Annotated in this window: 208 protein-coding genes, 2 tRNA genes and 1 pseudogene (1 of these 211 only partly in view); 92 read left to right on the top strand and 119 right to left on the bottom strand. The window is 67.7% G+C overall.

Features of this window, described 5'->3' with window-relative positions:
- The 5 genes and pseudogenes from OG300_RS32125 to pknB all read left to right on the top strand — a co-directional run.
- On the top strand, positions 1-1,268 hold the 3' portion of the coding sequence (locus tag OG300_RS32125; protein WP_405487471.1) for a PP2C family protein-serine/threonine phosphatase. Its footprint begins 214 nt before the window's first position; only the last 1,268 of its 1,482 coding nucleotides appear in the window; its start codon lies beyond the left edge, outside the window; the stop codon is at positions 1,266-1,268.
- A pseudogene (locus OG300_RS32120) lies at positions 1,268-2,710 on the top strand (FtsW/RodA/SpoVE family cell cycle protein); the annotation flags it as partial. The gene OG300_RS32125 and the pseudogene OG300_RS32120, both read left to right, overlap by 1 nt.
- Positions 2,711-2,817: 107 nt before the next feature.
- A complete protein-coding gene (locus tag OG300_RS32115) occupies positions 2,818-4,311 on the top strand; it encodes a peptidoglycan D,D-transpeptidase FtsI family protein (protein ID WP_405487469.1) in 1,494 nt (497 codons plus the stop codon).
- Between the two features lie 109 nt (positions 4,312-4,420).
- Positions 4,421-5,986, top strand: coding sequence for a protein kinase domain-containing protein (locus tag OG300_RS32110; RefSeq protein WP_405487467.1), 1,566 nt, complete (start codon positions 4,421-4,423; stop codon positions 5,984-5,986).
- Positions 5,983-7,881, top strand: a complete 1,899-nt coding sequence (pknB, locus tag OG300_RS32105) for a Stk1 family PASTA domain-containing Ser/Thr kinase (RefSeq protein WP_405487465.1) — start codon at positions 5,983-5,985, stop codon at positions 7,879-7,881. The genes OG300_RS32110 and pknB overlap by 4 nt, the downstream gene beginning before the upstream one ends.
- An 82-nt stretch (positions 7,882-7,963) precedes the next feature.
- On the opposite strand, the gene OG300_RS32100 is transcribed toward pknB, so the two are convergent.
- Genes OG300_RS32100 through OG300_RS32090 form a run of 3 tightly spaced genes read right to left on the bottom strand, consistent with a single transcriptional unit; the run spans position 7,964 to position 9,742 of the window.
- On the bottom strand, positions 7,964-8,425 hold the full coding sequence (locus tag OG300_RS32100; RefSeq protein ID WP_405487463.1) for a deaminase: 462 nt from the start codon (positions 8,423-8,425) through the stop codon (positions 7,964-7,966).
- The gene (locus OG300_RS32095; RefSeq protein WP_405487461.1) at positions 8,415-9,104 is read right to left on the bottom strand and encodes a RibD family protein; all 690 of its coding nucleotides are present in this window, start codon (positions 9,102-9,104) and stop codon (positions 8,415-8,417) included. The genes OG300_RS32100 and OG300_RS32095 overlap by 11 nt, the downstream gene beginning before the upstream one ends.
- Positions 9,101-9,742, bottom strand: coding sequence for an aminodeoxychorismate/anthranilate synthase component II (locus OG300_RS32090; RefSeq protein ID WP_405487459.1), 642 nt, complete (start codon positions 9,740-9,742; stop codon positions 9,101-9,103). Before OG300_RS32090 ends, OG300_RS32095 begins: the two co-directional genes overlap by 4 nt.
- Positions 9,743-9,879: 137 nt before the next feature.
- Between OG300_RS32090 and crgA the strand changes: the two genes are divergently transcribed.
- Positions 9,880-10,146, top strand: coding sequence for a cell division protein CrgA (crgA, locus tag OG300_RS32085; protein WP_040862582.1), 267 nt, complete (start codon positions 9,880-9,882; stop codon positions 10,144-10,146).
- A gap of 73 nt (positions 10,147-10,219) precedes the next feature.
- On the top strand, positions 10,220-10,666 hold the full coding sequence (locus tag OG300_RS32080) for a PH domain-containing protein (protein WP_405487457.1): 447 nt from the start codon (positions 10,220-10,222) through the stop codon (positions 10,664-10,666).
- Between the two features lie 25 nt (positions 10,667-10,691).
- Here the strand turns inward: OG300_RS32080 and OG300_RS32075 are convergent, their stop codons facing one another.
- Both OG300_RS32075 and OG300_RS32070 read right to left on the bottom strand, forming a co-directional pair.
- Positions 10,692-11,561: a rhomboid family intramembrane serine protease gene (locus OG300_RS32075; RefSeq protein WP_405487455.1), complete on the bottom strand. Its 870-nt coding sequence runs from the start codon at positions 11,559-11,561 to the stop codon at positions 10,692-10,694.
- 40 nt (positions 11,562-11,601) lie between these two features.
- Entirely contained in the window at positions 11,602-12,129 is a 528-nt protein-coding gene (locus tag OG300_RS32070; RefSeq protein WP_405487453.1) for a peptidylprolyl isomerase, read from the bottom strand.
- Positions 12,130-12,290: 161 nt separating this feature from the next.
- Here OG300_RS32070 and OG300_RS32065 point away from each other — a divergent pair, with 161 nt between their 5' ends.
- Genes OG300_RS32065 through OG300_RS32055 form a run of 3 tightly spaced genes read left to right on the top strand, consistent with a single transcriptional unit; the run spans position 12,291 to position 14,651 of the window.
- The gene (locus tag OG300_RS32065; RefSeq protein WP_405487451.1) at positions 12,291-12,560 is read left to right on the top strand and encodes a hypothetical protein; all 270 of its coding nucleotides are present in this window, start codon (positions 12,291-12,293) and stop codon (positions 12,558-12,560) included.
- A gap of 14 nt (positions 12,561-12,574) precedes the next feature.
- Entirely contained in the window at positions 12,575-14,413 is a 1,839-nt protein-coding gene (gene glmS / locus OG300_RS32060) for a glutamine--fructose-6-phosphate transaminase (isomerizing) (RefSeq protein WP_405487449.1), read from the top strand.
- 55 nt (positions 14,414-14,468) lie between these two features.
- Complete coding sequence (locus OG300_RS32055; protein ID WP_405487447.1) at positions 14,469-14,651, top strand: hypothetical protein; 183 nt, start codon at positions 14,469-14,471, stop codon at positions 14,649-14,651.
- A gap of 4 nt (positions 14,652-14,655) precedes the next feature.
- Here OG300_RS32055 and OG300_RS32050 read toward each other — a convergent pair whose 3' ends face one another.
- The 3 genes from OG300_RS32050 to OG300_RS32040 form a co-directional block, all read right to left on the bottom strand.
- Complete coding sequence (locus OG300_RS32050; protein ID WP_405487445.1) at positions 14,656-15,498, bottom strand: ABC transporter permease; 843 nt, start codon at positions 15,496-15,498, stop codon at positions 14,656-14,658.
- Positions 15,495-16,493: an ATP-binding cassette domain-containing protein gene (locus tag OG300_RS32045; RefSeq protein WP_405487443.1), complete on the bottom strand. Its 999-nt coding sequence runs from the start codon at positions 16,491-16,493 to the stop codon at positions 15,495-15,497. The genes OG300_RS32050 and OG300_RS32045 overlap by 4 nt, the downstream gene beginning before the upstream one ends.
- A gap of 457 nt (positions 16,494-16,950) precedes the next feature.
- Complete coding sequence (locus OG300_RS32040; protein ID WP_405487441.1) at positions 16,951-17,976, bottom strand: adenylate/guanylate cyclase domain-containing protein; 1,026 nt, start codon at positions 17,974-17,976, stop codon at positions 16,951-16,953.
- A gap of 184 nt (positions 17,977-18,160) precedes the next feature.
- Here OG300_RS32040 and OG300_RS32035 point away from each other — a divergent pair, with 184 nt between their 5' ends.
- Both OG300_RS32035 and OG300_RS32030 read left to right on the top strand, forming a co-directional pair.
- Positions 18,161-19,111, top strand: a complete 951-nt coding sequence (locus OG300_RS32035; protein WP_405487439.1) for an ATP-binding cassette domain-containing protein — start codon at positions 18,161-18,163, stop codon at positions 19,109-19,111.
- Positions 19,108-19,929 carry an ABC transporter permease gene (locus OG300_RS32030; protein WP_405487437.1) on the top strand — a complete coding sequence of 274 codons (822 nt, stop codon included), beginning with the start codon at positions 19,108-19,110 and terminating at the stop codon, positions 19,927-19,929. The genes OG300_RS32035 and OG300_RS32030 overlap by 4 nt, the downstream gene beginning before the upstream one ends.
- Here OG300_RS32030 and OG300_RS32025 read toward each other — a convergent pair.
- From OG300_RS32025 to dnaA, 12 genes are all read right to left on the bottom strand, one after another.
- Complete coding sequence (locus tag OG300_RS32025; RefSeq protein ID WP_405498762.1) at positions 19,903-23,049, bottom strand: ATP-binding protein; 3,147 nt, start codon at positions 23,047-23,049, stop codon at positions 19,903-19,905. The genes OG300_RS32030 and OG300_RS32025 overlap by 27 nt on opposite strands.
- A 129-nt stretch (positions 23,050-23,178) precedes the next feature.
- Positions 23,179-23,286, bottom strand: a complete 108-nt coding sequence (locus OG300_RS32020) for a DLW-39 family protein (RefSeq protein ID WP_405487435.1) — start codon at positions 23,284-23,286, stop codon at positions 23,179-23,181.
- A 30-nt stretch (positions 23,287-23,316) separates the two neighbouring features.
- Positions 23,317-23,601, bottom strand: a complete 285-nt coding sequence (locus OG300_RS32015) for a hypothetical protein (protein ID WP_405487433.1) — start codon at positions 23,599-23,601, stop codon at positions 23,317-23,319.
- An 83-nt stretch (positions 23,602-23,684) separates the two neighbouring features.
- Positions 23,685-23,757 (bottom strand) — tRNA-Ala (locus tag OG300_RS32010).
- Positions 23,758-23,775: 18 nt separating this feature from the next.
- A tRNA-Ile gene (locus OG300_RS32005) sits at positions 23,776-23,849 on the bottom strand.
- Between the two features lie 134 nt (positions 23,850-23,983).
- On the bottom strand, positions 23,984-24,916 hold the full coding sequence (locus tag OG300_RS32000) for a DUF3566 domain-containing protein (RefSeq protein ID WP_405487431.1): 933 nt from the start codon (positions 24,914-24,916) through the stop codon (positions 23,984-23,986).
- 90 nt (positions 24,917-25,006) lie between these two features.
- Positions 25,007-27,520, bottom strand: a complete 2,514-nt coding sequence (gene gyrA, locus OG300_RS31995; protein ID WP_405487429.1) for a DNA gyrase subunit A — start codon at positions 27,518-27,520, stop codon at positions 25,007-25,009.
- A gap of 82 nt (positions 27,521-27,602) precedes the next feature.
- On the bottom strand, positions 27,603-29,636 hold the full coding sequence (gyrB, locus tag OG300_RS31990) for a DNA topoisomerase (ATP-hydrolyzing) subunit B (RefSeq protein ID WP_405487427.1): 2,034 nt from the start codon (positions 29,634-29,636) through the stop codon (positions 27,603-27,605).
- Between the two features lie 399 nt (positions 29,637-30,035).
- Positions 30,036-30,587 carry a DUF721 family protein gene (locus OG300_RS31985; protein WP_405498761.1) on the bottom strand — a complete coding sequence of 184 codons (552 nt, stop codon included), beginning with the start codon at positions 30,585-30,587 and terminating at the stop codon, positions 30,036-30,038.
- 148 nt (positions 30,588-30,735) lie between these two features.
- Entirely contained in the window at positions 30,736-31,971 is a 1,236-nt protein-coding gene (gene recF, locus OG300_RS31980) for a DNA replication/repair protein RecF (protein ID WP_405487425.1), read from the bottom strand.
- Between the two features lie 72 nt (positions 31,972-32,043).
- Positions 32,044-33,213 carry a DNA polymerase III subunit beta gene (gene dnaN, locus OG300_RS31975; protein WP_405487423.1) on the bottom strand — a complete coding sequence of 390 codons (1,170 nt, stop codon included), beginning with the start codon at positions 33,211-33,213 and terminating at the stop codon, positions 32,044-32,046.
- A gap of 854 nt (positions 33,214-34,067) precedes the next feature.
- Positions 34,068-36,122, bottom strand: a complete 2,055-nt coding sequence (gene dnaA / locus OG300_RS31970) for a chromosomal replication initiator protein DnaA (RefSeq protein WP_405487421.1) — start codon at positions 36,120-36,122, stop codon at positions 34,068-34,070.
- A gap of 517 nt (positions 36,123-36,639) precedes the next feature.
- Here dnaA and rpmH point away from each other — a divergent pair.
- The 9 genes from rpmH (at position 36,640) to OG300_RS31925 (ending at position 43,521) form a co-directional block, all read left to right on the top strand.
- The gene (rpmH, locus tag OG300_RS31965; RefSeq protein WP_405487419.1) at positions 36,640-36,783 is read left to right on the top strand and encodes a 50S ribosomal protein L34; all 144 of its coding nucleotides are present in this window, start codon (positions 36,640-36,642) and stop codon (positions 36,781-36,783) included.
- A 110-nt stretch (positions 36,784-36,893) separates the two neighbouring features.
- Positions 36,894-37,280: a ribonuclease P protein component gene (gene rnpA, locus OG300_RS31960; RefSeq protein ID WP_405487417.1), complete on the top strand. Its 387-nt coding sequence runs from the start codon at positions 36,894-36,896 to the stop codon at positions 37,278-37,280.
- 19 nt (positions 37,281-37,299) lie between these two features.
- Positions 37,300-37,620, top strand: coding sequence for a membrane protein insertion efficiency factor YidD (yidD, locus tag OG300_RS31955; protein WP_405487415.1), 321 nt, complete (start codon positions 37,300-37,302; stop codon positions 37,618-37,620).
- Positions 37,621-37,624: 4 nt separating this feature from the next.
- On the top strand, positions 37,625-38,725 hold the full coding sequence (yidC, locus tag OG300_RS31950; RefSeq protein ID WP_405487413.1) for a membrane protein insertase YidC: 1,101 nt from the start codon (positions 37,625-37,627) through the stop codon (positions 38,723-38,725).
- Between the two features lie 30 nt (positions 38,726-38,755).
- Positions 38,756-39,301, top strand: a complete 546-nt coding sequence (locus tag OG300_RS31945; protein WP_405487411.1) for a protein jag — start codon at positions 38,756-38,758, stop codon at positions 39,299-39,301.
- 98 nt (positions 39,302-39,399) lie between these two features.
- Positions 39,400-40,137 carry a 16S rRNA (guanine(527)-N(7))-methyltransferase RsmG gene (gene rsmG / locus OG300_RS31940; protein WP_405487409.1) on the top strand — a complete coding sequence of 246 codons (738 nt, stop codon included), beginning with the start codon at positions 39,400-39,402 and terminating at the stop codon, positions 40,135-40,137.
- Between the two features lie 456 nt (positions 40,138-40,593).
- On the top strand, positions 40,594-41,562 hold the full coding sequence (locus tag OG300_RS31935) for a ParA family protein (RefSeq protein ID WP_405487407.1): 969 nt from the start codon (positions 40,594-40,596) through the stop codon (positions 41,560-41,562).
- Positions 41,563-41,609: 47 nt separating this feature from the next.
- The gene (locus OG300_RS31930; protein WP_405487405.1) at positions 41,610-42,638 is read left to right on the top strand and encodes a ParB/RepB/Spo0J family partition protein; all 1,029 of its coding nucleotides are present in this window, start codon (positions 41,610-41,612) and stop codon (positions 42,636-42,638) included.
- A 163-nt stretch (positions 42,639-42,801) separates the two neighbouring features.
- A complete protein-coding gene (locus tag OG300_RS31925; RefSeq protein WP_405487403.1) occupies positions 42,802-43,521 on the top strand; it encodes a GNAT family N-acetyltransferase in 720 nt (239 codons plus the stop codon).
- Between the two features lie 92 nt (positions 43,522-43,613).
- Here OG300_RS31925 and OG300_RS31920 read toward each other — a convergent pair whose 3' ends face one another.
- The 8 genes from OG300_RS31920 to OG300_RS31885 all read right to left on the bottom strand — a co-directional run bounded on the left by OG300_RS31920 (position 43,614) and on the right by OG300_RS31885 (position 55,742).
- Positions 43,614-44,810: a peptidoglycan-binding protein gene (locus tag OG300_RS31920; RefSeq protein WP_405487401.1), complete on the bottom strand. Its 1,197-nt coding sequence runs from the start codon at positions 44,808-44,810 to the stop codon at positions 43,614-43,616.
- A gap of 222 nt (positions 44,811-45,032) precedes the next feature.
- A complete protein-coding gene (gene trxA / locus OG300_RS31915) occupies positions 45,033-45,371 on the bottom strand; it encodes a thioredoxin (RefSeq protein ID WP_405487399.1) in 339 nt (112 codons plus the stop codon).
- Between the two features lie 13 nt (positions 45,372-45,384).
- A complete protein-coding gene (gene trxB, locus OG300_RS31910; protein ID WP_405487397.1) occupies positions 45,385-46,368 on the bottom strand; it encodes a thioredoxin-disulfide reductase in 984 nt (327 codons plus the stop codon).
- Between the two features lie 105 nt (positions 46,369-46,473).
- Positions 46,474-47,361 (bottom strand): hypothetical protein, encoded by an 888-nt coding sequence (locus OG300_RS31905; RefSeq protein WP_405487395.1) that lies wholly within the window; start codon positions 47,359-47,361, stop codon positions 46,474-46,476.
- Between the two features lie 137 nt (positions 47,362-47,498).
- A complete protein-coding gene (sigM, locus tag OG300_RS31900; RefSeq protein ID WP_405487393.1) occupies positions 47,499-48,119 on the bottom strand; it encodes an RNA polymerase sigma factor SigM in 621 nt (206 codons plus the stop codon).
- 173 nt (positions 48,120-48,292) lie between these two features.
- On the bottom strand, positions 48,293-52,198 hold the full coding sequence (locus OG300_RS31895; RefSeq protein ID WP_405498760.1) for a lipid II flippase MurJ: 3,906 nt from the start codon (positions 52,196-52,198) through the stop codon (positions 48,293-48,295).
- 449 nt (positions 52,199-52,647) lie between these two features.
- The gene (locus OG300_RS31890) at positions 52,648-55,173 is read right to left on the bottom strand and encodes a DUF6049 family protein (RefSeq protein WP_405487391.1); all 2,526 of its coding nucleotides are present in this window, start codon (positions 55,171-55,173) and stop codon (positions 52,648-52,650) included.
- Complete coding sequence (locus OG300_RS31885) at positions 55,170-55,742, bottom strand: NUDIX hydrolase (protein WP_405487389.1); 573 nt, start codon at positions 55,740-55,742, stop codon at positions 55,170-55,172. The genes OG300_RS31890 and OG300_RS31885 overlap by 4 nt, the downstream gene beginning before the upstream one ends.
- A 129-nt stretch (positions 55,743-55,871) precedes the next feature.
- Here OG300_RS31885 and OG300_RS31880 point away from each other — a divergent pair, with 129 nt between their 5' ends.
- Positions 55,872-57,338, top strand: coding sequence for a CCA tRNA nucleotidyltransferase (locus OG300_RS31880; protein WP_405487387.1), 1,467 nt, complete (start codon positions 55,872-55,874; stop codon positions 57,336-57,338).
- Positions 57,339-57,354: 16 nt separating this feature from the next.
- Here the strand turns inward: OG300_RS31880 and OG300_RS31875 are convergent, their stop codons facing one another.
- Positions 57,355-58,254 carry a hypothetical protein gene (locus OG300_RS31875; protein ID WP_405487386.1) on the bottom strand — a complete coding sequence of 300 codons (900 nt, stop codon included), beginning with the start codon at positions 58,252-58,254 and terminating at the stop codon, positions 57,355-57,357.
- Between the two features lie 68 nt (positions 58,255-58,322).
- Here OG300_RS31875 and OG300_RS31870 point away from each other — a divergent pair, with 68 nt between their 5' ends.
- The 8 genes from OG300_RS31870 to OG300_RS31835 are packed head-to-tail and all read left to right on the top strand — an operon-like array spanning position 58,323 to position 65,502.
- Entirely contained in the window at positions 58,323-58,742 is a 420-nt protein-coding gene (locus tag OG300_RS31870) for a molybdopterin-binding protein (protein WP_405487384.1), read from the top strand.
- A complete protein-coding gene (gene modA / locus OG300_RS31865) occupies positions 58,670-59,512 on the top strand; it encodes a molybdate ABC transporter substrate-binding protein (RefSeq protein ID WP_405498759.1) in 843 nt (280 codons plus the stop codon). Before OG300_RS31870 ends, modA begins: the two co-directional genes overlap by 73 nt.
- Entirely contained in the window at positions 59,512-60,309 is a 798-nt protein-coding gene (locus OG300_RS31860; RefSeq protein WP_405487382.1) for an ABC transporter permease, read from the top strand. The genes modA and OG300_RS31860 overlap by 1 nt, the downstream gene beginning before the upstream one ends.
- A 52-nt stretch (positions 60,310-60,361) precedes the next feature.
- Positions 60,362-61,981: a DUF885 domain-containing protein gene (locus OG300_RS31855; protein WP_405487380.1), complete on the top strand. Its 1,620-nt coding sequence runs from the start codon at positions 60,362-60,364 to the stop codon at positions 61,979-61,981.
- A 1-nt stretch (position 61,982) separates the two neighbouring features.
- Complete coding sequence (locus OG300_RS31850; protein WP_405487378.1) at positions 61,983-63,107, top strand: sulfate/molybdate ABC transporter ATP-binding protein; 1,125 nt, start codon at positions 61,983-61,985, stop codon at positions 63,105-63,107.
- 35 nt (positions 63,108-63,142) lie between these two features.
- Positions 63,143-63,895: a LamB/YcsF family protein gene (locus OG300_RS31845; protein ID WP_405487376.1), complete on the top strand. Its 753-nt coding sequence runs from the start codon at positions 63,143-63,145 to the stop codon at positions 63,893-63,895.
- 15 nt (positions 63,896-63,910) lie between these two features.
- Entirely contained in the window at positions 63,911-64,642 is a 732-nt protein-coding gene (locus OG300_RS31840) for an allophanate hydrolase subunit 1 (protein WP_405487374.1), read from the top strand.
- The gene (locus OG300_RS31835) at positions 64,639-65,502 is read left to right on the top strand and encodes a biotin-dependent carboxyltransferase family protein (RefSeq protein ID WP_405487372.1); all 864 of its coding nucleotides are present in this window, start codon (positions 64,639-64,641) and stop codon (positions 65,500-65,502) included. Before OG300_RS31840 ends, OG300_RS31835 begins: the two co-directional genes overlap by 4 nt.
- A 25-nt stretch (positions 65,503-65,527) precedes the next feature.
- Here the strand turns inward: OG300_RS31835 and OG300_RS31830 are convergent, their stop codons facing one another.
- From OG300_RS31830 to OG300_RS31820, 3 genes are all read right to left on the bottom strand, one after another.
- Positions 65,528-67,249: a DUF4185 domain-containing protein gene (locus OG300_RS31830; RefSeq protein ID WP_405487370.1), complete on the bottom strand. Its 1,722-nt coding sequence runs from the start codon at positions 67,247-67,249 to the stop codon at positions 65,528-65,530.
- A 157-nt stretch (positions 67,250-67,406) separates the two neighbouring features.
- Positions 67,407-68,726, bottom strand: a complete 1,320-nt coding sequence (locus OG300_RS31825; RefSeq protein WP_405487368.1) for an MFS transporter — start codon at positions 68,724-68,726, stop codon at positions 67,407-67,409.
- Between the two features lie 17 nt (positions 68,727-68,743).
- Complete coding sequence (locus tag OG300_RS31820) at positions 68,744-69,214, bottom strand: NUDIX hydrolase (RefSeq protein ID WP_405487366.1); 471 nt, start codon at positions 69,212-69,214, stop codon at positions 68,744-68,746.
- 317 nt (positions 69,215-69,531) lie between these two features.
- Here OG300_RS31820 and OG300_RS31815 point away from each other — a divergent pair, with 317 nt between their 5' ends.
- Entirely contained in the window at positions 69,532-70,308 is a 777-nt protein-coding gene (locus tag OG300_RS31815; RefSeq protein WP_405487364.1) for a pirin family protein, read from the top strand.
- A gap of 9 nt (positions 70,309-70,317) precedes the next feature.
- On the top strand, positions 70,318-70,824 hold the full coding sequence (locus OG300_RS31810; protein ID WP_405487362.1) for a DUF4190 domain-containing protein: 507 nt from the start codon (positions 70,318-70,320) through the stop codon (positions 70,822-70,824).
- 3 nt (positions 70,825-70,827) lie between these two features.
- On the opposite strand, the gene OG300_RS31805 is transcribed toward OG300_RS31810, so the two are convergent.
- Positions 70,828-71,301 (bottom strand): hypothetical protein, encoded by a 474-nt coding sequence (locus OG300_RS31805; RefSeq protein WP_405487360.1) that lies wholly within the window; start codon positions 71,299-71,301, stop codon positions 70,828-70,830.
- A gap of 90 nt (positions 71,302-71,391) precedes the next feature.
- Here OG300_RS31805 and OG300_RS31800 point away from each other — a divergent pair, with 90 nt between their 5' ends.
- From OG300_RS31800 to OG300_RS31790, 3 genes are all read left to right on the top strand, one after another.
- On the top strand, positions 71,392-72,243 hold the full coding sequence (locus OG300_RS31800) for a Scr1 family TA system antitoxin-like transcriptional regulator (protein ID WP_405487358.1): 852 nt from the start codon (positions 71,392-71,394) through the stop codon (positions 72,241-72,243).
- Positions 72,244-72,274: 31 nt separating this feature from the next.
- A complete protein-coding gene (locus OG300_RS31795) occupies positions 72,275-72,655 on the top strand; it encodes a DUF397 domain-containing protein (RefSeq protein ID WP_405487356.1) in 381 nt (126 codons plus the stop codon).
- Between the two features lie 87 nt (positions 72,656-72,742).
- Entirely contained in the window at positions 72,743-74,725 is a 1,983-nt protein-coding gene (locus OG300_RS31790) for a M13 family metallopeptidase (protein ID WP_405487354.1), read from the top strand.
- A gap of 54 nt (positions 74,726-74,779) precedes the next feature.
- Here OG300_RS31790 and OG300_RS31785 read toward each other — a convergent pair whose 3' ends face one another.
- The 6 genes from OG300_RS31785 to OG300_RS31760 form a co-directional block, all read right to left on the bottom strand.
- Positions 74,780-75,862 carry an ABC transporter ATP-binding protein gene (locus OG300_RS31785; RefSeq protein WP_405487352.1) on the bottom strand — a complete coding sequence of 361 codons (1,083 nt, stop codon included), beginning with the start codon at positions 75,860-75,862 and terminating at the stop codon, positions 74,780-74,782.
- 36 nt (positions 75,863-75,898) lie between these two features.
- Positions 75,899-77,233 carry an ABC transporter substrate-binding protein gene (locus OG300_RS31780; protein WP_405487350.1) on the bottom strand — a complete coding sequence of 445 codons (1,335 nt, stop codon included), beginning with the start codon at positions 77,231-77,233 and terminating at the stop codon, positions 75,899-75,901.
- A gap of 19 nt (positions 77,234-77,252) precedes the next feature.
- Complete coding sequence (locus tag OG300_RS31775) at positions 77,253-78,101, bottom strand: carbohydrate ABC transporter permease (RefSeq protein ID WP_405487348.1); 849 nt, start codon at positions 78,099-78,101, stop codon at positions 77,253-77,255.
- On the bottom strand, positions 78,098-79,024 hold the full coding sequence (locus OG300_RS31770; protein ID WP_405487346.1) for a carbohydrate ABC transporter permease: 927 nt from the start codon (positions 79,022-79,024) through the stop codon (positions 78,098-78,100). Before OG300_RS31770 ends, OG300_RS31775 begins: the two co-directional genes overlap by 4 nt.
- Before the next feature lie 343 nt (positions 79,025-79,367).
- The gene (locus OG300_RS31765; protein ID WP_405487344.1) at positions 79,368-80,273 is read right to left on the bottom strand and encodes a L,D-transpeptidase; all 906 of its coding nucleotides are present in this window, start codon (positions 80,271-80,273) and stop codon (positions 79,368-79,370) included.
- A 301-nt stretch (positions 80,274-80,574) separates the two neighbouring features.
- Positions 80,575-81,945 carry a cytochrome P450 gene (locus OG300_RS31760; RefSeq protein ID WP_405487342.1) on the bottom strand — a complete coding sequence of 457 codons (1,371 nt, stop codon included), beginning with the start codon at positions 81,943-81,945 and terminating at the stop codon, positions 80,575-80,577.
- A gap of 110 nt (positions 81,946-82,055) precedes the next feature.
- Between OG300_RS31760 and OG300_RS31755 the strand changes: the two genes are divergently transcribed.
- Positions 82,056-82,694, top strand: a complete 639-nt coding sequence (locus OG300_RS31755; protein ID WP_405487340.1) for a hypothetical protein — start codon at positions 82,056-82,058, stop codon at positions 82,692-82,694.
- A gap of 105 nt (positions 82,695-82,799) precedes the next feature.
- Here OG300_RS31755 and OG300_RS31750 read toward each other — a convergent pair whose 3' ends face one another.
- Entirely contained in the window at positions 82,800-83,465 is a 666-nt protein-coding gene (locus OG300_RS31750; protein WP_405487338.1) for a serine protease, read from the bottom strand.
- A gap of 495 nt (positions 83,466-83,960) precedes the next feature.
- Here OG300_RS31750 and OG300_RS31745 point away from each other — a divergent pair, with 495 nt between their 5' ends.
- The 9 genes from OG300_RS31745 to OG300_RS31705 all read left to right on the top strand — a co-directional run bounded on the left by OG300_RS31745 (position 83,961) and on the right by OG300_RS31705 (position 93,582).
- Positions 83,961-84,779, top strand: a complete 819-nt coding sequence (locus OG300_RS31745; RefSeq protein WP_405498758.1) for an MlaE family ABC transporter permease — start codon at positions 83,961-83,963, stop codon at positions 84,777-84,779.
- A gap of 3 nt (positions 84,780-84,782) precedes the next feature.
- Positions 84,783-85,646 (top strand): ABC transporter permease, encoded by an 864-nt coding sequence (locus OG300_RS31740; protein WP_405487336.1) that lies wholly within the window; start codon positions 84,783-84,785, stop codon positions 85,644-85,646.
- A gap of 12 nt (positions 85,647-85,658) precedes the next feature.
- The gene (locus OG300_RS31735) at positions 85,659-87,158 is read left to right on the top strand and encodes an MlaD family protein (RefSeq protein WP_405487334.1); all 1,500 of its coding nucleotides are present in this window, start codon (positions 85,659-85,661) and stop codon (positions 87,156-87,158) included.
- Complete coding sequence (locus OG300_RS31730) at positions 87,155-88,198, top strand: MCE family protein (RefSeq protein WP_405487332.1); 1,044 nt, start codon at positions 87,155-87,157, stop codon at positions 88,196-88,198. Before OG300_RS31735 ends, OG300_RS31730 begins: the two co-directional genes overlap by 4 nt.
- Entirely contained in the window at positions 88,195-89,193 is a 999-nt protein-coding gene (locus tag OG300_RS31725; RefSeq protein ID WP_405487330.1) for an MCE family protein, read from the top strand. The genes OG300_RS31730 and OG300_RS31725 overlap by 4 nt, the downstream gene beginning before the upstream one ends.
- Positions 89,190-90,311 carry an MCE family protein gene (locus OG300_RS31720; RefSeq protein ID WP_405487328.1) on the top strand — a complete coding sequence of 374 codons (1,122 nt, stop codon included), beginning with the start codon at positions 89,190-89,192 and terminating at the stop codon, positions 90,309-90,311. Before OG300_RS31725 ends, OG300_RS31720 begins: the two co-directional genes overlap by 4 nt.
- Positions 90,308-91,423 carry an MCE family protein gene (locus OG300_RS31715; RefSeq protein ID WP_405487326.1) on the top strand — a complete coding sequence of 372 codons (1,116 nt, stop codon included), beginning with the start codon at positions 90,308-90,310 and terminating at the stop codon, positions 91,421-91,423. The genes OG300_RS31720 and OG300_RS31715 overlap by 4 nt, the downstream gene beginning before the upstream one ends.
- Positions 91,420-92,592 (top strand): MlaD family protein, encoded by a 1,173-nt coding sequence (locus tag OG300_RS31710; RefSeq protein ID WP_405487324.1) that lies wholly within the window; start codon positions 91,420-91,422, stop codon positions 92,590-92,592. Before OG300_RS31715 ends, OG300_RS31710 begins: the two co-directional genes overlap by 4 nt.
- Positions 92,593-92,679: 87 nt before the next feature.
- Entirely contained in the window at positions 92,680-93,582 is a 903-nt protein-coding gene (locus OG300_RS31705; protein WP_405487322.1) for a hypothetical protein, read from the top strand.
- 67 nt (positions 93,583-93,649) lie between these two features.
- Here OG300_RS31705 and OG300_RS31700 read toward each other — a convergent pair whose 3' ends face one another.
- From OG300_RS31700 to OG300_RS31675, 6 genes are all read right to left on the bottom strand, one after another.
- Positions 93,650-94,315 carry a ribonuclease H gene (locus OG300_RS31700; RefSeq protein WP_405487320.1) on the bottom strand — a complete coding sequence of 222 codons (666 nt, stop codon included), beginning with the start codon at positions 94,313-94,315 and terminating at the stop codon, positions 93,650-93,652.
- Between the two features lie 10 nt (positions 94,316-94,325).
- Positions 94,326-94,826: an SRPBCC family protein gene (locus tag OG300_RS31695; protein ID WP_405487318.1), complete on the bottom strand. Its 501-nt coding sequence runs from the start codon at positions 94,824-94,826 to the stop codon at positions 94,326-94,328.
- Between the two features lie 51 nt (positions 94,827-94,877).
- Positions 94,878-96,071, bottom strand: a complete 1,194-nt coding sequence (gene lhgO / locus OG300_RS31690) for an L-2-hydroxyglutarate oxidase (RefSeq protein ID WP_405487316.1) — start codon at positions 96,069-96,071, stop codon at positions 94,878-94,880.
- Positions 96,072-96,082: 11 nt separating this feature from the next.
- Positions 96,083-96,754, bottom strand: coding sequence for a hypothetical protein (locus OG300_RS31685; protein WP_405487314.1), 672 nt, complete (start codon positions 96,752-96,754; stop codon positions 96,083-96,085).
- A gap of 382 nt (positions 96,755-97,136) precedes the next feature.
- Positions 97,137-97,928 carry a TIGR03084 family metal-binding protein gene (locus OG300_RS31680; protein WP_405487312.1) on the bottom strand — a complete coding sequence of 264 codons (792 nt, stop codon included), beginning with the start codon at positions 97,926-97,928 and terminating at the stop codon, positions 97,137-97,139.
- Between the two features lie 88 nt (positions 97,929-98,016).
- Complete coding sequence (locus tag OG300_RS31675) at positions 98,017-99,372, bottom strand: hypothetical protein (RefSeq protein WP_405487310.1); 1,356 nt, start codon at positions 99,370-99,372, stop codon at positions 98,017-98,019.
- A gap of 56 nt (positions 99,373-99,428) precedes the next feature.
- On the opposite strand from OG300_RS31675, the gene OG300_RS31670 reads away from it, so the two are divergent.
- Positions 99,429-100,505, top strand: a complete 1,077-nt coding sequence (locus OG300_RS31670) for a metallophosphoesterase (RefSeq protein ID WP_405487308.1) — start codon at positions 99,429-99,431, stop codon at positions 100,503-100,505.
- Positions 100,506-100,560: 55 nt separating this feature from the next.
- On the opposite strand, the gene OG300_RS31665 is transcribed toward OG300_RS31670, so the two are convergent.
- From OG300_RS31665 to OG300_RS31650, 4 genes are read right to left on the bottom strand one after another with little or no spacing between them, the layout of a single operon-like run.
- Entirely contained in the window at positions 100,561-101,601 is a 1,041-nt protein-coding gene (locus tag OG300_RS31665) for a zinc-binding dehydrogenase (RefSeq protein WP_405487306.1), read from the bottom strand.
- Between the two features lie 60 nt (positions 101,602-101,661).
- A complete protein-coding gene (locus OG300_RS31660) occupies positions 101,662-102,528 on the bottom strand; it encodes an alpha/beta fold hydrolase (RefSeq protein ID WP_405487304.1) in 867 nt (288 codons plus the stop codon).
- A gap of 54 nt (positions 102,529-102,582) precedes the next feature.
- On the bottom strand, positions 102,583-103,155 hold the full coding sequence (locus OG300_RS31655; RefSeq protein ID WP_405487302.1) for a TetR/AcrR family transcriptional regulator: 573 nt from the start codon (positions 103,153-103,155) through the stop codon (positions 102,583-102,585).
- Positions 103,148-103,999, bottom strand: a complete 852-nt coding sequence (locus tag OG300_RS31650) for an alpha/beta fold hydrolase (protein ID WP_405487300.1) — start codon at positions 103,997-103,999, stop codon at positions 103,148-103,150. Before OG300_RS31650 ends, OG300_RS31655 begins: the two co-directional genes overlap by 8 nt.
- 102 nt (positions 104,000-104,101) lie before the next feature.
- Here OG300_RS31650 and OG300_RS31645 point away from each other — a divergent pair, with 102 nt between their 5' ends.
- Positions 104,102-104,326, top strand: coding sequence for a DUF5808 domain-containing protein (locus tag OG300_RS31645; RefSeq protein ID WP_405487298.1), 225 nt, complete (start codon positions 104,102-104,104; stop codon positions 104,324-104,326).
- 15 nt (positions 104,327-104,341) lie between these two features.
- Here the strand turns inward: OG300_RS31645 and OG300_RS31640 are convergent, their stop codons facing one another.
- Complete coding sequence (locus OG300_RS31640; protein WP_405487296.1) at positions 104,342-105,358, bottom strand: helix-turn-helix domain-containing protein; 1,017 nt, start codon at positions 105,356-105,358, stop codon at positions 104,342-104,344.
- A 62-nt stretch (positions 105,359-105,420) separates the two neighbouring features.
- Here OG300_RS31640 and OG300_RS31635 point away from each other — a divergent pair, with 62 nt between their 5' ends.
- The gene (locus OG300_RS31635; protein WP_405487294.1) at positions 105,421-105,885 is read left to right on the top strand and encodes a MarR family winged helix-turn-helix transcriptional regulator; all 465 of its coding nucleotides are present in this window, start codon (positions 105,421-105,423) and stop codon (positions 105,883-105,885) included.
- Between the two features lie 36 nt (positions 105,886-105,921).
- Here the strand turns inward: OG300_RS31635 and OG300_RS31630 are convergent, their stop codons facing one another.
- The 3 genes from OG300_RS31630 to OG300_RS31620 all read right to left on the bottom strand — a co-directional run bounded on the left by OG300_RS31630 (position 105,922) and on the right by OG300_RS31620 (position 107,587).
- Entirely contained in the window at positions 105,922-106,386 is a 465-nt protein-coding gene (locus tag OG300_RS31630) for a hypothetical protein (protein ID WP_405487292.1), read from the bottom strand.
- Between the two features lie 140 nt (positions 106,387-106,526).
- Positions 106,527-107,201: a hypothetical protein gene (locus OG300_RS31625; protein WP_405487290.1), complete on the bottom strand. Its 675-nt coding sequence runs from the start codon at positions 107,199-107,201 to the stop codon at positions 106,527-106,529.
- 32 nt (positions 107,202-107,233) lie between these two features.
- The gene (locus OG300_RS31620) at positions 107,234-107,587 is read right to left on the bottom strand and encodes a hypothetical protein (protein WP_405487289.1); all 354 of its coding nucleotides are present in this window, start codon (positions 107,585-107,587) and stop codon (positions 107,234-107,236) included.
- Positions 107,588-107,646: 59 nt separating this feature from the next.
- On the opposite strand from OG300_RS31620, the gene OG300_RS31615 reads away from it, so the two are divergent.
- Positions 107,647-108,102, top strand: coding sequence for a MarR family winged helix-turn-helix transcriptional regulator (locus OG300_RS31615; protein ID WP_405487287.1), 456 nt, complete (start codon positions 107,647-107,649; stop codon positions 108,100-108,102).
- Between the two features lie 290 nt (positions 108,103-108,392).
- Here OG300_RS31615 and OG300_RS31610 read toward each other — a convergent pair whose 3' ends face one another.
- Complete coding sequence (locus tag OG300_RS31610) at positions 108,393-108,668, bottom strand: MerR family transcriptional regulator (RefSeq protein WP_405498757.1); 276 nt, start codon at positions 108,666-108,668, stop codon at positions 108,393-108,395.
- 1,301 nt (positions 108,669-109,969) lie between these two features.
- Between OG300_RS31610 and lon the strand changes: the two genes are divergently transcribed.
- From lon to OG300_RS31590, 4 genes are all read left to right on the top strand, one after another.
- A complete protein-coding gene (gene lon, locus OG300_RS31605) occupies positions 109,970-112,432 on the top strand; it encodes an endopeptidase La (protein WP_405487285.1) in 2,463 nt (820 codons plus the stop codon).
- 156 nt (positions 112,433-112,588) lie between these two features.
- A complete protein-coding gene (locus tag OG300_RS31600) occupies positions 112,589-113,410 on the top strand; it encodes a heavy metal-binding domain-containing protein (RefSeq protein ID WP_405487283.1) in 822 nt (273 codons plus the stop codon).
- A complete protein-coding gene (locus tag OG300_RS31595) occupies positions 113,407-113,778 on the top strand; it encodes a DUF5073 family protein (RefSeq protein WP_405487281.1) in 372 nt (123 codons plus the stop codon). Before OG300_RS31600 ends, OG300_RS31595 begins: the two co-directional genes overlap by 4 nt.
- Before the next feature lie 81 nt (positions 113,779-113,859).
- On the top strand, positions 113,860-114,561 hold the full coding sequence (locus OG300_RS31590) for an endonuclease/exonuclease/phosphatase family protein (protein WP_405487279.1): 702 nt from the start codon (positions 113,860-113,862) through the stop codon (positions 114,559-114,561).
- On the opposite strand, the gene OG300_RS31585 is transcribed toward OG300_RS31590, so the two are convergent.
- Positions 114,558-115,550: an acryloyl-CoA reductase gene (locus OG300_RS31585; protein WP_405487277.1), complete on the bottom strand. Its 993-nt coding sequence runs from the start codon at positions 115,548-115,550 to the stop codon at positions 114,558-114,560. The two genes, OG300_RS31590 and OG300_RS31585, sit on opposite strands and share 4 nt — an antisense overlap.
- Before the next feature lie 163 nt (positions 115,551-115,713).
- Between OG300_RS31585 and OG300_RS31580 the strand changes: the two genes are divergently transcribed.
- Entirely contained in the window at positions 115,714-116,535 is an 822-nt protein-coding gene (locus OG300_RS31580; protein WP_405487275.1) for an alpha/beta fold hydrolase, read from the top strand.
- A gap of 86 nt (positions 116,536-116,621) precedes the next feature.
- On the opposite strand, the gene OG300_RS31575 is transcribed toward OG300_RS31580, so the two are convergent.
- From OG300_RS31575 to OG300_RS31555, 5 genes are all read right to left on the bottom strand, one after another.
- On the bottom strand, positions 116,622-117,404 hold the full coding sequence (locus OG300_RS31575) for an enoyl-CoA hydratase/isomerase family protein (RefSeq protein WP_405487273.1): 783 nt from the start codon (positions 117,402-117,404) through the stop codon (positions 116,622-116,624).
- Positions 117,405-117,434: 30 nt separating this feature from the next.
- Positions 117,435-118,508, bottom strand: a complete 1,074-nt coding sequence (locus OG300_RS31570) for a DNA polymerase IV (protein ID WP_405487271.1) — start codon at positions 118,506-118,508, stop codon at positions 117,435-117,437.
- Between the two features lie 62 nt (positions 118,509-118,570).
- The gene (locus OG300_RS31565) at positions 118,571-119,047 is read right to left on the bottom strand and encodes a hypothetical protein (protein ID WP_405487269.1); all 477 of its coding nucleotides are present in this window, start codon (positions 119,045-119,047) and stop codon (positions 118,571-118,573) included.
- Positions 119,048-119,238: 191 nt separating this feature from the next.
- Positions 119,239-120,216, bottom strand: a complete 978-nt coding sequence (locus tag OG300_RS31560; RefSeq protein ID WP_405487267.1) for a class I SAM-dependent methyltransferase — start codon at positions 120,214-120,216, stop codon at positions 119,239-119,241.
- 137 nt (positions 120,217-120,353) lie between these two features.
- Positions 120,354-122,234, bottom strand: coding sequence for an ABC transporter ATP-binding protein (locus OG300_RS31555; RefSeq protein ID WP_405487265.1), 1,881 nt, complete (start codon positions 122,232-122,234; stop codon positions 120,354-120,356).
- A gap of 167 nt (positions 122,235-122,401) precedes the next feature.
- Between OG300_RS31555 and OG300_RS31550 the strand changes: the two genes are divergently transcribed.
- Together OG300_RS31550 and OG300_RS31545 are read left to right on the top strand one after the other, a co-directional pair.
- Positions 122,402-125,173, top strand: a complete 2,772-nt coding sequence (locus tag OG300_RS31550; RefSeq protein WP_405487263.1) for an FAD-binding and (Fe-S)-binding domain-containing protein — start codon at positions 122,402-122,404, stop codon at positions 125,171-125,173.
- A 308-nt stretch (positions 125,174-125,481) separates the two neighbouring features.
- On the top strand, positions 125,482-126,387 hold the full coding sequence (locus OG300_RS31545; protein WP_405498756.1) for a DNA-3-methyladenine glycosylase family protein: 906 nt from the start codon (positions 125,482-125,484) through the stop codon (positions 126,385-126,387).
- Positions 126,388-126,487: 100 nt separating this feature from the next.
- Here OG300_RS31545 and OG300_RS31540 read toward each other — a convergent pair whose 3' ends face one another.
- Genes OG300_RS31540 through OG300_RS31530 form a run of 3 tightly spaced genes read right to left on the bottom strand, consistent with a single transcriptional unit; the run spans position 126,488 to position 129,474 of the window.
- Positions 126,488-127,774: an ABC transporter substrate-binding protein gene (locus OG300_RS31540; RefSeq protein ID WP_405487261.1), complete on the bottom strand. Its 1,287-nt coding sequence runs from the start codon at positions 127,772-127,774 to the stop codon at positions 126,488-126,490.
- Positions 127,775-127,784: 10 nt separating this feature from the next.
- Positions 127,785-128,615: a carbohydrate ABC transporter permease gene (locus OG300_RS31535; RefSeq protein WP_405487259.1), complete on the bottom strand. Its 831-nt coding sequence runs from the start codon at positions 128,613-128,615 to the stop codon at positions 127,785-127,787.
- Entirely contained in the window at positions 128,605-129,474 is an 870-nt protein-coding gene (locus OG300_RS31530) for a carbohydrate ABC transporter permease (protein WP_405487257.1), read from the bottom strand. The genes OG300_RS31535 and OG300_RS31530 overlap by 11 nt, the downstream gene beginning before the upstream one ends.
- 244 nt (positions 129,475-129,718) lie before the next feature.
- On the opposite strand from OG300_RS31530, the gene OG300_RS31525 reads away from it, so the two are divergent.
- Genes OG300_RS31525 through OG300_RS31510 form a run of 4 tightly spaced genes read left to right on the top strand, consistent with a single transcriptional unit; the run spans position 129,719 to position 134,573 of the window.
- Complete coding sequence (locus OG300_RS31525; RefSeq protein WP_405487255.1) at positions 129,719-131,656, top strand: SCO2524 family protein; 1,938 nt, start codon at positions 129,719-129,721, stop codon at positions 131,654-131,656.
- Positions 131,657-131,659: 3 nt separating this feature from the next.
- A complete protein-coding gene (locus OG300_RS31520) occupies positions 131,660-132,583 on the top strand; it encodes an SCO2523 family variant P-loop protein (protein WP_405487253.1) in 924 nt (307 codons plus the stop codon).
- On the top strand, positions 132,580-133,590 hold the full coding sequence (locus OG300_RS31515) for an SCO2522 family protein (protein ID WP_405487251.1): 1,011 nt from the start codon (positions 132,580-132,582) through the stop codon (positions 133,588-133,590). The genes OG300_RS31520 and OG300_RS31515 overlap by 4 nt, the downstream gene beginning before the upstream one ends.
- Positions 133,587-134,573 carry an SCO2521 family protein gene (locus OG300_RS31510; protein WP_405487249.1) on the top strand — a complete coding sequence of 329 codons (987 nt, stop codon included), beginning with the start codon at positions 133,587-133,589 and terminating at the stop codon, positions 134,571-134,573. The genes OG300_RS31515 and OG300_RS31510 overlap by 4 nt, the downstream gene beginning before the upstream one ends.
- Position 134,574: 1 nt before the next feature.
- Here OG300_RS31510 and OG300_RS31505 read toward each other — a convergent pair whose 3' ends face one another.
- The 3 genes from OG300_RS31505 to OG300_RS31495 all read right to left on the bottom strand — a co-directional run bounded on the left by OG300_RS31505 (position 134,575) and on the right by OG300_RS31495 (position 136,465).
- Complete coding sequence (locus OG300_RS31505) at positions 134,575-135,456, bottom strand: hypothetical protein (RefSeq protein ID WP_405487247.1); 882 nt, start codon at positions 135,454-135,456, stop codon at positions 134,575-134,577.
- A 2-nt stretch (positions 135,457-135,458) separates the two neighbouring features.
- Positions 135,459-135,881, bottom strand: coding sequence for a GNAT family N-acetyltransferase (locus OG300_RS31500; protein WP_405487245.1), 423 nt, complete (start codon positions 135,879-135,881; stop codon positions 135,459-135,461).
- Positions 135,882-136,261: 380 nt separating this feature from the next.
- Complete coding sequence (locus OG300_RS31495) at positions 136,262-136,465, bottom strand: hypothetical protein (protein ID WP_405487243.1); 204 nt, start codon at positions 136,463-136,465, stop codon at positions 136,262-136,264.
- A gap of 261 nt (positions 136,466-136,726) precedes the next feature.
- On the opposite strand from OG300_RS31495, the gene OG300_RS31490 reads away from it, so the two are divergent.
- Complete coding sequence (locus OG300_RS31490; protein WP_405487241.1) at positions 136,727-137,614, top strand: helix-turn-helix domain-containing protein; 888 nt, start codon at positions 136,727-136,729, stop codon at positions 137,612-137,614.
- A complete protein-coding gene (locus tag OG300_RS31485) occupies positions 137,611-137,817 on the top strand; it encodes a DUF397 domain-containing protein (RefSeq protein ID WP_405487239.1) in 207 nt (68 codons plus the stop codon). Before OG300_RS31490 ends, OG300_RS31485 begins: the two co-directional genes overlap by 4 nt.
- A gap of 327 nt (positions 137,818-138,144) precedes the next feature.
- Here OG300_RS31485 and OG300_RS31480 read toward each other — a convergent pair whose 3' ends face one another.
- From OG300_RS31480 to OG300_RS31470, 3 genes are read right to left on the bottom strand one after another with little or no spacing between them, the layout of a single operon-like run.
- Positions 138,145-138,891, bottom strand: coding sequence for a succinate dehydrogenase/fumarate reductase iron-sulfur subunit (locus OG300_RS31480; protein ID WP_405487237.1), 747 nt, complete (start codon positions 138,889-138,891; stop codon positions 138,145-138,147).
- A 2-nt stretch (positions 138,892-138,893) separates the two neighbouring features.
- On the bottom strand, positions 138,894-140,822 hold the full coding sequence (locus tag OG300_RS31475) for a fumarate reductase/succinate dehydrogenase flavoprotein subunit (protein WP_405487235.1): 1,929 nt from the start codon (positions 140,820-140,822) through the stop codon (positions 138,894-138,896).
- 45 nt (positions 140,823-140,867) lie between these two features.
- Positions 140,868-141,701 (bottom strand): hypothetical protein, encoded by an 834-nt coding sequence (locus OG300_RS31470; protein ID WP_405487233.1) that lies wholly within the window; start codon positions 141,699-141,701, stop codon positions 140,868-140,870.
- A 365-nt stretch (positions 141,702-142,066) separates the two neighbouring features.
- On the opposite strand from OG300_RS31470, the gene OG300_RS31465 reads away from it, so the two are divergent.
- Positions 142,067-143,368, top strand: a complete 1,302-nt coding sequence (locus OG300_RS31465; RefSeq protein ID WP_405487231.1) for an acetyl-CoA acetyltransferase — start codon at positions 142,067-142,069, stop codon at positions 143,366-143,368.
- A 42-nt stretch (positions 143,369-143,410) separates the two neighbouring features.
- Here the strand turns inward: OG300_RS31465 and OG300_RS31460 are convergent, their stop codons facing one another.
- From OG300_RS31460 to OG300_RS31445, 4 genes are all read right to left on the bottom strand, one after another.
- Positions 143,411-143,698: a hypothetical protein gene (locus OG300_RS31460; protein WP_405487229.1), complete on the bottom strand. Its 288-nt coding sequence runs from the start codon at positions 143,696-143,698 to the stop codon at positions 143,411-143,413.
- Positions 143,699-143,880: 182 nt separating this feature from the next.
- Positions 143,881-144,882, bottom strand: a complete 1,002-nt coding sequence (locus OG300_RS31455) for an alpha/beta fold hydrolase (RefSeq protein ID WP_405487227.1) — start codon at positions 144,880-144,882, stop codon at positions 143,881-143,883.
- Positions 144,883-145,236: 354 nt separating this feature from the next.
- The gene (locus OG300_RS31450) at positions 145,237-147,192 is read right to left on the bottom strand and encodes an acyl-CoA dehydrogenase family protein (RefSeq protein ID WP_405487225.1); all 1,956 of its coding nucleotides are present in this window, start codon (positions 147,190-147,192) and stop codon (positions 145,237-145,239) included.
- Between the two features lie 142 nt (positions 147,193-147,334).
- Entirely contained in the window at positions 147,335-148,519 is a 1,185-nt protein-coding gene (locus OG300_RS31445) for an AAA family ATPase (protein ID WP_405487223.1), read from the bottom strand.
- Positions 148,520-148,684: 165 nt separating this feature from the next.
- On the opposite strand from OG300_RS31445, the gene OG300_RS31440 reads away from it, so the two are divergent.
- From OG300_RS31440 to OG300_RS31425, 4 genes are all read left to right on the top strand, one after another.
- Positions 148,685-148,972, top strand: coding sequence for a hypothetical protein (locus OG300_RS31440; protein ID WP_405487221.1), 288 nt, complete (start codon positions 148,685-148,687; stop codon positions 148,970-148,972).
- A 309-nt stretch (positions 148,973-149,281) separates the two neighbouring features.
- Positions 149,282-149,893: a C40 family peptidase gene (locus OG300_RS31435; RefSeq protein ID WP_405487219.1), complete on the top strand. Its 612-nt coding sequence runs from the start codon at positions 149,282-149,284 to the stop codon at positions 149,891-149,893.
- A 19-nt stretch (positions 149,894-149,912) separates the two neighbouring features.
- Entirely contained in the window at positions 149,913-150,323 is a 411-nt protein-coding gene (locus OG300_RS31430) for an RNA-binding S4 domain-containing protein (protein WP_405487217.1), read from the top strand.
- Positions 150,324-150,417: 94 nt separating this feature from the next.
- Positions 150,418-150,996, top strand: coding sequence for a TIGR03086 family metal-binding protein (locus OG300_RS31425; protein ID WP_405487215.1), 579 nt, complete (start codon positions 150,418-150,420; stop codon positions 150,994-150,996).
- Between the two features lie 247 nt (positions 150,997-151,243).
- Here the strand turns inward: OG300_RS31425 and OG300_RS31420 are convergent, their stop codons facing one another.
- The 3 genes from OG300_RS31420 to OG300_RS31410 all read right to left on the bottom strand — a co-directional run bounded on the left by OG300_RS31420 (position 151,244) and on the right by OG300_RS31410 (position 154,138).
- Positions 151,244-152,710: a DUF222 domain-containing protein gene (locus OG300_RS31420; RefSeq protein ID WP_405487213.1), complete on the bottom strand. Its 1,467-nt coding sequence runs from the start codon at positions 152,708-152,710 to the stop codon at positions 151,244-151,246.
- Between the two features lie 108 nt (positions 152,711-152,818).
- Positions 152,819-153,184, bottom strand: a complete 366-nt coding sequence (locus tag OG300_RS31415) for a darcynin family protein (protein WP_405487211.1) — start codon at positions 153,182-153,184, stop codon at positions 152,819-152,821.
- A gap of 60 nt (positions 153,185-153,244) precedes the next feature.
- A complete protein-coding gene (locus OG300_RS31410) occupies positions 153,245-154,138 on the bottom strand; it encodes an NAD(P)H-binding protein (protein WP_405487209.1) in 894 nt (297 codons plus the stop codon).
- 113 nt (positions 154,139-154,251) lie between these two features.
- Between OG300_RS31410 and OG300_RS31405 the strand changes: the two genes are divergently transcribed.
- The 3 genes from OG300_RS31405 to OG300_RS31395 all read left to right on the top strand — a co-directional run bounded on the left by OG300_RS31405 (position 154,252) and on the right by OG300_RS31395 (position 156,817).
- The gene (locus tag OG300_RS31405; protein WP_405487207.1) at positions 154,252-155,208 is read left to right on the top strand and encodes a LysR family transcriptional regulator; all 957 of its coding nucleotides are present in this window, start codon (positions 154,252-154,254) and stop codon (positions 155,206-155,208) included.
- A gap of 61 nt (positions 155,209-155,269) precedes the next feature.
- Complete coding sequence (locus tag OG300_RS31400; RefSeq protein WP_405487205.1) at positions 155,270-155,758, top strand: hypothetical protein; 489 nt, start codon at positions 155,270-155,272, stop codon at positions 155,756-155,758.
- A gap of 150 nt (positions 155,759-155,908) precedes the next feature.
- A complete protein-coding gene (locus tag OG300_RS31395; protein ID WP_405487203.1) occupies positions 155,909-156,817 on the top strand; it encodes a hypothetical protein in 909 nt (302 codons plus the stop codon).
- A 59-nt stretch (positions 156,818-156,876) separates the two neighbouring features.
- Here the strand turns inward: OG300_RS31395 and OG300_RS31390 are convergent, their stop codons facing one another.
- From OG300_RS31390 to OG300_RS31365, 6 genes are all read right to left on the bottom strand, one after another.
- On the bottom strand, positions 156,877-157,482 hold the full coding sequence (locus OG300_RS31390) for a transglutaminase family protein (RefSeq protein ID WP_405487201.1): 606 nt from the start codon (positions 157,480-157,482) through the stop codon (positions 156,877-156,879).
- Positions 157,483-157,695: 213 nt separating this feature from the next.
- Positions 157,696-158,859 carry a cation:proton antiporter gene (locus tag OG300_RS31385; protein ID WP_405487199.1) on the bottom strand — a complete coding sequence of 388 codons (1,164 nt, stop codon included), beginning with the start codon at positions 158,857-158,859 and terminating at the stop codon, positions 157,696-157,698.
- A 4-nt stretch (positions 158,860-158,863) separates the two neighbouring features.
- Complete coding sequence (locus OG300_RS31380; protein WP_405498755.1) at positions 158,864-159,241, bottom strand: hypothetical protein; 378 nt, start codon at positions 159,239-159,241, stop codon at positions 158,864-158,866.
- Between the two features lie 59 nt (positions 159,242-159,300).
- Complete coding sequence (locus OG300_RS31375) at positions 159,301-161,967, bottom strand: acyltransferase domain-containing protein (protein WP_405487197.1); 2,667 nt, start codon at positions 161,965-161,967, stop codon at positions 159,301-159,303.
- A gap of 549 nt (positions 161,968-162,516) precedes the next feature.
- Positions 162,517-162,687 (bottom strand): type II toxin-antitoxin system VapB family antitoxin, encoded by a 171-nt coding sequence (locus OG300_RS31370; RefSeq protein WP_405487195.1) that lies wholly within the window; start codon positions 162,685-162,687, stop codon positions 162,517-162,519.
- Between the two features lie 141 nt (positions 162,688-162,828).
- Positions 162,829-163,803, bottom strand: coding sequence for an NAD(P)H-dependent flavin oxidoreductase (locus tag OG300_RS31365; protein WP_405487193.1), 975 nt, complete (start codon positions 163,801-163,803; stop codon positions 162,829-162,831).
- Between the two features lie 284 nt (positions 163,804-164,087).
- Here OG300_RS31365 and fadD5 point away from each other — a divergent pair, with 284 nt between their 5' ends.
- Positions 164,088-165,653 (top strand): fatty-acid--CoA ligase FadD5, encoded by a 1,566-nt coding sequence (fadD5, locus tag OG300_RS31360; RefSeq protein WP_405487191.1) that lies wholly within the window; start codon positions 164,088-164,090, stop codon positions 165,651-165,653.
- On the opposite strand, the gene OG300_RS31355 is transcribed toward fadD5, so the two are convergent.
- Positions 165,650-168,130, bottom strand: coding sequence for a YbhN family protein (locus OG300_RS31355; protein ID WP_405487189.1), 2,481 nt, complete (start codon positions 168,128-168,130; stop codon positions 165,650-165,652). The genes fadD5 and OG300_RS31355 overlap by 4 nt on opposite strands.
- A 292-nt stretch (positions 168,131-168,422) precedes the next feature.
- On the opposite strand from OG300_RS31355, the gene OG300_RS31350 reads away from it, so the two are divergent.
- Positions 168,423-169,049, top strand: coding sequence for a GDSL-type esterase/lipase family protein (locus tag OG300_RS31350; protein WP_405487187.1), 627 nt, complete (start codon positions 168,423-168,425; stop codon positions 169,047-169,049).
- Here the strand turns inward: OG300_RS31350 and OG300_RS31345 are convergent.
- Positions 168,995-170,548 (bottom strand): threonine/serine exporter ThrE family protein, encoded by a 1,554-nt coding sequence (locus OG300_RS31345; RefSeq protein ID WP_405487185.1) that lies wholly within the window; start codon positions 170,546-170,548, stop codon positions 168,995-168,997. The two genes, OG300_RS31350 and OG300_RS31345, sit on opposite strands and share 55 nt — an antisense overlap.
- Before the next feature lie 187 nt (positions 170,549-170,735).
- Here OG300_RS31345 and OG300_RS31340 point away from each other — a divergent pair, with 187 nt between their 5' ends.
- From OG300_RS31340 to OG300_RS31330, 3 genes are read left to right on the top strand one after another with little or no spacing between them, the layout of a single operon-like run.
- A complete protein-coding gene (locus OG300_RS31340) occupies positions 170,736-171,671 on the top strand; it encodes a LysR family transcriptional regulator (protein ID WP_405487183.1) in 936 nt (311 codons plus the stop codon).
- 22 nt (positions 171,672-171,693) lie between these two features.
- A complete protein-coding gene (locus OG300_RS31335) occupies positions 171,694-172,596 on the top strand; it encodes a LysR substrate-binding domain-containing protein (RefSeq protein ID WP_405487181.1) in 903 nt (300 codons plus the stop codon).
- Between the two features lie 7 nt (positions 172,597-172,603).
- A complete protein-coding gene (locus OG300_RS31330; protein ID WP_405487179.1) occupies positions 172,604-173,248 on the top strand; it encodes a class I SAM-dependent methyltransferase in 645 nt (214 codons plus the stop codon).
- Positions 173,249-173,296: 48 nt separating this feature from the next.
- Here OG300_RS31330 and OG300_RS31325 read toward each other — a convergent pair whose 3' ends face one another.
- The 5 genes from OG300_RS31325 to OG300_RS31305 form a co-directional block, all read right to left on the bottom strand.
- Complete coding sequence (locus OG300_RS31325) at positions 173,297-173,581, bottom strand: YciI family protein (RefSeq protein ID WP_405487177.1); 285 nt, start codon at positions 173,579-173,581, stop codon at positions 173,297-173,299.
- A gap of 67 nt (positions 173,582-173,648) precedes the next feature.
- Positions 173,649-174,509 carry a LysR family transcriptional regulator gene (locus tag OG300_RS31320; RefSeq protein ID WP_405487175.1) on the bottom strand — a complete coding sequence of 287 codons (861 nt, stop codon included), beginning with the start codon at positions 174,507-174,509 and terminating at the stop codon, positions 173,649-173,651.
- Positions 174,510-174,537: 28 nt separating this feature from the next.
- Positions 174,538-176,106, bottom strand: a complete 1,569-nt coding sequence (locus OG300_RS31315) for a phytoene desaturase family protein (RefSeq protein ID WP_405487173.1) — start codon at positions 176,104-176,106, stop codon at positions 174,538-174,540.
- A gap of 35 nt (positions 176,107-176,141) precedes the next feature.
- A complete protein-coding gene (locus tag OG300_RS31310) occupies positions 176,142-177,677 on the bottom strand; it encodes an FAD-binding protein (RefSeq protein WP_405487171.1) in 1,536 nt (511 codons plus the stop codon).
- Between the two features lie 97 nt (positions 177,678-177,774).
- Positions 177,775-178,674, bottom strand: coding sequence for an NADP-dependent oxidoreductase (locus OG300_RS31305; RefSeq protein ID WP_405487169.1), 900 nt, complete (start codon positions 178,672-178,674; stop codon positions 177,775-177,777).
- A 66-nt stretch (positions 178,675-178,740) separates the two neighbouring features.
- Here OG300_RS31305 and OG300_RS31300 point away from each other — a divergent pair, with 66 nt between their 5' ends.
- On the top strand, positions 178,741-179,178 hold the full coding sequence (locus OG300_RS31300; protein ID WP_405487167.1) for a winged helix-turn-helix transcriptional regulator: 438 nt from the start codon (positions 178,741-178,743) through the stop codon (positions 179,176-179,178).
- 6 nt (positions 179,179-179,184) lie between these two features.
- On the opposite strand, the gene OG300_RS31295 is transcribed toward OG300_RS31300, so the two are convergent.
- The 3 genes from OG300_RS31295 to OG300_RS31285 form a co-directional block, all read right to left on the bottom strand.
- Positions 179,185-179,823, bottom strand: coding sequence for a class I SAM-dependent methyltransferase (locus OG300_RS31295; protein ID WP_405487165.1), 639 nt, complete (start codon positions 179,821-179,823; stop codon positions 179,185-179,187).
- A complete protein-coding gene (locus tag OG300_RS31290; protein ID WP_405487163.1) occupies positions 179,820-181,766 on the bottom strand; it encodes a DUF6301 family protein in 1,947 nt (648 codons plus the stop codon). Before OG300_RS31290 ends, OG300_RS31295 begins: the two co-directional genes overlap by 4 nt.
- Positions 181,767-182,015: 249 nt before the next feature.
- Positions 182,016-183,905 (bottom strand): CocE/NonD family hydrolase, encoded by a 1,890-nt coding sequence (locus OG300_RS31285; protein ID WP_405498754.1) that lies wholly within the window; start codon positions 183,903-183,905, stop codon positions 182,016-182,018.
- Positions 183,906-184,176: 271 nt separating this feature from the next.
- Between OG300_RS31285 and OG300_RS31280 the strand changes: the two genes are divergently transcribed.
- On the top strand, positions 184,177-185,238 hold the full coding sequence (locus OG300_RS31280) for an alpha/beta hydrolase (protein WP_405487161.1): 1,062 nt from the start codon (positions 184,177-184,179) through the stop codon (positions 185,236-185,238).
- Here the strand turns inward: OG300_RS31280 and OG300_RS31275 are convergent.
- On the bottom strand, positions 185,235-185,648 hold the full coding sequence (locus OG300_RS31275; RefSeq protein ID WP_405487159.1) for a YbhB/YbcL family Raf kinase inhibitor-like protein: 414 nt from the start codon (positions 185,646-185,648) through the stop codon (positions 185,235-185,237). The two genes, OG300_RS31280 and OG300_RS31275, sit on opposite strands and share 4 nt — an antisense overlap.
- Before the next feature lie 39 nt (positions 185,649-185,687).
- On the opposite strand from OG300_RS31275, the gene OG300_RS31270 reads away from it, so the two are divergent.
- The 5 genes from OG300_RS31270 to OG300_RS31250 all read left to right on the top strand — a co-directional run bounded on the left by OG300_RS31270 (position 185,688) and on the right by OG300_RS31250 (position 191,028).
- Complete coding sequence (locus OG300_RS31270) at positions 185,688-186,056, top strand: hypothetical protein (RefSeq protein WP_405487157.1); 369 nt, start codon at positions 185,688-185,690, stop codon at positions 186,054-186,056.
- 42 nt (positions 186,057-186,098) lie between these two features.
- The gene (locus OG300_RS31265; RefSeq protein ID WP_405487155.1) at positions 186,099-187,121 is read left to right on the top strand and encodes a hypothetical protein; all 1,023 of its coding nucleotides are present in this window, start codon (positions 186,099-186,101) and stop codon (positions 187,119-187,121) included.
- Positions 187,122-187,356: 235 nt separating this feature from the next.
- Positions 187,357-188,340: an NADPH:quinone oxidoreductase family protein gene (locus OG300_RS31260; protein WP_405487153.1), complete on the top strand. Its 984-nt coding sequence runs from the start codon at positions 187,357-187,359 to the stop codon at positions 188,338-188,340.
- 55 nt (positions 188,341-188,395) lie between these two features.
- Positions 188,396-189,901, top strand: a complete 1,506-nt coding sequence (locus tag OG300_RS31255) for a class I adenylate-forming enzyme family protein (protein WP_405487151.1) — start codon at positions 188,396-188,398, stop codon at positions 189,899-189,901.
- A 155-nt stretch (positions 189,902-190,056) separates the two neighbouring features.
- Positions 190,057-191,028 carry an esterase/lipase family protein gene (locus tag OG300_RS31250; RefSeq protein WP_405487149.1) on the top strand — a complete coding sequence of 324 codons (972 nt, stop codon included), beginning with the start codon at positions 190,057-190,059 and terminating at the stop codon, positions 191,026-191,028.
- A gap of 58 nt (positions 191,029-191,086) precedes the next feature.
- Here OG300_RS31250 and OG300_RS31245 read toward each other — a convergent pair whose 3' ends face one another.
- From OG300_RS31245 to OG300_RS31235, 3 genes are all read right to left on the bottom strand, one after another.
- Complete coding sequence (locus OG300_RS31245) at positions 191,087-192,427, bottom strand: QsdR family transcriptional regulator (protein WP_405487147.1); 1,341 nt, start codon at positions 192,425-192,427, stop codon at positions 191,087-191,089.
- A gap of 95 nt (positions 192,428-192,522) precedes the next feature.
- Positions 192,523-193,878: an LAGLIDADG family homing endonuclease gene (locus OG300_RS31240; protein WP_405487145.1), complete on the bottom strand. Its 1,356-nt coding sequence runs from the start codon at positions 193,876-193,878 to the stop codon at positions 192,523-192,525.
- Positions 193,879-193,956: 78 nt separating this feature from the next.
- Complete coding sequence (locus tag OG300_RS31235; RefSeq protein WP_405487143.1) at positions 193,957-194,667, bottom strand: SDR family oxidoreductase; 711 nt, start codon at positions 194,665-194,667, stop codon at positions 193,957-193,959.
- 69 nt (positions 194,668-194,736) lie between these two features.
- On the opposite strand from OG300_RS31235, the gene OG300_RS31230 reads away from it, so the two are divergent.
- Complete coding sequence (locus tag OG300_RS31230; protein WP_405487141.1) at positions 194,737-195,111, top strand: MerR family transcriptional regulator; 375 nt, start codon at positions 194,737-194,739, stop codon at positions 195,109-195,111.
- 91 nt (positions 195,112-195,202) lie between these two features.
- Here the strand turns inward: OG300_RS31230 and OG300_RS31225 are convergent, their stop codons facing one another.
- From OG300_RS31225 to rpsF, 5 genes are all read right to left on the bottom strand, one after another.
- Positions 195,203-197,629, bottom strand: coding sequence for a replicative DNA helicase (locus OG300_RS31225; protein WP_405487139.1), 2,427 nt, complete (start codon positions 197,627-197,629; stop codon positions 195,203-195,205).
- A gap of 684 nt (positions 197,630-198,313) precedes the next feature.
- On the bottom strand, positions 198,314-198,769 hold the full coding sequence (gene rplI / locus OG300_RS31220; RefSeq protein WP_405487137.1) for a 50S ribosomal protein L9: 456 nt from the start codon (positions 198,767-198,769) through the stop codon (positions 198,314-198,316).
- A 17-nt stretch (positions 198,770-198,786) separates the two neighbouring features.
- Positions 198,787-199,056: a 30S ribosomal protein S18 gene (rpsR, locus tag OG300_RS31215; protein ID WP_120739213.1), complete on the bottom strand. Its 270-nt coding sequence runs from the start codon at positions 199,054-199,056 to the stop codon at positions 198,787-198,789.
- Between the two features lie 95 nt (positions 199,057-199,151).
- Positions 199,152-199,733, bottom strand: coding sequence for a single-stranded DNA-binding protein (locus OG300_RS31210; RefSeq protein ID WP_405487135.1), 582 nt, complete (start codon positions 199,731-199,733; stop codon positions 199,152-199,154).
- A gap of 117 nt (positions 199,734-199,850) precedes the next feature.
- Positions 199,851-200,141, bottom strand: a complete 291-nt coding sequence (rpsF, locus tag OG300_RS31205) for a 30S ribosomal protein S6 (protein WP_405487133.1) — start codon at positions 200,139-200,141, stop codon at positions 199,851-199,853.
- Between the two features lie 294 nt (positions 200,142-200,435).
- Between rpsF and OG300_RS31200 the strand changes: the two genes are divergently transcribed.
- Positions 200,436-201,770: a hypothetical protein gene (locus OG300_RS31200; protein WP_405498753.1), complete on the top strand. Its 1,335-nt coding sequence runs from the start codon at positions 200,436-200,438 to the stop codon at positions 201,768-201,770.
- Here OG300_RS31200 and OG300_RS31195 read toward each other — a convergent pair.
- Positions 201,675-202,232 carry a CGNR zinc finger domain-containing protein gene (locus tag OG300_RS31195; protein ID WP_405487131.1) on the bottom strand — a complete coding sequence of 186 codons (558 nt, stop codon included), beginning with the start codon at positions 202,230-202,232 and terminating at the stop codon, positions 201,675-201,677. The two genes, OG300_RS31200 and OG300_RS31195, sit on opposite strands and share 96 nt — an antisense overlap.
- Before the next feature lie 87 nt (positions 202,233-202,319).
- Between OG300_RS31195 and OG300_RS31190 the strand changes: the two genes are divergently transcribed.
- Positions 202,320-203,237, top strand: a complete 918-nt coding sequence (locus OG300_RS31190) for a DMT family transporter (protein WP_405487129.1) — start codon at positions 202,320-202,322, stop codon at positions 203,235-203,237.
- 73 nt (positions 203,238-203,310) lie between these two features.
- On the opposite strand, the gene OG300_RS31185 is transcribed toward OG300_RS31190, so the two are convergent.
- Positions 203,311-204,432, bottom strand: coding sequence for a DUF475 domain-containing protein (locus OG300_RS31185; RefSeq protein WP_405487127.1), 1,122 nt, complete (start codon positions 204,430-204,432; stop codon positions 203,311-203,313).
- 109 nt (positions 204,433-204,541) lie between these two features.
- Complete coding sequence (locus OG300_RS31180; RefSeq protein WP_405487125.1) at positions 204,542-205,117, bottom strand: TerD family protein; 576 nt, start codon at positions 205,115-205,117, stop codon at positions 204,542-204,544.
- A gap of 233 nt (positions 205,118-205,350) precedes the next feature.
- On the opposite strand from OG300_RS31180, the gene OG300_RS31175 reads away from it, so the two are divergent.
- The 4 genes from OG300_RS31175 to OG300_RS31160 all read left to right on the top strand — a co-directional run bounded on the left by OG300_RS31175 (position 205,351) and on the right by OG300_RS31160 (position 211,171).
- Entirely contained in the window at positions 205,351-206,553 is a 1,203-nt protein-coding gene (locus OG300_RS31175; RefSeq protein WP_405487123.1) for a hypothetical protein, read from the top strand.
- 119 nt (positions 206,554-206,672) lie between these two features.
- Positions 206,673-207,830 carry an HpcH/HpaI aldolase/citrate lyase family protein gene (locus OG300_RS31170; protein ID WP_405498752.1) on the top strand — a complete coding sequence of 386 codons (1,158 nt, stop codon included), beginning with the start codon at positions 206,673-206,675 and terminating at the stop codon, positions 207,828-207,830.
- A complete protein-coding gene (locus tag OG300_RS31165; RefSeq protein WP_405487121.1) occupies positions 207,827-210,280 on the top strand; it encodes a phosphoribosyltransferase in 2,454 nt (817 codons plus the stop codon). The genes OG300_RS31170 and OG300_RS31165 overlap by 4 nt, the downstream gene beginning before the upstream one ends.
- A 27-nt stretch (positions 210,281-210,307) precedes the next feature.
- Positions 210,308-211,171 carry an HAD family hydrolase gene (locus OG300_RS31160; RefSeq protein WP_405498751.1) on the top strand — a complete coding sequence of 288 codons (864 nt, stop codon included), beginning with the start codon at positions 210,308-210,310 and terminating at the stop codon, positions 211,169-211,171.
- Here OG300_RS31160 and OG300_RS31155 read toward each other — a convergent pair.
- The 5 genes from OG300_RS31155 to OG300_RS31135 all read right to left on the bottom strand — a co-directional run bounded on the left by OG300_RS31155 (position 211,101) and on the right by OG300_RS31135 (position 215,085).
- Complete coding sequence (locus OG300_RS31155; RefSeq protein ID WP_405487119.1) at positions 211,101-211,856, bottom strand: isocitrate lyase/phosphoenolpyruvate mutase family protein; 756 nt, start codon at positions 211,854-211,856, stop codon at positions 211,101-211,103. The two genes, OG300_RS31160 and OG300_RS31155, sit on opposite strands and share 71 nt — an antisense overlap.
- A gap of 37 nt (positions 211,857-211,893) precedes the next feature.
- Positions 211,894-212,619 (bottom strand): dihydroxyacetone kinase phosphoryl donor subunit DhaM, encoded by a 726-nt coding sequence (gene dhaM / locus OG300_RS31150; protein ID WP_405487117.1) that lies wholly within the window; start codon positions 212,617-212,619, stop codon positions 211,894-211,896.
- The gene (gene dhaL / locus OG300_RS31145; RefSeq protein ID WP_405498750.1) at positions 212,616-213,233 is read right to left on the bottom strand and encodes a dihydroxyacetone kinase subunit DhaL; all 618 of its coding nucleotides are present in this window, start codon (positions 213,231-213,233) and stop codon (positions 212,616-212,618) included. Before dhaL ends, dhaM begins: the two co-directional genes overlap by 4 nt.
- Entirely contained in the window at positions 213,233-214,234 is a 1,002-nt protein-coding gene (gene dhaK, locus OG300_RS31140; RefSeq protein ID WP_405487115.1) for a dihydroxyacetone kinase subunit DhaK, read from the bottom strand. The genes dhaL and dhaK overlap by 1 nt, the downstream gene beginning before the upstream one ends.
- Before the next feature lie 98 nt (positions 214,235-214,332).
- The gene (locus OG300_RS31135; protein ID WP_405487113.1) at positions 214,333-215,085 is read right to left on the bottom strand and encodes a hypothetical protein; all 753 of its coding nucleotides are present in this window, start codon (positions 215,083-215,085) and stop codon (positions 214,333-214,335) included.
- 161 nt (positions 215,086-215,246) lie between these two features.
- Here OG300_RS31135 and OG300_RS31130 point away from each other — a divergent pair, with 161 nt between their 5' ends.
- Positions 215,247-216,743 (top strand): TerD family protein, encoded by a 1,497-nt coding sequence (locus OG300_RS31130; protein WP_405487111.1) that lies wholly within the window; start codon positions 215,247-215,249, stop codon positions 216,741-216,743.
- A 6-nt stretch (positions 216,744-216,749) separates the two neighbouring features.
- On the opposite strand, the gene OG300_RS31125 is transcribed toward OG300_RS31130, so the two are convergent.
- The 3 genes from OG300_RS31125 to OG300_RS31115 form a co-directional block, all read right to left on the bottom strand.
- Positions 216,750-218,468, bottom strand: a complete 1,719-nt coding sequence (locus OG300_RS31125; RefSeq protein WP_405498749.1) for a glycosyltransferase family 87 protein — start codon at positions 218,466-218,468, stop codon at positions 216,750-216,752.
- 24 nt (positions 218,469-218,492) lie between these two features.
- Positions 218,493-221,069 (bottom strand): transglycosylase domain-containing protein, encoded by a 2,577-nt coding sequence (locus OG300_RS31120; protein WP_405498748.1) that lies wholly within the window; start codon positions 221,067-221,069, stop codon positions 218,493-218,495.
- A gap of 370 nt (positions 221,070-221,439) precedes the next feature.
- Entirely contained in the window at positions 221,440-221,853 is a 414-nt protein-coding gene (locus OG300_RS31115) for a DUF5318 domain-containing protein (protein WP_405487109.1), read from the bottom strand.
- A 171-nt stretch (positions 221,854-222,024) separates the two neighbouring features.
- Between OG300_RS31115 and OG300_RS31110 the strand changes: the two genes are divergently transcribed.
- Together OG300_RS31110 and OG300_RS31105 are read left to right on the top strand one after the other, a co-directional pair.
- Positions 222,025-222,582 carry a PadR family transcriptional regulator gene (locus OG300_RS31110; protein ID WP_405487107.1) on the top strand — a complete coding sequence of 186 codons (558 nt, stop codon included), beginning with the start codon at positions 222,025-222,027 and terminating at the stop codon, positions 222,580-222,582.
- Positions 222,575-223,687, top strand: a complete 1,113-nt coding sequence (locus tag OG300_RS31105; protein ID WP_405487105.1) for an inositol-3-phosphate synthase — start codon at positions 222,575-222,577, stop codon at positions 223,685-223,687. The genes OG300_RS31110 and OG300_RS31105 overlap by 8 nt, the downstream gene beginning before the upstream one ends.
- A gap of 73 nt (positions 223,688-223,760) precedes the next feature.
- Here OG300_RS31105 and OG300_RS31100 read toward each other — a convergent pair whose 3' ends face one another.
- The 6 genes from OG300_RS31100 to OG300_RS31075 form a co-directional block, all read right to left on the bottom strand.
- On the bottom strand, positions 223,761-224,186 hold the full coding sequence (locus OG300_RS31100; RefSeq protein WP_405487103.1) for a GyrI-like domain-containing protein: 426 nt from the start codon (positions 224,184-224,186) through the stop codon (positions 223,761-223,763).
- A 7-nt stretch (positions 224,187-224,193) separates the two neighbouring features.
- Complete coding sequence (locus OG300_RS31095; protein WP_405487101.1) at positions 224,194-224,652, bottom strand: GyrI-like domain-containing protein; 459 nt, start codon at positions 224,650-224,652, stop codon at positions 224,194-224,196.
- 344 nt (positions 224,653-224,996) lie between these two features.
- Entirely contained in the window at positions 224,997-227,246 is a 2,250-nt protein-coding gene (locus OG300_RS31090; RefSeq protein ID WP_405487099.1) for a transglycosylase domain-containing protein, read from the bottom strand.
- A gap of 169 nt (positions 227,247-227,415) precedes the next feature.
- A complete protein-coding gene (locus OG300_RS31085; protein ID WP_405487097.1) occupies positions 227,416-228,306 on the bottom strand; it encodes a carbohydrate ABC transporter permease in 891 nt (296 codons plus the stop codon).
- On the bottom strand, positions 228,306-229,283 hold the full coding sequence (locus tag OG300_RS31080; RefSeq protein ID WP_405498747.1) for a carbohydrate ABC transporter permease: 978 nt from the start codon (positions 229,281-229,283) through the stop codon (positions 228,306-228,308). Before OG300_RS31080 ends, OG300_RS31085 begins: the two co-directional genes overlap by 1 nt.
- A gap of 89 nt (positions 229,284-229,372) precedes the next feature.
- On the bottom strand, positions 229,373-230,635 hold the full coding sequence (locus OG300_RS31075) for an ABC transporter substrate-binding protein (protein WP_405487095.1): 1,263 nt from the start codon (positions 230,633-230,635) through the stop codon (positions 229,373-229,375).
- Positions 230,636-230,686 lie beyond the last annotated feature (51 nt).

The raw sequence follows: 230,686 nt of genomic DNA, 5'->3' as shown, positions 1-230,686 counted from the left end.
GTGCTGTGCACGAAGGCAATGCGTCCATCGCCGATCAGGTCGAGGAAGAGCCGGAACTGGACGGTATGGGCACTACGCTCACCGCCATCCTGTTCGCCGGGCGCAAACTCGGCCTGGCCCACATCGGTGACTCGCGCGCCTACATGCTCAGAGGCGGTGAGCTGGCCCAGATCACCCGTGACGACACCTTCGTGCAGTCCCTGGTGGACGAGGGCCGCATCACCCCGGAGCAGGCGCACACCCATCCGCAACGTTCGCTGATCATGCGGGCGCTCACCGGCAACGAGATCGACCCCACCCTGGTGGTGCGCGAGGCTCGGGCCGGTGACCGCTACCTGCTGTGCTCGGACGGCCTGTCGGATGTGGTGAGCGACGAGACCATCGCCAACACCATGCGCGAAGGCAGCACCGACGAGTCGGCGGACCGCCTCATCGAATTGGCTTTGCGCAGTGGCGGTCCCGACAACGTGACCGTGGTGGTCGCCGACGTCATCGACCTCGACTACGGGCAGAGCCATCCGATCGTGGCCGGCGCGGCCTCCGGCGAGGACGAAGACACTCCCCCGCCCAACACCGCCGCCGGACGCGCGGCCGCCATGCGACCGCCGCGCGCCGCACCGCGTCGCCAGGTGACCCAGCCCGAGCCCGAGCCGCCGAAGAAGAGCCACAAACTGCGCTGGCTGGCGCTGTCACTGGCCCTGCTGGTGGCCATCGGCGCGGGTCTCACCGTGGGCTACAACATGATTCGCGCCAACTACTACGTCGGCACCGACGGCGAGAAGGTGGTGGTGCTGCGCGGGCTGCCCGGTTCGGTACTGGGCTACTCGATCCGCTCGGTGGATCAGGTCGGATGTGTCACGCGCACCGGCGAATTGACGCTCGCCGGTGGAACCTCCGACTTTCCGGCCGGTTGCCGCGGGCTGACCCGCAGCGATCTGCGCCCCAGCGGCCGTGATTCGGTCGACAAGGGCCTGCCGCCGGGTTCCCGCGAGGACGCCGTCAAGCAGATCCAGACCCTGGTGCAGGGTGAACTGCTGCCGCCGTGCGAGAAGCAGCAGCCCACCACCCCGGTCACCACCACGCCCGCCCCGCCGCCCGCGGACGGGAACCAGCCGCCGGTCACCACCACTCCGGCCGCACCCACCCCGGGCGCCACCGGCGCCGAGCGCACCGGTGAGAACCACCCGCTGGAACCGCACACCTCCACCTCCCCCACCTCCACGACGGCACCGCAGAACCCGGGGCAGAACTGCAGGACGGCGGACTGATGTCCGCACCGGCACCGCCGTCCACTGGGGCCTTCCCCAGTCCACCCGGCGGATTCGCTCCTGCGCCGCCGCCCTCCACCCGGCGCAACGTCGAGTTGCTGCTGCTGGGTTCGGCGGCGGTGGTGACGACGGTGTCGCTGGTGCTGGTGGAGGCCAGTCAGGAGCAGGCGATCACCTGGGAGATCGCCAAACTCGGTGCCGCGTATCTCGCCCTGTTCGGTGTCGCCCATCTGGCGGTGCGGCGGTTCGCCCCGTTCGCGGATCCACTGCTACTACCGATCGCGGCGCTACTGAACGGGTTGGGGCTGGTGATCATTCACCGCCTCGACCTAGCGCAGGCGCAGGACGCCGCCTTCGCCTCCCTGCCCATCCCCTCCCCCGACGCCAACCAGCAGGTGCTGTGGACGGGGCTGGGGATGGTGGTTTTCATGGGCTTGTTGATCGTGCTGCGCGACTACCGGACGCTGGCCCGCTACGCCTACACCGTGGGTCTGATCGGACTGGTCGCACTCGCGGTGCCCGCCGTGCTGCCCGACCGGTTCTCACAGGTGAACGGCGCGAAGATCTGGATTCGGCTGCCGGGCTTCAGCGTTCAGCCCGGTGAGTTCGCCAAGATCGCGCTGATCGTGTTCTTCGCCGGGGTGCTGGTCGCCAAGCGCGACCTGTTCACCGGCGCGGGCAAGCACGTGTTCGGCATGGAGCTGCCGCGGCTGCGGGACATGGGTCCGGTGCTGCTGGTGTGGCTGGCCTCGGTCGGCGTGCTGGTGGTGGAGAAGGACCTCGGCACCTCGCTGCTGATCTTCTGCACCGTGCTGTGCATGCTCTACATCGCCACCGAACGCGTCGGCTGGGTGGCGGTGGGCGCGGTGCTGCTGGCGATCGGATACGTGTTCGCCTACAACGCCTTCGGGCATGTGCGGGTGCGGACCTCGACCTGGCTGCATCCGTTCGCGGACTACAACAACACCGGCTACCAGATCTCGCAGTCGCTGTTCGGGCTGGCCACCGGTGGGCTGGCCGGAACCGGGCTGGGCAGCGGGCGGCCCTCGCAGGTGCCGTTCGCCAAGACCGACTTCATCATCTCCGCCATCGGTGAGGAGCTCGGCCTGATCGGCCTGAGCGCCGTGCTGATGCTGTTCTGCCTGTTCACCATTCGCGGGATCCGCACCGCGCTGGCCATCCGCGACAGCTTCGGCAAGCTGCTGGCCGCGGGCCTCGCGTTCACCATCGCGATCCAGGTGTTCGTGGTGGTCGGCGGGGTCACCAAGCTGATTCCGCTGACCGGTCTCACCACGCCGTTCATGTCCTACGGTGGTTCGTCGCTACTGGCCAACTACGCACTGCTGGCCCTGTTGATCAAGGTGTCCGATGCGGCGCGGGCGCCGGCCCCGGTGCGCAAGCGCGCCGCGGAGCCGCTCGCGGACGCGTCGACGCAATTGCTGCGCAAGGTCGAATCGGATGCGGCCCGCGTGAACACGCCGGTGCACAAGGTCGAATCGGATACAGCCCGCGTGAACACGCCGGAGCCAAGGGTCGAGGGGGGTACCGCGTGAACACGCCGCTGCGCCGGGTGGCGATGGCGGTCATGGTGATGATCGTCGCGCTGCTGGTGAACGCCACCTACGTCCAGGTCCAGATCGGCCCGATCGGCAAGGCCGACAGCCTGCGCAACGATCCGCGCAACGACCGGGTGCTGCTGGACGAGTACGCGCGCCAGCGCGGCCAGATCTCGGCATCGGGCACCGTGCTCGCGAGTTCGGTGGCCACCGACGACCGCTACAAGTACATGCGCACCTATCCGACCGATCCGCTCGCCTATTCGGCGGTGACCGGGTTCTACTCACTGCAGAACGGCAGCAACGGGATCGAGCACGCCGAGGACTCGGTGCTCAACGGTTCGGACAACCAGCTGTTCGGGCGACGGCTCATCGACATGATCTCCGGGCGGGATCCGCGCGGCGGCAACGTGATCACCACGTTGAACCCGATCATGCAGAAGGTCGCCTACGAGCAGTTGACGGCCAAGAACTTCACCGGTTCGGTGGTGGCGATCGAGCCGAGCACCGGCCGCATCCTGACCATGGTGTCGACGCCGTCCTACGATCCGAACCTGCTGGCCGGGCACGACGGCGCGGCCACCCAGAAGACCTGGGAGCAGCTGCAGGCCGATCCGCGCCAGCCGATGCTGAATCGGGCTGTGTCGCAGACCTATCCGCCGGGTTCGACGTTCAAGGTCATCGTGAGCGCGGCGGCGCTGTCCAACGGCGTCGCGAAACCGGATGACCAGTTCACCGCGTCGCCGCGGATCACGTTGCCGGACACCACCACCACGCTGGAGAACTACAACGGCACCCACTGCGGTCCCGGCGACGGTCAAACCGCTTCCATGACAGACGCTTTCAAGTACTCGTGTAACACGGCCTTCGCCGAGATCGGTATGAAGACCGGAGCGGCCAAGCTCAAGGACGAGGCCAACGCGTTCGGAATCGGCACCCAGCATCCCAATATTCCGATTCCGTGGGCGGACAGCACCGTCGGGACCATCCCCGACCAGGCCGCCCTGGCGCAGTCCAGCATCGGGCAGCGCGATGTCGCGCTCACCCCGCTGGACAACGCGGTGGTCGCGGCCACCATCGCCAACGGCGGCGTCCGGATGAAGCCGTACCTGGTCGACCAGTTGCAGGCCCCCGACCTCAGCACCCTGGAGAGCACCAAGCCGACCTCGGTGGGACAGGCGGTGTCCCCGCAGGTGGCCACCCAGATCACCACGCTGATGCTGGCCTCGGAACAGAACACCACGGGAGGAACCGCGCCGCGCTCGTACCAGATCGCCTCCAAGACCGGTACGGCCGAGCACGGCGACGATCCCCGCAACACCCCACCCCACGCCTGGTACATCGCCTTCGCCCCGGCGCAGAACCCGAAGATCGCGATCGCGGTGATCGTCGAGAACGGCGGCGACCGGGCCCTGGCCGCCACCGGCGGTTCGGTGGCCGCGCCGATCGCGCGCGCGGTGCTGGACGCGGGATTGCAGGGGGGCTGAACGATATGAAGGTGCAAGGCGGCATGAGTGGGTCAGGGCTCGAAGGAGGCAGCCTGCGTAACCACGTAGAGCCCCCACTCATGCCATATGTATGCAGACGGGGTCTCGAATGCTGAACAACGGTGCGATGATCGCGGACCGGTACCGGCTGCAGCGGCTGATCGCCACCGGCGGCATGGGCCAGGTCTGGGAAGCCCTCGACACCCGGCTCGATCGCCGGGTCGCGGTGAAGGTGCTCAAGGCGGAGTTCTCCACGGATCCGACCTTCCGGCAACGCTTCCGCACGGAAGCCAGGACCACGGCGCAGCTCAACCACCCCGGCATCGCCAGCATCTACGACTACGGCGAGACCCAGGATCCGTCCGGCGGTGAGATCGCCTACCTGGTCATGGAATTCGTGCAGGGTGAGCCGCTCAACGCGGTGCTGTCGCGGCTCAGCCGGCTCTCGGTGGCGCAGGGCCTCGACATGCTCGAGCAGACCGGTCGCGCGCTTCAGGTCGCGCACCTCGCCGGTGTGGTGCACCGCGATGTGAAGCCGGGCAACATCCTGGTGACGCCGACCGGTCAGGTGAAGATCACCGACTTCGGCATCGCCAAGGCGGTCGACGCGTCCCCGGTCACCAAGACCGGCATGGTGATGGGCACCGCCCAGTACATCGCGCCGGAGCAGGCCACCGGCGAGGACGCCACCGCCGCCTCCGACGTGTACTCGCTGGGTGTGGTCGGCTACGAGGCGTTCTCGGGGGCCAGACCGTTCACCGGTGACGGCGCGCTGACCGTCGCCATGAAGCATGTGCGCGACACCCCGCCGCCGCTGCCCGCCGATCTGCCGCCGAACGTGCGCGAACTCATCGAGATCACCATGGCCAAGGATCCGGGCCAGCGCTACAGCAGCGGCGGCGAATTCGCCGACGCGGTGGCCGCGGTGCGCTCGGGACGCAGACCCACGCCGCCCGGCGGCATCCCGGCGGTGCCGTCGATGACCGGCGCCACCCGGATCCTGCCGCCCGGACCGACCATGATCATCCCCGGCGCCCGCGCCGACCAGGCCACCACCCGCTACCCCACCCCGTCGCAGTCCATGCGGCACGTGGGCGAGCAGAGTCCCGCCACCGCGACCACCCTGCTGACCGGCAACCGCCCGCCCGTCGGACCGGCCAACCTCACCGGTCAGGGTCCCGACGAATCCGGGCGGTTCACCAACGGGCAGAAGGCGCTCGCCGGTCTCGGCGTCGGCGCGCTGATCCTCGGTGCGGCCGCCGCCATCGTGCTGATGAGCAGTTCGAGTCACGAGTCCACGCCGACCACCCGCACCAGTGCCGTGGTGGTGCCGCCGATCGATCCGACCACGACGACCGCGCCGCCCACCACGACCACCACCCGGGAGCGGCCGGTGCCGCCGCCCCCGGTCACCACCTACGAACCGCCGCCGACCACCACCACGGTCGATCCGACGACGACGGCCCCGCCGACCACCACCACGACCGCGCCGCCGACCACCACGAAGACCACCACGACGCCGCGGACCACCACCGGACGCTTCCCCTGGCCGAACCAGGACATACCATCGATGCCAGGAGTTCCCGGCGGAGTCAGCCCCGGCGGCGCCCGCGGGCAGTGGTACACACCGGAATACAGCGCCCCCACAGCCATCCCGCAGCAAGGATTGCCATGACGACCCCGAAGAACCTGTCCTCGCGCTATGAGCTGGGCGAGATCATCGGGTTCGGCGGGATGTCGGAGGTACACAAGGCGCGCGACCTCCGGCTCGGCCGCGACGTGGCGATCAAGGTGCTGCGCGCCGATCTGGCCCGCGACCCGACCTTCTATCTGCGATTCAAGCGTGAGGCGCAGAACGCGGCCGCGCTGAACCATCCGGCCATCGTCGCGGTGTACGACACCGGCGAGGCCGAGATCGACGGCGGGCCGCTGCCCTACATCGTCATGGAGTATGTGGACGGCGACACCCTGCGCGATCTGGTGCGCGGCAAGGGTCCGTTCCAGCCGCGGCGTGCCATGGAAGTGGTCGCGGATGTCTGTGCGGCGCTGGACTTCTCGCATCGCAACGGGATCGTGCACCGGGATATGAAGCCCGCCAACATCATGATCAACCGGGCCGGCGCGGTGAAGGTGATGGACTTCGGCATCGCCCGCGCCATCGCCGACAGCTCCAACCCGATGACGCAGACGGCCGCTGTTATCGGTACCGCCCAGTATCTTTCGCCCGAACAGGCCCGCGGCGAGCAGGTCGACGCCCGCTCCGACGTGTACTCGGTGGGCTGCGTGCTCTACGAGATCCTCACCGGCGAACCGCCTTTCACCGGCGACTCACCGGTCGCGGTCGCGTACCAGCATGTGCGGGAGGATCCGCGGCTGCCCTCGACGGTTCATCCCGGCGTGCCGCGCGAACTCGACTCGGTCGTGCTCAAGGCCATGGCCAAGAACCCGGCCAACCGCTACCAGACCGCCGCCGAGATGCGCGCGGACCTGATCCGGGTGCTGGGCGGTCAGAAGCCCACCGCGCCCATCATCATGACCGACGAGGACCGCTCCTTCGACGACGAACTGCCGCCCGCGCGCAGCTACCGCACCATCGAGCGCCGCGACGACACCAGCGAGCAGGAGATCGTCCAGGCCGAGCCGCGTCGGCGCACCGCGCTGATCGCCGGGCTCGCGGCCGCCGCGGTCGCCGTCGTCGCCGCCCTGCTGTGGGCGCTGGTCGGCCCCGGCGCGCGCCCCGACCAGGTGACGGTGCCGGACGTGGCCAACAAGAACTCCCAACTCGCGCAACGGGATCTGGAGAACCAAGGCTTCCACGTCGCCGTGCAGCCGACGCCCGACGCCAAGATCGTGCAGGGCAATGTGGTCTCGACGCAGCCGCTGGGCGGCTCCCGGGTCGACAAGGGCTCGACCATCACCGTGCTCGTCTCCTCGGGGCCGCAGCAGGTGGCGGTGCCGAAGCTCGCCGGGCTCACCCAGTCGCAGGCCGAGCAGACCCTCACCGGGCAGGGCCTCAAACTGGCCTCGGACGTCAAACAGGCCGCCTCCAGCAGCGACGACAAGGGCAAGGTCGTCGCCCAGACGCCCGACGCCGGGCAGAAGATCGACGCGGGCGCCGAGGTCACCATCAGCCTCGGCTCCGGACCGGAGAAGGTGCGGGTGCCCGACGTGGTCGGCCAGACCATCGACGTCGCCAAACCGAACCTCGAGGACAGCTCCGGTTTCACCGTGACCACGCAGGAGGTGCCCAGCAACCAGCCCAAGGGCACCGTGCTCGGCACCACCCCCGCCGCCGGCACCCAGGCCGACAAGGGCTCCACGGTGACCGTGCAGATCTCCACCGGCGATCAGCTCACCATGCCCGACCTGCGCGGCATGACGCCCGCCCAGGCCGCCGACCAGTTGCGGCAGCGCGGCTGGAACGGGCAGATCAGCCAGAACACCATGAGCACGCTGAACGCGGGCGAGGTGGGCCGGGTGCTGGCGCAGCAGCCGACCGCGGGCACCTCGCTGGGCAAGTCGCAGACCGTCACCATCACCACCGGGGTGCTCTCGCTCGGGCCGCCGTGATCGCCGGCAAACGCTGAGCAGGGCCCGTGAGCTGTTGCTCGCGGGCCCCTTTCGTATCGAGTTGTCCACAGGCTGTGGATATCTAGAGGCGCAGGTGACGATTCATCGACATGGCCTCATCCGCCAGGTCAGCGAGCTCGACCACCTCGACGCCGTGCGCGCTCAAACGTTCCACACCCACCACGTTGTCCACAAAGGTGGCGGGTTCCCGCCAGGCGATCACCACCCGCCGGATCCCGGCCGCGAGAATCCGCTCGGCACACGGCAAACGATCCTTGCTGGCCCGGTGCGAACACGGTTCGAGGGTCGAATAGAGCGTGGCGTGCCGCAGGCGCGGATCGGCCGGATCCAGCTTGTTCAACGCCGACTCCTCGGCGTGCACCTTCGCATCGGTCTCGCGGGACCAGCCGTGCTCGATCTCCACCCCGTCCGCGCCCACGATGACCGCGCCCACCGAGAACGCGGTCTCGCTCGGCGGGCACAGCCGCGCCAGGCCGATGGCGTGCCGCATCCAGCCGCGATCCGAGCGGGTCTCATCCGGCATCCGAATCCTCCTTGGGCAGATAGCGCAGCAGTGCGATGTCGCCGATCCGGCCCACATCGGCCAGCCGCATCCGATGCTTCGGACCGCCCGGGAAATCGGCGGGGCCGAGGAAGCGCGGCGCGGCCGGATCGCCGACCACGATCGGGGCGACGGCCATCCAGATCTCGTCGACCAGACCCTGGGCGAGGAACGCCGTGTGGATCGCGCCGCCGCCCTCGACCATCAGGCTGGTCACCCCGCGCGCGCCCAGATCGTCGAGCAACGACGCGAAATCGACTGTGCCACCGAGAGATACGACGTCGGCCCGGCCTTCCAGACGGTTGCCGAGCCGGTGCGCGCCCGCGTCGGTGGTGTACACCAGCCGTTCGCCACCGCTGTGCCAGAGATTCGCCGACGGATCCAGATCGCCGGTGGCGGTGACGATCACGCGCAGCGGGTACGCGGGCCGCCCGGTCGCCACCCGATGGGCGCGGCGGTCCGGATTGTTCACCAGCAGCCGTGGATTGTCGGCGCGCAGGGTGCCCGCGCCGATGAGGATGGCGTCGGATTCCGCGCGCAGCGTGTCCACCCGATCGAAATCGGCTGCGCTGGACAGCAACAGCCGATCCGGGCCGGCGTCGTCGATGTAGCCGTCGACGCTGACCGCGACCGACAGCAGCACGTGCGGCCGGTCGCTCATGAGGCGAGCGCCGCGACCTCCGCCTCCAAGGTCTGCACCAAGCCCTCCGGCGGGCGCTGCCCGCAGACGCCCAGCCAGTTCGCGAGCATGCGATGCCCGCCCTGGGTGAGCACGGATTCGGGATGGAACTGCACACCGTGGATGGGCAGATCGCGATGACGCAGGGCCATGACGATCCCGGATTCGGTGCGGCCCAGCACCTCCAGCTCCGGCGGCATGGTCTCCTCGAGCACGGTCAGCGAGTGGTAGCGGGTGGCGATGAACGGATCCGGCAGCCCGGCCAGCACGCCCGCGCCGACGTGGAACACCTCGCTGGTCTTGCCGTGCAGCAGCTCGGGCGCACGGGTCACGGTGGCGCCGAACGCCTCCCCGATGGCCTGATGCCCGAGGCACACGCCCAGCAGCGGCGTGGCGTGGCGGGCGGCGGCGTGCACCAGCGGAATGCTCGCACCGGCCCGGTCCGGACTGCCCGGCCCGGGACTGATCAGCACCCCGTCGAAGTCCTGCACGACGGCGTCCACATCGGCCAGTTGCGGGTCATCGTTGCGCCAGACCTCGGCGTCCACCCCGAGCTGTCCGAGATACTGGACCAGGTTGAACACGAAGCTGTCGTAGTTGTCGACGACGAGTACACGCATGACCCGAGACTAATCGGCGCCGCCGCGCGCGTCGCGTGCAATACCGTCCAACGCGGCGCAAGCCTCCCCGACGACACTTTCCCCAGGGTTGCCGGGATAATGTCTATGCAGACAGCACGCCGAAATCGAGGACGTCAATGCCCAAGTCTAAGGTCCGGAAAAAGACCGATTACACGATCAACCCGGCCAGTCGCACTCCGGTGCGGGTGAAGTCGGCAGGCCCGTCACCGGTCTGGTACGTCGCCATCATGCTGGGCTTCATGCTCGCCGGGCTCGCCTGGCTGCTCGTCTACTACCTGGCCAACGAGCACATCGGCTGGATGAGCGACCTGGGCGCCTGGAACTTCCTGATCGGGTTCGGCCTGATGGTGGTCGGTCTGATCATGACGATGCGCTGGCGGTGAGTGCCTTACACCGCTGTTATTCATTCACACCTGTGGATGACCTTGTGGACAACTCGAGGAGTGAGTGGGGAAAGTGACCGCTGCCGACCCCGCTTCCCGACTCTCCTGGTCCACGCCCCCGGCCGCCCTGGCGGTCTGCGGTGTCGGCGGCCTCGTGCTGGTCGGCGCCACTTTCTTCGCCGATGACGGTCCCGGCCGCCTGCTGATCGGGCTGGCCGCGATCGGGCTGCTGCTGTCGACCGGACTCGGATTGCGGCAGCGGCCGCGACTGGCCGTCGAACCCGGTGATCCGGCGCGGATCGTGGTGCGCGGACTCACCGGTGCGCGTAGCTACACCCCCGAGCAGATCCTGCGGATCCGGGTGGTCCGCTATCAGCGGCTGGGTCGGCGGATGCCGATGCTGGAGATGGACGTCGACGACCACGGCGACGAGAAGCTGATCATCTTCGGCCGCTGGGATCTCGGCGCACACCCCGAGGACGTCCTCGAGGTGCTGCGCATTCACATCAACAGCAAGTAGCTCGGACACATCGACGGCAGACAGCTCAGACCGGCGAGGGTGCGCCCAGCGCGGTCACCAGCAGCGCCACGATCACGATCGCCGCGATCGAGAACCAGCCGGTGTTCAGGATCGCCCGCTGGGTGCGCAGGCCGAGCCAGCGCGGCAGGTACAGGATTCCGGTGGTGGCCAGGGTGCCCGCGAGCAGCCCGCCCAGATGCGCCCAGATGGAGATGCCGGGCACCGAGAAGGTGATGATCAGGTTGATCACCAGCAGCACCAGGATCTGGGTCAGGTTCTGCCGGGTCCGCAGCATGATCACGGCCACCGCGCCGAAGATTCCGAAGATCGCGCCCGAGGCGCCCGCCGAGGCGGTGAGCGGATCCGAGAGCACGGTCACCGCCGCCGAACCGCCCAGCAGCGCCGCCGCGTACACCGCGAGATACCGCGCCCGGCCCAGCGCCAGCTCGCAGTAGGGGCCGAGCACGTAAAGCGCGAACATGTTGGCCAGCAGGTGGATCGGCCCGATGTGCAGGAAACCGGAGCCGATGATCCGGAACCATTGGCCGTCGCCGACCGCGGCGGGCATCAGCACCCAGTCGTAGAACAGGCGGGAACGCTGGTTGTCCATCACGCTGTGCGCCTGCAACGCGGTGGCCAGGAAGACCGCCACATTGACCGCGATCAGCGAGTAGGTGACATACGGGACCGGAACCTTGGTCGCCGTCGCGCCCGCGGCATTGCGCACCGGCCGGACATCGTCGCGGCCCTGCTGAATACAGTCCACGCAGTGCTGTCCGACCGCGGCCGGGGTGAGGCATTCGGGGCAGGAGGGCCGCCCGCACCGGGTACAGGCCAGACCGGTCGCCCGGTCCGGATGGCGATGGCAGGTCGGTGCGGGCTGCTGGGGATTCATGAGTGAATTCTCTTCGGCTGCGCCCGAATTCGGGCTCGGGTCAGGACAGGGTGATGCTCTTGATCACGATCTCGTCCTTGGGACGGTCGCTGCGATCGGTCGAGGTGTTGGCGATGACGTCCACCACCTTGCGCGAATCCGGGTCCAGTACCTCACCGAAGATAGTGTGCTTGCGGTTGAGGTGCGGGTGCGCGCCGACGGTGATGAAGAACTGCGAGCCGTTGGTGCCGGGCCCGGCGTTCGCCATGGCCAGCAGGTAACCGCGGTCGAAGCGCAGTTCCGGATGGAACTCGTCCTTGAACTCGTAGCCCGGGCCGCCGCGACCGGTGCCGGTCGGATCGCCGCCCTGAATCATGAAGCCGTCGATCACCCGGTGGAAGACGGCCCCGTCGTAGAACGGGCCGGAGGTGGTGCCCGCGGCGTTCTTGGTCGTGTACGGCGCGGTCCCCTCGGCGAGGCCGAGGAAGTTGCGCACCGTCGCGGGGGCGTGGTTACCGAAGAGCGCGATCTGGATATCGCCGAGGTTGGTGTGCAGCGTCGCCACGGCGGTCTGATTCGGTGAGGTCACGCCCGCAAGCCTAAGTGGTGACCGCTCCTGGTTACTTCACGGCACTGTTCCGCCACCCCGAAACTTCAGCGGGCCGCACGAAATCCGTTGTCACTCTCTTTTCTGCCCGAATTCGGGCACAGAGTTTGCGGAGTCGGCTAGCCCATGGCAAGTTCGGTCGGGTGAATGACGGGGTTCCGGTCGATCTGGTGCGTCATGTGGCGGCCTCCACCGGCCTGCCGCCCGCCGTCGCGGCCCGCGTGGTCGCCGACATCGTCGGCTATTTCGACGAGACCGCCGAGGAGTTCGTGCGCCGCAGACACGCCGAACTCCAGGGTCGCCAGGTCCGCAATGCCGAAATCTGGCAGCGGCTCGCCGCGGAGCTGACGCAGCGCCCGGTGGCCCCCCCCGACTTCACCGAACGCCAACTGCGTCGCATCGTCTACGGGTAGGAGTCCGTCGCACCATGTGTGGAATCGTCGGTTACATCGGACATCGTGAGTCCGTTCCGGTACTGCTGGAGGGCCTGCACCGGCTCGAATACCGCGGCTACGACTCCGCGGGCCTGGCCGTCCCGCACCGCGGGCGACTGCGCATCACCAAGACCCAGGGCCGGGTCCAGGACCTGCGCAACCGGGTCGACGCCGAGGGCGCGCGGCTGCGCGGCAGCGTCGGCATCGCCCACACCCGCTGGGCCACCCACGGCGAACCCAGCGACGCCAACGCGCACCCGCACACCGACGGCTCCGGCCGAATCGCCGTGGTGCACAACGGAATCGTCGAGAACGCCGAGGAACTACGGGCCGCGCTGAGCGCCGACGGCGTCGAATTCGTCTCCGACACCGACACCGAGGCCATCGCGCATCTGGTGGCCGCCGCACTCGACGACACCGAGACCCTCGAGGACGCCGTCCGCACCGCACTGCACCGGGTCGAGGGCACCTACGGCCTGCTGGTGCTCGACGCCCGCCGCCCCGACGAACTGGTGGTGGCCCGCAACGGCAGCCCCATCGTGCTCGGCGTCGGTGACGGCGAGATGTTCGTCGCCTCCGATGTGGCCGCCCTGGTGCACCACACCCAGCGCGTGGTCTTCCTCGACGACGGCGAGCTCGCCACCGTGCGCGCGGGCGAATTCCGCACCAGCACACTGGGACTCGAGGCGCTGCGCACCGACAAGATCCCCACCGTGATCGCCATGGCCGCCGAGGACTACGCCCTGGGCCGCTACCCCGACTTCATGCGCAAGGAGATGGCCGAGCAGCCCGACGCGGTCCGCCGAGCCCTGCGCGGGCGCCTCGACGAACGCTTCACCACCGCCATCCTGGGCGGCCTCAACATGGACGCGCGCGAACTGCGCGGCATCAGCAAGGTGGTGTTCCTGGGTTGCGGCTCGGCCTATTACGCGGGCCAGCTGGGCGCGCAACTGGTCGAGGAACTGGCTCGGATTCCCGCCACCGCCGAACCCGCCTCGGAATTCCGCTACCGCAATCCCGTGGTGGACCCCGACGCGCTCTACGTGGCGATCAGCCAGTCCGGCGAGACCCTCGACACCCTGGCCGCGGTGCAGGAGTTGCAGCGCAAGGGTGGCCGGGTGATCGGCGCGGTGAACGTGGTGGGCAGCGCCATCGCCCGCGAATGCGGTGCGGGCGTGTTCCTGCACGCCGGACCCGAGGTGTCGGTCGCCTCGACCAAGGCGCTCACCAATATGACGGTGTCCTTCGCCATGCTGGCGCTGCTGCTGGGCCGGGTGCGCGATCTGTCCGCCGCGGCGGGCGAGCGGGTGGTGAGCGGGCTGCGCGCGCTGCCGGACGCGATCGACGCGGTGCTGGCCGACGACGAGCTGATCGCCGAGGTCGCGACCCGATATGCCAAGGCGCGCAGCATGTTCTTCATCGGGCGGGTGCGGGCCTGGCCGGTGGCGCGGGAGGGTGCGCAGAAGCTCAAGGAGATCTCCTACATCCACGCCGAGGCGTACCAGGGCTCCGAGCTCAAGCACGGCCCGCTGGCCCTGATCGACCCGGATATGCCGAGCATCGTGCTGGTGCCCGACGACGAGCTGCTGGCCAAGAACATCACCACCATCGAGCAGATCAAGGCGCGCGGCGGCCCGGTGATCGCGGTGACCAATGCCGCGCTGCCGGATGGGCTGGCGGACGCGGTGATTCGGGTGCCCTCGGTGTGCCCGGAGCTGGATCCGATCATCCTGACCATCCCGCTGCAGCTGCTGGCCTATCACACGGCCATGGCACTGGGCCGGGATATCGACAAGCCGCGCAATCTGGCCAAGAGCGTTACCGTCGAGTAACCGGATTCACGCACCCTTGGGTGCACGAATTCCGCTGCTGTGTCACAGTGGTCGGATGGAGCTGGGGAGCGTTCGCAACAAGGTAATTCTGGCCGCCGTACTCGCCGTCGCGGGCGGTGTCATCGCGTTCTTCGTGAGCAAGCGCCCGCAGCCGGAGGCCCCGGCCGCGGAGCCGCCGCGCCTGGGCTATTCGCGCAACGGCTCCGCGCCGACACCGGACCTGTCGTTGAGCCGCTGACGGCTCAGCGACTCACCGACCGCTTGTACTGATTCAGCGCCAGCGGCACGAAGACCACCAGGATCACGACGACCCACATCAGGGTCGTCGCGACCGGATGCCGCATCGGCCAGACATCGGCGCTCGGCCCCAGCGGGCTGGTGTTGCCGAACAGATCACGCGTCGCCTGCGTCACCGCCGACACCGGATTCCATTCCGCCACAACGCGTAGCACGGTCGGCAGCGTCGCGGTCGGCACGAAGGTGTTGGCGATGAAGGTGAGCGGGAAGATCACCATGAAGCTGGCGTTGTTGTAGACCTCCGGCGCGCGCACCAGCAGGCCCACCACGGCCATGATCCACGACACCGCGTACGCGAACAGCAGCAGCAGGACGTAGGCGAGCACCGCGTCGAAGAACGACCCGCGAATCCGCCAGCCCACCGCCAGACCGGTCAGCGACATCACCACCAGGCTCACCACATTGATGCACACGTCCGCGAGCGTGCGGCCGATCAACACCGCGGACGGGGCCATCGGCAGCGAGCGGAAACGGTCGATGATGCCCTTCTGCATATCCTCGGCCAGGCTCAGCCCGGTGAAGGTCGCGCCGAAAACCACTGTCTGCGCGAAGATTCCGGCGATCAGGAACTCGCGATACGAGGTGCCCTGCAACTGGATCGCCGAACCGAACACGTAGGCGAACAGCAGCACGAACATGATCGGCGACAGCGTCGAGAAGATCAGCACGTCCGGCACCCGCCGGATCTTGATGACGTTGCGCTTGGTGATGGTGACGCTGTCGGTCACCACGATGGCGAGTCGCTGTGTGAGCGAGGGCTTTTCGGCCACGGCCAGGGTCGCGCTCATCGGGCGCCACCCCCGACCTTCTCGTCGCTGTCCGTGCGCTTGCCGTTGATCAGCTCGTCGGCCTCGTGCCCCGTCAGCGACAGGAACACGTCGTCCAGCGAGGGGCGGCGCAGACCCACATCCTGAATGCGCACTTCGTGTTTCGCGAGCTGCGCGATGGTGTCGACGAGCGCTTGCGAACCGTCCTCGACCGGGATGACGAGGCGGCGCAGCCCGGGTTCGATCCGAATCTCGCCCTGCGCCAACCCTTCCAGGGCCTGCTGCGCGATGGCGAGACTGTCCGCGTGCTCCACGATCAGTTCGATGCGGTCGCCGCCGACGAGCGCCTTCAGCTCGTTCGCGGTGCCCTCGGCGATGACATTGCCGTGGTCGATGACGGCGATGGAGTCGGCGAGCCGGTCGGCCTCCTCCATGTACTGGGTGGTCAGCAGCAGCGTGGTGCCGGCCGCCACCAGTTCCTCGATGACATCCCAGAGGTCGAGGCGCGCACGCGGATCCAGGCCCGTGGTGGGTTCGTCCAGGAACAGCACCGGCGGATTCGCGACCAGCGCGCCCGCCAGGTCCAGGCGGCGGCGCATTCCGCCGGAGTAGCCCTTGACCGGCCGATCGGCGGCGTCGGTGAGCCGGAAGCGCTCCAGCAGCTCGCGGGCGCGGTCCTTACTGCGCTGCACACCCATGTGATAGAGCCGCCCGACCATCTCCAGATTCTCGAACCCGGTGAGGTATTCGTCGACGGCGGCGTACTGGCCGGACGCGCCGATGCGGGAGCGCAGCAGCTGCGGATCCTTCAGGACGTCCACCCCGGCGACGGTGGCGCGCCCGGCGTCGGGAATGAGCAGGGTGGTGAGTACGCGGACGGTGGTGGTCTTACCCGCGCCGTTGGGGCCGAGCAGGGCGGTGACGGTGCCTTCGGGGACGGACAGATCGAGGCCGTCGAGTGCGACCAGCTGGCCGTATCTCTTGACCAGTCCCTCGGCGACTATGGCGTCGGGCATGATTCTCCTGATGTCTCGTTGGTTGGGCTGCCGCAGCGCTGAACTGCACTGATGTCATTGAACAAGACCGAACACTCTCGGCCAGTATGGCCCGTATCGGGCACTTCGGGCATCCGAATTACCGGTGGCGCGCCACACCCCGGCAGGGGCGCTCCGGGATACCGCCCGGATCGCGAGTCGTGAACTACACGAGTCGAATTCGCCGATCCCCGTCAATTCGGTCACACCGGCATCGTCCCACCGGGGTATGACACTTTTTCCTCAAAAAATCTTCGAACGCGATGCCCCGATAGCCGCACGATCGGAATTCGTCGCGTAGGATCGTCAGCGTCGGCCCCTCCCCCCCGGGCCGACCTAACGCGGGCCTCGGCTAACTCCCCCCCTTCGCCGAGGCCCGCCCCTATGTCCGGGGTCGGTTCGAATACCGGGACGAAGCCGGGAAACAGACGGATCGGTTTCAGACCAGGGGGCGAATCTCATTGCGGCGCAGCACATGTCCGTGCAGCCGATCGATACCCTTCACCCGCACCGTCGCCAGATGCCGCAGCAGGAACTGCGGGTCCGGCTCGATCGCCACGGCCGCGCCGTCGTCGACCAGCACCGTGCCCGGCCGAGCCACACCGGTGAGCCGGGCGGCGATGTTCACCACCGACCCGTACAGGTCGCCGAAACGTTGCAGGACCTCCCCGTAGGCCAGCCCCACCCGCAGCTCCTGGGTGACGCCGTGCGAGGCGATGGCGGCCTCCTGCACGGCCAGCGCGATCCGCGCGCCCTCGACGGCGGTATTGGCGGCGAACATGACTTCGTCGCCGACGTTCTTGATCACCCAGCCGCCGTGCGCCACGATCGCATTGCTGGTGGCCGTCTCGAAGGCCTCCAGCAGCGCCGAGAGCTCATCGGGCTCCAGGTGGCGGGTGAGGCGGGTGTAGCCGACCATATCGGCGAATCCCACGGCCAGCACCCGCATGGTGTCACCGGTCACCGCCCCCTCGTCCAGCGAGCGGGCCAGCGCGGCATCCAGGTGGCGGCGAAAGGCGTAGCGCTGCAACGTCTCGAACTCGGAGACCACCTCGTCGGTGGCGATCCGGGCCGCCTCCTTGGGATCCACCCTGGGATCCTCCCGGGTGATGTTGGCGATGCGATCCAGGATCTCCTCGGTCACCAGATCGACCTGCCATTCGGCCAGCCGCGCCATGGACCGGCCCAGGGTGCGCGCGGCGGTGGTCTGCCGGTGCACGTCCGCGGAGGCGAGCACATTCAGCTTGGCGAAGGTCTGCGCGGCCTCGATATCGGATTCGCTGTACTCGACCGCGTTGTCGTCCGGATCGGCCGGGAAGCCCAGGGCCACCCACAGTCGCCGAGTGACCGAGTTGGGCAGCCCGGTCAGATCCGATACCTGCCGGCGGTCGTACTTGCGCGCCCCGCTCAGCAGGTATGGCTCCACCACGGACTGCACCAGTTCGGAGATCTCAGCGGACGCCATGCCTCGACGATACGGCGTCGATCGAGCGGAAAACTCCCGGTTGTCCCGTGTCACAGTCCTGAACTTTCCGGTCGGTTTCACGACTTGCTTCACGTGAAACCACGCCGACACCGCGGTGAATCCACGCACCCGCAGTCTTCTTCTCGACAGCGACCGACCCGGTCGCGAAATCGAGGAGAGACAGATGACCATCACCCGACGCCCACCGGCCATCACGGTGACCGGGCTGCGCAAGGCCTACGGCGGACATCAGGTCCTGGACGGCATCGACCTGCGGGTCGAGGCCGGGACCGTGTTCTCACTGCTGGGCCCCAACGGTGCGGGCAAGACCACCAGCGTGCAGATCCTGTCCACGCTGATCGGCGCGGACGCGGGCGAGATCCGGGTCGCGGGCCACGACGTGCGCACCGAACCGGACGCCGTGCGCGCCGCCATCGGGCTCACCGGCCAGTTCGCGGCCGTCGACAACCTGCTCACCGGTGAGGAGAACCTCGCCATGATGGCCACCCTGCACCATCTCGGCCGCGTCGAGCGCAAACGCCGGACCGCCGCGCTCATCGAACAATTCGACCTGATCGACGCGGCCCGCAAACCGGCCTCCACCTACTCGGGCGGCATGCGGCGGCGGCTCGACATCGCCATGGGTCTGATGGGCCGCCCGCAGGTGCTGTTCCTCGACGAGCCCACCACCGGACTCGACCCGCGCAGCCGGCGCGCGGTCTGGCGGCTGATCCGGGAACTGGTCGCGGGCGGCACCACCGTCTTCCTCACCACGCAGTACCTGGAGGAGGCCGATCAGCTCGCCGACCGCGTCGCCCTGCTCGACGGCGGCCGTCTGGTCGCGGAGGGCACCCCCGGCGAACTCAAGCGACTGGTCCCCGGCGGCCACGTGAACCTGCGCTTCACCGACCCGCAAGCCCTCGCCGCCGCCGCCCGCCTGCTCGGCGCGGGCGTCCGCGACGACGACGAACTGACCCTGCAGCTGCCCGGCGACGGCGGCGTGGACTCGCTGCACACGCTGCTCGACCGGCTCTCCGGCGCGGGTGTCCAGGCCGCCGAACTGTCCATCCACACACCCGATCTCGACGATGTCTTCCTCGCCCTCACCGGCCGCCCGAAGGAGTCCGTGCGATGAGCACCCCGACCACCACGCCCACCAGCCCCGCCACCCGGATGCTGCACGCCGTCACCGATTCGTCGATGATGGTGCGGCGCAGCCTGATCCACATCCTGCGCTACCCGGCCATGACCGTCCCGCTCGTCATCGGGCCCATCGTGTTCCTGCTGCTGTTCGTCTACGTGTTCGGCGGCACCCTCGGAGCCGGACTCGGAAAGTCCGGTGGGCGTGGCGATTACGTCAACTACGTGACGCCGGGCATCCTGCTGCTGGCGGTGGCGAGCGCGGCCACCGCGACCGCGGTGTCGGTGTGCACCGACATGACCGAGGGCATCGTGTCCCGGTTCCGGACCATGGCGATCTTCCGGCCGTCCCTGCTGACCGGGCACGTGGTGCGCAGCCTGGTGCAGACCTTCATCAGTGTCACCGCGGTCATCGGCGTCGCACTTCTCGTCGGCTTCCGGCCCAGCGCGGGCCTGCTCGGCTGGCTGGGCGCGGCGGGCATGCTGGCGCTGCTCACCCTGGCGATCACCTGGATCGCGGTGATCATGGGGCTGGTCAGCGACAGTGTCGAGACCGCGTCCAATCTGCCGATGCTGCTGATGATCCTGCCGTTCTTCGGCAGCGGATTCGTCCCCACCGATTCCATGCCCGCCTGGCTGGGCTGGATCGCCGAGCACCAGCCCTTCACACCAGTGATGGAGTCGCTGCGCGGGCTGCTGCTCGGCACCCCGATCGGTGATCAGGCGTGGATCGCGGTGGCATGGTGCGCGGGTATCACGGTGGTCGCGTTCTGGGGCGCGGCCAAGCTACTGGCCCGCGAGCCCGGTCGCTAGGGCGCGACGTCGCTCCAGCACCGACAGGGTGGCGGCCCGCAGTCCGGCGAAATCCAGGGCGGCGTAGCTCGAGCGAGACTCGAGATACGCCGCCTCGTCGGCGTTTTCGGCCGCGGCACGGGCCCGGGCGCTCGCCATGGTCGGGTGGATCTGGTGCGGCGGACCGAACGCCTCGGCGAGCGCGGTCAGCTCGGCTCCCGAAACCGCCTGTCCGCGAGCCAGATCCACGGCGGCCAGCGCCAGCAGCACCGCACCGCAGGCCGTCGATTCGGCGAGATGCCCCTCCTGGTGCCCGCTCGGCGCGGCCAGCAGCGCGAGCGCCTGCCCGGTCAGCTCGGCGATGAGATCGGCGACCAGGTCGAGCCGATCCCCCTGCGCGTGCGCCATGACCGCCGCGGCGCACACCTCCAGCGCCCACACCTGCACCCCGCGCGGATCCGGACGATAGAACGGATTCTCGGTGCCGGACACCAGTTTCACGATGTCGCGCCAGCGCCACAGGCCGTCCTCCTGGTCACCGCGCGCCAGCCGGATCTCGGCGTGCGCGACCAGCGCGTACGGATGTGCGAACGGATCCGCGCGATCGGGCAGCTGCGCCAGCAGCGCCCCGGCCGCCTCCAGATCGCCGAATTGCAGTGCCGCCAAAGCCGATCCGACCACCAGGTCACCGCGGTCCGGACGCGGACCCAGCCCGTCGAGCTGGTGCAGGGCCGCCGCCAGCTCACGCTGCGCCTGATCGGCGCGCTCCGACATCAGGGCCAATCGTCCGATGCGGCAGCGGGCCTGGAAGCGCAGCCAGTCGCCGGGCGCACGCTCCAGCGCGGCGAGCATGAGTTCGGCGGCGGCGAGCGCGGCGGCGCGATCACCGGACTGCTCGGCGAGCACGCTCCGCAGCAGCCGGCCGAGGGCCGCGAGCAGCGGACTGTCGCTGCCGCACAGGCGATCCAGGACGGCGTGGTCGCCACCGAGCAACTCGGGTGCGGTACGGAAAGCAGCCGCCAGCGCACCCACCGGAGTATCCGGGGGCGCGGCCGGAAGTCCGCGCAGCACCAGCAGCGCCCGGGCGTCGAATCCGCCCTGCACCGCCCGGTTCATCGCGCACACGACCGCTGCGGTCCGAGTGGCCGCCACCAGTGCGGGTTCCGGCCGCAGATGCGAGAGCACGCGGGCACAGGCGGGGGCGAACTCGCCGACCCGGGCGTAGTGCGCGCCGACGAACCAGTGACTGCCCAGCACCGACCAGATCGCCGCGACCGCCGCACCGTTGTCCTCGGCGAGCGCGTGCCCCAGGGCCCGCACCAGATTGTCCTGGTCGGGAGCGACAACGGTCGTCTCGGCCAGCTCGGTCAGTGCGTATGGGGTCCGCTCCAGCCCGAATTCGGTGGCCCAGGCCAGGAATCCGCGTAGCGCCCGCTGCTCCTCCCCCACGTCGGCCCGGCGTGCGGCCGCGAATTCCCGCACGGTGCGCAGCATTCGGAAGCGGGTGCCCGCCGCTGTGCCGGTCACCTGGATCAGCGACTGGTCGGCCAGATAGGTGAGCAGATCGAGGGTGTCGACGAGATCGCCGTCCAGCACCCGGTTTCCGGCCGCCGCGGTGAAACCGTCCGGGAACACCGACAGCAGGCGCATCGCTGCGCGGCCCGGCTCGTCGAGCAGCTGCCAGCTCCACTCCACGACGGCGTGCAGGGTCCGATGCCGTTGCGGCGCATCCCGGGAACCGCCGCGCAGCAGGGTGAAGCGGTCCGCCAGCCGGTCACGCATCTCGGCCACGGACATCACGCGGACCCGGGCGGCGGCGAGTTCCAGCGCCAGCGGCAGACCGTCGAGTTCCACGCAGAGCGCGTGGACGTGCTCGGACGGCAACTCGACATCCGGGCGCACCGCCCGAGCCCGCTGTGTGAACAGCTCGGCGGCGAGTACCGGCTCCAGGGCCGGAAGCTGGTGCACCACTTCCGAACTCAGGCCCAGCGGGGCCCGGCTGGTGACCAGTACCCGCAGCTCCCTGGTCAGCGACACCAGCGCGCCGACCAGGTCGGCGACCCCCGGCAGCACCTGCTCGCAGTTGTCCAGGATCAGCAGCGCCGCACCGGACCCCAGCTTGCGGGCGATCCCGGCCACCGGCCCCGCGACACTGTGACCGCCCGCCACCTCCCCCGCCCCCAGCGCCGCGGCGACCGTGGCCGCCACCGCGTCGTCCCGTGCCACGGACGCCAATTCGACCAGGAAGACCGCGCGCTGTCGCGCGGCGTAACCCACGGCGTGCGCCAACCGCGTCTTACCGAGCCCGCCGGGACCCACCACCGACACCACCCGGGAGCGATGCAGCAGGCCGGTCACCGCCCGCACCTCACCGTCCCGGCCCACCAGCGGATTCGGATCGTGTCGCAGGCCCGCGCGCACGACCGGTTCGTTCGCGTGCAGCAGCTGCCGATGCGCGGCCCGCAGCATCTCACCCGGATCCGCGCCCAGCTCGTCGCGCAGCGTGCGCCGGTAACCGTCGTAGCGGGCCAGTGCGGCCGCGGGCCCGGCGGTAGCGGCCTCGGCGCGCAGCAATTCGGCCAGGATCTCCTCACGACGAGGTTCGCGCGCCGCCGCCTCGGCCAGCGGCCCGACCGCCTCGGCATGGCGACCGGTGCGCGACAGGCTCAGCGCGCGCACCGTCAGCAGTCGGTGTCGTATGGGCACCCGCGCCGCCCGCAATGCGGTCACCGGATCCTCGGCGCCGGATGCACCGATCCCGCCGTCCCACAGGGACAGTCCGGCCTCCGCCTGCCCCAGCGCGGCCACCGCGTCCCCGGCACGCGCATGCCGTTCGGCCGCATCCGCGCACGCGTCGAACGCGGTCGCGTCCACCTCACCGGGATCGAGGGCCAGCCGATACCCGGTAGCCGTGCCCGCGATCAGCTCCGCACCCAATTGCGCCCGGCTGCGCGACACCAGTACCTGCAGCGCCTTGCCGGGATGCTCCGGCACCGCTTCCGTCCACAACCCATCCACCAGCGCGCCCGCACTCAGGCCGCCCCGCAGGTCCGTGGCCAGCAAGGCCAGCAGCGCGCGCACCCTGGGCCCCGTGACCTCCCGCCCGTCCACCGCAACCCCGGACAGGAGGGTCAACCGCATACTCACGACGCCACCCTAGCGATCGGAGCGGCGCGCGGCGGCCGGCACAGACGCAACCGGCCGCCCAGAGATACCGGGCGGCCGGGCATGAGCGGTTCAGCGACGAGAAACCGTGTCCCGTCGGCGAATTCAGCGGGTGGTGACCTCGTGCCACAGGTCGGCGTCATTACGCTGACGCAGCTTGCTGATCCCGAAAACCACCGCGGCCACAACGACAAGTGTGAGAACAAGTTTCATGGTTTCCACCCTACTGGCGGAGCGGGCGGATCAGCCTCCGGTCACGCACACCACGGCGCGGCTGGGGAACAGGCAGTTGATCAGATTGCCCAGATCCTGGGCGCTACCGCTGATGATGGGAATCTGACTGCCGCCCAGCCCGTTCCCCAGCGCGTTGGCACTACCGGTGAGCGCACCCGAACCGGTCAAAGCATTAGCGGAACCCAGATTCACCGGAATATTGGCGGAGCCCACCGGCAGTGCCGAAGCCGAACCCGCGCCGATACCGGAAATGGCTGCGGCACAGGCGAGGACGGCGAAAGTCTTCTTCAACATGAACAGCGACGGTAATGAACAACAACGCCGCGGGGAGGACCCCAGTTACTGGGGCGGAGGAGTTCCGGGCAACCGGAACAAAGTGGAGCCTAGGGGAATCGAACCCCTAACCCCTGCCTTGCAAAGGCAGTGCTCTGCCAATTGAGCTAAGGCCCCGGGAAAAAACTTTGAGGGTGGGCCTAGGAGGACTTGAACCTCCGACCTCTTCGTTATCAGCGAAGCGCTCTAACCGCCTGAGCTATAGGCCCTCATCGTCGGTCCGAATGTGTAACTCGAACCGAGGCAGAAGATTACCGTACCCCGCCGCCGATAACCAAAACGGCCGGTCAGCGGCCTGCGGGAGCAGACCGGACCGGCCGTCGCGGTGGATCGGAAACGATGCCTAGTCGGGGTCGGACAGGGTGACCTGAATACCGCCGACCAGATCGGTGCACTGGTTGTAGACGAACACGCCGACCGTGGACAGCGCGGTCAGCAGCACCACGTTGATCAGGCCGATGACACCGGCGTACCCGAAGACCGCGCCCGCGTCGATCAGCGACGAGGAGCTGCTGTCCGAGGAGTCGGTGAAGGTGGAGACGGTCGAGTTCAGACGACCCCACACACCCATACCCTCGAGCACCAGGTACAGCAGGCCGACCGCCAGCATCCACACGAAGAACATGGCGACGCTGATCACCAGCGACACCTTCAGCGTGGACCACGGATCGATGTGGCGCACCTGCACGGTGGCACGCAGCGGCTCACCGGTGGCCGCGGCCGCCGCGACCGCCGCGGGGGCGGACGGCGACACCGGACCGGCCGGGGCGATCGGCTCCGGCGGCGGCAGCGGGTGCCGCAGCTCGGAGAGATCCGGCAGATCCTTGACCAGCTCCGGGCGGGCGATGCTGCGGGTCGGTCCGTCGATGCCGACGGACTTCACCATCGCCGCCTCCTTGCGCGCCGCCTTGGCCGCCAGGTCGGCGGTGGTGCGCGCGTTGGAGACACCCGCGTTCAGGCCGCCACCACCGGAGAGCCCGGCGCTGCCGAGACTGCCCGTGGTGCCCGGCCGCCCCGAGGTCGGGGACTGGCCGGGGCGGTACAGATTGGACTGCGGCTCCCGCTGCGGCAGCTGCGACCAACCCTCCTGGAACGGAGAACCACCCTGTGCGTCGGCGGAATCCGCTGCGGCGGCCTCTGCCGAATTGTTACCTTCTGTCCCGAAATCACCGGACTGGTCCGACAATTCGGGTGATTGCGGCGCACCGCCGTCGTTCCCGCCGGTCCGCGGAATCGGGCGCGGCGGAATCGGGGACGGGGCGATTCTCTCGGTCACGCCATTGGCATGACCGCGCTGGTCATTCGGCTGATTCGTGGTCAATGGTGAATCCTTCGATCCGTTTGTGCCGCCGCTGCTGTGGTGAAACTACTGCTTCGCCGAACCGCTGGTGTCATCTTCGGCAACCTGGTCGGGCTCATCCGCGTTCCGAGCGATCGCGAGCAAAGTATCGCCCTCGCCCAGGTTCATCAACCGCACGCCCTTGGTTTGACGCCCGGCCTTGCGAACCTGATGGGCCAGAGTGCGAATGACACCACCGCCCGAGGTGATCGCGTACAGCTCATCCTCGTCGTTGACGATGAGCGCACCGACAAGACTGCCACGCTTCTCGTCGTACTGAATCGTCAGCACACCCTTGCCGCCACGACCCTGCGCCGTGTACTCGCCGATGGCAGTCCGCTTGGAGTACCCACCGGCCGTCGCGACAAGCAGGTAAATGCCCTCCTCGTCGCGAACCACGTTGAGCGACAACAATTCGTCGTCGGCATTGAAGCGCATACCCTGCACGCCGGAGGTGGCGCGACCCATCGGGCGCAGCACCTCGTCATTGGCGGAGAACCGGATCGACTGACCGTGCGCCGACACCAGCAGCAGGTCGTCCTCGGCGGAACACAGTGCCGCGCCGACCAATTCGTCCTCATCGCGCAGATTCACCGCGACGATGCCGCCGGTCCGGTTGGAATCGAAGTCCGTCAGCTTCGACTTCTTCACCAGGCCCTTGCGGGTGGCCAGCACCAGGTAAGGAGTGTCCTCGTAGGAGGAGATCTGAATGACCTGGGCGATCTTCTCGTCCGGCTGGAACGCCAGCAGGTTCGCCACGTGCTGACCGCGCGCGGTCCGGCTGGCCTCGGGCAGCTCGTACGCCTTGGCCCGGTACACCCGGCCCTTGTTGGTGAAGAACAGCAGCCAGTCGTGGGTGGAGGTGATGAAGAAGTGCTTGACGATGTCGTCCTGCTTGAGACCCGCGCCCTGCACGCCCTTGCCGCCGCGCCGCTGCGAGCGGTACAGGTCGGTCTTGGTGCGCTTGGCGTAGCCGGTCTCGGTGATGGTGACGACCACGTCCTCGCGGGCGATCAGGTCCTCGTCCTGCACGTCGCCGTCGGCCGCGATGATCTTGGTGCGGCGTTCGTCGCCGTACTTGTCGACGATCTCCGCCAATTCGTCACGGACGATGGCACGCTGCCGCTCCGGCTTGGCCAGAATGTCCTTCAGATCCGCGATCTCGGCCTCGATCTTCGCCAACTCGTCGAGGATCTTCTGCCGCTCCAACGCCGAGAGGCGACGCAGCTGCATGTCGAGGATCGCGGTCGCCTGGATCTCGTCGATCTCCAGCAGCAGCATCAGGCCGGTGCGGGCGGTCTCGGTATCGGCCGAACGGCGGATCAAGGCGATCACCTCGTCCAGCTGATCGAGCGCCTTCACCAGACCGCGCAGGATGTGGGCGCGCTCCTCCGCCTTGCGCAGCAGGTACTTGGTGCGCCGGATGATCACTTCCAACTGGTGGGTGACATACAGGCGGATCATCTGATCCAGGCGCAGCGTGCGCGGCACCTTGTCGACGATCGAGAGCATGTTCGCACCGAACGACGTCTGCAGCTGGGTGTGCTTGTAGAGGTTGTTCAGCACCACCTTCGCGATGGCGTCCCGCTTGACCGTCACCACGATGCGCATGCCGACACGGTCGGAGGACTCGTCGTGGATGTCGGAGACACCCGCGATCTTCCCGTCCTTCACCTGCTCGGCGATCGCGTTGATGAAGTTGTCGGTATTGACCTGGTACGGCAGCTCGGTGATGACGATCGTGGTGCGACCCCGGCTGTCCTCCTCGATCTCCACCACACCGCGCATGCGGATGGAACCGCGGCCGGTGGTGTACGCGTCGTGGATGCCCTGGGTGCCGACGATCAGACCCGAGGTAGGGAAGTCCGGACCCTTCACCCGCTCCATGCAGGCGGCCAGCGTCGATTCCTCGTCCGCCTCATGGTTTTCCAGCGCCCAGTAGATGGCGGCGGCCAACTCGGTGAGGTTGTGCGGCGGGATATTGGTGGCCATACCGACGGCGATACCGTTGGAGCCGTTCATCAGCAGCGCGGGCACCCGGGCGGGCAGCACCGTCGGCTCCTGCGTCTTACCGTCGTAGTTCGCCTGGAAATCGACTGTCTCGTGGTCGATCTCGCGCAGCATCTCCATCGCCAGCGGCGTCAGACGGCACTCCGTGTAACGCATGGCGGCCGCGCCGTCATTACCGCGCGAACCGAAGTTGCCCTGACCGTCCACCAGCGGATACCGCAGCGACCACGGCTGCGCCATACGCACGAGGGTGTCGTAGATGGCCGTGTCACCGTGCGGGTGGTAGTTACCCATGGTGTCGGCGACCGGGCGCGCGGACTTCACATAGCTGCGATCGGGGCGATACCCGTTGTCGTACATCGCGTACAGGATCCGGCGGTGCACCGGCTTCATACCGTCACGGACCTCGGGCAGCGCGCGCCCGATGATCACGCTCATGGCGTAGTCGATGTACGAGTTCTGCATCTCGTGCTGGATGTCGACCGGCTCGATGCGGTCGCCGCCCGACGGCGGAAGCGAAGTCTCAGTCATGAATTGGTCTCCGTAAGAAGTCTTTTGGGGTGGTCCTCGGGGCGCGTGAGCGTGGGGGAACTACTCCCCCACGCCGGTCGCACTACACGTCGAGGAACCGCACATCCTTGGCGTTGCGAGTGATGAAGCTGCGGCGCGCCTCCACGTCCTCGCCCATCAGGACGGAGAACAGTTCGTCGGCCGCGGCGGCATCGTCGAGAGTGACGAGCCGCAGCACGCGCACCGAAGGATCCATCGTGGTCTCCCACAGCTCCTTCGGGTTCATTTCGCCCAGACCTTTGTAGCGCTGGATGCCGTCGTCCTTGTTGATCTTCTTACCGGAGGCCAGGCCCTGTTCCAGCAGACCATCGCGCTCCCGGTCGGAGTACGCGAACTCCGGCTCGCTGCGCTGCCACTTCAGCTTGTACAGCGGCGGCTGCGCCAGATACACGTGCCCCTGCTCGACCAGCGGCCGCATGAAACGGAACAGCAGCGTGAGCAGCAGCGTCGAGATGTGCTGGCCGTCCACGTCGGCGTCGGCCATCAGCACGATCTTGTGATAGCGCAGCTTGGCGATATCGAACTCGTCGTGGATGCCGGTGCCGAACGCGGTGATGATCGACTGCACCTCGTTGTTCTTCAGCACGCGGTCGATGCGCGCCTTCTCGACGTTGATGATCTTGCCGCGCAACGGCAGGATCGCCTGGTACATCGAGTCACGGCCCGACTTGGCCGAACCACCGGCGGAGTCGCCCTCCACGATGTAGATCTCGGACTTGCTCGGATCCTTGGACCGGCAGTCCGCCAACTTGCCCGGCAGACCACCCAGATCGGTCGCGGACTTGCGGCGCACCAACTCTCGCGCCTTACGCGCGGCCATCCGCGCCTGCGACGACGAAACCGCCTTCTGCACAATCGTCTTCGCATCGGCCGGGTTGGCCTCGAACCAGTGGTTCAGGTGCTCGTTGCAGGTGCGCTGCACGAAACCCTTCACATCGGTATTGCCGAGCTTGGTCTTGGTCTGACCCTCGAACTGCGGCTCCGACACCTTCACCGACACGATGGCGGCCAGGCCCTCACGGATGTCGTCACCGGTGAGGTTGCCGTCCTTCTCCTTGAGGAGCTTCTTGTCCTTCGCGTACTTGTTCACCACCGTGGTGAGCGCCGCGCGGAAGCCCTCCTCGTGGGTGCCACCCTCGTGGGTGTTGATGGTGTTGGCGAAGGTGTGCACGGACTCGGAGTAACCCGAGTTCCACTGCATCGCCACCTCGAGCTCGTGACCGGTGCCCTTACCGCTGAACGACACGATCGAGTTGTGGATCGGCGTCTTGGTCCGGTTGATGTGCTTGATGTAGTCCTCGAGGCCGCCCGGGTAGTGATAGGTCCGGGTCTTGACCTTCGGGGCAGGGGCCGGCGCGCTCTCGTCGATATGCCTGGGCGCCTCGGCGGTATCGCTCACCACCTCGTCGACCACATCGGCCTCGGCGACCCGCTCGTCGGTCAGGGTGATGGTCAGTCCCTTGTTCAGGAACGCCATCTCCTGCAGGCGACGCGCGACCGTCTCGAAGTTGTAGACGGTGGTCTCGAAGATGTTCGGATCCGCCCAGAACCGGATGGTGGTACCGGTGCGCTTGGTGGCGTCACCCTGGAAGAGCTTGCCCGGCTTGGAATCCTTGTATTCCTGGGTCCAGTGGAAGCCGTCCACGTCGATGTCCGCCTCGAGGCGGGTCGACAGCGCGTTCACCACCGAGATGCCGACGCCGTGCAGACCACCGGACACCGCGTAGGAATCGGAGTCGAACTTGCCGCCCGCGTGCAGCTGGGTCATGACCACCTCGATGGTCGGCACCCCCTGCGCGTGCATCGCGACCGGAATACCGCGGCCGTCGTCCACGACCTCGACACCGCCATCGGCCAGCAGCGTGACGTCGACACGCGTGGCGTAACCCGCCATCGCCTCGTCGACCGAGTTGTCGACGACCTCCCAGATCAGGTGGTGCAGACCTCGCTCGCCCGTGGAGCCGATGTACATACCGGGCCGTTTACGAACCGCCTCGAGGCCCTCGAGAACGGTGATGGAGGCAGCACCGTATTCGCCTGACTTGGGCTTGGTCGAGCCGTCTGCGTTGGAGTCCATGGCAGCCACTGGTCGGTAGCTCTCCTTACTTGCTGATCCTCCCGGCACAGTGCATCCGGCACGCGTAAGGCCTCGGGGCAGATGTCTGCTCGAGAATTACGGGGGCTCACGCGCGGGCGCTGCGAGACGCGCCGGGAGGGATCGCCGCTAGTTACTCCCCCATCCTACTGGTACGACCGACAGAGAACCCACCTATGACACCCCTGAGTGCGCCGTAGATGAGTGAAATCGATCGCCGACATGATCTGCCTTGGCCCCGGGGGGTCAAAAGAGCTTCAGCGGCCGCTGCGAGCACACCCCCGGGAGAGTTTGCGCGAAGGTTCGCCGCGATCTCCCCGAGGGCAGCACGGTTCCACGTGAAACAGTCGGGCGACCAGGGCAATCCGGTCCGGGCGCGGACTATCCGTAGGTGTCACGCGGGCCGCGGCCCTTGACGTGCCGGTCGCCTTTACGCCAACTCGGGGCGGTCGGGCCATTGATCCGCAACTGCTTCACCACACCGTTGCCGACCGCGGCCGCGATCTTCGCGAGAATCTGCGACTGGAACATGCGCAGCTGAGTTGCCCAGGCCGTGGACTCGGCCTGAATGCTCAGCACGCCGTTCTCCAGCGAGATGGGCTGCGCGTGCGAGGCGATGTCCTCACCCACCACACTCGCCCAGCGACCGAACACCGTGCCCTCGGCGACCTTCGTCGACCAGCCGCGGCCCTTCGCCAACTGCATCGCCAGCGCCGAGAGCGTCTGCGGATCCCGGTCATCCGGGCCCGACCCCGACCAGCCGCGGCGACGCAAGGCGCGAACACCGCCCTTACGCGGCGAAGCCCGGCCCTGACCGACCGATTTACCCGCGGCCCGGGCCGCCGCCCGCGCCTCCTCCAGGGCTCGGCGCGCGAGATCCACTCCGCGCAACTCCGGTTCCTGGCCCGGCGCACCAGGATTCGAGCCGGGCATCCCGCGGTCGTCGGCTTCCGGCGTCTCGGCCATCCACAACTCCTTCCACACCCGTTGAAACTCGATGATCACCTTAGGTTCGTCACGTGATTCTGCCGCATCCCACCGACAGACTCGCCCGGACGCGACGGCGATGGCGCACACACGCCTATTCCGCGTCCGCCTCTACCGGAAACTCCGCGGCTGTCACGACCGGAAGCTCCGCGTCCACGGCGACCGCGATCCGGGAAGCGCGATGATCGGCCGCACCGGTGGTCTCCACCCGCATCGGCACGGCCTCCAGTTCTGCGGGCACGTCCTCCGCCACCGCCGCGGTGATCAGCACCTGCTCCGCACCCGCGGCCACCGCCGCCAGCGCACTGCGGCGACGCCGATCCAACTCGGCGAAAACATCATCGAGCACGAGCACCGGATCGGTACCCACCGAACGCAGCAGCTCGAAGGCGCCGAGCCGCAGAGCCAGTGCGTAAGACCAGGATTCGCCGTGCGAGGAGAAACCCTTGGCGGGCGCCGAACCCAGCATCAACTCCAGATCGTCGCGATGCGGACCGACCAGGCACACCCCGCGCTCCAGCTCCTTGGACCGCGCAGCGCCCAACTCCCGCAACAGAATCGACTCCAGCTCCTGCTCGTCCCCAGGCTGTGGAGTACGGAACGGATCCAGGAACTCCGGCGGCAGATTCGCACTCCGGTAACCGATGGTGGCGGGCCGGGATTCGGGCGCGATCCCCGAATAAGCCTGTGCGAGATGTGGATAGAGTTCGTGGACCAGCAGCAGCCGCTGCGCCAGCAGCACCGCGCCGTGCGCCGCGAGATGCCCGTCCCACACATCGAGGGTGCTCAACTCGGCGCCCCGCGAACCCGAACGAGCATTGCGCCCGGCGGTTTTCAACAGCGCCGACCGCTGCCGCAGCACCTTGTCGTAATCCGCGCGCACCCCGGCCAGCCGCGGCAACCGCGCCGTCGCCAACTCGTCCAGGAAACGCCGACGCTCCCCCGGATCACCGCGCACCAGCGACAGATCCTCCGGCGCGAACAGCACGGTCTGCAGAATCCCCAGGATCTCCCGCGGCCGCCGCACCGGCGAACGATTGATCTGCGCCCGATTCGCGACGCCCTGATTCAGCTCCACGTCCACCCGCAACTCACGACCGGTGTTCACCACGGTCGCGCCGATGCGGGCCTTCGACGCCCCGATGCGAATCATCGGGGCATCCGCGGACACCCGGTGTGAACCGAGTGTGGACAGGTAGCCGACGGCCTCGATCAGGTTCGTCTTACCGTTCCCGTTCGACCCCAGGAAAACGGTTCGGCCTGGGGACAACTCGAGCTCGGCGGCCTCCCAGGAACGGAAGTCACGCAGCGACAAAGCACGCACGTACATGCGGTTATGCCGAATCGACAGAGTTTTTCACAGGTTTCTCAACACTGTGCACAGTTGGTGTCGTCTTCCCGATCAGCCCGGGAGCCGCACCGGCATCAGCAGATAGATGAAGTTACCGCTCAGCGCCGAGAACGCACCCGACTCCAGCTGGGTCGGCTCCTCCTCGGGAGCCGGCAGGAACACCGCCGGACGGCTCGGCGTGGTGAACCCGAAGGTCACCTTCTCCGAATGCGCGGCACCCAGGCCGTCGAGCAGGTAGCCCGGGTTGAAGGCGATGGTCAGCGACTCACCACGGAAATCGGCCTCCAGCCACTCCTCCGCGCGCCCGGCGTCGTCGCCACCGGCGGACAGCAGCAGGCCCTCCTCGGAGAACTCCAGCCGCACCTGCGCACCACGCTCGGCCACCAGGGCCACACGCTTGATCGCCTCGGTCAGCGTGCTCACCGCGAGCGTCGCGATCGAGGTGTGCTCCTTGGGGAGCAACTGGCGGAACTTGGGGAATTCGGCATCGAGCAGGCGCGTGGTGGTGCGACGGCCGCCGTTCACGATGCCCAGCAGGCCATCGGTGCCGGTACCGAACGCCAACTGCACCGGCTGATCGGAAGCACCCAGCGTCTTCGCCGACTCCGAAAGCGTGCGAGCCGGGATCAGCACCGCCGTCTCCACATCGGCACGGCCCGGCTGCCACTCCAGCTCGCGCACAGCCAGCCGGAAACGGTCCGTGGCGGCCATGACCACCTTCGGGCCCTCGATCTCCACCCGGATGCCCGTGAGCATCGGCAGGGTGTCGTCACGACCGGCGGCGACGGCCACCTGGCCCACCGCGGCCGAGAACACGTCCACCGCGAGCTCACCGGTCTGCGGGGGCAGCTCGGGCAACTGGGGGTAATCCTCGACCGGCATGGTCGGCAGCGAGAACTTCGCACTGCCACAGGCGATCAGCACGCGAGTGCCGTCCACCGACACATCCACCGGCTTGTTGGAAAGCGCCTTGGTGATATCCGCCAGCAGGCGGCCCGACACCAGCACCTGACCCGGTCCGGCGACCTCCGCGGCCACCCGCATCTGCGCGGAGACCTCGTAGTCGAAGCCGGACACCGTCAGGCCGTCCTCGTCAGCCACGAGGAGCACGCCACCGAGCACAGGCACCGGAGGCCGCGACGGCAGGCTACGGGCTACCCAGGCTACGGATTCGGCGAAGTCCTCGCGGGCGACCCGAAACTTCATGCTTGCAAGCTCCATCGCCCGGTCTGTCCTCTCCCAGTGCCAATCGTGAACTGTGCGAAATGATTCCAAGCCAGGGACTGTGCTCCCGAACCCCTGAGGGCCGAACAGCCGGGGCCCTGTCCCCCGCACCCCCGAGGGGGAAGTTGTCGAATCAGCCGCCTACGCAGTCTCGCACAGGGGACCGACACAGAGACCGTACCCGCGTAACCGGCACACGCACACTCCGACCCTCCCGGAGTGTCCGGACAACTCTTGCCCCTGCCGCATCTTGTCCAGGCCTCCGTTCGAGTGTTGAGGAACCTCCCGGCGAACCGTTGCCTCCGAACCCGAGTTTCCACACACCCTGTTTTAGAAAGACATTCTCTAGAAGGAGAACTGAAGTAGTAGTAGGTCCTGTTAGTTCTGTGGACTTCGCCCGTTCACGCAGGTCGGACCGCGCGGCGGCGTGTGGATGTCATCTGGGTGGCTCGAGGATGAACGGCGCATGGCTGTGGAGCCATCGCACTTCTCCACATTGCTCCTCGAGCCATCCTCGAGTTGCTCCCCCGTTTCGGGCCCTCCCGCCAACATCTGAGCGAAACCGGGGACAACTCGAGGATTCCTCGAGGAGCTGACAGGGAGTCCTCGAGGAATCCACAACCCCTGGAGGGCATCCGGGCAGGTCAGACCTCGAGGATGAATCTGCCTGTTAGTGCTGTGGACAACCGCCTGTGCACGACCGCCAACAGGACCCTGTTGGCGAACCGGTGCACAACAGTGGGATTCCTCGAGGATTCCACACAGTTTCCTCGAGGACTCCTCGAGGAATCCACAACCCCGGAAAGCAAAGAACCCCACGTCAGACGACGTGGGGCCCTGTGGACTGTGGATCAGCGCGAACGCTGTTTAATTCGGGCTGTTAGTTCTTGAACCTGGTCGTACACGCGGCGCCGCTCGGTCATCTCCTTGCGCACCTTCTTCTCCGCGTACATGACCGTCGTGTGGTCGCGGCCGAACGCCTGACCGATCTTGGGTAGGGATAGGTCCGTCAGCTCCCGGCACAGATACATGGCGATCTGCCGGGCCTGAGCCAGCGGCCGCGCCTTGCCCGGACCGGTCAGCTCCTCAAGCGTGGTGTTGAAGTACTCCGCGGTCACGGCCATGATCGTGGCCGCCGTGATCTCCAGCGTCGCGGTGTCCGGCATCAGATCCCGCAGCACCACCTCCGCCAGCGACAGATCCAGTGGCTGCCCGTTCAACGACGCGAACGCCGTCACCCGGATCAGGGCGCCCTCCAGCTCGCGGATATTGCGCTCCACCCGGCTGGCGATGAGTTCCAGCACGTCGTGCGGCACATCCAGGCGATCCATCCGCGCCTTCTTGCGCAGGATCGCGATCCGGGTCTCCAGCTCCGGCGGCTGCACATCGGTGATCAGGCCCCACTCGAAGCGGGTGCGCAGCCGCTCCTCCAGCGTCGCCAACTGCTTGGGCGGACGATCGGAGGACACCACGATCTGCTTGTTCGCGTTGTGCAGGGTGTTGAAGGTGTGGAAGAACTCCTCCTGGATGCCTTCCTTGCCCTCGATGAACTGGATGTCGTCCACCAGCAGGATGTCGGTCTCGCGGTAGCGGCGCTTGAACGCCACCTTCCGGTCGTCGCGCAGCGAGTTGATGAAGTCGTTGGTGAATTCCTCGGTCGACACGTACTTCACCCGCATTCCCGGGAACAGCCGCTGGGCGTAGTGCCCGGCCGCGTGCAGCAGGTGCGTCTTGCCCAAACCTGAAGCGCCCCAAACGAATAGCGGATTGTAGGCGCGCGCCGGAGCCTCCGCGATGGCCACCGCAGCGGCATGCGCGAAGCGGTTGGAGGCGCCGATCACGAAGGTGTCGAAGGTGTACTTGGCATTCAGGCTCGCCGAGGACGACGGCGCGGGCGCCGGTTCCCGCTCGGGCGAGCGATTGAAATAGGTCGGCCAGGAATTACGGACGTTGACGACCGGCTCGTCGTCGCGATCGTCGTCCACCGGGCGGCGGGCGGCGGGCTGCTCGTCCTGATACGGCCGGGAGTCCTCTTGATACTGACGCGGTTTGTCCTCGGCGTACTGCCGGGGCGTGTCCTCTTGATACTGCCGAGGCGCGTCTTCCTGATACTGACGTGGCGCGTCGTCCTGGTACTGCCGGTTGTCCTCGGCGTATTGGCGCGGGGCGGCGTCCTCGTACTGCCGGGCGGGCGCGTCCTCGTAGCGGGCGGCGGGCTCGGCCGGATAGCGGCCCGGCTTGGGCGCGACCTGCTCGTCGGGGTCCGGGGAGAACAGCGATTCCTGCCCGGGCGGCTTGGGCGCGGCCCGGTGATTGTCACGTCGCCGCGGCGGTGCGGGCGGTTCCTGGGACATCGGCAACTCTTCGGCCATCTTCGGCTGCCCGAATTCCACCGGTGGATAAGCTTCGCGCTCGCCGTACTCGGACGGGTAGTCCTGTGGAGGCAGGTAGCGCGGTGCGCCGTACTCCTGGGGAGCCTGGTATCGGTCCGGCTGCCGCTCGGACATCGACGGCTCGGGCTGATAGGCGGGCGGCGCCTGCTCGGGTTCGCGCGGCCGTTCGGGCCGGGAAGTCATCCGGGCGTGCCGGGGAGTATTCGCCGAGCGACCGGCCGGCGGGTTCTGCTGGGCGCGGATGCGCACCCCCAGTCCCTCCACCTGCAGGCCGCGCCGGGCCAGGGACCGCAGAATCAGCTCACGCAGGTCGCGTTCCACCGTGACCTGCGCCATCGTGCCGGGGACCGACAGCAGGGCGAACCCCTGCGCGAAGGTGATCGGTTCGATAGTGTTCAGCCACGCCTTGTGAGCCTTGCTGACCGGCTGGATCTCCCCGTCGGCCGAACCGCCCGCCAATTCGGCGATCACCTCCGGCCAGACAGCGGTCAGCACATTCTGCTCGTCGTCCACGAACGCGTTCCTCCCCGGGATGTAGGTCGATGAAGCAGACGGTCTGCGCTGCTCGGCTCCCCCAGTCACCGGGCGTCGGCAAGGCACCGTCGGCCCTACGAATATGCCACTCGGGGGGTGTTTCCACACAATTATCCACAGATGTGGAAAACCTGGGGATACACGTCTCCGCGTGTCTGATCCCACGAATCAGGCGCGTACCGGCGGGTTCACAGCAAATTGCTGGCAAAATCAACCGCGGTCGCATCGAATGCCTGGGCCAGAACCGTACACCAGGTCCCGCCACGACACGAACGTCCAGTTCACGGCGCGCGAGTGGCGTAAGTCGCTCACCCCGAGTTTGACCCTCGTTCAGGCGGTAAGTACCCTTCTACAGTCACCCTATGGTGCGGTGGCGGCTGCCCGCTGCTCGCACCGACAAGGGTATTGCGCCGACGAATCCGATTCGTCGAGAGCACGTATCACCGAACAGACTTCGGGCGTCACCAGGCGTCCACCACTTAGAGGAGTGTTGACCGTGGCCAAGGGCAAGCGGACGTTCCAGCCGAACAACCGTCGTCGGGCGCGCGTCCACGGCTTCCGGCTTCGTATGCGTACCCGTGCGGGTCGCGCCATCGTTGCGGCTCGCCGTGGCAAGGGCCGCGCCAAGCTCACGGCCTGATTCGGTAATCCGGATGCGGCGCCAATTCCGCGGTTCACCGTGGAAGCACACAGCTGGCTCGCCGTCCGGCCCCCGGTCTCTTCTCCGCCCGTACCCGGCCGGACGCTCAGGTGCTGCCTGAGCACTACCGGCTGCATCGGCGCACCGACTTTTCCCGGACGGTGCGTCAGGGCCGGCGGATGGGGAGACGGGACCTCGTTGTGCATGTACTGCTACATGACGAGCAAGCGAACGGACCCGACCCGGTCATCCGGGTGGGCGGTCCGCGTTTCGGCTTGATCGTCAGCAAGGCGGTGGGTCCGGCGGTGGTACGCCACCGGGTGGCCCGCCGCCTGCGTCATATCTGCGCACGTGTGGTGGCCGAGTTGCCCGCCGACGCGGATATCGTTCTTCGCGCCCTGCCGGGCGCCGCCGACGCCTCGTCCGAAGAGCTGCTGAAGCAGCTCCGAGGCGGTCTGCGCAAACTCGGCACCCTGCCTGTCGGCAGCGAGTCATGACCACTCCCGTGAGCGACTCATGAACGCACTGCGCGCCGCTGCCCGGTTCCCGGCCAAAGCTCTGATATTCCTCATCGAGCTGTATCGGACCTATATCTCCCCCACCCGCATGCCGGTGTGCCGCTTCACGCCCACCTGCAGTGAGTACGCGGTGACAGCGCTGCGCACCCGCGGACTGATCGTCGGCTCCGGACTGGCGGCCGTCCGATTGGCGAAATGTGCGCCCTGGCACCCTGGTGGGTGGGACCCCGTGCCGGAGCGTGAGCATCGGCACGCGGCATCAGCTTGTGAAGGGTCATCACCTGTGGTGACCGGCGATACGAACGACGGGAGTGCATAGAGCCGTGCTCGACTTCATCTATTACCCGGTGTCGGCCATTCTGTGGTTCTGGCACCAGGCATTCGGGTATGTGCTGGGCAAGAACAGTGGGTTCGCCTGGGCACTGGCCGTGGTGTTCCTCGTGTTCACGCTTCGGCTCGTGCTGTACAAGCCGTTCGTGAAGCAGGTCCGGACCACCCGGCAGATGCAGGAGCTGCAGCCGCAGATCAAGGAACTGCAGAAGAAGTACAAGAACGACCGTCAGGAAATGACGGTCCAGATGCAGAAGCTGCAGAAGGACCACGGCTTCAACCCGCTCATGGGCTGTCTGCCCGTGCTGCTGCAGGTTCCGGTGTTCATCGGTCTGTTCCATGTGCTGCGCTCGTTCAACCGTGTCGGCTCGGTCGGCGGGATCGCCGGTTTCGGCCACAGCGGCGGGATGTCGGTCGAGCAGAACGCCAACACCGCCAATTACATCTTCAGCCCGGGCGACGTCCAGTCCTTCCTGGCGGCCCGTCTCTTCGGCGCTCCCCTGTCGTCGTACATCACGCAGCCGATGGCTCAGCTGCAGTCCTTCGTCCACGACGGAGTCGGTCTGCCGAGCAAGGCGGCCATCGCGGCGGTCTCGATTCCACTGATGATCATCGCCGGTATCGCGACCCATATGAACGCCCGTGCCTCGGTGGCCCGGCAGTCGGCGGAGGCCGCGGCCAACCCGCAGGCCGCCATGATGAACAAGCTGGCGCTGTACGTGTTCCCGCTCGGCGTCATGGTCGGTGGCCCGTTCCTGCCCGTCGCCATCCTTCTCTACTGGGTCTCCAACAACATCTGGACCTACGGACAGCAGCATCTCGTCTTCGGCAAGATCGAGGCCGAAGAGGAACACAAGAAGCAGGCCGCGCTGGACCGCCGGGCGCAGAACGCGCCGAAGCCGGGAGCCAAGCCGGTCGACGTCCGCAAGAAGCCGCAGGACGCGTCGTCCAACGGTGTCGCCGATGCGATCGAGGATGCGCCCGCCGCCGCCACCCAGAACGGTTCGAAGCCCGCGCCGGGTGCGCGCCCGGCCGGTGGCGCCAAGAAGCGTTCCGGCAATCGTGGCCGCCCGAATCAGAAGCGGCGTCGCTGAGACTTACAACTCCAGATGAAGGAAACAACCATGACTGTTGAAACCGACGGAGGGGATCCCACTGTGACGGCTGCGACGGCGGCGACAGCGGAAGCGGAAACTGCGGGCGATTCCGAGGAAGCGCTCATCGAAGAGGGCGAGATCGCCGGTGACTACCTCGAGCAGCTACTGGATGTGCTCGACTTCGACGGCGATATCGATCTCGATGTCGAGGGCGACCGCGCGGTCGTGAGCATCGACGGTGGTAAGGATCTGGCGAAGCTGGTCGGCCGTCGCGGTGAAGTCCTGGACGCGCTGCAGGAGCTGACTCGGCTGGCCGTGCAGCAGGCCACCGGAATTCGCAGTCGGCTGATGCTGGATGTCGCGGGGTGGCGGGCCAACCGTCGTTCCGAGTTGAGCGCGCTCGGCACCGAGGCGGGCAAGCGGGTGCTGGAGTCCGGTGAGCGCGAGGCGCTCTCGCCGATGACTCCGTTCGAGCGCAAGATCGTGCACGATGCCGTCTCCGTCCTCGATGGAGTCGTCAGCGAGAGCGAGGGCGTGGAGCCCAATCGTCGCGTGGTGGTCCTCCCCGGCTGACACGCGCATTGCTTCGAGGCAGGGCCCCCGGTTCGAAAGAGCCGGGGGCCCTACTCTTATGCAGGAGTCGTGAGAGTTGAGCACAGTCGTTCGGAAGGATGTTTCACGTGGAACCAGGAACCGACGCGACCGATTTCGGTCCGGCCGAGCCGCCCGCCGCGGCCGCCGTCGTCTTCGGTGATCGGCTGGACAAGGCACGGCTCTACTACTCCGCCCTCGCCGGGCCCGGAGTGGAGCGCGGATTGATCGGACCGCGCGAGATCCCCCGACTCTGGGACCGCCACATACTCAACTGCGCGGTGATCGGTGATCTGATCCCGCAGGGTGTCCGCGTGGTCGACATCGGCAGCGGCGCCGGGCTTCCCGGTATCCCGCTCGCCATCGCGCGGCCGGATCTCCGCATCACCCTCGTCGAGCCGCTGCTGCGCCGCACCGTCTTCCTCGCCGAGTTCGTGGCGGAGGCGGGCATCGACAACATCACCATCGTGCGCGGCCGGGCCGAGCAGGCCGGGGTGAAGAAGGAGGCGGGCGGCGCGGATGTGGTGACCTCCCGTGCGGTCGCTCCCCTGGCGAAGCTGGCGGGTTGGTCGATGCCGCTGGTGCACGAGCACGGACGGATGTTGGCGCTCAAGGGAATCAGTGCCGCGGAGGAACTCGAGCGCGATCGCGCCGAGCTGACCAAGGCGGGCGCGGGGCATGCCGAGGTACTGGAATGTGGTGTGGGCGTTCTGGAGACGCCCACCTTCGTGATCAGTGCCGAGCGGCTGGCACGCGCCGAGCGCCGTGCGGAGCGTCGCGCGGGTGGTCGCGGGACCACCGACGCGAAGCGTCACTGACGAAGCTCGGCGCGCCCGTGGGGGTACTGAATGTTCCGGCCCCTCCCCCGCTTTCGCGATGTTTCATGTGAAACATCGCGCCGGGATCGATCTTTGGGACCGAGGCTGTGAGTGTCCCCGCGAGTTTTCCCTCCGCAGAGGTGTGTCGTGGTGCGAACCAGCCCGTTCAACTTCCGTATTGTGTCCGGTACTGGCAAGCTAGTGACGTCGAGCGTGAGCGCAGACTTGCGATGCCCGGCACCGGCTCGCATCGGCTGGAATTCAGCGGAACGGCTTCGGAATGGGTATCGATCTAGCACCTCGCGCCTCCCTGGTGACAACGCAGCATCGCGGCTGCCGCCACCAGGTGTGCGCAATTCAGCTCGGCCACGTGTCTTTGAGTTCTCCGGGTTAGGAGCCTGTATGTCCAACGGTCCGCGGAATGTTTCACGGGAAACAACGTCCCGGGTGCCCGGCATGCTCGATAGCGGTCCTTTCGACACCGACGAGTTCAGCCGCACCCCGTTCGGGAACATCTCCCCCACCGAGACGCCGATCGCCGCCGAAGCTCAGCGTGCCAGCCAGGTGCTGACGGGGACCAACGTCACCATCCCGCGCCCGAAGGAACAGCGCATCCTGACGATCGCCAATCAGAAGGGCGGCGTGGGCAAGACGACCACCGCCGTGAATCTGGCTGCCGCGCTCGCCATTCAGGGCATGCGGGTGCTCGTCATCGATCTCGATCCGCAGGGCAATGCCAGCACCGCGCTCGGCATCGATCACCACTCGGGCATCCCGTCGAGCTACGAACTGCTCATCGGTGAATGCTCGGTGAGCGACGCGATCCAGCAGAGTCCGCACAACGAACGGCTGATGTGCATCCCCGCCACCATCGACCTGGCGGGTGCGGAAATCGAACTCGTCTCCATGGTCGCCCGTGAGGGTCGGTTGAAGGCCGCCATCCAGGAGGCGAACCTCGCCGGGTACGACATCGACTACGTGATGATCGACTGCCCGCCGTCGCTCGGCCTGCTGACGGTCAACGCGATGGTCGCCGCCAAGGAGGTGCTGATCCCGATCCAGTGTGAGTACTACGCGCTGGAGGGTGTCGGTCAGCTGCTCCGCAATATCGGTCTGGTGCAGGCGCACCTGAATCCCGAATTGCATGTCTCCACCGTCGTTCTCACCATGTACGACGGTCGCACCAAGCTCGCCGATCAGGTGGCCGAGGAGGTGCGCTCGCACTTCGGTGACGCGGTACTGCGCTCGGTCATCCCCCGCAGCGTCAAGGTGTCGGAGGCGCCGGGCTACGGGATGACCGTGCTCGACTACGATCCGGGCTCGCGTGGTGCGATGAGTTACCTCGACGCCGGACGAGAGATCGCGGCGCGTGCGGCGCGGCAGAACGCCGAAGCGACGGTTTCCGACGCACAATCCGGTGTGTAGCAAGTGAAGTTCGGTGCGGGTGAACTACGGAAGGGGTCGACAGGCCGATGAGTCAGGCTAAGAAGGGTGGACTGGGCCGTGGTCTCGCGGCGCTGATCCCGACCGGACCGGCGACCACACCCGGCGGGCTCGGCAGTGCCGCCGCCAACGTAGTCATCGGCATCGATCCGGCGGCCGGGCCGCAGCCCGCGTCGGCGTATCTGCATCGCGTCCCGGATCCGGTGGATTCGGTCGACGGGGTCGCGGTCGCGGACGCGGGCGCGGTGTATCGGGAGATCCCGCCGGAGCAGATCGAACCGAATCCCAAGCAGCCGCGTTCGGTGTTCGAGGAGGAGGCGCTCGCCGAACTCGTGCACTCGATCAAGGAATTCGGTCTGATGCAGCCCATCGTGGTGCGTCAGGTCGGTTCCGGGGACGCGCCGCGCTATCAGCTCATCATGGGCGAGCGGCGGTGGCGGGCCAGCCAGGAGGCGGGTCTGCCCGCGATTCCGGCGATCGTGCGCGAGACCGCCGACGAGTCGATGCTGCGGGATGCGTTGCTGGAGAACATCCATCGCGTCCAGTTGAATCCGCTCGAGGAGGCAGCCGCCTATCAGCAGTTGCTGGAGGAGTTCGGCGTCACCCACGAGGAACTCGCTACGCGGATCGGGCGGTCTCGTCCGGTCGTGACGAATATGATTCGGCTGCTGAAGCTTCCGATTCCGGTGCAGCGCCGGGTCGCGGCCGGTGTGTTGTCGGCCGGGCACGCGCGCGCGGTGCTCGCATTGGAGGCCGGGGCGGACGCGCAGGAGGCGCTCGCGGCTCGCATTGTGGCCGAGGGTATGTCGGTGCGTGCCACCGAGGAAGCCGTCACTTTGGCGAATCGGAATCCGGATGCCGCGGGTGCTCCCCCGGCACCCAAGCGCAAGCCGATTCAGATGCCGGGTCTGCAGGATGTCGCGGAGCGACTTTCGGAGTCGTTCGACACTCGGGTCACGGTGGCTCTCGGTAAGCGCAAAGGCAAGATCACTGTCGAGTTCGGCTCCATCGATGATCTGGAGCGAATTGTCAGTCTTATGGAGCAGTCCAAGCTCTAGCGAGGGCCCTACCCCAAGGTCGCAGTGGAAACGTCACTGTGACGTTGGCGTTCACGGCCCTGGAGAGGTACAAGTCCTTGATCCTTTATTCTTGGCGGCGAGCAGCAGATGTTGATGCGGCGTGAGTGTGGATGAATCGGACAGCTGGAGGCTGAGCAGAGCGGTGTCGACCAGCGTGACCGCCCTGACCCTCGGCGGACTAGACAAGCTCCCGGTGCACGCACGGCGGTGTGTGTTCTGGGAGATCGATCCGGCAGTGGCCGCGGACTCCCACGATTTCAGTGATCCGGTCTTCGAGAAGGAGGCCTGGCTCTCCACTGTGATGCTGCAGTGGGGTTCGTGCGGACAGGTCGCGATGGTGGAGGATCGGTCGGCGGGCTGTGCCCTCTACGCGCCGCCGAGTGCGGTGCCGCGGGCCGGCCTGTTCCCCACTTCCCCGGTGAGCCCGGATGCGGTGCTGCTGACCACGCTGAGCGCCGAAATGCCGTACCAGGACACGGATGTAGCCCTGCAGCTGATTCAGGCTGTGGTCGCCGATCTGATGCGTCGTGGTGTGCGGGCCATCGAGGCATTCGGTATCCGCAAGGATCCGCCGACCTCTCCCCTGCCCGCGTCCGGGTCGATGACGCTGATGGAGCGGATCGGTTCGCCGCGGCGTTCGCCACAGCCCGCCGCATCCGGCTGCTCTCCGGAGCTGTGCATGATCGAGGCCGACTTCCTGGAGGACGTCGGTTTCAAGGTGGTGGCCTCCCATCACCGATTCCCGCGGCTGCGACTGGAATTGGATCGCGATCATCTCTGGAAGGAAGACGTCGAGCGCGCGCTGGATCAGCTGCTCGCGGCGGCGGCCATGGAGATGCCGACCCGGATTCTCACGCTGTAGCCGAGGCGGCCGTCCGGCCCCATGTTTCACATGAAACAAAAAGCCCTTCCCCGATCAGATTGGGGGAAGGGCTTTTTGCTGGAATCCGGAAGTCAGATGCGGTCGGCCGCGGCCAGTTCCTCGGCGAGCAGCTCGGCGAATGTGTATGTGCCCGTGGGCTGATCGTCCTGGCCGAGCAGGTAGAGCCGCTTGACCGAGATCAGGATGGCCTCGGCGATCACGTCGCGCATGCGCGGGTTGGTCAGCACCGAGGAGTCGTAGTCGTTGGTCAGGTAGCCGATATCGACCTGAACGGTCGGCATCTTGGTGAGCCGCAGCAGATCCCAGGTGCGGGCGTGGGTCCGGCAGTCCTGCAGCGAAGTACGCGCCACGATCTCGCGCTGGATGAACCCGGCCAGCACCTGGCCGATCATCGAGGTGGAGCCGTGCGAGTTGCCGAAGTGGAAGCTGGCCACACCGCTGGCGGAACCGCTCAGGTTGCCCGCGCAACGCAGCGAGATCATCAGGTCGGCGTCGAAGGTATTGGAGGTCTCGGCGCGCTCGGCATCCGAGGGATTCGCACCCCACGGCCGGGACAGGAAGGTCTCCATTCCCGTTGCGGCCATGCGTCCTTCGAGGCGGCTGGCCAGATCCCAGAGGATCTCGGACTCGTAGACGTCCCCGAATTCGCTGGGCACGGGTGAGCCCTTGTCCGGTCCGCCCAGACCCGGATCGATGACGATGCGCTTACCGGTGAGCTGCGGCCCGGCCCGGTGCACCACCTCTTCCTCGGCGATGCGATGCGGGTTGCCGCCGGTGACGCGCGCGCCCAGCAGCTCCAGCGAGCGCAGCGTGTCGGGACCGCAGATGCCGTCCGCGGACAGGCCGATCTCGCGCTGGAAGGAGGTGAGTCCCTCGTGGGTGTGCGGACCGAAGTAGCCGTCCACCCGGCCCACGTAGAAGCCCAGATCCTGCAGACGGCGCTGCAGTGTCGCGACGTCGTCGCCGTAGAGGGGCGCGGAGAGCTGATAGATCAGGGTCCGGGCGCCGAGCCGGTAGGAGGCTTCCTTCAGCGCCCGGTAGGTGGCGGGTCCGACCACTCCGTCGACCAGCAATCCGCGGTACTGCTGGAAAGCGCGTACCGCGGAGTCGAGGTCGTGATCGAAAGTGGCGTCGGAGTCCTTCCAGTACTCCCCGCCCGCACCCGACGGATCGGAGTTGGGGTGGGAATTCAGGAAACCGAGGCTTGCCAGGGTGCTCCGAACCTCTGCTACGGCTGGACCTGTATCGCCGTGACGAAGTCGGTGCATGCGTGAGAGCCCTTTCCTTCCGCCAACCCGGGTACCCACTCATGCGGCGGTTCACACCTTCGCACGACGGAGCGTTCGAATGATTGTTTCAGACCCGGACCGAATTTCGGCAACTGTCGAGTGCAGGCATCCTAACCCTGGCGATGCCCACACGTGCCCAAGGCGGCGGGTTGCGTGATTACGCCAACCGCCGCCGAGGCGCCGAAATTCTATCGAGTGTGGTCAGAGAACGTCGGAGAGTTCGCGCAAGAGGGCCGCTTTGCCCTTTGCGCCGACAATCCGCTTGGTTTCCCGGCCGCCCTGGAACAGCACCAGGGTGGGCAGCGAGAGGATGCCGTACTGCTTGGCCGACTCCGGGTTGTTGTCGGCGTCGAGCTTGGCGATGGTGATCTTGTCGGTGTTGGCGGCGGCGATCTCCTCCAGCACCGGGGCGACCATCTTGCAGGGGCCGCACCAGGCCGCCCAGAAGTCGACCAGGACGGGCTTCTCGCTCAGCAGTACGTCATCGGCGAAGGTCGCGTCGGTGACGGTCTTGGTGGCACTGGTCTTGGCGTCTGACATTGGCCTGGCTCCTTCAGTTGTTCACTTCCACCGGCGCACCGGCGTGATCGAGAGTGTTGCTGGTGATGTCACCCTGGTCGGCGAGCCAGCGTTCGGCGTCGATCGCCGCCCGGCAACCGGTGCCCGCAGCGGTGATGGCCTGACGGTAGGTGTGGTCCACCAGGTCGCCCGCGGCGAAGACGCCGGGCAGCGAGGTGTAGGTGCTCTGCCCCTTGACCTCCACGTAGCCTTCGCCGTCCAGGTCGACCTGGCCGCGCACCAGTTCGCTGCGCGGGTCGTGGCCGATGGCGACGAACAGGCCGGTGGCGGCCAGTTCGGAGGTCTCGCCGGTGCGGGTGTCGCGCACGGTGAGGTGGGTGACGGCCGAATCGCCATGCACGCCAATGACTTCCGAGTTGAGCAGGAAGCGGATCTTCTCGTTGTTCTTGGCGCGCTCGAGCATGATGCGGGAGGCGCGGAACTCTTCGCGGCGGTGGATGACGGTCACCGAGCTGGCGAACTTGGTGAGGAAGGTCGCCTCCTCCATGGCCGAGTCGCCGCCGCCGACGACCACGATGTCCTGGCCCTTGAAGAAGAAGCCGTCACAGGTGGCGCAGGCGCTGACGCCGCGGCCGAGCAGGTCCTGCTCCCCCGCCACGCCGAGGTAGCGGGCCGCGGAGCCCATGGCGAGGATCACGGCGTGCGCCTCGAAGACCTCGCCGCCGACGGTGACCTTCTTGACCGGGCCGCTCAGGTCGAGCGCGTCCACGTCCTCGGTGCGGATGTCGGCGCCGAAGCGCTTGGCCTGCTCCCGCATCTCCTCCATCAGGTCGGGGCCCATGATGCCCTCACGGAAGCCGGGAAAGTTCTCGACCTCCGTGGTGGTCATGAGCGCGCCGCCGAACTGGGTGCCCTCGAAGAGCAGGGGTTCGAGTTCCGCCCGGGCCGCGTACACGGCGGCGGTGTACCCGGCGGGACCGGAGCCGACGATGATCAGGTCGCGTACAGGCGTACTCAAAGGGCCCTCCGAAGCAGTTGTGCAGGTCTCGAATACTCGAGCGTGAGCGTGTCGGTCAACAACAGCGTAAACGGTGTTGTTCCCGCGCCTCCCCGAGCTCGAACGTCAGCCGATATCGGCGCGTCCGAGGACCTGCGGGTTCCCGGGTCCGCATCCGGTGCCCAGCACCGCCGCGGTGATCTGCGGTGGTTTGGGGCCCGCGAGCAGGACCAGGATGCCCGGTGTGCCGCTGAAGGTGACGCTGCGGGTGCCGAGGATCGGGCGGTCGAGCCCGGCGGCTTGCAGACATGAGGACAGGGCGTTGCCGGTGGCCAGCGGGCCGCTGATGTCGTGCCGTCCCATGGCGGTGAGCACCATCGACGGCGTCATGCTGGTGCTGTCGAGTTCGGTGCTCGCGGCCGGTAGGGCGGCCGGGGCGACGGTCCGGTTGCTCAGGGCGTCCACGGCCACCACGGCGCCCGCGAGCAGGGCCGCCACGGCGGCTGCCGCGGTGATCCAGCGCAGTCGCCGGGACGGGCGTTGGGGTTCCGGCAGCGGGTGCTCGCCGGTGTCGAGGGTCGGGTCGGCTTCGAGCGTGGGTATCTCGCTCGGGTCGAGACGGCCGGTGTCGAAGATGCCGACGTTGAGCGCGGGCATCGGCGCGGTGTTGGCCGGTGCGGGATGGGTGGATCGGGTGACGGCGGGGGGCGCCACCGGTAAGCGGTGCACGGTGGCCAGTTTCTCGGCGGGCGCGTCGACGGCGAGGTTGTCGATCATGCGTTCCAGCCGGTCGGCGACCTGGGCCGGCATGGGGTGCACGAGGGTGTCGTCGCGGCCGAGGTCGCGCAGGCGGGTGTCGACGCGGTCGAGCGATTGCAGGTAGTTCATGGCTTCCGGGTCCTGACGGACCTCGGACCAGAGCAGCTCGGATGCTTCCGGCGGAATGCCGCCGGCGTGCAGATCGGCGAGCAGCTCGGTGGAGAAGGGCGGTCGGGGTACCGTGGTCCCCGCCATTGCTCCTCCTGTGTCCTCCATTGCCCCTCCAGGGCTTCGAGTAGGAATTCGCAGACCTGTCTTTATATCTGACGCAGCGGAATCGTTTCCGGTTCCACGTGGGCGCGTTGTTTCTTGTTGTGTGAGAAAAGATTTCCCTACGGCGTGAGCAGGCTCTCGAGCCGCCGCCGGCCGCGGGCGCAGCGGCTCTTGACGGTGCCCTCCGGAATCCCCAGCAGCGCAGCGGCATCCGCGATGGAGTAGCCCTCGAGTTCGACGGCGACCAGGGCGGTGCGCTGGTCGGCGGGCAGTTCGAACAGCGCCGCGTCGACGATCAGGGCGGCCTCGAGCGCCGCGAAATCGTCTCGGGGGCAGCGGGGTTCGTCCGAGGTGTCGTCGGAGAGGGGTTCGGTGCGGCGCAGCTTGTTGCGGCGGATGCGGTCCAGGCAGGCGTTCACCACGATGCGGTGCAGCCAGCTGCGTACCTCGGCGTCACCGCGGAACCCGGCGGCGTTGCGGTGCGCGGACAGCAGCGCGTCCTGCAGCGAGTCGGCGGCGTCCTCGGGGCTGTAGGAGGCGCGTAGCGCGGTCTGCCACAGGTGGTCGCGGTGGCGGCGCAGTAGTTCGGCGAAGGCGTGGCGCTCGCCGTGGGCGTGTGCGGCGAGTAGATCGCGGTCGGTGGCGTCGATGACCCGCGGGCGTGGCCGGATGGCCGTCGCCGCGCGCCGGGCGAGTGGCCCGACCGCTTCCCCGAGTTCGTTCGCAGACGACAATTGCATCCCCGATTCGGTGCGGTACTCCGGAGGACTCCCCTGCCGAGAGTACGCAAGATCATATCGAAGATAACGATTCGGTAGCAACGGATACCGCAAAATAAGCCCTGGTAGGCGGGCTTTATCGGGCGAATGGGACGGATGATGACCGTCGGAATGTAATAAATCCGGGCGCAGGATTACTGCGCGGCCTCGAAGCGGATCTCCGCGATCGAGGACTGGAACTGCCCCCCGTTGTTGGCCAGCTGGTTGATCCACACCAGCACGTACCGGGCGGGCTGGTCGGCCCGCACCGGGATCTCGGTGGTGCCGTCGCCGAGCACCGCCGACCCGATCAGCTGGGTCTGATCGAGGGTCGGCGAGGCGGTCGGCGAGGTGCGGATCTCGACCTGCGTTCCGGGCGAGGGCGATTCGATGATCACCTTGGTCAGCTTGCTGGGGCTGCCCAGGGTGCTCAGCACGCCCACGCCCTTCTTCAGGGCCGGGAACTGCTGGAAATAGGCGTCGGTGCGCCAGGTGGTGGCCGGGTTGTTGTCCAGTACCGACCCGACGCTGCCGACGTTGTCCGGGGTGCCCTCCGGGGAGAACACCGTGGCCCCGGTGACCGGCACCGGCACGCCGCCGGTGGCGGGCATGCTGGCGGGCGCCTGCGAGGCGCCCGGGCTGGGCGGGGGCGTCGCGGAGGTGGTGAGGCCGATATTGCGCTGTTCGTTGAGCGGCGCGTTGGAGGAGCCGGGCGCGAACACGCTCAGCAGCCACCAGATGATCACGCCGACCACCAGCGCGGCCAGCACGCCGAGTCCGACCAGGATCCACATCATCCGCTGCGAGCGTTCCTTCTCGGCCGCCAGCAGTTCCGGGTCCGCGAGGGTCTCGTCCGGTGCGCTCGGCGGGCGCTGGCCCAGCCGCAGCACCGGGATGAAGTCGGTCTTCTGGTCGACCACCGAGGCCTGCTCCAGCACGTGCTGGACGGTCGCGGCGGTGCGGACGCCCTTGTTGGATTCCATCGAGCGCACCGAGACCGCGGAGATCTCGAAGGGCACCTCGGGGCGAATCGTCCTGGGCTCCACCGGGGTTCCGTCCGGCCCGAAGTCGGCCAGTGGCAGTCCGCCGACGGTGGCGGCGCTGCCGGTGAGGCCGCCGACCCGGATCGGCCAGTGCGCGGTGATGAGCGCGTAGAGCATGGCGCCCAGACCGCGGACGTCGGATTGCGCGTCGGAGTCCGACAGAGTGCCGGGGAAGGCCAGCACCGCGTCGCCGGTGGCGCTGATGCGCACCCGGTCGGGATGGTCGATGGACAGCGATCCGCCGCCGCGGTGCGCCATTTCGGCGGCCGCCGCCAGCGCCCGCACGGCCCGGGCCGCGCCGATGGGCGAGGGCACGGTGTCGGCCATCTCCTTGAGGGAACGACCGGGCGTCCATTCGGCCACCACGATGCCGCCGGAGGAGCCGCGCACCACGTCCAGCACGCGGGCCAGGCCGGGCGAGTTGATCCGCCCGAGCCGCAGCGTGCGCGACAGGATCGCCTGTGGTCCATCGTGTCCGGAGTTGTCGGCGGCCTCCTGGTCGGCGTCGACGAAGGTCAGCGCGACCTCACGGTCCAGCTTCACGTCGAGGGCCTGCCAGAACTTCAGCCCGCGCGCGCCGCCGTGGCCGGCCAGCAGCCGGTAGCGGCCACCGGCCACCGAGGCGCCGGGCAGCAGCTTGGGGCCGCGCTGGATGCGCTTGCTGGGCGATTCCACCCGCATGGGTGGCATCAAGGGCGAGACCGCCTCGTAGACACCGGTTTCGGGGCCCGCGTGGTCGTGCTCGGCTAGGTCTTCCGGTTCCTCGTGGTCACCGTGCCCGCCGGAACGTGCTGCGGAATCGGCGGTGCCGCCGGGTTTTCCGCGCTGCTCGCCGGGGGGAGGGGTATCCGTGGAGAGCCCGCCGCCCGCGGCCTTTGCGGATTCGGCGGCCGGGACACCGCCCGCCGCGTCGTCGCTCACCCTCGTTCCTCCTTCGCCCAAGTGTGTCGAAGACCGATATGCCGGACCCGGTCCCGTCGCGGCGGCCTCCGCTGATCTGCGGAAACCACCGTCCTGGGCCCGGGCATTGTCCTTGTGCCCGCGCGCATCACTGTCCGCGGGCATGCCGGATCCGGCAGTTGCACTTGCCTGCCGAACAGGGTACGGGAACTCACCCGTGCCGGTGATGTCAACCGCATCCGGCCGGATGACGGGCAGCACCATGGTCTGCGCGTCGAGGTACGGGTCGAAGCGGTAGTAGTACGGCGCGGCGCGCAGATCCGGTTTCGGCAGCAGCGTGGTCTCGTGGATGTCCTCGAGCGGGGTGCCGCCGAGTTCGAGATCCGGTGCGGGCGGGGTGATGCCGAGCCGCCGCGAGATCGCGACGGTGATGGCGACGACCTCGGGGACGCCGAGTAGCCGCATCAGCCCGAAGGCGACGCCGAACATGACGATGGCGGTGAGCCCGACCCGCACCAGCGAGCCGATGCCGCCGAAGGATTCCGAAAGCCGGTGCAGCCCCAGCACTTTGTCGACGATGAGCATGACCGCGCCGCCCGCGAGCGAGGACAGTCCGACCCGCGTGATGGTGCGCCCGACGTTCGACATGCGCAGATCGCCGAGGCTGCGGTGCAGCAGCCAGCCGCCGATCGCCGCGCCCGCCAGGAAGCCCGCCCCGTTGGCGACGCCGAGCGCGATGACGACGTGCCGGTCGTCGACGACGAACGGGGCGGCCGCGGACAGCGCGATCTTCACGCCGGTGATGCCGAGGATGATCCAGGTCGGGGTCCACGCCTGTTCGCGCGCGTAGAACACGCGCAGGTGAATCAGCACCAGCGCGTAGGGAATCAGCGTGAACGCGGACCAGGAGACGGCTTCGCCGAGGCGTGGCGCGTGGTGCGCGAAGCGCCCGTATCCGTACAGCGCCATGCCGATCTGGGGTCCGGCGAAGGTGAGGAAGGTGACGATGGGCAGCAGCGCGATCATGGTGAGCCGGGTGGCGGCGCTCAAATCGTCGACCACTGCGGGCGTGTCGTCGGCCGCGGCGTTGCGGCTCAGTCGCGGCATGATCGCGGTGAGCAGGGTGACGCCGATGACGCCGTACGGCAATTGCAGCAGCGCCCAGGCGTTCTGGTAGATCGCGGGCCCGGCCTCGTCGGCGTGTGAGGAGACGCGGGTGGCGAAGATCCAGCCGAGCTGGCTGATCATCACATACAAGATGATGGCCGCGCCCATGCCGGCGAACTGCTTGAGGCGGGCGTCGACGCCCCACAGCGGGCGCAGGTCGATGCCCGCGCGGCGGATGGCCGGCAACAGGCTGACCATCTGCACGATCACGCCGACGGTGACGCCGATGCCGAGCACCAGCAGTTTGGTGTCGCCCATCCGGACCGGGTTGAAGCTGATCTCACCGGGGGTGAGGTGGTAGATGGTCAGCACCACCAGCACCACGATGTTGTTGAGCACCGGTGCCCAGGCCCCGGGTTTGAACATCTGGTGGGTGTTGAGGATCGCCATCAGCAGTGCCGACATCCCGTAGAAGAGGATGGCGGGCAGCAGCAGGAAGGCGAGTGCGGTGGTGAGGGAGGTGTTGACCTTGCCGTCGTGCGACAGGAACAGGTGGGTGGTCATCACCGGTGCGGCGATGAGTGCGAGCACGGTGCCGACGGCGAGCACGGTGAAGGCGGCGGTGACGAGTCGCCGCACGAAGGCCGCTCCCCCGTCCGGGTCCTCTTTCTCGGCGCGGACCAGGGTGGGTACGACGATGGCGGTGAGGACCGCGCCGAGCAGCAGCTCGGAGATCATGGTCGGGATGGTGCTGGCGACGGTGAAGGCCGAGGCGATGGCCGGGCCGAGCACGGTCAGCAGCAGTAGCTGCTTGCCGAATCCGGTGATGCGGCTGACGAGGGTGGCGATGGCGATGGATCCGGAGTCGCGGACCAGTCGCGCGTTGGCGCTCTCGTTCTTCTCTTCGGGTGGTGCCGTGGCGACGGCCGCGTGCGGGCGGGTGATCGGGCGGCGTCCGCTGTCGGGTCCGGCGGGTCCGCCCCGGTTGACGACCGGTCGGGGCCCGGACATCGGCGGGGTCGGGTAGCGCTGTTCGCCGGAGCGGGGTCCGGGTCCGCCGGGGCGTCCGTCGCCGCCACCCCGGTGTCCCCAGTGGTAGCGCTCGTCGGCGGGTACGCGTCCGTCGGGTCCGGGTCGTGCGGGTGCGCCGGGCGGGCGCTGGGGTGCGCCCTGGGGCCGGTGCATGATGGGCCCGGATTCGCCGGTTCGGGGTCCCTGCCGTGGCGGACCGGACGGTTGGCCTGGTTGCGGACGGCCGGGAACTCCCTGGGGATTGCCCGGAATCCCTTGGGGATTGCCGGGATTCGGCACCTGGCGCTGTCCGCCGGTGGCCGGTCCCTGGGGTCCGCGGGGTGCGGGCCGGGGTACGCCGCGCTCCCAGGGCGCGGAGGGGGCGCGCCGCGGGGGCGGCCCGTCGGCGCCCTCGGGTCGGCCGGATGAGCGCGGCCCGCCGTACTCGCTCACCGGTCCTCCTGTCGTTTCAACTCGCGCTTACGCGCACGCCGGTACTTGTTGACCCTGCGCCGGGTGTCGGGGTCGAACCCTTCGTCGGCCGGATCGGACTGGCCGCGGAAGCGGTGCCAGAGCCGGCGTCCGACCAGCAGGAGCAGCAGTGCGCAGGCGCACGCGGTAATTATCGCCAACCATCGACCGTAGGCGTTGGATCGCACCGATACCGAGACGGAGTTGCCGAGTGGTACCCCGTCGGGTGTGGTAAGTGCGATGGGAATGACCAGGTTTCGGCTGTCGGAAACCTCGGTGGGGATCTGGAAGGACCGGTTGCCCTTGGCGGGCAGCTGCTGTTCGCCGATGTCGGTGATGTTCGTCTCGGCCGGTGCGTCGATCTTGAATTTGACGCGGATGGCGACCGGCAGGTTGTTGCGGGCGACCAGCAGCAGCGGACTCTGTTCGGAGGCAAGGGTGTACACGCCGCCGGGTGGCAGCACGGTCACCGAGCCGAAGAGGTTGTCGAGGGTCCGGGTGGCCTGGTCGAGGCGGCGTTGCGCGCTGGTGTCGGCGGGGGCGGCCCCGGCCTGCCGGTCCGACAGCGACAGCACCCGAATCAGGTCGTCGCGCAGCGGGGTGAGGAATCCGCGCGGGCTCGGTTCCTGGTGCGGCACTTCGACCAGGGCGCTCATCAGTTCGGTGATGCGCTGCGCCTGCTGCCGGATGGGTTCGGCGAAGTGGTCGGGTACCGCCGCCTCGGCGGCGTCGCCGAGGTAGTCGAGTTGGTAGGGGGATGGATCCGGTTGCTGCGCAACCAGATCGGTGAGGGCGCGCGGGGTGGCGAGATTGTTGTGGAAGAGCAGGTCGAGCTGTGCGAGCACGGTGGTGGCTTCGTCCTTGTTGGCGCCCCACTGCTGCGGCGGCATGAGCAGCGCCGAGCGGGGGTGGCCGGGTTGCGGGTTGAGCGCGGTCCAGGACAGCGCGCCGAGCGCGTCCTGCAGCCGGGCGGCGCGGGAGTCGTTGGTGACGTCGTAGCGCACGTTGTCCGGGGTGAAGGGCTGGGTCGGCGGATGCGAGCCGATGGCGGCGAGGGCGGTGGCGGCCCAGGTGTCGAAGGTGGCGGCGTGCAGGTCCGCGGGTGCGGCGGGCGTCTGGCTGCTGCCGGGTGCGGGCGGCACGGTCACGTCCGACAGCGACACCACGTCCGGATTGCCGGATTCTGTTGCGGCCGCGGGGGTTTTGGTGGCGGCGAGCAGGTTGGCGCGGCCGTCGGCCGGGGTGACCGCGTTGTCGGCCAGCAGCACGGTCTGGAAACCGTGGTGGGCGAGCAGGGTTCCGGCTTCGGCGTCGATGGTGCCGACGTCCGGCAGTGCCACGCCGCGAACCGATTTCACCGACAGCAGCGAGTCGACGAGTTCGGCGGGCGCGGTGAGGGCGCGATCGGAGAGGGTGGTGTCGCCCGCCGCGGCCAGCGCGGTGGTGTCGACCTGCGCGAAGGGCAGCGCGACCACGCACATGCCGGGGGCCAGGGCGCGCAGCCGGTCCAGCCACGCCTTGGCGGCCTTCGCGCCGGTGCCCGCACGGGTCGGCCCGTCCGGGTCCGATGGGCTGGCCAGCACCTGATAGCCCTGGTCGCGGACCATATCGGTGACGGTGAGCAGCAGGTCTGGGTCGATGGCCAGGCAGATCGCGGTGCCGAGGTTGCGGTCGCGGCCGGTATCGGGTTTGACCGCGCTCTCGAGTGCGGACAGCAGCTGGTCGAGGCGTCCGCCCTGACCCAGTGAGGCGGCGAGGTCGTCGTCGGTGAGCAGGGCCTGGGTGCCGGGTTCGCCGGTGAGGCCCGCGACCAGGCGGGGACGGTCGGCCAGCGGCCACAGCATGGTGGTGGCGACCGGCGGCGCGTCCGGCGCGGGTGTGGTGGGCGGTTGTGGGCGTTTGGGATCGGTGCCGCCGGGGACGCCGAGCACCGGCAGCAGGAAGCGGGCGTCGTCGAGCCGGGCCTGGCCGCCGTAGGCGGGCTGGCCGTTCACGTTGAGCAGCAGCGGGTAGACGCCGGGCGCGGTGATGTCGATCGAGGAGATCCCGCTGGGCAGTTCGGTTCCCGAGTGCAGCGCGATGGTGAGGCTGAACTGTTTGCGCTGTCCCGCCGTCAATCGGTCTGCGACATCCTGGAATTCGCCGGTGACGTCGAAGCTGTTCTGGTCCATGCGCAGCGTGGAGCGCAGTTCGGCCGGGCTGCCGACGGCGCTGCCGCGCTGGATGCGGATGCTGACGTCGTCGACCGGCCGGTCGCCGATATTGGTGACGGTGCCCGCCACCACGAAGTAGGGGTCGCTGGTGGCGGTGATGGCGGTGGGCGTCACCGAATCCAGGGACAGTTTCAGGAATTTGGGTCCGCTGGATTGTCCGCTGCCGCTGCCGGTGGGTTCGGCGGCAACGGGCGCGCTCGCCACGATGGGTCCGAATCCCAGTGTCGTGAGCACCGCCAGCATTACCGCGACGAGTGAAAGCAGCGTGCGCTGCGATCTCGCACGCGTCATTGTCTGCCGTTCTCCATCCGGTCGATCAGCCGGTTCGCGACCTCGGCCAGCCTACGTTCGTCAGCGTAGGCCAGGCGGGAATCGAGTTCGCTCAAGGGAACCCAGGCCACCTTGGTGACTTCGACGTCGGCGTCGGAGAGTTCGCCGCCGAGTGCGCGCATGAGGTAATGGTGCACGGTCTTGTGCACGCGCCGGCCCTCGGTGACGAACCAGTAGTCGATGCTGCCGAGTTCCGCGACGACGGTGCCCTGGATTCCGGTCTCCTCCTGGACTTCCCGGATCGCGGTCTGCTCGGCGGTCTCGCCCTCTTCGATGTGGCCCTTGGGCAGTGACCAGAGCAGGCGGCCGCGGCGGTCGGTGCGGCCGATCAGTGCGGCACAGCGTTTCTCGCTGGGTCCGTCGAGGCCGTCGACGACCAGTCCGCCGGCGGAGGTTTCGCGGACGGTGCGCATGCGTGGTTTGCGTTCCGGCTGGCCGGCCTCGGCGGTTCCGGTCTTGGCCGCAGCACCGGTCGCACCGCGCCGCCTGGGCTGGCGGCGCCGACTGTTCGCGCGATCGGCCGGGGACACCGCGCCAGTCTATAGGGGAGCGACCGTCCTCCTGCCCCACCGCGGTCGCTCCCCTATATGCGGATGTCTCGGGCCAGGTAGACCCCGGTCGCGTGGCGGCACGCCGGGTTGCGACTAAGCTGCGATTTCGTGGTTTCGCCCAGATCCGAGGAAGCAGCAGCAGAAGATCGCCGTACCCGTTTGCTGGCGGCGGCGGCGATAACCCTGGGTCGGCTCTCGGATGTGCTGATACCGCTCGGCGAGTTGTTCGCCGCGCACGGTCACCAGCTGTATCTGGTCGGCGGCAGTGTGCGCGACGCGGTGCTGGGCCGGTTGGGCACCGATCTGGATTTCACCACCGACGCCCGCCCCGAGGTGGTGCAGGAGTTGATGCGCGGCTGGGCCGATCACCTGTGGGACACCGGCGGTCTGGTGTTCGGCACGGTGAGCGCGTCCAAGTCGGGGCAGCAGCTGGAGATCACCACCTTCCGCGCCGACAACTACGACCGGGTGTCGCGCAATCCGGTGGTCACCTTCGGCGACACCCTCGAGGGTGATCTGGTGCGCCGCGATTTCACGGTGAACGCGATGGCCGTGCGGATCGGCGCGCTGGGTGAGCTGGAGTTCGTGGATCCGCTCGACGGGGTGGCGGCGTTGCTGGCCGGGGTGCTGGATACGCCTGCGCTGCCGCAGGATTCGTTCGCCGACGATCCGCTGCGCATGTTGCGGGCCGCGCGTTTCGTCTCGCAGCTGGGTTTCGAGCTGGCTCCGCGGGTGCGCGCGGCGATCGTGGAGATGGCTCCGGAGATCGGGCGCATCACCGCCGAGCGGGTGCGGGCCGAGCTCGACAAGCTGATCGGCGGCGCGCATCCGACCGACGGCATCGACGTGATGGTGGAGACCGGGCTGGCCGAGCAGGTGCTGCCGGAGGTTCCGGCCATGCAGCTCGAGATCGACGAGCACCACCAGCACAAGGACGTCTACCAGCATTCGCTGACGGTGTTGCGGCAGGCCATCGATCAGGAGCAGGGCGATCCGGATCTGGTGCTGCGCTGGGCGGCGCTGCTGCACGACATCGGCAAGCCGCCGACCAAGCGCAACGAGACCGGCGGCGGCGTCAGCTTCCATCACCACGAGGTGGTGGGCGCGAAGATGGTGCGAAAGCGCATGCGCGAGTTGAAGTATCCCAAGCAGTTCACCGAGGACGTGGCGCGGCTGGTGTATCTGCACCTGCGTTTCCACGGCTACGGCAAGGGGCAGTGGACGGATTCGGCGGTGCGCCGCTACGTGACCGACGGCGCGGAATTGCTGCCGCGCCTGCACAAATTGGTGCGCGCGGACTGCACGACCCGCAACAAGCGCCGGGCGGCGCTGCTGCGGGCCACCTACGACGATCTGGAAACCCGCATCGAGCGGCTGCGTGAGCAGGAGGATCTGGATCAGGTGCGGCCGGATCTGGACGGCAACGCGATCATGGAGTTGCTGGACCTGAAGCCGGGTCCGGATGTCGGTAAGGCGTGGCGGTTCCTCAAGGAGCAGCGCCTGGACCGCGGTCCGATGACCCGGGACGAGGCGGAGGCCGCGCTGATCGAGTGGTGGCCGACCCAGCAGGCCTGAAAAGGCCTGCGGCGGGCTAGAACACGATGAGCGTGGTGCCCGCGACGATGGCCGAGCGGATCTGCGCCAGGTCGAAGGAGCCGTTGATGGCGGGCAGGTCGGCGGCGAAATAGAAGTGGTCGCCGGTCCTTTCGGCCCGGGAGATGCGCGCGTCGGCGGGCAGCCCGCTCAGCGGGATCGGGTCGAGTTCGGTGAATCGCTTGGGCGCGCGGACTTTTCGCCAGTGTGCCCGGTGCACGGTGATGGTCAGGACGTTGTCGCTGATCGCGGCGTCGACGAGGGCCTGGATGCGGCGGCGTCGGTGCCGGGCCAGGATCAATCCGTCGGCGGCGGGTGCGAGTTCCCATTCCGGCTGCCAGGTATTGAGCCAATCCAGTAGCGCGCCAACCGATATCACGCCGGTGAGATCGAGTTGCGCCGCGCGGACCTTGGTGGGCACGCCGGGCACCAGTCGCACCCCGTGCGCGATGACGGTGAGTTCTTCGATCGGATGCCGGTTCCAGAGCATGTCGGTGAACACGGTCTTGGTCTGGAAGTTGGCGCCGCGGCGGCGCACCTTGAGTGTCTGCAGGGTGGCGCGCAGTTCGTGGCCGAGCAGGGTGGCGCTGACCTCCTGGCCGCCGAAGCGGCTGAGGATGCCTTCCGAGAGCAGGGTCATGAGCACGTCGGGCATGAGCGCGGTGACGGTGCCGGCCCCGAAGTCGGCGGCGGGTTCGATCCACGCGGTGGTGAAGCTGGTCCACTGTTCGACCCAGCTCTGATCGAACAATCGTCTGCCGAGGTCCAGGCCCAGGTCCACGGCCCGCAGTGGGGACCAGGCCTTCGGATCGAAATACGTGGCCATGATGGCTCCGAGCGTACTGGCCCGAGATGGCCGCGCCAGTGTCTCCACGGTGACCCGGAACACAGCGGTCATACCGGTGATCCGCATCTACGGTTCATTCCGATTGGAATTCCCGTATCTGCGGAACTATTCTGCTACCCATGCCCGAAATTCGGATTCGTGACGCCGCCCAGTTGCTGGGCGTCAGCGACGACACGGTGCGCCGGTGGATCGACGCCGGGGTACTCGGTGCCCGCAAGGACGAATCCGGTCGCCTGGTGGTGGATGGCAAGGAGCTGGCGGCATTGGCCGCCGAGCAGGCCCGCACTCCGCAGACCCGGATGGCTAGTGCCAGCTCGGCACGCAATCGTTTTCCCGGTCTGGTCACCAAAGTGGTGGCCGATACCGTGATGGCACAGGTGGAGATGCAATGCGGACCGTTCACAATCGTGTCGTTGATGAGCAGCGAGTCGGTGCGGGAGCTCGGCCTACAGCCGGGCAGCGTGGCCTGGGCGAGCGTGAAGGCGACCACGGTGATCGTGGAGACGGCCGGGCCACCGGACGCCGCGGGCGTCGCCTAGCCCGGCGTTCGGGTGCGGCGCTGGCCGCGACCGCGCTGCTGGGTGCGGGCCTGCTGTCGGGCTGCGGCTCGTCGGATTCGTCCTCCTCCACGGAGACCAAGACCATCACCGTGTTCGCGGCGGCCTCGCTGAAGCAGGTGTTCACCCAGCTGGGCGCCCAGTACGAGTCGGCGCATCCGAACACCAAGGTGGCGTTCTCCTTCGCGGGTTCCTCGGATCTGGTGTCGCAGCTCAACCAGGGCGCGCCCGCCGATGTCTTCGCCTCCGCCGATCAGGCGAACATGGACAAGGCGGTCAAGGGTGGCCGAATCACCGCCAAGCCCACGACTTTCGCGACCAACACGCTGACCATCGTGACCCCGCCGGGCAACCCGGGGCACATCACCTCGCTGGCGGATCTGTCGCACAGCGGGCTCAAGCTGGTGGTGTGCGCGCCGCAGGTGCCGTGCGGTTCGGCGGCCAAGAAGGTCACCACCGATTCGCACGTGGCGATCGCCCCGGTGAGCGAGGAGAACTCGGTCACCGACGTGCTGGCCAAGGTGACCTCGGGTGAGGCGGACGCCGGTCTGGTGTACGTCACCGATGCCGCCTCGGCGGGCGCCAAGGTGACCACGGTCGACTTCCCGGAGTCGTCGGACGCGATCAACGTGTATCCGATTGCCCCGGTGGCGGATTCGAAGAACTCCGCCGCGGCGGCGGACTTCGTCACCCTGGTGTCGGGCCCGGACGGCCGTAAGGCGTTGTCGGCGGCCGGATTCAAGCTCCCGTAATGAAACCCCCGGTGTGGCTGCTGGTTCCGGCCGCCGTCGGCTTCGCGCTGGTGGCCGGACCGCTGGTGGGCCTCATCGGGGCGGTGCGGTGGTCGCAGTTCTTCGAGCTGATCACCACCGATGCTTCGCGCGCGGCCCTGCTGCTGAGTCTGAAGACCTCATCGGCGGCGGCCGCGCTGTGCGTGCTGCTGGGGGTGCCGATGGCCGCGGTGCTGGCGCGTTTCGACTGGCGGATCATGCCGGTGTTGCGCGCGCTGGTGCTGCTGCCCTTGGTCTTACCGCCCGTAGTGGGTGGTTTGGCGCTTTTATACCTGTTCGGTCGAAAAGGTCTGCTGGGCAGCGAGTTGCAGACTCTCGGCCTCCAGATCGCTTTCAGTACAACGGCGGTGGTGCTGGCGCAGACCTTCGTGGCGCTGCCGTTCCTGGTCATCACCCTGGAGGGCGCGATGCGCACGGCGGGTGACCGCTACGAGCGGATCGCGGCCACCCTCGGCGCGCGCCCATCGATCGTGTGGTGGCGAGTGACGCTGCCGCTGCTGCGTCCGGCACTGGTGTCGGGCACCATCCTGGCGTTCGCCCGTGCGCTCGGCGAATTCGGCGCGACCCTGACCTTCGCGGGCAGCCTGCAGGGCAAGACGCGCACGCTGCCGTTGGAGATCTATCTGCAGCGCGAGTCGGATCCGGATGCCGCGGTGGCGCTTTCGCTGCTGCTGGTGCTGGTGGCGGTGCTGATCGTGCTGCTGGCCTACCGCCGGTCGGGGACGCTCGCGGATCGGTTGCCGGCCCGTGCGGGCTGATTCGTACGCCACTCCGCCCGATTCGTCGGCCGGTGGGGCTAGCGTGGCCGATATGCCAGCGAGTTATGTGCCCCGGGCGCAGCGCATCGTGGACGCACTGCTGACCGCGGACCCGGAGATGGCGGCCACGGCCGGTGATCATCGAGTCGACGGGCGGCTATCGGACTGGTCGCGCGGTGCGGTGCGCGGCCGGGTGGCCATGCTGCGGGAGGCCTCGCACGCGCTGGCCGAAGTGGACGACGAGGGGCTGACCGCACAGGACCGGGTGGACCTGGCGCTGCTGCAGCAACAGGTCGACGCGACGCTGTTCCAGCTCACCGAACTACGTGAGCACGAGTGGAATCCGCTGGTGCACAACCCGGGTCCGCTGCTGCACCAGCTGCTTTCCCGCCCGTTCGCGCCCGCCGAGGTCCGCCTCGACGCGCTGCGGTCGCGGCTGGAGGCCCTGCCGGACGCGCTGGCGTCCGCCCGCGCGGTGCTCAACGAATCGCCACGGGTGCATGTCGAGACGGCCATCGGTCAGTTCGGCGGGGTGATCTCGCTGGTCCGCGACCAGGTTCCGGGGCTGGTCGCGCAGGTGCCGGGCGCGAGCCTCGAATCCGAGTGCGCGGCGGCGGTTTCCGCGCTGACCGAGTTCACCGGCTGGCTGTCGGGTCGACTGGACGGCTCGGATCGCGATCCCCGCCTGGGCCGCAAGATGTGGGAGGCGAAGCTCTGGCACACCCTCGACTCGGATCTGAGTTCGCGCGAGATCCTGGAGCAGGCGCAACGCCACCTCGATCACCTCGGTGACGAAATCCGCGCCGCCGCCGGAGAATTGCTCGGGGTGGCCCGCCCGGACGACGACACGGTGCGCAACGCGCTGGCCGAGGTGTCCGCCGAGCATCCCTGCGACGAGACGGTGGTCGCGGTGGCGACCAAGGCGCTCGCCGAGGCGACCGCCTTCGTGCGCGACCACGACCTGGTGTCGCCGGTGGACGATCCGCTGGTGATCCAGGAGATGCCGGAGTTCGCGCGCGGGGTGGCGGTGGCCTACTGCGATGCGGTCGGCGCGCTGGAAACCGCTGAGCTGCCGACCTTCTACGCGATAGCGCCGACGCCCGCGGACTGGCCCGCGGAGCGGGTGACCTCGTTCTATCGCGAGTACAACAACCACATGCTGCGCACCCTCACCGTGCACGAGGCGATGCCCGGCCACTATCTGCAGCTGGCGCGGTCGCGTCGCTTCCGCGGTTCCACCCCCGTGCGCGGCCTGTGCTGGAGCGGCACTTTCATCGAGGGCTGGGCGGTCTACACCGAAAAGCTGATGGCGGACCACGGTTTCGGTGGGCTGCCGGTGCGGTTGCAGCAGTTGAAGTCGCAACTGCGGATGACCATCAACGCGATCATCGACCAGTCGGTGCACTGCGACGGCATGCCGCAGTCGGAGGCCATGCGCCTGATGCTGGAGCGCGGCTTCCAGGAGGAGGGCGAGGCCGCCGGCAAATGGCGTCGCACCCTGCTCAGCTCCACCCAATTGTCCACGTATTTCGTCGGTTTCACCGAGGTGGCGGCGCTGGCCGCGGCCCGTCCGGCCGAAATGTCGGCGCGCGCCTGGCACGACGAGATGCTCGCCCACGGCTCCCCCGCGCCGCGGCACCTGCGCGCCCTGATGGGTCTGGAGGGCAGCTGAGTTGAGCGGACTGTCGGTGCGGGCGCGGGTCACCCGCCGGGATTTCGACGTGGACCTGACTGTCCCGCCCGGCGAGGTGCTGGCGATCCTCGGCCCGAACGGTGCGGGCAAGTCCACCCTGCTGGATGTGGTTGCCGGACTGCTGGTTCCGGACTCCGGTGCGGTGCTGCTGGGCGACAAGGCGCTGACCGATACCGCGAAAGGCATTGCGGTGCCCGCGCATCAGCGCGCGGTATCGCTGCTGGCGCAGGACGCGCTGCTGTTCCCGCACCTGTCGGTGGAGGCGAACGTGGCCTTCGGCCCGCGCAGCCGGGGCATGCGGGGCCGCGCGGCGACGACCCTGGCCCGCGAGTGGCTGCGGGCGGTCGACGCCGAGGAATTCGCTTCCCGCGCACCGGGTTCGCTCTCCGGCGGGCAGGCGCAGCGGGTGGCGCTGGCGCGGGCGCTGGCGGTGCATCCGCGGGTGCTGCTGCTCGACGAGCCGATGGCCGCGTTGGACGTGACCGCCGCCCCGGCCATGCGGGCGCTGCTGCGCCGGGTGTTGCGCGGCGAGGGCGGACGCGACGGTGGCATGCCGCCGGATTCGCGGCCGACCGGCACCATCCTGGTCACCCACGACATCATCGACGCGGTGACCCTGGCCGACCGGGTGGCGGTGATCGAGGCCGGGAAGGTGATCGAGGAGGGTCCGGTGGCCGCGGTGCTGGCCCGCCCGCGCAGCCGTTTCGCGGCGCGCATCGCCGGGGTGAACCTACTGCTGGGCACCGCTGCCGACGGTGGTTCGCCCGGTCTGGGCGCGGTGGAGGAGGGCGGTGCGAAGGTCATCGGCCGTGCCGAGGACGGCTGGCGGTCCGGTGGCCGCGCGGCCGCGGTGTTCTCCCCCGCCGCCGTGGCGGTGCATCTCACGCATCCGGACGGCAGTCCCCGCAATGTGTTCCAGGTGCTCATCGCCGAGTTGGAGGATCGCGGCGGCATCGTCCGGGTGCGGGCCGCCGATCCCGCGGCGGGTGGTGCGGGCCTGGCCGCGGATCTGACCCCGGCGGCGGTGGCGCGGCTGGGCGTGGTCCCCGGCATGGCGGTGTTCTTCGCGGTGAAGGCCACCGAGGTCGAGGTCTACCCGTACTGATCCATAATCGGAGGACGACGAGCGGGAGGACGCGGATGGGCATGGATCTGAACAGCGACCTCGGTGAGGGTTTCGGCGACTACGCCATGGCCGACGACGCGGCCATGCTGGACGTGGTCACCAGCGCCAACATCGCCTGTGGTTTCCACGCCGGGGATCCGGCGATCATGCGCCGCACCTGCGCGCTGGCGGTGGAGAAGGGCGTGCGGATCGGCGCGCACGTCGGGCATCGTGATCTGGCGGGCTTCGGCCGCCGCGCGATCGCCATCGCCCCGCACGACCTGCGTGACGAAACCCTGTACCAAATAGGAGGTTTGGACGCATTCGCCCGGGCCGCCGGTGACCGGGTTCGCTATCTCAAACCGCACGGCGCGCTCTATCACCAGGCCGCCGCCGACCGCGCCCTGGCCGACGCCATCGTCGCCGCCATGCGCGAATTCGATACCGCCCTGGTGCTGCTGGGTCCGGCCGCCACCGAGTTGGAGCACGCGGCGCACGCGGCCGGAACACCTTTCGTCGGTGAGGGTTTCGCCGATCGCGCCTACACCCCGGCGGGTCTGCTGGCCGCGCGTGGCCGCCCCGGCGCGGTGCTCGGGCCGGATGCGGCGGTGGCGCAGGCACTCTCGATCGCCCGCGACGGCAAGGCGACCGCGCTGGACGGCGGTGCGGTGGCGGTGGTGGCCGCCAGCATCTGCGTGCACGGCGACACTCCCGCGGCCGTCGAGATGGCCAGGCGGATCCGCGCCGCCCTCGACGAATCCGATGCGCCCGTCCGGGCTTTCACCTGATCGAGGCGGTGGGGCATGACTTTTCCCGGGATTCCCGAACCCGCCGGTGAGGTTCGCGCGGCGGGTGATCGTGCGCTGCTGGTGATTCCACCGCTGCGCGCGCTGGTCCCCGACCTGGTCGCGGCGCTGCGGCCGCCACCGGAGGGGGTGGTGGATGTGCTGCCGGCAGCCGAGACTGTGCTGGTCACCCTGTCCTCCCCGGCCGTCGCGGAAGCCGTTCGCGCACAGGTTCAATCGCTGCTGAGCCGCCTGGACGCGCAGGCCCGGGTGGCGGCCGGTGGTCGCGGACTGCCCGGGTGGCGTGCCGATCGCGTCGATCGTCCGGCGGATCCGGTGGGCGGCAACGGCGCTGCGGACGAGCCCCTGATCGTCCCCGTGCGCTACGACGGCGCTGACCTGGCCGAAGCCGCCTACCTGCTGCACCTGACACCGGCCGAGCTGATCGCCCAGCACACCGGCACCGTATGGCGTTGTGCCTTCGTGGGATTCGCGCCCGGCTTCGGCTATCTCGAATCGCCGGACGGTCGTCTGACGCTGCCACGCCGCGCCGAATCCCGGACCGCCATCCCGGCGGGTGCGGTCGCGCTGGCGGGCGGCTATTCGGCGGTGTACCCGCGTCGCAGTCCGGGCGGCTGGCAGTTGATCGGCACCACTGACGTACCGATGTGGTCGGTGGAGCGCGATCCGCCCGCACTGGTGCGTTCGGGTGCGCTGGTGCGCTTCGTGGATCTGGCGGCCCACCCGTGACCGGGTTGCGGGTGGAGCGGGTGGGTCCGCTGGCCACCATTCAGGATCTGGGTCGCCCGGGCTGGCACGATTCGGGCGTCGGCCGGTCGGGGGCCGCGGATCGCGCCGCGCTGCGGCTGGCCAATCGGCTGGTCGGCAATGCCGAGGGCGCGGCCGCCATCGAGGTGCTGCTGGGCGGTCTGGAACTGCTGGCGCAGCGGCATCTCACCGTCGCCGTCACCGGTGCGCCCGCGCCCACCGCGGTGGACGGGCGGGCGATGGGGCCGGCCAGTGTGCTGGAAATCGAGGAGGGGCAACGGCTTCGGCTGGGTTTCGCCACCTCGGGTCTGCGCACCTACGTGGCGGTGCGCGGCGGTATCGAGGTGCCGCCGGTGCTCGGTTCCCGCAGCCGTGACACCCTCTCCGGTCTCGGTCCGGAACCGCTGGCGCCCGGTGTGGTGCTGCCGGTCGGACCGCCGCCGCGCACCTTGCCGATCGTGGATGTCGCCCCGGTTCCGGTGCTGAGCCCGGGTCGGCTCACGGTGCGCGCCGTGCTCGGTCCGCGGGACGACTGGTTCGCCGACGCCGCAACCCTTTTCGAGGGCGACTGGACGATCTCTCCGGCGACCGACCGGATCGGCGCTCGCCTCGATCGCCGCTCCGGCGGGGTGCTGCGCCGCCGCTTCCCGGGCGAATTACCCACCGAGGGAATGGCGCTGGGCTCGGTGCAGGTGCCGCCCAGCGGTCAGCCCGTGGTGTTCCTGGCCGATCATCCGATCACCGGCGGCTATCCGGTGATCGCGGTGGTGGTGGACGCCGATGTGGACGTGGTCGCGCAGGCCCGGCCGGGTCAGGCGCTGCGGTTCCGCCGCGCCGAATGATCCCGGCCGTCCGAATCGACCTGTCTCACTTCAACTTCGCGTGCATGAGGTACACGTTGTAGCTGTTCCACGCCGACATGGTGAAGTACAGATCCTTCCCGGTGGACCAGGGATGGATGTACCCGCCGTACGCCGTCGGGTAGTCGTCGAGGTCGACCAGCGCGACCGGATCCGACCACGCGCCCTGCGGTTGCGCCGCGGTCCGCACCACGATCTGATTGCGCTCCAGATCCAGATACACCATCTGCCACTGCTTGGTGGAGTCGTCGTAGCGCACCGATAACTCCCCGGCCTGGTCGGAAACCAGTGGGGTGGCGAGCAATTCGTCGGGCCCGAGCGCGGGCACCCAGTGGTCGTCGATCCAGTACTGGTACGCGGACTTGTTGAGTACCTGGTCGCTCGGCACCCGCCCCAGCCCGATCGTCCCGAAGCGCCCGTTGGGTGTGCCGAACATGTAGACGTAGCCGTCGTGCGGCGCCATCGCCATCACCTGGAAGCGACCGGCGCCGAAGAAGTTGTCCCAGCGCGCCCACTCGGATTTGGTCCAGGTGCTGCCGCCGTCGTCGGACCAGGCGATGCCGCCCAGGTTGGTCCACCACATGCCGGGCTTGTTGCGGCTCCACCGCGCCACCGACATGTAGGTCAGGTACTGCCGGTCGCCGATGGCGAAGCCGGAGGTGGGAATGGTGGTGATCTCGAAGTTGTCGATCTTGCGACTGGCCAGGATCTCGGCGGCGTGGCAGCGGCTGTCCTGCGCGAACCCGTCGAAGGTCAGGCCCTGCGACAGGTCCCGGGTACTGCTGAACCCGATGGCGTTGCTGCGCCAGTCCTGATCGCCGGTGCCCGCGCCGATCGGCCCCCAGCCCTTGCCGAAGGTGTCGCCGAACACCACGGCGACCTGCCCGGGCTTGGTCTGCCACATCAGGCCCAGGTCGGTGCCGTCCACCGACCAGCGCATATCGGTGCGATTGCTGGATCCGTGCCCGGTCATCTGGTTCACCACCGACAGCGTGTCGAGTTGCAGCGGGTCGACCGCCGCGGCCCGGGGGGCGGGCTGGATCGGCTGGACGGCGGGCGCCGGCTGTGGCTGCGGCGGTTCGGGATCGCCGCCCGGGATCGGGATCGGGACGGTCTCGGTGCGCGGATCGAATTGGATCTGCGGCAGTTTCGGCAGCGCGCCGGACCCGCCGGAGGGGGCGGGGGTCGTGGTCTCCGGGGCGGGCTGGGTGGTCTCGGGCGTGGGCTCCGGCTCGGTCGTCGTGGGTTCGGGCGGCTCGGTGGTGGTCTCGTCGCTCGGTTCCGCGGCCGGATCCGTTGTGGCCGGTGCATTCTCCGGCTTCGGGCTCTGGTCGTTGCGCAGGTCCGGGCACGGGTTGACGCACGGGTCGGCGGGCAGCGGCTCGGGGGTGATGCGGGTGTTGTCCTGGCGCGGGCCGGGGACGGGGACCGGCACGAAATCCGGCACGGGATACGGGATGTGCAGCGCCGGATCGGGTGGTGGTGGCAGTGGCTGCGGCATCGGATTGTTCGGATCCGGCTGCCGGGCCAGCGGATCGAATCCCGTTTCGCCACAGGCGTTCATGGGTGCGGGCGCATAGGGAGCGGTGGGTCCGGCGCCGGCGTCCGCGGGCAGCAGCGCCGCGGCGAGGGCCAGCACGCCCGAGAGCGTGAGGGCGGCAGGAATTTCCGATGGTGCGGTCCGGCGGTTCCGGCGGAGTCCCATGGGGGTGCGCGTCTCCTCGTCCATGATCGGATCGCTACCACCGTAACCGGGCGGGGCGGATGTGGGCGTTGCCCGGCCGGGTCGCCGGATGTGTTTGTGACCGAGCCGATATTCGACCGCACTGTCGAATCGGGCCCCTGGGGATTCGGGCCGCCCTCGCCCCCGGATTGGATCCGGTCGCTCACACCCGCCGACGGGCATTGACGGCGATGGCGAGCATGCCGCAGCCGTAGACCGCCGCCGCCCCCATGACCAGCCCCGGTGACCGCCCGTCGGCCGGGATCAGCAGCGCCGAACCGGCCAGCGCCAGCACGAAGGTGATGTTGAAGATGGTGTCCTGCAACGCGAACACCTGCCCGCGATGCGCGTCGTCGATATTGATCTGCATGGCCGCGTCCCCGGTCAGCTTGATCACCTGCCCGGCCAGCCCGAGCAGGAAGGCCGCGGCCAGCAGCAGCAGTTCCGCCTGCCGTTCCCGATCCCCGGTGGCGATGGTGATGGGGGTGACCAGTGTCAGCTGCACCACGGTCGCGACGGCCAGCATGGCGACCACGGTGCGCGGGCGGCCCAGTCGCGGAATCAGGAAGGGCGCGACCACCGCCGCGGTCAGCATGCCCGCCCCGGTCGCGGAGATGGCGGCGCTGAACTTGGCCAGGTGCTTACCGACCGCGGCCTCGTCGCCGCGCCGCAGCACCAGCACCATCAGCAGGGTGTCGGCTCCGAACACCACCCGGTGCGCGCCGATGCCGAGGAAGGTGGTGGTCACCTCGCGCGATCGCCACGCCGAGGTCGCGCCCTCCCGCAGTCCGGCGGCGATGGCGCGCACCGTACTTCGCGGTCGCGCCTGCGGTACGTCGTCCACGCGTTCGGGGCCGAGGGCCCGCGGCCGGAATCCGGCGACCAGTACCGCCCCCACGATCGATCCGGTGGCGGCGGTGGCGACCGCGACGGCCGAGGCGAAGTCGCCCGCGCCGATCAGCCCGATGAGCGAGAAGGCCACGCCCGCGCCGAGAATCGCGCATCCGGAGGCCACGGTGGCCAGCACCGAGTTCATCGGCACCAGCCAGCGCTGTGACAGCACCCGGGGCAGCGACGCGGAAACGCCCGCGCCCACGAAGCGGCTCACCCCGACCACGGACAGCGCACCCAGCAGCAGCGCGGTGGCGTGTATGCCCGCCAGTAGCCCGATCGCGGTGGCCACGATCAGTACGGCCCGCAGCACCGTCGCGACGAGCAGCACCAGGCGGCGGTCCCAGCGGTCCAGCAGCGCACCGGCATACGGGCCGATGATCGAGTACGGCAGCAGCAGCGCGGCGAATCCGCCCGCGATGGCGACCGGATCGGTCTCGCGTTCGGGGTTGAACAGGATGGCCCCCGACAGTGCCGCCTGGAACATGCCGTCGCCGAACTGCGCGCTCAGCCGCACCCCGGTCAGTCGCAGCGTGCCGGGATTCTCGCGCAGTCCGGTGCGGGCCGCGGCGAGCTTGTCGCGCACGGTCACCGTCGCGCCGCCCGGGGTCACCGGGACGGGTGGGTGGTCACCAGCGCGAAGACGGCCGCCCGCATGTCGTCGGCCATGGGCAGATTGTCGAGGGTGTCGGCGTCGATCCACTGGTATCGGTCGTGTTCGCCGGGCGCCAGCCGGATTTCGCCCGGGTCCGCGATCACCACGAAACTGTATTTCCGCACCCGGGATTTGGTGCGGGTCGCGTAGTCGAAGCCGCCGAGCACGTCGGTGATGCGCACGACTCGCAGTCCGGTCTCCTCGTGGAGTTCGCGTTCGACGCATTCGGCGAAGGATTCCCCGGGTTCGACGCCGCCGCCGGGTAGTTCGTACATGCCCCCGTGTGAGCCGTCCTCGACACGCCGGACGACCAGTAGTTTCCCCTGCCGGAAGACGGCGACGCCCACCACGAAGTGGATGATGCCCTCGGCTGCGGCCTGCTGCCGGAGTTCGCGCTCGATGCCCGCGAGTACCTCGGGTCGCATTCCCCCTGCTCTCCCTCCCGTTTCACTTGCGGCACATCATGATACGGTCGCGCACCGTATCCCGCTGGCAGCGTACGGTCGAGTCCGCCCGATTCGCGCGTTCGCCTCCGCCCGATTCGCGCGGTGGTCGGCGATTGGTCGCCGGGCATTTGCCTGTTTCGGTGCCCGAGAGCGTAGTGCCTGGTCGGCGCGGTGCGAGGTGATGCCGCTCTCACGTTAGAATTTAACGGGAGAATTTACCGGGAGTTCAGGTTGGTCGCCGGATAGGCCCCTACCCTGGATTCCGATCGGTGCTCGCCGGTGAGAGGAGAACGGCGGTGTCCACCCTCACGACACCACACATCGATATCCATCGTGGCGGCGACCGCATGAAAACCCGTGTGGCGTGGCTGGATTCGAAGCATTCGTTCTCGTTCGGAGAACACTACGATCCCGACAACACCCATCACGGCTTGTTGCTGGTCAACAACGAGGACATCGTGCTGCCCGGCGAGGGTTTCGAAACCCATCCGCACCGGGACATGGAAATCATCACCTGGGTGCTGAGCGGTTCTCTGGTGCATCAGGATTCGCTGGGCCACAACGGGGTGATCTACCCCGGGCTGGCGCAGCGGATGAGCGCGGGCACCGGCATCCTGCATTCGGAGAAGAATGATTCCTGGCGGTTGGCGGCCGCGCCCGAACACGACGAGCCGGTGCATTTCGTGCAGATGTGGGTGGTCCCGGACGAACCCGGTCTGACCCCCGGCTACCAGCAGCTCGAGATCGACGACGAGCTGGCGGGCGGCGGTCTGGTGACGGTGGCCTCGGGTTTGCCGCGCTATCAGGACAAGACGGCGATCGCCCTCAACAGCAGTCATTCCGCGCTGCACGTGGCGCGGCTGGCGGCGGGCGAGGCGGCGGCGATCCGGCTGCCGGAGGCGCTGTACCTGCACGTCTTCGTGGCGCGCGGCGAGGTCGAGATGGAAGGTGCGGGCACCCTCTACGAGGGCGACGCGGTGCGGTTGGCGCGCAGCGGCGGTCAGCGCATCGTCGCCAATCTGCCATCGGAAATTCTCGTGTGGGAGATGCACGCCCGCCTCGGCGGGCAATAGCATTCGGCCATGTCCGAGTATCCACCGCCGGGTCAGTACGGTCAGGGCCCCTACGGTCAGGTTCCCCCGCCGCCCGGCGACTACCCGCCGCCGGGTGGGCAGCAGTACTGGCAGGAGTCGCCCAAGCGCACGGGGCTGGCGGTCACCGCCCTGGTGTTCGGCATCCTGGCCCTGCTCACCTTCTGGACCGTGATCCTGACCGTCCTCGGCGTGCTGTTCGGCCTGCTGGCCATCGTGCTGGGCCTGATCGCCATGTCGAAGGCGCGTCGTGGCGCGGCGGGCGGTTCCGGGATGGCGCTGACCGGTGTGATCATGGGTTTCATCGGCTTGATCGGCAGCATCGTGGTCGGCGTGCTGGTGTGGGTGGTGTTCAAGGACACCGGCGGCACCGATCTCATCGACTGCCTGCGCAAGGCGGGCAACGACCAGTCGAAGGTCGAGGAGTGCAAGCGTCAGTACACCCAGCGCGTCGATGACCAGTTCAGCATCACCATCACACCCCAGCCGACCCGCTGATCGTCAGTACTGCACGGGCCCGCATTCGCGGGTAGCGGAGACCACCTCGGCGAGTTCCGGTCGGAAGTCCCCTTGCGGCGGGTGCACCCAGGATCGGTAGCCGCTGAGCTCGTCGGCGGGTGACGGCAGCACGATCTGGCTACCGGGCAGTGCGACCGCGGCGCAGTCGCGGAACAGGTCGGAGAACAGGGTGATGTCGAGGTAGGAGTCGTCGCTGGGCCCGGTCAGGAAGGTCCAGCGCCCGGAGCGCGGATGGCCGATGACGGGTCCGCAGCGTTCGCGCGCGACGAGCTGGTCGCGGACCCTGCGGCCGAGGTCCGAAGGCATGGTCACGGCTCCGACGGACCCGACCTCCAACATGATTCGGCCCAGCGTCGAGTCCACCACGCCGTAGAGGCCGTGTTCCTTGCGGTAGCACCGGCATCGGGCCAGCGCTTCCTGGGTGGTGGTGTACGAAGACGGGTCCAGCGGGGTCATGGCGAACCTCCTGCTAACGACCCTAAGCCCGGGCAATCGCTATGACAATAGTCACACGCCAGCGAGTTGCGGAGGGTAGCATCGGCTCACATGGCACCCGTCTCGCCCACGGTCGCCCGATGGGAGCTGGTGCTGCGATTACGCGAATTGCGTGAGCAGCGCGGCTTCGATTCGGCGACCTTCGCCAAGCGCGTCGGCTTCACCCCGGCCAACTGGTCGCATGTGGAGAAGGGCCGCCGCGTGCTCACCGCCACCAGCATCGGCCCGGTGCTGGAACTGCTCGAGGTGGACGGCGAGGAGCACGGCGAACTCCTGGAGCTGCTGGCGCTGAGCAAGGAGCGCGGCTGGTGGGCCAAGTCCTCGGCACTGATCGGGTCGGAGCTGCAGCGCTACTACGGCATGGAGCTGGGCGCGGAGAGCATCCGCTCCTACGACAGCCTGGTGGTGCCCGGCCTGCTACAGACCGAGGAGTACGCGCGGGCGCTGATCCGCGCGGATGTGATGATCCGGCCGGTGCAGGTGGAGCAGCTGGTGTCGGTGCGGCTGCGCCGGCAGCAGCGGTTGCGCGGCGACGACCGGGTGGAACTGACGGCGGTGATCGGCGAGGCCGCGCTGTTGCAACAGATCGGCGGCCCGAAAGTTCTTCGCGGGCAACTCGAGCAGTTGGCGCACCTGCTCGAGGAACTGGATTCGCTTTCGGTGCGGGTGATTCCGTTCACGGCGACATCCGGCGCGCTGCTGGGTGGCTCGAGTTTTCACCTGCTGGATTTCGCTTCCGAAAATCTTCCCACCTTCACGTGGGTGGAGAGCGCTGTTTTCGGTGGCGCGGTCGAGGACCCCGAGCAGATCCGCGATCTGGGGTTCGCATTTGTGCGTGCACTGGACCAATCACTCGGTCGCGCAGACTCTTTGGATTTGATCAAACGCTATTCGCAAGGGTAGGAGACGCATGCATTACCGTAAAATGCAGCCCATGCTTACCACCGCGAACTACCGGCCGGAATCCACCGGCTGGTTCACGTCGACGCGCACCAATAACGGAAATCAGTGCGTGGAGGTTCGATTCGACGGTGCTGCGGTGCTCATTCGCGACAGCAAGTTCCGGCGAAATCCGGAACATCGCCTTGACGACGAGCCCGTCATCACCGTCACCGCGCCCGAATGGATGACATTCCTGGCAGCCGTACTGGGCCGACATTCCGATCGCACCGCCCTTTCCTGGGAGACCGGACCCGACGGCCACACCGCGCTGCGTCACGGCGAGACCACCCTGGTCTACACCCCTGGCGAATGGGAGGCTTTCCGCGCGGGAGCCGCCGACGGTGAGTTCGATCGGATCGCGCTCGCCGCCTGATTCCTCCTGTTCACCGATCGTGAACGAGAGGGGTGCGAACCTCGCGAGCCCCGGCCGTGTGCCTCCGGAGTGGGCATACTGGGAATCGTGACTTCGCAGCTGACGCCTCCCTCGGGGATCGACCTGTCCTTCGTAGACACCGACGTTCGGGTGCAGGACGACCTGTTCGCGCACGTCAACGGCAAATGGCTGGACACGTACGAGATACCCGCCGACCGTGCGGTCGACGGTGCCTTCCGCACGCTCTACGACCAGTCCGAACAGGACGTGCAGGTGATCATCGAGGAGGCGTCCGCCTCCGACGCCGCGCCGGGCAGCGAAGAGCGCAAGATCGGCGACCTGTTCAACAGCTTCATGGCGGCGGACGCCATCGAGGCCGCGGGCCTGACCCCGATCGCCGAGGAGCTGGCCGCGGTGGCGGCCGTCGCCGACCGCGCCGAGTTCGCCGCGCTGCTCGGCCGCCTGCAGCGCACCGGTGTCGGTGGCGCGCTGGCCTTCTACGTCGACACCGACGACAAGAACTCCACCCGCTATCTGGTGCACGCCACCCAGTCCGGCATCGGCCTGCCCGACGAGTCCTACTACCACAAGGACGAATACGCCCCGATCCGCGAGAAGTACGTCGCGCACATCGGCCGCATGTTCGCGCTGGCGGGCCTGGATCACGACCCGCAGCGCGTTTTCGACCTAGAGGCGAAGCTGGCGGGCGGCCACTGGGATGTGGTGCGCCGCCGCGACGCCGAATTGAGCTACAACCTCATCACTTTCGACGCGTTGGCCGCGGAGAATCCCGAATTCGACTGGGCCGCCTGGACCACCGCGCTGGCCGCGGGCGCGGAGCGTCCCGGTTCGGAATTGTTCGCGGAACTGGTGGTGCGCCAACCGGATTACGTTCGTACCTTCGCGCAGCTGTGGGCGTCGGAATCACTGGCCGACTGGCAGGCGTGGGCGGCCTGGCGAGTGGTGAAGGCGCGCGCCGCCTATCTGACGGCCGCGTTGGTGGAGGAGAGTTTCGACTTCTACGGCCGCACGCTGACCGGCGCGCAGGAGAATCGGGAGCGCTGGAAGCGCGGCGTCTCGCTGGTGCAGGATCTGCTGGGCGAGGCGGTCGGCAAACTGTATGTGGCGCGGCATTTCCCGCCGCAGGCCAAGGCCCGCATGGTGGAGCTGGTGGAGAATCTCCAGGAGGCCTACCGCCGCAATATCTCCCGGCTGGAGTGGATGGGTCCGGACACCCGGCAGGCCGCGCTGGCCAAGCTGGAGAAGTTCACCCCGAAGATCGGCTACCCGGACGAGTGGCGCGACTACTCGAACATCACGGTGGATCCGGCGGACGTGGTGGGCAACTACCGCAACGGCTATGCCGCCGAGCACATTCGGGACCTGAACAAGCTGGGCGGCCCGGTCGATCGCGGCGAGTGGTTCATGACCCCGCAGACGGTGAACGCCTACTACAACCCGGGCATGAACGAGATCGTCTTCCCGGCCGCCATCCTGCAGCCCCCGTTCTTCGACATGAACGCCGACGACGCCGCCAACTACGGCGGTATCGGCGCGGTCATCGGTCACGAGATCGGGCACGGCTTCGACGATCAGGGTTCGAAGTACGACGGCGACGGCAACATGATCGACTGGTGGACCGAGTCGGACCGCACCGAATTCGGTAAGCGCACCAAGGCTTTGATCGCCCAGTACAACGAGTTCTCCCCGAAGGACCTGGCCGCCGATCACACCGTGAACGGCGAGTTCACCATCGGCGAGAACATCGGCGACCTGGGTGGTCTCTCGATTGCCCTGGAGGCGTACAAGATCGCGCTCGAGGGTCGGGACTCCCCCGTGCTGGACGAGCTCACCGGTCTACAGCGCGTCTTCTTCGGCTGGGCGCAGGTGTGGCGCACCAAGGCCCGTTCCGAGGAGGCCATTCGCCGCCTCGCGGTGGACCCGCACTCGCCGCCGGAGTTCCGTTGCAACGGTGTGGTCCGCAACCTGGACGGTTTCCACGAGGCGTTCGGTGTGGAGCCGGGTGACGAGCTCTACCTGGACCCCGCCGAGCGCGTGAAGATCTGGTAGACGCGCGATTCCGCTGCTGCCCGCCCGAATTCCGGTGGGCGGCAGCGGCAGCCGTCAGACCGTCAGGCGTTCTTCGGTTTCGGCGTCGAAGAAGAACAGCTCGTCGGGTTTGGGGGTGAGGTGGAGCCGGTCGCCCAGGGCGACCTGGAAGCGCCGGTCCACCCGCGCCACCACTCGCCCGGAGCGGCTGGACCATTCGTCGGCGATGCCGTGCGAGTAGAGGAAGGATTCCGAGCCGAGTTCCTCGAGCAGTTCCACCTCGACGGCGAGCGCATTGCTCGCGTCGGTGGTGACCTCCCAGGATTCCGGCCGAATGCCGACGATGACGTCCTTGCCGGTGGCGGTGCGCGGCAGCGGGATTCGCAGTTCGTCGATCACGGCCTGCCCGTCGCGCACCGGCGCGGTGAGCAGGTTCATCCCGGGTGAGCCGATGAATCCGGCCACGAAGGTGTTGACCGGATTGTCGTAGAGCTCGCGCGGCGCGGCGACCTGTTGCAGCTCACCGTCTTTCATCACCGCCACCCGATGCCCCATGGTCATGGCCTCGACCTGGTCGTGGGTGACGTAGACGGTGGTGGTCCCCAAACGCTTTTGCAGCGCGGCGATCTGGGAGCGGGTGCTGACCCGCAGTTTGGCGTCCAGGTTGGACAGCGGTTCGTCCATGCAGAACACCTGCGGCCGTCGCACGATGGCGCGGCCCATGGCGACGCGCTGGCGCTGCCCGCCGGACAGCCGCGCGGGCTTGCGGTCGAGCAGCTCCTCGAGTTCGAGCATGGCGGCCGCCTCCAGGACGCGGGTCCTGGTGTCGGCCTTGCTCATTCCGGCATTGCGCAGCGCGAAGCCCATATTGTCGGCCACGGTCATGTTCGGGTAGAGCGCGTAGCTCTGGAACACCATGGCCACGTCGCGGGAGCGCGGCGGCAGCCCGGTGACGTCCAGGCCGCCGATCCGAATCTGCCCGCCGCTCACCGCCTCGAGTCCCGCCAGCATGCGCAGGCTGGTGGATTTGCCGCAGCCCGAAGGCCCGACCAGGACCAGGAATTCGCCGTCGGCGATGTCCAGGTTCAGGTCTCGCACCGCGGGCGCGGGCGCGCCCGGATAGGTGAGGGTCACGCCCTCGAACTGCACTGTCGCCATGCGGCGGAACTCCTCGAGACGGATCGCGGGTGGTGGTTACTTGGGCAGCTTGGGGGTGATCTGCCGGTCGATGATGGTCTGCAACTGGTTGGTGATGTCACCGAAAGCCGCTGGCACGTCGCGGTTCTGCAGGCCGATCTGCTCGAGCCCGGTGCCGATGATCTGGTCGCCGCCGGGCACGAAGACGCGCGCGTAGTTCTGCGGCTTGGTCAGCGGCAGCTGGTCGATGGCGGTCTTGAAGTTGGGGTTCTTGGCCAGGAAGTCCAGCATGCTGGGGTCCTGCTGCGCCGACTTGCGGACCGGGATGTAGCCGGTGGCCTGCGAGAAGTACGCGGTGTTGGCGGTATTGGTGATGAAGTCGATGAACTTCAGCGCGTTCTCCTTGCGGGCGTCGCTGATGCGCGACGGGATCGCCAGGCCCGCGCCACCGGTGGTGCAGCCCGCCAGTCCATTCGGGTGCGGCAGGAAGCCGGTGCCGTATTGCACCTTGCCCGAGGCGTTCTGGTTGATGGACTTGAGGTCGCCGGTGGAGCCGATGGCGGAGGCGATGATGCCGTTGCCGAAGTCGACGGCGTACTGCGGCCGGATGCTGGCGTACTTCTTGGAGTTCATGGAGTCGCGCAGGTAGTTGCCCGCCGCGATGGTCTGCGGGTCGTTGAAGCGCAGCTTCCACTCGTCGGAGTAGCCGCCGCCGAAGGTCCAGGTCGGGCCCTGGAAGGTCCAGGCCAGGTAGTTCTTGGCGTCGCCCCAGCCGTGCGCCCACTTGTCGCCGCCGAGCACGCTCTGGATCTTGGGCGCCCACTCGTCGAATTCGGTCCAGCTCTCCGGGGTGCGGTCGGGCAGACCGGCTTTCGCCCAGACGTCCTTGTTGTAGTAGAAGATCTGGGTGGAGCGCGAGTAGGGCAGCGCCCAGGTCTTGCCGTTGAACTTGTAGTCGCCGACGAAGGTGTCCACATAGTCGGACACGTTCACGTTGGCCGCCGAGAAGTGGCTGTCGAGCGGTTCGATGGTGCCGTTGAGCGCGTAGTTGAACCACCACACGTCCGACAGGATGACCACGTCGGGCAGGTCGCCGCCGGAGAGGGCCGCGTTGAACTTGGTGGCCACCTCCTCGTAGTTCTTGCCCGCGTCGACCAGGTTGACCTTCAGGTCCGGGTACTTGGCCTGGAAACGGTTGATGAGCTCCGTCTCCTGGTCCTTGGAGGTGCCGGGGTGGTTGGACCAGAAGTTGATGGTCTTCGAGTCACCGCCCTGGGTGCCGCTGTTGCCGCCGGTACCGGCGCACGCGGTCAGCGCGACACCGGCCGCGGCCGTACCGGCCAGGCCGAGGAAACCCCGTCGTGAAAGAGCGGGAAAACGGGAATCCGACACGGGAATCTCCTTCTGGGACTTATCCCTTGACCGCACCACTGGTGAGGCCCTTGATCATTTGACGCTGGAGCAGCAGGAAGACGATGAGGATCGGCAGCATGGTGAGGATGACCCCCGCCATCACCGGTCCCCAGTTGGTGACGCTGGGGTTCTCGGTGTTCTGCAGCAGGGTGAGGCCGACGGGCAGGGTGGCGACCCGCGCGTCGTCGGCCATCAGGAACGGCCACAGGTATTCGTTCCACTCGTTGACGAGCGTGACCACCGCGAAGGCGACCATGGTGGGCCCGGACATGGGCAGCACCACCCGGGTCAGCAGCCGCCACCAGCCCGCGCCGTCCATCCGCGCCGCCTCGATGATCTCGCCGGGCAGCGACAGGAAGTGGTTGCGCATCAGGAAGGTGCCGAAGGCGACGCCGCAGAGCGGAACGATGATGCCCTGGAAGGTGTTTCGCCAGCCCAGCTGGGCGATCAGCGCGTAGTTGGAGATGATGGTGATCTGGTTGGGCACCATGAGCGCCGCGATGATCACCAGGAACAGGATGTTCTTGCCGGGGAAGCGCAGGAACACCAGCCCGTAGGCGCTGAGCACGCCGAGCACGAACTTCACCGCGGACACGATGCCGGTGACGATGATCGAGTTCCGCAGGAACTGCCAGAACGGCAGCGTGGTGGTGGCGTCCTTGTAGTTGGAGGGATGCCAGGTCTTGGGCCAGTAGGTGACCGGCTGGGTGTACACGTCGGCGTGCGCCTTGAACGACGTGGTCAGGATCCAGAACAGCGGGACGCCGACGATGATCAGCACGCACACCATGGCGGCGTAGCCGAACACCTTGGACCACAGTTCGCCGTTGTTGTTCAACCGCTTCATCGTTCGCTCCGGTCCATGATCCGCACCTGCACCAGCGTCACGATCAGCAGCACCAGGAACATGATGGTGGCGACCGCCGCCCCGTATCCGGCCCGCTGATTGACCCAGGATTCGCGATAGACCTGATAGACCATGGTGGTGGTGCCGGTGCCGACCGGCCCGCCGCGGGTCATCACGTTGATCAGGTCGAAGACCTGAAGTGAGTTGAGCAGCACCGTGATCGACAGGAAGAAGGTGGTGGGCCGCAGCTGCGGCAGCAGCACCCGGGTGAAGGTGGTCCACCGGCTCGCCCCGTCGATCTCGGCGGCCTCCATCAGATCGGCTCGAACGCCTTGCAGCGCGGCCAGATAGATGACGAAGCTGTAGCCGAGGTTCTTCCAGATGTAGGTCACCGTGATCATGAACAGCGCCCAGTGCGGCTGCTGCGCGAAGTCGGGTGACTGGATCCCCAGCTTGTGCAACAGGTCCGGGATCAGTCCGAAGCCCGGATCGAAGATGAACTGGAAGCCGACGCCGATGGCCGCGCCGGAGATGACGTACGGCGCGAAGATGGCCGAGCGGACCACATTGCGCCCGAGCAGCTTCCGATCGAGCAGCAGCGCGAGCGCCAGCCCGAGCACCATGCTGCCGATCACGGCGGCGACCGTGAAAACCACGGTATTGCCGACGATTTGCCATGAATCCTTGCGCCCGAACCACTCGGTGTAGTTCTCGAACCCGACCCAGTTGAGCGAGGTAGCGGAGATGTTCCAGTCGGTGAACGACAGTCGCACGTTGTCGATCAGCGGCCGATAGACGAACAGCCCCAGCAGAATCAGGTTCGGCGCGACCAGCACCACGAACAGTGCGTAGTCTCGCCAGGGTCGGCCGCGCCATCCCCTCCCGGGGGGCTGCGGTAATACTCGCTCGGGCCACGATTGCACCCGCGCAGCCTGACGGTTGCGAGCAAATAGCCGGTTACGCAGGGGTGCCATGATCTTGAACTGTCGACCGACAGGTGTCGCCGACTGTTCACCCGTCACACCCTCGGTTGACGCGGACATTGCCGAATAGTACGGCTCGTACCGCCTCCCCGGACCTTTTGCGCACGGCAAAGAGCCGTTCGCAGATCTGCACGCGGCCTTGCGGTTTGGGACCGAACCAATTTTGGACGTACCCCTGGAGTTACCCCGAAGGTCACGAAATCAGTTGTTGCGTTGGGCTTTCCATCCCTTCAACGACGAATGCCCCGCTCGTCAGAGCGGGGCATTCGAGATCAAGAGTAGATCAGTTCCAGTCGCCCCAGCCGTCGCCCGTCGAGAAGGTGCCGCCGTTGGTGTTCTTCACGATCACCGGGTCACCCTTCTTCACGTTCTCCTGGAACCACTTCGCGTCCTCGGTGGACACGTTGAGGCACCCGTGCGAGGTGTCGGAGTAGCCCTGCTGCGCCAGGCTCCACGGCGCGGCGTGCACGAAGATGCCGCTGTTGGACATCCGGGTGGCGTACTCGACCTCGAGCTTGTAGCCCTGCGGGTCGGTGACCGGCACGCCGTAGGTCGAGGAATCCATGATCATCTTGCGGTTCTTCTCGCTGATGATGTAGGTCCCGTTGGGGGTCTCGTGGTCCTTCTTGCCCATGGAGGTGGGCATGGTGCGCACGACCTCACCGTTGTGGGTGACGGTGATCTGCTTGGTGGCGTCGTCGGCGGTCGCGATGAACTCGTCACCGATGGTGTAGGCGACCTTGGTGCCGCCGCCCTCGACGGTGATGTTGGAGTTGGCGGGCCAGAAGTCCTCGGGCCGCCAGCGGACCTGCTTGTCGCCCATCCAGTAGAAGTGGCCGCTCACCTTGTTGGTGGAGGTGATGCGGATCGACTTCTCGGCGGCGGCGTGGTCGCCGACCGGATCCTTGAAGTTGATGATGACCGGCATGGCCACGCCGACCACGTCCCCGTCGCCGGGGCTGATGTTCGGGGCCGCGAAGTTCGCGGGCGGGATCGGCGACTTGGCGTACGGATCGGTGGGCAGCGAGCCGGGATCGGGCTGCGGCATGACGGCGGAGGGCACGCCCGGAACTTCCGGGCCGCCCGGCCATAGCGGGGTCGCTGATGCCGGTGCCGCCGCCACTGCTGCGGTCGCCGCGATGGCGGCGAGGGCGATCAGTCCCGTCTTCCGATTCCGGGTATGGCGCACAGCTCGGTCCTCTCGATCCTCGTTCACACGCAGAGTGCGAGCACACGTTCGCCCGCGACAGGTCCCAACCCCGTGTCCATTACTACCGTGCGATGTCCCGCAAGCCAATTGGGTTCTGCCAGTTATGCATACCGACTCCTTGGTGTGCTCTGAGTCACAGGGCGGTATGGAGGTTGCTCGCGTGGCGCGAATGCGCCGATGGCACCGGCGATTCCCCAAAAGTGACACCGAGGCGACCGTAGGTCGAGTCCCGGCGAACCGAAACATCGTTGTGAGGCAAATCACGGAGGTTGCTTCCCGGTCAATCGATTTCGAAGGTGAGCGCCGCGCGCGGGCCCACCGCGATGGTGTGCGGCACCGTCCGCGGCGGCGGTCCGGCGGCGAAGCGCGGCGAGAGTCGCATTCGCACCGTGTCCACGATGGTTGCCAGCACGATGCGCAGTTCGTAGTCGGCGAGCGCGGATCCGATGCAGCGCCGGTGCCCGCCGCCGAAGGGCGCGTATTCGAAGGGGCTGTACCGATGTTCGACAAACCGGTCGGGATGGAACCGCAGCGGGTCCGGGAACACCGCCGGATCGGTGTGCAGCAGCCGCAGCGACAGCCCCATGGTGTCACCGGCCGTCAGCGCCACCCCGCGCAATGCGAAATCACCGGTGAGCCTGCGCAATACGATCGGCACCGGCGGGTGCAGCCGCAGCGTCTCCTTGCACACCGCGTCCAGATAGGGCAGTTCCACCACTTCGGACGGTTCGAGATCGCTTCCGGCACCGGCGGTTTCGGTCCGCAGCCGGGCCAGCGTCGCCGGTGTGCGATGCAGCCGGAACAGGGCCCAGACCAGCGCCGTCGCGGTGGTCTCGTGCCCCGCGACCAGCAGCGTGCGCAACTGCTCCCGCAGTTCGGTGTCGTCGATGGCGCTGCCGTCCTCGTACCGGCTTTCCAGCATCAGCCCCAGCAGATCGGTGTCGTCGCGCTTGTCGCCGCTCGCCCGTCGCCGCCGGACCTCGGTGTCGATCAGCGCGTCGAGCCGTTCCCGGGCGGCCTCGAACCGTTCCCATCCGGTCAGCCCGAACGCCCGGCGGCGCAGCACCGGGACCAGGAACAGCGAGGTGCCGAAGGATTCCAGGAATGCCGTTGTGGCGGCGGTGAATTCGGCGAGCCGTTCGCGATCCTCGATCCCGAACACGGCGGCCAGGATCACCCGCAGCGTCATCGCCCGCGCCGCCGCCCGGGCGTCGATGCGCCCGCCCGGCCGCCAGGGCGTCCCGGTCCGCTCGCCGTCGATCTCGGCTCGGGTGGCGTCGCGGATCACGGTGGCGTAGGCGCTGATTCGAGTGCGGTGCATGGCGGGCGCGAGCAGGGCGCGTTCGCGACGATGCCGCTCGCCCCGGGCCAGGATCAGCGAGGCGGGCCCGACCATGGGTTCGATCGGGTTGGGCAGCGGCGGCCGCAGCAGTTCGGGTGGTGCGCGGAAGAATTCGCGGGCCCCGGCCGCGGTCCCGGTGAACACCGCGCCACCGAAGCCCGGGAACCGGACCCGGAAGGGATCGCCGTCGCGGCGGCGTCGCCAGTCCAGGTAGCGGTCCAGATCGAAGCCGGCGGCCAGGGCGTGCGGCAGTACCGCCCGGGGCGGGCGCGGCCCGCTGGAACCAACCGGTCCGATGTCGACGCTCATGTGCCGGTATACGAAATGGTCGGTCGGCTCGGTTCGATACACCACTCGCCCGTGGTGTATGCATGGGCGCGATAGCCGAAGCTCGCCATATCTGAAATATAGGATCGCCCGTGTTGCGTCAGCAGCCCTTCGCCCGGATCGCCCTGCCCGCGGTCTCCGCCACCGTCCTGCTGCTCGCGGGTTGCGGCTCCACCATCAGTGGTAACCCCGTCGCCGCGCCGGGCGACAATATTCTCCCGACCACCACCAAGGCGCCCGGTCACCCGTCGGGCAAGCCGACCCCGTCCGGCAAACCGACCCCGGGCGCGCCGCCCACCACCCGCGCGGACAAGGGTGGCAACACCGATTTCCAGGCCAGCATCGGCGACTGCGTCAACCTCGGCGGCACCAACGACGACGCCACCATCGACGCGGCGGTCTGCGGCAGCCAGCAGTCCAATTACAAGGTGACCGGCAAGGCGCCGCGAAACGCGCAGTGCGGCAAGGACTCCGACCAGGCCTACTACGAGACCCTGAACGGCGTGGAGACCGGCGCGCTGTGCCTGACCATCGACTGGGTGATCGGCGACTGCCTGGAGCTGGGCCACGACGATCCGCGCCGGATCCCCTGCACCACCACCAACGCCATCGAGGGCATCCGGGTCGATTCGATCCTGCAGAACACCAGCAGCGTCGACGACTGCCCGGGCAGCGATCAGGGCTTCGAATACTCCGAGCGCCGCTTCGTGGTCTGCGTCAGTACTCTCTGACCGCCGTGGTGAACACGAGCGGGGCGGTGACCCTTCCGGATCACCGCCCCGCTCGCCACCTCTATAACCGCTCAGCGCAGTGTCTTTCGTGGTACTCATCGCCGATCAGATCGGCAGGTACCCCGAGCCGACGCTGCCGCGGCCGTTGATATCCGCCATGATCGAGCTCATGTTGGTGCCGACCTCGGGTCCGAAGCAGGCCACCGCCAGGTAGGCGTTGACCATGCCGACCAGGGTGGTGCCGACGACCACCGGCGCGCCGGAATCGCCTTCCACCACACACATTTGGCTCCAGGTCTCCTGGCTGGTGTCGAAGACGTCGCCCCAGGAGATGCCGCAGGTGTTGCCGGTGGTCCGGCCCTCCTTGCAGACGACCATCGGGAATCCGGGCGGGCCGCCGATGCCGGTGATGGCGAGGTTGCCGATCCGGTTGACCGGGATGATCCGGGCGGGATCGAACTGGATGACCGCGTAGTCGAGGTCATGGTTGGAATAGACGAACTGGCCGATCTGCCCTGCGCCCCGGTCCTTTTCGGCGTAGACCTTGGCGCCCGCGTCACCGCAGTGTCCCGCGGTCAGGCCGACGAGGCGCCCCGCGCCGTCGTGTCCGACGGTGGTGACGGTGCATTCGAACTGGTCATCGATGATGATTCCGGAACCGCCACCGATGACGGCCGGTGCGGCATCGGCGTGCGCGGCTCCGGCCCCCACCAGAGCGGTGCTCAGGGCGAAGGCGAAGGCGCCAACCGCCCCGGCGAGTTTGCTGATCATGTCCCTCCAGACGTCGGAAGCCGCACGAATCTCAACCTGCGGTTACTCATCCTGTCAGTATTCGGGCCCGGCTGCCGGTTGTACTGCCACGTGTTGCCGAGCCGTGTCCTGCCGGGGTTCTCGGCGGTTACCTAGTTGGATGGAGTTATCGGAACAATACGCATTAGCTATCGAATTCCGATAAATTTGGTCCTACAAATTGTTACCAGCTCGGTGTTCACACTCTTGGAGTTACTCGAAAACTAGAACAAGTTCTAGATATCTGCCAGCTTCTTTGTGACGTAAACCAACCCTGATGTGGCTGTTCACGGCGATTCAGCGAAAGTGATCCGGGTCTATGACCGGAACCACAATCGGTGATGTGTTTTTCCTAACTCCGTAGTAAGGTGCGTCAAGCAAACAGTCGCTGGAGGCGGGTAACTTCGGCGTCGAGAGGGGTAGTCAGTGCAGTTGACCAAGAGCCCGGGGGGCGAGGGGAGTCCACCCGCTACACGGATCAATGAAGCCGTGGATTGGGCCAAGGCGTACTGGCAGGATCATCCGAAACGGTCGCTGGAAACCGGCGGCCGCATGATGTCCATGGGCGTGTCCGCGGTAGCCGAGCTTTTCATCGCGATCTTTCGCCGCCGCTTCCCCTACCGTGAGTTCATCAGGCAGTGCGCCTTCATGGCGAATGTCGCTGCCGCACCCACGTTGCTGGTCGCCATCCCGATCGGCGTCATCGTCTCGATCCAGGTCGGCTCGGTCGCCGGACAGGTCGGTGCGACATCGTTCATCGGTGCGGCCAACGGCCTGGGCATCATTCAGCAGGGCGCGCCACTGGTCACCTCGCTGATGATCGCCGGCGCGGTCGGTTCGGCCATCTGTGCCGACCTCGGCTCCCGCACCATCCGCGAGGAGATCGACGCCATGAAGGTGATGGGCGTCGATCCGATGCGCCGCCTGGTGGCCCCGCGTCTCGGCGCGGCCATGCTGGTGTCGGTATTGCTGTGCGGCTTCGTGGTTTTCGTCGGCTTCCTGACCGGCTACATCTTCAATATCTTCGCCCAGAACGGCACCCCCGGCTCCTACATCGGGACCTTCTCGTCCTTCGCCATCACCCTGGATCTCGTGGTGGCGCTGCTGAAGTCGCTGATCTTCGGGTTGCTGGCCGCGGTCATCGCGTGCGACGCCGGGCTCAACGCCAAGGGCGGTCCGGGTGGTGTCGCGAACGCGGTGAACACCGCGGTGGTGATGTCGGCCGTCATGCTCTTCGGCGTCAATCTCATTGTCACGCAACTCTACAATTCCTTCTTCCCCCCACAGATGGTCTGAGCCGTGTCAGCAACGTATGTTCCGCCGCTGCTGCGGCCACTCCAACGGATCAAGGGCGCGGCGAACTCGCCGCGCGACTGGCTGGCGCGCATCGGCCACCAGGTCTTCTTCTTCCTGCGCTCGATCGGCTCGATGCCGATGGCGTTCAAGCACTACCCCAAAGAGGTCTGGCGGCTGCTGTCCGACGTCACCTGGGGCAACGGCAATCTCGTGGTCGGTGGCGGCACCATCGGCGTGGTGCTGATCCTGTCGGCGTTCGGCGGCATGACCGTCGCCATCCAGGGCTACACCTCGCTGAACCTGCTGGGCCTGAGCCCGCTGACCGGCGCCATCTCCGCCTTCGCCACCACCCGTGAGCTGGGTCCGCTGCTGGCCACCGTCGCCTTCGCCGCGCAGGCGGGCTGCCGGTTCACCGCGCAGCTGGGCGCCATGCGCATCTCCGAGGAGATCGACGCGCTGGAATCGGTTGCCATTCGGCCGCTTCCGTACCTGGTCAGCACCCGGATGATCGCGGCCATGATCGCGATCGTGCCGCTGTACTGCATCGCGCTGCCGCTGGCCTACATCTCCTGCTCGCTGACCGTGACCCTGGTGGGCGGCACCGCGACCGGAACCTTCCAGCACTACTTCTATCAATTCCTGGTCCCGCACGATGTGCTGTACTCACTGCTGAAGGCGATCATCTTCGTCGCGATCAGCACCTTCATCCAGTGCTACTACGGGTTTTTCGCCTCGGGCGGCCCGGAGGGCGTGGGTGTGGCGGCCGGTCGTGCCATCAAGCTGTGCATCATCGCCGTCGTTTTCGCGGACCTGTTCATGACCTTGGCGATCTGGGGCATCGACCCCGGCATCCGGATCTCGGGATAGGGGGCGCACAGCATGATCATCGATCCGAGCGGGCGCGGACCGACGATGCGGCAGTTGCTCATCGCCGGTCTCGCGGGCCTCGTCGTCTTCGCCATCATCCTGGGTTTCCTGGCGGCGCGGTACAAGGGCGCCTTCGTCGAAAAGATCCACGTCACAGCGAATCTCACCACCACCGGTGACGGTCTGCCGGCCAATGCCGACGTGAAGTTCCGCGGTGTGCTGGTCGGCGCGGTCAAGGATGTGTCGGTGGCCGCCAAGGGCGAGCTGCAAGAAGTGCACATGGACATGAAGCCGGAGTTCTCCAACGGGATCCCGGCCAATGTCACCGCGCGGGTGGTCCCGTCCAACCTGTTCGCCGTCACCTCGGTCGAACTCGTCTACAACGGACCGGATTCCGTGCACCTGAAGGAGGGTTCGACGATCACCGAGGACACCTCGGAGGGCACCATCGCCCTGCAGGACACCCTCACCACGGTCCGCAATATCTTCACCAAGATCGACCCGATGCAGCTGGGCCGGGTGCTGGGCACGCTGTCCTACGCGCTCGACGGCAGCGGCCGCATGCCCGGTTCCACGGTGGAGCGGGTGGATCACTGGCTGCAGGAGGTGCGCGGCTCGATTCCGGACGTCTCGGTCTTCCTCGGCGACTTCTCCTCTTCTCTGCACGCGCTCAATCAGTCCGCACCGGAACTGATGGACGTGCTGAAGGATTCGGTCAAGACCGCGCAGACCATCTCCGATCGCCGGGCCGAGCTGACGGCGCTGCTGTCGGACGCCTCCGGCACCATCGACAAGGTCAACGGTCTGTTCGCCCGCAACCCCAACACCGGTAAGGAACTGACCACCGGCACCGGCGCCCTGTTCGGTGCGCTGTCGGACAACCCGGACGCGATCCCGCAGGCGATCTCGAACCTGAACGACTCGGTTCGCAAGCTGGGCTCCGCGTTCCACTGGGGTCCGCAGAACCAGATGATCTGGAACATGGGCATCACGTTCACGCCGTACAAGCCGTACACCCGTGACGACTGCCCGCGCTACGGCGATCTGGCCGCCCCCAGCTGTGGCACCGCGCCGCTGGTCTCGGATCCGGGCACGCTGCCGGATGCCATGAAGCCCAGGGCGATCGACGCGGCGAAGGGTCTGCCGATCACGCCGCCGCCCGCCGGTTTCCCGCTCATCCCGGGCCTGACCGCGGTGCCGACCCCCACCTCCGACACCCCGGCCACCGCTGCGCCGGGCACCGACCCGCTGGCCGGTACCCCGCTGCAGGGCATGTTCCCCAACCTGTTCCCACCGGCGCCCGCCCCGGCCACCACTCCGGCCCCGGCGAACCAGCCCGCTCCGGCCAACCAGCCGGCGACGGTGCCGACCGGCGGTGACATCGCCTTCACCGGCGACGACGCCGTCACCGCGCTGCTCGGCCGGCGTCCGACCGCGGCCGAATACCTGCTGCTGGCACCGATTTTGAGGAGCGGAACCTTGCACGTGTCCGGAAGTGAGGCCGGCCGATGAGCGTTCGCAAACCGCTGATCGGCTTCACGATCTTCGCCCTGGTGTCGATCCTGGTGACCGCGGTCATCTGGAACACGCTGGCGCGCACGGTGTCGGGTGCCACCAACAGCTACACCGCGGTGTTCAGCGATGTGCTGGGCCTGCGCGAGGGCGACGACGTCCGCATGGCGGGCGTCCGGGTGGGCAAGGTCGAGAAGATCGATCTGGACAAGAAGAACCAGGCCCAGGTGACCTTCATCGTGCAGCGGGATCAGACCGTGTTCGGTGACACCAAAGCCCTTGTCCGCTACCAGAACCTGATCGGTCAGCGCTACATCGCGCTGGCCCCGCCGGTCACGGGCAAGCCCAAGACCGGTGACCATGTGGCGCTGAAGAACAACGGCGCGATTCCGATCGAGCGCACCGAGCCGTCGTTCGACATCTCCGCGCTGCTCAACGGTTTCCAGCCGCTGTTCCAGGTGCTGCAGCCCGAGCAGGTCAACAATCTCTCCGAGACCTTCATCCAGGCACTGCAGGGTGACGGAGTCTCGTTGAGCGCCTTCATCACCCAGGCCGCCTCGGTGGCCACCGACTTCGAGCGCCGCGACGGCATCCTCTCGGATGTCATCACCAACCTGTCGGCGGTGATGTCGGGTCTGGCCAAGCGTGGTGACGAGCTCGAGACCCTGGTGACCCAGACCCGCGCCCTGATCGGCGGGCTCTACTCGCAGGGGCAGTCGCTGCAGGCCTCGACGGTGCAGATCGCCGCCGCCACCACCTCTCTGGTGGGCATGTTCGGTTCGATCCAGCCCAAGCTGGTGCTGGCGCAGAACTCGACCCACGACGCGCTGTCGCTGTTGCTGGCCAACGGCGCCAAGCTCGACCAGGCGGCGGTCGACCTGCCGGGCATCCTGTCCGACGTCGGCAAGTTCACCCAGAACGGCGCCTACGCAAATGCCTATCTGTGCAGCCTCGACGTCTCGCTGTACGGCATCCTCTTCCCGCGCGGCCTGTTCTCACAGATCGGCGGCAACTCACATTCGGCGGTGTGCCGTCCATGATTTCGACACTGAAGTCCCGTTTCAACGGCAATCGCAACTTCTGGCTGGGCATCGCCGGTGTGGTGGTGATCCTGGGCCTGCTGCTGGGTTCCACCCTCTACAAGCAGGTGGGCATCGGTCAGCAGAGCATCAAGGCCGAGTTCGTGCAGAGCGCAGGCATCAAGACCGGTGACAAGGTGGCGGTCTCGGGCGTCTCCGTCGGCACCGTCTCCGGCGCCGAGCTGGAGGGCGATCACGTGCTGATCACCCTCAATGTGAAGAACTCGCTGAAGCTCGGCCCCGACGCCAAGGCCTCGATCAAGATGGCCACCCTGCTGGGTGCCCGCTACGTCGACCTGACGCCCGGCGACGGTTCCGGCCTCAAGGGCAATCGGATTCCCAAGTCCAACACCGTGGTTCCCTACAACCTGGCCGACGTGGTCCAGGAGGGCACGCCCAAGTTCGAGGACCTCGACACCAAGAAGCTCTCGGATTCGCTCAATCTGATCAACCAGCAGATGGGCGACACCCCACAGCTGACGGTGCAGGCGCTCGACGCGATCGGCGCGCTGGCCAAGACCATGAACAACCGCAAGGATCAGGTCGATTCGCTGCTCAAGGATCTGGACCGGGTCACCCGGATCCTCGGTGACAACCGCAACAGTCTGCTGCTGGTGATCACCCAGGGTCAGTCCATCGCCGACAAGGTGATGCAGCGGCAGAACCTGCTCAAGACGCTGCTGGACAATATCGCCACGCTCACCGGGCAGCTGCAGCAGATCGGCGCGCAGAACAACGACCAGTTCGGTCCGACCCTGCAGCAGCTCAACACCATGGCCGACGGCCTGCAGAAGAACAAGGACAATCTGGATCGGCTGCTGTCGATCATGCCGCCGGCTATTCGCCAGTTCAACAACGCGTTCGGCAACGGCAACTACGGCGAGGTCGCCCTGCCGTGGCTGTTCCCGGACAACTGGTTGTGCTTCGCCCAGGTGAACGAGGGGTGCCACCCATGAAAGTGACTGTCCCAGTGCAGAACAAGCGGATGCTCGGGCGAATTGCCAAGGCCGCCATGCTCGGCGCCACCGCCTTCGCCATCGGCTCCTGCTCGATCGTGCCGATCGGGGTGAAGGACGCGGCGGGTCAGACCCAGCATTTCACCGCGGACTTCCTCAATATCGCCGGCATGTTCGAGGGCAACCCGATCACCGTGCTCGGGCTGGATGTGGGCCGGGTCGACAAGATCATTCCGAAGGGCGAGTACGTCGAGGTCCACATGACCGTGGACAAGAGCGTCAAGATCCCGAAGAACGTTCAGGCCGCGCTCATCTCGCCGTCGATCGTCACCGACCGGCACATCGAGCTCACCCCGCGCTACACCGGCGGCGACGCGCTGCCCGACGGCGCGCACCTGACCACCCAGCAGACCAAGACCCCGGTCGAGCTGGACACCATGATCAAGACCATCGACACCTTCGCCGCCGCGCTGAAACCGCAAGCGGGACAGGACGGCATCGGCCCGCTCTCGGGCCGAGTGCTGTACCCGATGATGAACGGCAACGGCGAGAAGATGCGCGATGTGCTCAACGCGCTCTCGGGCGCGTTGAAGACCGGCGTCGACAACAAGGACGCCATCTCCACCATCATCATCAAGCTCAACGAGCTCACCACCATGCTCGCCGACAACGACGACTCGGTGCGGGGGTTCAGCAACAAGATCACTCAGATGACCGGCCTGCTGGCCGATCAGGCTCCCGGCCTGCAGGCCACCCTCGATCAGCTGAACTCGTTCCTGGCCAACACCTCCGGCGCGTTCTCGCAGTACTCCGATCAGCTCAACGGCACGCTGACCGGTCTCACCAATGTCACCAACCAGCTGCGCGCCAACGCGGCCGGCGTGACCGAGATCGTCGACGTGGCACCGCTGCTCATGCAGAACCTGGACCGCTCGGTCAACCGGCAGGGTCAGTTCATTCGCCTGCACGGCCTGATCGGCACCGCGCTCTCCGGAGAACTCGTCAGCGTGTTCTGTGAGCGCATCCAGATGAAATCGGACGGCTGCCGCACCGGGAAGATGGAAGATTTCGGACCCGACTTCGGTCTGATGGCGGCGATGCTGGGGATGACCAAATGAGCAATCGCCTACTGCGGGACCTACGGACCGGGGTGCGCGCCCGCCGCGCCATCGTCACCCTCGCGGTGTCGGCCACCGCGCTCGCCGCGTCGGGCTGCGGCCTGACGGTGGATGACCTGCCGCTGCCGAAACCCGGTGCCGGACAACCGACCTACACCATTCACGCGACCTTCGACAACGCGCTGAACCTGCCCGATCAGGCCAAGGTCAAGATCGGTGGTTCGGATGTCGGGGTGGTCACCAAGATCACCACGAAGGATTACAAGGCCAATGTCGACCTGGCCATCCGCAAGGACATCGACCTGCCCGTCGGCAGCACCGCCGAACTGCGCCAGGCCACCCCGCTGGGCGACGTCTTCGTGGCGGTGTCCAAGCCGAAATCCACACCGGGCGTGCAGGTCCTGAAGAACGGTGACACCCTCACCGACACCTCGGCGGGCGCCACCGTCGAAGAGCTGCTGATGTCGATCTCGTTGCTGTTCAACGGCGGCGGCATCGCCAACCTGTCCAAGCTGACCTCCGAGATGGACTCCATCGTCGGCGGCCGCGGCGACCAACTCGGCGGCATGATCAAGCAATTGACCAGTGTGATGACCAGTTTGAACACCAACAGCGCGCGCATCGACAGCACGCTCGCGGGCTTCAGCGCGCTGGCCGACACCATTCAGGCCAACCACGATCAGCTCGGACAGGTCGCCAACACCCTGCCCGGCATGATCGGCGCCATCTCGGAGAACAACCAGGCGCTCGGCGACCTGCTCGCCAAGATCTCGACAACCAGTGCGGCCCTGGGTGATTACGCCGACACCACCTCCGACTCGTTGAGCAGCCTGCTCGACAATGTGAGTCAGTTGATGAACGCGCTGGCACGCACCGATCAGACCCTCGGCCCGGCGATGGACGCGCTGCACGACATTCGGCCCAAGGCCGACGCCTCCTTCAAGGGCGACACCCTGGCGGTCGCCGCGACCGCCACCATGCTCGATATCGGCTTGCTCACCGACCCGGCCAACAGCAAGTTCCCGGATGTCAAGGACCTCAACGACTTCGGGAGCAGCCTGATCCAGGTGCTGCAGATCATCTACGGCCGGATCAACGGGGGACACAGATGAGCTGGGTGACACGGCACAAGAACCTGCTGTCGAATACCGCGCTGGTGGCGATCCTGCTGCTGGGCGCGACCTACCTGGCGATCAGCGTGATGCGGGTCAAACCGCTGCGCGAAACCTACCGGGTGACAGTGAATATCGATCGTTCCGGCGGTTTGCAGGCGGGTAACGACGTGACCCTGCGCGGCTACCGCATCGGCAAGGTCACCGACATCAAGCTGATCAACGACGGCGCGGCCATCGCGGCCACCGCGGAGATCGACAAGAAGTACTCGATCCCGACCGACACCGTGGTGTCGGTGGGCGCGCTCTCCGGCGCGGGCGAGCAGTACATGGATTTCCGGCCCAATACCGAGGTGGCGCCGTATCTCCACAACGGTTCGGTGATCCAGTTCGACGCGGCCAAGGTGAAGACGCCGACACCGGTGTGGTCGGTGCTCGACAATGCCAGCGCCCTGATCGCACAGGTCGATCCGGACAAGTTCAGCACCATCCTCAACGAGCTCGACACCGCGCTCTCGGGTGGCCCGGACCAGCTGCGCTCGATGATCGACGCGATCAGCCTGGCCACCACCGGTCTGGACAATCTGCTGCCGCAGACCACCAACCTGCTCAAGAATCTGCAGACCATCAACGGCACCACCTCGATGGCGCAGCCGGATCTGGGTACGCTGACTCGTAACTCGGGTGTGTTGTTCAATCAGTTCAACGACGCGAATGCCGAACTCCAGAAGATCCTGGATCAGGCGCCCGGCGAGATGAAGGCCCTCGGGGCGGTACTGGACAAGACCGCCGACCCGATGACCAGTCTGGCCACCAACTTCGCGGCCATCACCAAGGCCGCGCAGCTGCGCACCCCGGCACTGAGGGCGCTGTTCCCCGCACTGGTGGTCGGCTCCTCCGCTATGGGTGTGCCCGCGCACGACGGCGAGTTCTACACCATCGTCGACATCTGGCCCCGGCCCTTCTGTGACTACATCACCAAGAAGGTCCGCCCGGACGTCGCGACCGAGAACACCTTCCCGACGTGGGGCGGCTACTGCCAGAATCCACCGGCGGACCAGCAGATTCGCGGTTCGGGCAATGCCCCGAGGCCGGATGTGCCCGACAACGGCGCGTTGGCGCCCGCGGGGGCGGACCCGAACGCGCGGACCCTGCCGCCGGTCAAGTGAGTGCACCGCTCCCATCCGTGGAGCGGGCATACTCGCTGACGAAACCTAGACGGTGCGTCCGCAGCGCACCGGGAGAGTGATCGATACATGTCGGATGACGCTGCCCAGGACAAGAAAACCGAAGACGATTCGATCGCCGAGGCCGATGCCCAGGGCAGCGCCGAGGCGGCGTCGACACCGGAGCTGAGCAAGGACACCGCGGCCGAGACGCCAGCGGCGAAGGCCGTGGCGCCGGAAGCCCTGGTGCCGGAAGACGCGGCCGTGCCGGCCGCCGTCGAAACCCCGCAGGCCGCAGCCGCTTCCGTGCCCCCGGTCCCGACCTTCGGTGAGCCGAAGCCGAAGTCGGGTCTGCTGGCCGCGGTGGCCGTGCCGCTGGTCGCGCTGATCGCCGTCGGTGTGGTGCTGGTCGCGGCGATCGCGGCGGCCGGAGCGTTCTGGTGGCAGTCGCACAACAAGACCGACGATCAGGCCGATCACGATGCCGCCGCCAAGGCCGCGTGCGAGTTCGTCAAGCAGGTCTCGGCCTACGATGACAAGAACCTCGACAGCTACGTGCCCCGGGTGCAGGCGCTGATCACCGGAAAGTTCAAGGACACCTTCGATCCGGTCTCCAACGATCTCAAGGCCGTGCTCGCGCAGGCGCATGCCAAGTCGACGCTCAACGTGGTCCGCTGCGCGTGGGAGTCCGGCGACAAGGACAAGGCGACGGTGCTGGTCGGCCTGAGCCAGACCTCGTCCAACGACATGCGTCCGCAGCCGCTGGTGCTCACCGCCCCGACGGCCGCCGAGCTGGAGAAGAAGGACGGCAAGTGGCTGGTGTCGGACTTCCAGCTGATCACCGCCGGTGACGACAACCCGCTGATCCCGGGTGCCGGTGGCGGTGCGCCGCAGAGCGGACAGTCGTCGGCTCCGGCGCAGCCGTCGGGTCAGCCCGCGCCGAGCGGTGCGCCCGCGCCCGCCGCTCCGACCGCGCCCAAGCCCGCCAACTGAGCACAGTTGAACAGAGCCCGCCTCCGGTGATCCGGGGGCGGGCTCCGTCGTTGGTGCGGCTGTACGGTCAGAACAGCGTGAGTGCGTCCGGCGCAGCGGCTTTCGCGGCCACCCCTCGCCGGCGCGGGGTCGGCGGCACGGAGTGCGCGGTCGCGGTGCCGACGTACTCGGCGGCGACGCGTTCACCCTGTTCGGCCGGGGCGGTGACCGGCAGCGGTTCGGTCTTCGGCTCGGTCACCGGCAGCGGTTCGGTGATGGGGTCGAACGGTTCGGGGGCGTCATCGGAGTCGGTGGCGATGCCCGAGGCGGCGACCTTGCGGGCGGCCTGCCCGCACAGCGCGTCCGCCTGCTCGTTGAAGTAGTTGCCGACGTGGCCGCGCACCCAGCGGAACCGGACCGGGCCGGGTCGGCCGGTGATGGCGCGGTCGATCTGCTGGATCAGTTCGAGGTTCTTGACCGGACCACCCGAGGAGGTCTTCCAGCCCTTGGCGCGCCAGCCGTTGATCCATTCGGAGGCGCACTTGATGGCGTAGAGCGAATCGCTCTCGATGAGCAGGGGTTCGGAGCTCTGGTGGGCCCGGACCGCCTCGAGTAGGGCGCGTAATTCCGCGATCTGGTTGGTGCCCGAGGGCGCACCGCCGCTGCCGGAGCCGCCGGCGTGATTGACCCAAGCCCAGCCGATCGCCCCGCCCGGGTTGCGCAGGCATGATCCGTCCGTGCTCACGATGATCATGCGGCCTACCCTACGCGATCCGGCCGACAAGATCGGTGCCGTGGAATTCCTCTATCTCCCTACGTAATTGCGACTCGGTCCGTCCGACCGTGGCCTGCACGATGGCATGCAGCAGCTTGGACCACAGCTTGCCGGTGAGTCCGGGCGGAGTCCGGTAGTCGGTTTCGGAGGTCAGCACCGCGCGGCCGTAGCCGAGCGGATCGAACCGCAGCGTAATCACGCACAGTTCGGAGCCCGCCGACGCCGGCTTCCCCGTCCGGCGTCGGCGCAGTGTGTACTCGATGACCGCGTTGCGGCGGTACTCGGTGATCTCACACTCGACCGTGGGATGCCAGAACCCGACCCTGAGGGTCGCGGCGAAGACGGCTCCCGCGCCGTGATCGGAATCGCCGATCGGCTCGAAAGCCACTACCCCGAACGCCCAGTCCGGCACGAACTGATGGTTGTCCGTGTATGTGAACGCGACCTCCACCGGCGCACCGACGTCACTCGCATACTTGAAATGGCCCATAGGCTGCTCCCTGTCCCACGGCTGCCATTAAAAGTACTACAGCAATCCTATTTATTGAATGAACTCGTCCAATTGGCTCACGATGTGCTCGGCGATGGGCAGCGCCGAGGTCGCCGCCGGGGACGGCGCGTTGAGCACGTGCACCGAGCGCGGGGTGCGCTCCAGCAGAAAATCGTGGACCAGCGTCCCGTCGCGCAACACCGCCTGCGCGCGGATCCCGGCCTCGCGCGGCAGCAGATCGGCGGCGGTCAGCGCTGGGCAGTAGCGGCGGCACTCGGCGAGGTACCCGCGTTTGAACACCGAATTGCGCATCTCGCGCAGTCCCGTCCTCACATTCGCCGCGGCGACTCGGTGAAATCCGCGGAATCCCAAGATGTCCCGGGCATCGCGCAGGTTCACGCTGCCCTTGCGATATCCCTCGCGCGCCAGGCCCAGCACCGCATTGGGTCCGACGGTCAGCTCGCCGTCGATGGTGGGGCTCAAATGCACACCGAGGAAAGGCAATTCGGGATCCGGGATCGGATAGATCAGCGTGCTCACCAGATTCGCGCGCGCGGGCGGCAGCCGGTAGTACTCACCGCGGAACGGCACGATCCGCAGTTCGATCCGCAGCCCGGCCAGGCGTGCCAGCCGATCGGCCTGGAGTCCGCCGCACACCACCAGCCGCCGGGCACGCCAACTACCGCTCGGCCCGGAAACTGTTACCGCCGAGTCGGTTTCATCGATGGCGGCGACCTCGGCCCCGAGCACGATCTCACCCCCGGCCGCCCGCACCCCCTCGGCCAGTGCCCGGGTGACCCGGCCGTAGTTGATGATGCCGGTGCCCGGCACGAACAACGCGCCGACCCCGGTCACCCGCGGTTCGCGCCGGGTCAGCTCGGCCGCGTCGAGCAGTTCCACCTCGACGCCGTTGGTCACCGACCGCTCGTAGAGCGCCAGCATCCGCGCCTGCTCCGCGGCGTCGACCGCGACCAGCAGCTTGCCGCACACCTGGAACGGAATGCCCTGTGCCGCCGCGAATTCCTTGGTCAGCTCCGCGCCGCGCACGCACAGCCGCGCCTTCAGGCTGCCGGGTTCGTAGTAGATGCCGGAGTGGATGACGCCGCTGTTGTGTCCGGTCTGATGGGTGCCCAGCGCATCCGCCTTCTCCAGCAGCACCAGGCGCGCGCCCGGATGCCGCTCGAGAATGCGATGCGCGGTGGCCACCCCGACGATGCCGCCGCCGATCACGCAGTAGTCGTACACACCCGGAAGTCTCACACAGTGGCGGTGATGTCCGGGGTGTTCACCGGCTGCCGGGCGATCTGTACGTCGTACGTGCCGATGCTCGGATCGTCGAACGTCACCGTGACGTTCCCGTGGGTGTCCACGTCCGTGCGCAGCCGGGTGTTGGCCGACGGATCGGAGGCGATCCCGAGCTGCTCGCCCAGCGGGGTGTGCAGCAGCACGTCCGCGAGCGCCGCGAACACATTGGTGTCGACGGTGAAGGTCAGCGAATCCCGGTGTGCCGGAACCAATTGCGCGCCGACGTAGGTGTTGCCCAGTCGCAGTTGCCCGGCCAGCGGCTGCGGCGCTTCGGCGGCGGTCGCGGTGCTGGGTCCCGGGGTGGTGGCCGGAATCCGGTACAGCGCAGGCGATTCCGCCGACTGTCCGCCGAAGAACGCGGCCAGTCCGACGGTGCCGGGTGTGGTCTGATCGGCCTGCGGCGCGATCGCGGTGTCACCGAATCGGTCGAGCTGCGGATGGGTGGCGGGTGCGGCCGCGGTGAGTTTGCCCGGCTGTAGCGCCATTTCGTTGGTGATGTACGAACCGGCGGCGACGGTCAAGCCGATGCTGGCCATGCCGGCGATGACGATGGCGCTGTAGCGGAACACCTGGGCCGTGTGCCGGGTCGACCGGGCAGCCTGCGTCGCGAGTTGATGCGACATGACGGTGCGTTCCTTTCCCTCTCCCCTGACCCCCTACGCCTTTGACGGCGTCGACGACCCGCACCTTTGAAAGTCGTACGCTCGTCCAGGTTACGGGGGAGGTGTTGGCGTCTGGTAACACGGCACACCATTGAGATCAGGATCACAGTCCGGAACAGCCGGAAATCAAAAGGTTTTCACCGGCCCATGGCTGGGTAAAACGCATGTAGCGGCGAGCGCCAACTCGACTGCCATCGAAGAACCTCCGGCCAACGGCGTCCGGGCGGCACCAGGCACGGCGCACCCAGGCTGGCGCTCGCTCGCTCCTCTCCCGGCTTCGTCCGGGAGACACGGTCCCAGTGGGAATTGGGGTTTCTGGTCGGAGGCCGGGATCGACGGCGGGTCAGGCGAACTGACCCGCCGTTCGGCCGTTTCCGGGCGGTCCGGCGAAAGCCTGTGCCAGCGTGAGCCATTCGCGCGCGTCCGTGCCCAGCACGGTCAGTCCGAGATCGTCGATGTGCCGCCGCTGCGTGACGAGCAGGCAGAAGTCCAGGGCCGGACCGGTGACGCGCTGCTCGGCGTCCTCGGGTCCCCAGGTCCAGACCGCTCCGTCGGGTGCGGTCAGTTCGATGCGGAATTCCGCTGCGGGCGGGGTCTTTTCGTGGGTCAGGTACGCAAAATTGCGGGTGCGGACACCGATGTGAGCAATGTGCCGCAAGCGGGCGCTCGGTTCGCGTGTGATGCCCAGGGTGTCGGCCACGTCCTGCCCGTGCGCCCAGGTCTCCATCAGTCGTGCGGTCACCATCGAGGCCGGGCTCATGGGCGGGCCGAACCAGGGCAGCTTGGTCCCCGCGGGCACCGCGCGCAGCGCCTCGACCAGGGCGATCCGGTCCCGCCGCCAGTCGGCGAGCAGTTGCGGCGCAGGGATTTTCGCCTCTTCCTCGGCGGCCTCGTCCACGAAGGTGAGCACCCGGGGCAGCGCGGCCTGTACCAGCGCGTCGAAGGCCGCGGTGTCGGTGGCGGCGACCACGGAGACGCGGTCGGTCCAGGTCAGGTGCCCGATCTGATGGGCGATGGTCCAGCCGGCCGCGGGGGTGTCCCGGTGCCAGTCGGCCGGATCGAGGTCGGCGACCAGTCGATCCAGGTCGGCGCATTCGGCGGTGAAGTCGGCGAGCAATGCCTCGAGATCGGCCACCGGGTCAGCATCGCAGTGCCGCCCGAAAAATGCAAGCATGCGTGCTTGTATTTTGACGGCCTGCCCTGCACAACCCGAAAAGGGGCCGCTACCAGCCGAAGAGCAGCAGATGCACCGCGCCGACCATCAGCCCCAGCGCCGCCCCGTGCAGATACAGCAGCCAGGCATCCTGCTCGACGGACGCGTAGAACATCTCCATGAATTCGCCGGGTGTGAGCTGCTGCAGCTTGCGGGCCGCGAACTCGTCGATCTTCTTGGCCTGTGCCGCCGCGAATTCCGGATCCTCGGTCAGGCTCGGTGCCAGCGCGGCCGCCGCGGTGGCCGCGCCGATCTTCAGATTGTCGAACTGCCGCTTGCCGAAGACCGTCCGCACCACGCTGTGGGTCGGACCCAGCTGCCGGTGAATCTCCTTGGCGATCAAGCGTTCCAGCAGCTGCCGGGTCTTGTCGCCATTGGGACCCTCCAGCAGTTCGTGTGCCAGGTTCGGCAGCGTCAGCACCTGGTAGGCGAGCAGATGCGCGAGGTCGCCGGCCGCCTCCGGCTGCCGCTTGGCCAGCAGCGCCTGCTTCCACAGGTAGCGGTACCAGGGCTGCGGGTCGCCGGGCTCGAACACCATCTTCACGGCGATCACGTTGACCGTCACGCCGATCGCGGCCGCCGCGGACAGGATCACCAGCCAGCTCGGGATCCAGCCGATCACCGGAATCCCGCGGTGCACCTCCATATACAGGGCCAGCAGCAGACCGAAGGGCGCGCCCAGCAGGCCGATGCGCACCATGAACTTCAGTTCCGGCGCGGCGATGGTGGTGGTCAGATCCTTGAGGATCTCCGGGTTGTCGCGCAGATACCGGATCACGAAGGCCTTGATGTCGATGAGCTGATCGACATTGTCACCGAGCTGCTCGAACGCGGTGCGCGCCAACGTCGGCAGTTCGCGTTCGATGCGCTGATACAGCGCGTTGCGCACGCTGCGGGGCACCGCGCCCCACAGGTCCGGGTTCTCCTGGTTCATGATCTCGTCGACCATGGACGGCACCTGTTTGCGCCCGACCTCGGCGATGTAATCGGCGATGCCCTCGATATCGAGCTCGGCGATGAAGTCCTTGGGACTGCCGATCCGCATGATGGCCACGTCCACGCAGATGCTGGCCATCTTCTCCGCGCGGGCCGGAATGAAGCCCTGGAACCCTAGTCGCCGCCCGTCGCCGGAGAAGGTGGGCAGCACCTGCACCCGGCGCGGGAAGTACGGGTAGAGGAGGTCCAGCCCCGGAATCCGGAAGCCGCGGAAGTAAACCGGCCAGAACAGCATGAGCACGCCGGTCCAGTTGGTGAGCCACCCCGCGATGGCGCTGAAGATCGGGAAGCTGATCAGGTCGACGACGAGCTTGGACTGGCCGGTCAGCTGTTCCCAGTCCAGGAACGGCCCTGAGGCCAGTGTCGTCATTGCAGCGTCCCCCTACGACTGTCAGATGGTATCCACAAGGATGGTAAAGGTTAACCATGAATCTCGATCGCCGTGGCTTTCTGACCAGCGCTGCCACCGCAGCGAGTCTCGCCGGGCTGGCGGCGACCGCCGCACCCGCCGCCGCCGATCCCGGCGCTGCCCCGGCCGTCGTGAAACTGCCGCTGCCGGACTCGGATCGACTGCGGGTACTGGTCACCGGTGACGCGGGCACCGGCGCGCGCCCGCAGTGGCAGGTCGCCGACGCCATGCGGGAACAGCATGCGCGCCAACCGTTCTCCTTCGCCCTCGGCCTGGGCGACAATGTCTACGAGCAGGGCCCGTGGTCGGACGACGACGCCCAGTTCAGCGCGAAGTTCGAGGACCCCAACCACGATCTCGACTTCCCCTGGCTGATGGTGCAGGGCAATCACGACAACAGTTCGATCCTGCCCGGCGACGGCGGCTGGCTGCTGCGCGGCGATCACGAGGTGGCCTACCACGCCCGTTCGGCCCGCTGGTTCATGCCGTCTCGCTATTACTCGGTGCGGATTCCGCAGGAGCAGCCGATCGTCGAATTCTTCGTGCTGGACCTCAATCCCATCGCCGCCTACCTCCCGCCGCTGTTCGCCCCCTACTGGGCGGCCGACGGCCAGTTCATGACCGAGCAGGCCGCCTGGCTGGACCGCGCCATCGACGAGTCCCCCGCCAAGTGGAAGATCGCCTGCACCCACCACCCGTACGTGAACAACGGCCCGCACGGCAACGCCGGTGAATATGAGGGCCTGTCCATCGAACCCATCGACGGCCGCCACGTGAAGGACTTCTTCGAGGCGCATGTGCTGGGCCGCTGCCAGTTCCTGCTGTCGGGCCACGACCACTCGCTGCAGGTGCTCGAACCCGACGCGGCCTCGAAGGGCACCCGCCAGATCATCTCCGGCGCGGCCGCCAAGTCCGTCCACGACGAACCCGCCACCTCCGGCCGCCACACCCCCAACGAGGCCCTCTACCAATCCTTCTCGGACCTCGGCTTCATGGTCCTGGACCTGACCTCGTCCTCGGCGGACCTCGGTGTCTTCACCGTCGACCTGGCGAACGGCGGTTCCACCAACGTCTTCCAGCGCCGCCTGGCCTGAAAAGCGCGAAAAGCCCCCGCGATCAACAGGATCGCGGGGCCTTTTCGTACGTCGATCAGGGCTTCAGCACCAGCCGAATCGGGTTGCCCTCCTTGGCTTCCAGGGCGTGTACTGCCTTGGCGGCGTCGGCCAGCGGCAGCACGGCGCTCACCGAGCGGGTGAAGTCGACCCGGCCGAGGCGCTGCAGCTTCACCAGCTGGGTGACGTGCTCGGGGCCGGAACCGTAGTGGCCGCGCAGCTGCTGCTGGAAGAAGCTGAAGGCGGTGCCGTGGGTGATGGTGATGGGCTTGTCGGTCAGGCCGACCAGCACCAGGCGGCCGTGCGGGGCCAGGCAGGTCACCGCCTGTTCGCGCACCGCGGCCACACCGGCGAAGTCGAAGGCCGCGCTCAGGCCGGTGCCGCTGGCGGCGAACACCTTGGCGCGCAGGTCCGGATCGGCGGGGTCGAAGGCGAAGTCCGCGCCGAATTCGAGGGCGCGCTCGCGGGCGGCGGGCAGCGGGTCCACCGCGATGATGGGCGCGGCGCCGACCAGGCGCAGCAGCTGCACACCGTGCGCACCCAATCCGCCGACGCCCCAGACGCCCACGGCGTCACCGGCTTTCACCTCACCGGAGACATTGATGGCCGCCCACGGCGTGGATACCGCGTCGGGGATGAAGCAGGCCTGCTCGAAGGGCAGCTCGTCCGGGATCGGCACCAGGGTGTCGACCCGGGCAAGGGTGTATTCGGCCCAGCCGCCGTCGTAGTCGACGCCGCGGGTGAAGGTCGCGCCGCCGCGAATCTCACCTGCCTGCAACAGCACCCGGTCCCCCACCTTCGCGGCGGTGACATCCGGCCCGAGCGCGTGCACGGTGCCCGCGACCTCGTGGCCAAGCGTCACCACGTCGCCCTTCAGGAACAGCGGTGTCAGCGTCCCGTCGATGAGGTGCACATCCGACAGGCACACGCCCGCCGCCTCCACCTTGACCAGCACGTGGTCGGGTCCCGGCTCCGGAATCGGGATGTCCTCGAGCTCCAGTCGGCGCGGGGCGTCCAGGTGTAGGCGTGCGGCCAGCATGGTCATCTGCTCCTTCGAATATTCGACGGCGGTAGCCATTCCGGCGCCATGGTAGGCCGCCTCTGTAAGAGCGGAGGCAAAGGCGGAACGGCCGTGCTGTCACACGGATTCGGGAACGGCCGGATCGGGGATCACGTCGGCGGGAAGGTGCGCGGCGAGGAACTCGGTCACGATCGCGGTCACCGCGGCGGATCGCTCGAGCATGGGTACGTGGCCGCAGCCGTCGAGATATTCGGCCCGGTCGGGGTGCAGCGCGGTGACGTTGAGCGTGTGCCCGGCGACCGCGGACAGCACCTGGTTCTGGTTTCCCCAGATCACGCACAGCGGAGGCAGTGCGGCGCGGTCGGGCCAATCGTCCAGTGCGGCAAAGGCGGTCAGGTCGCGGACCAGGTAGATCAGGGCGCGGGCCGGGAAACCCGCGGACAGCGGTGCGATGTACGGGCATTCCCGGTAGGCCCGTCCGGAGAAGAACCAGGAGCGGGCGGTGCGGCGCGCGAACCAGCGCGGCGTGTGCCAGCGGCTCAGCGCGTGCGCGGTCCGGTCGGACACACCGCGGGTGACCCTGGCGGCCTGTCGCCAATCCCCGTGCATGGCAGTGGATTCGGTCAGCGGGTTGACGGCGACCACCGCCCGGAAGCGGCCGGGATGACGCCGTGCCAGCGTCAGGCTGATCGCCGAGCCGACGCAATTGCCCACCAGTGCAGCACCTTCGAGTGACTGTTCGCGCACGAAGGCGTCGATCAGCGCGGTATAGCGTTCCAGCGTGTACCCGCTCTGCGGCCGGTCGGAGGCCCCGTAACCGGGCAGGTCCACCGCATAGACCCGATGGTCGGCTGCCAGCGCGGCGAGCTGAGCGGTCCAGATCAGGTGCGAGGATCCAGCGCTGTGGATCATCAGCACCGGTGGCCCGCAATCCCCCTGCCGCACAAAGGCCATGGTGGTGCCGTCGAAAGTGAACTCTTCCATGAGAACCCCGACATTCGCGTCGCCAGTGGTATCACCATGGTCCCGCGAACCGGCTCAGTGCGAGCCGATTTCGCCGAGTCCGCGATCGAGGAACCGGATCATCCATTCGAAGCTGTCGTCGGAGTCGTCGCTCCACTGGAATCCGTCGGAGGATTGCAGGGTCGCGAATCCGTGGAAGGTGCAGCGCAGGGTGCGCAGCGCGTGGATCATCTCGTTCTCGTCGATCCCGTAGCCGCGCAGCACCGCCTCCATGGACTGCAGTACCCGCGAACCCGCGTGCAGCAGTGGATCTTCCGGCCCGGTGAAGGGCTCCCCCACGGTGGCGGCGTAGCGCCCGGGGTGCGCGACCACGTAGTCGCGGAAGGAGGTCGCGAACGCGGAGAGCGCGGCACTGCCGGAGCAGCCGTGCATGGCGTCGCGCACCCGCTGGTCGAGTTCGGTCATGGCCAGCGCCGCGATGCTGTGCTGCAGGTCGGCCAGGCTCTCGATGTGCTTGTACAGCGACGGGGTTCGCACCCCCAGCCGCGCGGCCAGTGGCCCGAGCGCGAGGTTCGCGAACCCGACCTCGTCGGCGAGGGTGGCCCCCGCGGCGACGACGTCGGGCCTGCTCAGTCCGGCTCTAGGCATGGTGTTCCTTCAGGAAGGGCAGGATCACCTCGGCGGTGCGCTCGGCGTCCTCGGAGTGCGGGTAGTGGCCGGTGCCGTCGATGACGGCCAGGCTGCCCAGTCCGGCGGGGAGTCCGGCGATGATGCGCTCACCCTCGGCCTTGGGGCTCGGGAAGTCGGGGTCCGCGCCGCCCATCAGGATGAGCGCGGGCTGGGTCACGTTGGGCAGCTGGGCTTGGGCGTCGGCCGGGGTGGTGCCGCCGGTCTTCATGAACTCGGCGAAGCGGCCCGGCTCCTTCAGGTTGGTCGCCAGGTCGGCCATGTACCGGTCGTAGTCGGCGGGCTTGGTCGGGTAGGCCACGTTCAGGTACTTCAGCCACTGGTTGAGGCTCTTGAAGATCATGGTGCCCATCAGCGGCACCATGCCGTGGCGGTGGTGCGAGTTGGTGAAAAGCGCTGCGATGTCCATCTTCTGGGTGAGGGTGAAGGGGTTGATCTCCACGATCGCCCGCACCAGCTCCGGCGACTCGGCCGCCGCGATGGTCGCCGATCCGCCCGCCAGCGAGTGTCCGATGACGACGGCCGGTCCACCGTCCAGCTTCGCGATCACGGCCAGCAGGTCGCGGGCCACGTCGGTGCGGCTGATGGCGGCCTTCCCGCTCACCGAGGTCCACTCCATGCTGGATTCGCCGTGTCCACGCATATCCGTGCTGACCACCCGGTATCCGGCGGCGGCCAGCAGCGGCGCGAGGTGGCGGTAGGCCTGCCGGTGGTCACCCATGCCGTGCTGCAGCACCACCAGCGGTCCGGTGCCGACCTCGTCGTAAGCGATCCGGCCACCGTCGATATCCACGTACTGGGTCATCGTCTTTCACTCTCTGAGAGTAGCTAACTGCGATAGCCATAAAGCTAATCGACTTAGCCAAAGTCGTCAACCCCTGAGTCGAAAAACGACTACCCTGATGCGATGACCAGCGAAAACGAGAACAAATCGCCCGACCCCCAGGGGCACTGGGCAGGCGTCCCGTACGACTGGCGACGCCCCACCTGGCAGCGCGTCAAAGCCCGCTGGTGGAATCCCGACGAACCCCGCTTCCTCACCCCGAAGTCCTTCGGCTGGGGCTACGACTTCAACCTCTATCGCCTGGTCCACCCCGGCGCGAAGCCCGAAAAGCCTTCCGAACAGCAGTAATTCGGAACGGCGGTGTCAGCTCGCCGCGGACGCGTCGCCCGCGTCCCGGCGCAGCTGGGCGGGCGGTCGCCCGTGCCAGCGGGTGAATGCCCGCCGAAAGGCCCGACTGTCCCCGTATCCGAGCCGCGCCGCGATCGACCCGACCGTCAGATCGGTCTCGCGCAGTAGCGCCACCGCCTGCTCGGCGCGCACCGCGTCCACCTGCTCACGCCACGTGGTCCCCTGCTCCTGCAGCCGCCGTTGCAGGGTCCGCGCACTGATCCGCAGCCGCCTCGCCACCCGATCGAGTTCGGCCCCACCGTGATTCATCGACTGCCGGATCGCCAGCCGCAACTCGCCGTGCCAATCCGGCGCGATATGCGCGTTGGCCAGCACCAACTCCGCGTAGTGGCGATACATCCGGGCCGCGTGTGGATCGCCGGAGGTGGGCAGTGCCGCCGCGTCGATCAAGGTGAACTCGGACCGCTCGGCCCCGAAATCGATTCGCGCGGTGCCGAACTCGTCGACGAGATGAGCGTGGCAGCGTGGTGCGGGTGTGCAGAGGGCGACCCGGACCGGCGCCAGATCCACCCCGGTGGCCTCTCGCGCCCGCCGCAGCATGATCGACAGCGAGAATTCCTCGATCGCCGCAATCGCGACGGCGGTGGGCGCGGCCTCCCGCACCGTCAGCAGTCCCCCGTCGGTCACGATGGCCCCGCCAATCACCGGATTGGACACCGCCGACCGTAATTCCACTGCGGTACAAAGGCTTTCGCCCAGCGTCGGAGCACTCGAGAACAGGTAGTCCCAGGCGGTGAAGCTGCCGCGCGCCGCAGCCGCCGTGACGGCCAACCCGGCTCCCGGCCCACCGGCCGCGTCGAGCAATTCCCACATCGCCCACACCGACTCCGACGGCACTCGCAGCAGCTCGTCACCGAGGTTGTCCGGGTGGATGCCGGGAATCCGATCGAGCTGCTCGCGTCCGACCCCCACCCGCAACGCCGCGGCCCGCACCACTGCCGCAGTGCGCACGGGTACGGTGCCGACAATCATTGCCGAATGCTAGCGCGAGCCGATTATCGGCTCGGTAAACAGTTGCCATGTAAAGTTCGCCCGTGTCGAATACCGAGGGTGAAGTGGGCGCGAACGTCGGCTACCTGGTCTGGCGACTGTCCACCCGCTGGCGCGCCACCATGGACCGCGCCCTCGCCCCGCACGGCCTGACCCAGGCGCAGTATTCGGTGCTCGCCCCCCTCTACGGCCTGACCCGCGACGGCTCCCGGCCCAGTCAGCGGCAACTGGCCGATCTCACCGGCCTGGACGCCGTCTACATCTCCAAGCTGGTGCGCGCACTCGAAGGCCTCGGGCTGCTCACCCGCGCCACCAGCACGGCCGACCCGCGCGCGGTCGAGCTCACCCTCACCGATCGCGGCGTCGACACCGCGCAGCGGACCATCCCGCTGGTCTACGCCCTGCGCGAGCGCCTGACCGCGCCCCTCGGTGGCAACGACGGCGGGCGCACCGCGGAGCTGGCAGCCATGCTGCGCGAACTCCTGGATGCGCCCGACGGCGATCAATAGCCCTGCGGCGGAGTAACTTTCACCCGCCGTTCGCGGTCACAGTTCTTCTCCCGCCCGCAGCCGGTTGGCCCGCTCGATGACCGAGGTCAGCACCCGATGCGCGATGGCCAACTCCTGGGCATCAACCCCGCCGAAGATCGGCCTGGTCAGCGGTGCGACGGTCTGCGCGAGCCGGCCCAACTCGGCCCGCCCCGCCGCCCCCAGCTCCACCGGCCCCGCCCCGTCGAGCGAACTGCCACTGAGAAATCCCTTCCCCTCCATCCCGGCCAGCAGCTTCGCCGCCCCGTCCGCGTCGATCCCGAGCTGCCGCTGCCCCGCCAGAAACCCGTGCAGCGCAGCCGGTTCCGACCACGGCCCGCGCGCGGCCACGGCCCGCAGCACGGCGTATTCATTGGCGGTGGTGCTGAATCCCTCCGCCACCAGCGTCGCCTCGAGCAAGGCGGTGACCGCCCCCTCGGCCTCGGCGATGTCCTGTCCGGTGAGTGTCGGTGCCTGTGCCATGACGATTCTCCTGAGTACGACGGAATGCACTTACTGTACTTGGAAACTATGTCCATGGAATCTATATTCCGCTCGGCGGTTTTCGGACAGACATGCCCGGCGGTCGGCACCACCGGGCACTACCTGACGAGAACGTGTGGTCAGCGTCGGGTGGTCAGGGCGAGGGCCGGGACCCAGATCAGGAGCAGGACACCGGAGACATAGGCGGCGGGGGCGAGGGTGGTGTTCAGCAGCAGGTAGCCGATGCCCGAGACGGTGATCGCGGCGGCCAGCAGCAGACCGAGACCGGGCACGATCAGCGACCGGGTTCGGTTGCGCAGCATGAGGTTTCGGTTGCGAAGCATGGGTATGGAGACCAGCGCCGCGGTCGCGGCCAGCAGTAGCATCTTGACGCCGTCGAGGCGATCGATCAGTCCGTAGAAGGTGGCGGCCGCCGCGGCGTTGCCCTCGGGCGCTACCCACCCGGCGAGGTGAACGCCCAAGGCGCACTGGGTGAGTGAGACCGCGACCGCCGCGGCTCCGGTGATTCGCGCGGGCCGGACGACAGTGGTGAGCACCACCGCGAGCGCGAGACCCGCGAGGCCTTGCGAGGTCAGGAACTGCACGGTCGCGGCGGTGGTGTGCCCGGTGAGCGCGTCGATGATCTGCGCGCCCGACGCGCGGACCGACAGGTTGGTGGGCCAGACCGACAACCCGACGATCCAGGCGATCAGGAAGGTTATCCCGGCTCCCGCCACGAGCGGCCGGATTCCGTTGCGGCTGTTGGCTTTCGGAGCAGCTGAGGCGTACGTGTCAACGTGAACCGTGGCAGTCATGGTGAATTCCTTTGCGGTGGTGAGTGATCGGGTCAGTGGAAGGGAAGCCAGGCGGCGGTGGCCAGGTGCGCGATCCCCAAGGCGACGCAGGTGACGGCCATCGGCAGATTCCGCTGCCGCGCGCCGAGGGCGCCATCCCAGAGTTGTGCGAACCCGGAGACCATCAGCAGCGGGACGATCGCGCTGGTCGGACCGATGGCCAGCGCGATCAGGGTGACCAGGCTCAACGGCAGGGCGCGTGCGGCGTAGGCGCCGAGGAAGAACATCGATCCGGCAGTCGGAAGCTCACCGGTCGGCAGCGCCAGACGCGGCCGCACGAGACCGACCAGGCACGAAGCCCCCGAGACAACCGCGATCGCCCCGTTCAGGAGTAGCACTGCGAGCATTGATTCGCACCTCAAATCATTCAGGCTGTGAAGCATTCTCAATATGTATACTTCTAGCTGTGAACGATGTCAACGGCCGGACGCGGATCCCCGGCACGGTCGCCTACCGCCTCGGAGTACTGGGAGCGATCTCGGAAAACCGCTTCGCGACGGCGATCGCGCCCCTGGATCTCAAGCCCAAACACGTGGGCCTGCTCGCGGCACTGGAATCCGCGCAGGGTCTGTCGCAGCAAGAACTCGCGACCCGCCTGGGCGTCGTCCCGAGCCTGGTCGTCGCCCTCGCCGACCACCTGGAGAAACTGGATGCCATCCGCCGCGAACGCGACCCCGCCGACCGCCGGCGCCAAACCCTCGTCCTCACCGACGTCGGCCGCGCCCTACTCACCCGATGCGAGCGGGAAGCCGCGGCATTGGACCGCGCCCTCACCGCCCAGCTGACCGCCGCTCAACTGAGCGCCCTCGATGAGGTCCTATCGCTCCTCGCTGCCGAGGCGGGCATGCCTTCACCCAGGTAGGGGAAGCGCGCCTTAGTGAGGAAGTGTGCGGTCACGCCGAGGCCGGGGTGGTATCCGTTGCTGGTGTCCACCGTGAGCGCGGGGGCTTCAAGCCGGATCGGGTCGAGGATCGCAGAAAAGAGCAGCCCCAACTCGGATCTTCCAGTCTCGAGCCGATCCCTGCCAGGCTGCCGATGCCAGGTCTGCAGAGGAACCTCGTAGAGACGTTGGCTCACTACCTGCCCTAGCGGACTGTTCAGAAGACGACTGGATGGTCCGTCGCCCGCGGCGGGTGTGGGCGGTCAGCGCTGTCAGTCGCGGGATTCGTGTTCATCGATGGTGTGTTGCAGGCTGGCATTGAGGGCCTGGGCTTCGGCGAGCTGGTCTTCGAGGATCACGATCCGGCACGCCCCGTCCAGGGAATTGCCCGCGTCGATCAACTCGCGCACACGGGTGGCCAGACGCAGCTGATAGCGCGAGTAGCGGCGGTGCCCGCCCGCGGAGCGCTGTGGGGTCAACAGCCGTACGGCGTCGAGGGTGCGCAGGAATGCCTGGGTGACACCCAGGATTTCCGCCGCGCGGCCCATGCTGTAGGCGGGGTAGTCCTCGTCATCGAATTTGTCCGTCCCGCCACTAGCGGGGGTGGTTTCTGGTTGCTGCACAACACCTCTCGGGTTTTACCGACGACAGCAGGCCCCGGCGCGGGATGCGCCGGGGCCTGGGAATTACGTATCCGGAAGAGTCACGCTGCGTACCGGCCGATAGGGGCCGAGGGGCTACAGCGCGTCGGAGAATTCTCAGTTCGCGAAACTAGGTCGGGGCTACTCAGTGACCACCACCTCCATACATGTCCGGGTACTGCTTTTACGAGGTCTGTGTCGTTGTGCCCGGTCTCCCTCCGGCGGCGGCTCCAGCGGCGGGGGTCAGCCGGATTCTCGTCTGCGCCGGAGGGGACCAGGTGTACCGCATGCCAGGCAGTTCCTCTGCCCAGCCACTCGATCTCTCACATCAACGACAGTGAAACTACACAACACAACCACTGATGTCTACAGGCTCCACTGAAGAATTTTTCGGTCGTGAGATGACTGCTTTCTTGGTCCGCGACATATCGTTCAGTGCCGTTCAGTGCCGTTCGGTGCCGTTTCGGGCCCGGCTGGGACCGGCCGATCGCTGACGTCGACACCGCGCTGACCGATGAACGCGATCAACTGCGCGCCAACCCTGGCGGTACCCACGCCCTCTGGCGACCGATTCACGCCCACAAAAAACCTGTATTGATGGGTGTAGACAATCATCGACTGTCGTTGTACTGTCTCTCTCGTTCGGAAGGTAAGGAGTAGCAAGACTCCGTAGCAGGAAGCCGAACGCGCTGCGGAAGAAGTCCCGTTGTAAGCCCGGTTCCCTCCGGCGAAGGAAAGAACATGGCAACAGGTAGTACCGCTGGAGGGAACCGGAAACACCGCACCACGCGCCGGAAGTCGCCCACCGTGACCCGCCGGCGACACCGCACCGAAAGTTGGTGCGGCAGTGAACCTACGAGCTGGGAGGTGTTCCACGAGTAGACAGCCACGTATGACGCGTTCGTGTCGGTACGAGCGGACATGGTGTCAGTCACCGGCCTCACCAGCCGGAAATCGATAACAACATTGAATCCGACCCTTTTACGACGACGTCAGGCCCCGGCGCACACCGCGCCGGGGCCTGACGTCGTTCCATCACACCGCGTGCCGTGCAGCAATCGCTTGTCCCCCATGCCGGTGCGGTGCCACGGACAAGCTGGTCGAAAAGGGGGAAATCCCTGTTCACCGCCAGCGAACAAGGTCGCGGAACAATCGGTATACCTCGGAGGTTGACTGGGTAACGCTCAACCTTGGAAGGGGTCGAAGACGTGACTACACCTCAGAACCTGCCGGTCCTGTTCCTGACCGATCCGATCGTGCTGCCCGGCATGGTCGTCCCGATCGAGCTGGACGAGTCGTCGCAGGCCGCCATCGATGCCGCCCGCGCGGGCAAGGTCAACCAGGTGCTGGTCGCGCCTCGCCTCGATGAGGGGTACGCCGCCTACGGCGTGGTGGCCACCATCGAACAGGTCGGCCGGATGCGCGGTGGCGCGCCCGCCGCGGTGTTGAAGGCCGAGAGCCGGGCCAAGATCGGGCACGGTGTGACCGGTCCCGGTGCCGCGCTCTGGGTCGAGGCCGAGCCGGTGGAGATTGCGGCCGCCGACGGCCGCACCAAAGACCTTGCGGCCGAATACAAGAAGTTGGTCGTGTCCGTGCTGCAGCGCCGTGAGGCGTGGCAGGTCATCGACGCGGTCAACCAGATGAACGATCCGTCCACCCTGGCCGACGCGGCCGGTTGGGCCTCCTACCTGAGCAACGAGCAGAAGCGCGAGATCCTCGACACCCCGGATACCGTTGCGCGCCTGCAGAAGCTGATCGAGTGGACCACTCAGCACATCGCCGAGACCGAGGTCAGCGAGAAGATCAGCGAGGACGTGCGTGAGGGCCTGGAGAAGACGCAGCGGGAGTTCCTGCTGCGCCAGCAGCTCAACGCGATTCGCAAGGAGCTGGGCGAGGACGAACCCGACGGGGCCGAGGACTACCGCACCCGCGTCGAGAACGCGGACCTGCCCGCCGATATCCGCGAGGCGGCGCTGCGCGAGGTTGGTCGCCTGGAACGCTCCAGCGATCAGAGCCCGGAGACCGGCTGGATCCGGACCTGGCTCGACACCGTCCTGGAACTGCCGTGGGTGGTGAAAACCACTGACAGCACGGATGTCTCGGCCGCTCGCGCGGTGCTGGACGCCGATCACCACGGCCTGGACGAGGTCAAGGACCGCATGGTCGAGTACCTGGCCGTGCGTGCCCGCCGGGCCTCCCGTGGCCTGGAGGTGGTGGGTGGACGCGGTTCCGGCGCGGTGCTGGTGCTGGTCGGCCCGCCCGGTGTGGGCAAGACCTCGCTGGGTGAGTCCGTGGCACGGGCGCTGGGCCGCAAGTTCGTTCGCGTCGCCCTGGGCGGCGTGCGCGACGAGGCCGAGATCCGCGGTCACCGGCGCACCTACGTGGGCGCGCTGCCCGGCCGCATCGTGCGCGCCATGAAGGAGGCGGGTTCGATGAATCCCGTTGTCCTGCTGGACGAGATCGACAAGGTCGGCTCGGACTTCCGCGGCGATCCCGCGGCGGCCCTGCTGGAGGTGCTGGACCCGGCGCAGAACCACACGTTCCGCGACCACTACCTGGACCTGGATCTGGACCTGTCGGACGTGCTGTTCATCGCGACCGCGAACGTCATGGACACCATCCCCGGCCCGCTGCTGGACCGGATGGAACTGATCACCGTCGACGGCTACACCGAGGCCGACAAGGTGGCCATCGCCCGTGACTTCCTGATCCCGCGGCAGTTGGAGCGCAATGCCCTGACCGCCGAGGAGGTTTCGATCACCGACGAGGCACTGCGCGAAGTCGCCGCGAACTACACCCGCGAGGCGGGCGTGCGGCAGATGGAGCGACTGGTGGCCAAGGCGCTGCGCAAGGCGGCGACCAAGCTTTCGGAGGGCGCCGACATCGCGGACGCCGAAAGCCGGGTCATCGCCGGGGAATTCGTGCCCGACGTCGAAAGCCTGGGCTACGACACCGAACTCGGCTACGAGAAGCCGAACTCGGTGCTGTCGCAGGCGAAGTCGGGTGCGCTGACCATCGACGTGGCCAACCTGAAGGAGTACCTGGGTCGTCCGCGCTTCACCCCGGACGGGGTGGAACGCACCGCGGTTCCGGGTGTGGCGACCGGCCTGGCCGTCACCGGCGCGGGCGGTGATGTCCTCTACATCGAGGCCAATGCCGCCGAGGGCGACCGCTCCCTGACCCTGACCGGTCAGCTGGGTGACGTCATGAAGGAGTCCGCGCAGATCGCCCTGACCTACGTCCGCTCCCACCTGGAGGAGATCGGCATCGAGCCGAAGGTGCTGGATCGCAATATCCACATCCACTTCCCGGCGGGCGCGGTGCCCAAGGACGGTCCGTCGGCGGGCGTCACCATGGTCACCGCCCTGGTGTCGCTGGCCCTGGGTCGCCAGGTGCGCTCGGATGTCGGCATGACCGGTGAGGTCACGCTGAACGGCCGGGTGCTGCCGATCGGCGGCGTGAAGCAGAAGCTCCTCGCCGCGCAGCGCGCCGGACTGAAGACCGTGTTCATCCCGGCCCGCAACGAGCCGGATCTGGACGAGGTCCCGGCCGAGGTGCTGGCCGCCCTGGATGTCCGTCCCGTCGCCGACGTGGCCGAGATCCTGGCCTACGCCATCGAACCGGTGCTCGAGCGGGACCTCGAGCGCCCGGCCTTCGCGGCCACCGCATGACGGCCGAGTAGTTCGGCCCAGCGCTGAAGTAGTGCGCGGACCCCGCGTGACCACCCGGTCACGCGGGGTCTTCGGGTACTACCGGGCATTTCACAGGGCGGTGGCGTACCCGTGGTCGTACAGTCGCGGAGAGGACTTCCGAGGGAGGACGGACACATGCAACCGAACCAGCCTGCACCGCAATCGGGATCGCAGCCGGGACAACTCGATCCGGTGGCGGGTGAGCGACTCTCGCACGCCGACCGCATTTTCACCTCGGACCTGTCGGTCAACGAGTTCGCCCTGCTGCACGGCGCGGGCTTCGAACCGATCGAGCTGGTGATGGGCGTATCGGTCTATCACGTCGGGTTCCAGTTCACCGGCATCCGCCAGCAGCAGGAGCTGCCGGTGCTCACCGAGGCCACCTACCGCGCCCGCTGGAATGCCATGTCCCGCATGCAGGCCGAGGCCGACACGCTCAAGGCGGACGGCATCGTCGGGGTGCGGCTGTCGTGGCGGCAGCACGGCGAATCCCTCGAGCACCTCGAGTTCATCGCGATCGGCACCGCGGTCCGCTTCGCCAAGGCCCCCGGCAGCTACCGACGCCCCAACGGCCAGGCCTTCACCAGCCACCTCTCCGGCCAGGATCTGGTCACCCTGCTGCGCACCGGCTACGCCCCCGTCGCGTTCGTCATGGGCAACTGCGTCTTCCACGTCGCGGTCCAGGGTTTCCGGCAGATGCTCAGCCAGATGGGCCGCAATATGGAGATGCCGCAGTGGACCCAGGGCAACTACGAGGCCCGTGAGCTGGCCATGTCCCGCATGCAGGCCGAGGCCGAACGGGACGGCGCGACCGGTGTGACCGGCGTCAGCGTCGACATCTCGAACTACGCCTGGGGTTATCACACCGTCGAGTTCTATGCCTCCGGCACCGCGGTCCGCCGCATCAACGCGGGCGACCCGATCACTCCCCAGTTCACCCTCGGCATGAACTCGTGACCGATTTCGACACCGGCGTCGCGGCCCAGGCCATCGCCGGGGCCCTCGATGGTCCCGGTGGTCTGGGCCTGGTGCTCAACGTCTTCGCCGGTGTTCCCGGGGTGACCCGGACTCCGGCCAAGCGCGGCATGTTCCGCTCCGAGCCGGAGCGCGTGCAGATCGGTTCCTGGCGCTACGAGGTCACCCGGGACGGCCGCATCAGCGCCGCGCACGTGGTCGGCGGCATCGTGCTGGCCGAGGAGCTGCTGCCCGCACAGGGCATCGCCCCGCATCTGGCGCGCGCCCTGGCGGAGATCGCCACCTCCTACGGCAACTCCGCCGCGCCCCATCTGCAGGCGGCGCTGGAGGTGCTGGCCGGGGCCGGATGATCCGGCAACCGCCTGGCGAATTCCGGTGTTTCACATGAAACGAAACCTGCACGGTCCGTACGCATCTCATAGGGTGGATCGGTGATCACCGTTGCCACCTGGAATGTCCTGCACCGCATCCACGCCGACAACTGGGCCAGTGAGGTGGCGGACCGCTGGCCGGACGAATCCGACCGGATCGCGGCCGTCGCCGAGCGGGTCGCGGCGCGCACCGAGGATGTCATCGCACTGCAGGAGGTCAGTGGCGATCAACTGGCTACCCTGCGGAAGCGGGTGCCGGACCGGCATTTCCACGTCCTCGACTATCCGCGGGTGCCGACGCCGCGCCGACTCCCGAATGTCCTGGACCTGCACACCGAACACCTGGTGCTGATCACCGCGGACGACGGCCGCGAGGTCGCCGCTGAGTCGTTCGCGTCCGATGGCGGCAAGGGCCTGATCGCGGTGGAGCTGGCGGGCATCCGCTTCATCGCCACCCACGTGACCGGCGACCGTCGTCGACCCGCGCAGCTCGAGCGGCTGGTCGAGGTCAGCACGCCCGGCCCGGCGGTGCTGCTGGGTGACTTCAATCTGGGCCGCGATGCCCTGGCGCAGGCCATCGGCCCGGAATACACCATCGCGGAACCGGATTCGGCCGCCGTCTCGACCCGGCCGCGCACCTCGGGCACCAAATCTCAGTACATCGACCACGTGGTCACGCGCGGAATCCCGGTGCGCGGCATGGTCGTCGAGGAGGTGGCCGGGGAATCCGACCACAACCTCGTGCGCGCGATCGTCGGTTAGAACTCTCCGGCCACGCCCAGGACGGTGCGGCCGGAGTGGGTGCCGTCCAGGATGGAGTGCAGCACCGCCGCCGCCTCGGTGATGGGCGCGTAGTTCTCCAGCAGCGAAAGGTGCTGGGGCTTCAGGTCTTTGCCGACCCGGGTCCACAGTTCGCGGCGGGCCGCGATCGGGAAGTGCGCGGAGTCGATGCCGAGCAGTCCGACACTGCGCAGAATGAACGGCATCACCGTGGTGGGCAGGTCGGAACCGCCGGTGAGGCCGGAAACCGCCACCGCGCCACCGTATTTGATGGCGCTGAGGATGTAGGCGAGCGAGGTGCCGCCCACGCTGTCGACGGCCGCCGCCCACTGCGCCTTGCCGAGGGCGCGCACCTTCTCGCCCTCGCCCGGCAGGCGGCCGATCACCGAGCTCGCGCCGAGCGCCGAAAGCAGTTCGCTCGCACCGAGTTTGCCGGTGGAGGCGACCACCTCGAAGCCGAGACCGGCCAGGATGTCGACGGCCACACTGCCGACGCCGCCGGTCGCGCCGGTGACCAGCACGGGACCGTCGGAGGCGGTGAGGCCGCGATCGAGCAGGGCCTGCACGCTCATGGCGGCGGTGTAGCCCGCAGTGCCGATGGCGGCCGCCTCGCGCGGGGTGAGCCCGTCGAGCTTCACCACCCACCCGGCGGGCACCCGCGCGTATTCGGCGTAGCCGCCGTGATGGGCGACGCCGATGTCGTACCCGTGCGCCACCACCAGGTCACCGACCGCGAATTCCGGGTCGCTGGAGGCGAATACCTCACCGGCGAGGTCGATGCCGGGAATGATCGGATACTCGCGCACCACGCCGCCGCGCGGGGTGATGGCCAGTCCGTCCTTGTAGTTGGCGCTCGAGTAATGCACCTTGATCGTGACCTCGCCCGGCTTCAGGAAGTCCAAGCCGACCTCCTCGTGCACGAGGCTGATCCCACTGTCCGTTTCATGCGCCACCATCGCCTGGAACTCCATGGATCGAGCATAGGACTCGGGGGCCGCCACGGTGCCCGCTATCAGGCCGGATCACGCGCATTACGTGAGACGTAATCGCTTTGCTTCCCTGCCTTTGCGAAGCTGGTTCCAGCAAGCGAAACGCAGAGTTTCAGCCAGTGAAAAGCCAAGGAGCGCAGTACAAATGCCTACTTTCCAGACCTCCACCGACGGCACCACCCTCGCCTACCAGGACTACGGCACCGGCGCTCCGATCCTGTTCATCGCCGGTTGGTCGCTGCACAGCGACATGTGGGAGTACCAGCTGCACCACTTCCTGGACCAGGGCTACCGCTGCATCATGCTGGACCGCCGCGGCCACGGTCGCTCGGACCGCCCGTCCACCGGCTACGACGTCGACACCCGCGCCGACGATGTGGCCGCCCTGATCGAGCACCTGGACCTGCGTGATCTCGTCATCGTCGGGCACTCCTCGGGCGGCGGTGAGGTGGTGCGCTACCTGAGCCGCCACGGCTCCGACCGAGTGTCGCGAGTCGCGCTGCTGGCCCCCGCGATTCCGTTCATGATGCTGACCGACGACAACCCGATCGGCGCGCCGATCGAACTGCTCGAGGCGACCCTGGCGCAGCTGCGCACCGATCGCCCGAAGTGGTTCGCCGAGCGGGCGCAGGGCTACTTCGCCACGCATCTGCGCGCCGGTGTCTCGCAGGCGATCATGGACGAGGAGATCCAGCGCTGCCTGTCGGCTTCGCCGTACGCCACCGTCGTCATGCAGCGCGAGGCGTTCACCACCGATCACCGCGCCGACGTGGCGGCCCTGACCGTGCCGTTGTTGCTGCTGCACGGTCAGGCCGACCAATCCATTCCGATCGAAATCTCCAGCCGGGTCGCCGCGCAGCTCGCCCCGCACGCGGTCCTGAAGGAGTACTTCGACGCCGGTCACGGCTTCTACATCACGCATGCCGCCGAGGTGAATGCCGAGATCCTCGACTTCATCAAGGGCTGAAAAGCCCTGTCCCCCGGGCAGAATGCCCGCCCGCGGCCCCACGTTGCCCCCGTGGGGCCGCTTCGGCGTCCGAACTGCGAACCGGCTCAGGCGAACTTGGGCGCGCGCTTCTCGGTGAACGCCGCGATGCCCTCGGCCCCGTCGGCGGATTCGGCGCTCTGCGTGATGAATCCGGCCTCGGTGCCCAGCTGCTCCTCGAGGGTGTGCTGCGAGGAGACCAGCAGCAGCTTCTTCACCCGGGCGTTGGATCCCTTGGGCCCACTGGCGAATTCCTGCGCCAGCGTCTCGACCGCGTCGGTCAGCTCCACATCGGGCACCACCCGGTGCAGCAGTCCCCATTCGAGGGCTTCGGCGGCCGACAGCGTCCGGTTGGTGAGCATGAGCTCCTGGGTCTTGCGCACGCCGATCAGCCGCGGCAGGTAGTAGGACGCGCCGCCGTCCGGGCTGAGCCCGACCTTGGTGTACGCCATGGTGAACGACGCGGATTCGGCCGCGACCACCAGGTCACCGGCCACCGCGAGGCTCATGCCCGCCCCGGCGGCGGTCCCGTTCACCCCGACGATGAGCAGCGCGTCCATCCGCGCCAGCGCCGACACCGCGTGGTGCAGCGTCCCCGCCAGCTGCTCGATGAACTTCCCGGTGTCGCCGCTGGCCGCCATGGCCCGCACGTCCCCGCCCGCCGAGAAGAACCGCCCGGACCCGGTCAGCACCACGACCTTGATCGCCGGATCCTCCGAGCAGTAGTTCGCCGCCCGTGCCAGCTCGTCGGCCAGCGCCTGATCGATGCCGTTGGCAGCCTTGGGCCGGTTGAGCGTGATCCGGGCGATCGGCCCGTCGTGCTCGAACAGGATGTTCTCGTAGTCACTCATCGCGAGGGTGCCTTCCGTCGGTAGACCTGATCACAGCATCGCAAATTCGACCCGCACCCCGAGCAGGCGGATGGGTCGATCCAGGTCGAAGGCGTGCAGGACCTCCAGGGCGGTGCGGACGACGAGATCGAGATCGGTGCTGGGCGCGGCCAGTTTTCGCTGTTTGCTGCGGGTGTAGAAGGTCTTGGTGCGGACGGTGACGCTGACCCGGGTGACGGCGCGGCCGGCGGCCAGGGTCTCCTCGGTGACCTGGGTGGCCAGCCGGGTCACGGCGGCATCGAGGTCGGCGAGTTCGGTGAGGTCGGCGGGGAAGGTCTCGGATCGGCTGTGGCCCACCGGCTCCCGGGGTTCGGAGATGTCGGTGTCGCCCGCGCCGTGGCCGAGTACCCACAGGTAGGGGCCGGTGTTGGGGCCGAATTCGACGGCCAGGGCGTGACGGTCGGCGGCGGCGAGATCCGCGACGGTCTCGATTCCCAAGGCGCTCAGGCGTTTCGAGATGCGCGCGCCGATGCCCCACAGTGCGCCGGTGGGGCGGTGCGCCATGAGTTCGGTCCAGTTGTCGGCGGTGAGCCGGAAGATCCCGGTGCCGGCGCCGTCGTCCACCGGCTGGATGGGGTCGGGTCCGGTCTTGCCGACCGCCTTGGCGAATCCGGTGGCCAGCTTGGCCCGGGTCTTGTTGTCGCCGATGCCGACCGCGCAGGTCAGGCCCAATTCGGCGATGGCGGTGCGGATCTCGCGGGCGAGTTCCTCGGGATCGTCGGTGTCGACGGCGAGGAAGGCCTCATCGAAGCCGAGCACCTCGACGCGTCCGGGGAAGGTCCGCAGCAGCGCCATGATCTCCGCCGAGGCCTCGGCGTACGTGGCGAGATCCTGTGCCAGGAACACCCCGTCCGGGCAGACCCGCAGCGCGGTCCGCAGCGGCATGCCGGCGCGGACGCCGTGGGCCCGCGCCGGATACGACGCGCACGAGACCACCTTGCGGGGTTCGGCGGGATCGCCGTTGCCGCCCACGATGACCGGCTGCCCCCGGAGTTCGGGATGCCGCCGGAATTCGACCGCGGCCTGGAACTGGTCGAGGTCGATGTGCAACAGCCATCGCGCCACCCCTCCGTCATACCGGATGGTATGGGGAAATGTCGGATTTCAGAGCCGAGCGCTCGGCGCGGCTAGTGCGTCGGGGAGCGGCGCAGCCAGGTCGTCGGGGAGCGGAAGGCATAGCGGGCCTTCACGCTGCCGGTGTCGACCCGGCCGACGACCCGGATCAGCGGTGCGCCGGGGAATCGGGGCAGGCTGACCCGGTTGGAGAGGGTTCCGGCTCCGGGCGCGACGCCCTCGAGGTCGACCCGCCAGCCGCGCGGCACGATCAGCACGATCGCCCCGCTGCCCGCTTCCACCCGGATGTCGATCTCACGCCGCGAGCAGCGGGCATTGGTGAAGTCCAGCACCAACTTGCCCGAAACGCATTCGGCGGTCAGCTTTTTCGGGACCAGCCAGTCGTCCTCGGTGCGATTGGATCCGCCGTCGACCCGTATCTCCATGGGCGGGGCCTCGGCGGCAGGCTGACTTCGCCTGGCACCGAACATCCGCTCGATCTCGTCGATACGCGTCGCGGACGTCTGCCGCTGCACTTTGGTACGGGTCACCGAAACTCCTCCCCCGGCATTGTGAAACGATCATCTGAGGGATGCCATGGGAGCTCGAATTATGCCGCATAGCAGGGCATTTCGGGACGCTCGGGGGCCCTGAGCGGGCACAACACGGTGTCGGTTCGGGCACGAGAGGATCACGGTCGGCTCCGGCGATCGGCGCGCAATCGCCGGTTCGACCCCGAACCCTACCGCACGCCGACGAAGATCGTCGTCACGCCGAGCGTGTAAATGTCTTGGCGCGCACCGACATAGGTATCGGCGTTCGCATCGAGCAGCGCGTCCAGGGTGACGTGATCGGCCGCCGAGAGGCGGTCGCCGATCCGTTCCCGCAACACTGTCAGCCAGGCGACGACGCTCGCGGCGACTTCCGGCGAGGGCGGCGCGGGGTGATCGGTCAGCACGCTGAACGAGGTGACCTCCCGCAGTCCGGCCCGGCTCAGTGCCACATTCCAGCCGTAGGGCATGGGGGTCGCGGCGGTGATGTCCTCGCGCATCAGCGCGAAACCCGCGTCGCGCACCGCGAGCAGTCGATCCTGCAATCCGGGTGCGCCGAGGCCGAGATCCCAGGGCAGGTAGCGGGTCGGCAGCCCGCCCTCGGCCAGCGCGAGCTGTCCGCCCGGTCGCAGCAGTCCCGCGAATCGGGCCACCCCCGCCTGCTGATCGGGCAGGTGATGCACCATGCGCGAGGCCCAGATCAGATCGGCCGCAGGCAGTTTCGCGGCGAAGTCGTCGGCCGCCGCGTCGGCGAGCACGGTCTCCACGCTGACACTGTTGTCACCGCCCAGTGCTTCCCGGACCGAGTCGGTGGCCGCCTCGAGCAGCTCCGGCACCGCGTCCGAGATCACCAGTCGGCCGCCGCCGCGAGCCAGCAGCTCGCGGGCGAACGCCACGCTCTGCCCGCCCGCGCCCGCACCGATATCTATGACGGTCGCCTGATCCGGGGCGGCCCCGATGAGCCGTCGCGCGGTCTCGGCATTCGCCGCCGCGGCCATCGAATCCTCACGTCGCAGCTCGGTGACCTGGGCCGCCCAGTCGATCTTGTCGTGGGTGTGGCCGTGCCCGTGGCCGTGTGAATGCCCCTGACCCTGGCCGTGCGAGTGCCCGTGACCGTGGGAATGCTGATCGGTGTGCGTGGCCGCCTGTCCGTGTGAATGTTCGCCCATGCCCCGACGCTAGCCCGCCGAGCCGCGAACCCCCGAACCCTTTTGCCAGTTCGGCAAACCACCGGTCGGTTCGGCAAATCGTCCGGATCGACCGAGCGGGGCCGCCCGCGCTGCGGACGGCCCCGGATTCGATCGGCTCAGGCCGCGGCGGGCGTGCTGGAGTCCGCGAACTGCGTGCGGTACAGCTCGGTGTAGCGACCTTCGGCGGCGAGCAGTTCGGCATGGGTACCGCGTTCCACGATCTGTCCGTGCTCGAGCACCAGGATCTGATCGGCATTGCGGATGGTGGACAGCCGGTGCGCGATCACCAGCGCGGTCCGCCCCTGCAACGCCTCGCCCAGCGCCTCCTGCACCGCTGCCTCGGAGGTCGAGTCCAATGAGGCGGTGGCCTCGTCGAGGATGACCACGCGCGGCTGCTTGAGCAGCAGCCGGGCGATGGTGAGTCGCTGGCGTTCGCCACCGGAGAGCCGGTACCCACGCTCGCCGACCACCGTGTCGAGGCCGTCGGGCAGCGCGGAGATCAGCTCGTGCAATCGGGCCCGCCGCAAGGCGTCCCAGAGTTCGTCCTCGGTGGCCGCGGGCCGGGCCAGCAGCAGGTTGGAGCGAATGCTGTCGTGGAAGAGGTGCCCGTCCTGGGTGACCAGGCCGACGGTGTCCTGAATGGATTGCGCGGTCAGCCCGCGCACATCCTGGCCACCGAGCAGCACCGCGCCGGAGTCCACGTCGTAGAGCCGCGAAACCAGTTGCGCGATGGTCGATTTCCCGGCCCCGGAGGAGCCGACCAACGCCACCAGCTGCCCGGGTTCGGCGCGCAGCGACACCTGGTGCAGCACTTCCTCACCGCCGCGGGTGTCGAGGGTGGCGACGTCCTCCAGCGACGCGAGCGACACCTTGTCGGCGGCGGGGTAGCCGAAGCTGACGTCGTCGAGTTCCACCGCGATCGGCCCGTCCGGCACCGCGACCGCCATCGGCGCATCCTCGATCAGCGGCTTCAGATCCAGGATCTCGAAGACCCGCTCGAAGCTCACCAGCGCCGACATCACGTCCACCCGGGCGCTGGCCAGCGCGGTCAGCGGGGTGTAGAGCCGGGTGAGCAGCAGCGAAAGCGCCACCACCGCACCGGGTTCCAGCTGCCCCCGCAGCGCCAGGTAGCCGCCGAGCCCGTAGACCAGCGCGAGTGCCAGCGCCGAGACCAGGGTGAGCGCGGTGACGAACACGGTCTGCAACATGGCCGAGCGCACCCCGATATCGCGCACCCGCCCGGCGCGCAGCGCGAACTCGGTGGATTCCTGGCGCGGCCGCCCGAACAGCTTGACCAGGGTGGCGCCCGGCGCGGAGAAGCGCTCGGTCATCTGGGTGCTCATGGCGGCGTTGAGCCCGGCCGCCTCACGCTGGATACCGGCGATCCGGGTGCCCATGCGTCGCGCGGGCAACACGAACAGCGGCAGCAGCACCAGTGCGAGGAGGGTGATCTGCCAGGACAGCCGCAGCATGACCGCCAGGGTCAGCGCGAGCGTCACGATATTGGTGACCACCCCGGACAGGGTGGTGCTGAATGCCCGCTGCGCCCCGATGACGTCATTGTTCAACCGGCTCACCAGTGCGCCGGTCCGGGTGCGGGTGAAGAAGGCGATCGGCATCCGCTGCACATGGTCGAAGACCGCCGTGCGCAGATCGAAGATCAAGCCCTCCCCGATGAGCGAGGACAGCCAGCGGATCACCAGCCCCAGTGCCGAATCCAGCACCGCCACCGCCGCGATGACGACCGCGAGCACGATCACCGTGCGTGGCGCGCCGTGCCCGACGATGGCGTCGACCACCCGGCCCGCCAGTACCGGCGTCGCCACCGCGAGTAGCGCCGAGGCGATGCTCAGCACCAGGAACGCCACCAGCCGCCGATGGTGCGGCCGCGCGAACGTCAGGATCCGCCGTGCCGTGGCCATGCTCAGTGGCCGCTGCTGTTCCGGCCCGCTCACGCCCCGATACAGCTGACTCCAGGCCACCGATTCGATGCTCATCCCCGCTCCTCACCACTGGGAGTTCCATCGAACCCCATGCCACCGACACTAAGACCTGAACAATGGTTGAGCTCAACCCCTTCCGCCCGCCCGTTCGCGCGCAGCGAAATCCGGCGTCCGTCCGCCGCCTCGCAGGTCGGGCCGAGCCGTGGGCCTAGGGTTGGACTGTGAGCGAGGCGTGGGCGCGGGCGTTGCGCGGGGTGATCGGCGGGGAGGTCGACACCGATGCGCGGCGGCGGGCCGAGTACTCGTCGGATGCCTCGAACTATCGGGTGCTGCCGCAGGGCGTGGTGTTCCCGCGCGACGGCGACGAGGTGGCCGCGGTGCTGGGGTTCGCGCGCAACGAGGGGCTGTCGGTGACGGCCCGGGGCGCGGGTACGTCGGTGGCGGGCAATGCCATCGGATCCGGGCTGGTGCTGGATTTCAGTCGGCATATGAACGCCGTGCTCGAGCTGGACGCCGAGACACTCACGGCGCGGGTGCAACCCGGCGTGGTGCTCGCTGAACTACAGCGGCGGGCGGCGGCCACCGGGCTGCGCTTCGGTCCGGATCCCTCGACGCAGAACCGGTGCACGATCGGCGGGATGATCGGCAACAACGCGTGCGGCCCGCACGCGGTGGCGTGGGGACGCACCTCGGATACGGTGCGGGAGTTGCGAATTCTGGATGGCACCGGGGTGCGGCGACGACTCGGCAGCGAGCTGTCGGCGGTGCCCGGGCTGGCGGAGTTCACCCGGGCGAACCTCGCGGTCATCCGTACCGAGCTGGGCCGCTTCGAGCGCCAGGCCTCGGGATACGCGCTGGAACATCTACTGCCGGAACGGGGTTCGTCGATAGCCAAGGCCTTCGTCGGCACCGAGGGCACCTGCGGCCTGCTCTTGGAGGCCACGGTCGAATTGGTGCCGATGCCCGCGGCCACCGTGCTGGTGGTGCTCGGCTACCCCGATATGCCCAGTGCCGCCGACGATATCGCGGCGATCATGGCGGTGGCGCCGATCGCGGTCGAGGGTATGGACGCCCGCCTGGTCGACGTGGTGCGCACCCACCGCGGCGGGGTCCCCGAGCTGCCTCGCGGCGGTGGCTGGCTCCTGGTGGAAATCCCAGGCAGTACCCCGGATCAGGCGCGAGATACCGCTGACCTGCTGCGAAAGACCGCACACGCCTTGGATTCCCGCATCGTGGTCGACCGCGCGGAGACCCGGTCCCTCTGGGCGATCCGCGCCGACGGTGCGGGCCTGGCCGGTCGCACCCCGGACGGGCAGCCCGCCTGGCCCGGCTGGGAGGACGCCGCCGTGCCCCCGCACCGGCTGGGCGACTACCTGCGCGAATTCGAGACCCTCACCCGTGCGCACGGCGTGGACGGTCTGCTCTACGGCCACTTCGGCGACGGCTGTATCCATGTCCGCCTGGATCTTCCGATCACCGATGCCCCACAGCGGTTCCGTGCCTTCCTGGAGGATGCCGCCCGCCAGGTGGTGAGCTTCGGCGGTTCGCTGTCCGGTGAACACGGTGACGGCCGCGCCCGCTCGGAACTGTTGCGCTGCATGTACTCCGAGCAGGCACTGACCGCGTTCGCCGGTTTCAAGGCCCTGTTCGATCCGGCCGATGTCCTCAATCCCGGTGTCCTGGTGCGGCCCCGGCCGATCGACGCGGACCTGCGCCTGACCGGTGTGCGCCCGCTGCCGATCGCCGACGGCTTCGCGTTCCCCGAAGACGGTGATCTCGCCGCCGCGGTGCACCGCTGTGTGGGTGTCGGCAAGTGCCGCGCCGACACCCGGGCCGCGGGCGGCTTCATGTGCCCGTCGTACCTGGCCACCGCCGACGAGAAGGACAGCACCCGCGGCCGTGCCCGGGTGCTGCAGGAAGTCGTTCGCGGAGAACTGGATTGGCGCTCGGACGCCGTCGCCGAGTCCCTGGACCTGTGCCTGTCGTGCAAGGCCTGTCATTCCGACTGCCCGGCCGGGGTGGACATGGCGACCTACAAATCGGAGACGCTGCACCGCCGCTATCGAGGCCGGTTGCGGCCCCTCGATCACTACGCGCTGGGCCGCCTCCCACAGTGGCTGGCCGCCGCGACCCGCGCTCCCGGCCTCGTCAACCGGCTCGCCGCCGCCAAGGCACTGAGCCACACCGGATTACGCGCGGCAGGTCTCGATCCGCGCCGCCCGATTCCGGAGCTGGCACGCCGCAGCTTCCGGCGCACCTGGCGGCAACCGCCGCCGGACGGGAATCCAGGTGTCCTGCTCTGGCTCGACACCTTCACCGACGCCTTCGACCCGGAGATCGCCACCGCGGCAGTCGAATTGATCGAATCCCTCGGCCATCCCGTGCGTATTCCCGACCGCAGAGTCTGCTGCGGCCTCACCCTGATCAGCACCGGTCAACTCGATGCGGCGCGAAAACGCCTGCGCGCCACGGTCGAAGCCCTCGCCCCGCAGGTGGCGGCCGGTGGCACGGTGGTCGGCCTGGAACCGTCGTGCGTCGCCGCGCTGCGCGACGACCTACCGCGTCTACTGCCCGACGATCCCCGCGCGCTGTCGGTGGCCGCCGCGGTGCGCACCCTGTCGGAATTCCTGGAATCGCAGCCCACTTGGCGGCCACCGGATCGGACCGGGCAGACGGTGCTGGTGCAGCCGCATTGTCATCAGCATGCCGTGCTGGGTTTCGCCGCCGACCGCCGAATTCTCGAGCGCACCGGAGCGAAAGTGATCGAGATCACCGGATGCTGTGGACTTGCTGGTAATTTCGGAATGCAGCGCGGACATTACGACGTTTCCGTCGCGGTCGCGGAGAACGGAATGCTTCCGGCGCTACGCGCGACCGCCGAAGAAACGATCTTGCTCGCCGACGGCTTCTCCTGCCGCACCCAGGCCGCGCAGCTGGCCGGTCGCCGTTTCCGTCATCTGGCCCAATTCCTCTGGGACACAAAGGAAAAATGAAGGGCGTCCACCGAGGTGGACGCCCGTGGGTCAGCTGCCGAACGGCAGGGTGCCCGGTGCGAGGTGATACCCGCTGCTCCCGGCGAAGACATTGCCGAGCACGCCGAGCAGGAAATTGACCAGATTGGTGATCACGCGTAAACCTCCATCAGAGCGAATGCCGTCCAATTGCCGATAAGCAACACAATCGGATTGAACATCGGGGTCCGCGCGCGACGCGTTAACAATAGAATGGCGCGGTGACTGCAGCGCCGACCGCACGGACCCCCGCCGTCGCGACCGAGCGCACCCCCGCTCTCGCGCGGGAACTGACCCGTAGCGTGCACTCCGATCGCCCCGTCGATCTGGCCGCCACCGTCTTCCCGCTGGGACGCGGTTCCGGCGATCCGTGTCACCGCCGGACCCCGGACGGCGCGCACTGGCACGCCTCCCGCCTGCCCACCGGCGAGGTCACCTACCGGCTGCGCCAGGCCGACATCCACACCGTGACCGCGCAGGCCTGGGGTCCGGGCGCACCGGAGTTCCTCGACGGCCTGCCCGCCATGCTCTGCCTGGACGAGGACCTGACCACCTTCACCCCGGAGCATCCCAAGATCGCCGAGGCGCACCGCCTTCATCCCGGCCTGCGCATGCTGCGCACCGGCCTGGTGTGGGAGGCGCTGGTGCCCGCCGTGCTGGAACAGAAGGTGCACACCAAGACGGCCCACGACTCGTGGCGGAAACTGGTCTGGCGCTACGGAACCCCCGCCCCCGGCCCGGCTCCCGAGGGTTTGCGGGTGATGCCGGACGCGGACACCTGGCGGCACATTCCGTCCTGGGTCTACCACCGCGCCAATGTCGGCCCGCAGCGCTCGAAAACCATTGTGCTGGCAGCCCGGATCGCCGAGAAGCTGGAGGCCGCCGCGACTCTCGGCCATGCCGACGCCGCGCAGCGCCTGCGCACCGTCCCCGGCATCGGGGTGTGGACGGCCGCGGAGATCGCGCAGCGCGCCTTCGGCGATCCGGATGCGCTGTCCGTAGGTGACTTTCATCTGGCCGCCACCGTCGGTTGGACCCTGCTGGGTCATCCCATCGACGATGACGCCATGGTCGAATACCTGGAACCGCTACGCCCGCACCGCTATCGGGCAGTCCGCCTGCTCGGCCTCGCCGGTTTCGCGCACAAACCCAAATTCGGCCCCCGCACGCCCTACACCGACCACAGCCGCATCTGAGGTCGCTGCTCGGCACTACCCTCCGGGCACGTTCGGCGTTGCCTGCAGTGCTCTGGGCGACCGCACCCCCGCCCTGGTCGGCCTTGCTCTCGTAGCGCGTTCAGCGTTGTGCCGCAGCGGCGTCGGCGGCTCGCTGCGCCCGATCCAAGGCGATCGGGACCGGGATCCGGCCCAGGTACATCTCGTCGAAGATCGGCGTGAAGGCTTGCAGCGCAGCCGGAAAGCCCGCTCCGCCCCCGGCCGAGATCTGCCGTCCGCGCAGCACGTCGAAGAACGGGGAGACGTCGATCCCCTGCCGCGCCCAGTAGTCCCGGTACGCCTGCTGATCGGCGACGACCGCCGGAATCGTCGCGCCGCTCTCCCCCAGGTACCGATTGCCCGCCGCGCTGCCGAGCCAGGCCAGCACCCGCCGTACCGCGTCCGGGTGCCGGGTGGCCGCGTTGCCCGCCACCCCGACCGCGTTGTTCGCACTGACCCGCCCGGCCGGTCCCTCGGGAATCATGGTCAGCCCCCAGTGGAATCCAGCGCTCTTCGCCACGGTGGCGAGGTTGAAGCTGCCCGACTGGAACAGCGCCATCCGGCCCTGGAGGAAGGCGTTCTTGGCGAAGTCACCGCTGGTATTGGTGTCCGCGGCCGAGGGTGACAGCCCGTCGCCGACCAACCGCACCGTGTATCCGAAGGCGTCGCGCCCCTGCTGCGAGTCGAAGGCGAAGCGCCCGTCGCGTTGCAGCTCGCCGCCCGCCGAGCCCAGATAGGGCAGCGTGATGGACTGAAAGTCGTTGGCCGCGTTGTACGGCCACACCGTGCCGGTGCGCAGTCGCCGCAGCAGCGGCCGGAAGGTGTCGTGGGTGTCGTCCGGACTCCAGATCGCGGCGGCGAGTGCGGCCGGATCGATCCCGGCGGCGGTGAGCAGGTCCCGATTGAAGTACACCGCGCTGCCGCCGTCGACGAACTGCGGTACCGCCCACAGCTTCCCGGCCCGCGTGAACTGGTTGACCGCCAGTGGATCCCAGGCCGCGGCGGCCGAATCCCCCAGCGCCGCCCCGATATCGGTGAGATGCCCACTGTCGGCGTAGTCCTCGTACAGACTCGTCCAGAACAGGTCGTCGGCGGTGCCGCCCGCCACATCCAGCCGCAGCTTTTGCGCGTAGGAAGCCCACGGCACCAGCGTGATCCGAACATCCAGATCCGGATTGGCCCGCTCGAACTCGTCCAGCGAGGCCCGGTAGGCGGCCACGAAACTCTGATCCCAGATGCGCAACCGCACCACCGTGCGCCCGTCCCCACCGGCGTCCCGCCCCAGCCACAGCGCCGCCGCGACCAGCAGCAGCGCCGCCAGCCCGATCCCCAGCGCCGCCCGGGTCGAGTCCTTGACCTGAAACCTCATGCGGCCCGCCTCATTTGAGTCCGGTGACGGCGATGGAGCGCAGCACCTGCCGCTGGAACACCACGAACAGCACCACCAGTGGCGCGATGGCGAGGGTGGTGGCCGCCATGATGAGCGTCCACTGCGCGTTGTACCGGGTCTGCAGGTTGGCGGTGGCCACCGTCAGCACCTGCCATTTCGGCCCGGACGCGGCGACCAGCGGCCACATGAAGTTGTTCCACTGGGTGACGACCGTGATCACGGTGAGGGTGGCCAGGATCGGCCTGCTCATCGGCACCACCACGTGCACCAGGATGTCGAGCGTGTCCGCCCCGTCGGTGCGGGCCGCGTCGATCAGTTCCCCCGGGATGGCCAGGAAGTACTGGCGCAGCAGGAATATCGCGTACGGGGAGCCGAACACGAACGGCAGGATCAGCGCCCAGAAGGTGTTGAGCCACCCCAGTTTCGCGAACATCAGGTACAGCGGCACCAGGGTGACGGCGCTGGGCACCATCATGGTGCCGAGGTACACCCAGAACAGGGTGTCCCGTCCCGGAAAGCTGGTGCGCGCGAACGCGTACGCGGCCAGGATCGAGGTGAGCAGTTGCCCGCCCGTGACGCACACCGTCATCAGCGCGGTGACCGCGACCGCCCGCCCCAGCCCCTGGTCGAGGACGGTCCGGAAATTGTCGAGGGTCACCGGATGCGGTGTGGACAGGGCGGATTCGGTGGCGAACTGATGCGGGGTCTTGAAGGCTGTCAGCGCACTCAGCACCAGCGGGGCGACGGCCACGAGCGCGCCCAGGATCAGCACCGCGTACGCGGTCGCGGTGCGGGCCAGCGCTTTCCGGTCAGTACTCATAGCTGGTCCTGTCGCGGAAGTAGCGGTGCTGGGCCACGGTGATCACGAACAGCACCGCGAACACCACCACCGCCATGACGGCGGCCCGCCCGGGATGGGCGGCGTCGAAGGCCTCGGAGTAGATGCGCATGGCGACCACATCGGTGCGGTGATCGGGCCCGCCGCGGGTCAGCGCGTACACCGCGTCGAAGGTCTGGAACACCGTGAGCACCCCGGTGGCCAGCACGAAGAACATGGTGGGCCGCAACATCGGCAGGATCAGCCAGCGCACCCGCCGCCAGCCGGTGGCCCCGTCCAGCGCGCCCGCGTCCAGGATCTCCGCCGGGATGGCCCGGATTCCGGCGACGAAGAACAGTGCCACGTACCCGACGTTCATCCACACCATCACCGCCGCCACCGCGGGCAGCGCCAGCGCCGGTTCGCTGAGCCATTCGATGTGGGTGCCCAGCAGTGCGTTCAACGCCCCACCGGTGGGCGCGAAGATCCACTGCCACACCACGCCGACCGCGACCGGCGCGCACATCCACGGCAGCGCGTACAACACCCGCAGCACCGTTCCACCCCGTCCGCGCCGCGCCAGCAGTGCCGCCACCGCGAATCCGAGCGCCGTCTGCACCGGCACCACCAGGGCGGTCAGTCCCAGCGTCACCGCGATGGAATGCCCGAACTGCCGATCGCTCAGCACCGACCGCCAGTTGCTCAGGCCGGTGAACTCGATGGGCCCCAGCAGATTCCAGCTGTGCACACTGAGCCACAGCACGATGACGATCGGCAGCAGCAGGAATCCGCCGACCCCGATCAGGCTCGGCAGCAGCAGGGCGTAGCTCACCGCGGCCCGACGACGCTCGCGCCGGGTCATGGCCGCGCCGGGCTCACGCCACGTCCTTTTTCATGCCGCGTCCATTTTCATGATCAGCGACGCTACCCGGGCTGTTGCGCGCCGCCGGATCTCACACGCCTGATCTGTCCGATATCTCCTGTGTGCGACGCGATTTCGGCATTCGTTTCCAAACGGTGACTTCGCGCGGCGCATGATAGTTTGTGCCGCGCTTGTTCATTTTTTGACCGGCGAGGCGGCCACTACACGGCAGGGGACGGCGTCGATGAGAATCAAGCCCCGAGAACAGATCCTCGGAGTCTGGCGGTCGCTGCTGACCGCCTGCTATCGCGATGAGACCTGGGTATGGGGCGGCATCAACGGCTCGAACTCCATCAGTGACGCCGAACAGGTGCTGTGCCTGCTCTATCCCGCGACCGAACTCGAGGGGTTCGGCCTCGACAATCCGGACGCCATGGCCGACGACGTCGCCGAGACGCTGTCGCTGCTCGGTGGCGTGCCGTCCCGGGATTCCCGGCGCCTGGGCGAGGTCGAGATGCGGGCCGATCGGGTCCTGATCGGCCGGACGCTGCTGGGCGTGCTGGAGTCCTACTACGATCGCCACGCCGAGGTGACCCGGGCCGATCCCGATACCGGCGAGATCCTCGAGGAAGTGCCGATCTTCGCGGCCGGCAGCTACCTGGCGTCGAGCAACGGCATCGGTCCCAACGCGGATCAGCTGCGGCTGGATGTCGTCGACTCCTATTCGATGTCGCTGACCCTGTGCCTGGCCTCGCTGAAGTTCCTGCGTGGTCTGCACAGATCGAGTGTGGAGCTGGGCGGCCCCATCGCCCGCCGCACCGAGGTGCGGATCGCCCTGCTGGAGAAGCGGGTCAAGACCCGCCTGACCGCCGCCATGATCGGCCTGGTCCGCAGCTTCGTGGTCAGCACCTTCACCAAGCGGTCGCCCGAGGCGCAGGCCATGCTGTCGATGCTGAATCAGACCGGTGCGGCGCCGGATACCGTGGTGAACGCGGTGCTGACGCGGCTCGAGCGGGTGCGCAACCGGCTGCGCAACGACCTCACCCTCTCGAAGTCGCCGGAGGCCGACCTCTACGACGACAATCAGCTCTTCGAATGTGGCTGGAGCTGGGGCATAGTCGCCGGTGCCACCCCCATCGACTTCGTCGACATGGACATCGCGGCGCAACCCGGCATCGCCGTCGCCCGGCCCTATCTGCACTTCACCGTGGTGGCGCTGGACGGTATCAACGACCTGACCTCGGTGCGCACCAGGGAACTCGACCTGCTGGACGCCGAGCAGCGCCGCCTGGCGGAGGCCCTGCAGCTGCGCTGGGAACTGGCGCAACGCTACTGGGCCGCGGTGGCCCGCTTCGGTCCCGGACGCTGGCCCCTGGAGGACATCCCGTGGCGCACCACCGATGGCGAGGAATCCGACTACTTCAGTCTCACCGTGTCGGCCGTGCTGATGCAGGATCTACAGGCGCGCCAGGCCGATGACGACGACTTGAACCGGGCCGCACCGATTTTCGACGAGCTGGCCCGGCGTGGCCGGATCATCAGCCGTTTCACCGAGAGCGACTCCGCACGGCTGATGCACAGCCCCGGGCTGAGTCTGCGGCTGCACGGCACGGCCGGGGTGGCCGATGGGCCGCTGCTGTGCTGGACCGTATCCGATTACGCCACCGTGCTTTTGAAGCGCACCCTGCAGGCCGCGAACCTCTCCGGCACCATGGAGACCCGCGACGTACTGCTGCGGCTGGCCCAGTCGATCATGGATCATCTCGACAATCGCTCCTTCCGAGGCGGACCGGTCACCGGGCTCTGGGACGATCCGACCCGGATCTTCGGCGGCGACGCGGTACTGAAGCCGTCGTGGTACTTCACCGAACGTATGGTGGAGTGCCTGGTCGCGGCGGCGCACATGTACCAGGAACCGCCGATTCGCCCGCCCAATCTGGTGATTCGCGCGCAGGAGATGCTCACCGAGGCCGAGCACCTGCTCAATCGCAAGCTGCTCGAGCTCGATATCACCGACACCTCCGCGACCAAGTCCGCGGTGACGGCGTCGGAGCGGCGATTGAGCCGGGCCCGCGAGATAATCGATGAATTACCGGGTACCGCACTGAGTTTGGCCACGCAGTCGCTGCTGGACCTCGACGAGCTGGCCTATGCGCGCTACGACGCGGACAGGATGGAGTGAGCCGTGCTCGTCTTCTCGGTTTCCGACAAGGGCGGCACCGGCCGTTCGGTGACCAGCTGCAACATGGCCTATCGGCTGAGCATGAAGGGCTACAAGGTCGCCTACACCGACTTCGATTTCGGATCGCCCACCGCGGGCGGCACTTTCGAGATCAGCCGGATCGACAACGGCCTGCCCGACGGCGGTGGCCTGCACGACTACCTGATGGGTCTGTGCAATATCCCGGACCCGCTGAGCGTGCGCTCGGAGACCGACCGCACCGATCTCGGCCAGTCCCGCCATCCGTCGGGGCGACTGGTGCTGTTTCCGGGTGATCGTGGTGGCGCCGAGTTCAATACGCTCGAGCCGAAGATGGTCGACCGCTGCGTGGACCTGTTCGCCAAGTGCGAGCGGGAATACGACGTGACCTTCATCGATCTGAGCGCCGGGCGTTCGGCCGCACTGCAACTCGTGCTCGACGCCACCCGTAAGCAGGAGCTCGATCACGTCGTTTCCCGCTGGCTGGTCTTCCACCGCTGGACCAGCCAGCACATCGCGGCGGCGCGGGCCCTGGTGCACGCGGAGCACGGCATCCTGAAACTCGGTGAGGCACTGGAGCATCCGGAGGGTCGACTGGCCAGCTCGATCCGATACGTGCGCACGGCAGTCCCGGAACTGCACCGCGCCCGAGACCTGCGGCCCGCGCAGTCCGCCTGGTTGCAGCGTCAGCACGACGCGCTCACCAGGACCTCCATCCGCAATCGGATGGGCAATACGGTGGTGCTGGGCCAGACCCCCGTCGAACCGATGCTGCAGTGCCGCGAGCAGGTGATCCTGGATGTCGACGTGGCCGCCAAGATCGCCAACCCGGAGACCGTGGACGCGTTCCGCAAACTCGCCGATCGACTGGTGACCGACGCAGTGTGGGAAGGAGCCGTGAATCCGTGAGCACCGCGACCGATTACAGCGAAGCCAGCGAACACCACCGGGTGCACGGCCAGTGGATGTCGCATCTGTCGATCGAGGTCGGGCACTTCTACATGGAGGATCTGGGCCGGGGCCCGGATCGACTGCGGGCCCAGCTGCTGCGGGTCGCGCCGCTGGTGCAGGCGCACCTGGTGGCCGCGCGCGCCGAGTTCGGTGAAAACGCCAGGGTGAGTACCTGTTTCCTGGTGGACGACTACTTCGGGCGCGACACCGATCCGCGCACCATCATGCCGTCACTGCTGGACACCGCCCGCGAATGCGGCGTGCGGATCGACTATCTGGCCCGGGAAGCGGCCTGTGCGGAAGCGCCGACCTTCCTCGACGGTGAACCGGTCGGGAATTCGGTCCGGCTGGCGGAGATGGTGGCCTCGCGCATCGTCGCCGAACCGGACGAGGGCAGCACCGGCCGCAGGCCACCCACCGACGAGTCCGGCTGGCTGTGCAACGGCCGTCGCTCCTCGGAGTTCGCCCCGGGCCTCGCCATGCGGGTGCCGACCTACACCCCGCCCCGGCAGTTCGGTGCCCGCAGTCATTCGGTGTTCCTGGACGTGCAGCTGTGGAATACCGAAACCGTCGAGGTCGCGGGCGCGAAGCTGGAACGCCGCCTGTGGTCCTGCCCGTTTCTCGCCTCCATCTGGCAGTTGTTGCGGCTCGGCATGATTCGCGACAACGGTGAGCTGGTCGCGACCCCGGTGCCGTTCTCGGGGAGCTGGCCGGAGGAGTGGGCGCAATTGCCCGCGGTGGTGCAGTTGAACGAGGACGCCGCGCCGTTCCCCGCCTTCCGGGCGCTGTCGGTGCTGCCGCACACCTATCTCGGCATCGAGCACGCGGTGCGATTGATCCTCGATCATCTGAACCTGGACCCCGCGGTCAACGACAAGGTGCTGGCATTGGCCGCGTCGCAACGGATCTCGGTGCCGCAGCTGGTGACCAACCGTCTCAATCATCTGTTCATCGGGGACGAATGAGCGATCCACTGGTGCTGCTGGGCGAGGTGCGCACCTGTCTGCTGCCCACCGAACGCGCCCTGGCCGGTCGGGAGACCTCCGCGCTGCTGGCGCTGCTGCCCGGCCAGCAGGTGCAGATTCGGGAACGTCCACTGCCCCGGGCGGTTTCGCCCGGCATCGCGGTCGGCGTGGACTGCGTGCTGGCGACGGTCAGGAACGCGAAGGCGCGCTCGGTGGGAACGGTGGCCACGCACGCGGTGCTGGTCGGCGGCCGGGTGGCGCAGAGCTCGTCGGCGGTCCGGGTGGTGCGGGCCGCCGACTCGAATCGCAAACCGTGGGACCACTATCTGGCCTCGGTGGGGACGGTGGAGCTGATCCCCCGGATCGGTGACGACACCGCCGCCGCCGTCGATCTCGCCGAGGGCTTTCTGGAGGCGTCGAGCGCCACCACCCTGGATCTCGCCTCGATCAGCGATCGACTGCTGACCCGCGTCACCATGGACGCGCAGCGCGGCGGCGAGCGGGCGCCGGTGCGCACCTCGCCCACCCGGCTGCGCTGGTCGGCGCGGGTCGCGCCGACCCTGGACGGGGAGGCCCGCGGGCGTACGGTGGTGGGCTTCCGGATCGAGAACGAATCGGTGCGCTCGGTGCGCATCGTGGTGCCGACGGTTCAGGATCTGGCTGCGGTGCAACGCTTCTGCGAGGATCTCGCGGTGCACGACTGGCTGCTCACCACGCTGGGCAGCGCGCTGGCGGATGTGCAGGGCATCGGCCGGGACCGGGATCCGGTGGCCATGCTCAGCCCCCTGCTCGAGCAGTTGGTGCACCTGTGGATGCCGGGCGCTCACACCCCGCCGCGGATGCGGGAGCTGTGGAGTCGGCTGGAGGCCGACCCGGGCTTCACCAAGCAGTGGCAGGCCCAGGTCGGCCAGTTGCGGGACCGGCTGACGGTGGCGACGCTGGAGGCGTTGCGCAGCGCGAAGATCAGCGACGCCTACTGGTGAGCTAGAGCCGGAACCACCGCCGCACCAGCAGCGCGAAGAACACGGACATGGTGACCGCGCCGACGTAGCACTCGATGACATAGAGCGGCCGGGCCGCCGGGCGCAGGCTGTCGGTGTCACCGAGTCCCAGCGGATTGAGATAGTTGACCAGCACCTTGTAGACGGTGAACGCGATCGGGTCGTGTGAGCTGAACGCGATGGCGATGGTGAAGATGACCAACTGCAACGCCACGAACCACAGCATGCGGAACGGCCGATATCCGTAGCCGCACACCAGATCCGGGAACAGTCCGGCGATGCGCTTGAAGGCCGTCGGCTGGGCCAGCCGCTTGGCCTGTGCCAGCGCCAGCCCGCAGCGGTCCTCGGCGTCGTTGTCCTCGTCGATGCGGTACAGGCCGCCCGCGCGGCGCAGCGCCAGCGCCGCGTGCGCGGGCAGCCGGGCCGCGATCATGGCCTGGCCCAACGCTTCGTAGATCTGGGCCAGATCGTGATTCTGAGTGCGGCTCAGCCGCAACGGTCCTCGGAATTCCACCTCGGCGGCCAGCAGCGCGGACAGCTGTGCGGTGAGCCGTTCGAAGGGGTGGGACTCGGTGAGGTGCTGGGACGCGGAGTCGGCGTACATGTGCCGGAACACCAGGCTGTCCCCGGTGCGGCGGATCCCCGGCGGATCGTAGGTGGACACCACCGTCTCCACGTGCTGGGCGAACGAATCCAGCAGTGCGCGTTCGGTTGTCGGCGGTGGCGGCGGCTGTTGATCATGCGGGATGCTGTCCTCGTCATCGAGGTACACGTACACCTCGGTGGCGTACGCGCCGGCGTGTCCCCCGATGCGCTCGCTCATGTCCGCCACGAAGGGCGACAGCTCCGCGCTCTTTTCCAGCATGATCAATGATAAATCTTGCGCACCAGCACATCTCGCGGCTCGTCGGCGCCGAAGTACCCCGGATCGTGATCGGCCCAGACGAAGCCGACCTCCTTGTACAGGTGGTAGGCGTCGCGATTGCCCGGCTGCACGGTGACGAAGACCTGCTCGACCTCGGCCCGGTGGCAGTGTGCCAGAGCGGATTCCAGCAGCGCGCGCCCGTAGCCGCGGCCGCGGCAGTGCCGGGCGACCGCCAGTCCCATGAACCAGGCGTTGCCGTCGTTGCCGAGGGCGGTGAGCACGTACCCGCACACCTCCCCGTGCTCTTCTGCGACCGTCCAGTCCGCACCGTGCAGCTCAAAGAGTTGCCGCAGCACGAAATACGGGTAGGCCAGATGTTTGAACTCGATTTCCTCGAGTGCGCGGATCGCGTTGAGATCCGCCATGGACGCAGTCCGGTACACCGGAAGCGACGGCTGTTCGAAGGCCAACAACGGTGTTCCCCTCCACCGGCAGCGAGAGTGCGATGGATTCCAGGGTAGGCGTCACACCGGTATGTGGGCATGATTCGGCCCACGGGTGCGATTCGGCCCGCCCGCCGTCTGTGGAGCGGACGGGCCGAATCGCGCTGCCGCACGCGATGGGGACTGCGCCACCGCGACCCGGAGGTCAGGCGCGGGGCACTCGAAGGCGCTGTGCGGCAGCGTTTATCGCGGCCGGGGGCCTTCCCCGGTATGTCCCGGGCCGCGAAGATCGAGAACCAGCCGGTCGGGATTGAAAGGACAGCAACCACCAGACCAGGCCATGCACCGCCCGGTCGTAGCGGTCATGGCAGGGCGCGCTCATCGAGGACGCACCGCCCTTCCTCGACCAGGATCGCCCGCGCCCGTCGCCGCACCTTGCACGAGTCCACCGTGCAATCGAGGTGCAACTGCATTGCCGCGTGGGCTTGTTCGACGCTCATCAGCCCGGGATCCCGGCGGCACTGCGAAAGACGTGCGATGTGCATATTCAGGGACGTCAGTTGCATGTCCAGACCACTCCTCGTTCCCGCTGGTTCCTGAAGTGCCCGGAGTTTCAGGAAAGGAAAGGGGCCTAGCGATGTCGCTCCGGGCACATCTCCAGCACACCACGAGCAGACGCCCGGCGGGCGAATTTCGGGGCGGAGAACGCAAAATTGCGCGAATTCCCAGCAGCGAATCCACCTGGGGGAGGACGATTCTCCATAGTGGACGAGTTTTTCGTCCGTTGTTCCCGATTTCATGCCCGCGCGTCGCGAACGGAGCGTGTTGTGTCAGAAGGTCCCGCGTCATCCACCCTGCCGCGTCGTCAGCTCGGACGCTATCTGCGCGACTGGCGTATCCAGGCCGGACTCACCATCGCCGAGGCGGCGAAGCTGATGGAATGGGGCGCGAGCACCTTGCAGCGGCTGGAGAAGGGCAACGCGGATCGCATCCGCACCATCGACATCCAGGAGCTGTGCCGCATCTACGGGATCCCGGCCGAAATCACCGAGGGCCTCAAGGGATTGGCGCAGCAGGCCGCGGTGAAGAGCTGGTGGCACTCCTACGGCGACCTCATTCCGGAGAACTTCGACGTCTATGTCGGCCTCGAAGCATCCGCCCAGCAGTTGTCCTGCTACCAATCGGATCTGGTGCCGGGACTGCTGCAGACCGCCGACTACGCGCGGGCGCTCAACCGGCTCGGATACCCGAACGAGAGTCCCGCCGAGGTGGATCGGCGGGTGCAGTTGCGAATGCAGCGGCAGGCCATGATCACTCGCCACATGCATCCGGCGAATGTCGCCATGGTGTTGCACGAGTCGGTATTGCGCCGCCTGGTGGGAGGTGCAAGGGTGATGGCGGCACAGGTGCGGCACCTGGCCGAGGTGAGTACCCGATCCAATGTCCGCCTGCGCATCCTGCCCTTCGCCGCCGGTGTCCCCCTGGGACTTTCGACCGGACCGTTCGTGATCCTGGAGTTCGGATCCGACAGCAAGGGGCAGCCGGTGGAGCCCCCGGTGGTCTATGTGGAGGGATTCACCGGCGATCTGTATCTCGAGCGGCAGGGTGACGTGCAGCGCTATCGCCGGGCGCTGGAAGGCCTGCAGCAGTGCGCGCTCGACACCCAGGACAGCAGCGGCCTGCTGTGGCAGGCGGCGAAGGAGTTCCGAGCATGACGGTGATGGATCTTTCCGGGGCGCGCTGGTTCAAGAGCAGCCGCAGCGGTGCCGGGAAGGAGTGCGTCGAGGTGGCCTTCCTGCCCGCGGGCCGGGTCGGCGTGCGCGACAGCAAGAATCCCGACGGTCCGGCGCTGGTGTTCGGCGGCGCGGACTGGCGCCGATTCACCGCGAATATCGAAAGCGGTGCGTTCGAAGCATGATTCGACGCGTGAGCGTCAAAGAATGGCGACCACACCCATTGCCACGGCGGCCACCAGGACACCGATCCCGAGTGCGGGCATCAATGCGCCGGTGAGTACGTATACGCCCATCGCCGACACCGCGAAGAGCATCCCTACGATCAGCCGTTCGACCCAGTCATCGGGACCCAATCTGCGGTATCGGGGACGATTCCTGAGTCCTCGATCCACAAGTAGTCGGATACCCCATGTTTAGCTCGGGCAAACATGTTTTCGTGGCCCAACCGCGGCTGTTCCGTGATCTTGGACGAGCGCGGGCGGCGCACGATGTGTGCGCCGCCCGTGAGTTCAGCGTCGGAAAAGCTTGTTGCCCAACCAGACCAGCGGATCGTACTTGTTGTCGACCACCCGTTCCTTGAGCGGGATCAAGGCGTTATCGGTGATCTTGATGTGTTCGGGGCAGACCTCGGTGCAGCACTTGGTGATATTGCAGTAACCCAGGCCCGCGTCCTCCTGCGCCAGTTCACGGCGGTCGGCCACGTCCAGGGGATGCATTTCCAGTTCCGCGATCCGCATCAGATAGCGCGGACCGGAGAACGCGTGCTTGTTCTCGTCGTGGTCGCGCACCACGTGACAGGTGTTCTGGCACAGGAAGCATTCGATGCACTTGCGGAATTCCTGCGACCGCTCCACATCGGCCTGCTGCATCCGGTAGTCACCGGGCTTCAGGTCCACCGGCGGCGTGAACGACGGAACCTCGCGCGCCTTCTGGTAATTGAACGACACGTCCGTGACCAGGTCCCGGATCACCGGGAAGGTGCGCATCGGGGTCACCGTCACCACCTCTTCGGGCGTGAAGGTCGACATCCGGGTCATGCACAGCAGTCGCGGCCGCCCGTTCACCTCGGCCGAGCACGAACCGCACTTGCCCGCCTTGCAGTTCCAGCGCACCGCCAGATCCGGCGCCTGGGTGGCCTGCAGCCGGTGGATGATGTCGAGCACCACCTCACCCTCGTTCACCAGCACGGTGAAATCGTGCAGGCCGCCGCCGTCGATGTCGCCGCGCCACACCTTGAACTTCGCGTCGTAACCCATGGCTATTCCGCCTTTCCGGCGTCGTCTCGCAGCGTCGCGAGATCGGCGGGGCTGTAATACTTTTCGAGTTCCGTCAGTTCGAACAGGCGCAGCAGTTCGGTGCGCATCGGGATCTGGTCCTGGGAGGTGACCGTCACCGACGGCACCGCCTGGCCCACATCGTCGGGGTCGACCGTGCAGACCAGCAGCTGGTTGCGCCAGGCCGGATCCATGCCCGGATGGTCGTCGCGGGTGTGCCCGCCGCGGCTCTCGGTGCGCAACAGCGCTGCCTGCGCGACACATTCGCTGATCAGCAGCATGTTGCGCATATCGAGCGCCAGGTGCCAGCCGGGGTTGAACTGCCGGTGGCCCTCGACGGTGATGTGGTCGAAGCGGTCCCGCAGTTCCGACAGCTTGTCGATGGCCTGCTTGAGCTCACCCTCCTTGCGGATGATGCCGACCAGATCGTTCATGATCTGCTGCAGGTCCAGATGCAGGGTGTACGGGTTCTCGCCCGGGCCCTCGTCCGACGGATCGAACGGTGTCACAGCGGCTTTCGCGGCGGCGGCCAGGTCGGTGTCGGAGATCTTCGGCCGTCCCGGCAGCTGCTCCACGTAGGTGGCCGCGCCCAGACCCGCGCGCCGTCCGAACACCAGCAGGTCCGACAGCGAGTTGCCGCCCAGCCGGTTGGAGCCGTGCATACCGCCGGAACACTCACCGGCAGCGAACAATCCGAGCACGGTGGCCGCGCCGGTGTCCGGGTCGACCTCGATGCCGCCCATCACGTAGTGGCAGGTCGGACCGACCTCCATCGGTTCCTTCGTGATGTCCACGTCGGCCAGCTCTTTGAACTGGTGGTGCATGGACGGCAGCCGCCGGATGATCTCGGCGGCGGGCATGCGGGAGGAGATGTCGAGGTAGACGCCGCCGTGCTCGGTGCCACGACCGGCCTTGACCTCTTCGTTGATGGCGCGGGCCACCTCGTCACGGGGCAGCAGGTCGGGGGTGCGTCGGGCGGAGTCGTTGTCCTTCAACCACTGATCCGCCTCCTCGATGGTCTCGGCGTACTGTCCCTTGAACACCGGGGGGATGTAGTCGAACATGAAGCGCTTGCCGTCGGTGTTGGTCAGCACTCCACCGTCGCCGCGCACACCCTCGGTGACCAGGATGCCCTTCACCGACGGCGGCCAGACCATGCCGGTCGGATGGAACTGCAGGAACTCCATGTTGATCAGCGAGGCGCCGGCGCGCAGGGCCAGCGCGTGGCCGTCGCCGGTGTACTCCCAGGAGTTGGAGGTCACCTTGTAGGACTTGCCGATGCCGCCGGTCGCCAGCACCACCGCGGGGGTCTCGAACAGCACGAAACGGCCGGACTCACGCCAGTATCCGAAGGCGCCGGAGATCCGGTCCTCGTCCTTGAGCAGTTCGGTGATGGTGAGTTCGGCGAAGACCTTGATGCGGGCCTCGTAGTCGCCGGTGGCCGCGAAGTCCTCCTGCTGCAGCGACACGATCTTCTGCTGCATGGTGCGGATGATCTCGAGCCCGGTGCGGTCGCCGACGTGCGCGAGGCGCGGGTAGGTGTGGCCGCCGAAGTTGCGCTGGCTGATCCGGCCGTCCTTGGTCCGATCGAACAGCGCCCCATAGGTTTCCAGCTCCCACACCCGGTCCGGAGCCTCCTGCGCGTGCAGTTCGGCCATCCGCCAGTTGTTGAGGAACTTGCCACCACGCATGGTGTCCTTGAAGTGGGTCTGCCAGTTGTCCTTCTCGTTGGCATTACCCATGGCCGCGGCGCACCCGCCCTCGGCCATGACGGTGTGCGCCTTGCCGAACAGCGATTTGCAGACCACCGCCACCGACAGACCGTGCTCACGGGCTTCGATGACCGCACGGAGACCCGCGCCACCGGCGCCGATCACGACCACGTCGTACTTGTGCCGTTCGACTTCAGGCATGGACCGAATACTCCTGGGAGAGAAGAGGAATAGAGACTGCGAACGTCAGCCGACGAGGCGCGGGTCCGAGATGGTCCCGCTGGCCACGAGCATGACGTAGAAATCGGTGAGGACCAGCGTGCCGAGGGTGGTCCAGGCCAGCTGCATGTGCCGGGTGTTGAGCTTCGACACCACGGTCCAGAAGCGGTAGCGCACCGGATGCTGCGAGAAGTGCTTCAACCGCCCGCCCGCGATGTGGCGGCAGGAGTGGCACGACAGCGTGTACGCCCACAGCAGCAGTGCGTTGGCGGTGATGATCACCGTGCCGAGCCCGAGCCCGAACCCGCCGCCCTTGCCGTGGAAGGAGATCACCGCGTCGTAGGTGTTGATCACCGAGATGATCACCGCCACATAGAAGAAGTACCGGTGCGCGTTCTGGATGATCAGCGGCAGCTTGGTCTCGCCGCTGTACTTGGCGTGCGGTTCGGCGACCGCGCAGGCGGGCGGCGACATCCACACCGACCGGTAGTAGGCCTTGCGGTAGTAGTAGCAGGTGAGCCGGAACAGCAGCAGGAACGGCAACACCACGAACCCCAGCGGGATCCACATCGGCAGATGCCCGATCGGGGTGCCCAGATGGCTCGACCCCTCCACACACGAGGCGCTCAGGCATGGTGAGTAGAACGGTGTCAGATAATGATAGTCGTTGACCCAATACGCTGCCCGCACAAAGGATCTGACGGTCGCGTAGACCACGAACGTCCCGAGCCCGAGCACCGTGACCAACGGTGGCACCCACCACCGATCGGTCCGCAGGGTGCGCGCCGCGATGGCCGCCCGCCCCTTGCCGAAAACTCCGGTTCTGCCCGATTCGGGTGCCTTGACTGGTGCGGCGCTCACTGCGGCTTGCCTCGCTGCTCTATCCCGTGGAACGGCATCGTTACCTCCGGCATCGAATGTGATGGTGAGCACCTTACGACAGGGGCGCTATCACTCGAGCTGGCAACAGCTATTTCGTAATCCCGTGATTTGCGCCACATTTCCCAGCATGGTCCGCGATTCGTTTGCTTAGTGAACAAACGGCTATCGCGCGAACTTCACGGCACGGCAGAAAGATTCAGAATTCGGACGACACGCCCTCGGGACTCGCCAGTTTTTGTGGTTACACACCGTCACACAGCAGCAACAACGCTGTGATGGTCTGTGCGCTGAGCTAGATCAACCCCGCTCGGGGTAGCCGGTGGCGAGTTCGAAGGGAGCCGGTGATGAGACGTGCTGCGGTCGTGATGCCGATGCGGACACCGGTCGGGTTACCGGGTGGTGCGCTCGCGGCGGTGCCGCCGTATCGGCTGGTGTCCACGGTGGTGTCGGCGGTGCTGGATCGGGCCGGGCTGGATCCACTGCGGGTCGAGCAACTCGTTACGGCGGTGCCGGATTCGGCGGCGGTCCGGCGGGCGCTGCCGCTGTGCGGGTTGTCGCCGGTGCTCGGGGACTTCGCCGTCGGCGGGGATCCCGGGGCGGGGCTGCGGGCATTGATCACCGCCTCGATGATGGTGAGTACCGGCGCGGCCGACGTGGTGCTCGTAATCGGTGCCGAATACCCCTGTGCCACAGCGGAAACAGGTACGGCGCCGCCGCCGCGGCCGACGCTCGGCGACCAGGATCGCGAGCCGACCACCGATGAGCATCTGGCGGTCTGGGCGGCCGCCGAACCGAGCCGCGCGGCCCCTGAATCGGCGGCGGCCGAGGAACTCGCTCGGCTGTACGGCTTGACTCGAACCGAGGTCGACGACTTCGCCGCCACCAGCCACCGCCGTGCGGCGCGCGCCCGGCGGCAGGGCTTCTTCGGCGCGGAGACCGCGCCGGTCGTGGTGTGCGCCGACCCGGACGATGTGAATTCCGTTGTGGTGCAACTGGTCGACCGCGACGAGGGCCTGCGCGACGATGTCTCGCACCGCGCCTTCGCCGCGCTGCCGCCGCTGCATCCCGGCGGCATCACCACCGTCGCCAACAGCAGCACCCGCACGCTCGCCGCCTCGGCCTGCCTGGTGGTGGCCGAGGACCGGGTGCTGGATCTGGGCCTGGAACCGATGGCCTACCTGGTCGGCTGGGCCGCCGCCGCGGCGCCCGATCTCGGTGACCTGGCCGAGCGGCCGGTGCCCGCCACCACTCCGGCGGTGGCGAAAGCCCTGTGGCGCAGCGGATTCGAACTCGCCGAACTGGAGCTGCTGGAGATCGAGGAGACCAGCGCGGTGGACGTGCTCGCCCTCACCCGCACCCTGGGCTTCTTCGACCGGGACGGGGAGCGGCTCAATGTGCACGGCGGCGCGATCGCCCTCGGGGACCCGGGCGGGGCCGCGAGCCTGCGCATGGTGACCACCATGCTGCACGAATTGTCCCGCCGCGACGGCGGACTCGGCTTGGTCGCGACTCCGGCGGGTGCGGCCGGATCGCTGGCGGCGGTCTTCGAATCACCGGATTTGGAGGTGGTCGCGGAAGCGCCGCGCGGGGCGCGTTTCCGTGGCGCGGGCACCAAACGCTCGGGCCGCCACCGCAACCGGGCCTGAATCAGCGCGGTCGTGGCCACCCGGGGTGGACGGAGAAACCAGCTATTTGGTGCGGGGGCGGGAGTGGAAGCCCAGTCCCTCGTCCTGTGCACCCATCCAGGCCGCCTCGTCGTGCTTGGCGTCCGGGACGTAGATGGTCTCCTGCGGTGCGCGCGGGTTCTCGCTGGGTGGCGCCTGTTCGAACTCGTCGGCGTCGATGACGAGCCTTTCCAGATCGTTCTCCAGGCGTCGAACCGTGCCGTCGTCCCCGTAGTGGGAACGCAACGCGCTGACGCACTGCCGGAGCTGGCCGACCGCGTAGCGGAGTTCCGCAATTTCGCTGCGTGTCATCGAAACCTCCTCGAGCCGTGTGACAGACCACACATCGTGATCTACAACACAGTACGTGATCATGTTCGATCCGTCTTGTCCAGAGCGGATATACGCAGTTCAGCGGCCTGTCGCCGGGTCGCCGAAGCGCGCCGATCCGAGGCTTCACGGCCCGTTTGCCGGGTGGGCGCGGGCCGGTCCGCCTAGCCCGCGATAGCCAGCTCGGGCCCGCAATCCGGCCCGCAGTCCGGGTCGTCCCCGGTCCCGACCGGCCCGTCGGCGACCCGCAGCGCGCGAGCCACCAGCGACACCACCGCCGCGGCCACCTCCTCGGCCCGTTCCAGGATCACGCTGTGTCCCGCGCCGTCCAGCCGCACCAGTTCGGCGTCGTCGAGCTCGGAGGCCAGCACCACCGAATGCGCGAACGGGATCATGATGTCGGCCGATCCCGCCAGCACCAGCGCCGGAATCGTGCCCAGCCGATGCAAGCTGCCGGTCTCGTCGAACCGCATCAGCGACTCCAGGAAACTCGCCATGGTCAGCAGCGAGGTCTCGTTCAGCATGGCGGTGGCGACGGCCAGCACCCGCGGACTCACCTTGCGGGTACCCAGCGTGGCATCACGCAGGATCGGTTCGAAGATGCGGCGGCTCAGGTGTTTCGAGGCCTGCATGGCCCGCGGCGCCCGCCGCACCGCCACCCGCAAGGAGCTCACCGCCGGCCCGGACAGCAACCGCCCCAACCCCACCCGGGTCACCCCGTTGGCGGCACCCGCCAGCAGCCCGACGCCCACCACGCGAGTCCCGATCATGTCCGGGAACAACCGCGCGTAGGCCAAGACGGTCATCGCCCCCATCGAATGCCCCACCAGCACAATGGGTCCCGAAGGCACCACCGCCCGCAGCACCGCATCGAGATCGTGCGCCAACTGATCAATGGTGTAGGTAGACGGATCCGCCGACCCCGAATCCCCATGCCCCCGATGGTCGTAGAACACCATGTGCGTGTCGTCGCCCCACGTCTGCAACAGATGCCCCCGCATGAACGCCCACGATTCGGCCCGCAGACAATGCCCGTGCACGAACACAACGGTGACAGATGCGTCGGAAGCGCCGAACTCGCGAACCGCGAGCGGCACGCCGTCATCAGCGGTCACGGTGACATGGTGGCCGTCGAAATCGGCGGCATCGCGGTGCAGCGTGGACATGACGTCCTCCTGAGGAGAGTGCGCCTTCTTGCCCGGTTGTCGATAGACATAGCCCCCGCGTTAGCCACTTACACCAGGCGTTATACACAAGTTGTACAAGTGACTCCACACAGCTGTGCAACCCGCCGCACGAACGCCGCCCCCTCTCACCACTTTGCTAGACGCCCGTAGATATCGATGGAGAACCTGACCAGCTCAGTAATATCTACAGCTTTCTAGTAATTAAACAAGAAAGCTGTAGACATTCCTCGACGGTGAGGTCGACGGTCGGAGGCGTCCATTCGCGGCTCATTACAGAAATCTGCCGCCCTCTAGTCAATTCACTAGAGAGCGGCAGATTTCAATCGAGAGGCCTTACGTCTCCACGCTCGCCTTGGTGGAGGGGAGGAACGGGTTGAGTAGGTTTTGTTCTTCTGATGGGCCGAATTGCCATTCGGCGATCCAGGGGCCGGTGTCCTCGCTCGGGTCGAGGGCGCCTGCTTCCAGCCAGCGGTAGCGGCCGTCGAGGACGGCTCGGGTCAGCTCGGTGTCGGCGTCATCGGTGTTGGCCCAGAGGGAGTCGAAGAGTTTTTCGATGCGCAGGCGGGACTGGCGGCAGAACATGTCGGCGAGTTCCTCGGCGGCGGTGCCGTCGGGGCTGCCCTCAACGCGCAGCTGCTGGGCGCGCACGCAGGCGGCGGCCATGGCGAACAGTTCCGCGCCGATGTCGACGATGCGACCCAGGAAGCCCTGTTTGTACTCGAGCTTCGCTTGCCAGCGGGCCATGCCGTACATCAGTGCGCGGGCCTGCTTGCGTGACATCCGCTCGACGAAGCGCATATGCCTTGCCAGCGGGCCGAATTCGCCGTAGCTCACCGGGGCGGTGCCCGCGCCGACGGTCAGCTGCGGGAACCACTTGGCGTAGAAGCCACTCGCGCCGACGGCCGCCTTGGCCTTGTCCTTGAGTTCGGCGTTGCGGTCCACCAGTGCGCCCGCGGCGGCCATGTGGGCGTCGGCCATCTCGCGGGCGATGAGCAGCCGCATGATCTCGCTGGAGCCCTCGAAGATGCGGTTGATGCGCAGATCTCGCACCATCTGCTCTGCGGCGACAGCTCTTTCGCCACGGGCCCGCAGCGAGGCGGCCGTCTCGTAGCCGCGTCCGCCGCGGATCTGCAGCAGTTCGTCGGCGATGGTGCAGGCCATCTCCGAGGCCCACAGTTTGGCCAGCGCGGCCTCGATGCGGATGTCGTTGCGGTTCTCGTCGCACATGGTGGCCGACAGGTCCAGCACGGCCTCCAACGCGAAAGTGGTTGCGGCGATGAAGGAGATCTTCGCGCCCACCGCACCGTGCTCACCGACCGGACGACCCCACTGCACGCGGGTCGCCGACCATTCGCGCGCGATTTTCAGCGACCACTTCGCGGCCGCGGTGCACATCGCCGGAATCGCCAGCCGCCCCGCGTTCAAGGTGGTGAGCGCGATCTTGAGCCCATCGCCCTCGCGCCCCACCAGGTTTCGCTTCGGCACCCGCACATTGTGCAGCCGGGTGACCCCGTTCTCGATGCCGCGCAGACCCATGAACCGGTTGCGCCGCTCCACGGTGATGCCGGGGCTGTCGGCCTCGACGATGAACGCGGAGATGCCGCCGCGATGCCCCTCGCTCTTGGGCACCCGCGCCATCACCACCAGCAGTTCGGCGGCCACGCCATTGGTGGTCCACAGCTTCACGCCACTGACCTCGTAGGCCTCGCCATCGGCGGTGGGCACCGCGGTGGAGGCCATCCGCGCCGGATCGGATCCGACATCGGGCTCGGTGAGCAGGAACGCGCTCACCGCGCCTTTGGCGCAGCGCGGCAGGAACTCTCGCTTCTGTTCGGGGGTGCCCGCCAGCTTGAGCGGTTCCGGCACCCCGATCGATTGATGCGCCGACAGCAGCACGCCGAGGCTGGCGTGCGCCGACCCGACCAGCATCAGCGAGCGGTTGTAACCGACCTGGGTGAGCCCGACCCCGCCGTACTCCTCCGGGATCTTGAGCCCGAAGCAGCCGAGTTCGGCCAGCCCGCGCACGTATTCGTCGGGGATGCGTTCCTCGGCCTCGATCCGCTCGCCGTCGATGGTTTCGCAGAAGGCGCGCAGGCGCTTCAGGAAGGCCTCGGTTTTGGCGGCGTCCGCGGCGTCGGGGCGTGGGAACGGATGGATGAGGTCGAGCCGGAACCTGCCCAGGAACATCTCCTTGGCGAAGGATGGCTTGGCCCAGGTGGTTTCGCGGGATTCCTCGACCAGTGCCCGGGCTTGTTCCTCGGTGGCATCGACTTTGGCGGCAGTCGCCATGATGTGTCCTCCTCGACCGTGATGAGAATCACATTCGAGTGTAGGAGCTCTTGTTACCCACCGGTAGGGGCTGGCAAAGATCGAAAACGCAAGTAGCGCAATGATCTTGAAGTCTCAGCAAACCTTCCGCACTCGATCCGGGCTACTGCACACCCCGCAGATATCGCCCGAAATGCGGCACGGTGAAACCGATCGTGCCGCGCTCCGCGGAGTAGATCAGCCCCTTCTTGATCAGCCCGTCGCGGGCCGGAGACAGCGAGGCGGGCTTGCGTCCGAGCTCGCTGGCCACCGCCGAGGTCGCGACCGGTCCGTCGTCGCCGGACAGATCAGCCATGGCGCGCATGTATTCCCGCTCGGCGGGAGTGGCTCGCTCGTAGCGGGAGCCAAAGAAACCGACCGCCAGCTCTTCTTCGGCGGCGGGCGCGGCCACCGCCACGTCCTCCGCCGTGATCGGACTCTGCGCCGCCGCGTCCCACGTCGCCTTGCCGTACGCCTGCACGAAATACGGGTACCCGTCCGCCTTGCGATACAGCTCCGCCAGCGCCGCCTCCGAGTACTTCACGTCCTCGCGCTCGGCGGGCGCGAGCAGCGCCAGATCGGCCGCCTCGCGATCCAGCCGGTCGATCCGGTGGTAGGAGAACAGTCGCTCGGAATAGCTCTTGGACGCCGACAGCACCGCGGGCAGATGCGGCAGCCCCGCGCCGACCACGATCAAAGGCGCGGCGTCCTGCGACAATTCGTGGCACGCCCCGCAGATCGCGGAGATGTCCGCGGCCCCCAGATCCTGCATCTCGTCGATGAACACCGCGATCCCCACACCGAGCTCGCGCACCAGTGTCGCCGCCTCCAGCAGCAGCTCGACCAGATCGATCTCGATATCGCCGGAGTCGGCCCGCCCGGTCACCGCGGGCACGTCGATGCCCGGGTTCCAGCGCTCCCGCATGCCCTTGTCGGCGGTGGACCGCAGTGCGAAAGCCTTGAGAATCCCCAGGAAATCGTCGACCTGCTCCGGATTGCGGTGTGCCACAGCCAATGAGCGCACCGCCATGTGCAGCGCGGACGCCAGCGGGCGGCGCAGCTCCTGGTCGGGGCGCGCCTCCAGCTTCCCGGTCCCCCAGCCGCGGGTGCGCGCCGCCGAGCGAAGCTGATTGAGCAGCACCGTCTTTCCGACCCCACGCAGTCCGGTGAGCATGACGCTGCGTTCGGGCCGACCCCGGGAGATGCGTTCCAGCACGATGTCGAAGGCGTCGAGTTGCCGATCGCGGCCCGCGAGTTCGGGTGGTCGCTGGCCGGCGCCGGGTGCGTAGGGATTCCTGACGGGGTCCATGCGGCCCAACCGTAGCGCGGGAATCCGGGATTATCCGGGCGTCTACCGAAGCTCCTAGAGGCAGCTATCGACCGGCATACGCGGCCGGTCCGGTTCGTGTCTCGGGAGTCGGCGGGGGTCTCTACCCTTATGCCTGATTCGTTGGGATCCAGCGCAGGAGGGTTCATGTCGGACGAAGCGGTACCCATCGTGGCCACTGTCGCGGAGGTGGTCGAATCCTGGAACGTGCCCGCCGAGGCGGTGGTGGCCGCGCGCATCCGCAACAACATCCTGGTGGCGATCGAGCGCGGGTACGACGACCCGCAATTGGTAGCCGACCTCGCGGTGGGTCCGTTGGTGATGGCGCTGGGGCAGTTGGAAGTGGAGCTGGCAGACGCGCGGCGGCGCATCGCGAACCTGGAGCGCGGGTGCGCTGAGCAGGAACGAACGCCCGAGAGCGACGACGGACAGTAATACAGACCGAAAGGTTTGCGGTTCGATAACGGCCTGTCGATCACCTATACCGTCTTGTGACCCGCCGGCGTATACCTCGAATCCCGCTTCCAGCGGGGCATTTTCGAAAAGCTGCGACACACCGCGCGTGTGGGGTGGACAACACGGCGGCCTGGTCGTAATCTTCTCGTGACTTAGCGGAGTCACCCCTCTGATCGAGGGGAAGACACGCGGCGTTACAAGCAGCAAGATCGGAGATGCGGCTCAGTGGGTAAGCACAGCTTGCAACGGGAATCTCGGCTTCCGAATTCCGTGAAGGGCGCCATCGTCATGGGCGCAATGGCAGCGACGACGACTGGCGCGTTCCCGGCGATCACCGCCCAGGCCGCGACCGTCGACATCCCCGGCATCGGAAGCTTCGATGTCCCGGACGATTTCGCGCCTCAGGTCCAGCAGTTCAACCAGACGGTCAAGGACGCCCAGACGGCGCTCGCGACCCCCGGCGCTCTCGGCGGCGGCCTCAACATCGGCGGCGCTCCGGCGGCTCCGGCCCCGCAGTTCCAGCTGCCGGGTCTGCTGCAGCAGCACCAGCAGAGCCCCGGTGACATCGCCCTGCAGGCCGCCGCGACCAAGGTCGGCGCCCAGTACTCCTGGGGCGCCACCGGCCCGTACAGCTTCGACTGCTCCGGTCTGGTGCAGTGGGCGTACAAGCAGGCCGGAGTCGAGTTGCCCCGCACCAGCTTCGAGCAGTCCAACGTCGGCGCTCCGGTCGCCTACCAGGACCTGCAGCCCGGTGACATCGTCATCACCAACGGCGGCGGCCACGTCGGCATCTACGCCGGCGACGGCAAGCTGCTGAACGCCGTTCAGACCGGCACCCCCGTCTCCTACACCCACCTGCACTCCGACGATGTGGTGACCGCCCGCCGTATCCAGGCGTGAGCATCGGTATCGTCGAGGCGTGACCTCCGCTCCACTGAGCACCCCGGCCCAGGCCCGAGTTGATTCTTGGACCTGGGCCGTCCGCATTTTCAAAACCCGCAGCGCCGCCGCCGCGGCCTGCCGCGCGGGCCACGTGAAGGTCAACGGCGTCCCGGTGAAACCGGCCCACTCCCTCAAGCCGGGCGATGAAATCCGCACCCGCGTCAACGGTTCCGAACGCATCGTCATAGTCGAGCGACTCCTGACCAAACGCGTAGGCGCGGCTGTCGTACCCCAGTACATGATCGACAAGAGCCCACCTCCACCCGACCCGCAGCTGACGGCGCTCCTGCCCCACCGCGACCGCGGCGCAGGCCGCCCCACCAAGCGCGAACGCCGCGAAACCGATCGCCTGCTGGGCCGCGAAGGCCTACCGGGTCACGAGGCCTGACCATTCGAGGTGCCTTTTGCGCGCCGGTGCTGAGCGCGATGGGTGGCGTGTTTTTCCAAGAGTCGGTGGTCGGTCGGCGCATAGCGTTCTCGGCATGAACAAGACCTTCTCTGCGATGTCCGAGGCTGCCGCCGAGGCTGTTCGGGTGGCCAAAGGGGTGCGCGCGGAACAGCTTTCCGGGCCGACTCCGTGTACCGAATACGATCTGCGGGCGCTGACCAATCACTGGGTGCTCTACTCGTCCTACGGGCTGGAGTGCCGGGCGCTACGTCAGCCGATTCCCGACGAGCTGACCGATCACGACTTCACCGCTCCGGCGGATTGGGTCGAACAGTTTGCGGCCCAACTGGATAAGGCGCTGCTGGCCTGGTCCGAGCCCAGCGCCTGGGAGGGCGATATCGACCTCGGTTACGCGTCGACTCCGGCTGCCGGGGTCGCGGGCATGCTGCTTGCCGAACTCGCTTTGCACGGCTGGGATGTCGCCGTCGCGACCGGTCAGGATTTCCGGCTGTCCGCGGAGTCCGGGGCGACGCTGCTGGAAATCGTGAGCGCGAGTGCCGAGGAATACCGCTCCTACAACATGTTCGCCCCGGCGGTCGAGCTCTCCGGCGAAACCGACCCGTTCCTGCTCGCGGTGGCCGCCTCCGGTCGCAAGCCGCAGGCGACCTCCTGACAGGTGAGCTTTCTCGAACGCGCATCTGCTGGTCGGTGTCGGATGGTCCTCGTCGACGGCTGAACGCGGTGGGGCGGGGCCGGTCTCGGTAGTCAAAACTGTTGAGACACAGAGGAGTTACTTACTCGGCATCACTATGACTGTCGAGGTTGCAGGAGGCATGGGCTGCCTGTGTGTCGGGTGTCGCGGATGCGCCTGCCGATAGGTGGTCACCGTCGGCAGCTCCGTTTTCCCCAGGGCGCGAACACTATTCGCGGGGAGGTCCCGGTCGTCGACGGGTCTGGCGGGCGCTGCGGCCGCGCAGCTCGGTGAGGGTGGCCACGGCCAACTCGCCCACGTGGTGGCGGGTGTTGACCTTCGGTGTGCCGGTCGGGTCCAGGGGTGGTGGCGCGATCCAACCGGTTCGACCCGCGAATGGTGAATCCGGTGGCATGACAATGGTTTTCCAGCCATTGGGGGTGTCGTTGACCAAGGCGTGGCAGGCATCGCACGCCAAGGTCAGATTCTGGATATCGGTCGGGCCGCCCTTGCACCACTCGGTGATGTGATGCACCGCAGACAACGTCGCGGGCGCATTGCAGCCCGGGCGGGTGCAACCACGTTCAGCGGCGATCAACGCCAATCGTTGGGCCGGGTTGGCGAGGCGGTGGACCTGGCCCAGGTGCAGGGGCATGCCGTTGTGGTCGAAGATCGCCAGGAAGGGCGTGGATTTCTCGGCCAGCCGCAATGCTTCCGGCAGCGGAATGCTGCCACCGGACGCGGCGGTTGCGACACCGGCGCGGGCCTCGAGCTCCGCCACGCTCATCGTGAGGATCGTCGATACCGGCAGACCGCGATGATCGCCCAGGTTGGCGGGACCGCGTTCCGGACGCAGGAACGCCACCAACGCATCATGATTGCGTTGCGCAGTCGAACGCCGATCACGACTCGCCGCAGCGTCGAGGACGTCGCGATCGACATGCTCGGGAGCCCAAGGGCTTTCGGGATCACTCGGGTTGCACATGCCGGGGCGGGCGAGTTTGGCCAGGACGGGCTCGAGCAATTCACGCAGGGTCGTAGTGATCTCGCCGCTGAGCGGGGACATGCCATCGACGCGGCGCTTACCCACTGTGACTCCACGACCGCGTTGACGGTCTTCGTCTTCGGTGAGGCTGCCGTCTGGGTCGAGGTAGGCCAGGATTCGGTCACCGATTTTCGGCAGATCATCCGGAGTGGTGTTGGTGGCGAACTCGGCCAACTGGAATTCGACTGTTTCCCGTTGTTCGACATCGAGTTTCACCGGCAACCGATCCATGATCCGCCCGATCACCCGTGCATGCTCAGCCGAAACCAGCCCGACCGACTGCGCAGCCGCAGTCCACGGCAGCCACGGCGGCAATGTCTGACCGGGAAGTTCCCGCATACCCAGCAAGGTGGCGGCACGGCAGCGGGCGCGCGCGTCGGCTGCGCTGAGGTGCAGGGTGTGTTCCAGGAAGCGCGGCATCGACTTCAACCCGGATTGCGCGGGGATGCCGCGCATTTCGATCTGGTTGAGCACCCGATGCTGCACCGCGGCCATCCGGCGCGTGCACGACTCCATCTCCTGCAACAGCTTCACGACCTCGGAATCCGACATCGGATCGAGGTTGTCCTCGGCCAGGAAATCCACCTCATCGGAGAGGGCTGCCACATGGACTGCGGCAGCCGCTTCGCGTGTTTCCCCTCCCCGATTCATCCCTCAATTCTACGCCGAAAACCTCATGGATTCGATTGAATTATCATGTGATGCAAGGTGTTTCAGAATATCCGACGATTCAGCCTCGATATGTCCCAGCACATGAATTCACGTGCTGATGGTGGCAATCGGGTCCAGGCCGTAGGTTCTGGCATAGGCGTTCTCGGAGCCGACCAAGATCTCGACCACGTCGAAATAGTGGTCCCAGAAGGGGGTTTCACGCAGCGCATCGATGAGGAGTTGGTAGACGCGATGATCGTCGGCCTCCCACACCCAGACGTCGGTGACGCGAGCAGAATAGAACTCGGTGTCGTAGAAGCGTGAGCGGACGCCGGTGGTCTTGGACTCGATGGCGGGGAGGACATGGGTGGTAAAGGCCTCCACGCGTTCCTCGACGGTCAGGGACAGCCATTCGGGTGTGGTTTTCACGAGCATGAACGCTGTGACAGGTGGTTCGGGTGTTTCAACGGACATCGGATATCTCCCGGTCTGTTAATGCCTTGAATGCCAATGAGTTTCGGTTGATCGAGTGATTCAGGACAGGACGACGGGCGCGAGGGTGTCGGCGCACCACTGCTCGAAGCTGGTGGGGGAGGAGCTGTCCGGGGTACGGGCGACCCCGGCGTCCAGGCCCTGATCCTTGGCCCGCTTCATATCGACGACAGCCCGGGCGAACTCTGCGTTGAGGCCGTAGCCGACGAGGTCGGTGTGCAGGTCGTCGAAGGCCTGGCGCTCGTATCGCACCGGGCGGCCCAGCTTTTCGGTCATGATGCGGGCGATGTCGTTGGGGGACAGGTCTTCCGGCCCGAGGACAGGGACGCTGTCGACGCCGGTCCACGAGCGGTCCAGCAGCAGATCGGCGGCGACGGCCGCGATATCGGCGACAGCGACGAGGGGGGCCTTGCGGTCGGCGTCGACGACGTCGATGAAAACGCCACGCTCGCGGATCGAGTCGGCCTCCTCCAGGAAATTCTCGAAGAACGACGGGTTGGCCAGCGCCCGGTAGGCGACACCGCTGTCCGCGATGAGGTCATCCATGGCCAGGGTCGCGGTGACCAGTCCGGCGCGCTCGGCGACCGGGGTGCCGCGGCCGAGGGCGGACACCCCGACCACATGGCCGACATGATGATTCGCGAACGCCCGCACGGCGGGAGCGGTGAACCCGCTGTAGCCCTCGTGCGGAGTCAGGGCGGAATCCGGTGGGACGAGCCAGAATACGGCGTCCGCACCATCGAACGCCCGGTCGAGTACGACGGGGTCCGCATGCGAGCCGGTGATCACCTCGACGCGTTCGCGCGTAGCGTCCGGGAGCCGTGCGGGATCGCGCACGACCACCCGCAATTTCTCTCCGGCGGCGGGGGCGGACTTCAGCAGTTGGGCGAGCAGGGAACAGCCGATGTTCCCGGTGGGAGCGGTAATGACGATCATGGGTGCCTCGCAGATCAGATCGGGTTGGGGACACCCGCCATCCTGCGGAGACCGCGGCATTGCCACAATGGGAAAGTCGGCACGGAATCATTGACTGAAATGGAATAATGCAGGTGGACAGCCCTAATTCGGCCATCGACGCCAACCTCGCCATCGCCCTGGATGCGCTGTTGACCGAGAACAGCGTCACCCGCGCCGCCGCCCGCCTGCACACCTCACCGGCCGCCATGAGCCGCACACTCGCTCGCCTGCGCCGCATTCTCGGAGATCCCCTGCTGGTACGGGCCGGGCAGAGCATGGTCCCGACCCCGCGCGCCGAGGCCCTCCGCGACGAGGCCGCCGCGGTGGTCCGCAGCCTGGGCGCGCTGCTCAGCCCCGGCGTGGGCGTCGACCCCGCCGACCTGACCAACACCTTCACCCTCGAGGCCGCCGACCTGATCGGTGCGGCCCTGGCTTCCCGTCTGCTGCATCTGGCTCAGCGGGAAGCACCGGGCGTCTCGTTCCGGTTCCGGGCCGAAGAACTGGAGGGTGGATCGGCACTCCGCGACGGCCGGATCGACCTGGAGATCGGATCCATCGACCACCCGGATCCCGAAACCGAGGTCGAAGCCCTGGTCACCTTGCGCATGGTGGCCGCCGTCCGCTCCGGTCATCCGCTGGCCGAAAAGCCTTTGACCCCAGCGCGTCTCGCCGCCGCCGACCATGTCGCGGTCAGCCGCCGCGGCCGCTTCACCGGCCCGCTCGATACCGCTCTCGCCGAACTGAACCTGCGCCGCCGGGTGAGCGTCGTCCTCCCCAGCCACCTGGCCGCCATCACCCTCGCCGCCACCAGCGACATTGTCTGTCTGGTCCCCGCTGCCCTACCCGGCGCCACCGCGTCCCCCCTCACCGCCGACGCGATCACCCTCGGCCTGCACCTCCTCGACGTCCCCGTCCCCCTCCCACCCCTGACCATCGGCATGGCCTGGCATCCCCGCCACACCGCCGACGGCGCCCACCGCTGGCTCCGCGACGCCGTCCGCCGAACCCTGCGCACCCCGGCGGCCCCGACCGCCGTGCGAGTACCGTGACAAGTCGTTTCGCCAGACAGTTGCTTCATCCCTGCGATATGCGCGCGGAAGGATCGAACCCATGCAGCGAGGCACCCTGAGGATCGCGGCCATCCCGCTCCTCCCCATCCTGGCCCTTTTGATCCCCGCCGGTCAGGCCGCCGCGGACCCCCTCTATTTCGACCCCGCCCAGGTCGACCCGGCCCCCGGCTGCTCCGGCAAGGTAACCGCCGAACTCAACTACAGCCAGGGCCAACAGGCAGCCGAATTCGCCGACTTCATCGACAGCTCAACCCGCCTCACCGTGAACTTCACCCCGGACAGCACCCCCGCGAACTCCCTGTCCGCCTCCGTCAACCCCGGCGGCAACTGCGAAGTCTCCGCCACGGTCACCCTCCAGAACCTCGACTCCGGCGCGACCACCACCGAAACCAAAACCACCCAGTACGACGGCCATTACGGCTGGCACGCCGCCTTCTTCACCCTCGACGGCTCCGGCCGAGTAGCCGCCACCGTAAGCACCAACCCCACCCCCTCCCAACTCGTCATAGACGTCCCCGCCCCGCGCTGAGAATTCGGTTCCAACATCGCTTGGAATATTCAATTCTGTTGCAGTGCAACCACTTAACCGTCCAGTCTCGACGCGCTCAAAGAGACGACAATGCGGGCATGTCCGCACGAATCGCGAACAAATGTTCGGCCCGCTCGATATGTTCCGCAGGTGCCGTCCATCCGCCACGAGATCCCGTTGCAGCTGTTGCGCAACCGCCCCGAGCTCGCCCCTCGGATCGCGCGCACAGTGCTCGGATTACCGGTGCCGGACCTACCTTGTTGGCATCCGGGCCCGGAGACGGTCACCCTGCTGTCTCCGGGTGAACTGCACCTGGATGTGGTGCTGGTTGGAACCAATGCCGACAAACCCGAGTTTGCGATCGTTCATGAAGTCCAGAACGCGTGCAGCACAGCAGATCTGGAGCGAATCGCGCTGAGCTGGCCCGCCTACGTCACCCATGTCCGCCAGCGTCTGGCCTGCCCGGTCCTGCTGCTGGCCTTCTGCCCCGACGAGCCGACCGCACGCAAGATCGCAACCCCCGTCGAAACCGGCCACCCGGATTTCGTCTTCCGAGCTCGCACCTACTGGCCGGGCATGCTCCCGGCGATCACCACTGTCGCAGAAGCCGATGCCCGGCCCGAGCTCGCGCTGCTGGCAGCCCTTGGTCATCTTGGTGATTGCGAGCGTCGCATCGTCCTCGCCATGGTCCTCGAGGCAATGCAGCGCCTCGGCCCTGAACTGCGCGTCCACTACCATGACTACATCACCAACTGCGTACCTGCCAGGTACCGGAAAGAGTGGGAGGAGCTCGTGGCCATAGCAATCGAGAACTACCACTGGGAGAGCGATTTCGCTCACGAACACCAGGAGATCGGCCGCGTCGAAGGGCGTGCTGAAGGGCGGGTCGAGGCATTGGCCGGGTCGATTCTGCGGATTCTCGAGCGTCGCGGGATCACCGTCGACGACGTCGTTTGCGCCCGAGTAATCACCTGCTCGGATGCCGATCAGTTGACTCATTGGCTCGACCGGGCCCTGACCGTAAGCGCTGCCGAGCAATTGTTCGACGACCGATCCTGACCGATCAGGTTCACCGTGCATCGCCTGCCCTGTTGGTGATCGAATCTGTAGCCGCCGGACTATTCGGTCAGTTGGGTCGGTAGGCCCGTGTCGTAGATCGCGAGTATGTCGGTGGCGCTCTGGAGGGTGGTTACGACGGTGGGGGCCGGGGTGAGGTGTAGTTGGGGGTAGTCGATTTCGCCTTGGGTGGGGTTGGTGGGGAAGGCGAGTTGTTCTGTGGTGAGGGAGAATTCGGCGGTGATGTCGGGGCGGTTGCCTCGGGGGTCCTGGCGGTGCCAGGCGTTGTTCAGGTGGACTGCTATCAGGCCGTGCAGGACGTGGGTGGGGCCGTGGGTGAGGCGTTGGTAGCAGAGGGCGGTGGGGATTTCGTTGGCTCGTAGGAGGGCGGCGAGGAGGTGGGATTTGGCGTAGCAGAGGCCGGTTCGGTGTTCGAGGACTTCCGAGGCGCGGAGGGTGACTCGGGGGTTTCGGGCGTCGTAGGAGTGGGGGATTTCGTCTCGGACCCAGTTGAAGGTGGTTCGGGCGCAGTCGATTTCGGTGGGGGAGTGGGTTCGGAATTCGCGGGCGAGGGCTTGGATCTCGGGGTGGTCCACCTCGATGATCAGGTCGCCTGTCAGGTAGGCGGAGGGCGGCAGGGTGGATTGCGGGGTGAATGGCACGGGCACCTCGGGTTGGTAAAGGTGGGGCAAAGTCGGGCCCAAGGAATTATGGGCGTTTCAGAACTTCAGTTACTTCCTACCGGATCGGGCAAGCTCGCCGCGGCCCTGCTCAACGCCGGATCCAGCCGGACGCCGACGAACGCGGACATCGCGGGCAGCGGATCCGCCTCTGCCGGTTCGGCACTCGGCAACGACGTGCTGACCGCTGAGGACCCGAGATCAGGACGGTGAATCAGCCTGTGGGGCAGGCGGATTCACCGGTTGGCTCTTGGCGGCGGCCCGGGCTCCCCAGGCGGCTGCCGCGATGGTGATCAGCGCACCGAGCATCAGGGCGGCGGGTTCACCGGGTTTCAGGACGTGGAGTTGGGTGCCGACGGTGACGGCGGCTACCGGGACGCCGATCTGGGCCGAGGCGATCGTTCCGAGGGGTATCGGCTGGCCCAGCATTCGCATCAGGGCATGTGCCGCGACAGCGGCGGCACCCAGGGCCACGCCCAGCACGATCAGGTAGGGGTGCGCGCCGAACTCGCGCAGGTTCAGGCGCGCGCCCAGCCAGATGAAGAACAGCGGTGAGAGGAATCCGTCGCTGAGGGCGAAGAGCTGCTTGGCGACTCGGCGCGGCTCACCGACCGCGGCCACCGCCAGACCCATGGCGAATCCGGCCAGCATGATCGAGACGTGGCTGCGGGTGGCCAGCGCGCCGAGCGCGAACAGCAGGGCCAGACTCACCCGCAATTCGAGCGCGAACTGGCGATCCTCCGACACTTTGTGCAGACGTCGGCGAATGCCGGAGTCCTCGGTCCAGCGCAGGAAGAAGTACACGGCCACGGCGGCGACCGCCACCAGCAGCGCGCCCAGCGCGGCCTTGCCCGCATTGCCGGGATCGATCACCAGCGGCAGCGCCACCACGGCCGCCGCGTCCGCGATGGCGACCTGAGCGGTCAACTCCAGCACCGATTTCCCGGTCAGCCCCTGTGAATCGAGGATCGGCAGCACGATCGCCGCCGACGACGACGCGATCAGCACCGCGTACAGCAGCCCGTGCCCGGTATCGAACCAGGCCGCGATCCCCACACCGGCGAACACCGCCACCACACCCACCGCGACCGCCCGCAGCGCACCCCGCCCCAGTGCCGCGCGGATCGCCGAATCCCGCACCGGCACATGAGTTCCCGCGATGAACATCACCACCGCGAACCCGACATCGGCGAGGAATGTGAACGTCGGATCCTCCGGATGCAACAGCCCGAACCCGGTCGTGCCGAACAGGATTCCGGCCGCCAGCTCGCCGAGGATCACCGGCAGATGCCAGGACTGCCGCCACGCCAGCCACGGGCCGGCCAGGCCGAGCAGCGAGATGAGGGTGAGGGTCTGGAACGTCACGGTGTCACGGTAGCGACGCGATCTTCACGGGGATCGCGATGTTCTCATCGGTGTAGTAGATGGCGCACACCCGGTGATACCCGTCGACGATCTGCATCGGCACCCCCTTGCGGAAGTCCCCGCGCACCACCAGGATCGGCGAGAGCGCCTTGCCCGCCACGATCTTCTCCAGATCTCGCCGCACATACGGGTTGTAGGTCGGCAGCACCTCCAACTGCGAGGCGCGCAGCAGATCCTTGGCCTTCTTGTGCGAGAGCGGCGCCGCCCGCAACTCGTTGACCACCGTCTCGATCACATCCGGTTCGGCGATCATCTCGAGGAAGTCGGCCGCCGCCGGATAGTCGTGCTCATCCGGCTCCTTCTTCCACTTCACCTCGATCACAGAGTCCACCATGACGACATCATTCCCGCCCACCCGGCGCGCCGCCCTCCGACACGCGGTCAGGCGGCGGGCCCGACATCCCACTCGACGCAGATGACCCGCCGATCCGGCTGGGCCGCGGCCAGTTCCCGCATCGCGCTGTCGGCGGCCGGGCCGGGTGTGAACAGCACCGTGAAATCGGTCGGATCAGCGGTCGTGAGTTCGAGCAGTTCCGGGGCCGTGGCGAAGGGCGGTTCGTCCGCGGTGTCGACGATTCCGCGAATGGCGGAGCCGCACTCGCGGATGTCCTCCAGTGCCACAGCCAGATCGGCGGGGTCGGAGCAGTCGCAGCGGATCAGGACGATCCGGTCCTCCAGACCGCTCAGCGAGAGGGGCAGTGGGCGGGGTGTGCGGGTCAGCACCACCACATCTGTTGCTCCACCGTCGAGGAGCCACCGCACTGCGGCCTCGCCCGCCGCACCGAGCCCACCGGTGACGACGTAGGCTCCATCCGCCCGGATATCGACCGCAGGAAAGGCCGCCGTCCCCTCGACCGCTCTGCTGGTGGGCCACTGTGAGTATTCCGCGCGCCACCCGTCGCCTCCGGGGGTCCCTCGCCGCCACTGTCGTTGCGGGGGTGCGGCTCGATATGGGCCGAGCGCTGTCCAATCCACCGCTCGCCCTTCGCGATACAGGCGGGCGACTGCTCGTAGGAAACTTCCCGCTTCGTCCGTGCCGGTCAATGCCGAATGCGCGCCGTCGCGCAACTGGACCTGCTTGCGCACGGCGGCGGTCAGCACAGCTCCCGGGCCGAGTTCGAGGACGGTGGAAATGCCTTCGGCGGCAGCCGTTTCCAGCGCCGAGGCCAGCTCGATCGGGTTCGAGGCATTCGCGGCCCAGTACCGGCCATCCATCGCCACTTCGCCGGCGGAAAGCTCGTCCGCTGATCGGATCGCGACCCCTCGCGCGCTCGTCGAATAGATCGTGCACCACGGCGGACGCGGCTCGATATCGGTCAGATCCGCGGCCAGTTGCCTTGCGGTGGACTGCATTACCGGGTGGTGGGCGGCTCCCGATACGCCCGGCAGGCGCTGCGCGGAGATCGCCCGCCGATGAGCCCGCCGAACCAGCACGTCGATGTAGCGTGGTTCCCCGGCCACGGTGATCGTCGTCGGGCCATCCACCGAGACGATGTCGACCTCTGCCCGCATCGGCTCCACCAGCCGCCGGACCTCCGTCGGCGTCGCCTCGAACACCGCCACGGCACCGGCGCTCATCGCGCGTCCGGCGACCCGTCCCCGTGCCACCACGACACGCGCCGCGTCTGCCACGGTCAACGCCCCACCGGCCACGGCGGCGGCGAGCTCGCCGATCCCGTGCCCCGTCATCGCGTCGGCGCGAATCCCCCACGACTCCAACAGTTCTGCCAGCGCCACCTGAAACACGAACAGCGCGGCCTGTGTGAAGGCCTCGGCCGAGTCGTTGTCCGGTTCGCCCGCATCCGAAGCGCTTCCCGCCGTGCGCCCGGCGACCGGATTGTCTTCCAGTGCACGAACGACGCTCGAGTCGTTTCCGGTCAACTCGCTCGAATCGGCCGCAGCGGTGATTTCGGCGTCATCCGTGCTGGGATCGGGGGCATGACCGGGCGGTGCGGTCGTGACGACTCGGCTCCGGATCCCGACAGCGGCGTGGGTCGGATCGAATCCATGGCGGGGAGTCCACACTCGCGGCCCGCCCGCGGCGACGACCGCGTCGGTGGCGGCGGTGAGGGTGGCGGCGAAGACCGGGTAGCGGGCGGCGAGGGCCCGTCCCATGCGGGGGTGAGTTCCGGTGCCGGAGAACAGGAACAGCAGGCCTCCGGGTCTGCGGGCGGGGTGTGGTTCGAAGACTTCGTGAATCTCGGTGGCCGCGATGGGTGGGGTGGCGAGCATGGTGGGGGTGCGCAGGTGCGGCGGGGTGACGGCGGCCAGGCGGCGGGCCAGCAGGCGCAGTTGGGCGGTGGCGTCGGGGAGGTCGCGGGCCAGCACGGCGGCGCGGGTGCGTTCGGGGATCAGGCGGGCGGTGGCGGCGGCGAAATCGCGAAGGGAGGCATAGGATCCGGCGGCCACCGCCCACCGCAGGGCCAGGTCGTGCACGGCGGCGGCGTCGCGGCCGGAGACCGGGATGAGGATGGGTGGTTCGTCACCGCGCCCGGGGCCGCGGGTGCCGTCGCGGGCGGTGTCGTCGAGGGAGATGTGGGCGTTCGCGCCGACCGCGTCCGGGAATCCGATTCCGGGACCGCCGATTTCGGCATGCCGCCGGGTGCGGGTGCGCTCGGCGTCGCGGGTGCGTTGCAGCACCAGCACCGTGCAGACACCGGCGGCCGGGGGACCGGTCGGTAGTGCCGGAAGCCGGAGATCCGAAATATCCGGCAGCAGAGCGAGATCCACGCCACCCGCGAGCACGAACGGCACGGACTCGTCGGCCAGCAGGCGCACCCCCATGTCGACCGCGACCAGCGGTGAGGCGCGCTGACTGTCCACGGTCAGGCTGGGCCCGCGTAGGTCGAGTGCCCGGGAGAGCTGATGCGCGGTATTGGTTCCGCCGATCGCCCCGAAGACCACCGCGGCGTTGGATCCCATTGCCAGACAACCCAGTCCGGAATCGTCGAGGGCCTCCACGGCCACTTCCAGATTGGCCCGCTGCCGGGGCGTCAGCCCCGCGGCCTCGAGTCGGTCCAATCCGAACCACTCGTGGTCGAACTCCATACCGGTCGCCCGGCATCCGACACCGACGATCGACACCCGGGGAAAAGGGGTCGAGTCGGTGGCTCTCGTACTGTGCCGCACAGGAATCCCCTCCCGTGTCCGCGCCGTCGACCGCGAGGTCCCCCGAAGATTCTGCCAAGATTTCGGCCCGCCCAGAAGACCTTTGCGCGGCCGTCTTCACAGCCGCGGTCTTGCGGAGCGAACGCCCGGTATGTAATACGGGGCCGATGCGGTCGCAACACCAGGCGGGCCGCCTGCCGACCGGGACGGCGCAGGGCTCCACGAGGTGATGTCCTACGCCCAGTACGGAACCGGTTTCCGGCGTACGAATTCGCCCGCGTCGGCGAAATTGCGCGCGGGCGCCGTCGAATTCGAATGCACGGCGAATAGCGCGGTGCGCGCCGCCGGATTATGCCCGATATTGCGCAGCGGATAGACGGGTGACGCTGAATTGAAACAGTCCACCCGCCTTGACGATTCGCGCGGCTACGCCCGACTCGGCGGCCGCACGCGCCCTACCGGCCCTCCCCGTCGGCCTTGGGAGCCCGGCTAGGCCGTGGCGGCTCCGGCGTGAAACGGGTGCTCATAGTCTTCGGCGGCCGCATGGGTGCTGAAGAATCGCAATGCTAGGTTCACCGCGTCCTGTTCGGTTTCCACTCCCGAGATTGCCATCGTCCGGCGCAACGCGTCGTCATCGAGATAGATACGAGTGATTGCCATTCGGCACCTCCGCGGCATCCGTGTGTACTGAAAAGCATGACGGATGAAGCCGGGGAGGATACCTGAAACGGCAAGAGCCCCCGGAGTAATTCCGAGGACTCCTGTCGTAATTGTCTGGGACGTGCGGACTTTCGCCCGAAATCAGCCGAGCATGCCCGCCAGGCGCGAGGAGATCAGCGCCTCGGCCTCGGTCACCATCCGCGACACCAGTTCACCGCAGGTGGGGATGTCGTCGATGAGACCCTGCACCTGACCGGCCGACCAGATGCCCGCGTCCAGGTCGCCCTCTTCGAAGACGCGACGGCCGCGCGCACCGGCGACCAGATCGCGCACGTCCTCGAACTTGCCGCCGGACTTCTCGATCTCGACGACCTTGCGGCTGATCTCGTTGTCCGCAACCCGCGCCGTGTTGTGCATGGTCCGGAAGATGAGCTGGGTGGCGCGCTCGGAGTTGGCGACGATCTGCTCCTTGACCGTCTGGTGGATCGCCGACTCCTGGGTGCACATGAAGCGGGTGCCCATGTTCACGCCGTCCGCGCCCAGCGCCAGCGCCGCCACCAGGCCGCGCGCGTCGGCGATGCCGCCGGAGGCGATGACCGGGATGTCGAGCGCCTTGGTGGCGGCCGGAATCAGGATCAGGCCGGGGACGTCGTCCTCACCCGGGTGCCCGGCGCATTCGAAGCCGTCGATGGAGACGCCATCGACGCCGATCTTCTGCGCCTTGAGCGCGTGCCGGACGCTGGTGCACTTGTGCAGCACCTTGATCCCGGCCGCCTTGTAGTACGGCAGGAACGGCTCGGGGTTGGATCCGGCGGTCTCTACGATCTTCACGCCGGAGTCGATGATCGCCTGCATGTACTCCTGGTACGGCGGCGGGTTGATCGACGGCAGGATGGTGACGTTCACGCCGAAGGGCTTGTCGGTCAGCTCACGCGCGCGCTCGATCTCGCGCAGCAGATCCTCGGGGGTGGGCTGGGTGAGCGCGGTGATGATGCCGAGGCCGCCCGCCTCGGACACGGCGGCGGCGAGTTCGGCGCGGCCGACCCACATCATGCCGCCCTGAACGATCGGGTGCTCGACTCCGAAGGTCTCGGTGAACCTGGTCTTCAGTGCCATTGGCGCTGTCCTCTCCCTGCCTCTCGCGACTGCCCCGATACTCGCATAGTTGCATATGGGCCATCAACCCTGATGTGAGCCCGAGTTTGCATGGATACTGCCCATCGTGGCCCGGACCTGTGGATAACTCGCCTGGTCGAGCCTGCTGCGCGAGATCGTTTTACCGGTCCTGAGCTGCTCAATGAATCGATGATAAAAATTGGGCAGAACCTTCTCTGTAACCCTTGTCACGCCAAAAAGTTAGTTGGTATTCTCGCGGCGACCAGCGTGAGAGGACACACAGTATGACCTTCCAGCCGCTCGACGAGCCGATCCGGTCGCGACGCAATCACTGGGTCAACCAGATCGCGACCCACGCGGTGATGCGGCCCGATCACGTCGCCTTCAAATTCCTGGGCGTGGACACCACGTGGCAGCAGCTGCACGAGCGCTCGGAGCGGTTCGCCGACGCGCTCGCCCGTCGCGGGGTCGGGTTCGGCGACCGCGTGCTGATCCTCGCCCTGAACTACACCGAGTACATCGAGGCGGTCATCGGCATCAATGCCCTGGGCGCGATCGCGGTGCCGGTGAACTTCCGTCTCACCCCGCCCGAGGTGGCCTACATCGTGGCCGACTCGGGCGCGAAGGCCATCGTCACCGACTCGGTGCTGAAGCCGCTCGCGGTGGGCGTGGCGGGGCAGGCCCCACAGCTCGAGACCGTGATCGTGATCAACGGGCAGAGCGCCGACGGCGTCCTCGGCTACGACGAGGTGCTGGCCGAGGCCGGGGAACCCCATGCGCCGCTGGACATTCCGGAAGACACCCCCTGCCTGATCATGTACACCTCGGGCACCACCGGCACGCCCAAGGGCGCGGTGCTCACCTTCGCGAACATGAACGCGCAGGGCCTGACCTGTATCCGGGCCACCGAGGTCACCGCCGACACCATCGGCTTCTGCACCTCGCCGCTGTTCCACATCGCCGGATTGGGCAGTCTCACACCGTTCTTCATCCTCGGCAGCAAGACCGTCCTGCACCCGCTGGGCGCGTTCGACGCCACCGGGTTCCTGGACGCCGTCGAGGCCGAGCAGGCCACCTCCGCCTTCTGTGTCCCCGCGCAGTGGCAGCTCATCTGTGAGGAGCCGACCGTCAAGCAGCGCAAACTGGCGCTGCGCGTACTGAGTTGGGGCGCGGCCCCGGCCTCGGACTCGGTGCTGCGCGCCATGGCCGACTGCTTCCCGGACGCCGTCAATGTCGCGGTCTTCGGCCAGACCGAGATGTCACCCATCACCTGCGTGCTGGAGGGCAAGGACGCGCTGCGCAAGATCGGCTCGGTCGGCCTGCCCATCCCCACCATCCAGGCTCGCGTCGTCGACGACGAGATGAACGATGTCGCCCCCGGCGAGATCGGCGAGATCGTCTATCGCGGACCGACTCTCATGCAGGGCTACTGGAACAAGCCGGAAGCCACCGCCGAGGCCTTCCACGGCGGCTGGTTCCACTCCGGCGACCTGGTCCGTCAGGACGACGAGGGCTTCATCTACGTGGTGGACCGCAAGAAGGACATGATCATCTCCGGCGGTGAGAACATCTACTGCGCCGAGGTGGAGAACGTGCTGTTCGCGCACCCCAAGATCCACGAGGCCGCGGTCATCGGCCGCGCGCACGAGAAGTGGGGCGAGGTGCCGGTCGCGGTGGTGGCGCTGGTCGAGGGCGTCGACGACCTCACCCTCGAGGAGCTGACTCCGTTCCTCAACGAGTCACTGGCCCGCTACAAGCACCCCAAGCACCTGGTGATCGTGCCGGAGCTGCCGCGCAATGCCAGCGGCAAGGTCGTGAAAGTCGAACTGCGCAAAGAATATTCGGCCTAGATCATGTCCCTGCGGGTGAGCCAGCGCATGATCGGCCACCCGCAGAACACCGGCAGCCAGCAGGTCAGCACCCGGTAGAGCAGCACGGCGGGCACCGCGATCGAGGCCGACACCCCGAACGCGGCCAGCCCACCGATGAGCGCCGCCTCGACCGCGCCCACCCCACCCGGTGTCGGCGCGGCCGAGGCCAGCGTGCCGCCGATCATGGTGACGATGGTGACGGTCACGAAAGTCGTACTGCCGCCGAAGGCTTCGATGCTGGCCCACAGCGCCAGCGCCATGCCCAGCGTGGTGGTGGCGCAACCACCGATGATCATGGCGAGCCGGGTCGGCCGCCGCGCCAGATCCTTCAACTGCCCCAGCACCTCGGTCAGCTGCGGGCGCACCTCGTTGAGCAGCCACTTGCGCACCTTGGGGATGAACATGGTCGCACCCAGCAGCCCCAGCAGCGCACCCGCCACCAGGTACAGCACCGTCGCGTTCGGCACGAAATGCGAAAGGTTGGTGGAGGTTCCGGCGAGCGCCCCGAAGATCAGCAGCAGGATCAGGTGGGTGACCACCTGCACGGTCTGCTGCAACGCGACCGCCGCGGTGGCCCGCACCGCGCCCAGTCCGCCCTTCTGCAGGAACCGCACGCTCAACGCCAGACCGCCCACACCGGCCGGGGTGGTGGTCGCGGCGAAGGTATTGGCGACCTGCATGAGCAGCAGGTTGCGGAACTTCACGGCCTCGGAGGCGCACGCCCACAACGCCATTGCCGCACCGACATAGGTCAGCGCCGACACGGTGAAGCCCAGCAGCGCCCAGCCCCAGTTCAGATTGCGCAGCTCCGAGGCGAAGGTCGGCACGGCGCTGATGTACGGATAGGCCACGTAGACCAGGCCGATCAGCAGTACCAGCTGGATGATCTGGTTGCGTGAGAACCGGGTGATCTGCGCGGCCTCGATCTTGTCCTGGCCGGTCTGCTCGGCCACCTCGGCGCGCACGGTCTTCATCAGCTCGCCGGAGTCCGGCACCGCCTTGCGCACGTGATCGGGGATGGCGGTCTTGGTCAATCGGCCGGAGCCGCACAGCACCGCGTCCTTGTCGAGCACGTCGAGTGCCGTGCGCACCGCGGTCTCGGGCCCGAACAGCGCGGCCGAGGACAGCAGCAGCTGTGCCACGTCGGAGTCGAAACGGGTTTTGTAGGCACCGAATTCGGATTGCACGAACCCGCCGAACAGCGCGGTGTCGTCCGCGGCGATGCGGATCTCCTCCGCGCGCAGATCGCCGTGCGAGATCTGCGCCTGATGCATCGCCTGCAGGGCCCGCCAGACATTGGTGAGCGTCGCCTCGCTGTCGGTGGACGCGAGCGGGCGGCCCTGAGGGACCGTGTGCGCGTACAGCATCCAGCCGCGATCGAGTGCCGCGACGGTGAGCGGTTTGTTGCTGGCCAGGCCGAGATCCGCGATGGCGAAACCCATCAGCGCGCGGTGTTCGACGGCCCGGCGCAGCGAGGCGAACCAGGCCGGATACTCACCGCTGCGCAGCGTCAGGCGGCGGCGCAGCTGTTGCAGCGCACCGCGACTGCGCTGGTTCGCGCCGTAGAGCTCGATCATCAATTCGTTGTCGGGAGAACCGAACAGCGTGGTCGCGGTGGGTTTCACGACGGAAACGGCTGTCGCGTCCGGGATCTCGCCGTAGGTCGCGTTGGGGGATTCGCTGAGTTCGGCGCGTGGCGTGGTGCTCACCGACAGCGTCAGCGGCCCGCGCGCGGCCGGGCGCAGCACCTTGAACGCCGTCACCCGGAAACCGCGCTGCGCGAGCACCCGCACCGCCGCCTCCAACGGCACCTCCAGCGCGGGCGTGCCGACCACCAGCACGATCACCGCGCCCACCAGCCAGCCCACCACCAGTCCCAGCGCGGCCCGCGCCGGGACCACCAGCGACACGAACAGGTGAATCGGCACGAAGACCAGCAGCAGCGTCCACCACCAGCGGCGCGCCCGCGCGGGCAGCCACGGACTGGCCACCGTGAGCACCGCCGCCAGCATGGCGATCCAGCGCGGATCGTCGAGGAACTGCGACAGGAAGGTGTTGACCTGACCGGGTTCCGACAGATGCCAGCGTGGTGCGGAGAAGCCGGTGCCGGTGATCGAGAACAGGCCCAGCGCGATCAGTCCGGCGGAGATGAAGCCCACCAGCAGTTTCCACTGCCGCCGCAGCACCAGCCGCACCAGGATGGCGAAGGGCAGCGCGAGAATTGCGATGCCGTAGACGATGTAGACCAGGTTGGACTGCTCGGGTGTCAGGAATCCCACGATGCCCGAGACCGACCGTTCCAGGCTTTCCCACTGCGGCCGGGTGATCAGCGATCCGGCGATGACGATCGCCACCGAGAGTGCGGACAGCACAACGCGCAGAATGTCGGTGGTCCGGCGGATCCGCGGCTGCAGCAGGCTGCCGGAGACGGGAATTTCCCGCCCGTCGACTCGCATGTCCTATTCGCGCTTTCGGATCGTGGGAACGGCTGCGGTCCCATGGTCGGCTCGTGTGAGTATGCGGCAGGCGACGGGGTCACCGACCACCCAACACGCGGTAACCGTAACCCGTCGGGGACCGAAGGTGTGATGTGCCCGGCCATGGCGAGCTGGTCGCGCGAGTCTCGATGGCCGGAAATCGCCGGTGCGTGGCCGCACGGTACGGCGGCGCGCCCGGGCCCGCCATCGGTTTTTCCGGCTTAATCGGTGCATTGCGCGACTTCCGAACGGGCGTGCGACGATCTGGCCCGTGGTGCTCGATCTACGTGTGTGTTTTGTCGGTGAGTCCTTCGTCGCGGGCGTCGGTGACCAGAAGGGCCTGGGCTGGGCCGGGCGGCTGGCCGCACGCGCGATCGCGGCGGGCATTCCCCTCACCCATTACAACCTGGGCATCCGCCGCGAGAACTCCAGTGAGCTACGAAGACGCTGGGAATCGGAGTGCGCGCCCCGGCTGCCGGAGGGCACCGACCGCCGGGTGGTGATCTCCACCGGCGTCAACGACACCCAGTACGAGAACGGCCGGGCCCGAGTCGATTCCGCGGCCTCGACGCGCAATCTGACCGAAATCCTGCGGCGCGCGCGGGAACGCGGCTGGCACACCCTGGTGGTCGCCCCGCCGCCGAACGTGGACGACGAACACAATGCCCGCCTGCTCGACCTCGACGCCCGCTACGCCGAGCACTGCGAGCACGCCGGGGTGCCGTACCTACGGGCCCATCAGCCGTTGCGCGAGAACGAGATCTGGATGCGCGATGTCGCGGCCGGGGACGGCTTCCATCCGGGCGCGGCCGGCTACGACCAGTACGCGGCCCTGCTGTTTCCTCACTGGCTGCTCTGGCTGGGTGATCCCGGCTCGGAACTGCCTGTGGTGCGCTGAGATTCGTCGTCCGCGGCGGGTGGCGACGGTTCGCGCGGCGGTTCCACGAGATTGGCGGCCGCGTGCTTGCCGGTGTCGGGTCCCAGCCAGCCCTCGACCATGTCCTCGAGTCGCGGTTTGCGCGTCGAGGCGGCCAGGCCCGAGCCGACCAGCACGCCCAGGGCGATGGCCAGCACCGTGAGCACCGCGTTGACCAGGATGTGCATCCCATTGGGGTCGTTCTTGGTGACCAGCTCCGAGACGCCGCTGAGCGACATGCCGCCGGGCACCAGCATCCAGAACGCGGGCAGGAACACCACCTGCGTCGGCGGGGCATTCCGATTGCGCTGCACCAGATACGCGACCGGCACCGCGACCATGCCGCCCAGGAACGAGCCGAGCAGGCTGCCACCCAGTTGAATGCCGAGCTTCTGCCCGCAGAACGCCGCGTAGAGCACGATCAGCAGCCAGATCAGCGAATTCTTCGGTGCGCTGGCACGCCAGCTGTAGCCCAGCCCGATCAGCAGCACCCCGAGCAGCGGTGTCCACCAACCCAATCCGTGTCCCGCGTGCGGGGAGATCGGCGGGATGGTGCCGAGTAGTTGCAGCCCGACCAGCACGCCGAAGGCCAGCAGGATCAGCTGATTGAGGCCGTAGATGGTGCGGCTGGCCCCGGCGATCATCGACCCGGTGGCCAATTCGATCGAACCGTTGGTGAGGGTCGCGCCGGGCAGCAGCGCCGCCACCGAGGGCACCAGCAGCTGTGAGGGATTGCCGCCGCCGAGCGCGTTGGGGAAGCCGAAGGACAGCAGCGTGACCACGGTGCCCGCCACCACCGGCAGCGCGGTCGACAGCAGCCGGAAGCGGACCGCGGCCATGATCAGCAGCTGCATGGTCAGGCCGAGCACGATGTAGCCGAGCAGGGCGGTGGAGGTCGGGTTGAGCATCAGGCCCAGTCCGACGGTCAGCACCACATTTCCCAGCAGCAGCCGCCACACCGGGGTCGGCTGCGGGGAGCGCAGGATCTTCTCCAGCCGGTCGGTGGCCTCGGCGGGCGGCGGCAGTTCGGTGCGGATCTCGTCGAGCAGCCGGTAGAGGGCGGCGATCTGGTCCAGCCGCAGAGTGCCCGGGTCGGCTTCGAGCAGGTCCACCGCGGAGCCGCGCGAATCCTGTACGCGCACGAACACTCCGGTGGGCAGCACGAAGAAGTGCACGTCGTCGGCGTCGTAGCGATGGGCCAGCTCATCGAGGAGTTCCTGGACGCGGCCGGTGGTCTCGCCGGAGGCGATCAGCGCGACGCCGAAGTGCCGCAACAGGTCCAGCAGGTCCGCCGAGATGGGCGGTTCCTCCGGCGGTGCGGGGTGCGGGTTCGCGGGGGCGACGCTGACTCGGCGCAGCCAGCGATCCATGGATCCGGCGGCGCGGCGGGTGGCCCCGTAGAGCGTGCCGCCCAGGGTGCGTCGTGCCTGGGTGGTGCGCTGGTGCCGGGGTGGATGCTGGTGGGACTCACCGCTGCTCATCGCGCCTTCTCGGGTTACCGCCGGTTAGCGGCAGGGTCGGGAAGCCTTGACTGGCAAACATTTCGCAACACACTGCACAGTAGCTCGGACTAGCACGGGCGTGCCGGACCTGCGGCGAATGTCGCAGGGCGACCGGAATTCGGGCCAAGCTATGCCGATAGGGGGCGGCCTCCATAACCTGGTGGACATGGATATCGATACGCGGCTGCTGCGCTACTTCCTGGCAGTCGCGGATGCGGAGAACCTGCCGCGGGCCGCGCAGCGACTACACGTCGCGCAACCCGCGCTGGCCACCCAGATCAAACAGCTGGAACAGCAACTGGGAGTGGAGCTCTTCATCCGCTCACGCGCCGGCTGGACGCTGACCGCGGCCGGGAAGGTGATGTCCGAACAGATCCCCGAACTGCTGGCGTCCTGGGATCGCATCCTGCGCGACACCAAGAGCGATGCCAGCCGGGCCTCCCGGATGCTGCGGCTGGGCTGCGTCAACAGTGCCGCCGACGGGCACATTCCGGAGATCATCCAGGTCTTCCACCGGCTGCACCCGGACTGGCAGGTCGACATTCACCAGGGGGGCTGGACCGAACCGACCGCGGGACTCGACGAGGGCGATGTCGATGTCGCGCTGCTGCGGCTGCCGTTCCCGGGGCAGGAGCAGTACCACGTGCGGGAGTTGTTCGCCGAGCCGCGCTGGATCGCGCTGCCCGCCGACCATCCGCTGGCCGGGCGCGACGATATCGCCTTCCGGGAGCTGTGGGATGAGCCGTATGTCGCCTCGCCCGCGGAAACCGGCTGGTGGCGCGACTATTGGATGGGTCTGGATTCCCGGCCCGCCGATACCGCCATCATCGGGGCCATGGCCCGCAGCACCGACGAGTGGCTGCGCGCCATCGCCAATGGCTTCGGGGTGAGCTTCACCCCGGCTTCGAACGCCCGCAATGCCTATCCGGGCGTGGTGTTCCGCCCGGTGCACGGGATCGGGCCGACGCGGGTGGCGCTGGTGTGGCCGGACGCCTCCGAGGCGGATCCCGTTGTCCGCTACTTCGTTCGCTGCTGCACCGACATCATGGGCGGGCATCACAGTGAACTCTTCGGTGGCCAGGACGGTCGTCGTACCTCCTGATCCGGGTTTCTAACCTGGTGGCATGGACATCGATACCCGGCTGCTGCGCTATTTCGTCGCGGTCGCCGAGGAGGGTCATCTGACCCGGGCCGCGCAGCGGCTGTACGTGTCTCAGCCCGCGCTCACCAAGCAGATCAAACTGCTCGAACAGCAGGTCGGGCTGGAACTGTTCGTTCGTTCGCGCACCGGTATGCGGCTCACCGAGCCCGGCCGGATCTTCGCCGAGCACGCGCCGCTGCTGCTGTCGGGCTGGGATCGGATGCTGCGGGAGACCAAGAGCGGGGCCAGTCGCGCGGCCCGGGTGCTGCGGGTCGGGTTCATCGCCAGTGCCGCAAACGAATTCACGCCGGAGATCGTGGCGGCGTTCCGGGCGCTGCGGCCGGAGTGGCAGGTGGACATGCGGCAGTCCGGGTGGACCGATCCGAGTGCCGGACTCGATGACGGCGACGTGGACGTAGCCTTGGTCCGGCTGCCGTTCCCCGCCGACGACGCGTACCGCAGCACCGACCTGTTCACCGAGCCGCGTTGGCTCGCGCTGCCCGCCGACCACCGGCTGGCCGCGCGCTCCGAGATCGATTTCGAGGAGCTGTGGAACGAACCGTTCGTGGCCTCCCCGCCGGAAAACGGCTGGTGGCGCGACTTCTGGATCGGTGCGGACGCCCGCCCCGCCGACACCGTCGTGGTCGGGGCCGTTGCCCGCAATACCGACGAATGGCTGACCGCGATCGGCAACGGGTTCGGCGTCAGCTTCACGCCCGCCGCGTCGGCGCGCTACTACCCGCGCCCCGGCGTGATCTATCGCCCGGTGCGCGGCATCGGCCCCAGCCGGGTGGCGGTGGCCCGACCGGCCGCCGCCGATTCGAATCCCCTGGTGCAGGACTTCATTCGCTGCTGCGTCCAGGTCTGCGCCGCCGGTCGTCCATGATTGGTGCATGAGCGACCAGCACGCGCACTGGCAGCACACCTATGACGCGCACCCCGGCATGTACGGGGTGGAGCCGTCGCAACCGGCGGTGTACGCGGCGCGGATCTTCCACGACGCCGGTGTGCGTGACGTGCTCGAACTGGGCGCGGGCCACGGCCGCGACGCGATCTACCTGGCCGAGAGCGGATTCCAGGTGACAGCAACCGATTTCAGCGCCGTCGCCCTGACCCAGCTGCGCGAGCGCGCGGAGGCCCGCGACCTCGGTGACCGGGTCCGCACCGTCGAACACGATGCCCGCCAGCCGATTCCACTGACCTACCGCAGCGTCGACGCCGTCTACGCCCACATGCTGCTGTGCATGAACCTCAGCACCCAGGAAATCCGCGACCTGCTCACCGAGATCCGCCGCGTCCTCAAACCCGGCGGCGTCTTCGTCTACACCGTCCGCACCGTCGAGGACCCGCATTTCGGCGCGGGCCGCGCGCTCGGCGACGACATCTACGAGAACGACGGCTTCGCCGTCCACTTCTTCTCACCCGCGCTGGTGGACACACTGTCGTCGGGTTGGGCGCTGCGCGAACGTGTTTCCTTCGCCGAAGGCGACCTCCCCCGTCGGCTCTACCGGGTCACGCAGACGCTCCCGTCGCGCTGAGCACCACCACGATCTCCGCCGCTGGGACGCCGAGCACGGCCCCTTGGACTAGGCGGCGATCTGCGGGAGCACCGAGCGGGTGGGTTGGAATTCGGTGATGGTGTAGTCGGCCAAGCCTTCTCGATGGAAGGGGTCTTCGGTGGTGATGCGTTCGATGGTGGGGCGGTCGACGCCCCGGGCGAGGATCAGGCCGCCGGTGCGGGGGAGTTTGCGGCCGGTCAGGAGGAACGTGCCGTCGGCCAGGTGGCGGTCAATGTAGGCGTAGTGCTCGGGGAGGTAGGTGTCGAGGGTTTCCAGGGCGCCGGGGCGGTAGGTGATATCGAGAATGAACATGGGGCAAGCCAACTCCGGCGGCGGCGGGGCGTCCACGAGGCTGTGCCTTGCGGTGGTGAGGAGGTGGCTAAGGGTGGAGGTCCGCGGCCAGCTGGGGGAGGGCCAAGTGGCGGGTGTCACGTGGGAATACCAGGGCGAAAAGGGTTTTCGGCGGGTTCGTCGACAGTGGTCGCCAGGTGAGGTTGGGGTCGGCGGTGCTGTCGCGTTCCGGGCGTAGGGCGACGCAATCGACGTCGGAGGCCAAGGCTGCCACGGTGATCGGACGGCGGGCGGTGGTGATCCGGAGCTCGGGCTCCCAGCCGTTGCGGCGGCAGTGGTGCAGTACGGCGTCGTGGTAGCCGGGGGCGAGGTCGCGGCGGAACCAGAGCAGGTGCTGGTCGTGCAGTGCGGACCAGTCGATTGTCGGCAGTGCGGCGAGGTGGTGGGTGCGGGCCATGAGGATGCCGAGTGGTTCTTCGCTGACCAAGCTCACCGTCAGGTCCTCGGCGTCGATGGGCAGGGAGATGATCCCGGCATCGAGAACGCCCTTGCGTAGCAGGGGAAGTTGCGATTCCGTGGGCAGGTCCTGGAACTCGATGGTGGCGCCCGCGTGGCGGGCGGCCGTGGTGAGCCGGGCGGGGAGATCGCCGGGAACTCCCGCGGGTACTCCGATTGTCAGGGTCGGATTCGCGGCGGCGGCCGCCACCGCGCGCTGACCCCGGTCCACCGCCGCGAGTGCTACCCGGGCTTCGGGCAGCAGCGCTCGTCCGGCAGCGGTAATCGCCATTCCGGCTGCCGAGCGTTCGAACAGGGTCGCGCCCAATTCCTTTTCCAGCAAACGGATCTGCTGACTCAGGGATGGTGAGCGCAAGCCCAGACCCTCGGCGGCGCGGGTGAGGTTTCCTTCCTCCGCCACCGCGCAGAAGTAGCGCAGCTGTCGCAATTCCATTCGGTCAGCCAATCAGAGAGATGAGCAGTCAGGTCAGGTCGAGGACGGCCATGGCGGCGTTGTGGCCGCCGATGCCGCTGACTCCGCCGCCTCGCACCGCGCCCGCGCCGCACAGCAGAATGTTGCGGTGGCCGGTGGCGACGCCCCAGCGGGCGGCGGGGCTGTCGTCGGTGTCGGCGCGATAGGGAAAGCTCAAGTCCGCGTGGAAGATATGGCCGCCGGGGAGGCCGACTTCCTGTTCGAGTTCGACCGGGGTGCGGGCTTCCAAGCAGGGGTTGCCGTCGGCGTCGATGGCCAGGCAGTCGCGGATCGGTTCGGCCAGGACCGCGTCCAGTTGAGCGAGAGTGGCGTCGACCAGGCGGTTCTTCACACCCTGTGGATCATTGTGGAAAAGTCTTGCGGGCGTGTGCAATCCGAACAGCGTCAGGGTGTGGTAGCCCTGCTCGATCAAGGCGGGGGAGAGGATCGACGGGTCGGTCAGGGTGTGGCAGTAGATCTCCGATGGCGGCGCGGTGGGGAGCTGACCGGCGGCGGCCTGCTGGTAAGCGTGATCCAGCTGGGTGGCGGATTCGGCGATGTGGAAGGTCCCGGCGAAAGCCGTGCGGGGATCCACGGTCGGGTCGAGCAGTTTCGGCAACCGAGTAAGCAGCATGTTGATCTTCAACTGTGCGCCTTCGGGTTTGACGCCGGACTCGCCCAGCAGGCGTGACAGTTCGTAGGGTGCGGCGTTCACCAAGACGTATCGGGCCGAGGCCGTTCCCGTGCGGTCTCCGGCGGTGAAGCCGATTTCGGCTGTGCTGCCATCGGTTTCGATGTTGTCGACCGTGCAACCGGTGACGATCTCCGCCCCTGCGGCGCGGGCAGCGTCGGCCAGGGCATCGGTCAGCGCACCCATGCCGCCGACCGGGACGTCCCAGTCGCCGGTGCCGCCGCCGATCACGTGATACAGAAAGCACCTGTTCTGCAACAGGGACGGGTCATGGGCATGGGTGAAGGTGCCGATCAGCGCATCGGTGAGTACCACCCCGCGCACCGTGTCGTCGGTGAAGGCGGCCTCGACCGTTTCCCCCAGCGGCCGTTCGAATATCGCGTCCCAGGCGACGGAATCATCGATGGCGCCGCGCAATTCGTCGCGAGTGGGCAGCGGCTCGGTGAGCGTCGGGAAGACCCGCTCGGCGAGCTGCCCGGTCATCGCGTAGAACCGTTGCCACGCTCGGAAATCCCGCTCCGAACCGGTCACCCGCGCGAAGCTGGCGCGGGTGTCGGACTCGGATCCGTTGTCGACCAGCAGCCCACCGCCACCGACCGGCGTGTAGGAGGAGATGCGCCGCTTCCGGGTTTCGAAGCGCAGCCCCAGGTCTCGCACAATGCGGTCGGGCAACAGGCTGACCAGGTACGAGTACCGCGACAGGCGAGCGTCGATACCCGGGAACACCCGCTCGGACACCGCCGCGCCGCCGGTGCGGTCCCGGCTCTCGAGCACCAGCACCGAGCGCCCGGCCCGCGCCAGGTACGCGGCGGCGACCAATCCATTGTGGCCGCCGCCCACCACGATCACGTCGTACCCGGTCTGCCCGGGCGCACCAGCTCGCGTCATCCGCCCATCGCATCACATGATGGGCGACGGGTCCGCTACTTCGCGCTCATGTCGAGTGCGGCCAGGTGGCTGAACAGCACCGATGCGCCGATCGGGTTGCCGCCGCCGGGGTAGACGGTGCCGCTGACCGCGGCCATGGTGTTGCCCGCCGCGTACAGGCCGGGGATCACCTCGCCCGCTTCGTCCAATACCCGCGCCGCGGTATCGGTGCGCAGACCGCCCTTGGTGCCGAGGTCGGAGATGCCGAAGGCGGCGGCGTGGAAGGGGCCGGTCACGATCGGGGCCAGCGGGGATTCACCGTTGGAGAAGGCGCGGTCGTAGGCCTCGTCGCCGCGGCCGAAATCATCGTCCTCGCCCGTGGCGGCGAACTCGTTGAAGCGGGCCACGGTCGCCACCAGAGCGGCTGCGGGAACACCGATTTCGGCCGCCAGACCCTCGAGGGTGTCGGCGGTCTTCCACAGCCCGGCCGCCACGTACTTCTCGGTTTCCACCATCGGCACATTGCTGGCCTTGATGGGCGGCACCGCGCCCTCGGAGTCGTCGTAGACCATCCAGAACGGGAGGGTCGCCGACCCGTCCTCGAGATGCTCGATGATGTCGCGGCCGAGCCGGTCGTAGGGCGCGGACTCGTTGACGAACCGCTCACCGGCCTGGTTGACGAAGATGCCGCCGGTGAACCACAGCGCGAACGCGGCCCGCCCGTCCGGATGCACCAGCCCGGGCGACCACCACGCCTGATCCATCAGATCGGTGTCCGCACCCGCCGCGATTCCCGCTTCGTGCGCCTTGCCCTGATTTCCCCACGGCCCCATGGTGTCTCGCGCCACGCCCGGAACCCCGTAGCGGGTGCGCAGTTCGTCGTTGCCCTCGAAACCGCCCGCCGCCAGCAGCACGCCGCGCCGCGCCCGAATGGCGACCCGCTGCCCGTCGCGTTCGACGATGGCGCCGGTCACCGCACCGTCCTCGACCACCAACTCCACCAGCGGCGAGTTCAGATACAGCGAGGCGTTGGGCAGCTTGGACAGTCCGAGCAGGAAGCGCCCGATCAGGGCGCGCCCGCCGATCAGATAGTCCGGCTGCGGTTCCCCGTTGCGGTCGACGCCCAGCGGCCCGCGCACCGAGGCACTGAGCTCGCCGAGCTTCTTGGCGGCCAGCGGCGCGGGAATGATATGGCGGTTGCCGTCGAGCCGGGCCTTGGGCGCGCGGCCGAAGTAGTCCGGCCACGGGAACGCCTGGAACTTGAAAGCCTCGTCCTGCTCCAGGTATTCGATGACGTCCGAACCCCGGCGCACATAGGTTTCCTGCAGGTCCGCGGGCGTCCGATCGCCGACGACGGCGCGGAAGTAGGTGAGCGCGTCCTCGATGGTGTCGTCGACTCCGGCCCGCCGCAGCACCGGATTCACCGGGAACCACACGCCGCCGCCACCCGAATACGAGGTGGTGCCGCCGAACTTCTCGGTGGCCTCCACCACCGCCACGGTCAGTCCCTCCCGGGCCGCCGTGTAGGCCCCGGCCAGGCCGCCGCCCGAACCGGCCACCAGGACATCGACTTCTTCGTTCCAGTCCGTCACCGTATTCACTCCCTGAAAAAGACGAGATCTCACCGGTGACGGTAGGTGTCCGTGGCCCGCCGCGCATCCACCATCCCGATGGCCGGATGCCGCCGGATCAGTCCGCCCAGGTGGTGAGCACGATCTTGCCGCGCACCCGGCCGGATTCGCTGAGCTTGTGCGCTTCGACGACATCGGCGATCGACAGCACCCGCTCCACCTCCACCCGCAGCTTCCCGGACTCGATCAGCGGCGTGATCTCGCGCAGGTCCGCACCGGAGACCTGCACGTAGTGCCGGTGGTAGCGGGGATCGTCGATCGGCTCGCCCTGCGCGTCGACGACGCGACCGTCCGGGCGCAGCACCGCGAGCGAGCGGACGGAATAGTCGCCGCCGACCAGATCGTAGGCCAGATCGATATCGGCGACGGCGGTGGTGAAATCCGTTGTGGTGTAGTCGATCAGCTCGTTCGCGCCGAGCTCGCGCAGGAACTCGTGATTGGCGGCGCGGGCGGTGCCGATCACGTGAGCGCCTGCGGCGGAGGCGATCTGGACCGCCAGATGCCCGACACCACCGGCGGCGGCGTGGATCAGCACCCGGTCGCCGGGGCGGACCTCGGTCAGCGCCTGCCACGCGGTGAGCACCGCGGTCGGCAGTGCGGCGGCGTGCACGTGATCGAGCGTCGCGGGCTTGGGCGCCAGCGCCGCCACGGGCACCACCACGTATTCGGCGTACGCGCCGTCGCGGCTGAGCACCATGCCGAAAACCTCGTCACCGACGCCGAATTCGGTGACACCCTCGCCGAGTTCGCGCACCGTGCCGGAGAAGTCGAAGCCGAGGGTGAACGGCGGTGGACCCAGCACGGTGACCGCGCCGGAACGCAGTTTCCAATCCGCCGGATTCACTCCGCTCGCGGCCACCCGCACCAGTACCTCGCCGGGCGCGGGCTGTGGAATCGGCACCTCCACGGTCTCGAGGACATCCGGGCCGCCGATGCTTCGCTGACTGATCGCTTTCATGTTCTCGATCCTGCGCCGAGTAGTATCGAATCGGAAGAAGGCACTCTTTTGATCCCGAGGTTCCCGATGGATACCGCCCCTGAACTGCTGCAAGAGAATTGGTTCGAGTCCGGAAATCTGGTCGAGGACTATCTGGAGCGCTGCCCCGCCCGCGATGTGCTCGCGGTGCTGGCCGACAAGTGGGTGCTGCTGGTGCTGGGCACCCTGCGCGCGGCCGACGGTCCCGTCCGCTTCAACGAGCTGCGTCGCCGCCTGGACGGCATCACCCAGAAGGTGCTCACCCGCACCCTGCGCGCACTCGAACGCGACGGCCTGGTGCGCCGCACCGTCTATCCGACGGTGCCGCCCCGGGTCGAGTACGCCCTCACCGAACTCGGCGCGGACCTGGGGCGCATCACGCATGTCATGGGCCTGTGGGCCGTCCAGCATTCCGGTGAGATCGCCTTGTCCAGAAGCGAATTCGACGAGCGAGCGGCCCGCGAACCGGAACCGCTCAGCTCCTGACCGGGTCTACTCCCGGACCGCCAGCAGATACCCGTGCGGCGTGCGCTCGTCGGGCTGGGCCTCGCGCGTCATCGTCGCCATCACCCGGAACCCGTTGCCGCCCAGCAGTTCTCCCAGCGTCGCCGGAGCCCAGCGGTAGGCCGGAGCCACCTTGTGGTCGTACTCGGTGACCCCGATCGGGTCATCGGCGGCTTGGAAGCCCAGCAGCACATGCCCGCCGGGCCGCACCACCCGGCCGAATTCGGTCAGGACCGTGGGAATCCGCTCCGGCGGCGTGTGAATGATCGAGTACCAGGCCACGATTGCGTCCAGCGCCCCATCCTCGAACGCGAGCTGCTCCATCGGGCCGACCTCGAACTCGAGGTCCGGGTATGCCGCGCGGGCGAGCCGGATCATCTCCGGCGACAGGTCACTGCCCGAGACCCGCAGCCCGGCCTCGGCGAGGTGCGCCGCCACCCGCCCGGGCCCGCAACCGACCTCGATGACCTGACCGTTTCCATTGTCCCGCACGGCTTCCGCGAAGAGTCCGAGGATCGCGCGATCGTAGGCATTGGCCTCCAGCTGCCGATGAACGAGCCCGGCGTAGCGTTCGGCGACCGAGTCGTAGGCCGACCGGGTGGTGCGCATGTCTTCGCTGTCGATCATGCCTCGACAGTAGTGTCCGGGGCCGCCTCCGGCACCGTCCCGATGGCACCCGTGGACGGTGAGCGCACCGGCTGATCGTCACCGTTCAGCAGCACCCGCACCCGGGTGTCCGGTCGCATCAGGGTCTGGAGCGGCCACACCGCCAGCTGTGCCAGTCGGCGCAGGTCCCGGGGCAGTGCGGGCAGCTCGAGATCGTTGCGCCACAACGGATATCGACCGTCGGGCTGCTGCCAGCCGTCGCGCAGCATGAGCGTCAGCACGCGCGGCCGCAGCGCCCGGGAGGTCGCGGTCGACAGTTCCAGCCGCAGCGTGTCCCCGTCCCGGTCGATGCGCGAACGATGCTCCTCCCCGGCGTCGATGGTGAGCTGCCCGGCCGCCGCGAGCCCACCGGCCAGCGCCGCCAGATCGTCGAAGAACTGCCGCCACTCCCGTTCGCGCGCCCGATGCGCGGTCTGCTGCTGCTCGATGATGAGGCGGCGCTCGCGTTCGGCCGGATTCACCAGGTACAGCTCGACGGTGTCGGCCTCGGCGACCAGACCCAGGTTCAACCGGGTGCTCGGCCAGCCGGGTCCGTGCGCCTGCCCGAGCACCAGGTGCCGGGTATCGCCGAACTCGGTGTGGAAGGCGTCGGCGGCGCGGGCGTGCGCCGCGGTGCGCTGCTCGCGGACCTCCTCGGGCAGCCCTTCGTCGTAGAGGAACGATTCGATGCTGTCGCTGACCGTGACCGCCACCGACTCCAGTCGGTCTCCGTCGAACAGGAACCGGGCGCGCGGATCATCCACCTGCAGTGTGGTTTCGGCCCACACCGTGCGTTGACCGGTGTCGTCGTCGTGCACCGGTTTCCAGCCGACGATCGCGGCGAAGCGGTCCAGGTCCGCGCGCGTCCAGGTCCAGTCGAAGGCGCGGGCCGCGCGGGCGATCTCGATGCCGGCCGGGACATCCACCCGCAGCGGTCCGGCGTCGAATTCGTAGGCGCTGTGGCGGCGCAGGAATTCGGCCCGCTGGCCGCGCGAGGTCGGGTGCAGGGCGATGCCGAGCGGCGCGACGTCCAGATCCGCGCCGCCCACCACCCAGGCGTCGGCGACCAGTTCGGTGGCGGCCGCGACGCCCACGGTCCGGAAGGTGTCGACGACGCGCTGGGCCAGCACACTGTGCGCGACGGTGCCCGCGCGGCGCGGCAGCGTGCGCCACCAGTTCGCCTCGCGCGGCGGCGTCCAGCCCAGTTCCGCGAGCCGCTGGTCGGTCGGCGCGTCGTATCTCCAGGTGGGGTCGATGAATTCGCTGCGCGCGAGTTCCCCGGTCAGCTGGGTCTGGTCGGCGGTGAACTGGATGAACCGGCTCCCGGCCGCGGTGATGACGAGGTGCCCGTCGGCGGGCAGCGTCTGCAGGTAGTCCGCGAGCTGTTCGGCGAATCGGCCCCAGCCGCCCGCGGCGGTGCGGCGATGCGCGGCCTCGTGGCGGCGGTCCATCCAATAGCGTTGTGTGGTCGGGTTGACCAGCAGCAGGTCGACGGTGTCGACGCCGATGGTCAAGCCCGCGAACAGGTTCGGGAAGCGCCACGACATGCCCTCGGCGGGTCCGGCGTCGGTGCTCTCGGGTTCACCCCAGTGTTCGGTGAGGGCGGCGGTGGCGCGGGTCAGGCCGTCGCGCAGCAGGGCGGGCCCGCCGAAGTCGCCGGGTGCGGGGCAGTCCGAAATCGTCACGCGCACATGGTCGAGGCCGCGTTCGCCGCCCCAGAACATGGCCGAATCCCACCACACGCCCAGTCCGGTGCGGGAGAAGACGGGGCCGTTGCGCAGCGTGCCGACCGGTTGCGGGGTACTCCAGCCCGCCCGGCGGGCGAATTCGGTGATATTGCCCGATCCCCAACGCCACCCGAACCCCGCTGCCGCCCTGACGATCTGGACCGCACCCGCGGTGTCGACCCGTACCTCGAAACCCACTCAGCGACAGTAACTCTGTTTGCGGTTCGGCGGCGCGCCCTTGCCGGGGCGGAATTCGATTCCGGACGAAACGGTCAGGCAGTGCTGGACACCTGCCCGGACGGGCGGACAGCAGCGGCCTGTGAACGATCAACTATTGTGGACGGCGGCCTGGGCTTCCCCACGGGGCGGACAACCTTGGGAAGCCCGGCCACAGCATTCTCCCCGCCCACTGCCTGCGGGAATCCCACTGTCTTCCTGCGGAATCCCTCAGTGCGACTGCGGGAATTCGGAACTGCCGCGATCCCCGCCCGGAATCACCGGAAGCACCAGCGCCGAGGGATGTTCGGCATCGTGATAGATGGTCTGCGACGCGATCTGCGCATTCGTGTTCTGGCCGAACGGATCACCGGTATTCGGATTCGGCGCGAATTGCGGGAAGTCACTGCTGGAGACCTCCAGACGAATCCGATACCCCGCCTGCACCAGATAGCTGGTCGGCCAGATATCGATGGTGTAGCGGGTGGGCTGTCCGGGCACGATCGGCGTGGGATGTTCGAGCGAATCCCGGTACGCGGCGCGAATGATGCCGTTGTTCAGGTTGATCGACGATCCGTCCGGTGCGAGCGCCACCACCTTCGCGGTGAAATCGGTGTCGGTCGCCGATGACGCGGCCCACAGCGTCAGCTTCATCGGGCCGGTGAGTTCGGTGTCGGAGGTCATCGGCGCGGTCGTGTAGGTGAGCACGTCCGAGCGCTGCTCCACCACGAATTGATCCACCGGCCCCTGCGGTCCGGCGTTCGCGCCGCAGCAGGAGTGCCCGCCCGCACTCGGCACCGGATCGGCGGGGTCGTAGTCGTAGGCGTCCGGGGCCTGCGGGTCCTTGGGCGCGTCGGCCTTCAACTGCCCGACCCGGCCCGCCACCCCGTTGCCGCCGTTGCCGGACAGGTAATAGGTGGTCCAGTTGGTATTCGGCAACGGCCACGCGGTCGAGGACTTCCAGGTGTTCGCACCCATCAGGAAATAGTCGACGCGCGGTGACCCGGAAACGTTGTTGTCCTTGCCCTTCAGGAAATGGTCGTACCAGCTGAGCATGAGATCGTTGATCGGGCTGTTGCCCGGTTCCCCCGCCGCCGCCAGCATCGGCGTCTCGACTCCGCTGCCCGGCCGCCCCCACCCGACGTGATCCCACGGGCCCAGTACCAAGCGCTGATGCTGCCGCGCCTCGGGCGTACCGCCCTGCGCGACCATGCCGCTGAAATTCTCGGTGCCGCCCGCGAGGAACGCGTCGTACCAGCCTTCGAAATCCAGTACCGGCACCTTCACATTCGAGTAGCGGTCCCGAATGCTCCACTGCTTCCAGTAGTCGTCGCGGCTGGAATGCCGGAGCCAGTCGTAGAACCACGGCGCGACCGCCGGATTCTCCGGGTGCAGCGGCGGAAACTGCTGGTAGGGGCGGTAACCCAGCCAGCGGGTGTAGTTCGCGGCGTCACTGGTCAACTGTTTCGCGGTGGCGGTGTCGCCGCGATTGACCGCGGCGGTGGCGCCGATGGTCTCCATCGCCCACGGTTCGACGAAGGCCAGCCGGAACGCGCCGCCCTCGTAATTCCAGCCGTCGTAGTAGTCGGAGGCGGTATTGGCCGGAACGATGGTGGTCAGGTGCGGTGGCGCGCCGACGGCGGCGAGCCATTGCGTCGCACCGACATACGACGAGCCGTACATGCCGACCTTGCCGCTGGACCCCGGTAGCGACGCCGCCCACTCCACCGAGTCGTAGCCGTCGGTCATATCGTTGCCGAACTCGGTGAAGGTGCCGCTCGAAGCGCCCTGACCTCGAATGTCCTGTACCACCACCAGATAGCAGTGCGAGGCGAACCAGTCCGGTGTCTGATAGCGGAAGGGCTGGATCTGGGCCGCGGTCTTGCCGTACTGGGTGCGCATCAGGATCACCGGGACCGGGTCGTTCGTCTTCGGTCGGTACACATCGGCTTTCAGCACGGTCCCGTCGCGCATGGTGGCGGGCACGTTGTCCTGCTTGCCGACCGCGCAGTCACCGCGACCGGAGGTGGGCGGCCAGCTGGGCGCGGCCTGCGTCGCGCTCCCGGGCGACCCGCCCGAACCGCAGCCGCCCGCGACCAAGGCCACCGCCGCCCCCACCACACCGATGCGCGCAATGCGCGAGCGTCCCACCCGGTTCCGCGTCATTGATCGACGGTATCCCACACGCCGCGTTGACCAGCGTGGATGAACCAATTCACGATCAATCCGCAAATATTTAGCAACAAAATCACAGCCGCGTCCGATACATCCTTCGAGCGAGCGCGACGACGGTAACTGCCACCGTCGTCGTGCCCGCTTACTTCCGGTTCGGGGACCGGATCCGGAAAGCCCTGCGGCTCTACGGCCGCTCGACCGAAAGGATCGTCGATCCATGAGATCGATTCGCGGTAGATCGAATTCGCAGGACACCGCCGACGGGTGGCTACGACGGGCGGTGCTGGTGGTCGCGCTGGCGTTGCTGGCTCCCCTCGGCATCGCCGTGGCGGGCGGCGGCGCGACAGCAGCCGCGGCCTTCAACCCCGCCGCCTTCGACTTCTGGGTCGACTCCCCGAGCATGGGGCCGATCAAGACCCGGGTGATGCGCGCGGCCGACGGCAACACCAACCGGGTCGTCTACGCCCTCGACGGCATGCGGGCCCGCGAGGACCTCAGCGGCTGGGAGATCGAGACCAGTGTCGCCGAAACCCTCGCCAGCTGGAACATCAACGTGGTCATGCCCGTTGGCGGTCAGTCCAGCTGGTACGCCGACTGGAACGCGCCCAGCTCCTTCTTCGGCATCCCGCCCGGCACCGGTTCGGCCAACACCGGATCCGGCGCCACCGACGCGCTCTCCGGCGGCCCCGGCAAGAGCTACCGGTACACCTGGGAAAGCTTCCTCAGCCAGGACCTGCGCTGGGCACTGCGAGATCGCCTGGGCTTCAACCCCAATCGCAACGGTGTCTTCGGCCTGTCCACCGGCGGCAGCGCCGCGCTGACCTTGGCCGCCTACCACCCCGACCAGTTCAGCTTCGCGGGCTCGTTCTCCGGCTATCTGAACAATTCCGCCCCCGGCATGCGAGAGGCCATCCGCGTGGGCATGATCGAGGCGGGCGGCTACAACGTCGACTCGATGGCCCCGCCGTGGGGACCGCAGTGGCTGCACATGGACCCGTTCGTGTTCGCGCCGAACCTGGTGAACAACAACACCCGCGTGTACATCGCCGCCGCCAGCGGCCGCCCCGGCGCCACCGACGGACCGAATTTCGGCACCGTCAACGGCATGGCGCTGGAAGCCCTGGCGCTGGTCAACACCCGTGCCTTCCAGGTGCGCATGTCCAGTCTCGGCGCTACCAATGTCGCGTATTCGTTCCCGGACTTCGGAATTCACGCCTGGAACACCTGGCAGGACGAAGCCAACCGGATGCTGCCGGATCTCTCGGCGAGTATCGGCTAGCGCTCGTAGCTTCCGGTCAGCTTGCCGCGCGCCAGCACATGACCGTCGATGGCCTTCAGGACGCCCGCGAGGGTGGCGTCCGGGCCGAGACCGGCGGGGCGGTCGAGGGCGAAGAGCTGGAAGACGTAGCGGTGCGGGCCGTGCCCGGGGATCGGGCGCGGCCCGGCGTAGCCGCGGCGGCCGAAAGCACCTGTGCCGATGCGGATCTCGCGGTGGTCGGTGGTGGCATCCAGTGCGGATTCGGCCAGGGCGGTCGTGGTGGGCGGAATTCCGGTGACGACCGCGACGACACCCCTGCCCACCGCCGCCCCGCCCGCACCCGCCCCTTCACCCCCGAAGACCAGGCCCTCCAACACGACGGCCGCGCCCGCTACCGCGACCTCGCCCGCACCCTCGACACCTCTGAACACCTGGTCCGCCGCCACCTCGACGCCCTCGTCCGCCGCGGAATGCTCAGCTTCCGAACCGATTTCACCCGCCCCGAAGCCGGCTGGCCCACCGAATACATCCTCTGGCTGGCGGCACCCCCCGAGGATCTCGCAACCATCGGCCGCGATCTCTCCACCTGGCCCGAAACCCGAATCTGCCTCTCGGTGGTCGGCCGAGCCAACCTCCTGCTCATGACCCAGACCCACCACCCCACCCACCTCCACCCGCTACTGACCCGCCTCGCCACGAGTCATCCCGAAGCGGCGGTGGTCGACCAGCGCCTCATCCTGCGCCCCATCAAATCCTGGGGCCGCCTCCTCGACCGGTCCGGCCAAGCCGCTGCCGTGGTTCCCGTAAACCCCTGGGCCGCAACCACAACCGACGAATAGCCGTCCTATGAATACGTCGGACCCCGCAGTTACGCTGCGGCCGTGAGTGATTTGCGCAACCAGACCGACGCCGAACGCCGAGCGATGGACCAAGAGCTCGACGCCTGGTGGAAACGCAACTGGGGCCGCCGAGTCGACCTCGGCGCGTTCGCGACCGCGCTGCCCCTCGTGCTGGAGGCGGAACTCGCCCCCTGGTCGAATGCCGCCCTGGAATCAGCTCTCGCCGCTGTCGGCTGGCCCGCCCACGCATCGAGCGAACTCGCCGTCGCCGCCGACGACTGTCTGCTCTTCGCCCGGCGCGAGCCGGAGACCGGCGATCCATTCGGTGAATTCCGAAGCCTGGACCTGTATTACAGCCGCCCGGACCAGGACCGTGATGCCGCCTTCGTCACCGCCCTGGCCCACTGCGTCCAACTGCTCGGCACCCCCGACCTGGTCGGAGGCTCGGAGGCGCGGGCGATCTGGCATCGCCCCACCACCATCGTGACCCTGGTCCGCCGACTCCGACCGGGCGGCGTCCACCTGCGGATCGAATCGAGACCAGCCCGCGAGACCAAAGACGACCACGCCTGGCAGACAGGCGAATACCGTCCCACCCTCACCTGGCTGGCCTGGCCCGACGAATCCCGCCACCACGACATCGGCCCCCTCGGCTACAAGGAACCAGACGCCCTCACCCTCGAAGCCTTCGAGCACAACCTCGACACCGTCTTCAACTCCCTCTCCTGGGACCTCCCCGTCCTCTACCCCCACGCCACCAACGTCATCTGGCAACTGACAGCCCGATCCAGCGGCGACTGGCTGGCCCACGGCTGGTTCTGCGCCTACGCCGCCCACCACCTCGAAATCCGCACCGACGGTGACCCTCTCGAACAGACCTACCCCCACGGCCCCAACTCCGGCCGAGAAATAGCCACCCAAGTGAAGGCCGCCGTCACCGCCGCCGGAATCACCTCCCCTGAGCAACTCGGCTTCGAAGCCTGGATGTCCCCCGAACCCCAAGCCCTCCAAGCCTTCCGCCTCGGCCTCCAGTGGTCCGACGAGGAACCCGACGACGTGGAGTGACAGCCGAGCGTCGAACATCGCCTCAGCGCGGTCGCAGCTAGCTTTACTATTTGGTAAATGTGCTCGACTGCCATCCAGCTCGTGACGTGTAGAAACAAGTCAAGGCTGTAGTTTTCATTGACACCTCGACCCTCGTATGGAACGTTCACAGTGATTTGTTCCAAATATGCGGGTCATCACCGGGCGGTTGCTCGGCTGCGTCTCGGTTGCCCCCGCACATTGACCGGAGGCAGCTGTGAAGGCTTGGCAGATAGCAGAATTGGGCGACCCCGTGGATGCCCTGCGGTGGACCGATGTCGATGATCCCGTCGCCGGACCGGGGCAATTGGTGGTCCGGGTTCGTGCCGCTGCGGCGAATTTCCCCGATGTACTGATGTGCCGGGGTGAATACCAGGTCCGCCCGGAACTGCCGTTCACGCCGGGCGTCGAACTCTGCGGCGAGGTGGTCGCCGTCGGTGCGGATGCGGGCGGCTTCCGGACCGGGGACCGGATCATCGGCGTGACGACCATGCCGCACGGCGCGTTCGCCGAGTTCGCCCTGGTGCGAGCCGCCGAGGTCTTCGTCGCACCGGGCATTCTCGAGGACGCACAGGCCGCCGCGTTCCACATCGGCTATCAGACCGGATGGTTCGGGTTGCATCACCGGGCCGCGCTGCAGCGTGGTGAGACGCTGGTCGTGCATGCCGCGGCAGGCGGGGTGGGAAGTGCCGCGGTGCAATTGGGCAAGGCGGCCGGTGCGCGGGTGATCGCGGTCGTCGGCGGTCCGGACAAGGTGGCGATCGCACGCTCGCAGGGAGCCGACGTCGTCGTGGATCGGACCGCCGAGGACTTCGTCGCTGTGGTGCGGGCCGTCACCGACGGTCACGGCGCCGACGTGATCTACGACCCGGTCGGTGGAGAAACCTACACGCGCTCGACGAAATGCATCGCGTTCGACGGGCGGATCGTCGTGGTCGGCTTCGCGGCCGGAGTGGTGCAGGCTCCGGCGCTCAATCACGCACTGGTGAAGAACTATTCGATTCTCGGACTGCACTGGGGACTGTATCGACAGCATCGCCACCGCGCGGTGCTCGAGGCGCACGGCGCGCTGACCGAACTCGTGGATCAGGGGCTCATCTCGCCGGTCATCGACAGCATGATCCCGCTCGTCGAGCTCCCCGAAGGACTCACCAGGCTCGGTGCGGGTGCGACCGTCGGCCGCGTCATTCTGCTGCCGTGATCCCTGGGAAGCCATGTACCGCAAGACTTTCGAATATTCGAGGAGTACCCCCGTCATGGCCAATATCGTCGACCCCGCCTGGCGGCACGCCACGATCGATCCGGACCGCATCGCGCTGCGCACCCCCGGCGAAGAACTGAGTTACGGCGAACTCATCAGACGCGCGGCGAGTTTCGGCGGAATGCTGCGCGAACTCGCCGTCGGGTCCGGTGACCGGATCGTATTGATCGCCCCGACCCGGCCGGAGTTCGTGATCGCCTACCTCGGCGCACAGCTGGCCGGGGTCGTGGTCGTCACCGTGAACACCATGGCGACCAGGCATGAAATCGACTGGGTGATAGTCGATTCGGATGCGTCGCTGATCGTGGACTGGCATGTCGGCACCGCGGGAGCTGCCGCAGCCGCCTTCCGTGGAATCCGGCGGGTGCGGCTGGAACCAGGTGCGATCACGGACTCCGAACATCCATTGCTCGAACCGATTTCGCGATCCGTCGACGACACCGCCGTGCTGCTCTACACCTCCGGAACCACGGGCAAGCCCAAAGGCGTGGAGCTGACCATCGCCAACCTCGCGCACACCGCAAATGTCTATGCCGAGCAACTCGGTCTCGGATCTGCGGACCGGCTCGGTACGGGACTGCCGCTGTTCCACGTCTACGGCCAGGTCGTCGCGTTGCTCACCGCGCTGAACCTGGGTTGCTCCTTCTCGTTGCTGTCACCGTTCACGCCGGTCGCCATGCTCGAGCTGATTCGCGATCATGAGCTCACCGTGGTGGCCGGTGTCCCGACCATGTGGCACGCGATGCTGCGCGCCGACAGTGATATCGGCGCCGCCGACGTGTGCGGTCTGCGCTTGGCGGCATCCGGGGGAGCGGCGCTGCCCCGGGAGGTGGCCACGGCCTTCGCCGAGCGCTTCGGGTGCACCATTCTCGAGGGTTACGGCCTGACCGAATCCACCGGTGCGGCAACCTATCTGGCCCTCGATCGTGACTACCCGGAGGGCTCGGTGGGGCAGGCGCTGCCCGGCACCGATATCGAGATCCGGGACGCGGACGGTACCGAGGTGGCGATCGGCGCGATCGGCGAGGTCTTCCTGCGCGGCCCCTCCATCATGAAGGGCTATTGGCGGCGTCCGGACGCGACCGCCGCCGAGCTGCCGGGCGGCTGGCTGCGGACCGGAGACCTGGGGTTCCTGGATTTCGACGGGTACCTGTTCATCGTCGATCGGTTGAAGGAGCTCATCATTCGCGGCGGGTACAACGTGTATCCGCGTGAAGTCGAGGAGGTGCTGCACCGGCACCCGGGCATCGCCGAGGTCGCGGTGATCGGTATCCCGGACCCGCGCCACGGGGAGGAGGTCGGCGCGGCCGTCGTGCTGCTGCCCGGTCACAGTCCCACCGCGGAGCAGATCAGGGTCTGGGCGAAGGAGCGCCTGTCCGCGTACAAGGTGCCGCATCGCTTCGTGTTCGTGGACGCACTGCCGCTCGGACCGACCGGCAAGGTGCTCAAGCGTGCGATCGACTGGACCGCGCTCACGGCGGCAGGCGGCGGGGAACCGTGAGCACCCGGCACTGACTAGTCGGGTGATGTGTGAGACGGTCGGCCGTCTGTGTTCCATCAATTGCTGAACTTACTCGGGATTCTTCATTCAATCATTACTCGATGGTAAAGCGTGATAGCAATGGACAAGGCACAACGTCGTTCCAGGAGATCCATATGTCTTCACCTCACCCGATCCGTCGCCGCGGCCCGTTCCGGCTGCTCGCCACTGCCGTATCAGCCTGCGCCGCAGCACTTTCCATGACATCGACCGCCGCCGCCGAACCGTCCTACCCGGTGCCCTACGGGTTGGGCGCGGGCCTGGCCCACTACTTCGATCCCGCGTCCCCGCCCGGCGCCAACGATTGGAACTGCCGGCCCTCCTCGGCGCATCCGGAGCCCGTCATCCTGCTGCACGGCCTCACCGCACCGCAGGCCGCCGACTGGGCGACGCTCGCACCGCTACTGGCCGACAACGGATACTGCGTCTTCGCGCTCAACTACGGGATGCAGCCACAGTTGCCCGCCCCGCTGAACACGGTGCCGGGTCTGGGATCCATGATCGACTCGGCGACAACGGAACTCGCACCGTTCGTGGACCGGGTGCTGGCCGCCACCGGAGCGGAGAAGGTCGACTTCGTCGGCCACTCCGAGGGCACCGTGATGCCGCGCTGGTACATCAAGTTCCTCGGGGGAACCGACAAGGTCGCCAAATCCGTGAACCTCACCCCGGTCAACAACGGCACCCAGGCCAATGGCGGAGCGCTGCTCGGGGCACTGCTCGCGCGGGTGGGGCTGTGGGGCGGGGCGCAGCAGCTGGTGCTGAACGCGGGGGTCGGGGCCGCGGTGCAATTGACCGCCGGATCCGACTATCTCGACGCGCTCAATTCCGGTGTGGCCTATGAACCCGGCATTCGATACACGTTCATCATGACCCGCTACGACGAGATCGTATTGCCCTACACCAGCGGGTTCGGGCCGATCGCGCCCAACGTCACCAACATCGTGGTGCAGGACCAGTGCCCGCTCGCGCTCTTCGAACACAACGGGGCATCCTCCGATCCGGTTGCGGCACAACATGTGCTGAATGCGCTCGACCCCGAGCACGCCATGCCGATCGACTGCTTCGGCCACCCCCGCAACGGGTGAACCGCGGCTGCCGTGCGCGCCGAACCGGCGGCAGCCGACCAGGACAGCGGGACCCGCATCACGGTGATGCGGGTCCCGCCGCGCCGCTGGTGCCCAGCAGCAGGCGCTGCACCTGCTGCAGATGCTCCACGTCGCCGCGCATGTCCGCGGCCGTGTCGTTGTACAGGAAGGCCTCGCCCACCCGAGCCAAAGCGTAAGCCAGCGTGGATGTTTCGACCGGCGGGCGGTAACCGTCGACGCGGCGGGCGCGCTCTATCAATGCCTCGATGACGGCGACGCTGCCCGCATGGACGAGGCCGTCGGCGCGGGTGATCAAACGCAGTGCGGTGGCTTCCTCGTTGCGCAGGAACGCGCGGAGTCCGGGATCCGCGGCCACCGCCCGGGTCGCCTGATCGAGCACCTCGGAGATCCGTACCGCGCCCCGACTGGTCTGCCGACGATCGACACGGACCACCAGCTGCGCGAACGCACGCGCGAAGGCGGCCGCGAGCAGGCCCTCCCGGGAACCGAACCACCGGTACAGGGTGGTGCGGCTGATACCGAGTTCCGTTGTCACCGCGGCTATTTCGAACCGCTCCGTGGTTCGGAAGCTGCGCAGGGTCGCATCGAGCACCTGGTCCTCGGTGGCGCCGGGCGCCCGGCCCGGCCGCTCCGGCGGACTGGACTGCGCGAAAGTCAGTTCCGGATAAGGTTGTTCGGCGGTCGGCACCGGCGAGTCGGTGCGATCCGAGGTGTGCGCCTGATCGAGCCGGTGCGCCGCCGCCGCATCCAGATGCCGAAGTGTCGCAACGATCATCGACACGGTCAGTTCCGCGGCCGCGTCGAAATCCAACCCGAGTTCGACAGCCTGCGTGACACCACGCACCGCGATATCGGCCACCACCGCCGCACAGAACTCGGCACTGACACCCCACACGCTGCCGCCCGTGTGATGCTCGACGCGAATCAGCTCGGCGATCGCAGCGATGACCGGCGCCATCGCCTCATCGGTGAGCTGCTGCGCATGCGGCCTGGTGGCCGACCCGAACAACACCCGGAACCCGTGATCATGCCGCGCCGCGAACTCGAACAGCGCCCGCGTCGTCACCTCGGTGTGCATCCGCACCCCGAGCCCCGCCGCCCGCCCATAACTCTCGAGCATCCACCCCCGCAGCCGCCCCGCCTCCCGCCGCGCACAAGCCTCGAACAGCTGCTCCTTCCCCCCGAAATGCGCATACAGCGTCGGCTTCGAAGTCTCCGCCGCCACCGCCAGCTCATCCATGGTCACCCCATCGAACCCGCGCACCCCGAACACAGCCACCACCCCATCGAGCAAGCTGTCATCAGTAGGCCGCACCGCAGTCGATCGCCTCCGCTTGACGCCCCGATCAACCCCCGGCTCACGGTTCGAGACGGTCATGAACCACAGGCTACAGGCCGCGACACCACCATCTCGAGCGCTGCCGCAGAGCCCGAACAGCACCGATCCCCCGCCGCGACGACCGGGTACCGCCGTCACAGGCTGGTCCGAACAGCTATCCCCTGCGCAACAAGGCCGTTCGAGCCATCCGGGGAAGCCGCGAACACAACTTGTTCACCGAGAAGCGTGATTTCGGTGATCCGATCCCAGAAGATGTCGTCCAGGCACAGCATCGCGAGATCGGCGGCATCGAGGATCTCCGCCGCTCGTGCCAACCGCAACCGGCTCGGCGAACTCTTCCACATGGCCGACCCGCAGTACTTCGTACCCATGGCGGCTTGAAACTGCCGATGGGTCATTCCTCGTGTCGGCAGCAGTTGCTGGGCGCGGTTCCACACTTCACGCGGAACGGTATCGACGTTGGTGTTCGTGGTCATCGTGTCGAGTTGTGCCAGAGCGGCTTCCGCGGACCTGCCGCGCGCACCGTGGACGCCGACATCCTCGAGAAACGTCGTCTGGTTCTCACCGCCGTCGACCACCAGATGCCAGCAATCGCGATACCCGGGCTTCTGCACTCGTTTGAGTCGCCCGTGGACGCCCAGCCGGAGCAGCAGCACGGTGACATCCTCGATCAGCCGCAGACTGGTCGAGGCGTAGTAGATCCGCGCTTGCCTGCCTCGCTCGTCCCATCGAACGGATCCGTCCGTCGCCCACAGATGCCGTAAGAACAGCGCTACCTGTTCAGTCGGCAGCGTGAAAATCGCTGCCGGAACGAACTTTTCATAGCTTCGAAGACCGAACAGTCCGAGCTCGTCGAGCCACGCGGCGATCGGATTCCGTCGGCCGTGTGTGAGGTGATATGGGGCAGGCAAGCGCAACGTGGTCACCCTGGCCGCCGCATAGTCATCGCGGACGGCGGTGACTCCGAAATGCGTGGCCGCATTGGTTACCGCGGCCAGGTTCTCTTCGTCGATGCTGGCATATCGGATGGGCTGCCGCTTCACGCACGAACCGTCACCGATCATGTGCGCGAGCAGAATCACCTCGGCGTCGGGCAGCTCCGTAGCTTGCAGGGTTTCCGGAATCCAACGGGGGATGGCGATCCGGTCATCGACCGCGAGGGTCCTCACACGCCGCCATCCATCAAGGGTTCTCAGCCCAGCGGTACCCGCGATCTCGATGGATCGACCGGAAGCCAGGCGAACCCGCACGACATCGGTTCTACCCAGCGGAATGATCCGATCCACTGGGCGCGCGACGAAGGCCATCCGCCCGTCGAGCGACCACACCGATGGCCTTTCGCCACTGTCTACGAGCGCCTTCAACGAAACGGGCACTCCATTATCGGCGCGCAAGACACGCGCCGATTCCGCAATACCGCCCAGTTCACGGACCTCGAAAGCATTGTCGGACTCACGATCCGACTCTTCGAAAGAGCGATCAGCAAGCATGCGACAACCGTATGTCGAATCTATGTTCGACACGCGGAAGTTGATCAGTGCAGCGGCACAAATGTGTGGCGGTGGATGTTACGCACGGCGGACGAGCTGCGGATAGAGCAGCGCCGGATCCTCGCCGAGACGCGCCTTCCAGGCTGAGGTCTGTGCATCGGCCAGCACCTCGAGGGCGCCCGCTCGCACACCGTCGAGTGCGCGGCGCGCGATCAGGGCCGGGTCGGTCTTGTCGACGTCGATACCGGTCATCATGTCGGTATCGACGCTGGCCATGGCCAGCCCGGTGACCTGGGTGCCCTGATCGGCGAGTTCGACGCGGATGCCGTTGGTCAGCGCCCAGGCGGCGGCCTTGGAGGCGGAATAGCTGTTGGAATGTTCGTACGCCATCCAGGCCATCACCGACAACACATTGAGTACCGCGCCACCGCCGTTCGCGGCCAGCACCGGCGCGAACGCGCGGACCATGCGCAAGGTCCCGAAGTAGTTGGTCTCCATCTCTTTCCGGATATCGGGCATCGCGCCGTCCACCAGTTTCGCGAACGTCGAAACACCGGCGTTGTTGATCAACAGCGTCACGTCCCCCGCTGCTGCCGCCGCGGCCGTGACGGACGCATCGTCGGTGACATCCAGCCGGATCGGCACCACCCCGGGCAGATCCACATCCTCCGGATTGCGGGCTGCCGCGTAGATCTTCGCTGCACCCCGGCTCTGCAATTCAGTGACGAAGCGTCGGCCGATGCCACGATTGGCGCCGGTCACCAGTGCGATCGAGTTCTCGAGTTCCATGAGCGCTACGCTAAAACCTGACGTCGGCGTGAGAGGCAAGCCGATCCAGCGTGAAAGACGGCACATCGCATGCGAATCGGAGAACTCGCCCACCGCGCCGGTGTCAGCGTGCGCGCCCTGCGGTACTACGAGGAACAGGAACTACTCATCCCCGAGCGGACCGCCTCCGGCCAGCGCATCTACACCGAGGACGCAGTCGAGCGGGTACGCATCTTCCAGCTGTTCTACGCGGCCGGACTCAGCAGCCGCACCATCGCAAAGCTGTTGCCCTGCATCGACACCGGCAAAACCACCCCCACCCAACGCGACGAACTAGTCGCCGAACGCGGCCGCCTCGCCGGGCACATCGGCACCATGACCAACGCCCTACACCGCCTCGACGACCTGATCACAGCCGCCGACCAACGCACAGAAATACCCGCTGTCGGCACTGGGCTGACCTGATGGACTCGAATCGCGGGGCATGCCTGCCCTGGCCGACCAGCAAAGCTCGCCGACCGAATCTTCTTGCGACTGAGACCAGTACGAATCCGGGCTAACCGCGCGCCATGTCGACGAAGCGGCTGAGATGCAGCTGGTGGGCGACGGTGATCGTTGCGGTGGGGCCGTTTCGGTGTTTGCCGAGGATGAGGTCGGCCTCGCCGCCTCGGGGGTCGTCGCGTTCGAAGGCGTCCGGACGGTGCAGCAGGATGACCATGTCGGCGTCCTGCTCCAGGGAGTTATGGGTCGAAATGCCTTGTGCCACAAAGTTATGCGTCTCGGCGACGGTGCCATCGTAGACGTCTTGCACACCGAGGCTGGTGATTTCGACGATGTGGTCCCAGCGGACGTCGTTGGTCGCGTACATGTCGATACCCGCGTCATCCAGCACTGCGGCGATCCGGGCAATGCGCGATCGGGCCGCCGAGTGCTTCGACTTGGTGGAACCGCAGAAGCGGGAGCCCATCGCGGACCGGATGTCCGGGGGAGCGATCTCCTTGGTTGCCAGCAGGGTTCGGACCTTGTCCGCGACCTGGCTCGGAACCGCGTCCACCGTGGTCGCTTTCGCAACAGGCTTCGGTGCGATCGCCGCCGAGGTCTGAACGAATCCGGGCACGCCGATCGCGGTCAGGAACACTGTCTGGTTGTCCGCACTGGCAACCTTGATCAACCAGCCCGCGTCGGCGGTCTTCGCGCGCTTGATCACGCTGTGCACGCTCAAACGCAGCAGGAGCTGCCCGATGTCATCGATCAGTCGACGACTTGCCGAGGTGTACTCCACCCGGCCGTGGTCGTGCGCCGCATCCCAGCGAATCGACCCGCCGACTGTCCACAGCTCCTTCAGGAACAGCGTGACCTGGTCGTTCGGAAGCGAGAAAACCTCTGCGGGAACGCAGTCCGCGCCTGCGGCCACGGTATGCGCCAACGCCACGACCTCATCGTGCGTCAGGCGCTCGGTGCGGGCGGGCTCGTGCACGACGCGCGGAATGGCCAGTTGATCGCCGACGGACAACCTGTCCAGCGGAATCCACCCGTCGAGGGTCAGGAACGGGTGATTCCCGGTTGCTTCGACCTCACGCCCCGAAGCCATCCGCAACCGGAAGACCTCTTTCTGCCCGCTGGGGAACACCTTCACCATCGGCCGGGCAACCATCCGCATCCGCTCGTCGAGCGACCACACCAGCGGTTGCTCTCCGGTTTCCAGCAATTCGCCGAGCGTCACCTCACTCCCGTTGTCCGCGCGCAGAATCCGCGTGGACGCCGGAAGGCAGCCCGACTCACGAAGGTCGGACACCATGGGGCGCTTATCGGTTCGCTGTTCCGGACCACGGTTCAGCTGGGAGATGGCGACCACCGGGCATTCGAGTTCCTTGGCCATCAGCTTCAAGCTTCGGGAAAATTCCGAGACTTCCTGCTGGCGGGATTCGACCTTCTTGCCGGAGCTCATCAGCTGGAGGTAGTCCACCACGATCAGGCGGAGATCATGCCGCTGCTTGAGGCGGCGGGCCTTGGCGCGGATCTCCATCATGGTGAGGTTCGGCGAATCGTCCACGAACAGTGGCGCTTCGCTGATCTCACTCATCCGGCGAGCCAGCTTCGTCCAGTCGTCATCGGTCATGCGCCCGGAACGCATGTCGCCCAACTTGATTCGAGCCTCCGCCGACAGCAGACGCATCACGATCTCGGTGCGGCTCATTTCGAGGGAGAACATGACGCTCGCCAAGCCGTGCTTGATCGAGCAACTGCGCATGAAATCCATTCCCAAAGTCGACTTGCCCACGCCGGGACGCGCCGCGACGATGATCATCTGGCCGGGGTGGAGGCCGTTGGTGATTTCGTCCAGTTCGGTGAAGCCGGTGGGGACGCCGAGGGAGATGCCGCCTCGGCTGGCGATGGAGTCGAGTTCGTCCATCGTGGGCTGGAGGATGTCGGTGAGGGCGGCGAAGTCTTCGCTGGAGCGGCGTTCGGTTACTTCGTAGAGTTCGGCTTGGGCTCGGTCTACGACCTCGGCTACGTCTTGGCCGTCGGCTCCTGCGTAGCCGTACTGGACGATTCGGGTGCCGGCCTCTACCAGGCGGCGGAGGATTGCCTTCTCCGCAACGATTTCCGCGTAGTAGCCGGCGTTGGCGGCGGTGGGGACCGTTTGGGTGAGGGTCACCAGGTAGGGCGGGCCGCCGATGCGTTTGAGTTCACCCTTGCGGTCGAGGGTGGCGGAAACGGTTACGGGGTCGGCGGGTTCGCCGCGGCCGTAGAGGTCCAGGATGGCGTCGTAGACGGCCTGGTGGGCTGGGCGGTAGAAGTCGCCGGGGCGGATTACCTCGATGACGTCGGCGATGGCGTCCTTGGACAGCAGCATGCCGCCGAGGACCGATTGTTCGGCGGCCATGTCGTGCGGAGGTTGGCGGCCGAAATCCTCACCGGGGGCCTCGGGAAAATCCGACGGGCCGTGATCGTCGTGCCCGCGATCGTCGACGACTGCCATCTGGCTCGACCGTCCTCTCTGCTCGCGCCCGCAACGACGTGCATGACCGTTTGTACGCCTGCGCACCGACAGACTTCGGCAGCCACGCGGGCCGCCGCGCCGAACTGTGAACGCGCAGCGGCAAACCCGTGGTGGATGTGGAGCACCTGTCGATCGTGCCGTCCCCGGGCTGTGGACACGACAATGAATGCGAACCTAGGCGACCGGATGGGAACGCGCCAAACGGTGCTGTGCACACAGCTGTGGATAACGTGGGTATTGTTCACCAACCGTTGTGCACCCCCTGTGTATTACTTGGGGACAACAGTCGGCGATCTCGGTTCAGCCGCAGGTAGTGGCCGACTTCTCACTTCGCGCAATTGTGGATCAAACCTGTGCGGCGTGTCGCTGGACAGCGCGCTCCGGGCGTGTTGGGTGAACGGCAGACCACTAGCTTGTGACCGGTCGCACAATGAGAACGGTTGGTTTGCTGAGCAATCCACAACCTGGGCAAACAGTCCGAACCTTGCGCGCCGATGCTACGGGCCAATCCCCCGACCTGGCAACAGCAATCAATTGGCAAACAGATTCGGAGACCACCCGATACCGAGGTGGCCTCCGAATCAGAGACCGCGAGAACGCGATACGAAAACTCCGCGAGGCCCGGCCGACACGATTGTCGACCGGGCGAAGCGATAGGCCGAATTACTCGGCGGCGGCGACCTGCAGGTCGACTTTGGCACTCACGTCGGGGTGCAGGTGCACCACGACGCCGTGCTTGCCGGTGCTCTTGATGTGAGCCTTCGGCAGTTCGATGCTGCGCTTGTCGACAACCGGACCACCGGCGGCCTTGATCGCCGAAGCGACGTCGGCGGCGGTGACCGAGCCGAAGAGCTTGCCGGTGCCCGCGGTCTTCACAGACAGCGAAACGCCGGTCAGACCCTCGAGGGCCTGCTTCAGCTCGTTGGCGTGGTCCAGGTCGCGCACACGACGGGCGTCCTGCGCCCGGCGGATGCCGGCAACCTGCTTCTCGGCACCACGGGTGGCGGTGATCGCCAGGCCACGGGGCAGCAGGAAGTTACGGCCGTAGCCGTCCTTGACCTCAACGGTGTCGCCGGGCGCACCGAGGTTGTCGACATCAGCGGTGAGGATGAGCTTCATTGCTGTGCCTTCCTTTCTCAGCGAGCGGTGGACACGTAAGGCAGCAGGGCCACCTCACGCGAGTTCTTCACGGCGACGGCGATATCGCGCTGGTGCTGGACGCAGTTGCCCGTCACCCGGCGCGCACGGATCTTGCCACGATCGGAGACGTACTTGCGCAGCAGCGCAGTGTCCTTGTAATCGATCTTGGCGCCGGCCGTGTTGTTCTTCTTGCCTGCCTTGTCTTCCTTGCAGAAGGTGCAGGCCTTCTTCTTGAGCACCTTTTCGCGTGCCGGTGCTTTGGGCATGGTCTTACTCTCCAAAACTTCTGGGGGAGGTCACTCCCTGTGAGAGCCGTTCCCGCACAACCGAATCGACACCCCGAAAGGTGTATTCCGTTGGGTCAGAACGGCGGTTCGTCGTCCATTTGGCCGCCCCCGAAGGAACCGGCCGCGGGGGCTGAGCCCCACGGGTCGTCGCCGGCACTCTGGCCGCCACGACCCCCGCCACTGCCACTGTTACCGCCACCGGAGAAGCCGCCGCCGCCTTGCTGGCCGCCGCCGCCCTGTGCGCCACCGCTGCCGCCGCCGAAGCCGCCGCCTCCGCCACCACCGCCACGGGTGGTTTTGTTGACCTTCGCAGTCGCGTACTTCAGAGAGGGACCCACCTCTTCGACCTCGAGCTCGACGACCGTGCGCTTCTCACCCTCGCGGGTTTCGTAGGAGCGCTGCTTGAGTCGTCCGCTCACGATCACTCGTGAGCCGCGGGTCAGGCTCTCAGCGACATTCTCCGCAGCCTCACGCCAGATGTTGCAGCGCATGAACAGCGCTTCGCCGTCTTTCCATTCATTGGTATTACGGTCGAACACACGGGGAGTCGACGCGACGGTGAAGTTCGCGACGGCCGCTCCCGCGGGCGTGAATCGAAGCTCGGGGTCAGCCGTCAAATTGCCGATGACGGTGATGACCGTGTCGCCCTGGGCCATGGTTCCTCCTGCTTTCCGGTGCAGTCCGCAATGCGCTCGCCGTGTTCGAGACACGGTTTGTCAGTCAGCCTAGAGACAGGCACCGACGGTTACGAGCGACGTTGCGGGAGGACTGGACTACTTCTTGTCGAGGCGCAGCACCTTGGTGCGCAGCACCGACTCGTTGAGCCCCAGCTGGCGATCGAGCTCACTCACGGTCTCGGGCTTGGCGGTCAGCGTGACCACCGCGTAGATGCCCTCGGCCTGCTTGGTGATCTCGTAGGCGAGACGCCGGCGGCCCCAGATGTCGACGTTGTCGACCTTGCCGCCCTCGGCACCGACAACACCGAGCATGGTGTTCAGATTCGGGCCGACGGTGCGCTCGTCCAGGCTTGGATCGAGAATAACCATCACTTCATAATGACGCACGGACCTCATCACCTCCTGTGGACTGTAAACGGCCCACGGACTGTCCGTGGGCAGGAGGGTTCGTTGCGTCAGCAACCCGCCAAGGCTACATGACCCGCTCCGGCCAGCAGAAATCGGGCGTCGACAGGGTTGGGAAGCGGCACCTCCGGGCAATTCGGGCCAGTGATGAGTTGTGCCGAGCGGTATAGGGGAGGGCGGCCTAGGGTGATGCCCATGTCGAACCGACCCGTCGTCAGCGAAACGGTTTCCCGCCGTCGCGAAACGGGTCTCACGCTGATCGCCTTCGTATCGACGATGGTGTGCGCGATCACCGTATTGATCGGATATTGGAACAAGGCGCGCTGTGCGGGCGGCGCGGTCGACGGGTCCGGTCGCAGCCTGATCTTCGATCAGATCAAGGACTCGAATGTCTGCTACTCCGATATTCAGTACCTGTGGCTCGGCCGCGGCATCGACGAGCACGTCTTCCCGTATATCAGCGGCGGTATCACCCCGGACGGTCAGCTGACCGGCGGCGCGGTCGAATACCCGGTGCTCAGTGGTCTTTTCATGTGGATCGGCGGCATCGGCTCGCACACCGACGCGGACTTCCTGCTGCATTCGGCGCTGCTGCTCGCCCCGTTCGCGCTGCTCACCGCGTATCTGCTGGCCAGGATGGCGGGCTGGGCGGCGCTGCTGTGGGCGGCCGGGCCGCCGCTGGTGCTCTACGCCTTCCACAATTGGGAACTCCCGGTGGTTTTCACCACCGTCGCCGCCTTCTATGTGGTGACCATGCTCACCCGGTATTCGTTGCGCGATCGCGGCATCGCGGCCGCGGTATTCCTGGCGATCGGCTTCTGTTTCAAGCTGTATCCGGGAATCTTCGTGCTGCCGTTGCTGCTTCACGTGCTGGTCGGCGAATTCCCTTTGCGGAGAAGTCGATTCGATGTGCGTGGTGCGGTGTTGGTCGCGGCGACCGCGATCGGCACGGTGGTGGCGATCAATCTGCCGTTCGCACTGGCCGGTTACGACGGCTGGCGGGCGTCGATCACCTTTCAGCAATTGCGGCAGGCCGACATCACCACGAATTCCATTTGGTACTGGGGATTGCGGCCGCTGTTCGGCAGCACGCAGCAGGACGAGAACGCCTTCCAGCAGTGGGTGACCGCGGCCTCGCCGCTGCTGGTGGTGGCGGCGTTCCTGGTGGCCTGCTGGCTCGGCCTGCGGCGGTGGCAGCTGTCCGGGGTGTATCCGTGGATCGGCGTCAGCGGCGCCATGCTGTGTGGATTCCTGTTGTTCCACAAGGTGCATTCGCCGCAGTACACGCTGTGGCTGATCCCGTTCCTGGTGCTGCTGCGGGTGCGGTGGTCGCTGGTGGCGGCGTATCTGGTGGCCGACGCGTGCATCGGGATCGGGGTGTTCCGGTACTTCCATGCTCTGGGCTCCGGGCATTCCGCGGAGTTCGAACAGCACGTCGTGCAGGTGGGTGTGTGGGGCCGGGCCGCGCTGCTGGTGGTGTTCTTCTTCCTGTTCGCGACCGCGCGACCGCGGCCGCTAGGCCGGTTCGGTGCCGCGGGCGCGGAAGGCCTTGCTCTTGGCCCGGTTTCCGCAGACCGCCATATCGCACCACCGGCGCGAACCGCCGCGTGAGGTGTCCAGGTAGAGGCGGGTGCAGGCGTCCCGCCCGCACTCCTTGAGCAGTTCCCGATCGGGTCCGCCGAGTAGTTCGACGGCGGCGCGGGCGATGGCCGCCAGCGCGGAATCGACTGTGCCGCCGCGTCGTACGCTGCCGTCCGCGCGCAGGGTCAGCTCCGGGAGCGGCTGCTGAGCGTGCCGGTTGACCAGTCGCCGGTCCGCGTCGGCGAAGGGGTCGCTGGCCAGGGCCGCGAGCATCAGCCGCCAGGTCGCTTCGCGTAGGCGCACAGCCGTTTCCAGATCGTCGGCGGTGGCGTCCGGTGCGGTGTCGAGCAGTCCGGCGGCCACGAACCACGCGCCGAGATCGCCCGGGCCCGTGAGCCGATCCTCGAACGTGGTGCGCCGCTCCGCCACCGTGCCGATGAAGTTCAACGCGAGGTCGCCGCTGACGAACAGGTGCGGGTCGAAAGTGGACATGTCTTCGATAGTAACCCCCTTGACAGGTTATGCAATGGAGTGCCACCGTAGTAACCAGCTCAAGTGGTTACGCACCTTGGAGGACTCATGAACAACCGGCTTCTCGAAGTGGCTGGCCCGCCCGCCCTCATCTTCATGTGGAGCAGCGCGTTCATCGCCGGGATCATCGGCGTCGGCACCGCCCCGCCCATGCTGGTGCTGTTCGCTCGTTTCGCGATCGCGGGCCTGGTGCTGATCGCCTACGCGCTGATCGTGCGGGCGCCCTGGCCGCACGGACGGCTGCTCGCGCACACCGCCGTTGCCGGATTGCTCATGCAGATCGTGCAGTTCGGGGCGTTCTACACCGCCATGCACGAGCACGTCACCGCCGCGGTCATCTCGTTGATGCAGGGCTTGAGCCCGGTCGTGATCGCCGTATTCGCCGGTGTGCTGGGCGAATCCGTGAGCAAAGTGCAGTGGCTCGGGTTCGGGGTGGGCGGGGTCGGTGTCGCGCTGGCGGTGCTCGATCACCGCTCGACCTTCTCGGTGCTGGGACTGCTGCTGTGCGTGGTCGGGCTCGCGGGGCTGAGCCTGGGCACGGTGTACCAGAAGCACTTCACCCCGGGCGTCGATCCGCGGACCGCGACCGCCGTGCACGTCTCGGTCAGCGCACCCTTCGCGGGCGCATTCGCCTTGGCGGGCGGCAACTTTCACATCGCGGATCCGGCCCGGTTCGGCGGGGCCATGGTGTGGATGGTGCTGGTGAATTCGATCGGCGCGTTCCTGCTGCTCAATACGATGTTGCAGCGCTGGGACACCACCCGGGTGAGCCGCTTCTTCTTCGCCATCCCGGCGGTGACCGCGGTGATGGCGTGGCTGGTGATCGATCAGCCGCTGCACGCGCTGACCATCGCGGGGCTCGGCGTCGGACTGGTCGGGCTGGTGCTCGCCTCGCGTCGGCCCGCCGCGCCGGAACTGGGCGTCGCACCGCAGCCTGCCGTCCGTGAGCGGGTCGCCGCCGCGTGAGAAAAGAAGCCGCGTGAGAAAACAAGAAGCCCGCCACACGAGATCGTGTGGCGGGCTTCGTTTGTCAGAGCTGTCAGCCGACGGTGGACTTCTCCAGGCTGATGTCCTCGCCGTCCTCGTCCCCGCCCGCGGCGGCCTCCCGGCGATTGCGGATCACGCTGCTGATGAACGCCGCGCCGATGAACGCCACGCCGACCAGGCCGCTGATCACCTCGTTGACGTGCACGCCGATGGTGATCAACAGGATGATCGCCAGCGCGCCGATGGCCCAGAACGCGCCGTGCTCGAGGTACACGTACTCCGAGAGCGTGCCCTTGCGGACCAGGTACACGGTGATGGATCGGACGAACATGGCGCCGATCAGGCCCAGGCCCAACGCGATCAGGATCGGGTCGGAGGTGATGGCGAACGCGCCGATGACACCGTCGAAGGAGAACGACGCGTCGAGCACCTCCAGATACAGGAACAGGAAGAACGCCGCCTTGCCCGTCGCCTTCGCGATCCCGGAAGGGCCTGCGGCGGATTGCTCTTCGGCGTGTTCCTCGGCATGGAACATCGACCCGAGCCCGTCGACCAGGATGTAGGTGATCACACCCAGGATGCCGGCCAGCAGCACCGTGCCGCGGTCATCGGCGTCGGCGATGACCTCCGCCGCGATCACGATCGCGAGCAGGGTGAGCACCACCGCGAGCATGTCCAGCTTGCCGAGTTTGGCCAGCGGCCGTTCGATCCAGCCCAGCCAGGTGACCTCGTGCTCCTCGAGGATGAAGTTGAAGAACAGCAGCAGCAGGAACGCGCCACCGAAGGCCGCGATCTGCGGATGCGCGTCGGTGAGCAGCTTTTCGTAGGAGGCGCTGCCGTCGGGGAAGGTGAGCGCGCCGTCCGCGGGCGGGTTCATCGCGAGATCGAAAGCGCGAACGGGGCTGAGCCCCGCGGTGACCCACACGATCGCCAGCGGGAACACCAGGCGCATACCGAAAACGGCGATGACGACACCGACGGTCAGGAAGATGCGCTGCCAGAACTCGCTCATCCGCTGTAGCACACTGGCGTTGATGACGGCGTTGTCGAAGGATAGCGACACCTCGAGGATGCCCAGGATCGCGCACAGGAACAGTGCCGTGGGGCCGCCGTAGATCAGCGCCGCGAGCAGCGCCAGCACGGTGACGATTATGGAGAGGCCGAATATTCGCACCGCGGAGGGCCTTTCGTAGTGCCGGGTCAGGTGTGGGGTGAAGCGGGTGTGCACACACGCGGGAGGGCCCGTGCGCCCGAGCCCTCCCTGGTGCGATCAGTTATGTCGATTAGACATTGACGCCGAAGTCGCGGGCAATACCCGCGAGCCCGGACGCGTAGCCCTGACCGATGGCGCGGAACTTCCACTCGGCCCCGTTGCGGTACAGCTCGCCGAAGACCATGGCGGTCTCGGTGGAGGCGTCCTCGGAGAGGTCGTAGCGGGCCAGCTCGGTGCCGTTGGAGCGATCCACCACGCGGATGTAGGCGTTGCGGACCTGGCCGAAGCTCTGGCCACGGGCGTCGGCGTCGTAGATCGAGACCGGGAAGGAGATGGACTCGATGGTCGGCGGCGTGTTGGCCAGGTCGACGTTGATGACCTCGTCGTCGCCTTCGCCCTCACCGGTGAGGTTGTCACCGGTGTGCACGATGCTGCCCTCGGGGGACTGCAGGTTGTTGAAGAAGACGAAGTGCTTGTCGGACAACGCCTTCTTGTCGGCGCCGGTCGCGATGGCACTCGCGTCGAGGTCGAAATCGGTACCGGTGGTGGTACGGACATCCCAGCCGAGGCCGACGGCAACCTGGGTCAGGTTGGGGGCCGCCTTGGTGAGTGAAACGTTACCGCCCTTGGACAAACTGACACCCATGCGGGAATCCCTTTCGTTGTAAAGCGTTCGGAGCGTTTGCTGCGGTGCGGCATGTCCGAATTGTCGGTTTCCGCTACGAACGACAGTAGTAGGTCACCCGCACCTTGTGTAGGAACGGATCGGAGACATCCGGCAGTTCCAGCCTGGCACATGACGAGCATTCGCACATGCCAGGTTCGCGTAGTTGATCGTCGAGGTCGCCGATGTTGTGAACGTTCTCCTACGATCGTGGCGTGGCAGGCCGTCGAAGCGGATGGTTCCGGGGCAACACTCCCCGGAACAACGAATGGGTTCAGCAGGCCCGGCAGACGCTGACGGCCGCCTTCCTCGATATGGACCGGCGGCAGAGCATCGCCGAGGCCGCCGTCGCCGCGTCCGCGGCCATGTTCCCCGACCGCGGCATGACCGCACGCTGGGAACCTGTGCGGGCTCGCTGCTACGACGCCTCCGGCGCCTACCTGGCGCTCGACGAACGGCTCGAAACAGCCGAACGCGACGGCACGGTCATCCCGCAACCCGAGATAGACGGCCAGATCCGCCGGCTGGCCGACGCCGCCCGCGCGGTCGACGAGTTCTATCGCGGCAATCAGGCCCACCTGGAGAACGCCGTCGCCGTCTACGGCTCGGTACCGCAACTCGTCGCCCAGGTGCGCGCCGCCGCCCAGCAGCAGCGCCAGGCCGCCGACGCCTCCCCGTATGCCAGCTACCCCTCGATCCGGCAATCGGCGGCCGCCGTGGATGAGGGTCTGATCACACTCGAGGCGGCCGTCGCGGGCGGTGTCGGCGGCGCGCGCGAGGCCGCCACCCGGCTCGAGACCAGCACCGCCGCGCTGTCGAGGGCCCTGGAAGACGCACCGGGCAAACAGCATTCGGCCGGCACCGCACTCGCCTCCGCGGCCACCCGCCTCGACGCCGCCCGCAACCGGATGCAGCGCGTCGGCCCGGCCATGTCCGCGCTGCTCCGCGAATTCTCCGCTGCATCATCGAACGATTTGGCCAACAATGGGCGGCAAGCCCAGCAGGCCGTCGACACCGCCGACGCGGAACTGTCGCGAGCCCGGGCCGCCCTGAACAACCACGACCCGGAGCAAACACTTGAACTGACCACCTCCGCCCGCGGCCACCTCGCCACCGCCGAGGAACGCGCCGACGCCGTCACCGACCGGCTCACCCTGCTGCGCCAGGTCCGCGACCAGCCACAGGAACGCGCCAAGACGGTCCGCTTCAAACTGCGTGACGCCCAGATGCTGGCCGTCAACAACGGGCTCGTCCCGCAGTGGGGATCGGTCCTCGACGCCCAGGCCGAACGCCTGGACCGGGTCACCGGCGCCCTGGTCGGACGCCACCCCGACTACTGGACCTACGTGTCCGAACTCGACGCCATCTCCGCGTTCATCGCCGGAGTCGTCGATCGCATGCGAAATACCGAGAGATAGACCGAAAGCCACCAGGAGAACCACGGGTACCGATGACCGCGATTATCACCACCGATCCGGTGCCCGGCCTCGCCTCCGCCGTGGCACCCACCCCGGTGTCACTGCGCAAACGCTTCCCGCTGCGGCACTTCCAGCAGGTGCCCGGACCCGAACTGCGACGGCTGTTCCACCGGCTGCCCGAACCCTTCGGCGGCTCCGGCGACCGCGAACTGCTGTCCATGGCGCTCGGGGCCACCCTGTACGTGCCCGCCACCCGGCCCGGCCTCACCACCAGCATCCTGCGTCAGGCCGCCGACGGGGTCTGCTCGATGGTCATCGACCTCGAGGACGCCGTCGCCGACCATGCCCTGGAAGCCGGAAAAGGCCACGCCGCCACCACCATCGACGAACTCTCCGAGAGCGTCGAGCCGTACCCGCTGCTGTTCGTGCGGGTGCGCACCGCCGCGGGCATCGGCGAGATCATCGACCGGGTGCGCACCGACGCCCGCGCGCTCACCGGATTCGTGCTCCCCAAATTCGACAGCTCCTGCGCCGCCGAATACCTCGAGGCGCTCACCGTCGCCTCGGAACGGCTGGGCCGCAACGTCTTCGGCATGCCGGTGCTCGAATCACCGGTGCTGGTGCACCGGCAGACCCGTGATCGGGAACTGCACCGCATCGGCGCGCTGCTCGCCGAACACCGCGAACGCATCCTCGCCGTCCGCATCGGGGCCACCGACATGTGCTCCACCTTCGGCATTCGCCGCGACCGCGACCTCACCATCTACGACGTGCGGGTGGTCGCCGACGTCATCGCCGACATCGTCAACTACCTGGGCCGCGCGGACGGCACCGGATTCACCATCACCGGGCCGGTCTGGGAGTACTTCGCCGACCACGCCCGCATGTTCCGGCCGCAACTGCGCACCTCGCCCTTCGCCGAGATCGACGCCGTGCCGTTCCGGCAGTACCTGGTCAGCCGCGACCTCGACGGACTGCTGCGCGAGATCAGCCTCGACCGTGCCAACGGCATCCAGGGCAAGACCGTCATCCACCCCTCGCACGTGGCCGTCGTGCACGCGATGTCGGTGGTGTCGCACGAGGAGTACGCCGACGCCCTCGACATCCTCGGCACCGACGCCGGCGGAGTCGCCGCCTCGGAGTACCGCAACAAGATGAACGAGATGCGGCCGCACCGCAGCTGGGCACACCAGATCACCCTGCGCGCCAAGATCTTCGGCGTAGCCAACCGAGGAGTCTCCTTCGTGGATCTGCTCAAGGCCCTGGTGGAATCATGACCACCGACCCCGCCCTACCCTGGGCCACCCGCACCCTCGGCCTCACCCTGCACCACCTGCGCAGCTGGGTACCCGCCGACGCCTGGGACATCCCCGCGCTGATCCAGCCCGGCCTGCGCCGCAACCCCCGCCGCGCCCACCTGCTGGTCTCCACCGTCCTCGGCAAACACCTCCCCACCGACCCACACCGCGTTCTGGACGCGGGCAACCGCCTCGGCGACCTGGTGCTGGATGTGTTGAAAACCACTGCTGGCCAGCATGATTCCGGCGCTGGGGTGAGCGTCGAGCTGGACGATGAAGCGGAGACGGCGGCCGTCGTGCTCGGCTTCGCGGAGACCGCGACCGGGCTCGGTCACACGGTGGCGGCGCGGATGAACGCGCAGTGCTACCTGCACTCCACCCGGCGCGACGTGCCCACCGCGGAAACCCTCACCGGATTCGAGGAGGGGCACTCGCATGCCACCTCACACCTGCTGCAACCCGCACCCGCCGCGATCTTCCGCAACCAGCTGCCCATGGTCCTGGTGGACGACGAGATCTCCACCGGCGCAACCGCACTCGACGCGATCCGCGCCCTGCACGCCTTCACCCCGCGCCCGCACTACGTCCTCGCCTCCCTGGTGGACATGCGCACCGAAGCCGACAAGCGGGCCTTCGAGGCCGCCGCAGATGAACTCGGCGTCCGCATTGACACCGTCTGCCTGGCCGCCGGACAGACCCACCTCCCCGATGACCTTCTCGACGCCGTGCAGGCTCTGCCCGACCCGGAGCTGAACCCGGTCGCAGCGGTGCGCGGCACCGTCATTCGTGTCGACCTACCGTGGCCGGAGGCCGTCCCCGAAGGCGGCCGCCACGGCTTCCTGCATTCCGACACAACAGCATTCGATGAGGCCGTAGATGAAGCGGTGACCGTCCTACTGGATGCGCTCGCGGACCGACCGGCGATCGTCATCGCCCACGAAGAACTCATGTACCTGCCACTGCGGTTGGCGGCGGCGCTCTCCGCTCGCGGCGTTCCCACGCTGTACCAGACCACGACGCGTTCCCCGGCCTACGTCCTCGACGAGCCCGGCTACCCGCTACGCCGCGGATTCCGTTTCACCGCACCGGAACTCGGTGAATCCGCCCCGCGCTTCGTCTACAACGCCGATTGGCCCGACCGTGCGCCAGGAGATCCGGTCCCGCGTCTGCTGCTGGTCCTCGACGACCCCGCCGACACCGAACGCCTCACCGCGACAGGCGGTCTGATCGACGTTCTCACCGCCTCGGGCGCGGATGTCGTGGTCGCGGTGCTGCCAGCCGCTGATCCACGCGCATTGCTCGAGGCACGTGAGGCCACATTGCCGGAACCGTTGCGAGGTCCGGCTTTCGGGTCGTATGACGCGGATGAGGTCGGCTGGCTGTTGCAGGATCTTTCGGCGGTGGCGCTGGAAGCCGAAGTGGGGGAGCGGGAGCGGCGGATTCAGGCTGGGGTGGCGCATTACGCGGAGTCGCTGCCGGTGGAGTATCAGCCGGATGCCGGCTATCGGGAGTTGTTCGACAAGGTGCTCGCCGAGAGTGCGGAGCGCTTGGCGCTGGCCGTCGCTACCGTCGCGGAGCTGGTGGTGGCCGAGCGTGGCGAGCAGGTGGTGCTGGTTTCGTTGGCGCGGGCCGGGACTCCGGTGGGTGTGTTGATGCGGCGGTGGCTGGCTCGGCGGGGAGTAGACGCGCCGCATTACGCGGTGTCGATCGTGCGGGAACGGGGGATCGACTCGGTCGCGTTGGATTATCTTGCACGGCATCATGATTCGGCACAGGTGGTGTTCGTTGACGGGTGGACCGGCAAGGGGGCCATCACTCGTGAGCTGAACGATGCGCTGGACGAGTATCACGCGGCGGGCGGGGCGCGGTTCAACGGGGAGCTGGCGGTGCTGGCGGATCCCGGTGGGTGCGTGCGCACCTACGGCACGCGCGACGACTTCCTGATCGCCTCGGCCTGCCTGAATTCCACTGTGTCCGGGCTCATCTCACGCACGGTACTCAATGCCGAGCTGATCGGGCCCGGGGAGTTCCACGGCGCGAAGTTCTATCGCGAACTGGCGGACCAGGATGTGTCGAACCGGCTGCTCGATGCCGTCACCGACAGCTTCGACACCATCGCACCGCAGGTCCCCGGCCAGGTCGAAGCCCTGCTGGCGGCCGATCGCAGCCCGACTTGGGCGGGTTGGGCGTCGGTGGAGCGGGTGCGCGCCGACTACGGCATCTCCAGCGTGAACTTCGTGAAACCCGGTGTGGGCGAGACCACCCGGGTGCTGTTGCGCCGGGTGCCGTGGCGGGTGCTGGTCCGCGAGGCCGACGCACCCGAGCACGCGCACATCCGGATGCTGGCCGCCGCTCGCGGCGTCCCGGTCGAAGTGGTGCCGGATCTCGCATATGCCTGTATGGGCTTGATCAAGGATGTGAAGGGGTAAGTGGTGCAACGGTCGATACGCGGGGCCATGGTGGCGACGGATCTGGATCGGACGATGATCTACTCCCGGGCGGCCTTCGGAGACGGCAGCGAACCCGCCACCGTCTGCGTGGAACACTATGAGGGACAGCCGTTCTCGTACATGACCGTAACGGCCGCATCGCATTTCGACGCGCTCGCCGACGTGGTCGCGCTGATCCCCGTCACCACCCGCACCATCGAACAGTTCCAGCGCGTCCGACTGCCCGGCGCGCCCTCCGGCTACGCCGTCACCAGCAACGGCGGCAGCATCCTGCGCAACGGCCTGCCCGACCGGCGCTGGCGTTCGGCCCTCGACGCCCAGGTGCGCGCCGACTGCGCGACCCTGGTCGAGGTGCGCACGGAACTGCGTGCACGCGTGGACGAATCCTTCGCGCTCAAGCTCCGCGACGCCGACGACCTGTTCTGCTACCTGGTCGTCGACCTCGAACGACTACCCGCCGACTTCGTCGCCGAGTGGGACGCCTGGTGCCGCCCGCGCGGCTGGAGCGTGTCCCGACAGGGCCGCAAGATCTACGCCATGCCCGCACCGGTCTGCAAAAGCCGTGCGGTGCAGGAGGTTCGGCGACGCCTGGTGGAATCCGGCGACCTCGACCCGCAGGCGCGGCTCTACGCCGCCGGTGACGGCGCGCTCGACGCCGAGATGCTGCGCATCGCCGACGCCGCCATCCGCCCCCGCCACGGCGAGCTCGAGCAGCTGAACTGGAGCCACCCGAACGTCACCGTCACCTCCGCCGCGGGCATCCGCGCCGGGGAGGAGATCATCGACTACTTCCTGCGCGTCACTGCCAGGCGGCCAGCAGGCGATCGGTCTCAGCCGACAGCGCACGCTGCAGGAACGGCCCGAAACTGACTCGGGCGACACCCAATTCGGCGAACGCGGCGGGGGAGCCCTGCTCGGGAATCCCGATCGCGTTCACCGGCAGCGGCAGCTCCGTGCACAGCGTGCGCTGCACCTCGGGCTCGTGGCGACCCACCGGGTAGAGCACGTCCGCCCCGGCCGCGGCGGCCAGCCGCAGCCGCTCCAGCGCGCCCGCCAGCCGCTCCTGCGCCGTCCCGCCGTCGGGACGCATGAACAGGTCGGTGCGGGCATTGATCACCACGTGCACACCGGTGGCGTCCGCCGCCGCGCGCAGCTCGGCGACCAGATCCGCGTGCTCCTGCGGAGTGCGCAGCCGACCGCCCTCGCTGTGCACGGTGTCCTCGAGATTGAAACCCACCGCGCCCGCCTCGAGCAGCCCGTCGATCAGCGCCGACGGCTTCTGGGCGTACCCGGACTCCAGATCCACCGATACCGGAATATCCACGGCGGCAGTGATTTCCCGGACCCGGCCGAGCACGTCGGCGAACGACATACCCTCCCCGTCCGGCTTGCCCAGCGAATCCGCCAGCGGATGACTTCCGATGGTGAGGGCGCGGAAACCCGCGGTCTGCACCAGATTCGCGGACCACGCGTCCCACACCGTCGGCACGATCACCGGATCGCCGGGGCGATGCAGGGCCAGGAAGTTCGTTGCTTTCTCACCGATGCTGGTCATGGCATCGATCCTGCCAGCACTTCGCACCGGCGTGCTGTCACCGGCCGCTGACCAGGGCGCGAACCCGATCCACCGCGCGCGTCGCGTCCGGACCCGTTGCATTCACCTCCAGGGACTGCCCCGCCAGCACCCCGAGGGTGAGCACTCGGGTGAGGCTTTCACCCGGTACCGGCCCCGCACCGGTCGTCGCATTGCGCAGCAGCACCGAGGCATCGAGATCCCGCAGCGCGGCGACCAGTTCGGCGGCCGGGCGCGCGTGCAGACCATGCACATCGGTCACCTCGATCGTCGCGATGACGGAGTTATCCACAGCCACAAGGGTTGTGGATGATTGTGGATGGTTTTCGATTGCGGCATCGGGAGATTCGACGAGCAGTGTGCGTTTCGCATCCAGTGCCTGTTCCGCCTCCCGCGCGACCGCAGCCAATTCGGCCCCGCCCCCGGCGCTCGCGAGCGCCACGACCAGACCCTCCACCAGCGGAGCGGACGAAATCTTAACCAGCACCGGAGTTTCCAGCAGATCCAGGGCCAGCTGCGCGGACAGCACCGCGCTGCCCAGATCCACCAGCACCAGCACTCCGGCTCCGGAATCGGCGCGCATGATGGCGTCCGCCACCGCGACCGCGTCGGTGCCCAGCTCATCGTCGTGCAGTCCGGCCGCGATCTCGACCCGCACACCCTGCTCGGGCAGTAGCCCGGCCGCCAGCGCCACCGCCGCCTCCGCCAGCGCGCGGCTGTGCGAGACCACCACCAGGCCGATCATGCCAACGCCTCGCGGGCCGCCAGCACCAGCAGCGCCGCACTGGCCGCGCCCGGATCCTGGTGTCCCGCACTGCGTTCCCCCAGATAGGAGGCGCGACCCTTGCGAGCCGTCAACGCGATGGTGGCGTCGCGACCGGCGTCGGCCGCGCTCACCGCGGCATCCAGCGCGGCACGTGCCGAGGCACCGGCGGCCGCCTGCGCGTCGAGCGCGTCCGCGGCCGGGGTCAGCGTGTCCACCATGGTCTTGTCGCCCGGTTCGGCCTTGCCGCGCGCCACCACACCGTCGAGTCCGGCGCGGAACGCGCGCGCGAAATCACCGATATCCGAATCGGTTCCGATGGCCGCGGCCGCACGCAGGAAGAACGTGCCGTACAGCGGACCGCTGGCCCCGCCGATGGTGCGGATCAGCACCATCGCCGTCTGCTTGTAGACCGCCGCCGCATCCGAGGGCGCGGAATCATCCAGTGCCGCAACCGCTGCCGTCATTCCGCGCCGCATGTTCGTGCCGTGGTCGGCGTCACCGATCGCCGCGTCCAAGGCCGTCAACTCGTCCGCGTGCCGATCCACCAGGGCCGCGAACTCCCGTACCCAGGTGGCCGCGTCGACCGCCGCCATCAGATACCCCACCGCAGCGCCGGGGTTCGCACGGGTGCGTCCCACAGCGCGGTGAACTCCTCGTCCAGCCTGGTCAGGGTGACCGAGCAGCCCGCCATGTCCAGGGCGGTGATGTAAGGACCGACCAGGGATCGCTCGATCGTCACGCCGTGCCCGCGCAGGATCCGCGCCACCTCGTCGAACATCAGATACAGCTCCAGCAGCGGTGTCGCGCCCATGCCGTTGACGAAGCACAGCACCCGATCACCGTGTGCGAACGGCAGATCCGCGAGAATCGGCTCCACCAGCATGGCCGCCACCTCACGCGCGGGCGCGAGCGGAACCCGGCGACGACCCGGCTCACCGTGGATGCCGATCCCGATCTCCATCTCGTCCGGGCCCAGCTCGAAGGTCGGATGCCCGACCGCCGGAACCGTGCACGAGGTCAACGCCATACCCATGCTGCGCGAGGCCGCGTTCACCCGCTCCGCGATCGCGGCCACCTCGGCCAGCGGACGGCCCTGCTCGGCCGCCGCTCCCGCCAGTTTCTCCAGGATCACCGTCGCGCCGACGCCGCGCCGCCCCGCCGTGTACAGGCTGTCCTGCACGGCCACATCGTCGTTCACCACCACCGCGCGCACCTCGGTGCCGGTATCGGTGGCGGCGAGTTCGGCGGCCATCTCGAAATTCATCACGTCGCCGGTGTAGTTCTTCACGATGTGCAGCACGCCCGCACCACCGTCCACGGCCGCGGTGGCCGCCAGAATCTGATCGGGGACCGGTGAGGTGAAGATCTCCCCGGGACAGGCGGCGTCGAGCATGCCGAAGCCGACGAAACCGCCGTGCAGCGGTTCGTGCCCGGACCCGCCGCCGGACACCAATCCCACCTTGCCGCTGACCGGCGCGTCACCGCGAACCACGATGCGCCGCTTCACGTCCACCCGCAGTTCCGGATGCGCGGCGGCCATACCCGCGAGCGCGGCGTCGACCACCTCGGCCGGATCGTTGACGAGCTTCTTCACCGAATTCTCCCCTCGGCGTGCGGTTGTGCATCCCGGCGGGCTACACAGCCCTGCGGGTCACCCTGGCACCGCCGCCCGGCCGATATCGCGAAATCGGGCTATTCGGGTACTCCGCGCGGCTGGTCGGGCACTTCCTCCAGGGTTCGCGCCAGTTCTATATCGGTCACCAACTGCACCATCAGATCCCGCAGCTCACCGTCCGGCAGATGATGCGCTGCGAACTCGAACGGCTCCGACACATCCAATCCGCCCTGCGTGGCGGCCAGAATCACCCACGGAATCCCGACATCGGCCACCCCGAGCCGCTCCCGGACCAGATCGGTGGTGTCGTCGATCAACCCGGTCCGGGCCGCCACCGCCGCGGTCATCTGGTCGTCCAATTCGGCGCGGCGCAATTCCAGCAATCCCACATCGGCGTCCACCTCCTGGGCGACCGTGGTGCGCACCGAGCCGTCCTCGAACACCTGGAAGCCCTCGTTCACCGCCACCGTGCCCAGCGACACCTCGTGATCGGCCAGCTCGGGCAGCGAGCGCAGGCAGTCCAGCACCGCGTCCAGCGCCGCCACCAGGCGATCACGAATGTCGCGGCGGCGCACCAACTCCCGATCCGCGTCCTCACGCTCGGACAGCACCTGCTCCACGGCCCGGCCGATCTGGAAGGCCATCGCCGTGGACTCCGGCGCCCAACCGCCGTTCGGCACGAATTCGCCCTGCTTGGGGGTGATGGAATCCAAGAAGGCGTTCACCGCGTCCAGCAGGTCGCGCAGCTGGTCACGAGACACGGCCGGATGCCGGAAGGCCCGCAGATACTGCTCGTGCGCTTCCCCGGAATCGACTTCACCGTCGCTCACCCAGCCGATACTGCCACGGGTGGGCGGCGGACCTGTGTAACGGCAGCTATTTTTTGGCGTGCCTCCAGCGTCGCGGCGGTCCGCGCGCCGCTCCGGTGACCGGCGTCGGCGATTTCTCGTAGAGTTGGCAACGTCAACACCGACAAGCGAAGGGTCGATCCTTGTCCGCAGTACTGGTGAAGGGCCAGAACGGTCCTGTGAGCGTCCACGATCTCGTGATCAGCGTGCAACTGGCCGCCCCCGCGGACCTGTCCGCGCTGCTGGTCACCGAGCGCGGCACGGTGCGCTCCGACGCCGATTTCGTCTTCTTCAACCAGCCCAGTGGGCCCGGAGTGACGCTGACCCCCGGTGCTGCCGGGCAGCCCGCCGCGCTGGCCATCACCCTCGCCGCGATTCCCGCCGACATCCAGCAGATTCGCGCCGTCGTCACCCTCGACGACGCCAACTCCAGCTTCGGCCGCACCGCCCCGCCGGTCGCGTACGTGAGCGACAACGCCGGAAACGTGTTGTACGAGTACCGGATCGAGGGGCTGTCCACCGAATCCATCGTGATCGCGCTGGAAGTGTATCGGCGCCAAGGCGACTGGAAGGTGCGCGCCGTCGGGCAGGGCTACGCGGGCGGATTCGCCGCGCTGGTCACCGATCACGGCGTCCAGGTCAACGAGACGCCCCAATCCGCGCCCGCGCCCGCACAATCCGCGCCGGTACCGCCGCCCCCGGCCGCCGGTGGCTACCCGCCGCCCGCCCCGAGCTTCCCGCCGCCGTCGGACCCCGCCGGTTATCCGCCGCCCGCCCCGGGGCAGTTCGCGCCCGCGGGCAGCTACCCGCCCGCCCCGGATCAGTTCGCGCCCAGCGGTGGCTATCCGCCGCCGTCCGGGCAGTACCCGCCGTCCGTCGGCTACCCGCCGCCGCCCGCACCGGGTGAGCAGCAGTACGCGCCCGCCGGTGGCTACCCGCCTCCGCCGCCGAGTGGCTATCCGGCACAGGACATTCCGCCGCCGCCCGGCTATCAGCAGCAGCCCGGGTACCCGGCGCCCGCCGCGCAGGCGCCCGCCGAGGATCGGGACCTGCCCGCGACCCACTCGGTCAGCCTGGTCAAGGGACAGCGCATCAACCTCCGCAAGGAGGGCGGCAGCGCACTGGGTTACGTCAAGATGGGCCTGGGCTGGGATCCGGTCAAGCGCGGCGGCATCTTCGGCAGCAAGTCCGTCGACGTCGACCTCGACGCCTCGGTGGTCATGTTCGCCGGACCCAACCCGGTCGACGTCGTCTACTACGGCAGCCTCACCTCCAAGGACGGGGCCATCCGCCACCAGGGCGACAACCTCACCGGTGAGGGCGAGGGCGACGACGAGGAGATCCTGGTCGACCTCACCCGGATCCCGCCGTCGGTCACCACGCTGGTGTTCATCGTGACCTCGTACAAGGGTCACACCTTCGAGCAGATCGCCAACGCCTACACCCGGCTCGTAGACAGCGGCAACAATGCCGAACTCGCGCGCTACACCCTCGCGGGCGGCATGCCGTTCACCGGCATCGTGATGGCGAAGGTGTTCCGGCCCAACCCCGGTTCGGACTGGAAGCTGCAGGCCATCGGTGAGGGCTTCGCGGCCAAGCACCCCGGTGAGGCGGTACCGCAGCTCGGCCGCTTCCTCTAGACCGGACTAGCCGCCCACCTTCGCCGGGTAACCGGCCGCGCTCGCCGGCGGGCGCGGCCGCAGCCACGTGGGCAGCCAGCCCCGCTCCTGCGGATCGGGGGCGTGATCGAACACGCCTCCGATCGGATCGTCCACGCCGTCGCGGCGCACCGGATCCTCCTGCGGCCGGTAGATCTGGCGAATCACCAAGGCGCACAACCCCACCACCGCGAGATCCCGCAGCACCACCGCGCTGGTGAACCACTGCTCGGGCAGTCCCTTGTGGTCCACGCCCAGGTAGTAGAACATGCGCGGCACCCAGACCAGCGCGTCGATCGCCATCCACGCCAACAGGATTCGGCGTTGCGGCAGCGCCAGCACCGCCAGCGGCACCAGCCACAGCGAATACTGCGGGCTCCACACCTTGTTGGTCAGCAGGAACGCCGCCACCACCAGGAACGCCAGCTGCGCCACCCGGGGACGGCGCGCGGCCGTCAGCCCGATCCAGGCGATCGCCGCGCACACCGCGACGAACAGCAGCAGCGACACCGCGTTCAGGGTCGTCGGCGACTGCTGTGCGGTCAGCGCCCCGTCGAACCCCTTCCACCCGGTGAACGAGGTGATCACGTTGTAGATCGAATCCGGGTCGGCGTGCCGCTGGGTATTGAGCCGGAAGAACTCCCACCAGCCGTGCGGGTAGAGGATCGCGATCGGCGCGTTCACCGCCACCCAGCTCGCCGCCGCCGCGCCGACCGCCGCACCCGCCGCCCGCAGCGGGCGCAACCCGCCCCAGTCCGCGTCGTCGTCATCGTCGACGCGCTGGGCGCGCAGGCACAGAATCACGATGGGGCCCAACAGCAGCAGCGGATACAGTTTCGCCGCCCCGCCCAGCCCCAGCAGCACCCCCGCCAGCACCGGCCGCTTGCGCGCCCACGCCAGCAGGCCGCCTGCCGCGAAAGCCGTTGCGAGAGCGTCGAAATTGGTGAACGCGTGCACCAGCACCAGCGGCGACAACGCCACCAGCGCGGCATCCCACACCCGGCGGCCCGCCAGCAGTGCGGTCGCCCACACCGTCACCAGCCAGGCCAGCGCCAACCCGATCGCCACCACATTGAAGTAGATGACCACCTCGAGCGCGCTGTGGCCGGGCAGCGCGGACATCTTCCACGCCTTGGCGATTCCCATCGACGCGTACTGGTAGACGCCCGACAGCACCGGATACTCCATGTACCGGTCCTGCGGAACCCCGTCGGCGAAGTCGACCCACTTCTTCTTGTACGGGAACGCGCCCTCGTTGAGATGCTCCGCGCCGTAGAGCGGCACCGTGTCCGAATAGCACATGGCGATGTACTGGCGGCCGTTGTCCCAGTCCAGGCCCAGCGTCCCGTCGGCGTCCGGGCGCTGCTGAATGCAACCGGCCTTGCCGAACCAGCTGAACGCCAGGAACAGCACCGCGAACGCCATCAGCACCCGCATCGGCGTCCAGAACCGGACCCGGCCGATCACCGCGTGATCGCCGACCGGTCCGCCGATCAGATCGCACAGCTGTGCCGTGAGCACGTCGGTGCGGCTGGGTTCGTCGCGATCATCCACCGATCGCAGATCCGCGGCCAGCGGCTCCGGTGAGTCGTACAACACCGGCGACTCGGATGAATCGCCCTGTGTGCGAGCCTCTTCCAACGCTGCCTCCCCGGGCTCCAGCGCGCCACCGGCCGACACGCCAGGGGCGGTCGGCCGGTGCTCCATATCCTGCTCGATCACGGCTCGAGGCTACCGAGTCGCTCGCGTTCCGTCGCCGTTGCCGTTGTAACCGCCGGGCGAGGCACCCGCCGTCGTCGGCTGTGAACCGTCGGCCGGAGCGACGGGCTGACCCGGCATCGGACCGGTACCGCCGTCACCACCATCCCCGGGAGCGGTCTGCTGCGTCGTCTGCGGGGTCTGCCGCTGGTTCTGCGGGTTCGGCGCCAGGCCCGGCACCGGGATCGAGAACCCGGGCAGGCCCGGAATCGGCATCTGGCTGGTGGTCATCACCGGCGGCAGCACCGGCTGCTCGGTGGTCGACGGCGGGGTGTACGGCGCGGTCCACGAGGGCACGCCCGCCTGTCCGCCGATGGCCCCCGGCTTCGGGAAGTTCTCGTTCGGCGTGCCCTTGAGCGCACCGTCCATGGTCTTCTTCCAGATGTCCGCGGGCAGACCCGAGCCGTAGATCATGCCGCCGTTGGCATTACGCAGCTTGGTGCCCTGGTCGGTGCCGACCCAGACCGCGGTGGACAGCGACGGGGTGTAACCCACCATCCACGCGTCGCGGTTCTCGTCGGTGTCGCCGAGCTGGTTGGTGCCGGTCTTGGTGGCCGAGAGCCGCCCGCCCGCCAGCTGATGCTGGTTGGAGTACTGCGCGATCGGCTTCATCGCGTCGGTCACGTTGTCCGCCACCGCCGCCGAGACCTTCTGCTCACCGGCGACCGTGCCGCGGTCCAGCAGCACGGTGCCGTCGGAGCTGACCACCTTCTGCACGAAGTGCGGTGCGTGGAAGACGCCGGAGGCGGCCAGGGTCGAGTACGCGGAGGCCATATCGAGCGGTCGCACCGGGTACTGGCCCAGCACGATGCCGTTGTTGGGGCCGTTGCCGTCCGCCTCGGTGAGCGACTTGCCAACGCCCGGAATGTTTTCCGGGATGCCCATCCGGTGCGCCATATCGGCGATCTTCTGCGGGCCGTTGCCCTGCATGTCCAGCATCATGCGGTAGAAGCTGGTGTTCAGCGACATCTTGAGCGCCTGCGCGATGGTGCACATGCCGCAGTTCTCGTTGGCCACGTTCGTGATCTTGATGCCGTTCACCACGACCGACGTGGAGTCGTACATCGTCGAGAGCGGCTTGCCCAGCTCCAGGTTCTCGGCCAGACCGAACACCTTGAACGAAGAACCCGGCGGCAGACCCTGATTCGCGTAGTCCAGACCCTGACCGTCGGAACCGCCGTAGTAGGCGCGCACCGCACCGGTCTTGGGATCCACCGACACCGCCGCGGTCCGCAGCTGGTCGGGCTCGCCGTCCATCACCTTGGTGACCGCGTCCACCACCGACGACTGCGCGGCGGGATCGATGGTCGTGGTGATCTGCAGGCCTTCGGTATTGAGATCGTGCTCGGAGATGCCCGCGGCCTCGAGCTCCTTGAGCACCTGGGTCTTGATCAGACCCTCCGGCCCGGAATCGAGGGTCTTGTCGTGCTGCGACTGCGCGGCCGGAATCACGTTCGGGTATTGCGCCGCGGCGCGATCGGTGGCCGACAGATTGCCGCCGTCGACCATGCCGTCCATCACGTACTTCCAACGCGCCTGCGCGCCTTGCGGATTCTTCTCCGGGTCCAGATTCGACGGCTGCTGAATCGTCGCCGCCAGCATCGCGCCCTCGGCCACGGTCAGATCCGAGACCGGCTTGTCGAAGTAGGCCTTGGCCGCGGCATTGATGCCGTACGCGCCACGACCGAAGTAGATGGTGTTGAGGTACGCGGTCAGGATCTGATCCTTGGACCACTGCTTGGCCATCTTGGCCGAGATCACCAGCTCACGCAGCTTACGAGTGAGCGAGTGCTCGTTGCCGACCATCGCGTTCTTCACGTACTGCTGGGTGATCGTCGAACCACCACCGGCGTCCGTATTGCCGGTCACCTGGCCGACGATGGCACGGCCGAAGCCCTGGATCGAGAAGCCGGGGTTGGTGTAGAACGAACGGTCCTCGGCCGCGATCACCGCGTTGCGCACGTGCGGCGGAATCTGGTCGATGGTCACATCGGACCGGTTGCCTTCGGGCGGAATGACTTTCGCCAGCACCGAGCTGCCGTCCGCCATGAAGATGGTGGCGACCTGATTGGTCTTGAGGTCACCGGGCTGCGGCACGTTCACCGTCGAATACGCGAACAGGAATATCGCGCTCGGCAGCACCAGACCCAGTGCGATCAGCACATACGTCAACCGCCGGGCGATGCGCCAGTACGAACGCTTCTTCGGCGCTCCCGTGCCGCCACCGCCGGAACCGTTGCCGCCGGGCCGCCGCGGCGGCGGACCGCCGGGCGCGCCACCCTGCGGACGACGCACCGCCTCCTGTCCGCCAGACGGCGGACGGGTGCGGTCCTCGGCGGGACGCGGGCGAGTGCCGGCGGTTCCGGCTCCCGCACCACCGCGCACCGCGCGATCGGAGACCCGCTGGGCGCGATCGGAGGTGGCGGCGCGCTGGATGTGGTCGGGCACCGCTTGGCGCGCACCCGTATTCACCTTCTGCGTGGCATCGGAGTCCGGGACCGGACGCTGCGGCGGACCCTGACGGCGCGGCGGCTGACCGTTGGGCGGCAGCGGACCGCGCTGCGGCGGTTGCCCATTGGGTCCACGCGGCGGCAGACCGCCGGGACCACCGTTGGGCACGCGCTGCGGACCGCCCGGACCCTGCCCCGGACGACCCACCGGCTGCCGGGCCCCGGGCGGCGGACCGCCGGGCCGTCCACCCTGTGCGGGCGGCGGGTAGCCGCCGGGGCCGGGTTGCGAACCGCCACGGGGGCGGCCGCCGTGCGGTCCGTCGTCATAGGGCGATGTCACAGCCTGGATCTCCAATAACTACTCGATACGGTCCTGGGTCCCCGCAGTGCGTAGGGGAGTGTCGATGCGGTCACGCGTTGCATCGGGGCGGGCCCGGCCGGGCCCGCTGATCAGCAGTCGGCGTGGCCTTTCACTCGGCGGCCGTACGACGGGCGCCGGTGCGCCGGCGTCCTGTCGGTGCCGGGACCGAGCCCAGCACATAGGACTGCACCAGATGGTTCCAACTGCACGTGCGGCATACCTCGACGACGTGCACCGAGAACTCTTCCCGGGACTCGGCCAGCCGCAGCAGTTCCTCCGGAGTACGGGCGGAACCCGCCACGGGCCCCAGCCCGTCGCCGTAGACCCACGATACGAGAGTCAACTGCTCTTTCCGGCAGATAGGGCATGTGACCTCGCTCCCGCGCCCGTGGAACTTCGCCGCACGCAACAGGTACGGATTCGCATCGCAGACTTCGGAGACGTCCACCCGCCCCGCGTAGACGTCGGCCAGCAGCGACTTACGCCGGAGCGCATAGTCCACCACCTGCCGCTGTATTCGCACGCGACCCAGAGTACTTGCGGCCCCCCTTCCCTTGCACTCCCCCGAGGGACTCTCAGGAGCGCTTCAGACATCCAGGACGTGGGAACTGCGCGCCGTTTATATCGGCGCGATATAGTTTGGAACTGCATCCATCGGTTAGATCTGGAAACGACAGTCAGGGGGTGAGGCCCGGTGCTCGAGTTGGCAATCCTCGGGCTGCTCCTCGAATCACCGATGCACGGCTATGAGCTGCGCAAGCGGCTCACCGGCCTGCTCGGACCGTTCCGCGCCTTCTCCTACGGGTCGCTGTATCCGGCCCTGCGGCGCATGCAGGCGGACGGTCTCATCGCTGAGGAGAGCCCACAGGGTTTGGCCACGCGACGCGCGCGGCGGGTCTATCAGCTGACTGAACCGGGACGAGTGCGGTTTTCCGAACTGCTCGCCGACACCGGTCCACAGAACTACACCGACGACGGCTTCGGCGTTCATCTGGCCTTCTTCAGCCGCACCCCCGCGGAAGCGCGGATGCGAATCCTGGAGGGTCGGCGGAGGCAGGTCGAGGAGCGCCGAGAAGGACTGCGGGAGGCGATCAAACGAGCCAGCGGGCAGCTGGATCGCTATACCCGCCAGCTCCATCAGCTCGGTCTCGAATCAAGCGAGCGCGAAGTGCGTTGGCTCAACGAGTTGATTGCTGCGGAGCAATCGACGAAGGCGGCACCACAGAAAGAGGGAAATATCGGCCATGACTGACATCAATCAGGCTGAAGGAGCCACCGAAGTTCGCGTGGCCATCGTTGGTGTGGGTAACTGCGCGTCGTCCCTGGTCCAGGGTGTGCAGTACTACAAGGACGCGGACGAGAACGCGACTGTTCCCGGTCTCATGCACGTCAAGTTCGGTCCCTATCACGTGCGCGATGTGAAGTTCGTCGCCGCGTTCGATGTGGACGCCAAGAAGGTCGGCTTCGATCTCTCCGACGCGATCTTCGCCAGCGAGAACAACACCATCAAGATCTCTGATGTGCCGCCGAGCGGTATCTCCGTGCAGCGTGGTCCGACCCTGGACGGGATCGGCAAGTACTACGCCCAGACCATCGAGCTCTCCGATGTCGACCCGGTCGACGTCGTGCAGGCGCTCAAGGATTCCAAGGCCGACGTCCTGGTCTCCTACCTTCCGGTCGGTTCTGACGAAGCCGGAAAGTTCTACGCGCAGTGCGCGATCGACGCGGGTGTGGCCTTCGTCAACGCGCTGCCGGTGTTCATCGCCTCCGACCCGGTCTGGGCGCAGAAGTTCGTCGACGCCGGTCTCCCGATCGTCGGCGACGACATCAAGTCCCAGGTCGGCGCGACCATCACCCACCGCGTGATGGCCAAGCTGTTCGAGGACCGCGGCGTCGTGCTGGACCGCACCTACCAGCTCAATGTCGGCGGCAACATGGACTTCAAGAACATGCTCGAGCGTGAGCGTCTGGAGTCCAAGAAGGTCTCCAAGACCCAGGCCGTCACCTCCATCCTCGAGGGTCCGCTGGGCGGCAAGGTGCACGACCGCAATGTGCACATCGGCCCGTCGGACTACGTCGAGTGGCTCGACGACCGCAAGTGGGCCTACGTCCGCCTCGAGGGTCGCGCCTTCGGCGACGTGCCGCTGAACCTGGAGTACAAGCTCGAGGTGTGGGACTCGCCGAACTCGGCCGGCATCATCATCGACGCGGTGCGCGCGGCGAAGATCGCCAAGGACCGCGGCATCGGCGGACCGGTCATCCCGGCGTCGGCCTACCTGATGAAGTCCCCGCCCAAGCAGCTGCCCGACGATGTGGCCCGCGCACAGCTGGAGGCGTTCATCATCGGGGCCGAGTAACTCCCCCGATAGCGCTCAGGGCGGCATCGCGATCCGATCGCGATGCCGCCCTTGGCTTTTCCCGGCCCGAGGCTCAGTCGAGGGAGACGTAGACCTCGACCGAGGTGGGGCCGGTGTAGCGTTCGATCTCCGCGGCGTGCGAGCGGGTGATGGTGCCCGCGTTCTCGGCCTTGGCGACCTGGGCCCACGCGGTGCGCAGCAGGTCGTAAGGCTTGTCGGAGACAACGAATTTCGCGTAGCGACCGGTCGGGATGCGGGTCACCACATCGCCGGTGTCGAGGTCGCCCGGCCCCGCGAGCTGATAGCCGAGAACCGCTACGGCATGGTCGTTCTGGCCGATGTAGGCGGCCACCCGCTCGGCCTTCTTCTCCCGGGCCAGATAGCGATCCCAGGTGAAGTTGACCAGGTCGAGGTCGCGCGCGGTGACCTCGCGTCCGGCCAGGGGGATGGTGAGCCCGCCGACCAGGAATTCATCGAGGGTGACGATTTCGAAGTCCACTGCTCCCCTACCCGTCCGCGCCGGCCGGATCCAGCGCCACGAAAACCTCCACCGTCCGGTTGTCCGGATAGTGCTCGAAATCCCCGGTGTAGGCGCGCACCAGAGAACCCGCCGCCTCCAGGTCCCACACCGTGCGCCAGATCGACACGATGATGTCACCGACATTGTCGCCGGTGCGAATGAACCGTGCGAAAGTCCCGGCCGGGATACGGGCGAGTACATCGCCCGGCAATAGATCGTCCGCACTCTTGCATTCGTATCCGACGATATGGGTCAGATACGAACCGATCTCGGGCGCGTGATCGACATACGCGGTCGCGGGTGGACCGGGCAGATCGCGCGCGAGATTACGTTTCCAAGCCTCTTCGACCTTCGCGCGGCGCGGTCCTTCCACCGCGAGGGCCGGACTGCGTAGCACTGTTCCGGCTACCAGCGTTTCGTGGCGTTCAACGACATTGAAATCCACCGGCGTCGCCCCTATGTCTCGTACTGTCTCCGACCCCACCCTGCTCCCAACCCGCATCATCCACCGTGATCCGGAGTCGCTGGACCCGGTGGCGGTCTCCACAATATCCGCGGCCGCGCCGAGATGGGCACTCTTCCGCCTCCCCGAGACCTTAGCGCCAGCATGGGAGCCGTTGGGGTTCGGGCATGCGTTGTGGTGTTGAGAACACAACCTATTTCGGGATACCCGGGGAGTTACCCCGACCCGGTGCGAAATCAGTTGTTGTCTCGGCAATCGGAGACCGGTCGGGTGCGATGGATTTGGTCGAGGGGGTATGGATTTGAACCGGTAGGGGATTCGGGGGGCTAACCGGGGACGGGGATGCTGAGGCCGGGGAAGATTTCGACCTGTTTGGGGTCCGGGGCGGGCGGAATGATGATGGATGGTTCTTGCGGAGCCCCGGGTGCGGGGGCCTGGGCGGGGGCTTGAGCGGGGGCCGGGCCGGGGTTGAGGATGTCGTAATTGGCGTTGCCCTGGGGCATTCCGGCGGCCGGTTCTCCGACCGGGAATTGTTCGACGGGGGTGCCGTCGAGGGCGCCGTCCATGGTTTGTTTCCAGATATCGGCGGGGACGCCGGAGCCGTAGATGATCGAGCCGCGGGAGGTTCGGATGGGTTGGGACTGTTCGGTTCCCACCCAGACCGCGGTGGACAGCGACGGGGTGAAGCCGACCATCCAGGCGTCCTTGTTCTGGCCGGTGTCGCCGAGTTGGGTGGTGCCGGTCTTGGCGGCCGACGGGCGGCCCGCCAGGTTGTGGTTGTTGGAGTAGGCCGCGATCGGGGTCATCGCGCCGGTGACGGCGTCGGCGATCGAATTCTGGATGCGCTGTTCGGTTTTGCGCGGATCCGCGCCCCGATCGAGCAGTACGCGGCCGTCGGCGGTGGTCACCTTCTGTACGAAGTAGGGGGAGCGGTAGGCGCCGGAGGCGGCCAGGGTGGCGTAGGCGGAGGCCATGTCGATGGGGCGAACGGAGTACGCGCCCAGCACGATCGCGGGCAGCGGAGGTGCGCCGTCCTCGGTGAGGGTCTTGCCGGGGACGCCCGGAATCTGGTCGGGTATGCCCGCCTCGTGCGCGGCGTCGGCGATGCCCTTCGGGCCGGAGAACAGGGTCTGGGTGAGGCGGTAGAAGCTGGTGTTGAGCGAGCGTTTGAAGGCCTCGGCCAGCGAGCAGGTGCCGCAGGATTCGCCGCCGACGTTCTGGATCTTCTCGCCGTTGACGGTCAGCGGTGCGCTGTCGAGCCGATAGGACAACGGGATTCCCTGTTCCAGCGCGGCCACCACCGCGAAAGTCTTGAAGGCGGAACCGGTTTGCAAGGGGGCTTGCGCGAAATCGAAGCCGACGCCGTCGGATCCGCCGTAGTAGGCGCGCACCGCGCCCGAACGCGGGTCGATGGACACCACGGCGGTGCGCAGTTCGCCGGGTTGCCCGCCGAGGTTGTTGGCGACCGCGTTGAGCGCGGCCTGCTGCGCCCTGGCGTCGATGGTCGTGACGATCTGCAGCGCACCGGTATTCAGGTCGTGCTCGCTGACGCCGGAGGAGCGCAGTTCACGCAGTACCTGGGTGCGGATCAGCCCTTCGGGCCCGCGCGGGGAACTGTCGTCGACCTCGCTGGCGGGCACGATGTTCGGGAACTGGGTGGCGGTGCGGTCGGTCCGGTTCAGCACGCCCATGTCGACCATGCCGTCGAGGACGTAGTTCCAGCGGGCCTTGAGCTGATCGAGGTGGCTCTCGGGGTCCAGCAGCGACGGGGTGCGCACCACCGAGGCGAGTACCGCGCCCTCGGCGAGAGTCAGTTCGGGCGTGGGCTTTCCGAAGTACGCGCGGGCCGCGGCGGAGATGCCGTACGCGCCCCGGCCGTAGTAGATGGTGTTGAGGTAGGCGGCGAGAATGTCGTCCTTGCTCCATTCGCGGGCCATCTTGGCGGAGATGATGAGTTCGCGCATCTTGCGACTGAGCGTGCGTTCCGAACTCAGGAAGGCGTTCTTCACGTACTGCTGGGTAATGGTGGAGCCGCCGCCCGCGTCGTCGCGGCCGAGCAGGTTGTCGCGGGCCGCGCGCAGGAACGCGCTGGTGGAGAAGCCGGGGTTGCTGTAGAAGTTGCGGTCCTCGGCGGAGAGCACGGCCAGCCGGACCGGTTCGGGCACGTCGGAGAGCGGGACCGGGACCCGATTGCCTTCGGGCGGAACGACCTTCGCGATCACCGAGGTGCCGTCGGAGGCCAGGATGGTGGCGATCTGATTGGTCTGCACCGTGGTCGGGTCGGGGATCTCGGCGCTCCAGTAGGCGATGCCCATCAGCATCGTCGGCATCACCACCAGGACCAGGAACAGTGCCAGCACCAGGCGGCGAAAACGCTGGCCGCGGGTGCGGGGTGCGCGGGAAGCCGGTTGTGGCGCTTGGGGATCGCGCGGCGGCCGGGTGCGGCGGCGGGGCCTGCTGTGCGCGGACTGGCGTGGGGTCTTCGCGGAGTTCTTCGCGAGTTCGTGCCACCCTGCGGCGGCCGAATCGGGCGCCGGTTGTCCCCGGTGCCGCTTACGGGACGAGCTCACGAGCATCTCCTTCCGGAGCGTCGAAAACGCGATGATCCCCACCCTGTGCGCATTGCATCGGTGTCCGCGCACACAGAGTCAGCCGCGGCTGCGCGCGGCGGGACCCATGCTAATCGACGTTGCCTATGCCCCGGCGGAATTGGCGTGGCCCATCCCGCCGGGAGCGCGGCGGCGGTCAGCTCTTGACGCCGCCCGCGGTGAGCCCGGAGATGATCCGGCGCTGGAACAGCAGCACCATGACGACCAGGGGAATGGTGACGATGGTGCCCGCCGCCATGATCGCCGCGTACGGCTGGACCAGCGGGTTGTTGCCGGAGAACCGGGCCACCGCGACGGTGACCGGTTCGGTCTTGTCGCTGGAAAGCAGTCGGGCCAGCAGGTATTCGTTGACCGCGGCGATGAACGCCAGGATCGCGGTGGTGAACACGGCGGGCGCGGCCAGCGGCAGCATGACCAGCCGGAACGCCTGGAAGCGGGAGGCGCCGTCGATGCGCGCGGCTTCTTCGAGCTCCCAGGGCAGTTCGGTGAAGAACGACGCCAGGATGTAGACGGTCATCGGCAGCACGAACGAGATGTTCGGGATGACCATGGCCTGGTAGTGCCCGATCCAGCCGAGGTCGGTGAACAGCTGGAACAGCGGCGTCACCAGCACCACGACCGGAAACATGGAGGCGGACAGGATGAGTCCGGACACCAGGTACTGGCCCTTGAAGGTGAGCCGGGCCAGCGAGTAGGCGGCCATGATGCCGATCAGCAGCGCCACCACGGTGGTCGCCGAGCCGATGATCACGCTGTTGCCGAGGGCGCGCCCGAAGTTGTTGCCGCGACTGGTGTCGAAGGCGTCGCGGAAGTTGTCGAGGGTGACGTGGGTGGGCCACGGCGTGTTGTCGAAGGTGTAGGCCGGATCGCGCAGCGCGGTGACGACCATCCAGTAGAACGGTCCCAGCCCCCACACCAGTACGATCAGCGCGCCGAGGTAGACGCGTCCGGAGGTGAGTCGCCTACCCCACGAAACCGGTTGCCGCACCGGGGTCTTCGCGGTCGGTTCGATGACGTTCGTGCTCATCAGTGCGCCTTCCGCTGTTCTTCCTGAGTGCGAACCGCGTTCGCGCCCAACACCTTCACCAGCAGGAACGCGACGGCGAAGATGAGCAGGAAGGTGATCACCGACAGCGCCGAGGCACTGTTGGGACCCTGGCGCACCTGGTCGACCACCAGCATGGAGATGGTCCGGGTGGCCGGGTTGTTCTGGGTCATGATGGCGGGCAGGTCGTACATGCGCAGCGCGTCCATGGTGCGGAACAGCACGGCGACCAGCAGCGCGGGCTTGAGCAGCGGCATGGTGATGTGCCAGAAGCGCTGCCAGGCGGACGCGCCGTCGACGCGGGCGGCCTCGTACACGTCGCCCGGAATGACCTGCAGCCCGGCCAGAATCAGCAGCGCCATGAACGGCGTGGTCTTCCAGACGTCGGCGGCGATGACCGCGAAGCGGGCGGGCCACGGGTCGGCGGTCCACAGCACGTGGGTGCCGAGCACGCGGTTGACGACGCCGTCGTACTGGAACATGAACTCCCACAGGCGCGCGGTGACCGCGGTGGGGATGGCCCACGGGATGAGCACGGCGGCGCGCAGCAGGGCGCGGCCCTTGAACGTCTTGCCCATGATGACGGCCATGCCCAGGCCGATGGTGGCCTCGAGCGCCACCGTCACCACGGTGAACAGCAGGGTGATGCCGATGGCGGTCCAGAACTGGGAGCCCAGGTTGCCGTTGGGGCAGCTGACGGTCTCGCCGAGCCCGTTGGTGCACTGCTGAAACAGCCAGTGCTTGTAGTTGTCGAAGCCCGCGCCGCCGCCGTCGATGAACATGCCGGTCGCGGGGTCCAGGCCGGAGTCCTTCTGGAAGGACATGATCAGTGCCCGGACCACCGGGTAGCCGATCACCACGGCGAGTGCGAGCAGGACCGGGGTGACGAACACCCAGGCCCGGGCCGAGACGCCGAGCGCGGGGCTGCGGCGTTTCGACTGCGGCGGTTGGGATTTCACGGGCTGCTCCGGCAGATCGGGCGACGCGACCTCGGTCGCTCCCGAAGGACGTGACACCTGTTCTCTTCTCCTACTGCGTCTTCGAGCGCCTACGATCCGGCGGTCTCGATGCCCTTCTGCATGCCGGAGATGGCGTCGTCGACCGAGATCTTCCCGGTCATCGCAGCATATGCGTTGTCCTGGATGGCCTTCGACACGGCGGGGTAGAAGGGGGTGACCGGACGCGGGACCGCGGAGGCGATGGAGTCCTTGAGCGCGGGCAGGTACGGCATCTTGGCGATCAGGGCCGGGTCGTCGTAGACCGAGGCGCGCACGGACGGCAGCGCGCCGGACGCGACGATGTGCTGGGCGTCCTCGCTGATCAGGAAGCGCAGGAAGTCCAGGGCAGTCGCCTTGTTCTTCGAGTAGGAGCTGATGGCCGCGTTGTAGCCACCGAGGGTGGACGCGCCGATGTTGTCCTTGCCGGGCAGCGGGGCGACACCGAACTTGTCCTTCACCGCGGAGGCGTCGGAGCCCACGTCACCGAAGGAGGACGGCCAGTTCCGCATGAACAGCAGCTTGCCGGTCTCGAAGGCGTTCTGCGACTCCGGTTCCTTGAAGGAGATGGCTTCCTTCGGGATGTCGCCGTTCTTGTAGGCGTCGACCAGGGTCTGCAGTCCGGCCTTGGCCTGCGGGGTGTTCACGGTGGGGGTCTTGCCGTCGGGGCCGACGAAGCTGCCGCCGAAGGCGTTGATCAGTTCGGCCGCGTTCACGGTCAGACCCTCGTAGGGCGCGAACTGGCCTGCGTAGCAGCCGATTCCGGCGTCCTTGGCCTTCGGGCAGTCGGCCAGCAGGTCGGTCCAGGTCTTGGGCGGCTCGGGGACCAGGTCCTTGCGGTAGAACAGCAGGCCGCCGTTGGTGTTTCGGGGCGCGGCGTAGAGGGTGCCGTTGTAGGTGGCCGAGGCGACCGGCGGCGAGAGCAGCGTGGAGGTGTCGAGCGCGAAGGAGTCCTTCAGCGGCTGGATCCAGCCCTTGGCGGCGAACTCGGCGGTCCAGGGCACGTCGAGGGCGACCACGTCGTAGTCGGCGGACTTGGCCTGCAGGTGCTGCTTGAGGTCGTCGTACTGCTGGGAGGCGTCGTTGGACTGCTCCTTGAACGTCACCTTCTCATCGGGGTGCGCGGTGTTCCAGCGGTCGATGAGCTGCTTGACGGCACCGGTCTCGGTGGTGTCCTTGCCCTCGACGTAGGTGATCGGCCCACGGCCGGTGAGGTTCTGCGAGATGGCGTTGCCGCTGCCGCTGCTCGATGAGCAGCCGCTGGCGAAGGTCGCTGTCATCAGGGCGGCGGACGTCACCGCCAGGACGGCGCTCATGGTCCGTTTCGACGGGCTCAGGGCGAGCGCAGATCGTAGGGACGACACCTT

Origin of the sequence: Nocardia sp. NBC_00511 (assembly GCF_045161165.1) — a bacterium.
Lineage (GTDB): Bacteria > Actinomycetota > Actinomycetes > Mycobacteriales > Mycobacteriaceae > Nocardia.
This window is presented reverse-complemented; position numbering and strand designations above follow the sequence as displayed.

Coding starts and splice junctions, on each gene's coding strand:
- OG300_RS32110 (WP_405487467.1), top strand. CDS start 4,421: ATGCTGAACAACGGTGCGATGATCGCGGACCGGTACCGGCTGCAGCGG.
- pknB (WP_405487465.1), top strand. CDS start 5,983: ATGACGACCCCGAAGAACCTGTCCTCGCGCTATGAGCTGGGCGAGATC.
- OG300_RS32100 (WP_405487463.1), bottom strand. CDS start 8,425: ATGCCGGATGAGACCCGCTCGGATCGCGGCTGGATGCGGCACGCCATC.
- OG300_RS32095 (WP_405487461.1), bottom strand. CDS start 9,104: ATGAGCGACCGGCCGCACGTGCTGCTGTCGGTCGCGGTCAGCGTCGAC.
- OG300_RS32090 (WP_405487459.1), bottom strand. CDS start 9,742: ATGCGTGTACTCGTCGTCGACAACTACGACAGCTTCGTGTTCAACCTG.
- crgA (WP_040862582.1), top strand. CDS start 9,880: ATGCCCAAGTCTAAGGTCCGGAAAAAGACCGATTACACGATCAACCCG.
- OG300_RS32075 (WP_405487455.1), bottom strand. CDS start 11,561: ATGAATCCCCAGCAGCCCGCACCGACCTGCCATCGCCATCCGGACCGG.
- glmS (WP_405487449.1), top strand. CDS start 12,575: ATGTGTGGAATCGTCGGTTACATCGGACATCGTGAGTCCGTTCCGGTA.
- OG300_RS32055 (WP_405487447.1), top strand. CDS start 14,469: ATGGAGCTGGGGAGCGTTCGCAACAAGGTAATTCTGGCCGCCGTACTC.
- OG300_RS32050 (WP_405487445.1), bottom strand. CDS start 15,498: ATGAGCGCGACCCTGGCCGTGGCCGAAAAGCCCTCGCTCACACAGCGA.
- OG300_RS32045 (WP_405487443.1), bottom strand. CDS start 16,493: ATGCCCGACGCCATAGTCGCCGAGGGACTGGTCAAGAGATACGGCCAG.
- OG300_RS32040 (WP_405487441.1), bottom strand. CDS start 17,976: ATGGCGTCCGCTGAGATCTCCGAACTGGTGCAGTCCGTGGTGGAGCCA.
- OG300_RS32035 (WP_405487439.1), top strand. CDS start 18,161: ATGACCATCACCCGACGCCCACCGGCCATCACGGTGACCGGGCTGCGC.
- OG300_RS32030 (WP_405487437.1), top strand. CDS start 19,108: ATGAGCACCCCGACCACCACGCCCACCAGCCCCGCCACCCGGATGCTG.
- OG300_RS32025 (WP_405498762.1), bottom strand. CDS start 23,049: ATGCGGTTGACCCTCCTGTCCGGGGTTGCGGTGGACGGGCGGGAGGTC.
- OG300_RS32020 (WP_405487435.1), bottom strand. CDS start 23,286: ATGAAACTTGTTCTCACACTTGTCGTTGTGGCCGCGGTGGTTTTCGGG.
- OG300_RS32015 (WP_405487433.1), bottom strand. CDS start 23,601: ATGTTGAAGAAGACTTTCGCCGTCCTCGCCTGTGCCGCAGCCATTTCC.
- gyrA (WP_405487429.1), bottom strand. CDS start 27,520: ATGACTGAGACTTCGCTTCCGCCGTCGGGCGGCGACCGCATCGAGCCG.
- gyrB (WP_405487427.1), bottom strand. CDS start 29,636: ATGGACTCCAACGCAGACGGCTCGACCAAGCCCAAGTCAGGCGAATAC.
- OG300_RS31985 (WP_405498761.1), bottom strand. CDS start 30,587: ATGCCCGGCTCGAATCCTGGTGCGCCGGGCCAGGAACCGGAGTTGCGC.
- recF (WP_405487425.1), bottom strand. CDS start 31,971: ATGTACGTGCGTGCTTTGTCGCTGCGTGACTTCCGTTCCTGGGAGGCC.
- dnaN (WP_405487423.1), bottom strand. CDS start 33,213: ATGGAGCTTGCAAGCATGAAGTTTCGGGTCGCCCGCGAGGACTTCGCC.
- yidD (WP_405487415.1), top strand. CDS start 37,300: ATGAACGCACTGCGCGCCGCTGCCCGGTTCCCGGCCAAAGCTCTGATA.
- OG300_RS31945 (WP_405487411.1), top strand. CDS start 38,756: ATGACTGTTGAAACCGACGGAGGGGATCCCACTGTGACGGCTGCGACG.
- rsmG (WP_405487409.1), top strand. CDS start 39,400: ATGTTTCACGTGGAACCAGGAACCGACGCGACCGATTTCGGTCCGGCC.
- OG300_RS31935 (WP_405487407.1), top strand. CDS start 40,594: ATGCTCGATAGCGGTCCTTTCGACACCGACGAGTTCAGCCGCACCCCG.
- OG300_RS31930 (WP_405487405.1), top strand. CDS start 41,610: ATGAGTCAGGCTAAGAAGGGTGGACTGGGCCGTGGTCTCGCGGCGCTG.
- OG300_RS31920 (WP_405487401.1), bottom strand. CDS start 44,810: ATGCACCGACTTCGTCACGGCGATACAGGTCCAGCCGTAGCAGAGGTT.
- trxA (WP_405487399.1), bottom strand. CDS start 45,371: ATGTCAGACGCCAAGACCAGTGCCACCAAGACCGTCACCGACGCGACC.
- OG300_RS31905 (WP_405487395.1), bottom strand. CDS start 47,361: ATGGCGGGGACCACGGTACCCCGACCGCCCTTCTCCACCGAGCTGCTC.
- sigM (WP_405487393.1), bottom strand. CDS start 48,119: ATGCAATTGTCGTCTGCGAACGAACTCGGGGAAGCGGTCGGGCCACTC.
- OG300_RS31895 (WP_405498760.1), bottom strand. CDS start 52,198: ATGTCCGGGCCCCGACCGGTCGTCAACCGGGGCGGACCCGCCGGACCC.
- OG300_RS31890 (WP_405487391.1), bottom strand. CDS start 55,173: ATGACGCGTGCGAGATCGCAGCGCACGCTGCTTTCACTCGTCGCGGTA.
- OG300_RS31875 (WP_405487386.1), bottom strand. CDS start 58,254: ATGACCGCTGTGTTCCGGGTCACCGTGGAGACACTGGCGCGGCCATCT.
- OG300_RS31870 (WP_405487384.1), top strand. CDS start 58,323: ATGCCCGAAATTCGGATTCGTGACGCCGCCCAGTTGCTGGGCGTCAGC.
- OG300_RS31860 (WP_405487382.1), top strand. CDS start 59,512: ATGAAACCCCCGGTGTGGCTGCTGGTTCCGGCCGCCGTCGGCTTCGCG.
- OG300_RS31855 (WP_405487380.1), top strand. CDS start 60,362: ATGCCAGCGAGTTATGTGCCCCGGGCGCAGCGCATCGTGGACGCACTG.
- OG300_RS31845 (WP_405487376.1), top strand. CDS start 63,143: ATGGGCATGGATCTGAACAGCGACCTCGGTGAGGGTTTCGGCGACTAC.
- OG300_RS31840 (WP_405487374.1), top strand. CDS start 63,911: ATGACTTTTCCCGGGATTCCCGAACCCGCCGGTGAGGTTCGCGCGGCG.
- OG300_RS31830 (WP_405487370.1), bottom strand. CDS start 67,249: ATGGACGAGGAGACGCGCACCCCCATGGGACTCCGCCGGAACCGCCGG.
- OG300_RS31820 (WP_405487366.1), bottom strand. CDS start 69,214: ATGCGACCCGAGGTACTCGCGGGCATCGAGCGCGAACTCCGGCAGCAG.
- OG300_RS31810 (WP_405487362.1), top strand. CDS start 70,318: ATGTCCGAGTATCCACCGCCGGGTCAGTACGGTCAGGGCCCCTACGGT.
- OG300_RS31805 (WP_405487360.1), bottom strand. CDS start 71,301: ATGACCCCGCTGGACCCGTCTTCGTACACCACCACCCAGGAAGCGCTG.
- OG300_RS31800 (WP_405487358.1), top strand. CDS start 71,392: ATGGCACCCGTCTCGCCCACGGTCGCCCGATGGGAGCTGGTGCTGCGA.
- OG300_RS31795 (WP_405487356.1), top strand. CDS start 72,275: ATGCTTACCACCGCGAACTACCGGCCGGAATCCACCGGCTGGTTCACG.
- OG300_RS31785 (WP_405487352.1), bottom strand. CDS start 75,862: ATGGCGACAGTGCAGTTCGAGGGCGTGACCCTCACCTATCCGGGCGCG.
- OG300_RS31775 (WP_405487348.1), bottom strand. CDS start 78,101: ATGAAGCGGTTGAACAACAACGGCGAACTGTGGTCCAAGGTGTTCGGC.
- OG300_RS31760 (WP_405487342.1), bottom strand. CDS start 81,945: ATGAGCGTCGACATCGGACCGGTTGGTTCCAGCGGGCCGCGCCCGCCC.
- OG300_RS31750 (WP_405487338.1), bottom strand. CDS start 83,465: ATGATCAGCAAACTCGCCGGGGCGGTTGGCGCCTTCGCCTTCGCCCTG.
- OG300_RS31735 (WP_405487334.1), top strand. CDS start 85,659: ATGATCATCGATCCGAGCGGGCGCGGACCGACGATGCGGCAGTTGCTC.
- OG300_RS31730 (WP_405487332.1), top strand. CDS start 87,155: ATGAGCGTTCGCAAACCGCTGATCGGCTTCACGATCTTCGCCCTGGTG.
- OG300_RS31725 (WP_405487330.1), top strand. CDS start 88,195: ATGATTTCGACACTGAAGTCCCGTTTCAACGGCAATCGCAACTTCTGG.
- OG300_RS31720 (WP_405487328.1), top strand. CDS start 89,190: ATGAAAGTGACTGTCCCAGTGCAGAACAAGCGGATGCTCGGGCGAATT.
- OG300_RS31715 (WP_405487326.1), top strand. CDS start 90,308: ATGAGCAATCGCCTACTGCGGGACCTACGGACCGGGGTGCGCGCCCGC.
- OG300_RS31710 (WP_405487324.1), top strand. CDS start 91,420: ATGAGCTGGGTGACACGGCACAAGAACCTGCTGTCGAATACCGCGCTG.
- OG300_RS31705 (WP_405487322.1), top strand. CDS start 92,680: ATGTCGGATGACGCTGCCCAGGACAAGAAAACCGAAGACGATTCGATC.
- OG300_RS31700 (WP_405487320.1), bottom strand. CDS start 94,315: ATGATCATCGTGAGCACGGACGGATCATGCCTGCGCAACCCGGGCGGG.
- OG300_RS31695 (WP_405487318.1), bottom strand. CDS start 94,826: ATGGGCCATTTCAAGTATGCGAGTGACGTCGGTGCGCCGGTGGAGGTC.
- OG300_RS31685 (WP_405487314.1), bottom strand. CDS start 96,754: ATGTCGCATCAACTCGCGACGCAGGCTGCCCGGTCGACCCGGCACACG.
- OG300_RS31675 (WP_405487310.1), bottom strand. CDS start 99,372: ATGACGACACTGGCCTCAGGGCCGTTCCTGGACTGGGAACAGCTGACC.
- OG300_RS31670 (WP_405487308.1), top strand. CDS start 99,429: ATGAATCTCGATCGCCGTGGCTTTCTGACCAGCGCTGCCACCGCAGCG.
- OG300_RS31665 (WP_405487306.1), bottom strand. CDS start 101,601: ATGGCTACCGCCGTCGAATATTCGAAGGAGCAGATGACCATGCTGGCC.
- OG300_RS31660 (WP_405487304.1), bottom strand. CDS start 102,528: ATGGAAGAGTTCACTTTCGACGGCACCACCATGGCCTTTGTGCGGCAG.
- OG300_RS31655 (WP_405487302.1), bottom strand. CDS start 103,155: ATGCCTAGAGCCGGACTGAGCAGGCCCGACGTCGTCGCCGCGGGGGCC.
- OG300_RS31650 (WP_405487300.1), bottom strand. CDS start 103,999: ATGACCCAGTACGTGGATATCGACGGTGGCCGGATCGCTTACGACGAG.
- OG300_RS31645 (WP_405487298.1), top strand. CDS start 104,102: ATGACCAGCGAAAACGAGAACAAATCGCCCGACCCCCAGGGGCACTGG.
- OG300_RS31640 (WP_405487296.1), bottom strand. CDS start 105,358: ATGATTGTCGGCACCGTACCCGTGCGCACTGCGGCAGTGGTGCGGGCC.
- OG300_RS31630 (WP_405487292.1), bottom strand. CDS start 106,386: ATGGCACAGGCACCGACACTCACCGGACAGGACATCGCCGAGGCCGAG.
- OG300_RS31625 (WP_405487290.1), bottom strand. CDS start 107,201: ATGACTGCCACGGTTCACGTTGACACGTACGCCTCAGCTGCTCCGAAA.
- OG300_RS31620 (WP_405487289.1), bottom strand. CDS start 107,587: ATGCTCGCAGTGCTACTCCTGAACGGGGCGATCGCGGTTGTCTCGGGG.
- OG300_RS31610 (WP_405498757.1), bottom strand. CDS start 108,668: ATGGGCCGCGCGGCGGAAATCCTGGGTGTCACCCAGGCATTCCTGCGC.
- OG300_RS31600 (WP_405487283.1), top strand. CDS start 112,589: ATGCAACCGAACCAGCCTGCACCGCAATCGGGATCGCAGCCGGGACAA.
- OG300_RS31585 (WP_405487277.1), bottom strand. CDS start 115,550: ATGGAGTTCCAGGCGATGGTGGCGCATGAAACGGACAGTGGGATCAGC.
- OG300_RS31580 (WP_405487275.1), top strand. CDS start 115,714: ATGCCTACTTTCCAGACCTCCACCGACGGCACCACCCTCGCCTACCAG.
- OG300_RS31575 (WP_405487273.1), bottom strand. CDS start 117,404: ATGAGTGACTACGAGAACATCCTGTTCGAGCACGACGGGCCGATCGCC.
- OG300_RS31560 (WP_405487267.1), bottom strand. CDS start 120,216: ATGGGCGAACATTCACACGGACAGGCGGCCACGCACACCGATCAGCAT.
- OG300_RS31555 (WP_405487265.1), bottom strand. CDS start 122,234: ATGAGCATCGAATCGGTGGCCTGGAGTCAGCTGTATCGGGGCGTGAGC.
- OG300_RS31540 (WP_405487261.1), bottom strand. CDS start 127,774: ATGAGGTTTCAGGTCAAGGACTCGACCCGGGCGGCGCTGGGGATCGGG.
- OG300_RS31535 (WP_405487259.1), bottom strand. CDS start 128,615: ATGAGTACTGACCGGAAAGCGCTGGCCCGCACCGCGACCGCGTACGCG.
- OG300_RS31530 (WP_405487257.1), bottom strand. CDS start 129,474: ATGACCCGGCGCGAGCGTCGTCGGGCCGCGGTGAGCTACGCCCTGCTG.
- OG300_RS31525 (WP_405487255.1), top strand. CDS start 129,719: ATGAGAATCAAGCCCCGAGAACAGATCCTCGGAGTCTGGCGGTCGCTG.
- OG300_RS31510 (WP_405487249.1), top strand. CDS start 133,587: ATGAGCGATCCACTGGTGCTGCTGGGCGAGGTGCGCACCTGTCTGCTG.
- OG300_RS31505 (WP_405487247.1), bottom strand. CDS start 135,456: ATGCTGGAAAAGAGCGCGGAGCTGTCGCCCTTCGTGGCGGACATGAGC.
- OG300_RS31500 (WP_405487245.1), bottom strand. CDS start 135,881: ATGGCGGATCTCAACGCGATCCGCGCACTCGAGGAAATCGAGTTCAAA.
- OG300_RS31495 (WP_405487243.1), bottom strand. CDS start 136,465: ATGCAACTGACGTCCCTGAATATGCACATCGCACGTCTTTCGCAGTGC.
- OG300_RS31485 (WP_405487239.1), top strand. CDS start 137,611: ATGACGGTGATGGATCTTTCCGGGGCGCGCTGGTTCAAGAGCAGCCGC.
- OG300_RS31480 (WP_405487237.1), bottom strand. CDS start 138,891: ATGGGTTACGACGCGAAGTTCAAGGTGTGGCGCGGCGACATCGACGGC.
- OG300_RS31475 (WP_405487235.1), bottom strand. CDS start 140,822: ATGCCTGAAGTCGAACGGCACAAGTACGACGTGGTCGTGATCGGCGCC.
- OG300_RS31465 (WP_405487231.1), top strand. CDS start 142,067: ATGAGACGTGCTGCGGTCGTGATGCCGATGCGGACACCGGTCGGGTTA.
- OG300_RS31460 (WP_405487229.1), bottom strand. CDS start 143,698: ATGACACGCAGCGAAATTGCGGAACTCCGCTACGCGGTCGGCCAGCTC.
- OG300_RS31455 (WP_405487227.1), bottom strand. CDS start 144,882: ATGTCCACGCTGCACCGCGATGCCGCCGATTTCGACGGCCACCATGTC.
- OG300_RS31450 (WP_405487225.1), bottom strand. CDS start 147,192: ATGGCGACTGCCGCCAAAGTCGATGCCACCGAGGAACAAGCCCGGGCA.
- OG300_RS31445 (WP_405487223.1), bottom strand. CDS start 148,519: ATGGACCCCGTCAGGAATCCCTACGCACCCGGCGCCGGCCAGCGACCA.
- OG300_RS31440 (WP_405487221.1), top strand. CDS start 148,685: ATGTCGGACGAAGCGGTACCCATCGTGGCCACTGTCGCGGAGGTGGTC.
- OG300_RS31435 (WP_405487219.1), top strand. CDS start 149,282: ATGGGCGCAATGGCAGCGACGACGACTGGCGCGTTCCCGGCGATCACC.
- OG300_RS31425 (WP_405487215.1), top strand. CDS start 150,418: ATGAACAAGACCTTCTCTGCGATGTCCGAGGCTGCCGCCGAGGCTGTT.
- OG300_RS31420 (WP_405487213.1), bottom strand. CDS start 152,710: ATGAATCGGGGAGGGGAAACACGCGAAGCGGCTGCCGCAGTCCATGTG.
- OG300_RS31415 (WP_405487211.1), bottom strand. CDS start 153,184: ATGTCCGTTGAAACACCCGAACCACCTGTCACAGCGTTCATGCTCGTG.
- OG300_RS31410 (WP_405487209.1), bottom strand. CDS start 154,138: ATGATCGTCATTACCGCTCCCACCGGGAACATCGGCTGTTCCCTGCTC.
- OG300_RS31400 (WP_405487205.1), top strand. CDS start 155,270: ATGCAGCGAGGCACCCTGAGGATCGCGGCCATCCCGCTCCTCCCCATC.
- OG300_RS31375 (WP_405487197.1), bottom strand. CDS start 161,967: ATGGAGTTCGACCACGAGTGGTTCGGATTGGACCGACTCGAGGCCGCG.
- OG300_RS31370 (WP_405487195.1), bottom strand. CDS start 162,687: ATGGCAATCACTCGTATCTATCTCGATGACGACGCGTTGCGCCGGACG.
- OG300_RS31365 (WP_405487193.1), bottom strand. CDS start 163,803: ATGGCACTGAAGACCAGGTTCACCGAGACCTTCGGAGTCGAGCACCCG.
- fadD5 (WP_405487191.1), top strand. CDS start 164,088: ATGACCTTCCAGCCGCTCGACGAGCCGATCCGGTCGCGACGCAATCAC.
- OG300_RS31355 (WP_405487189.1), bottom strand. CDS start 168,130: ATGCGAGTCGACGGGCGGGAAATTCCCGTCTCCGGCAGCCTGCTGCAG.
- OG300_RS31345 (WP_405487185.1), bottom strand. CDS start 170,548: ATGAGCAGCGGTGAGTCCCACCAGCATCCACCCCGGCACCAGCGCACC.
- OG300_RS31340 (WP_405487183.1), top strand. CDS start 170,736: ATGGATATCGATACGCGGCTGCTGCGCTACTTCCTGGCAGTCGCGGAT.
- OG300_RS31335 (WP_405487181.1), top strand. CDS start 171,694: ATGGACATCGATACCCGGCTGCTGCGCTATTTCGTCGCGGTCGCCGAG.
- OG300_RS31330 (WP_405487179.1), top strand. CDS start 172,604: ATGAGCGACCAGCACGCGCACTGGCAGCACACCTATGACGCGCACCCC.
- OG300_RS31325 (WP_405487177.1), bottom strand. CDS start 173,581: ATGTTCATTCTCGATATCACCTACCGCCCCGGCGCCCTGGAAACCCTC.
- OG300_RS31320 (WP_405487175.1), bottom strand. CDS start 174,509: ATGGAATTGCGACAGCTGCGCTACTTCTGCGCGGTGGCGGAGGAAGGA.
- OG300_RS31315 (WP_405487173.1), bottom strand. CDS start 176,106: ATGACGCGAGCTGGTGCGCCCGGGCAGACCGGGTACGACGTGATCGTG.
- OG300_RS31305 (WP_405487169.1), bottom strand. CDS start 178,674: ATGAAAGCGATCAGTCAGCGAAGCATCGGCGGCCCGGATGTCCTCGAG.
- OG300_RS31300 (WP_405487167.1), top strand. CDS start 178,741: ATGGATACCGCCCCTGAACTGCTGCAAGAGAATTGGTTCGAGTCCGGA.
- OG300_RS31295 (WP_405487165.1), bottom strand. CDS start 179,823: ATGATCGACAGCGAAGACATGCGCACCACCCGGTCGGCCTACGACTCG.
- OG300_RS31280 (WP_405487161.1), top strand. CDS start 184,177: ATGAGATCGATTCGCGGTAGATCGAATTCGCAGGACACCGCCGACGGG.
- OG300_RS31270 (WP_405487157.1), top strand. CDS start 185,688: ATGCTCAGCTTCCGAACCGATTTCACCCGCCCCGAAGCCGGCTGGCCC.
- OG300_RS31255 (WP_405487151.1), top strand. CDS start 188,396: ATGGCCAATATCGTCGACCCCGCCTGGCGGCACGCCACGATCGATCCG.
- OG300_RS31250 (WP_405487149.1), top strand. CDS start 190,057: ATGTCTTCACCTCACCCGATCCGTCGCCGCGGCCCGTTCCGGCTGCTC.
- OG300_RS31245 (WP_405487147.1), bottom strand. CDS start 192,427: ATGACCGTCTCGAACCGTGAGCCGGGGGTTGATCGGGGCGTCAAGCGG.
- OG300_RS31240 (WP_405487145.1), bottom strand. CDS start 193,878: ATGCTTGCTGATCGCTCTTTCGAAGAGTCGGATCGTGAGTCCGACAAT.
- OG300_RS31235 (WP_405487143.1), bottom strand. CDS start 194,667: ATGGAACTCGAGAACTCGATCGCACTGGTGACCGGCGCCAATCGTGGC.
- OG300_RS31230 (WP_405487141.1), top strand. CDS start 194,737: ATGCGAATCGGAGAACTCGCCCACCGCGCCGGTGTCAGCGTGCGCGCC.
- OG300_RS31225 (WP_405487139.1), bottom strand. CDS start 197,629: ATGGCAGTCGTCGACGATCGCGGGCACGACGATCACGGCCCGTCGGAT.
- rplI (WP_405487137.1), bottom strand. CDS start 198,769: ATGAAGCTCATCCTCACCGCTGATGTCGACAACCTCGGTGCGCCCGGC.
- rpsR (WP_120739213.1), bottom strand. CDS start 199,056: ATGCCCAAAGCACCGGCACGCGAAAAGGTGCTCAAGAAGAAGGCCTGC.
- OG300_RS31210 (WP_405487135.1), bottom strand. CDS start 199,733: ATGGCCCAGGGCGACACGGTCATCACCGTCATCGGCAATTTGACGGCT.
- OG300_RS31200 (WP_405498753.1), top strand. CDS start 200,436: ATGGTGTGCGCGATCACCGTATTGATCGGATATTGGAACAAGGCGCGC.
- OG300_RS31195 (WP_405487131.1), bottom strand. CDS start 202,232: ATGTCCACTTTCGACCCGCACCTGTTCGTCAGCGGCGACCTCGCGTTG.
- OG300_RS31190 (WP_405487129.1), top strand. CDS start 202,320: ATGAACAACCGGCTTCTCGAAGTGGCTGGCCCGCCCGCCCTCATCTTC.
- OG300_RS31180 (WP_405487125.1), bottom strand. CDS start 205,117: ATGGGTGTCAGTTTGTCCAAGGGCGGTAACGTTTCACTCACCAAGGCG.
- OG300_RS31165 (WP_405487121.1), top strand. CDS start 207,827: ATGACCACCGACCCCGCCCTACCCTGGGCCACCCGCACCCTCGGCCTC.
- OG300_RS31160 (WP_405498751.1), top strand. CDS start 210,308: ATGGTGGCGACGGATCTGGATCGGACGATGATCTACTCCCGGGCGGCC.
- OG300_RS31155 (WP_405487119.1), bottom strand. CDS start 211,856: ATGACCAGCATCGGTGAGAAAGCAACGAACTTCCTGGCCCTGCATCGC.
- dhaM (WP_405487117.1), bottom strand. CDS start 212,619: ATGATCGGCCTGGTGGTGGTCTCGCACAGCCGCGCGCTGGCGGAGGCG.
- dhaL (WP_405498750.1), bottom strand. CDS start 213,233: ATGGCGGCGGTCGACGCGGCCACCTGGGTACGGGAGTTCGCGGCCCTG.
- OG300_RS31125 (WP_405498749.1), bottom strand. CDS start 218,468: ATGGAGCACCGGCCGACCGCCCCTGGCGTGTCGGCCGGTGGCGCGCTG.
- OG300_RS31105 (WP_405487105.1), top strand. CDS start 222,575: ATGACTGACATCAATCAGGCTGAAGGAGCCACCGAAGTTCGCGTGGCC.
- OG300_RS31090 (WP_405487099.1), bottom strand. CDS start 227,246: ATGCTCGTGAGCTCGTCCCGTAAGCGGCACCGGGGACAACCGGCGCCC.
- OG300_RS31085 (WP_405487097.1), bottom strand. CDS start 228,306: ATGAGCACGAACGTCATCGAACCGACCGCGAAGACCCCGGTGCGGCAA.
- OG300_RS31075 (WP_405487095.1), bottom strand. CDS start 230,635: ATGAGCGCCGTCCTGGCGGTGACGTCCGCCGCCCTGATGACAGCGACC.